Annotated in this window: 170 protein-coding genes, 2 tRNA genes, 1 rRNA gene and 1 pseudogene (1 of these 174 only partly in view); 78 read left to right on the forward strand and 96 right to left on the reverse strand. The window is 66.2% G+C overall.

Annotated elements, in window-relative coordinates; all coding sequences use genetic code 11:
• The 3 genes in view from ATO9_RS10295 to ATO9_RS10305 are tightly spaced (at most 9 nt apart) and all read right to left on the reverse strand, a layout consistent with a single transcriptional unit that may run on beyond the window.
• Positions 1-1112, reverse strand: partial view of an MATE family efflux transporter gene (locus ATO9_RS10295; protein ID WP_043748123.1) — the 5' portion only. The gene continues 208 nt to the left of window position 1, outside the view; only the first 1112 of its 1320 coding nucleotides appear in the window; its start codon is at positions 1110-1112; its stop codon lies beyond the left edge, outside the window.
• Positions 1113-1121: 9 nt separating this feature from the next.
• On the reverse strand, positions 1122-1643 hold the full coding sequence (locus tag ATO9_RS10300; protein ID WP_043748124.1) for a PaaI family thioesterase: 522 nt from the start codon (positions 1641-1643) through the stop codon (positions 1122-1124).
• Positions 1640-2113 (reverse strand): PaaI family thioesterase, encoded by a 474-nt coding sequence (locus ATO9_RS10305; RefSeq protein WP_081979530.1) that lies wholly within the window; start codon positions 2111-2113, stop codon positions 1640-1642. Before ATO9_RS10305 ends, ATO9_RS10300 begins: the two co-directional genes overlap by 4 nt.
• A 155-nt stretch (positions 2114-2268) precedes the next feature.
• Between ATO9_RS10305 and ATO9_RS10310 the strand changes: the two genes are divergently transcribed.
• The 7 genes from ATO9_RS10310 (at position 2269) to ATO9_RS10340 (ending at position 9900) form a co-directional block, all read left to right on the forward strand.
• Positions 2269-2682 carry a MerR family transcriptional regulator gene (locus ATO9_RS10310; RefSeq protein WP_043748128.1) on the forward strand — a complete coding sequence of 138 codons (414 nt, stop codon included), beginning with the start codon at positions 2269-2271 and terminating at the stop codon, positions 2680-2682.
• A gap of 210 nt (positions 2683-2892) precedes the next feature.
• Positions 2893-3297, forward strand: coding sequence for a MerR family transcriptional regulator (locus ATO9_RS10315; RefSeq protein ID WP_202902125.1), 405 nt, complete (start codon positions 2893-2895; stop codon positions 3295-3297).
• Between the two features lie 42 nt (positions 3298-3339).
• On the forward strand, positions 3340-5118 hold the full coding sequence (locus tag ATO9_RS10320; protein ID WP_043748130.1) for an acyl-CoA dehydrogenase C-terminal domain-containing protein: 1779 nt from the start codon (positions 3340-3342) through the stop codon (positions 5116-5118).
• Between the two features lie 190 nt (positions 5119-5308).
• A complete protein-coding gene (locus tag ATO9_RS10325; protein ID WP_043748131.1) occupies positions 5309-5521 on the forward strand; it encodes a hypothetical protein in 213 nt (70 codons plus the stop codon).
• A gap of 317 nt (positions 5522-5838) precedes the next feature.
• Positions 5839-6474 (forward strand): glutathione S-transferase family protein, encoded by a 636-nt coding sequence (locus ATO9_RS10330; protein ID WP_043748134.1) that lies wholly within the window; start codon positions 5839-5841, stop codon positions 6472-6474.
• Positions 6475-6490: 16 nt separating this feature from the next.
• On the forward strand, positions 6491-7702 hold the full coding sequence (locus ATO9_RS10335) for an acetyl-CoA C-acetyltransferase (protein ID WP_043748136.1): 1212 nt from the start codon (positions 6491-6493) through the stop codon (positions 7700-7702).
• Positions 7703-7716: 14 nt separating this feature from the next.
• Complete coding sequence (locus ATO9_RS10340; protein ID WP_043748139.1) at positions 7717-9900, forward strand: 3-hydroxyacyl-CoA dehydrogenase NAD-binding domain-containing protein; 2184 nt, start codon at positions 7717-7719, stop codon at positions 9898-9900.
• A 364-nt stretch (positions 9901-10264) separates the two neighbouring features.
• On the opposite strand, the gene ATO9_RS10345 is transcribed toward ATO9_RS10340, so the two are convergent.
• Entirely contained in the window at positions 10265-10918 is a 654-nt protein-coding gene (locus ATO9_RS10345) for a Hint domain-containing protein (RefSeq protein ID WP_052418230.1), read from the reverse strand.
• A gap of 163 nt (positions 10919-11081) precedes the next feature.
• Positions 11082-11735: a sulfotransferase family 2 domain-containing protein gene (locus ATO9_RS10350; protein ID WP_043748690.1), complete on the reverse strand. Its 654-nt coding sequence runs from the start codon at positions 11733-11735 to the stop codon at positions 11082-11084.
• Between the two features lie 104 nt (positions 11736-11839).
• Here ATO9_RS10350 and ATO9_RS10355 point away from each other — a divergent pair, with 104 nt between their 5' ends.
• The 4 genes from ATO9_RS10355 (at position 11840) to ATO9_RS10370 (ending at position 16883) form a co-directional block, all read left to right on the forward strand.
• The gene (locus tag ATO9_RS10355) at positions 11840-12580 is read left to right on the forward strand and encodes a sulfite exporter TauE/SafE family protein (RefSeq protein WP_043748141.1); all 741 of its coding nucleotides are present in this window, start codon (positions 11840-11842) and stop codon (positions 12578-12580) included.
• A gap of 73 nt (positions 12581-12653) precedes the next feature.
• On the forward strand, positions 12654-14282 hold the full coding sequence (locus ATO9_RS10360) for an AMP-binding protein (protein ID WP_043748144.1): 1629 nt from the start codon (positions 12654-12656) through the stop codon (positions 14280-14282).
• 429 nt (positions 14283-14711) lie between these two features.
• Positions 14712-15737, forward strand: coding sequence for a hypothetical protein (locus tag ATO9_RS10365; RefSeq protein WP_043748146.1), 1026 nt, complete (start codon positions 14712-14714; stop codon positions 15735-15737).
• A 78-nt stretch (positions 15738-15815) separates the two neighbouring features.
• Positions 15816-16883 carry a bifunctional transcriptional activator/DNA repair enzyme AdaA gene (locus ATO9_RS10370; protein WP_043748148.1) on the forward strand — a complete coding sequence of 356 codons (1068 nt, stop codon included), beginning with the start codon at positions 15816-15818 and terminating at the stop codon, positions 16881-16883.
• Between the two features lie 64 nt (positions 16884-16947).
• Here the strand turns inward: ATO9_RS10370 and ATO9_RS10375 are convergent, their stop codons facing one another.
• The 6 genes from ATO9_RS10375 to ATO9_RS10400 form a co-directional block, all read right to left on the reverse strand.
• Positions 16948-18354, reverse strand: coding sequence for a hypothetical protein (locus tag ATO9_RS10375; protein ID WP_238318713.1), 1407 nt, complete (start codon positions 18352-18354; stop codon positions 16948-16950).
• A gap of 66 nt (positions 18355-18420) precedes the next feature.
• Entirely contained in the window at positions 18421-19053 is a 633-nt protein-coding gene (upp, locus tag ATO9_RS10380; RefSeq protein WP_043748152.1) for a uracil phosphoribosyltransferase, read from the reverse strand.
• Complete coding sequence (locus tag ATO9_RS10385) at positions 19046-20041, reverse strand: adenosine deaminase (RefSeq protein ID WP_043748154.1); 996 nt, start codon at positions 20039-20041, stop codon at positions 19046-19048. The genes upp and ATO9_RS10385 overlap by 8 nt, the downstream gene beginning before the upstream one ends.
• Positions 20038-21234, reverse strand: coding sequence for a phosphopentomutase (locus ATO9_RS10390; protein WP_043748155.1), 1197 nt, complete (start codon positions 21232-21234; stop codon positions 20038-20040). Before ATO9_RS10390 ends, ATO9_RS10385 begins: the two co-directional genes overlap by 4 nt.
• Positions 21234-22538: a thymidine phosphorylase gene (locus ATO9_RS10395; protein WP_043748157.1), complete on the reverse strand. Its 1305-nt coding sequence runs from the start codon at positions 22536-22538 to the stop codon at positions 21234-21236. The genes ATO9_RS10390 and ATO9_RS10395 overlap by 1 nt, the downstream gene beginning before the upstream one ends.
• Before the next feature lies 1 nt (position 22539).
• Positions 22540-22932 (reverse strand): cytidine deaminase, encoded by a 393-nt coding sequence (locus ATO9_RS10400; protein WP_043748159.1) that lies wholly within the window; start codon positions 22930-22932, stop codon positions 22540-22542.
• Between the two features lie 245 nt (positions 22933-23177).
• Here ATO9_RS10400 and ATO9_RS10405 point away from each other — a divergent pair, with 245 nt between their 5' ends.
• A complete protein-coding gene (locus tag ATO9_RS10405; RefSeq protein ID WP_043748161.1) occupies positions 23178-25469 on the forward strand; it encodes an NADP-dependent malic enzyme in 2292 nt (763 codons plus the stop codon).
• 237 nt (positions 25470-25706) lie between these two features.
• The gene (prpE, locus tag ATO9_RS10410) at positions 25707-27596 is read left to right on the forward strand and encodes a propionate-CoA ligase PrpE (protein ID WP_043748163.1); all 1890 of its coding nucleotides are present in this window, start codon (positions 25707-25709) and stop codon (positions 27594-27596) included.
• A gap of 78 nt (positions 27597-27674) precedes the next feature.
• Here the strand turns inward: prpE and ATO9_RS10415 are convergent, their stop codons facing one another.
• The 3 genes from ATO9_RS10415 to ATO9_RS10425 all read right to left on the reverse strand — a co-directional run bounded on the left by ATO9_RS10415 (position 27675) and on the right by ATO9_RS10425 (position 29176).
• Entirely contained in the window at positions 27675-27872 is a 198-nt protein-coding gene (locus tag ATO9_RS10415; protein ID WP_043748165.1) for a CsbD family protein, read from the reverse strand.
• A 66-nt stretch (positions 27873-27938) separates the two neighbouring features.
• Positions 27939-28421, reverse strand: a complete 483-nt coding sequence (locus tag ATO9_RS10420; protein ID WP_043748168.1) for a GNAT family N-acetyltransferase — start codon at positions 28419-28421, stop codon at positions 27939-27941.
• A complete protein-coding gene (locus ATO9_RS10425) occupies positions 28421-29176 on the reverse strand; it encodes an NAD kinase (protein WP_043748171.1) in 756 nt (251 codons plus the stop codon). The genes ATO9_RS10420 and ATO9_RS10425 overlap by 1 nt, the downstream gene beginning before the upstream one ends.
• Before the next feature lie 197 nt (positions 29177-29373).
• On the opposite strand from ATO9_RS10425, the gene glyA reads away from it, so the two are divergent.
• The 3 genes from glyA (at position 29374) to ATO9_RS10440 (ending at position 32182) form a co-directional block, all read left to right on the forward strand.
• On the forward strand, positions 29374-30669 hold the full coding sequence (glyA, locus tag ATO9_RS10430; RefSeq protein WP_043748173.1) for a serine hydroxymethyltransferase: 1296 nt from the start codon (positions 29374-29376) through the stop codon (positions 30667-30669).
• Positions 30670-30759: 90 nt separating this feature from the next.
• Positions 30760-31293 (forward strand): RNA 2'-phosphotransferase, encoded by a 534-nt coding sequence (locus tag ATO9_RS10435; protein ID WP_043748694.1) that lies wholly within the window; start codon positions 30760-30762, stop codon positions 31291-31293.
• The gene (locus ATO9_RS10440; protein WP_043748176.1) at positions 31286-32182 is read left to right on the forward strand and encodes a DUF817 domain-containing protein; all 897 of its coding nucleotides are present in this window, start codon (positions 31286-31288) and stop codon (positions 32180-32182) included. Before ATO9_RS10435 ends, ATO9_RS10440 begins: the two co-directional genes overlap by 8 nt.
• Here ATO9_RS10440 and ATO9_RS10445 read toward each other — a convergent pair.
• Positions 32121-32495, reverse strand: coding sequence for a hypothetical protein (locus ATO9_RS10445; RefSeq protein ID WP_043748179.1), 375 nt, complete (start codon positions 32493-32495; stop codon positions 32121-32123). The two genes, ATO9_RS10440 and ATO9_RS10445, sit on opposite strands and share 62 nt — an antisense overlap.
• Positions 32496-32596: 101 nt before the next feature.
• On the opposite strand from ATO9_RS10445, the gene ATO9_RS10450 reads away from it, so the two are divergent.
• Positions 32597-33358, forward strand: coding sequence for an alpha/beta fold hydrolase (locus tag ATO9_RS10450; RefSeq protein ID WP_052418231.1), 762 nt, complete (start codon positions 32597-32599; stop codon positions 33356-33358).
• Positions 33359-33389: 31 nt separating this feature from the next.
• On the opposite strand, the gene ATO9_RS23460 is transcribed toward ATO9_RS10450, so the two are convergent.
• From ATO9_RS23460 to lepA, 4 genes are all read right to left on the reverse strand, one after another.
• Positions 33390-34361, reverse strand: a complete 972-nt coding sequence (locus tag ATO9_RS23460; protein WP_052418232.1) for a DUF1353 domain-containing protein — start codon at positions 34359-34361, stop codon at positions 33390-33392.
• Between the two features lie 327 nt (positions 34362-34688).
• Positions 34689-34871 carry a hypothetical protein gene (locus ATO9_RS10460; RefSeq protein WP_043748184.1) on the reverse strand — a complete coding sequence of 61 codons (183 nt, stop codon included), beginning with the start codon at positions 34869-34871 and terminating at the stop codon, positions 34689-34691.
• Between the two features lie 37 nt (positions 34872-34908).
• Positions 34909-35724: a hypothetical protein gene (locus ATO9_RS10465; RefSeq protein ID WP_052418233.1), complete on the reverse strand. Its 816-nt coding sequence runs from the start codon at positions 35722-35724 to the stop codon at positions 34909-34911.
• 265 nt (positions 35725-35989) lie between these two features.
• Complete coding sequence (gene lepA / locus ATO9_RS10470) at positions 35990-37789, reverse strand: translation elongation factor 4 (protein WP_043748187.1); 1800 nt, start codon at positions 37787-37789, stop codon at positions 35990-35992.
• Between the two features lie 223 nt (positions 37790-38012).
• Between lepA and ATO9_RS10475 the strand changes: the two genes are divergently transcribed.
• Positions 38013-38924, forward strand: a complete 912-nt coding sequence (locus ATO9_RS10475) for a sulfotransferase domain-containing protein (protein ID WP_043748189.1) — start codon at positions 38013-38015, stop codon at positions 38922-38924.
• Positions 38925-39267: 343 nt separating this feature from the next.
• Here the strand turns inward: ATO9_RS10475 and ATO9_RS10480 are convergent, their stop codons facing one another.
• The 7 genes from ATO9_RS10480 to ATO9_RS10510 are packed head-to-tail and all read right to left on the reverse strand — an operon-like array spanning position 39268 to position 45922.
• Entirely contained in the window at positions 39268-40278 is a 1011-nt protein-coding gene (locus tag ATO9_RS10480) for a TRAP transporter substrate-binding protein (protein ID WP_043748192.1), read from the reverse strand.
• A 34-nt stretch (positions 40279-40312) separates the two neighbouring features.
• Positions 40313-41599 (reverse strand): TRAP transporter large permease, encoded by a 1287-nt coding sequence (locus ATO9_RS10485; protein WP_043748194.1) that lies wholly within the window; start codon positions 41597-41599, stop codon positions 40313-40315.
• On the reverse strand, positions 41596-42183 hold the full coding sequence (locus ATO9_RS10490; RefSeq protein ID WP_043748197.1) for a TRAP transporter small permease: 588 nt from the start codon (positions 42181-42183) through the stop codon (positions 41596-41598). The genes ATO9_RS10485 and ATO9_RS10490 overlap by 4 nt, the downstream gene beginning before the upstream one ends.
• Positions 42183-43067 (reverse strand): HpcH/HpaI aldolase/citrate lyase family protein, encoded by an 885-nt coding sequence (locus ATO9_RS10495; protein ID WP_202902126.1) that lies wholly within the window; start codon positions 43065-43067, stop codon positions 42183-42185. Before ATO9_RS10495 ends, ATO9_RS10490 begins: the two co-directional genes overlap by 1 nt.
• Positions 43064-43522, reverse strand: a complete 459-nt coding sequence (locus tag ATO9_RS10500; RefSeq protein ID WP_043748199.1) for a MaoC family dehydratase — start codon at positions 43520-43522, stop codon at positions 43064-43066. Before ATO9_RS10500 ends, ATO9_RS10495 begins: the two co-directional genes overlap by 4 nt.
• Positions 43523-43533: 11 nt before the next feature.
• A complete protein-coding gene (locus ATO9_RS10505; RefSeq protein WP_043748201.1) occupies positions 43534-44700 on the reverse strand; it encodes an acyl-CoA dehydrogenase family protein in 1167 nt (388 codons plus the stop codon).
• A 1-nt stretch (position 44701) separates the two neighbouring features.
• Entirely contained in the window at positions 44702-45922 is a 1221-nt protein-coding gene (locus ATO9_RS10510) for a CaiB/BaiF CoA transferase family protein (protein WP_043748204.1), read from the reverse strand.
• Positions 45923-46051: 129 nt separating this feature from the next.
• On the opposite strand from ATO9_RS10510, the gene ATO9_RS10515 reads away from it, so the two are divergent.
• Complete coding sequence (locus tag ATO9_RS10515; RefSeq protein ID WP_081979531.1) at positions 46052-46846, forward strand: IclR family transcriptional regulator; 795 nt, start codon at positions 46052-46054, stop codon at positions 46844-46846.
• Between the two features lie 12 nt (positions 46847-46858).
• On the opposite strand, the gene ATO9_RS10520 is transcribed toward ATO9_RS10515, so the two are convergent.
• Positions 46859-47422 carry a helix-turn-helix transcriptional regulator gene (locus ATO9_RS10520; protein WP_238318714.1) on the reverse strand — a complete coding sequence of 188 codons (564 nt, stop codon included), beginning with the start codon at positions 47420-47422 and terminating at the stop codon, positions 46859-46861.
• A gap of 70 nt (positions 47423-47492) precedes the next feature.
• Between ATO9_RS10520 and ATO9_RS10525 the strand changes: the two genes are divergently transcribed.
• Both ATO9_RS10525 and ATO9_RS10530 read left to right on the forward strand, forming a co-directional pair.
• Positions 47493-48653, forward strand: a complete 1161-nt coding sequence (locus tag ATO9_RS10525; RefSeq protein ID WP_043748205.1) for an acetyl-CoA acetyltransferase — start codon at positions 47493-47495, stop codon at positions 48651-48653.
• Positions 48650-50167: an AMP-binding protein gene (locus ATO9_RS10530; protein WP_043748206.1), complete on the forward strand. Its 1518-nt coding sequence runs from the start codon at positions 48650-48652 to the stop codon at positions 50165-50167. Before ATO9_RS10525 ends, ATO9_RS10530 begins: the two co-directional genes overlap by 4 nt.
• Before the next feature lie 69 nt (positions 50168-50236).
• On the opposite strand, the gene ATO9_RS10535 is transcribed toward ATO9_RS10530, so the two are convergent.
• The 4 genes from ATO9_RS10535 to ATO9_RS10550 all read right to left on the reverse strand — a co-directional run bounded on the left by ATO9_RS10535 (position 50237) and on the right by ATO9_RS10550 (position 55007).
• Positions 50237-51376, reverse strand: a complete 1140-nt coding sequence (locus ATO9_RS10535; RefSeq protein ID WP_043748210.1) for an FAS1-like dehydratase domain-containing protein — start codon at positions 51374-51376, stop codon at positions 50237-50239.
• Positions 51377-51413: 37 nt separating this feature from the next.
• The gene (locus ATO9_RS10540) at positions 51414-52964 is read right to left on the reverse strand and encodes an acetate--CoA ligase (protein ID WP_043748212.1); all 1551 of its coding nucleotides are present in this window, start codon (positions 52962-52964) and stop codon (positions 51414-51416) included.
• 260 nt (positions 52965-53224) lie between these two features.
• Positions 53225-54007 (reverse strand): IclR family transcriptional regulator, encoded by a 783-nt coding sequence (locus tag ATO9_RS10545; protein WP_043748214.1) that lies wholly within the window; start codon positions 54005-54007, stop codon positions 53225-53227.
• Positions 54008-54203: 196 nt separating this feature from the next.
• On the reverse strand, positions 54204-55007 hold the full coding sequence (locus ATO9_RS10550) for an SDR family NAD(P)-dependent oxidoreductase (RefSeq protein ID WP_043748216.1): 804 nt from the start codon (positions 55005-55007) through the stop codon (positions 54204-54206).
• A 128-nt stretch (positions 55008-55135) separates the two neighbouring features.
• Between ATO9_RS10550 and ATO9_RS10555 the strand changes: the two genes are divergently transcribed.
• The 5 genes from ATO9_RS10555 to ATO9_RS10575 all read left to right on the forward strand — a co-directional run bounded on the left by ATO9_RS10555 (position 55136) and on the right by ATO9_RS10575 (position 60135).
• Positions 55136-56293, forward strand: a complete 1158-nt coding sequence (locus ATO9_RS10555; RefSeq protein ID WP_043748219.1) for a C4-dicarboxylate TRAP transporter substrate-binding protein — start codon at positions 55136-55138, stop codon at positions 56291-56293.
• Between the two features lie 12 nt (positions 56294-56305).
• A complete protein-coding gene (locus ATO9_RS10560) occupies positions 56306-56863 on the forward strand; it encodes a TRAP transporter small permease (protein ID WP_052418234.1) in 558 nt (185 codons plus the stop codon).
• Between the two features lie 6 nt (positions 56864-56869).
• Entirely contained in the window at positions 56870-58177 is a 1308-nt protein-coding gene (locus ATO9_RS10565; RefSeq protein WP_043748221.1) for a TRAP transporter large permease, read from the forward strand.
• Between the two features lie 42 nt (positions 58178-58219).
• Positions 58220-58894 carry a TetR/AcrR family transcriptional regulator gene (locus tag ATO9_RS10570; protein WP_052418235.1) on the forward strand — a complete coding sequence of 225 codons (675 nt, stop codon included), beginning with the start codon at positions 58220-58222 and terminating at the stop codon, positions 58892-58894.
• A 107-nt stretch (positions 58895-59001) separates the two neighbouring features.
• On the forward strand, positions 59002-60135 hold the full coding sequence (locus tag ATO9_RS10575; protein ID WP_043748223.1) for an acyl-CoA dehydrogenase family protein: 1134 nt from the start codon (positions 59002-59004) through the stop codon (positions 60133-60135).
• Between the two features lie 3 nt (positions 60136-60138).
• Here ATO9_RS10575 and ATO9_RS10580 read toward each other — a convergent pair whose 3' ends face one another.
• The 7 genes from ATO9_RS10580 to ATO9_RS10610 all read right to left on the reverse strand — a co-directional run bounded on the left by ATO9_RS10580 (position 60139) and on the right by ATO9_RS10610 (position 68397).
• Positions 60139-60912 carry an IclR family transcriptional regulator gene (locus tag ATO9_RS10580; RefSeq protein WP_238318716.1) on the reverse strand — a complete coding sequence of 258 codons (774 nt, stop codon included), beginning with the start codon at positions 60910-60912 and terminating at the stop codon, positions 60139-60141.
• A gap of 82 nt (positions 60913-60994) precedes the next feature.
• The gene (locus ATO9_RS10585) at positions 60995-63118 is read right to left on the reverse strand and encodes an acetate--CoA ligase family protein (RefSeq protein ID WP_052418236.1); all 2124 of its coding nucleotides are present in this window, start codon (positions 63116-63118) and stop codon (positions 60995-60997) included.
• On the reverse strand, positions 63118-63900 hold the full coding sequence (locus ATO9_RS10590) for an enoyl-CoA hydratase/isomerase family protein (RefSeq protein WP_043748226.1): 783 nt from the start codon (positions 63898-63900) through the stop codon (positions 63118-63120). The genes ATO9_RS10585 and ATO9_RS10590 overlap by 1 nt, the downstream gene beginning before the upstream one ends.
• A gap of 1 nt (position 63901) precedes the next feature.
• A complete protein-coding gene (locus ATO9_RS10595; RefSeq protein WP_238318721.1) occupies positions 63902-65542 on the reverse strand; it encodes an AMP-binding protein in 1641 nt (546 codons plus the stop codon).
• Complete coding sequence (locus tag ATO9_RS10600) at positions 65539-66333, reverse strand: enoyl-CoA hydratase/isomerase family protein (protein WP_043748230.1); 795 nt, start codon at positions 66331-66333, stop codon at positions 65539-65541. The genes ATO9_RS10595 and ATO9_RS10600 overlap by 4 nt, the downstream gene beginning before the upstream one ends.
• On the reverse strand, positions 66330-67244 hold the full coding sequence (locus tag ATO9_RS10605) for an acyl-CoA dehydrogenase family protein (RefSeq protein WP_043748233.1): 915 nt from the start codon (positions 67242-67244) through the stop codon (positions 66330-66332). The genes ATO9_RS10600 and ATO9_RS10605 overlap by 4 nt, the downstream gene beginning before the upstream one ends.
• Position 67245: 1 nt before the next feature.
• On the reverse strand, positions 67246-68397 hold the full coding sequence (locus ATO9_RS10610) for an acyl-CoA dehydrogenase family protein (RefSeq protein WP_043748235.1): 1152 nt from the start codon (positions 68395-68397) through the stop codon (positions 67246-67248).
• Between the two features lie 215 nt (positions 68398-68612).
• Between ATO9_RS10610 and ATO9_RS10615 the strand changes: the two genes are divergently transcribed.
• From ATO9_RS10615 to ATO9_RS10655, 9 genes are all read left to right on the forward strand, one after another.
• Positions 68613-69743 (forward strand): acyl-CoA dehydrogenase family protein, encoded by a 1131-nt coding sequence (locus tag ATO9_RS10615; RefSeq protein ID WP_043748238.1) that lies wholly within the window; start codon positions 68613-68615, stop codon positions 69741-69743.
• Positions 69740-70720 carry an acyl-CoA dehydrogenase family protein gene (locus tag ATO9_RS10620; RefSeq protein ID WP_043748242.1) on the forward strand — a complete coding sequence of 327 codons (981 nt, stop codon included), beginning with the start codon at positions 69740-69742 and terminating at the stop codon, positions 70718-70720. Before ATO9_RS10615 ends, ATO9_RS10620 begins: the two co-directional genes overlap by 4 nt.
• On the forward strand, positions 70717-71544 hold the full coding sequence (locus ATO9_RS10625) for an SDR family NAD(P)-dependent oxidoreductase (RefSeq protein ID WP_043748244.1): 828 nt from the start codon (positions 70717-70719) through the stop codon (positions 71542-71544). The genes ATO9_RS10620 and ATO9_RS10625 overlap by 4 nt, the downstream gene beginning before the upstream one ends.
• A 39-nt stretch (positions 71545-71583) precedes the next feature.
• The gene (locus ATO9_RS10630) at positions 71584-73203 is read left to right on the forward strand and encodes a thiamine pyrophosphate-binding protein (protein ID WP_043748247.1); all 1620 of its coding nucleotides are present in this window, start codon (positions 71584-71586) and stop codon (positions 73201-73203) included.
• 302 nt (positions 73204-73505) lie between these two features.
• Positions 73506-74723: a C4-dicarboxylate TRAP transporter substrate-binding protein gene (locus ATO9_RS10635; RefSeq protein WP_043748250.1), complete on the forward strand. Its 1218-nt coding sequence runs from the start codon at positions 73506-73508 to the stop codon at positions 74721-74723.
• A 62-nt stretch (positions 74724-74785) separates the two neighbouring features.
• Positions 74786-75340 carry a TRAP transporter small permease subunit gene (locus tag ATO9_RS10640; RefSeq protein ID WP_052418237.1) on the forward strand — a complete coding sequence of 185 codons (555 nt, stop codon included), beginning with the start codon at positions 74786-74788 and terminating at the stop codon, positions 75338-75340.
• Positions 75337-76791 (forward strand): TRAP transporter large permease, encoded by a 1455-nt coding sequence (locus tag ATO9_RS10645; RefSeq protein WP_052418238.1) that lies wholly within the window; start codon positions 75337-75339, stop codon positions 76789-76791. Before ATO9_RS10640 ends, ATO9_RS10645 begins: the two co-directional genes overlap by 4 nt.
• A gap of 129 nt (positions 76792-76920) precedes the next feature.
• Positions 76921-77700 (forward strand): MBL fold metallo-hydrolase, encoded by a 780-nt coding sequence (locus tag ATO9_RS10650; protein ID WP_043748252.1) that lies wholly within the window; start codon positions 76921-76923, stop codon positions 77698-77700.
• Positions 77701-78020: 320 nt separating this feature from the next.
• The gene (locus tag ATO9_RS10655; RefSeq protein ID WP_043748255.1) at positions 78021-78326 is read left to right on the forward strand and encodes a hypothetical protein; all 306 of its coding nucleotides are present in this window, start codon (positions 78021-78023) and stop codon (positions 78324-78326) included.
• A gap of 64 nt (positions 78327-78390) precedes the next feature.
• Here ATO9_RS10655 and ATO9_RS10660 read toward each other — a convergent pair whose 3' ends face one another.
• Positions 78391-78831 (reverse strand): low molecular weight protein-tyrosine-phosphatase, encoded by a 441-nt coding sequence (locus ATO9_RS10660; protein WP_043748257.1) that lies wholly within the window; start codon positions 78829-78831, stop codon positions 78391-78393.
• A gap of 46 nt (positions 78832-78877) precedes the next feature.
• On the opposite strand from ATO9_RS10660, the gene ATO9_RS10665 reads away from it, so the two are divergent.
• On the forward strand, positions 78878-79570 hold the full coding sequence (locus tag ATO9_RS10665) for an NAD-dependent deacylase (protein WP_043748260.1): 693 nt from the start codon (positions 78878-78880) through the stop codon (positions 79568-79570).
• 60 nt (positions 79571-79630) lie between these two features.
• On the opposite strand, the gene ATO9_RS10670 is transcribed toward ATO9_RS10665, so the two are convergent.
• The 4 genes from ATO9_RS10670 to meaB all read right to left on the reverse strand — a co-directional run bounded on the left by ATO9_RS10670 (position 79631) and on the right by meaB (position 82101).
• On the reverse strand, positions 79631-80128 hold the full coding sequence (locus ATO9_RS10670; RefSeq protein WP_043748262.1) for a copper chaperone PCu(A)C: 498 nt from the start codon (positions 80126-80128) through the stop codon (positions 79631-79633).
• A 38-nt stretch (positions 80129-80166) separates the two neighbouring features.
• Positions 80167-80520 carry a hypothetical protein gene (locus tag ATO9_RS10675; protein ID WP_043748729.1) on the reverse strand — a complete coding sequence of 118 codons (354 nt, stop codon included), beginning with the start codon at positions 80518-80520 and terminating at the stop codon, positions 80167-80169.
• Positions 80521-80623: 103 nt separating this feature from the next.
• The gene (gene rpmB, locus ATO9_RS10680) at positions 80624-80911 is read right to left on the reverse strand and encodes a 50S ribosomal protein L28 (RefSeq protein ID WP_043748264.1); all 288 of its coding nucleotides are present in this window, start codon (positions 80909-80911) and stop codon (positions 80624-80626) included.
• Positions 80912-81120: 209 nt separating this feature from the next.
• Complete coding sequence (meaB, locus tag ATO9_RS10685) at positions 81121-82101, reverse strand: methylmalonyl Co-A mutase-associated GTPase MeaB (RefSeq protein WP_043748266.1); 981 nt, start codon at positions 82099-82101, stop codon at positions 81121-81123.
• 119 nt (positions 82102-82220) lie between these two features.
• Between meaB and hrpB the strand changes: the two genes are divergently transcribed.
• The gene (gene hrpB, locus ATO9_RS10690; protein WP_043748268.1) at positions 82221-84674 is read left to right on the forward strand and encodes an ATP-dependent helicase HrpB; all 2454 of its coding nucleotides are present in this window, start codon (positions 82221-82223) and stop codon (positions 84672-84674) included.
• 122 nt (positions 84675-84796) lie between these two features.
• On the opposite strand, the gene argF is transcribed toward hrpB, so the two are convergent.
• Both argF and ATO9_RS10700 read right to left on the reverse strand, forming a co-directional pair.
• The gene (gene argF, locus ATO9_RS10695) at positions 84797-85723 is read right to left on the reverse strand and encodes an ornithine carbamoyltransferase (RefSeq protein WP_043748731.1); all 927 of its coding nucleotides are present in this window, start codon (positions 85721-85723) and stop codon (positions 84797-84799) included.
• 263 nt (positions 85724-85986) lie between these two features.
• Positions 85987-87165 carry an aspartate aminotransferase family protein gene (locus tag ATO9_RS10700; RefSeq protein WP_043748270.1) on the reverse strand — a complete coding sequence of 393 codons (1179 nt, stop codon included), beginning with the start codon at positions 87163-87165 and terminating at the stop codon, positions 85987-85989.
• 161 nt (positions 87166-87326) lie between these two features.
• Between ATO9_RS10700 and ATO9_RS10705 the strand changes: the two genes are divergently transcribed.
• The gene (locus tag ATO9_RS10705; RefSeq protein ID WP_238318722.1) at positions 87327-88619 is read left to right on the forward strand and encodes an APC family permease; all 1293 of its coding nucleotides are present in this window, start codon (positions 87327-87329) and stop codon (positions 88617-88619) included.
• 304 nt (positions 88620-88923) lie between these two features.
• Here ATO9_RS10705 and ATO9_RS10710 read toward each other — a convergent pair whose 3' ends face one another.
• Positions 88924-90399 carry an MORN repeat-containing protein gene (locus ATO9_RS10710; RefSeq protein ID WP_052418240.1) on the reverse strand — a complete coding sequence of 492 codons (1476 nt, stop codon included), beginning with the start codon at positions 90397-90399 and terminating at the stop codon, positions 88924-88926.
• 160 nt (positions 90400-90559) lie between these two features.
• On the opposite strand from ATO9_RS10710, the gene ATO9_RS10715 reads away from it, so the two are divergent.
• Positions 90560-92218 carry an NAD+ synthase gene (locus tag ATO9_RS10715; RefSeq protein ID WP_043748274.1) on the forward strand — a complete coding sequence of 553 codons (1659 nt, stop codon included), beginning with the start codon at positions 90560-90562 and terminating at the stop codon, positions 92216-92218.
• Positions 92219-92332: 114 nt separating this feature from the next.
• Entirely contained in the window at positions 92333-92818 is a 486-nt protein-coding gene (locus ATO9_RS10720) for a flavodoxin family protein (protein WP_043748276.1), read from the forward strand.
• A 79-nt stretch (positions 92819-92897) separates the two neighbouring features.
• Here the strand turns inward: ATO9_RS10720 and ATO9_RS10725 are convergent, their stop codons facing one another.
• Positions 92898-93338 (reverse strand): metallopeptidase family protein, encoded by a 441-nt coding sequence (locus tag ATO9_RS10725; protein WP_420329718.1) that lies wholly within the window; start codon positions 93336-93338, stop codon positions 92898-92900.
• Between the two features lie 91 nt (positions 93339-93429).
• Entirely contained in the window at positions 93430-94146 is a 717-nt protein-coding gene (locus ATO9_RS10730; RefSeq protein ID WP_043748279.1) for a response regulator, read from the reverse strand.
• 204 nt (positions 94147-94350) lie between these two features.
• Here ATO9_RS10730 and mce point away from each other — a divergent pair, with 204 nt between their 5' ends.
• Both mce and ATO9_RS10740 read left to right on the forward strand, forming a co-directional pair.
• The gene (gene mce / locus ATO9_RS10735; RefSeq protein WP_043748281.1) at positions 94351-94755 is read left to right on the forward strand and encodes a methylmalonyl-CoA epimerase; all 405 of its coding nucleotides are present in this window, start codon (positions 94351-94353) and stop codon (positions 94753-94755) included.
• 1 nt (position 94756) lies between these two features.
• Positions 94757-95035, forward strand: a complete 279-nt coding sequence (locus tag ATO9_RS10740) for a DUF1467 family protein (protein ID WP_043748284.1) — start codon at positions 94757-94759, stop codon at positions 95033-95035.
• A gap of 58 nt (positions 95036-95093) precedes the next feature.
• Here ATO9_RS10740 and ATO9_RS10745 read toward each other — a convergent pair whose 3' ends face one another.
• The 3 genes from ATO9_RS10745 to ATO9_RS10755 all read right to left on the reverse strand — a co-directional run bounded on the left by ATO9_RS10745 (position 95094) and on the right by ATO9_RS10755 (position 97579).
• Positions 95094-95795, reverse strand: a complete 702-nt coding sequence (locus ATO9_RS10745) for an EI24 domain-containing protein (RefSeq protein ID WP_043748286.1) — start codon at positions 95793-95795, stop codon at positions 95094-95096.
• Entirely contained in the window at positions 95780-96358 is a 579-nt protein-coding gene (locus ATO9_RS10750; protein ID WP_043748288.1) for a nitroreductase family protein, read from the reverse strand. The genes ATO9_RS10745 and ATO9_RS10750 overlap by 16 nt, the downstream gene beginning before the upstream one ends.
• A gap of 114 nt (positions 96359-96472) precedes the next feature.
• Positions 96473-97579 carry a class II histone deacetylase gene (locus tag ATO9_RS10755; RefSeq protein WP_043748290.1) on the reverse strand — a complete coding sequence of 369 codons (1107 nt, stop codon included), beginning with the start codon at positions 97577-97579 and terminating at the stop codon, positions 96473-96475.
• A 74-nt stretch (positions 97580-97653) separates the two neighbouring features.
• Between ATO9_RS10755 and ATO9_RS10760 the strand changes: the two genes are divergently transcribed.
• Positions 97654-97917 (forward strand): DUF167 domain-containing protein, encoded by a 264-nt coding sequence (locus ATO9_RS10760; protein WP_043748292.1) that lies wholly within the window; start codon positions 97654-97656, stop codon positions 97915-97917.
• A gap of 30 nt (positions 97918-97947) precedes the next feature.
• On the opposite strand, the gene ATO9_RS10765 is transcribed toward ATO9_RS10760, so the two are convergent.
• On the reverse strand, positions 97948-98190 hold the full coding sequence (locus ATO9_RS10765) for a hypothetical protein (protein WP_043748294.1): 243 nt from the start codon (positions 98188-98190) through the stop codon (positions 97948-97950).
• A 164-nt stretch (positions 98191-98354) separates the two neighbouring features.
• Here ATO9_RS10765 and ATO9_RS10770 point away from each other — a divergent pair, with 164 nt between their 5' ends.
• The 3 genes from ATO9_RS10770 to ATO9_RS10780 all read left to right on the forward strand — a co-directional run bounded on the left by ATO9_RS10770 (position 98355) and on the right by ATO9_RS10780 (position 99747).
• Positions 98355-99074, forward strand: a complete 720-nt coding sequence (locus ATO9_RS10770) for a M48 family metalloprotease (RefSeq protein WP_043748297.1) — start codon at positions 98355-98357, stop codon at positions 99072-99074.
• Between the two features lie 121 nt (positions 99075-99195).
• Positions 99196-99465, forward strand: coding sequence for a DUF6455 family protein (locus ATO9_RS10775; RefSeq protein ID WP_043748298.1), 270 nt, complete (start codon positions 99196-99198; stop codon positions 99463-99465).
• Positions 99466-99492: 27 nt separating this feature from the next.
• A complete protein-coding gene (locus ATO9_RS10780) occupies positions 99493-99747 on the forward strand; it encodes a DUF6455 family protein (protein ID WP_043748300.1) in 255 nt (84 codons plus the stop codon).
• 162 nt (positions 99748-99909) lie between these two features.
• Here the strand turns inward: ATO9_RS10780 and rimO are convergent, their stop codons facing one another.
• Entirely contained in the window at positions 99910-101295 is a 1386-nt protein-coding gene (gene rimO / locus ATO9_RS10785; protein ID WP_043748303.1) for a 30S ribosomal protein S12 methylthiotransferase RimO, read from the reverse strand.
• A gap of 134 nt (positions 101296-101429) precedes the next feature.
• On the opposite strand from rimO, the gene ATO9_RS10790 reads away from it, so the two are divergent.
• Positions 101430-103400, forward strand: a complete 1971-nt coding sequence (locus ATO9_RS10790) for an AsmA family protein (RefSeq protein WP_043748305.1) — start codon at positions 101430-101432, stop codon at positions 103398-103400.
• A 3-nt stretch (positions 103401-103403) separates the two neighbouring features.
• On the opposite strand, the gene ATO9_RS10795 is transcribed toward ATO9_RS10790, so the two are convergent.
• The 4 genes from ATO9_RS10795 to modA all read right to left on the reverse strand — a co-directional run bounded on the left by ATO9_RS10795 (position 103404) and on the right by modA (position 106767).
• Positions 103404-104162, reverse strand: a complete 759-nt coding sequence (locus tag ATO9_RS10795) for a tyrosine-protein phosphatase (RefSeq protein ID WP_052418241.1) — start codon at positions 104160-104162, stop codon at positions 103404-103406.
• 93 nt (positions 104163-104255) lie between these two features.
• The gene (gene modC, locus ATO9_RS10800) at positions 104256-105326 is read right to left on the reverse strand and encodes a molybdenum ABC transporter ATP-binding protein (protein WP_043748307.1); all 1071 of its coding nucleotides are present in this window, start codon (positions 105324-105326) and stop codon (positions 104256-104258) included.
• Positions 105323-106015, reverse strand: coding sequence for a molybdate ABC transporter permease subunit (gene modB / locus ATO9_RS10805; protein WP_043748309.1), 693 nt, complete (start codon positions 106013-106015; stop codon positions 105323-105325). Before modB ends, modC begins: the two co-directional genes overlap by 4 nt.
• Positions 106012-106767, reverse strand: a complete 756-nt coding sequence (modA, locus tag ATO9_RS10810; RefSeq protein WP_043748311.1) for a molybdate ABC transporter substrate-binding protein — start codon at positions 106765-106767, stop codon at positions 106012-106014. Before modA ends, modB begins: the two co-directional genes overlap by 4 nt.
• Before the next feature lie 157 nt (positions 106768-106924).
• Between modA and mnmH the strand changes: the two genes are divergently transcribed.
• A complete protein-coding gene (gene mnmH, locus ATO9_RS10815; protein ID WP_043748314.1) occupies positions 106925-107974 on the forward strand; it encodes a tRNA 2-selenouridine(34) synthase MnmH in 1050 nt (349 codons plus the stop codon).
• A gap of 1 nt (position 107975) precedes the next feature.
• Here mnmH and selD read toward each other — a convergent pair whose 3' ends face one another.
• Positions 107976-110141 carry a selenide, water dikinase SelD gene (gene selD / locus ATO9_RS10820; RefSeq protein ID WP_043748317.1) on the reverse strand — a complete coding sequence of 722 codons (2166 nt, stop codon included), beginning with the start codon at positions 110139-110141 and terminating at the stop codon, positions 107976-107978.
• Between the two features lie 500 nt (positions 110142-110641).
• Entirely contained in the window at positions 110642-113893 is a 3252-nt protein-coding gene (locus ATO9_RS10825; RefSeq protein ID WP_043748320.1) for an acetyl-CoA carboxylase family protein, read from the reverse strand.
• Positions 113894-114212: 319 nt separating this feature from the next.
• Here ATO9_RS10825 and ATO9_RS10830 point away from each other — a divergent pair, with 319 nt between their 5' ends.
• The 4 genes from ATO9_RS10830 to ATO9_RS10845 are packed head-to-tail and all read left to right on the forward strand — an operon-like array spanning position 114213 to position 118125.
• Complete coding sequence (locus ATO9_RS10830) at positions 114213-115637, forward strand: circularly permuted type 2 ATP-grasp protein (RefSeq protein WP_043748322.1); 1425 nt, start codon at positions 114213-114215, stop codon at positions 115635-115637.
• Positions 115637-116578 carry an alpha-E domain-containing protein gene (locus tag ATO9_RS10835; protein ID WP_043748324.1) on the forward strand — a complete coding sequence of 314 codons (942 nt, stop codon included), beginning with the start codon at positions 115637-115639 and terminating at the stop codon, positions 116576-116578. Before ATO9_RS10830 ends, ATO9_RS10835 begins: the two co-directional genes overlap by 1 nt.
• 2 nt (positions 116579-116580) lie before the next feature.
• The gene (locus ATO9_RS10840; RefSeq protein ID WP_043748329.1) at positions 116581-117381 is read left to right on the forward strand and encodes a transglutaminase family protein; all 801 of its coding nucleotides are present in this window, start codon (positions 116581-116583) and stop codon (positions 117379-117381) included.
• A 30-nt stretch (positions 117382-117411) separates the two neighbouring features.
• Entirely contained in the window at positions 117412-118125 is a 714-nt protein-coding gene (locus ATO9_RS10845; RefSeq protein WP_081979533.1) for a proteasome-type protease, read from the forward strand.
• 203 nt (positions 118126-118328) lie between these two features.
• Here the strand turns inward: ATO9_RS10845 and ATO9_RS10850 are convergent.
• A tRNA-Leu gene (locus ATO9_RS10850) sits at positions 118329-118415 on the reverse strand.
• A 175-nt stretch (positions 118416-118590) separates the two neighbouring features.
• Here ATO9_RS10850 and lipB point away from each other — a divergent pair.
• Positions 118591-119241 carry a lipoyl(octanoyl) transferase LipB gene (lipB, locus tag ATO9_RS10855; protein ID WP_043748333.1) on the forward strand — a complete coding sequence of 217 codons (651 nt, stop codon included), beginning with the start codon at positions 118591-118593 and terminating at the stop codon, positions 119239-119241.
• Positions 119242-119348: 107 nt separating this feature from the next.
• Positions 119349-119774 (forward strand): c-type cytochrome, encoded by a 426-nt coding sequence (locus ATO9_RS10860; RefSeq protein ID WP_043748337.1) that lies wholly within the window; start codon positions 119349-119351, stop codon positions 119772-119774.
• Positions 119775-119902: 128 nt separating this feature from the next.
• Here ATO9_RS10860 and ATO9_RS10865 read toward each other — a convergent pair.
• A tRNA-Arg gene (locus ATO9_RS10865) sits at positions 119903-119979 on the reverse strand.
• An 84-nt stretch (positions 119980-120063) separates the two neighbouring features.
• The gene (locus ATO9_RS10870; RefSeq protein ID WP_043748339.1) at positions 120064-121077 is read right to left on the reverse strand and encodes a methyltransferase; all 1014 of its coding nucleotides are present in this window, start codon (positions 121075-121077) and stop codon (positions 120064-120066) included.
• A 199-nt stretch (positions 121078-121276) separates the two neighbouring features.
• On the opposite strand from ATO9_RS10870, the gene ATO9_RS10875 reads away from it, so the two are divergent.
• The 7 genes from ATO9_RS10875 to ATO9_RS10905 all read left to right on the forward strand — a co-directional run bounded on the left by ATO9_RS10875 (position 121277) and on the right by ATO9_RS10905 (position 128534).
• Positions 121277-122158, forward strand: coding sequence for a LysR family transcriptional regulator (locus ATO9_RS10875; RefSeq protein WP_043748341.1), 882 nt, complete (start codon positions 121277-121279; stop codon positions 122156-122158).
• A 114-nt stretch (positions 122159-122272) separates the two neighbouring features.
• Positions 122273-122755: a formate dehydrogenase subunit gamma gene (locus ATO9_RS10880; protein WP_043748344.1), complete on the forward strand. Its 483-nt coding sequence runs from the start codon at positions 122273-122275 to the stop codon at positions 122753-122755.
• On the forward strand, positions 122752-124269 hold the full coding sequence (locus ATO9_RS10885; protein WP_043748345.1) for a formate dehydrogenase beta subunit: 1518 nt from the start codon (positions 122752-122754) through the stop codon (positions 124267-124269). Before ATO9_RS10880 ends, ATO9_RS10885 begins: the two co-directional genes overlap by 4 nt.
• A 94-nt stretch (positions 124270-124363) precedes the next feature.
• Positions 124364-124582 carry a DUF4287 domain-containing protein gene (locus ATO9_RS10890; protein WP_043748348.1) on the forward strand — a complete coding sequence of 73 codons (219 nt, stop codon included), beginning with the start codon at positions 124364-124366 and terminating at the stop codon, positions 124580-124582.
• Positions 124583-124586: 4 nt separating this feature from the next.
• Positions 124587-127511, forward strand: a complete 2925-nt coding sequence (gene fdhF / locus ATO9_RS10895) for a formate dehydrogenase subunit alpha (RefSeq protein ID WP_043748350.1) — start codon at positions 124587-124589, stop codon at positions 127509-127511.
• Positions 127508-128320 carry a formate dehydrogenase accessory sulfurtransferase FdhD gene (fdhD, locus tag ATO9_RS10900; protein WP_043748353.1) on the forward strand — a complete coding sequence of 271 codons (813 nt, stop codon included), beginning with the start codon at positions 127508-127510 and terminating at the stop codon, positions 128318-128320. Before fdhF ends, fdhD begins: the two co-directional genes overlap by 4 nt.
• Entirely contained in the window at positions 128310-128534 is a 225-nt protein-coding gene (locus tag ATO9_RS10905; protein WP_043748355.1) for a formate dehydrogenase subunit delta, read from the forward strand. Before fdhD ends, ATO9_RS10905 begins: the two co-directional genes overlap by 11 nt.
• A 127-nt stretch (positions 128535-128661) precedes the next feature.
• Here ATO9_RS10905 and ATO9_RS10910 read toward each other — a convergent pair whose 3' ends face one another.
• From ATO9_RS10910 to ATO9_RS10930, 5 genes are all read right to left on the reverse strand, one after another.
• Positions 128662-129726: a DUF1513 domain-containing protein gene (locus tag ATO9_RS10910; protein WP_043748357.1), complete on the reverse strand. Its 1065-nt coding sequence runs from the start codon at positions 129724-129726 to the stop codon at positions 128662-128664.
• 10 nt (positions 129727-129736) lie between these two features.
• Entirely contained in the window at positions 129737-130732 is a 996-nt protein-coding gene (locus tag ATO9_RS10915) for an imelysin family protein (protein ID WP_043748360.1), read from the reverse strand.
• Positions 130729-132243: a di-heme oxidoreductase family protein gene (locus ATO9_RS10920; protein ID WP_043748739.1), complete on the reverse strand. Its 1515-nt coding sequence runs from the start codon at positions 132241-132243 to the stop codon at positions 130729-130731. Before ATO9_RS10920 ends, ATO9_RS10915 begins: the two co-directional genes overlap by 4 nt.
• Before the next feature lie 398 nt (positions 132244-132641).
• A complete protein-coding gene (locus ATO9_RS10925) occupies positions 132642-133508 on the reverse strand; it encodes an aldo/keto reductase (protein WP_043748362.1) in 867 nt (288 codons plus the stop codon).
• Between the two features lie 199 nt (positions 133509-133707).
• A complete protein-coding gene (locus ATO9_RS10930; protein WP_238318726.1) occupies positions 133708-134454 on the reverse strand; it encodes a helix-turn-helix transcriptional regulator in 747 nt (248 codons plus the stop codon).
• A gap of 120 nt (positions 134455-134574) precedes the next feature.
• On the opposite strand from ATO9_RS10930, the gene ATO9_RS10935 reads away from it, so the two are divergent.
• Positions 134575-134931 (forward strand): VOC family protein, encoded by a 357-nt coding sequence (locus ATO9_RS10935; RefSeq protein ID WP_043748365.1) that lies wholly within the window; start codon positions 134575-134577, stop codon positions 134929-134931.
• Between the two features lie 145 nt (positions 134932-135076).
• Here ATO9_RS10935 and bfr read toward each other — a convergent pair whose 3' ends face one another.
• The 4 genes from bfr to ATO9_RS10955 are packed head-to-tail and all read right to left on the reverse strand — an operon-like array spanning position 135077 to position 137582.
• On the reverse strand, positions 135077-135562 hold the full coding sequence (gene bfr, locus ATO9_RS10940) for a bacterioferritin (RefSeq protein WP_043748368.1): 486 nt from the start codon (positions 135560-135562) through the stop codon (positions 135077-135079).
• Positions 135559-135804, reverse strand: a complete 246-nt coding sequence (locus ATO9_RS10945; RefSeq protein WP_043748371.1) for a (2Fe-2S)-binding protein — start codon at positions 135802-135804, stop codon at positions 135559-135561. Before ATO9_RS10945 ends, bfr begins: the two co-directional genes overlap by 4 nt.
• Before the next feature lie 53 nt (positions 135805-135857).
• A complete protein-coding gene (locus ATO9_RS10950) occupies positions 135858-137120 on the reverse strand; it encodes an imelysin family protein (protein WP_043748373.1) in 1263 nt (420 codons plus the stop codon).
• 21 nt (positions 137121-137141) lie between these two features.
• A complete protein-coding gene (locus ATO9_RS10955; RefSeq protein ID WP_043748376.1) occupies positions 137142-137582 on the reverse strand; it encodes a hypothetical protein in 441 nt (146 codons plus the stop codon).
• 606 nt (positions 137583-138188) lie between these two features.
• On the opposite strand from ATO9_RS10955, the gene ATO9_RS10960 reads away from it, so the two are divergent.
• On the forward strand, positions 138189-139484 hold the full coding sequence (locus ATO9_RS10960) for a flavin-dependent oxidoreductase (protein WP_043748378.1): 1296 nt from the start codon (positions 138189-138191) through the stop codon (positions 139482-139484).
• A 104-nt stretch (positions 139485-139588) separates the two neighbouring features.
• Here the strand turns inward: ATO9_RS10960 and ATO9_RS10965 are convergent, their stop codons facing one another.
• From ATO9_RS10965 to ATO9_RS11025, 13 genes are all read right to left on the reverse strand, one after another.
• Positions 139589-141556 carry an acetoacetate--CoA ligase gene (locus tag ATO9_RS10965; protein ID WP_043748379.1) on the reverse strand — a complete coding sequence of 656 codons (1968 nt, stop codon included), beginning with the start codon at positions 141554-141556 and terminating at the stop codon, positions 139589-139591.
• A complete protein-coding gene (locus ATO9_RS10970; RefSeq protein WP_043748381.1) occupies positions 141553-143448 on the reverse strand; it encodes an FAD-binding monooxygenase in 1896 nt (631 codons plus the stop codon). Before ATO9_RS10970 ends, ATO9_RS10965 begins: the two co-directional genes overlap by 4 nt.
• A gap of 58 nt (positions 143449-143506) precedes the next feature.
• A complete protein-coding gene (locus ATO9_RS10975; RefSeq protein ID WP_043748383.1) occupies positions 143507-144772 on the reverse strand; it encodes an FAD-dependent oxidoreductase in 1266 nt (421 codons plus the stop codon).
• Complete coding sequence (locus ATO9_RS10980; protein WP_043748385.1) at positions 144769-145611, reverse strand: ABC transporter permease; 843 nt, start codon at positions 145609-145611, stop codon at positions 144769-144771. Before ATO9_RS10980 ends, ATO9_RS10975 begins: the two co-directional genes overlap by 4 nt.
• The gene (locus ATO9_RS10985) at positions 145604-146371 is read right to left on the reverse strand and encodes an ABC transporter ATP-binding protein (protein ID WP_043748387.1); all 768 of its coding nucleotides are present in this window, start codon (positions 146369-146371) and stop codon (positions 145604-145606) included. The genes ATO9_RS10980 and ATO9_RS10985 overlap by 8 nt, the downstream gene beginning before the upstream one ends.
• A 313-nt stretch (positions 146372-146684) precedes the next feature.
• Positions 146685-147701 (reverse strand): ABC transporter substrate-binding protein, encoded by a 1017-nt coding sequence (locus tag ATO9_RS10990; protein WP_043748388.1) that lies wholly within the window; start codon positions 147699-147701, stop codon positions 146685-146687.
• Positions 147702-147734: 33 nt separating this feature from the next.
• Positions 147735-148406, reverse strand: coding sequence for a GntR family transcriptional regulator (locus ATO9_RS10995; RefSeq protein ID WP_043748389.1), 672 nt, complete (start codon positions 148404-148406; stop codon positions 147735-147737).
• 173 nt (positions 148407-148579) lie between these two features.
• Positions 148580-149455 (reverse strand): alpha/beta fold hydrolase, encoded by an 876-nt coding sequence (locus ATO9_RS11000; protein WP_043748393.1) that lies wholly within the window; start codon positions 149453-149455, stop codon positions 148580-148582.
• Entirely contained in the window at positions 149452-150528 is a 1077-nt protein-coding gene (locus tag ATO9_RS11005; protein WP_043748395.1) for a branched-chain amino acid ABC transporter permease, read from the reverse strand. Before ATO9_RS11005 ends, ATO9_RS11000 begins: the two co-directional genes overlap by 4 nt.
• 8 nt (positions 150529-150536) lie before the next feature.
• On the reverse strand, positions 150537-151529 hold the full coding sequence (locus ATO9_RS11010; protein ID WP_043748396.1) for a branched-chain amino acid ABC transporter permease: 993 nt from the start codon (positions 151527-151529) through the stop codon (positions 150537-150539).
• Between the two features lie 11 nt (positions 151530-151540).
• Entirely contained in the window at positions 151541-152245 is a 705-nt protein-coding gene (locus ATO9_RS11015; protein ID WP_043748398.1) for an ABC transporter ATP-binding protein, read from the reverse strand.
• Complete coding sequence (locus ATO9_RS11020; protein ID WP_043748400.1) at positions 152242-153006, reverse strand: ABC transporter ATP-binding protein; 765 nt, start codon at positions 153004-153006, stop codon at positions 152242-152244. The genes ATO9_RS11015 and ATO9_RS11020 overlap by 4 nt, the downstream gene beginning before the upstream one ends.
• 171 nt (positions 153007-153177) lie before the next feature.
• On the reverse strand, positions 153178-154374 hold the full coding sequence (locus tag ATO9_RS11025) for a substrate-binding domain-containing protein (protein WP_043748402.1): 1197 nt from the start codon (positions 154372-154374) through the stop codon (positions 153178-153180).
• A 112-nt stretch (positions 154375-154486) separates the two neighbouring features.
• Here ATO9_RS11025 and ATO9_RS11030 point away from each other — a divergent pair, with 112 nt between their 5' ends.
• Positions 154487-155095 (forward strand): helix-turn-helix domain-containing protein, encoded by a 609-nt coding sequence (locus ATO9_RS11030; protein ID WP_043748405.1) that lies wholly within the window; start codon positions 154487-154489, stop codon positions 155093-155095.
• A 22-nt stretch (positions 155096-155117) separates the two neighbouring features.
• Here the strand turns inward: ATO9_RS11030 and ATO9_RS11035 are convergent, their stop codons facing one another.
• The 4 genes from ATO9_RS11035 to ATO9_RS11050 all read right to left on the reverse strand — a co-directional run bounded on the left by ATO9_RS11035 (position 155118) and on the right by ATO9_RS11050 (position 162650).
• On the reverse strand, positions 155118-156794 hold the full coding sequence (locus ATO9_RS11035) for a hydantoinase B/oxoprolinase family protein (protein ID WP_043748406.1): 1677 nt from the start codon (positions 156792-156794) through the stop codon (positions 155118-155120).
• 163 nt (positions 156795-156957) lie between these two features.
• Positions 156958-159021 carry a hydantoinase/oxoprolinase family protein gene (locus tag ATO9_RS11040; RefSeq protein WP_043748411.1) on the reverse strand — a complete coding sequence of 688 codons (2064 nt, stop codon included), beginning with the start codon at positions 159019-159021 and terminating at the stop codon, positions 156958-156960.
• Between the two features lie 67 nt (positions 159022-159088).
• Entirely contained in the window at positions 159089-161824 is a 2736-nt protein-coding gene (locus ATO9_RS11045) for a molybdopterin-dependent oxidoreductase (protein ID WP_043748412.1), read from the reverse strand.
• A complete protein-coding gene (locus ATO9_RS11050) occupies positions 161811-162650 on the reverse strand; it encodes an FAD binding domain-containing protein (protein WP_043748413.1) in 840 nt (279 codons plus the stop codon). Before ATO9_RS11050 ends, ATO9_RS11045 begins: the two co-directional genes overlap by 14 nt.
• A 204-nt stretch (positions 162651-162854) precedes the next feature.
• On the opposite strand from ATO9_RS11050, the gene ATO9_RS11055 reads away from it, so the two are divergent.
• From ATO9_RS11055 to ATO9_RS11105, 11 genes are all read left to right on the forward strand, one after another.
• Positions 162855-163682, forward strand: a complete 828-nt coding sequence (locus tag ATO9_RS11055) for a ferredoxin--NADP reductase (protein ID WP_052418242.1) — start codon at positions 162855-162857, stop codon at positions 163680-163682.
• 206 nt (positions 163683-163888) lie between these two features.
• Complete coding sequence (locus ATO9_RS11060; RefSeq protein WP_052418257.1) at positions 163889-165340, forward strand: hypothetical protein; 1452 nt, start codon at positions 163889-163891, stop codon at positions 165338-165340.
• On the forward strand, positions 165337-166227 hold the full coding sequence (locus tag ATO9_RS11065; RefSeq protein WP_052418243.1) for a UPF0280 family protein: 891 nt from the start codon (positions 165337-165339) through the stop codon (positions 166225-166227). Before ATO9_RS11060 ends, ATO9_RS11065 begins: the two co-directional genes overlap by 4 nt.
• Positions 166220-166804 (forward strand): amino acid synthesis family protein, encoded by a 585-nt coding sequence (locus tag ATO9_RS11070; RefSeq protein ID WP_043748416.1) that lies wholly within the window; start codon positions 166220-166222, stop codon positions 166802-166804. Before ATO9_RS11065 ends, ATO9_RS11070 begins: the two co-directional genes overlap by 8 nt.
• Positions 166801-167379, forward strand: a complete 579-nt coding sequence (locus tag ATO9_RS11075) for an amino acid synthesis family protein (protein WP_043748420.1) — start codon at positions 166801-166803, stop codon at positions 167377-167379. The genes ATO9_RS11070 and ATO9_RS11075 overlap by 4 nt, the downstream gene beginning before the upstream one ends.
• A 114-nt stretch (positions 167380-167493) precedes the next feature.
• Entirely contained in the window at positions 167494-168567 is a 1074-nt protein-coding gene (locus tag ATO9_RS11080; RefSeq protein WP_043748422.1) for an aromatic ring-hydroxylating dioxygenase subunit alpha, read from the forward strand.
• 63 nt (positions 168568-168630) lie between these two features.
• On the forward strand, positions 168631-169839 hold the full coding sequence (locus tag ATO9_RS11085; RefSeq protein WP_043748423.1) for an ABC transporter substrate-binding protein: 1209 nt from the start codon (positions 168631-168633) through the stop codon (positions 169837-169839).
• Between the two features lie 213 nt (positions 169840-170052).
• Positions 170053-171912 carry an ABC transporter permease gene (locus tag ATO9_RS11090; RefSeq protein ID WP_043748426.1) on the forward strand — a complete coding sequence of 620 codons (1860 nt, stop codon included), beginning with the start codon at positions 170053-170055 and terminating at the stop codon, positions 171910-171912.
• The gene (locus ATO9_RS11095; protein WP_043748427.1) at positions 171909-172679 is read left to right on the forward strand and encodes an ABC transporter ATP-binding protein; all 771 of its coding nucleotides are present in this window, start codon (positions 171909-171911) and stop codon (positions 172677-172679) included. Before ATO9_RS11090 ends, ATO9_RS11095 begins: the two co-directional genes overlap by 4 nt.
• The gene (locus tag ATO9_RS11100; RefSeq protein ID WP_043748428.1) at positions 172672-173373 is read left to right on the forward strand and encodes an ABC transporter ATP-binding protein; all 702 of its coding nucleotides are present in this window, start codon (positions 172672-172674) and stop codon (positions 173371-173373) included. Before ATO9_RS11095 ends, ATO9_RS11100 begins: the two co-directional genes overlap by 8 nt.
• A gap of 105 nt (positions 173374-173478) precedes the next feature.
• Entirely contained in the window at positions 173479-173925 is a 447-nt protein-coding gene (locus ATO9_RS11105; RefSeq protein WP_043748431.1) for a MarR family winged helix-turn-helix transcriptional regulator, read from the forward strand.
• A 12-nt stretch (positions 173926-173937) separates the two neighbouring features.
• Here the strand turns inward: ATO9_RS11105 and ATO9_RS25045 are convergent.
• The 7 genes and pseudogenes from ATO9_RS25045 to ATO9_RS11140 all read right to left on the reverse strand — a co-directional run bounded on the left by ATO9_RS25045 (position 173938) and on the right by ATO9_RS11140 (position 179874).
• Positions 173938-174479 (reverse strand): annotated as a pseudogene (locus ATO9_RS25045) (NADPH-dependent FMN reductase).
• A gap of 16 nt (positions 174480-174495) precedes the next feature.
• Entirely contained in the window at positions 174496-175809 is a 1314-nt protein-coding gene (locus ATO9_RS11115) for a TRAP transporter large permease (protein WP_043748435.1), read from the reverse strand.
• Positions 175806-176372, reverse strand: coding sequence for a TRAP transporter small permease subunit (locus tag ATO9_RS11120; RefSeq protein ID WP_043748437.1), 567 nt, complete (start codon positions 176370-176372; stop codon positions 175806-175808). Before ATO9_RS11120 ends, ATO9_RS11115 begins: the two co-directional genes overlap by 4 nt.
• Positions 176373-176387: 15 nt before the next feature.
• The gene (locus tag ATO9_RS11125; RefSeq protein WP_043748445.1) at positions 176388-177467 is read right to left on the reverse strand and encodes a C4-dicarboxylate TRAP transporter substrate-binding protein; all 1080 of its coding nucleotides are present in this window, start codon (positions 177465-177467) and stop codon (positions 176388-176390) included.
• A 23-nt stretch (positions 177468-177490) separates the two neighbouring features.
• The gene (locus ATO9_RS11130) at positions 177491-177889 is read right to left on the reverse strand and encodes a YciI family protein (RefSeq protein WP_043748448.1); all 399 of its coding nucleotides are present in this window, start codon (positions 177887-177889) and stop codon (positions 177491-177493) included.
• 24 nt (positions 177890-177913) lie between these two features.
• Complete coding sequence (locus ATO9_RS11135) at positions 177914-179059, reverse strand: CaiB/BaiF CoA transferase family protein (RefSeq protein WP_043748451.1); 1146 nt, start codon at positions 179057-179059, stop codon at positions 177914-177916.
• An 11-nt stretch (positions 179060-179070) separates the two neighbouring features.
• Complete coding sequence (locus ATO9_RS11140; protein WP_043748455.1) at positions 179071-179874, reverse strand: citryl-CoA lyase; 804 nt, start codon at positions 179872-179874, stop codon at positions 179071-179073.
• Positions 179875-180005: 131 nt separating this feature from the next.
• Between ATO9_RS11140 and ATO9_RS11145 the strand changes: the two genes are divergently transcribed.
• The 3 genes from ATO9_RS11145 to ATO9_RS11155 all read left to right on the forward strand — a co-directional run bounded on the left by ATO9_RS11145 (position 180006) and on the right by ATO9_RS11155 (position 183260).
• Positions 180006-180869 (forward strand): dioxygenase family protein, encoded by an 864-nt coding sequence (locus ATO9_RS11145; RefSeq protein ID WP_043748462.1) that lies wholly within the window; start codon positions 180006-180008, stop codon positions 180867-180869.
• Between the two features lie 5 nt (positions 180870-180874).
• Positions 180875-181678, forward strand: coding sequence for an IclR family transcriptional regulator domain-containing protein (locus tag ATO9_RS11150; RefSeq protein ID WP_043748465.1), 804 nt, complete (start codon positions 180875-180877; stop codon positions 181676-181678).
• 64 nt (positions 181679-181742) lie between these two features.
• Positions 181743-183260: an amidohydrolase family protein gene (locus ATO9_RS11155; RefSeq protein ID WP_052418244.1), complete on the forward strand. Its 1518-nt coding sequence runs from the start codon at positions 181743-181745 to the stop codon at positions 183258-183260.
• A 161-nt stretch (positions 183261-183421) separates the two neighbouring features.
• On the opposite strand, the gene rrf is transcribed toward ATO9_RS11155, so the two are convergent.
• Positions 183422-183536 (reverse strand): 5S ribosomal RNA (rrf, locus tag ATO9_RS11160).
• Positions 183537-183743 lie beyond the last annotated feature (207 nt).

A 183743-nucleotide genomic window follows, 5' to 3' on the forward strand; every position in this document is an offset into this window, starting at 1 on the left:
ATGCCGTCCAGCATCCAGGACGCCACGCCGATGATCGGCGCCGCCACCATCCACGGCAGATAGGCCCGCGCTGCCTGCTGCACCGGTTCGGATTTCGCCATCAGGTCGATGATCATCCCGCCGGTCAGGGCAAAGACCACGGCCAGCACCACGCAGATGATCAGCCCCCACAGCCCCGTCAGCAGCGACCCGCGCCGCAGCGCAGCCCGGTCGCCGCGCCCCAGGGCCTGGCCCACGAAGGCCTCGGCGGCAAAGGCGAACCCGTCCAGCGCATAGGCGGTGATGAACAGGAACTGGATCAGCACCTGGTTCGCCGCCAGTTGCACATCGCCGAAATCCGACCCGAAGAACATGAAGGACAGGAAGATCACCTGCAGCAGCATCGACCGGATCAGGATGTCGCGATTGACCAGCGCCATCCGGGTCAGACGCACGCGGTCGAACACCCTCTCCCAGTCGCGCCAGGCGGGCACGCGAAACGCCGCGCGGCAATACCACAGGCCCAGGGCCACGCCGCATAGCTCGGAAATCACAGTCGCCACGGCCACGCCGCGCACGCCCCAGTCGAAGCCCAGCACGAACAGCACGTCGAGCCCCATGTTCATGCCGTTCATCACCACCTGGATGCCCAGAACGGCCCGGGTCCGTTCCTGCGCGATCAGCCAGCCAGTGATCCCGTAGATGGCAATCGCCGCCGGGGCCGACCAGATGCGGATCGCCATGTATTGCCGCGCCAGCCCCTCGACCTCGTCACTGGCGGGCGAGATGCGGAAGGCGCCCCAGAAGATCGGCCATTGCAGCACGATCAGCGCCAGCCCCCCGGCCAGCCCGACCATCAGCGCGCGGGTCAGCAGCGCGGCGACCTCGGCGGTTTCGCCCCGGCCCACGGCATTGGCGGTCAGGCCCGTCGTGCCCATCCGCAGGAAGCCGAAGATCCAGTAGATCGCCGTCAGGGTGACGCCGCCGATCCCCACGGCCCCGATCGGGGCCGCCGCACCCATCTGGCCGACCACGCCGGTATCGACGGCGGCCAGCAGCGGCACGGTGGCGTTGGACAGCACGATCGGCAGGGCGATCTGCAGCACCCGCCGGTGGGTGATCGGGTCCGCCATGTGCGCCTGTTACCCCGACGACCGGTCGGGCATCAGGAAATGCCCTGTCGCCTGGGCGAAGGGACGGTCGCGATTATCCTGCCAGGCCTCCACCCGGACCGAGGCATAGCGCCGCCCGGATCGCGTGATTTCGGCCCGGGCATAGGCGTCGCGCGGCAGGCCGGACCGCAGGTAATCGACGGTCAGGTCGATCGTCTTGGGCCATTTCGGCTGTGCCTGGCGCACCAGGTCGGCCGGATCGTTGTCGCCGTTCTCGATCTCGTCCCAGATCATCGACCAGCCCAGCCCGACAATCGCCGTCGTCTCGAGAAAGCCCGAGGTCACCCCGCCATGCAGCGCCGGCAACAACGGATTGCCGATCAGCTCTTCCTTGAAGGGCAGCACCGCGGTCAGCTCGTCACCGCGCCGTTCGAACTGGATGCCGAGGAACCGGATATAGGGAATGCCGTCGACCAGCGCCTTCAGCGCCGCATCCCGCCGTTGCTTGATGACCTGCACCGGCTCCGGCCGCTTGTTGCCCGCCCCGCTCATGGCCGCGCCTGGAAGGTAAAGGCCCCGGTGGCCGAGGCCACGGGCCGGTCGTCGTCATCGTCCAGCGCCACCGCCCGCACGAAAGCGACCGAGCGTGTCACCTGGTAGCATTCCGCCCGCGCCCGCACCGATTGTCCGGGCGTCGCCGGGCGCATGTAGTCGATCCGCAGATCCAGCGTCGCCGTGCCACCCGCGCTGCGCGGATGCGAAATCACCGACGCCCCGCAGGTCGTGTCCAGCAAGGCCGACACCGCGCCCCCGGCCAGCACACCGGTCGCGGGATCGCCGATCAGCTTTTCGGAATAGGGCAAGGTGAACTCCGCCCTGCCCTGGCCGACGGACCCGGGCTCCAGCCCAAGCGCCTTGGCATGGGGCAGCGCATCCATGAATTGCCGGGTCAGCCGGTCATTGTCTTCCGGGCTGCGGGGCTTGGACGGATCTGGGGGGATGGCAGTGCTGTCGTCGGTCATTCTTGAACCCTTTCCCCGGCATATGACCGGCATTCCCGCCAAGGGGCAAGTCTTGCACCTGCTTGCCCTTGCAGATCGTCGTGGCTCGGGTCAAAATGACCCTGCGTCACATTGGGGCGCGACTTGCTGGGCAACAAGGTCGGAGCAGCCGTTGAATGAGTGAAACACGCCTGAGTTTCAAGGAGATGTGCGCCAGGTTCGAGGTGACCCCACGCACCCTTCGCTATTACGAGTATATCGAGCTTCTGCACCCCGAACGCGAAGGCCGGTCCCGGTTCTACTCGGCCCGCGACTGCGCCCGGATGAAGCTGATCCTGCGCGGCAGAAAATACGGTTTTCCACTTGAAAACATCCGCCAATGGCTCGACCTCTATGACGAGGAAGGCTCTGCCGCCCAGATGCAAAGCTGGGTGGAAAACGCCGACACCCAACTGGCCGAACTGCGCGAGCAGCGCGACCAGATCGATGAAACCATCGCGGAGCTTCAGGCGTTGCGCGATCGCACCGCGGCCAGCCTCGCCGCCTATGACGAATCAACCGAGGCCGTGCAGGACATCGTCGAGGACTGACCTGCCCCGGCGTCACCCCTGCCCCGCAAATGCCTGACCCAAGGGCATGCGGCTGACTATGAAAATTTCGCGAAACCCGGACGAATTTGGCTGATCTTACGTCAACTTGGAAATGACGCGACGTTTGGCTTACGTTAACGTCAATCAGTGTTGTAAACAGAGACAGGTTCTGTTTTTGACCGTCCGATCAAAATTCATGGATGTGACGAGATGGAAAACGAGCGACAGATGACCATCCGCGAGATGTGCGACGCGTATGACGTGACCCCGCGCACCCTGCGGTTCTACGAAGCGAAGGAGCTTTTGTTTCCGATCCGCGAAGGCCAGAAGCGCCTGTTCACGCGGCGTGACCGGGCCCGGCTCAAGCTGATCCTGCGCGGCAAGCGCTTCGGCTTCAGCCTGGAAGAGATCCGCCAGCTACTGGATCTCTACGACATGGGCGATCAGCAGCACACCCAGCTGGTGAAGACCTACGAGATCGCCCAGGAACGCCTCGCGGAAATGGAAAGCCGTCGGGATGAGCTGAACGCAGCCATCGACGACCTGAAGCAACAGATGGACTGGGGCGCGCAGATGATCGCCTCGTTCGAAGACGACAAGACCGCGGCCGAGTGATCCAGAACACGATCCCGACCGCTCAACGTTAGGGAGAGAGCAATGCCGACCTACACCGCACCTGTCAAAGACATGCAGTTCGTCATCCACGAGGTCCTCAAGGCCTCCGAGCAGGATATCCCCGGCTATGACGAGCTGGACCGCGATTTCACCGCCGCGATCCTCGACGAGGCCGGCAAGATCTCGTCCGAGGTCATCGCCCCCCTCAACGTGGTCGGCGACCAGGAAGGCGTGACGCTGGAAAACGGTGTCGTGCGCACCCCGAAAGGCTTCAAGGATGCCTTCGACCAGCTGCGCGAAGGCGGCTGGACCGGCCTCGATTGCGATCCCGAATATGGCGGTCAGGGCATGCCCTACATCCTCGCCACCGCGACCGGAGAGATGTTCTCGGCCGCGAACATGGCCTTCATGATGTATCCCGGCCTGACCCACGGTGCCTATTCCGCGATCCATGCCCACGGCTCGGACGAGCAGAAGCAGACCTACCTGCCCAAGATGGTCTCCTGCGAATGGACCGGCACCATGAACCTGACGGAACCGCATTGCGGCACCGATCTGGGCCTGATGCGCACCAAGGCCGAACCGCAGGACGACGGCACGTACAAGATCACCGGCCAGAAGATCTTCATCTCCGCCGGTGACCACGACATGTCCGACAACGTGATCCACCTGGTGCTGGCCAAGATCCCCGGCGGCCCCGATGGCATCAAGGGCGTGTCGCTGTTCATCGTGCCCAAGTTCATCGTCAAGGACGACAACACCCCCGGCGAACGCAACTCCCTCTCGGTCGGCAAGATCGAAGAGAAGATGGGCATTCACGGCAACGCCACCTGCGTGATGAACTACGACGGCGCCACCGGCTACCTGCTGGGCGAGGAACACAAGGGCATGCGCGCCATGTTCACCATGATGAACGAGGCCCGGATGGGTGTCGGCATGCAGGGCCTGTCCCAGGCCGCCGTCGCCTATGAAAACGCGCTCGCCTATGCCAAGGACCGCCTGCAGGGCCGCGCCATCACCGGTGCCGAAAACCCCGATGGCCCGGCCGATCCGCTGATCGTGCATCCCGATATCCGCCGCTCGCTGATGGACCAGAAAAGCTTCGTCGAGGGCGCCCGCGCCTTCGGCATGTGGGGCGCCACGCTGATCGACCGCGCACACCGCAAGGGCGACAAGCAGGCCGAGGGGCTGATCTCTCTGATGACCCCGGTCATCAAGGGCTTCTTCACCGACGAAGGCTACGACATGACCGTGCTGGCCCAGCAGGTCTATGGCGGTCACGGCTATATCGAGGAATGGGGCATGTCCCAGTTCACCCGCGACGCCCGGATCGCCATGATCTACGAAGGCGCCAACGGGGTGCAGGCACTCGACCTCGTGGGCCGGAAACTCGCCTCGGACGGCGGCAAGCCCGCCATGGCCTTCTTCGAAGAGATCAAGACCTTCATCAAGGAAAATTCCGACGACGAAGACCTCAAGGCCGGCTTCCTCGACCCGCTCAAGACGGCGTCCAAACAGCTGCAGGAGGCCGCGATGTTCTTCATGCAGAACGGCATGAAGAACCCGAACGAGGCGCTGTCCGGGTCGTATGACTTCATGCACCTCTTCGGCCATGTCTGCCTGGGCTACATGTGGGCGCGGATGGCCGTCGCCTCCAAGGCCGCCCTGGCCGCCGGCGCGGATGACCGCGACTTCTACGAAGCCAAGATCGCGACGGGCCGCTACTACATGGCCCGCCGCCTGCCCGCCTGTGCCATGCATGTCGCCCGGATCACCTCCGGTGCCGACCCCGTCATGGCGCTCGACGCGGCCAATTTCTGAGCCGGGGATCAACCCCGCGCCATGTTCGGCCACGCGGCCGGCCAACAGGGGGCGAAACGCCTCCACTCACGGACCGGGAGCCCCCGTCGCACCTGACGCGGCGTTGCGGGCTTCCACAAGGCACGGTGCCTGTGCAAGGGGTTGCACAGGCACCGGATCGCCCCACAGATAGGGGCAAAGGGAGAGGTCCATGCCAAAACGTTTCCGCCTGACCCGACGCTTCCCCGTCGCCATGACCGAGGACGGCTACCGCCGCCTGAAACGGTTCGCGCAGGAGGCCGGTCTGGACGAAGGCGAGGCACTCTCGTTCCTGTTCGAAAATTTCGACAGCGTCACCGACGAGGACAACCTCACCCACCGACTGCGCCTGTTCAATTCCGAGCTGGAGGATCGCAAGCGATGAGGGTCGTACGCCACAATCCGGTCGTTGCACGGGTGGATAGGGTCCAACGCCTCCGGCGGGAGTATTTTTGGCAAGATGAAGATGGATCAGCACGCCGATCCACCCCGGCGGCCCGTGACACGCGTCGCGCCATCCCGAACCAACCGGGGCTTCACCTTGCATACCCATCGGCTCTCCAGCCTGTGGCACGTGAGCAATCTAAGGCGATTAACCTTAATGCTTGATGAATCATCCCCCTTCATCTTGCCAGAAATACTCCACGGGGGTGCGGGGGTGTGAAACCCCCGCTGTCGGAACGGTCCAAGGGAGGACGGGACATGATCAAACTTTACTGCTTCGGAGAAAGCGGCAATGCCTACAAGGCCGCCCTGCCCCTCGAATTGTCGGGCCTCGAGTGGGAGGCCGAGAAGGTCGACTTCTTCGGCGGCCAGGCGCGCAGCCCGGAATACCAGGCGATGAACGTGATGGGCGAGGTGCCGGTGCTGGTCGATGGCGACCTGACGCTCAGCCAGTCCGGCGTCATCCAGATGTACATCACCGAGAAATCGGGCAAATTCGGCGGCTCCAGCCGCGAGGAAAACCGCGAGATCACGCGCTGGATGTTCTGGGACAATCACAAGATGTCCTCGCAATGCGGCACCCAGCGGTTCCTGATGAACTTCCTGCCCGAGGAAAAGCGCCCGCAGGAGGTCATCGCCTTCAATGCAGGCCGCCTCAAGGCCGCGTTCAAGACGCTCGATACCGCGCTCGAAGGCCGCAACTGGCTTGTCGGCGACGGCGTCAGCCACGCCGATTTCTCCTGCTGCAGCTACCTTTTCTACCCCGAACCCTTCGGCTTCGACCGCAAGGACTGGGGCAATATCGACCGCTGGCTCTCGAATATCGAAGGGCTGGACGGCTGGAAACACCCCTATGACTTGATGCCCGGTCGGCCTTCCGACCGCGGCCTGTAATCCCAAGGAGGCAGACATGACAGACGCCTATATCTACGACGCCGTGCGATCCCCGCGCGGCAAGGGCCGCGCCGACGGCTCCCTGCACGAGGTGACCTCGGTCGCGCTCGGCAAGCAGATGCTGAACGCCATCAAGGAGCGCTCCGGCCTCGACGGCCACGCGGTCGAAGACGTGATCTGGGGCAATGCGACCCAGGCCATGGAACAGGGCGGCTGCCTGGCGCGGACCACCGTGCTGGCCTCCGACCTCGACGAACGGATCCCGGGCCTGTCGATCAACCGCTTCTGCGCCTCCGGCATGGAAGCCGTGAACCTGGCCGCCAACCAGGTCAAGGGCGGCGCAGGCCAGGCCTATATCGCCGGCGGAGTGGAATGCATGTCGCGCGTGCCCATGGGCTCCGACGGGGCGGCCGTGGCGGTCGATCCGACCGTGGCCATGGACAGCTATTTCGTGCCGCAGGGCATCTCCGCCGACATCATCGCCACCGAATACGGGTTCTCCCGCGATGACGTCGACAGTTTCGCCGTGGAATCCCAGAAACGCGCCGCCGCCGCCTGGGACGACAAGAGGTTCGACAAGTCCATCGTCACGATCCGTGACGTGAACGGCTTGCCGATCCTGGACCGCGACGAATACATGCGCCCGGGCACCGACATGCAGTCGCTCGGCTCGCTCAAGCCGTCCTTCAAGGAAATGGGCGAGGTGATGCCGGGCTTCGACAACGTGGCCAAGCTGAAATACCCGCATCTCGAGGCGATCAACCACGTGCACCATGCGGGCAATTCCTCGGGCATCGTCGACGGTTCGGCCGCCGTGCTGGTGGGCAACAAGGAATTCGGCGAACACTACGGGCTCAAGCCCCGCGCCGTGATCCGTGCCACCGCCAAGATCGGCACCGACCCGACCATCATGCTGACCGGCCCCGTCCCGGCCACCCAGCGCATCCTCGAACAATCCGGCATGTCGATCTCCGACATCGACCTCTTCGAGGTGAACGAGGCGTTCTCCTCGGTCGTGCTGCGCTTCATGCAGGCCTTCGATGTCGACCATGACAAGCTGAACGTGAACGGCGGCGCCATCGCCATGGGCCACCCGCTGGGCGCGTCCGGTGCGATCATCATCGGCACCCTGCTGGACGAGATGGAACGCCGCGGCCTCGGCACCGGCCTCGCAACGCTCTGCGTCGCGTCGGGCATGGGCGCGGCCACGATCATCGAACGCGTGTAAGGGAGACGGAACAGATGTCTGAATTCACGATGGAAAAAGGCGCCGACGGCGTCGCGATCATCACCTGGGACATTCCCGGAAAATCCATGAACGTGCTGACGCTCGACGGCGCGGCACAGCTTGACGCGGCCATCGACGACGCGCTGGCCGATGACGCGGTCAAGGGCATCGTCATCACCTCCGGCAAGGATGCCTTCGCCGGCGGCATGGACCTCAACGTGCTCGCGGGCATGAAGGAAGACGGCGCCCAGGGCGTCTTCGACGGCGTCATGTCGCTGCACCACATGCTGCGCAAGATCGAACGCGCGGGGATGGAGCCGAAGACCAACAAGGGCGGCAAGCCGATCGCGGCCGCCCTGCCCGGCACGGCCATGGGCATCGGTCTCGAACTGCCGCTGGCCTGCCACCGCATCTTCGTCGCTGACAATCCCAAGGCCAAGATCGGCCTGCCGGAAATCATGGTCGGCATCTTCCCCGGCTCCGGCGGCACCACCCGCCTCGTGCGCAAGCTGGGCGTGATGGGCGCCTCGCAATACCTGCTGCAAGGCAAGTCCGTCGATCCGAAGAAGGCGAAATCCGCCGGCATCATCGACGAGGTCGCCGCAGACCCGGTCGCCGCGGCCAAGGAATGGGTTCTGTCGGAGCCCAAGATCGTCAAGCCGTGGGATGAAAAGGGTTACAAGATGCCCGGCGGCGCGCCCTACCACCCCGCGGGCTTCCAGACCTTCGTCGGCGCCAACGCGATGGTGAACGGCCAGACCTGGGGCGCCTTCCCGGCCGCCAAGGCGCTGCTCTCGGCCGTCTACGAGGGCGCGATGGTCCCCTTCGACACCGCGCTCAAGATCGAGGCCCGCTGGTTCACCTCCGTGATCCTCAACCCGTCCTCGGGGGCGATGATCCGGTCGCTGTTCCTCAACAAGGAAGCGCTTGAAAAGGGCGCCAACCGTCCCGACGTGGCTGACCAGACCGTCAAGAAGGTAGGCGTCATGGGCGCTGGCATGATGGGGGCCGGCATCGCGCTCGTCTCGGCCCAGGCCGGGATCGAGGTCGTGCTGATCGACCAGAAGCAGGAAGCGGCGGACAAGGGCAAGGCCTACGTCGAAACCTATTTCGAAAAGGGCATCAAGCGCGGCAAGTCCACGCCGGAAAAGGCCAAGGCCGCCCTGGACCGGATCAATGCCACGACCGATTACAACGCGCTGTCTGACGCCGACCTCATCATCGAGGCCGTGTTCGAAGACGTGGGTGTGAAGGCGGAAGTGACCAAGAACGTCGAAGCCGTGGTGCCCGAGGATTGCATCTTCGCCACCAACACCTCGACCCTGCCGATCACCGATCTGGCCAAGGCGTCGAAGCGGCCCGAGCAGTTCATCGGCATCCACTTCTTCTCGCCGGTCGAAAAGATGGCGCTGGTCGAGATCATCAAGGGTGCAGAAACCGGCGATCGCGCGGTGGCCAAGTCGCTGGACTACGTGCGCCAGATCCGCAAGACGCCGATCGTCGTCAACGATGCGCGCTTCTTCTACGCCAACCGCTGCATCATCCCCTACCTCAACGAAGGCGCCCGCATGGTCGCCGAAGGGGTGGAACCGGCGTTGGTCGACAATGCCGCGCGTCTGCTGGGCATGCCCGTCGGCCCGCTGCAGCTGATCGACGAGACCTCGATCGACCTGGCGATCAAGATCGCCACGGCCACGAAACAGGCGCTCGGCGACAAGTACCCGGCCGACAACAAGCCCGTCGATGACCTGATGATGGCGCTCTACAACGATGGCCGGCTTGGCCGGAAATCCAATGCGGGCTTCTACAGCTACGACGAAAAGGGCAAGCGCACCGGCCTCTGGGACGGTCTCGACGCCCTGACGCCGACGCTGGACGACCAGCCCGACGTGACCGAGGTGCAGCATCGCCTGATGTTCGCACAGGTGCTCGAAGCCGTCCGCGCGCTGGAAGAAGGCGTGCTGGAAGACATCCGCGAAGGCGATGTCGGCGCGATCCTCGGCTGGGGCTTCGCGCCCTGGTCCGGCGGTCCGTTCAGCTGGCTCGACATCCTCGGCGCGGAATACGCTGCCGAGCGTTGCGATCAACTGGCGCAGAAATTCGGGCCGCGGTTCTCCTGCCCCGACCTGCTGCGCGACATGGCGTCGAAGGGTCAGAGCTTCTATGGCCGCTTCGGCCCCGAAGCCGCTGCCGCCTGATTCAGGCCGGCATCGCAAGACCAAGGAAACCGCGGCCCCCGGGTCGCGGTTTCTGCGTTTCCGGGATCGTCAGACGCCTCCGGCATCATGGCGACAACCGACGGGCGCACCGACGCAATACCGACCGGATACCGACGTGATACCGACGTGCCGTTCGGTGGGTTTACCTGGGGTCTGTTCGGGGAATTTCGTTAACGCGCCGCGCGGCGCAACGCCCGTCACCGCAACGCGAAATGCCGCAACACGATAAGCCGCAACATGAAAAAAGGGCCACGGGGATGCCGTGGCCCAAGTTCTCTACAGGCGTAGAGTCAGGTTCGCACAGAGACAGGTGCGAGGGGTTCGGAAATGACGGGGGACGGGATCAGGCGGCCTTGGCCAGTCCTGCGTCCAGCTCGGCGCGGATCGCGTCGACCAGGTCTGCGTCTTTGTAAGCGGTCAGGGTTTTGTATTCACGGCCACCTTCCGGGCGGTTCAGCATGCCTTCCAGGTCGGACCGGGACGGGCAGACGCACATGGCGCCGGACGCGGCAAAGATGACCTCGTCGGTTTCGAACTCGAGGGTGACAACGGTCATCGGGGCCGACGGGGCCACACGGGTAATGCCCTGAATACCTTCGAGGTCTTTCGCCTGCATCAGGACGAAGGGATCACCGAAGGCTGCCTCGGCGGCGTCGCTTTCGACCAGCACGGCCTGATGCGGCAGCAGCATCATGTCCTGTGCGTTGCCGATGGCGCCAGCCGGGACAAACAGCGGATGGAGAGAGCGGGGGCATTCGGCGGAGGCGAACCACAGCGGTTCGCGACGAACGGCGCGCACTTGCTGCAGGCCATTGTCGAATGTGACGACGCGGGCACCGGGTTCGAGCGTCTCGATCTTCTGGAACCCCATGGCAGTTGCAATCTTCGTGCCTTCGACGAGGCCGGAGCATGCGCCCATCACGGCGCCGTCATAGGCCCCGGTCAGTTCGGTCATGCGGCGATTGATCTGCGGTGCCGTCTTGAAACCTTTGGTCATTTCCTAACTCCCGTCTGTCGGCGTTTTGCCGTTTGGTGACAGGATCAAGATGACTTCGTTAAGGGGCCAGTTCTGGGTCCAAATGAGGCAACTTTGCGATCACGGGCCCATTTCCGACACGATATTCGCGCTCTGCGGGTGATTGTCCCGACAGCGGCGACAGTCACGTAGCGTCAAACCGATAATCGAAGCGTTTTATGTCCTCGGCGCAGAGACGGGAAAGCAGATTCGAATCCGATTCGTCGTAAAAGCGCCGATAATCAGCACCCTGGCCGGTGGTGTTCACCTTGGGCAGTTCCAGCTTGAAGCCCAGATGCGCCTCCAGCGGCGCGACATCCTCGGCGAAATGTTCCAGCCGGATGAACAGTGTCGGCCGCTCCTGCCCGCTCGCATCGGTGACATAGCTGCGCGCCGGGCTCATGCGAAAGCTCTTGCCGATCAGCGGGTCGTTGAGGAACGGACTGAACGCCTTTTCCTTCGCGATGCGCACCGCGGGATGGTCGAAGCTCTGCTGTTGCAGCCAGTGGTAATAGGACACGACCCGCGCCCAGGGGTTCCGCACGAGGGTGAAGATGAACAGATCGTCCAGCTCTTCGGGCCGCACCAGCCCGTCCAGGTCCCGCAGGGTCGAATGTTTCCAGAGCCGCCCACGCGTGGCGATCCCCTTGACCTTTCCGCGCCGCTTCACCGCCTTGGGCGTGTCGCCCAGCATGATGTCGTCCTTCATCGCGCGGTCCTCCAGCGCCAGGGCAAGCGAGGTGCCCCCGGTCTTGGGGATGTGGATGAACAGGTATTTTCGGCCGCGCGACAATATCATGCCCTGCATTAGGCCCGCGCCGTCGATCCGTGCAAGCCCCGGCACGCGGTTGTGGCCCCGCCCCGGTCGGGCTATGGCTGATCCGACCTTACCGGACCTCCCTCATGGACCCCATTTTCCTGCTGATCCCCGCCGCGCTTCTGGTCGGCACGTCCAAGGGCGGGCTGGCCTCTGCCGGGTCGCTGGCCGTACCGCTGACCGCCCTGCTGATGAACCCGGTCGAGGCGGCGGCGTTGCTTCTTCCGGTCTTCATCGTCACCGATTGGGTCAGCGTTTACCTTTACCGTCGCGACTTTTCTCCGCGGAACCTGAAAATCCTCATCCCCTCCGCCCTCCTCGGCGTGGTGATCGCGGCGTTCATCGTCACCTGGACGTCAGAGGCATTTTTGCTGATCGCAACGGGGCTTATCGGCTTCTGGTACTGCCTGCGCGCCTGGCTGACGCGGCCCGATCCCTCGCCCCGGCCGGCGCGGCTGGTGCCGGGGATCATCTGGGGGATGCTGGCGGGGATCACGTCATTCATTACCCATACGGGCGGTCCGCCGGCCCAGGCCTACCTGCTGCCGCAGAACATGCCGAAGCTGGTCTTCGCTGGCACGATCTCGATCACCTTCGCGGCGATCAACCTGTCCAAGCTGCCGGGCTATTACGTCACGGGCCTTTTCGAAGGCCTGAACTGGTCGATCGTCGCCATCCTGATCGTCACAGGAGTCATGGGCACGGTGCTGGGGCGCCGGCTGACCATGATCCTGCCGCAGGCCGCCTATGTCCGGGTGATCCAGGTGCTCTTGTTCGGCCTGTCCGTCGTGCTGGTCACGAAAGGCGGCGCTGACCTGATTGGCTGATCTGGGGAATTCCATACTGCGGAATTCTGCGCTATGGCGTTGACGTTGGATCATGAATTTCAGGGAGGACACCATGGGCTGGATGGCCGATGAAACCGGGCTCGAAAAATGTGAGGCGAATTACGTTCCGCTGACCCCGCTCAGCAACCTGCGCCGGGCCGCACGCATCTGGCCGGAGCGCGAGGCGCTGGTCTACCGGTCCTTCCGCAAGACCTATGCCGAATATTACGAGCGCGTGACGCGTCTGGCCTCTGCGCTTGCCGGCATGGGCGTGAAGCCCGGCGACGTGGTCGCCACCATCCTGCCCAACCTGCCCCCCCATGCAGAGGCGCATTTCGGCGTGCCCGCCTGCGGGGCCGTGCTGAACGCGATCAACACGCGGGTCGAGGCCGACACGATCGCCTATATCCTCGACCATGGCGGGGCCAAGGTCGTGCTGTGCGACACCCAGTTCCTGCCCGTCCTGGCCGAGGCGATGGACCGGATGGAAGGCCCCGCGCCGCAGGTCATCGAATGCCCCGATGACGAGGCCGGGGTGCATGCCCATTCCGACTACCTGAAATACGAGGACCTGCTGGAAAAGGGCGATCCGTCCTTCGACTGGATCATGCCCGAGGATGAATGGGAGAGCATTGCGCTCAACTATACCTCCGGCACCACGGGGCGGCCCAAGGGCGTGGTCTATCACCACCGCGGCGCGCATCAGAACGCCATGGGGCAGATCCTGTCCTGGCGGATGCAGCTCTACCCGCGCTACCTGACCATCGTGCCGCTGTTCCATTGCAACGGCTGGTGCCACACCTGGATGATCCCGTTGCTGGGCGGCACGGTCGTTTGCTGCCGCGACATCACCGCGCCCGCGCTGTTCGATGCCTTCGCCGATGAGGGCGTGACCCATTTCGGTGGCGCGCCCATCGTGTTGAACATGTTGGTCAACGCCCCCGACGACCAGAAACGTGACTTCGACCAGACGGTGGAGGTCTTCACCGCAGGCGCCCCGCCCGCCCCCGCCACGCTGGCCAAGATCGAACCGATGGGCTTCAACGTGACGCAGGTCTACGGGCTGACCGAGACCTACGGCCCCGCGACCGAAAGCACTTGGGATGATGACCTCTGGGGGGATCTGACCGGCGATGACCGCGCCGCCAAGAAGGCCCGGCAGGGCGTTGCCATGCCAGCCTATGAACATATCACCGCCATGACCTCGGAGATGGAGCAGATCCCGATGGATGCCGAGGCAACCGGCGAGATCATGATGCGCGGCAACGGCGTGATGAAGGGATATCTGAAGAACCCCGAAGCCACGAAAGAGGCGTTCAAGGGCGGCTATTTCCACACCGGCGACATCGCGTTGCAGCATCCCGACGGCTATCTTCAGATCGCCGACCGGGCCAAGGACATCATCATTTCGGGGGGCGAGAACATCTCCTCCGTCGAGGTGGAAAGCACCCTGATGGGCCACCCTTCTGTCCTGCTCTGTGCCGTGGTGGCCAAGCCGGACGAGAAATGGGGCGAGGTGCCCTGCGCCTTCGTCGAACTGAAGGACGGTGTCGAAACGTCCGAGGCCGACCTGATCGCTTATGCCCGCGAACGCCTGGCCGGGTTCAAGACGCCCAAGAAGGTCGTGTTCCAGGAATTGCCCAAGACCTCGACCGGGAAAATCCAGAAGTTCGAGCTGCGGACCGCGGCCAAGGCCCTCTGACCCGCGAAGGATCGACTGCGGTCCGGGAACGCTGCAAGCACCCGGACCGCAGGAAACCGATAGTGGAGCCTCTCGCCTCTACCCAGAATGACGAGGTTCCTCCCTCCGACCATCAGTCATAGGGGGTGCCGAACGGACGGCGTAGGGACCGCCGCCGGCCCGCAACGTGACGGTACTCACGCTGCGCCTCCAGAAGGGGCCTCTATTCCTTAACAAATGATTAACGGGACCGCGTCTCGCTTAATCAATGATTGCAAATGCAGGTTTTCACCTGAATTGCTCCCATTTCCCGCACATGTTATTCATATCCGTCAAAAGGCCGAGCAGCCGGCGCGATTGCCGGGCCCTAGCACGACCCCGCCCAAGCGCCCGGCGGTGATCGCAGCGACGGACAAGGCCAGATAAAACAGGTCGTTACAGGTCCGAACCATGACAGCACTGACCGAATACCAGCGCCTCGAGGCGGCGGGGCTGTGGCGCGAAACGCCCCAGTCGCAGCGGCGCGATGTCATCGTCTCGATCGGCGAGGCGACGCTGATCCTGTCCGACACCTCCGACCGGCCGTTAACACATTGGTCCCTGCCCGCCCTCGTCCGCGCCAATCCCGGAGAGTTCCCCGCACTCTACCATCCCGACGGCGATCCCGGCGAAACGCTGGAACTTGCAGCCGAGGAAACCGACATGATCACGGCGCTGGAAAAGCTGCGGACCGTGATCGACAAGCGGCGCCCTCATCCCGGACGGCTGCGCCTGGTGCTGCTGGCCGCCATGTGCCTGGCCATCGTGCTGGGCGGTCTCTTCTGGCTGCCCTCGGCGCTGCGCGGTCATGTCGTCAACGTCGTCCCGCAGGTCAAGCGCGAGGCGATCGGCGCTGCCCTCGCCGAAGAGATCGCCCGAGTTTCCGGCCCCCCCTGCGGCGAGAATGACGGCCAGGTCGCGCTGGACAAGCTGGCGAACCGCGTCGCCACCGACGACCGCCCCCTGACCCTGCGCGTCGTGCGTCAGGGCGTGGATGGCGCGCTGCTGCTGCCCGGTCGCCAGGTCCTGCTGAACCGCGCCCTGATCGAGGATTACGAGGAACCCGATGTCGCCGCCGGTTATGCGCTGGCCGAATTGCTGCGCGCCGACAGCCATGACCCGCTGGCCGACATGCTGGACACTGCCGGCCTTGGTGCCTCCTTCCGGCTGCTGACGACCGGCGAGGTGCCCGAGGACGCCCTGCGCGCCTATGCCGAACACCTGGTCACCCGGCCCCGCCCGCAGCCCGAGACCGAGGCGCTTCTGGACCTCTTCGAAGAGGCGCAGGTCCGGTCCAGCCCCTATGCCTATGCGCTGGATATCACCGGCGAATCCGTCCTTACGCTGATCGAGGCCGACCCCTTCGCCAATGCCGCTCCGCCGCCGCTTCTGTCGGATGGTGACTGGCTGCGCCTGCAATCCATCTGCGGCGGCTGAGCCCCTTAAGGCACGTCCCGAAATATTGGCGCCCGATTTCAGGCGGCAGGACGGGCCGGAATCGCCTAACCTGCGATCATGATGTTCGACCTTCCCGACCCGCAAAGCTGTTACGACGCCTTTTTTGCCCGCGCCCCGGAAACCTCCGGCCGGCTCTGGGTCGGCGTGACCTCAACCGGAATCTTCTGCCGCCCCGGCTGCCCGGCGCGACAGCCAAAGCCCGAGAATTGTCGCTGGTTCGACAGCGTCCAGGGCTGCCTGGAGGCCGGGTTCCGCCCCTGCAAGCGCTGTCGCCCGTTGGAGCAGAACAGTCCCGACCCGCAGGTCACCCGCCTGCTTGCCGCGCTGGAGGCCGACCCCGCCCGCCGCTGGAGCGAAGGCGATGTGGCGGCCCTAGGGGTCGATCCGTCCACCGCACGGCGGGCCTTCAAACGCGCCTTCGGCATGACGTTCCTCGACATGGCCCGGATGCCCCGTTTGCAGGCCGGGGCGCAGCATCTCAAACAGGGGGCCAAGGTGATCGACGCGCAGCTGGAGGCCGGGTTCGACAGCGGGTCGGGCTTTCGGGCGGCCTTTGCCCGGTTGCTGGGCCTCTCGCCCGAGGCCCTGATGCCCGGACGCGAGCCGCCGCTCTTGCAGGCCGACTGGATCGACACCGATCTCGGCCCGATGATCGCCGTGGCGAACGATCACAGCCTGCACCTGCTGGAATTCGCAGACCGCCCCGCCCTGCCCCGTGAACTGGCCCGGCTGCGTTCGGCCGTCGGCAACCGGCTGGCCTTTGGCCGCACCGCCCCGATGGACCAGGTCGCGGACGAATTGTCCGACTACATGACAGGCCGCGCCGCGCGGTTCGACACGCGGCTGGCGCTGCATGGCACGCCCTTTACCCGACAGGTCTGGACCGAATTGCAGACCATCCCGCCCGGCGATACCCGCAGCTATTCCGACCTTGCCCGCCAGATCGGCCGCCCCACGGCCACCCGCGCCGTCGCCCGCGCGAACGGGGCGAACCAGATCGCCATCCTGATCCCCTGTCACAGGGTCGTCGGGGCGGACGGGTCGTTGACCGGCTATGGCGGCGGGCTATGGCGCAAGGAACGGCTGATCGCGTTGGAGCAAGGCTACGCAAAGGCCCGCGCCTGACCCTCACGGAAACGAAAAAGGGCCCCACGACGGGGCCCTTTGATTTCAATGCGATGTGACGCGGTCAGCGGGTGACACGCCCCTGGTAGCCAGAGCGGCGCGCCGCCGCCATGGCATGGGCCAGGTCCGCATCCGAGGCGAAGGGCCCTGCGATCACGGTATTGCCACCGACCCGAACACGCAGGCCGCTATTGGCCATGTTCTGGGCAACGCGCCGGGCGCTCTGGCTGTCGCGGACGCCGACCTTGACGTAACGCGCGGCTGCGACGGGGGCCGGGGCCGGTGCGCTGCGGGACGAGAAATGCCCCTTTTTCACGACGTGCTGGCGCTGAACCGGAGCCACCTCGACCGGCACCAGGCGGCGCGGCACGGTCTGGGTCCAGACCATCTCCATCTTGCGCTTGCCGGCCAGGGTCTGTTCGGCGCGGCGCGGGTTCAGGCGATCGTCTTCCCACAGCGGCTTGTAGCCTTTGGGAACGGAGACGCCTTCGCGCGCCAATGCACGCTCTTCGTAGACATGGCGCGGCACGACCCGCGCCTGCGGCGACACCGCCTGCTGCGAGGTCCGCACGCCGGGCACGACGCGGCGCACCTCGGTCCGGGGCACTTCAAAGACGCGGCGGGTGTTGGTCGGGGCCGCTGCGATCACGCGCACCGGGGTGTCGCCGTCGTAGCTGGGCACCGAGGGCGCGCCATAGGTCCGGGGCGCATAGCCCGGTGCCGCGAGCCGCGGCGCCGGAGCGGTCATCGGCGCGGGCGCGGAATTGCCGTAGGGCGAATAGACTGCCTGTGGGCCACAGCGCACGTCGTCGCCGATCATGTATTGCTGCGACAGGGCCGACATGCCGGTGCAATTGCCACCGACCTGAACGGCGGCGCGCGGCGCGGCACTGGGGCGCACGGCGCGGGGCGCTACGTCGGGCGTCGGAGAGGCGATGCCGCGCACGACCTGCGACGTCACGATGCGCGCGGTCTGGGCCGGGCCTGCGCCTGTCGGCTCTGCCGGTTGGATGACGCGGGGCTGCGGTGCCGGTGTGGTGTTGCGGACCTGGCGGGTCTGCGGCACGCGGGCCGCCGGCGTCGGCCGCGGAGCGGGAGCTGCGGCGGCAGTGCGCACCTGGCGCGGAGCCTCGGCGGCGGGGGCCCCGTCTTCGGGGGCGGCCGCGCTGATCACCGGCACATTGGCGGGGCGAGCGGACGGCGCTTCGGCGGCGCTGGCGATACCGGTGGGCTGGAAGCCGCAGACGACGGTGCGGTTGCGCGCGACGCGCGGCACCCAAGTCGTTGCCCCATCGACACCCGCACGGATGTAGACACAGCCCTTGCTGTCGACGTATTGCTTGCCCTGATAGGATTCAGGCGGGTATTCCGCCGGTCCGGAATTGTTGCGCAGGCTTTGCGCTGCGACGGGTCCGGCGCCCAGAACCGCCGCCAGAACCATCAGTGAAATACCGCGTTTAAACTGCTTCATGCATACCCCCCGGGGTTGTACCGCGATCCTGACTCAATCCAATTGCGGAGTAAAGTGATCCTTGGCCTATTTGGTGCCGAACATGCGGTCGCCCGCATCCCCTAGTCCCGGAACGATATAGCCCTTGTCATTCAAATGGCTATCCAGGGACGCCGTGACGATCGGTACATCCGGGTGTGCCTCTTTCATGCGGGCCACGCCTTCGGGGGCCGCCAGCAGGCAGAGGAAACGGATATTGGTGGCGCCCGCGTTCTTCAGCAGGTCGATCGCCGCGGCCGAGGAATTACCCGTGGCCAGCATCGGGTCGACGGCGATGACAAGGCGATCTTCCAGGTTTTCCGGCACCTTGAAGTAATATTGCACTGGCTGAAGCGTCTTTTCATCCCGGTAGAGCCCGACAAACCCGACCCGGGCCGAGGGGATGAGCTCCAGCACGCCATCCAGCAGCCCGTTGCCCGCCCGCAGGATCGAGATCAGGGCCAGCTTCTTGCCCTCCAGCACCGGCGCGTCCATCGGCTCAAGCGGGGTATCGATGCGCTGCGTGGTCATCGGCATGTCGCGGGTGATTTCATAGGCAAGCAGCTGGCTGATCTCGCGCAGCAACTGGCGGAAGGACGCGGTAGAGGTGTTCACGTCCCGCATGATGGTCAGCTTGTGCTGGACCAGGGGGTGGTCGACAACGGTCAGATGTTCACTCATGCGGGTGGTCCTCAAGTCTCTTGGCAATCTTCGCCTTGGTATCCTCGTCACAGAAGGCCGCCGCAAGAGCGGTTTGCGAAATCTCGTGGAAATCCGCGGCGCCCCAGCCGAAAGCGCGCTCCAATTCCTCGTATTCGCGCGTCATCGTGGTGTGGAAGAAGGGCGGATCGTCCGTGGACACCGTCACCTTCACCCCGCGCTCGCGCAATTTCTGAATCGGATGCTGGTCCCATTTGGGGTAGACGCCGAGCGTGACGTTCGATCCCGGGCAGACCTCCAGCGTGATGCCATCCTCGGCCAACCGGTCCACCAGCGCCAGATCCTCGATCGCGCGGACGCCGTGGCCGATGCGTTCCACCTTCAGATCGTCCAGCGCGTCCTTCACCGATTGCGGCCCGCCCCATTCGCCCGCATGGGCGGTCAGGCGCAGCCCGGCCTCGCGTGCCATGTCGAAGGAATAGGCAAAGTCGCGCGGCTTGCCCTGCCCCTCGTCGCCCGCGATGCCGAACCCGGTGATCCAGTCCCCGGCGGTTTCCGCCGCACAGCGGGCCGAGGCCTTGGCCTTTTCGGGGCCGAAATGGCGGATGCAGGTGACGATACCGCGCAGGATGATGCCATGCTGCGCCTCGGCCCGGTCGGCGGCGTCCTGCATCGCGTGCAGGTATTCGCGCCACGCCCCCACATCCGAGCCGCCGCAGAAATCGGGGCTGACGAAGGTTTCGCAATAGACGACACCGTGGGCCGCGCTTTCCTCGAGCACGGCAGTGACGAGACGCGCGTAATCCTCGGGCGATTTCAGCACCGAGGTGGCGGCCTCGTAGACCGACAGGAAATGCACGAAATCCCGGTAGGCATAGGAGCCGTCCTCGCGGAAGATACCGGACAGATCGACCGATTTCTCCTTGGCCAGACCCCGGATGAAGGCGGGCGGCGCGGCCCCTTCCAGATGCAGGTGGAGTTCCAGTTTCGGCAGCTCGGAAAGGCTCATGAGGCGTCCCAGTCGATATCAAGGTGGCGCGCGGCCATGTGGGCCACGCCGGTGAAGGGGATCAGCCCCAATTGCCCGGGCCCCTGCCCCGCAACCAGCACCGGCACCCGTTCGCGGGTGTGATCCGTGCCGGACCAGGACGGGTCGTTGCCGTGGTCGGCGGTCAGGATCAGCATATCACCCTCGCGCAATTTGGCGATGACCTGTCCGATCTCTCGGTCAAACCATTCCAGCGCCCGGGCATAGCCCGAGATATCGCGGCGATGCCCGTAAAGGCTGTCGAACTCGACGAAATTGGCAAAGGTCAGGCTGCCCTCCTCGGCGGTGTCGATGGCGGCTGACAGGTCCTGCATCAGCTTGTCATCCGTGCCCTTGGTCACGTCATCGATCCCCCGCATCGAGAAGATGTCGCCGATCTTGCCGATTGCATGAACCGGCCGCCCCGCCGCCTGCACCCGGTCGCAGAGCGTGGGCGCCGGCGGTGCGATGGCGAAGTCGCGGCGGTTGGAGGTGCGGGCAAATGTGTCCGGTGTCTCGCCCAGAAAAGGGCGCGCGATGACGCGACCCACCTTCATGGCGTGCAGCACCGGCGCGATGTCACGGCAGAGCTGCAGCAATCTCTCGAGGCCGAAATGCGTTTCATGCGCGGCGATCTGAAAGACGCTGTCGGCAGAGGTGTAGCAGATCGGCTGGCCGGTCGCGATATGCGCCTCCCCCAACTCCTTGATGATGGCGGTGCCGGAGGCGTGGCAATTTCCAAGAATGCCATCGGTGCCCGCCGCCGCGCAGACCTTGCGGGTCAGCTCAGCGGGGAAAGCGGGGGTCGTATCGGGAAAGTAGTGCCAGTCCCAGGGCACCGGCACGCCGGCCAGTTCCCAATGCCCCGAGGGCGTGTCCTTGCCCGGGCTGATTTCTGTCGCGGCGCCCCAGGTTCCCGTCGGCTCTGCCTCCAGTCCCGGCGCGTCCTCGCCAGATGCCAGGTTCACCGCCGCCCCCAGCCCGAGCGCATCGAGGTTGGGCAGATGCAGCGGCCCGCTGCGCCCGTCCTCCACCTTACCCCTCGCGCAGGCCTGCGCGATATGGGCCAGGGTGTTGGCGCCGGTATCGGGTGTCTTGCCGTTGAAGAAGCGGTCGGCATCGGGCGCCCCGCCAATCCCCACGGAATCCATCACGGCCAGGAAGACACGGGCCATCAGCCGATCCCCTCGCGTACCAGCGCCGGGACCTCTGGCGCGGTGTCGCCCAGGGTGATCGCGGCCTGCACGTCGCGCACCGCGCGCGTGGCGCTTTCCATGCGCGAGGCATGGACGCGGCCCAGTGGCTGGCCCTTCGTCACCTTCGTGCCCAGGGGCAGAATATCCGACAGGCCCACGGCATAATCTATCGGGTCGCTTTCCACCTTGCGCCCCCCGCCCAGGTCGACGACCGTCAGGCCAAGCGCCTCACCATCCATCGCGGTGATGTAACCATCTGCGGGCGCGGGAATTTCCCGGATCACCGTCGCTTCGGGCAGAAACCGGTCCCAGTTCTCTACGAATTGCAGCGGCCCGCCCATGGCGGCGACCATGCGCCCGAAATGCTCTGCCGCGCGGCCCGACGTGATCGCCTCCACGATCTTCGCATGTCCATCGGCGGCGTCCTCGGCCAGGCCTGCCCCCGCCAGAACGACACCGCCAAGGGCTGCGGACAGGTCCAGCAATGGCCCCTGCCCGCGCCCGGTCAGCACCTCGCAGGACGCCCCGACCTCCAGCGCGTTGCCAAGAGCGGGGGCCAGCGGCTGGCTCATGTCCGAGATCAGCGCGGCAGTGTTGCAGCCAGCCTCGTTCGCAGTCGTCACCAGCGCCTCGGCCAGCGACTTCGCCTCGTCCATGTTCTTCATGAACGCGCCCGAGCCGATCTTGACGTCCAGCACCAGCCCGTCAAGGCCCGCCGACAATTTCTTGGACAGGATCGACGCGGTGATCAGGTCCAGGCTCTCCACGGTCGAGGTCACATCGCGGATCGCGTAGAGCCGCCGGTCCGCCGGGGCGATATCCGCGGTGGCCGACACGATGGCGCAGCCCGCCTTGGCCACGACCGACCGAAACCGCCCCTCGTCCAACGAGGTCACGAGGCCCGGGATCGCCTCCATCTTGTCCAGCGTGCCGCCCGTATGGCCCAGCCCGCGCCCCGAAATCATCGGCACGTAGGCCCCGCAGGCCGCCAGCGCGGGGGCCAGGACCAGCGACACGCAATCGCCGACACCGCCGGTGGAATGCTTGTCCAGCAGCGGGCCGTCCATATCCCAATGCAGCACCCGCCCGCTGTCGCGCATGGCGAGCGTCAGGCCCACGCGGCCCTCATCCGTCATGCCGTTCAGCAGGGCCGCCATGGCAAAGGCACCGGCCTGGGCATCCGTCACGCTCTGATCGGCCAGCCCGTTCGCGAACCAGGTCAGTTCCTCGCGGCTGGGTGTCTCGCCATCCCTGAGCCGCGCGATGATGCGCCGCGCATCCATGTCAGCCCTTCTCCATATGTCCTGCGTCGAACCGGCCAGGCAGCAGGTCCGCGAGGGTCATCGCCTTTTCCAACCCGTCGGTCGTGGCCATGGTCAACGTCACGCCGCCCTGGGCAAATTCCACCAGCTTCTGGCGGCAGCCCCCGCATGGCGGCACCGGGCTGGGGCTGTCGGCGATCACCGCGGCTTCGGTGAACTCGGTCTCACCGGCGGCCACCATCGCGGCGATCGCGCCCGCCTCGGCACAGGTGCCTTCGGGATAGGCCACGTTTTCCACGTTGCAGCCGGTATAGATCGTGCCGGATTTCCCCCGCAGCGCCGCACCGACCTTGAAGTTGGAATAAGGCGCATAGGCCTTTTCGCGCACCTCGCGCGCCGCTTGCATCAGATCCATGCTAATCTCCCAAATGGTTCGCGCAGTCTTGGGCGCGGCGCAGGGCAATGCAAGGGGGGCAGAATGGTTTTCGTCGCGGCACGGGCAGACCCCGCCGATCCCCTCGCGTCAAACCCTCGGCCGCGTCACCCCCCGTGCGGTCAAAACCCTGTCACGGGGCACGATCTAACATGTCGCAGAACATCCGGGTTCCACCCGTCAAGAATATAGTTTAACGCTAAACCATCATCGCGGGAGGCGCCATCATGTCCACGGAAACCAACAATTCGGCCAAGGAAATCCTGCGCCAGGCGGCGCTGACCTATCACGAGACGCCCCGCCCCGGTAAGCTGGAGGTCCGCGCGACCAAGCCGCTGGCCAATGGTCGCGACCTCAGCCTAGCCTATTCCCCCGGCGTCGCCGAAGCCTGCCTCGAGATCAAGGAAAACGAAGTCAACGCAAGCCGTTACACTGCACGCGGCAACCTTGTCGCGGTGGTGACCAACGGGTCTGCGGTGCTGGGGCTCGGCAATATCGGTGCGCTCGCCTCAAAGCCGGTGATGGAGGGCAAGGCAGTGCTCTTCAAGAAATTCGCTGGCATCGACTGCTTCGATATCGAGGTGAACGAACCCGACCCCGAACGCCTGGCCGATATCGTCTGCGCGTTGGAGCCGACCTTCGGCGCCATCAACCTCGAAGATATCAAGGCGCCCGATTGCTTCATCGTCGAAAAGCTGTGCCGCGAGCGGATGAACATCCCCGTTTTCCACGACGACCAGCACGGCACGGCCATCGTGGTGGGCGCCGCGGCAACCAATGCGCTGCATGTCGCGGGCAAGAATTTCGAGGACATCAAGGTCGTCTCGACCGGCGGCGGCGCGGCGGGGATTGCCTGCCTGAACATGCTGCTCAAGCTGGGTGTGAAGCGCGAGAACGTGTGGCTCTGCGACATTCACGGGCTGGTCCATGAGGGCCGCGAAGAGGACATGAACCCGCAGAAGGCCGCCTACGCCCAGCCGTCGGACCTGCGCACTCTGGACGACGTGATCGAAGGCGCGGACCTGTTCCTCGGCCTGTCGGGGCCGGGCGTGCTGAAGCCCGAACAGGTCGCCCGCATGGCCAGCCGCCCGATCATCTTCGCCCTCGCCAACCCCACGCCCGAGATCATGCCGGACGAGGCGCGCGCCGTCGTCCCCGACGCGATCATCGCCACGGGCCGGTCGGATTTTCCCAACCAGGTCAATAACGTGCTCTGTTTCCCGTTCATCTTCCGGGGCGCGCTGGATGTCGGCGCAACCGAGATCAACGACGAGATGCAGATCGCCTGCATCGAAGGCATCGCCGCCCTCGCCCGTGCCACCACAAGCGCCGAGGCAGCCGCCGCTTACCAGGGCGAACAGCTGACATTCGGCGCCGATTACCTGATCCCGAAACCCTTCGATCCGCGCCTGTCGGAAACCGTGTCCTCCGCCGTGGCCAAGGCCGCGATGGAATCGGGCGTCGCCGTCCGCCCGATCGAGGATCTGGACGCCTACCGCGAGCGCCTGCGCTCTTCCGTGTTCAAATCCGCCCTGCTGATGCGCCCGGTTTTCGAGGCCGCGCGCACCGCCTCCCGCCGGATCGTCTTTGCGGAAGGCGAGGATGAGCGCGTGCTGCGCGCCGCACAGGCGATCCTCGAGGAAACCACCGAACAGCCCATCCTGATCGGCCGCCCCGAGGTCATCGAATCCCGCTGCGAACGGGCTGGCCTGAAAATCCGCCCCGGCGCCGATTTCCACATCGTGAACCCGGAAAACGACCCGCGTTACCGCGATTACTGGGGCACCTATCACGAGATTATGGCCCGGAAGGGCGTGACCCCGGACCTCGCCAAGGCGATCATGCGCACCAACACCACGGCCATCGCCGCCATCATGGTGCATCGCGGCGAGGCCGACAGCATGATCTGCGGCACGTTCGGCGAATATCGCTGGCATCTCAACTATATCGAACAGGTCCTGGGACGCGGCACGCGGGCGCCTCAGGGCGCGCTGTCGCTGATGATCCTCGAGGACGGTCCGCTCTTTCTGGCCGACACCCACGTGCAATCCGACCCGACCGCCGAACAGCTGGCCGCCACTGCGATCGGCGCGGCGCGGCATGTCAAACGCTTCGGCCTGGCTCCGAATGTCGCGCTCTGCGGCCGGTCCCAGTTCGGCAACCAGGACACCGAAACCGCGCGACGGCTGCGCGACGCGATTGCCATCCTCGACAATGCTCCGCGCGATTTCTGCTACGAGGGTGAGATGAATGTCGACAGCGCGCTTGATCCCGAACTGCGCGAACGCGTCTTCCCCGGCAACCGGATGCAGGGTGCGGCGAACGTGCTGATCTTTGCCCATGCCGATGCCGCGTCTGGCGTGCGCAACATCCTCAAGATGAAGGGCGGCGGGCTGGAGGTCGGGCCGATCCTGATGGGCATGGGCAACGAGGCGCATATCGTGACGCCGTCGATCACCTCGCGCGGGCTGTTGAACATGGCCGCGATTGCGGGCACCCCGGTGGCGCATTACGGCTGATCCGATTCCCCCGGGCCCGCGCCGGACTTTGCCGCGCAGGATTGCAAAACTTTGCAAAACGGCGCGGAATATGCAGATCGAATCCTGTAAACACTAAGGTTTGCAAAAATTTGCAGGCCGATTTCGCTTAGGACTGCAAACTTTCCGCGCCAAAGCGCCGCGTTTTTTGCTTCCCTTGTTGCGAGCCGTGCTATCCCTCCTCTACGACAGCGGCACGGCTGGAGGAGGAGGATTTCCATGGGTTACAATGACGTCTATGCCAACTGGCAGAAGGACCCCGAAGCGTTCTGGATGGAGGCCGCGGAGGCGATCGACTGGGATCGCAAACCGACCAAGGCCCTGGATGACAGCAACGCTCCGCTTTACGAGTGGTTCTCCGACGGCATGGTCAACACCTGCTGGAACGCGGTGGACCGCCATGTCGAAAACGGCCGCGGCGAACAGACCGCGATCATCTATGACAGCCCCATCACCCATACCAAGCGCGAGATTTCCTTCGTGGAACTGCGCAACCGCGTCGCCACGCTGGCCGGCGCTCTGCGCAAGAAGGGCATCGAAAAGGGCGACCGCGTCATCATCTACATGCCGATGGTTCCCGAGGCGCTGGAGGCGATGCTGGCCTGCGCCCGACTGGGGGCCGTGCATTCCGTCGTCTTTGGCGGGTTTGCCGCCCATGAACTGGCCGTGCGTATCGACGACGCAAAACCCAAGGCGATCATCGCGGCGTCCTGCGGGCTCGAACCCGGGCGCGTGGTGCATTACAAGCCGCTGCTCGACGGGGCCATCGACCAGGCCACGCACAAGCCCGATTTCTGCGTGATCTTCCAGCGCGAACAAGAAGTTGCAGAACTGACCCCGGGTCGAGACGTGAACTGGCACGGCTTCCAGTACGGGGTCGAACCGGCGGAATGTGTCCCGGTCGAGGGCAACCACCCGGCCTATATCCTCTACACGTCCGGCACGACGGGTCAGCCCAAGGGCGTGATCCGCGCGACCGGCGGGCACCTCGTCGCGCTGAACTGGACGATGAAGAACGTCTACAATGTCGATCCGGGCGACGTGTTCTGGGCCGCCTCCGACGTGGGTTGGGTCGTCGGTCACAGCTATATCTGCTACGGCCCGCTGATCCACGGCAACACCACGATCGTCTTCGAGGGCAAGCCCGTCGGCACCCCCGATCCCGGCACTTTCTGGCGCGTCATCAGCGAACACAAGGTGAAGAGCTTTTTCACCGCCCCGACCGCCTTCCGCGCCGTGAAGCGTGAAGATCCGAAGGGCGAGTACCTGAAAAAGTACGATATTTCCTGCCTCAAGACGATCTACCTGGCCGGCGAACGCGCCGATCCGGACACGATCAACTGGGCGCATGACCTGACCGGCCTGCCCATCGTCGACCATTGGTGGCAGACGGAAACGGGCTTTGCCATCGCCGCCAACCCTATGGGGATCGAGCCGCTGCCGATCAAGGTCGGTTCGCCCTCCGTCGCGATGCCGGGCTATGACGTGCAGATCCTGGACGAGGCCGGCAACCAGATGAAACCCGGCGAACTTGGCGCCATCGCGATCAAGCTGCCCCTGCCCCCCGGCACTCTGCCCGGTCTGTGGAACGCCGAAGAGCGGTTCAAGAAGAGCTATCTCAACACCTTCCCCGGTTACTACGAAACCGGCGACGCGGGCATGATCGACGAGGACGGCTACCTCTACATCATGGCGCGCACCGATGATGTCATCAACGTCGCTGGCCACCGCCTGTCGACCGGCGCGATGGAGGAGGTCCTGGCCTCTCACCCCGACGTGGCGGAATGTGCGGTGATCGGGGTGTCCGACCCGTTGAAGGGCCAGTTGCCCGTTGGGTTCATGTGCCTGACCAAGGGCGTGAACCGGCCCCATGAGGACATCGTCCAGGAATCCGTCAGCCTCGTGCGCGACCAGATCGGCCCCGTTGCCGCGTTCAAGCTGGCGGTGATCGTGGACCGCCTGCCCAAGACCCGGTCGGGCAAGATCCTGCGTGCGACGATGGTCAAGCTGGCGGACGGCGAAGAGTTCAAGGTGCCCGCGACGATCGACGATCCGGCCATCCTGGACGAGATCAAGGACGCGCTGCAAACGATCGGCTACGCAAAGTAATCCGGCACCGACGAAGCGACGCAAACGAAAACGGGCGGGGAAATCCCCGCCCGTTTCGCTTTGGTTCAAAGGCCCGGCTCAGTGCTTGGCGATGAACTCATCAACTTCGCGCTCGGCCTCGTCCTTGGCGTAGCCGTAGCGTTCCTGAAGCTTGCCAACCAGTTTCTGATGATCGCCTTCGACCTGGTCGAGGTCGTCATCCGTCAGCTTGCCCCATTGCACTTGGGCTTCGCCCTTGATCTGTTTCCAGTTACCTTGGATTTGATCCCAGTTCATATCGGTGTCCTCCTGACTTTCCGTTGTCAGGGAAACGCCACAGCCCGCGGCAGGGTTCCGACAAGATCAGAGGTCGAGGCCCCAATCCTGGCCGTTCAGATCCTGCCCGAAGCTATGGTGCCGCGCCTCTGACATCAGGGTGAACCCCCGCGCCTGGTAGAGCCGGCGCGCGCCCGCCAGCACGTCGTTCGTCCAAAGCTCGAGCCGGGAATACCCGGCCTCCCGGGCAAAGCCGATGCAGGCATCCACCAAGCGGCCCCCAAGGCCATAGCCACGCGCGGCTTCCTCGACATGCAGAAGACGCAACTGCGCGATATCAGGGGATTTTTCCATGACAAAGACGGCGCCTGCCATCTGGCCGTTGACCTCGGCGATCCAGCCGTTTTCGCGCGGGTTGGGCTGGCGGCGGGCATAGGCGCCGAGGATTTCCAGCACCAGCGCCTCGTAATCGCCGTTCCAGCCGTATTCCCGGACATAGAGCCGGGTCTGCGCCATCACCACCCAGCCCAGATCACCGGGATCGAGCGGGCGCAGATTCACCACCGACATCAGACGAATTGCTCGCGGATCAGGCGTTCTTCCAAGCCGTGGCCGGGATCGAACAGGATCTTGTGGGTGATGCGCGGTTCGGACTGTATCTCGACCGAGATCACGTTGGGCACCGACCGGCTGTCGGCATCCGCCATGACGGGGCGTTTCTCGGGCTCCAGCACGTCGAACCTGACCAGCGACGTCGTCGGCACCAGCGCCCCGCGCCAGCGGCGGGGCCGGAAGGGCGCGATGGCGGTCAGGGCCAGCACGTCCGCCTCGATCGGCAGGATGGGACCGTGGGCGGAGTAATTATAGGCGGTCGACCCGGCGGGCGTGGCCAGCAGCGCGCCGTCGCAGACCAGTTCCTCCATCCGGACATGGCCGTCCACGGTGATCCGCAGCTTGGCCGCCTGGGGGCCGGCCCGCAGCAAGGACACCTCGTTGATGGCCAGCGCGTCCTGCATCTTGCCATCGGCCCGCGTCGCCCGCATCGACAGCGGGTTGATCCGGGCGATCTCCGCGGCCTTCAGCCGCTCCATCAGGTCGTCCTCGTGATATTCGTTCATCAGGAAGCCGACGGTGCCGCGATTCATCCCGTAGACCGGGGCGGGCAGACTCTGGGTACGGTGCAGCGTGGCCAGCATGAACCCGTCCCCGCCAAGGGCCACGATCACGTCGGCATCCTTCTCGTCCACATTTCCGAACCGGGCAATCAGCGCTTCCCGCGCCTCTCGGGCCTTGGGGCCCCGGCTGGCGACGAAGGCCAGTTTCATGTCGTCTCCCCTCAGCGCGGTTGGAGGTCAGGGACTCGGCAGGTTTCCCATTCGATCCACGGCGTTCCGAAAGAAGCATAAAGTCCCGCAACGTGCCAGCCCTGCCGCAAACTTGATATGAAGCGTCACTTTCGCCCCTTTCAGCGCGGCCTAGGATTGGCTAGGACAGGTCCAACTGGACGTATAGGAGACGCGCCATGAAAGACGCCATCAAAGACGAAGGCTTTTTCACCGAAGCCCTGGAAACCCGCGACCCGGAAATTTTCGGCGCGATCCGCAACGAGCTTGGCCGCCAGCGTGACGAGATCGAGCTGATCGCCTCCGAAAACATCGTATCCGCCGCCGTCATGGAAGCGCAGGGTTCGGTGATGACCAACAAATACGCCGAAGGCTATCCGGGCAAGCGTTACTATGGCGGCTGCCAGTATGTCGACGTCGCCGAGGAACTGGCCATCGAGCGCGCCAAGCAGCTGTTCGGTTGCAACTTTGCCAACGTGCAGCCCAATTCCGGCAGCCAGATGAACCAGGCCGTGTTCCTGGCCCTGCTGCAGCCCGGCGACACGTTCATGGGCCTCGACCTGAATTCCGGTGGCCACCTGACCCACGGTTCGCCCGTCAACATGTCGGGCAAGTGGTTCAACGTCGTGTCCTACGGCGTGCGCCAGCAGGACGAACTGCTCGACATGGAAGACGTCCGCGCCAAGGCGCTTGAGCACAAGCCCAAGCTGATCGTCGCCGGCGGCACCGCCTATTCCCGCGTCTGGGACTGGCAGGCCTTCCGCGACATCGCGGACGAGGTCGGCGCCTACCTGATGGTCGACATGGCCCATATCGCGGGCCTGGTTGCGGGTGGCGTTCACCCCTCGCCCATCGGCATCGCCGACGTGGTCACCACCACCACCCACAAGTCGCTGCGCGGCCCGCGGGGCGGCATGATCCTGACCAATGACGAGGCGATCGCGAAAAAGATCAACTCCGCCGTCTTCCCCGGCCTGCAGGGTGGCCCGCTGATGCATGTCATCGCCGCCAAGGCCGTGGCATTCGGTGAGGCGCTGCGCCCGGAATTCAAGGATTACGCGGCCCAGGTCGTGGCCAACGCCCAGGCGATGTCCGACCAGCTGATGAAGGGCGGGATCAACGTCGTCTCCGGCGGCACCGACAACCACCTGTGCCTTGCGGACCTGCGCCCCAAGGGCGTGACCGGCAAGGCGGCAGAGGCCGCACTTGGCCGCGCCCACATCACCTGCAACAAGAACGGCGTGCCGTTCGACCCGGAAAAACCCTTTGTGACCAGCGGCATCCGCCTTGGCGCGCCTGCGGGCACCACCCGCGGCTTCGGTGAGGCCGAGTTCCGCCAGATCGCCGACTGGATCGTCGAGGTCGTGGACGGGCTGGCCGCCAATGGCGAAGCCGACAACGGCGAGGTCGAGGCCAAGGTGCGCGGCGAAGTCGCCGAGCTCTGCGCGCGTTTCCCGCTCTACGCCGAGATGTAAGCACTTCCCGCACCGGGATTATTTCAAGGGCCGTCCGTCGTGACGGCCCTTTTCATTTGGCGCTTTGCCGGGCTTTGGGTAATCAACCTCATGGCTACGGATCGCGACATATCGAAATACATGTCCTACGTGCTGCGCCACGCGCCCGAGAGCGCCGGCCTGCAGCTAGATGCGGGCGGCTGGTGCGACGTTGAGGCGCTGATCGCCGCCGCACCGATGCCGCTGGACCGCACCCGCCTGGCCCAGGTGATCCAGGGCAGCGACAAGCAGCGCTTTGCCCTGTCACCCGACGGCAGCCTTGTCCGCGCCAACCAGGGCCATTCGATCCCCGTCGATCTGGGGCTGGTGCCGGTCCCGCCGCCCGCACAGCTGTATCACGGCACCGCCCGCGCAAACCTCGCGGCCATCCGGGCCGAAGGGCTGAAACGCGGCAGCCGCCATCACGTCCACCTGTCGCCGGACCCTGAAACCGCCCGCAAGGTCGGAATGCGGCACGGCACGCCGGTTGTCCTGATCGTGGAAAGCAGCGCCATGGCATTGAACGGCCACGATTTTTTCCGCTCCGAGAATGGCGTCTGGCTGACCGATCACGTGCCGCCCCGCTATCTGGCACCCGATGACTGACCCCGCCCACCAGCCATTGAGCATCGAACGCCGCCTGGGCGACGCGATGCGCGCCCGCCTGCCATTCGCGGTGGCGGAACTGGTGATGTTCATCCTCAAACAGGGCTGGGCCGCGCTGTTCGGCGTGCTTCTTCTGGGGGCGATCCTGATCAGCCGGGCGGTCTGGCAACCGGATTGGCCGATGGCCCGCTACGATGCGCTTTTCGTCTTCGCGATCGGCGTTCAGATCCTGTTCCTGCGGTTCCGGCTGGAAAGCTGGGAAGAGGCGCGGGTGATCGCGCTGTTCCACCTGACCGGCACCGCGATGGAATGGTTCAAGGTCCATGCGGGCAGCTGGGCCTACCCCGAGCCGGGTATCTTCAAGCTATTGAACGTGCCGCTTTTTTCCGGGTTCATGTATGCAGCCGTGGGCAGTTTCATGGCCCGCGTGATCCGGCTGTTCGACATGGTCTTTGCCCCCTTCCCGCCGCTCTGGACATTGTGGGCTTTGGCCGTGGCGATCTACGTCAACTTCTTCGCCCACCACTTCCTGCCCGACATCCGGCTGGTGCTGTTCGCGGCGACGGTTCTGCTGTTTGCACGGACACGGATCTGGTTCCGGATCGGCGGCTGGTACTGGATGCCGCTGCCGCTGGCCGCCTTCCTGTCGAGCTTTGCGCTCTGGGTGGCTGAAAATATCGGCACGCTGACAGGCACCTGGCTATATGCCGGCCAAAGCGTTCTGGACCGGGTGAGCTTTGCCAAGATGGGGTCGTGGTACCTGTTGCTCTTCGTCAGCTTTGCCACGGTGATGGTCGTGACGCGCCAGTCGATCCGGCGCGCGCCGTTCAGACCCAGCCCCGCCACATCGCAAAGAGCAGCAGAAGACCAAAGAAAACCAGCAGGTTGAAGGCCGTCGCGGCGAGCGCGCCAAGCACGGCGCCCTTGCGGCGGTCGGCCATGTCGACGCTCTTGATCCCGGCGATCAGGCGGTCGAACTGCTTGTCCAGCTTTTCGCCGTCCAGTTGCTGCTGAAGCTTGGGATGCTCGGCCAGCGGCTGTGCCTTCACGATCTCGCGGCCGGCCAGACGCGCCTTGCGCGGTAGGCGGCGCCCGGCCTTGCGCAGCCCGGCCTTCAGCGTCTTCGGATCCCCGCCGAAAGTGCGTTTCAGAAGCGTCTGCGCCTCTTTCAGGCGGGTCTGGAAATGGGCGGGGTCGAACACGGTGACAGCTTTGGCTCAAATGGTTTCGGAACCTTTACCCCGCCCGGCGCCAAGGCTCAACTGCGCTGGCCATCCCTTTGGAATGCAGGTACTTTCGCTGCATGTTGAACATGATCCGCCATGATGGTCCCGACAATGTCACCCCGCTGGTCATCGCCCACGGGCTGTTCGGCTCTGCCCGCAATTGGGGGGTCATCGCCAAGCGGTTGTCCAAGGTGCGTCCCGTGATCGCCGTGGACATGCGCAACCATGGTCAGAGCCTGCACGACCCCGATCACAGCTATCCCGCCCTGGCCGAGGACCTGGCCGAGGTGATTGCCGACCTGGGAGAGGCCGACCTTCTGGGCCATTCCATGGGCGGCAAGGCGGCGATGGTGACGGCCCTGCTGCACCCGCAGGGGCTGCGCCGGCTGATCGTCGCGGATATCGCGCCGGTGGCCTACGGGCATACGCAGATGCAGTTCATCGACGCGATGGAGGCGGTGGATCTGTCGCAGGTCTCGCGCCGGTCGGACGCGGAAACCATGCTGGAAGATCAAAGGGTTGAACCTGCCCTGCGCAGTTTCTTCACCCAGTCGCTGGACGTGCCGAACAAGGCCTGGCGGCTGAACCTTGCGGCGCTCAGGGACCAGATGCCGCATATCCTGTCCTTCCCCGAAATCGAGGGCCAGTTCGAGGGGCCGACTCTGTTCCTGTCGGGCGCCAATTCCGATTACGTCAGCCGCGAGTATCGCGACCGGATCAAGGCGTTCTTCCCCGAGGCGGTGTTTGCCAAGATCCCCGGTGCAGGGCATTGGCTGCATGCCGACAAGCCCCGGGAATTCGAGGCCGCCGTCGCGGCCTTCCTGGCGGCCGGGGATTGAGGGAAAAAACTCAACCCCCTGAAATTAAATATTAAAGCTGATCCGCAACACCCGGGTCCGTGGTGGGCGCAGACACATCATCGCCGGCCGATCCGAACGCGGGTTCACCTTCGCCGGTGAGGGCGGGATCGACGGATTGTTCAGAGGAACCGGGATAGGCGTCGTCACCGTAAGCATCATCACCGTAGGCGTCGTCGCCGTAGCCGTAATCGTCGCCGTCATGATCATACCCGCCAGAGGGGACATGAGCCGGAGCGTTCACGACCTGCAGTGCGCGGACCTCGCGTTCCACCAGGGCTTCGACCTCGGGCAGGGACGGGTCGGAGCGTTCGATCTCGGCCACGACGCGGCCCAGGGCGGCCTGCAATTCTTCCGTCGGAATATTGGCGAGGTCGTCGCGGTCATGCCCCGGGTAGCTGTCGGTACCCTGGGTCGAGATCACCTCGCCCGTGGTCGACACGGTGGGATGCGGCCGGGTGAGCGACCAGCGCGGGCCGCCCATATAAACAGCTGAAAACAGCACCTTGGCCCGTGTATCGGGCGTGCCGCCGACGCGGAGCGCTTCGTAGAACATGCGGTGCGTGTCCTGCCAGTTGCGGGTGTGGAAATAGGGTGTGTCCTCGTTTCCGATCCCGCAATAACTATCATGGATCGCGGCGGCGTTGCGGTATTCGGCGCGGTTCGGGTCGCCGACAACCTTGGTGAAGATCGGCGGAATCGAGGCGCCATCGGTCAGGATGCCTTCGGGCGCGATCCAGACGCGGCCGGTGGCGTCGACGAAGCGCAGATCGTCGGCCAGCGGTTTGAACGGATAGGGCCTGTCCGGCAAGTTGATGATTTGGCTGGCCAATTTCAGCGGTGCGTTGGCAAAGGCGCAGATTGCGGCGGCGGCCCCGGAACAGAAGGTGCCGCCCTTGCCGGGTTGCGCGGTTTCGGTCCCTGAGATCTGCACGCAACCGGACAGCAGCCCTGCAGCCAGGAGGGCGGGAAAAAGTGATTTCATTTCAATACCCTGTCGAGTGACTGGATTCGTTTGGTCTTTAATACGGACAGGTTAGGCGAATTGTTGCCACTTCGCCAGTTTTGAGCGCGAATGACGCCTCGTCATCCCCGTTGCGTGGCTGAAATAATTAACAAGGCGGGCGGCGTTGCGCGGCCCGGATGCGACCGGACGGTCGCCGAGTCCCCGTTCACCCTTGGAAAACACGCGTTTTGGCACGTCGGTATCGCGTCGGTACAACGTCGGTATTGCGTCGGTGCGGGATCGGCAGAGGCCGGGGTTAACGCTGCGCGCGGGCGATCATGACGCCCGCGCCCAGGCAACACCTGGTCAGGCGCGGTAAAGCCGTGCCGCCACCGCCCAGGCCACCGGCAGCGCCGCGATGAAACCAAGCGCGGCGGCGATCAGGATCGGGCGCAGCGTGTCCTGGCCAATCACCAGGGCCACCACCACCGCCGACCCGGCCAGGGTCGTGCCGATCAGGGAATAGAGCATCATGGCAAGGCGCAACATCGGACTCTCCTCATGCGGATGACATGAGGAAAACATATCATTTTCGGAATGCATCTGCCTTGATCTGGATCAGCCCTGCCCCGCCTTCGGCCCCGCACCCGGCCTCGGTCGCGAGGTCATAGCCGACCGATGCCTCCTGCCGCCGGTCGAGCTGGGACAGGACGAATTCGCGATCCTCGTCCGTGAAGTCGATATCGAGCGCGGGAGCACGCGGCCCGACCTGGCGATTGACCTCGGCAAAGGCCGGCGCGTCCGGCATCGGGAAAAGACCGCTCAGCGTGTCGACGAAGCCCTGCTGGTCGGCGACCACGTCCTCGTATCGCACGAAGACCGCGTTGAGGTTGCGGGCCAGCAGCGACAGGTGACCCTGCAACTTGGTGTTGCGCAATTCGACCACGTTGCGGAAACGGCGCCCGGTGATCGGGTGGCGATCCAGCTGCAACACGGTGCCGCGACCGAGCCTTGGGTCGAGCTCGTATCCATGGTCGAACCAGCCGGAATTGCGCGGGGTGTAGACGCTTTCCCATTCTGCGCGCAGGAAGTCGGGAAAGGGTTTGCGGGCGATGTCCGGGGCGACCTCGAACGGGCCGCGATAGAAGCTTTTCAGCCAGTCCAGCGGGTGCCGGACGACCCCGATGAACAGGCATTTCAGCGGCATGACCGGATAAGCCGGAAGCCCGTGTTTCCAGCCAAAGCGGTTGGTCATCTGCAACCCGGTATTCCGCCCGAGGAGGCGGTGCACCAGGTTGGTGCCGGAGCGGCGTTCCCCGAATACCTGCGCCATCTCGAGCGGCGGCGCGTCTTCGTTGCGGGTCCAGCCGACAAGGGGGAAATGGGGCGCGACCTGATCCATGGGGCACTCTCTACGACAGATAGTGCGGAGAGAGTACCGGGATGGGGCATTATCGCAAGGGATGGTGGGTCCAGGCGCGGCGTCAGGTGGTCGCGGGGCGGTGCCCGGCGGTGCCGCCGAGCGGGGGAACCTCTGAGCTGCGATAGCGCGGCCATATGGGCGGTTCAGCGCAGGCCGCTCTGCCCGATCCGGGTGCCGCACGCGATTTGCCTTTCGGCAATTCGCTTTCGCGCACTGCGGTCATCAGCGCGAAAAATGGACAACCTCAGTTGTCCATTTTGAGAGCGCTGATAAACGCCTCCTGTGGGATATCCACCTTGCCGAACTGGCGCATCTTCTTCTTGCCGGCCTTCTGCTTGTCCAGCAGCTTGCGCTTCCGGGTCGCGTCGCCGCCGTAGCATTTGGCGGTCACGTCCTTGCGGAGCGCGGCGAGGGTTTCGCGGGCGATGACCTTGCCGCCGATGGCGGCCTGGATCGGGATCTTGAACATGTGGCGCGGGATCAGGTCCTTGAGCTTTTCGCACATGGCACGGCCGCGCATTTCCGCCCGGTCGCGGTGGACCATCATCGACAGCGCGTCGACGGGTTCGTCATTCACCAGGATCTGCATCTTCACCAGGTTGTCCTGGCGGTAGCCAATCAGCTGGTAATCGAAGGAGGCATAGCCCTTGGTCACCGATTTCAGGCGGTCGTAGAAATCGAAGACGACCTCGTTCAGGGGCAGGTCATAGACCGCCATGGCGCGGCCGCCGACATAGGTCAGGTCTTCCTGGATGCCGCGGCGATCCTGGCAGAGCTTGAGCACATCGCCGAGATATTCGTCGGGCACCATGATGGTGGCCTTGATCCGCGGTTCCTCCACGTGGTCGACATGGGTCAGGTCGGGCATGTCGGCGGGGTTGTGCAGGTCGATCTTCTCTCCGTCCTTCATGAAGACGTGGTAGATCACCGAGGGCGCGGTGGTGATGAGCTCGATATCGTATTCGCGTTCGATCCGGTCGCGGATCACCTCGAGATGCAGCAGCCCGAGGAAGCCGCAGCGGAAGCCGAAGCCAAGCGCCGCCGAGGTTTCCATTTCATAGGAGAACGAGGCGTCGTTCAGGGCCAGTTTCTCGATCGCGTCCCGAAGATCCTCGAATTCGGCGCTGTCGACGGGGAAGAGGCCACAGAAGACGACCGGGATCGACGGTTTGAAGCCCGGCAGCGGTTTCTCGCAGCCCTTCTTTTCGGTGGTGATCGTGTCGCCGACTTTGGTGTCGCGCACCTGCTTGATCTGGGCGGTGAGGAAGCCGATTTCGCCGGGGCCGAGTTCATCGACATTCTGCATCGCGGGACGGAAGACACCGATCCGGTCGACGCCGTATTTCGCGCCGGTCTGCATCATCTTGATCTGGTCGCCCTTCTTCAGGACGCCATCCATGATCCGCACCAGAACGACCACGCCGAGATAGGGGTCATACCAGCTATCGACCAGCATCGCCTTGAGCGGCGCGTCGCGGTCGCCCTGGGGCGCGGGCAGCCGGGCGATGATCGCCTCGAGCGTTTCCTCGATGCCGATGCCGGACTTGGCGGAAACAAGCATCGCCTCGGAGGCGTCGATGCCGATCACGTCCTCGATCTGTTCCCTGACCCGGTCCGGTTCCGAGGCCGGCAGGTCGATCTTGTTGAGCACCGGCACGATCTCGTGGTCGGCGTCGATGGCCTGATAGACATTGGCGAGGGTCTGCGCCTCGACCCCCTGGGTGCTGTCGACGACAAGCAGGGAGCCCTCGACCGCGCGCATGGAGCGGGAGACCTCGTAGGCGAAGTCGACATGGCCGGGGGTGTCGATCAGGTTGAGGATGTATTTCTCGCCGTCCTTGGCGATGTATTCGATGCGGACGGTGTTGGCCTTGATGGTGATCCCACGCTCGCGTTCGATGTCCATCGCATCGAGCAGCTGTTCCTTCATCTCGCGTTCCGACACGGTGTTGGTCGACTGGATCAGGCGGTCGGCCAGGGTGGATTTCCCGTGGTCGATATGGGCAACGATGGAGAAGTTGCGGATATGGTCAAGCTCGGTCATGGGGTGCTCAGATAGCAGAGGATCGGGGGGCGTGAAAGCCTGTGGCTGACGCCCCTTGGTCGGAGGCATTGGCGCCTTCTACATTAGGTTGTCTGGCGGGGGAAGCGGCTTGATCGCGGGCGCGGCGACGTGGCCGTTTCGCGCGGTGGCGGGGGCAGTGTCGGGGGTTGTCGCCGGGGCCGTGCGGGGCCAATCTGGCGCGACCATTGGAGGAGCCCCGGACATGTCGCACCCTGCCCCCGTTCTTGCCCCCGTGATTGCGCCTCCGGCCCGCGCCTTTCGCGGAGAGCTGACCGATCCGGATCGCTGGGCGGTCTGGCAGCCGCGGGCGGGCGATATCCTGGTCTGCACCCCGCCCAAGGCCGGCACGACCTGGAGCCAGACGATCCTGACCATGCTGGCCCTGGGCACGACCGACCTGCCGGACAAGGTGCCGGTGCTGTCGCCCTGGGTCGATGCCGATCTGGGCGTTTCGGCCGAGGATGTCGCCGCGGCGCTCGACCGGCAGGAGGGGCGGCGCGTGGTCAAGACCCACACCCCCGCCACCGGCTTCCCGGTCTGGGAGGGCGTGCGGGTGATCGCCGTCTATCGCCATCCGCTGGATATCCTGTTCTCGGTCCGCAAGGCGGTGGCCAACCGGATCAGCGCCAGTCCCGACCACCCGATGAAGCTGCCCCTGGAGGCCTCCGCGCGGGTCTTCCTGGAAAGCCCGGCGCGGTTCGACGATTTCGACACCGACACGCTGGCGCTGATCGTGGCGCATTACCTCGAGACGGTGCAATCGGGGCGGGTGCCGGGGCTGGGCCTGTTTCACTACGCCGACATGCTGCGCGACGGGCGCGGCACGGTGCGGCGCATGGCGGAAGCCGCCGGGATCGACGCATCGGAGGCGCTGATCGACGCGGTGACGGCGGCGACGGAGTTCGGCGCGATGAAGCAGAAGGCCGCGGATTACGCGCCGGTGGGCGGGACCGGGTTCTGGCATTCCGATGCGGCGTTCTTCGATTCCGGCACGTCGGACAAATGGGCGGGGCAATTGTCGGAGGAGCTGCTGGCGCTTTACGACCGGCGAATGGCAGAGCTGTTGCCGGACCCGGAGCAGCGGCGGTGGCTGGAGGTCGGCTCCGGCGGGTGAGGCTTGGTGGGCTTGGTGGCGTGTCAGCGCCTGCCGTGTCATGGCCGGTGGATGCAGAAATCTCGTCCCTTGCCGCGTTATTACTGAGGGCTGCGCCTGCATGGGCGGGCGCGAATGCGCCTGCCGAGGGGCAGGCAGGCGCAGCCCGGCGGTGCCGCCGGGCGGGGGATAAGATCCGAGGGCTGCGCGCTGATCCTTAGGCCGGTACCGGCTGGTAGGACCGAGAGACCCCGGCATTGGACCCAAGCCCCTGCCCCGGCACATAAAAGGGCGCCACGGGGGCGCCCTTTTCCTGCCTCGGGTCGGGCGGCTTCGGGGCCGCCCTTGCTGCATGGCTAGGCGCTTACATGGCGCCCAGGGCGTTGCGGAAGGCGGCGAGGATCTCGGACCCCTTCTTGCCCCGCCCATCGAGTTCGGCGGCCCATTCGTCGCCGACATTGGACATCATGTCGGCCAGCTTGGCCTGGTCGGCCTCGGGCAGGTCGACGAAGGTCACGCCCTGTTCGGCGACGAAGGCCTTGTCGGCGTCGGCAGAGGCGTCGGTGGCCTCGCAGCCGTTGAGCGTGGCGGCGGCGCCGGCCTCGGTCAGGGCTTGCTGCACGTCTTCGGGCAGTTCGTCGTATTTCGACTGCGAGATCATCCAGGTCGCGACGAAGGCGCCGAAATTGGTGCCCTGGGTCGCGGTCTTGATATGCGGCGCCAAGTCATAGGGCTTGATCGACCCGATCGGGAAGGCGATCGCGTCGACGGTGCCGCGCGACAGGGCCTCGCGGGTTTCGGGGCCCGGCACGGCGACCGGGACGCCACCCAGCTTTTTCACTCCGGCGATCTTGGGCGCGCCGGTCACGCGGACCTTCCAGCCGTTGATGCTGTCGAGGCCGGTGATCTCTTTCGAGGCGAAGAGCTGATAGGGCGGCAGGACCAGCACGGCCAGCGCGCGCACGCCCTGTTCCTGGTATTCGGCCACGTCGAGCGCGCCGCCCGGCTTGGCGATTTCCCAGAATGCCTTGGTGCCTTCGCAGGAATTGGTGAAGGCCTCGGGCAGTTCCCCGACCGAGCTGAGCGGCAGCTTGTCGGCGGAATAGGACGCACCGACATAGGCGATGTCGGCCACGCCGGATTGCACGAGCGAGAGCATGTCCTTGGCCTTGCCCAGCTGCTGCGCCGGGAAATGTTCGAAGGCGACCGCGCCGCCGGTGGCCTCGGTCGTGGCCTCCATCAGCGGTTCGGCGACGCCGGTGGTCATGTAATGGCCGACCGGCAGGCTGTCTGCCAGGCGCAGGGTGATGTCCTGCGCGGACACGGCGGTGGTCGTCAGTAGCAGGGCCGCAAGGGCCGTCGTGGTCTTCCTCATTGTTCTTCCTCCTCTGTCGAACAATAGAACGCGGCTACCGCATCGTTGACGGCAGCCACAGGGTGATCGCCGGAAACGCGGCGAGCAATGCGATGACGATCAGGTGCGCCCAGACATGGGGCGCGACGCCGCGGAACAGCTCTCCGAGCGGGCGGCGGGTGTAACGGGCGACGACGAAGACGTTCATGCCCAGGGGTGGCGTGACCATGCCGACCTCGGCGGTGACGACGACAAGCACGCCGAACCAGATCGGGTCATAGCCCATCTGCAGGATCAACGGCAGGATCACCGGCACGGTCAGGATCAGGATCGCGATCTGGTCCATGAAGAAGCCGAGGATCAGGTAGCCGAGCAGGATCACCGCCAGGATCACCCAGCGAGAGGTTTCCAGCGCCCCCACCCAGGTGGTGATGTCGTTGGTCACGCGGGTCAGCGTGAAGAAATAGCCGAAGACATGGGCGCCCAGGATGATGAAGAGCACCATGCAGGTGGTCTGTGCCGCCGAGCGCAGGGCGCGCAACCCGTTCTTCAGCGTCAGCTGGCGTTCCCATGCGGCGATCAGCATGGCGCAGAAGGCGCCGATGCCCGAGGCCTCGGTCGGGGTGGCGATGCCGGAATAGATCGTGCCGGTCACCGCGAAGAACAGGATCAGCACCAGCCCGACCCGCTTGAGCGAGGCGAATTTCTGGCGGAACGTGTAGGACTGGCCCAGCGGCGCTGCCGAGGGGTCGCGCCAGACCAGGAAGGCGATGGTCAGCATGATCGTCACGGTGACGATCAGGCCCGGGATCACCCCGCCGATCAGCAGCGACCCGATCGGGATGTCGGCGATGATCCCGTAGAGGATCAGCGCGATCGAGGGCGGGATCAGCATGGCCAGCGTGCCGGAAATCGCGACGACGCCACAGGCGAGCTTGGGCTCGTAGCCTTCCTTCAGCATTGCAGGGATCGAGGTCGAGGCGAGCGTGGCGGCGGCCGCGGTGGACGAGCCCGAGATCGCGCCGAAGCCCGCACCGGCCAGCGCGGTGGCCATGGCGACCCCGCCACGCAGGCGGCCGACCCAGACGGTGGCGGCGCGGAACAGGTCGTTGGCGACGCCCGATATGATGACGAATTCGGCCATCAGCAGGAACATCGGGATGGTGATGATCTCGTAATCATTGGCGGTCGACAGGGGTGCGGTCTTGAGGATGCCCTGAAGGATCGGCCAGCCGCCGAACATGTAGAGCCCGACAGCCCCCGACACGCCCATGGCAAGGGCCACGGGCAGGCCAAAGACAAGCATGGCCACGAGGACAAGTAGCGCGACGGTCACGGTCATTCGGCATGCTCCGACTTGGTGGACGAGGTGATGGGCGGGGGCGGCAATTCGACGTTGGGCCGCCCGGAAACCGCTGAAATCGCGTGGAAAATCGACCGGTAAGCGCAGCGCAGGACCAGCGCCCCCATGCCGATGGCCAGCACCGCATGGGCGACCCAGGTCTGGAAGGGCACGACACCGGCGATGCGGTCATCGGCCATGAAGGCGCCCTCGGCTTCCCAGATCTCGAGCCAGGTGATCGCGGCCAGGAACAGGGTCGAGGCGGCAAAGCCCAGCGATTGCGCCGCGTGGCGCAGGCGGAACGGGATCAGCGGCACGAAGACGTCGAGCGCGATATGTCCGTGCTGCTGCATCGTGTCCGAGAGCGCGAAGAAGAACACCGCCCCCACGAGGTAGAGGCCGATCAGGTCGAAGGACCAGACAAGCGGCGCGTCGAACACATAGCGCAGCACCACGTCGGCCATGACGATGCACATGATTGCGGCCATGGCGAGGGTCGACAGGAAGACGAGCGCCGTTTCCACCTTGGCCAGCAGGGCGGAGGGCAGGTTCAGCGGGACCTGGTCGTTACCGGGCGCGGCCATCAGGACGTCCCCCCGGCGGTGGCCATGATCTTTTGCGCGGCGCGTTCGTGCGGCTTGTCGATCATCTGCCCGTCGATGCGCACCACCCCTGCCCCGGGATCGGCGGCGAAGGCCGCGAGCACCTTCTTCGCCCAGGCGAGTTCCTCTTCGGTGGGCGTGAAGGCGGTGTTGACCGGCGCGACATGTTTGGGGTGGATCACCGCCTTGGCGCCGAAGCCGTCGCGGCGGGCCTCCCGCGCCTCGCGGGTGACGACGTCGAAGTCGTCCAGCACGGCGCAGATCGTGTCGATGGCGACGACACCCGCCGCCGCGGCCCCGGCCAGGCAGAGGTTGCGGGCCAGGCGGAAGGGTTCGTGGAACCCTTCGCGCGCGCCGTTTTCACGGGCGCCCAGATCGGCGGACAGGTCCTCGGCCCCCCACATCATGCCCCAAAGCCGTTCGTCGCAGCCCGCGTAATTGCCCAGCGTGAAGAGCGAGGCGGCGGTTTCCGTGGCGATGGCGATGATCGGCGTCGGCGGCAGGTCATGGGCGGCCTCGAACGCGGCCAGGTAATGGGCGACGCGGTTCAGGTCGTCGGGGCCCTGGCATTTCGGCAGCGCGATCCCGTCCGGGCGATGCGGCATGATCGCGGCGAGGTCATCCAGCGTCATCCCGGTATCGAGCGCATTGACCCGGACGAAGAGCGCCGGGCCATCGCCTGGCTCGTTACGGGGCTCATCACGGGGCGCATCCAGCATGTCGGCCACGGTGCCGCGCGCCGTGACCTTGGCGGTGGCGGCGACGCTGTCCTCGAGGTCGAGGATCAGGGCATCAGCCTCACCGGCGCGGGCCTTTTCGAACTTGCGGGGGGCGTCGCCCGGCACGAAGAGGAACGAGCGCATCATGCGGCCTCCGGCCGTTTGCGCATCAGGGCCATGCGCTTGCACTGGCCGACCAGCGTGCCGTCCTGCTTGAGGCAATGGTGTTCGAACTCGACCAGGCCCTGGGTCGGGCGGGATTTCGACGCGCGGGTCGACAGTACCGTGGTTTCGGCGCGCAGGGTGTCGCCGTGGAAAACAGGCGCGGGAAACTTGACCTCGGAAAAGCCGAGATTGCCGATCGTGGTGCCCAGCGTCGTGTCCTGCACCGTCAGCCCGACCATGATCGCGAAGGTGAACATGGAGTTGAACAGCGGCTGTCCCCATTCCGTGTCCTTGGCAAAGTTGAAGTCGATATGCAGGGGCTGCGGGTTCATCGACATCAGCGAAAACATCATGTTGTCGGATTCCGTCACCGTGCGCGTCAGCTCGTGACGGAAATGCAGACCTTCGTGGAATTCCTCGAACCAGAGACCGGCCATGAGCGTGTCCTTCAGTAAGATTTCGGCAGGCCCAGCACGCGTTCCGCGATGTAGCAGAGCGCCAGCTGGGGCGAGATCGGGGCGATGCGGGGGATCAGGCTTTCGCGCAGGTAGCGTTCGACGTGATATTCCTTGGCATAGCCAAAGCCGCCATGGGTCATCACCGCCTGCTGGCAGGCATTGAACCCCGCCTCGCCGGCCAGGTATTTCGCCATGTTCGCGCTGGCGCCGCAGGGCAGGCCCTGATCGTATTCCCAGGCGGCCTTCATGGTGACCAGCCAGGCGGCCTCCAGTTCCGACTGGCAGATGGCCAGCGGATGCTGGATGGCCTGGTTCTGACCGATGGGCCGGTTGAACACGTTGCGGTCCTTGGCATAGGCGGTGGCCTTTTTCAGGGCGGCGAAACCCAGGCCCACGGCTTCGGCCGCGATGAGGATACGTTCGGGGTTCATGCCCTGCAGGATGTACTTGAAGCCCTCGCCCTCTTCGCCGATGCGGTCGGTTTCGGGGATCTCGAAATCCTCGAAGAAGAGCTCGTTGCTGTCGACGGCCTTGCGGCCCATCTTTTCGATCTCGGACACCTTGATGCGGTCACGGTCGAAGGGCGTGTAGAAAAGCGACAGGCCCTGCGTCGGCTTGGTCACGTCCTCGAGCGGGGTGGTGCGGGCCAGAAGCAGGATGTTGTCGGCGACCTGCGCGGTCGAGATCCAGACCTTCTGGCCGTTCACGACATATGTGTCGCCGCGCTTGTCGGCGCGCAGCTTCAGCTGGGTCGTGTTGAGGCCGGTATTGGGTTCGGTCACGCCGAAACAGGCCTTGGCGCGGCCCTCGGCCATGGGGCGGATCATGCGGTTCTTCTGCTCGTCCGTGCCGAAGACATCGACCGGTTTCAGCCCGAAGATGTTGATATGCACGGCAGAGGCGCCAGACAGCCCTGCCCCGCTTTCGGCGATGGTGCGCATCATGATCGAGGCCTCGGTCACGCCGAGCCCGGCGCCGCCCTGATCCTCTGCAGTGCAGATGCCGAGCCAGCCTTCGCGGGCCAGCGCGTCGTAGAAATCGGTCGGGAAGCCGCCCTCGCGGTCCTTTTTCAGCCAGTATTCGTCGCCGAAGCCCGCGCAGATCCGTTCGATCGCGTCCTGGATGGCCTTCTGGTCGTCGGACAGGGAAAAGTCCATGTTATTCAGCCCCTTCCGTCTTTTGCGCATCCGGCAATGTCAGCGCCCCGCTTTGCGCCAAGGCGGTGATTTCGTCGGCGGTGAAGCCCATGCGCGACAGCACTTCGGCCCCGTCGGCGCCCTGGCGGGGGGCCAGGCGTTCGGGTGTGGCCGGGGTGCGCGAGAAACTGGTGGGAACGGCCATCTGGCGAATGCGTCCCTCGGTCGGGTGGTCGACCTCTTCGAAGAAGCCGACCTCGCGCAGATGCGGATCCTCGAGCACGGATTCGAAGGAATGCATCGGCAGGGCCGGCACGTCCGCGCGGTCGAACAGGTCGAGCCATTCGGCGGTGGTGCGGGTCTTCATCAGGGTGCCAAGCTCAGCATAGACCTCGTCTATATGCTCCATCCGGGCGGCAAAGGTGGCATAACGGGGGTCGGCGGCAGGCATGTCGGGGCGGCCTAGTTCGCGGAAGAACCGTTCCCAATGGCCGTCATTGTAGATCAGCGCGCAGACGTAGCCGTCCTTGGTTTCATAGGGTTTGCGGTCGGGCGACAGGTGCCGCTTGTACCCGCCGTGATCCAGCGGCGGCATGAAGGTCAGACCGCCCAGGTGATCGGCCAGGATCATCGAGAGCATGGTCTCGAACATCGGCACCTCGACCTTCTGGCCCTGGCCGGATTTGCCGCGTTCGATCACCGCGGCGAGGATCGCGTTCACCGCGGACATGCCGACGATGCGGTCGCAGATCGCGGCGGGCACGTAGGCCGGCTGCTGGCCGGCGCGTTCGAAGAGATGCGGGATGCAGACCCCGCCCTGGATCAGGTCATCATAGGCCGGGCGCCCGGCATAGGGACCCTGCTGGTCGAAGCCGACAAGGGCAGCATAGATGATCCGGGGGTTGGCGGCGCTCAGCGCCTCCCAGGTCAGGCCCAGGCGGTCCATCTTGCGCGGGCGCACATTGCTGAGCACGACATCGCAATCGGCGACCATTCGCAGCACCGCGTCGCGCCCCTCGGCCGTCTTGAGGTTCAGCACGATGCTTTGCTTCGAACGGTTCGAGTTGAGGAACATCGCCCCCATCCCCGCCGAACGCGATGGCTGGATTTCCCGCACGAGGTCACCGGCCGGCGCTTCGACCTTTATGACCTCGGCGCCGTAATCCCCGAGAATCTGCGATGCATACGGCCCCATAAGCACGGAGCTGAGATCGAGGACGCGAAGTCCGTCGAGTGGTCCCATTTTGCCGTCTCCTCCCATTTGTCCATATATCTGGACAAATACAGCAATATTTGGAACAAGTAAGACAGAGCGCGATTCACTTGTCAACGCGCGTCTGGATCAGAACCGGCAAACGGGGCAGAAGAAGTCATGGCAGTCAAACAGATCGAAAACCTTCTGGCCTTGCTGGAATTCTTTGCCGAGCGACAGGAGCCCGCGACGCTGGCAGATGTGGTCCGACATTTCGACTGGCCACGATCCAGCGCTCATAACATACTGACAACATTGGCAGATGCGGGATACCTGTACGAACCCCGCGCACGCGGCGGGTACTACCCGTCATCCCGCTGGCAGCAATTGTCCGAAGCCTTCACCGAGGCCGAGCCGGTGCCCGAGGCGCTGCGCCGGATCATCGTCCGGCTGGGGGAAGAGACCGGGGAAACCACCTGGATTTCCGCCCCGAACGGGCAATTCGCGGTGTTCCTGGCGGTGGTCGAATCGTCGGCCGCCGTGCGCTACGCGGCGCAGCTGGGCAACCGGGTGCCGATCCATGTCACCGCGTCGGGCCAGACGCTGCTGTCGCAGATGCCCGAACGTGACCGCGAGGTGATCCTGCGCAAGACCGAATATGGCTGCTGGGGGCCCAACGCCGCCAAGTCGGTCGACGAGGTGCGCGAGCAGATGGCCGAGGCCGGGGCGCGCGGCTGGTTCGTGTCGGCGTCCAACTACTCGCCCGACCTGGGCGGGGTGGCGGTGCCGATCGTGCTGGGCAACCGGATCTATTCCGTGACCGTGGCCGGGCCCCTTTATCGCGTGACCGACAAGTTCGAGGAAAACGCCCTGCGCATCCACCGCGCCATCGCGCAGGAGCTGGGGCCGGATCATTCACGCAAGACCCTGACGGGGATCACCATTCCCGACTGGCAGGGGGCGGCGCTGGACTGATCCGGGCCGCGCTCAGGACGGCATGGAGGTCAGGCAGCGCACCAGTTCCAGCGAATTGCGAACGCCGAAACGGGTCATCAGCCGGTTCTTGTGGACATGCACGGTGCGCGGAGAGATCTCGAGCCGCCGGGCGATTTCCTTGGCGGTCAGGCCCTCGACCAGCAGCATCCCGACCTGCCGTTCGCGCCGCGACAGGGCCAGGACGGGACGTTCGGCCGAAAGATCCGCAAAGCTCCAGACCGCGCGGGCCAGAGGGGTGGCGGGGTCGAGCGCCTGCCCCCGGACACGGCACCAGAACAGCCCGCCATCGCGGCGCTTCATGATCCGTTCGTCGACATAGGCGCCATGGGCGCTGAGCTCTTTCGTCCAGTGCTGGCCGGTATGGTCGAACTCGTCCAGCGAGGGATAGAGCATCGCCAGCGACTGGCCCTGAAGGGCGGCGTCGTCATAGCCGAAGAGCGCGGCGAAGCGATGGTTGAAGCGCCGGATCATCCGGTCCTCGGAATAGAGCAGCCCTACGGGGGCGTGGTCGAAGATCGCGGAATCGAGGTCGGTCAGCATCGCGGGGTTCGCCATTAGGTAACTTTGCGGACTACCGGGGCGCGGCGCAGGGGGCCAAGATCGCGCCCAAGGTAGGAGAGACATCATGCAACCATGTATCACTGGCTGGGGCCACACGAAATTCGGCGCGCTGAAAGAGCAGAGCCTGGAAGACCTGATCATCGCCGCCGCCGACGAGGCGCTGACCCATGCAGGCGTCGCCGCCGAGGATGTCGACGGCATCTGGCTGGGGCATTTCAATTCCGGCATGGTGCCGGATGCCTTTGCCTCTTCCTTGGTGATGGGGCTGGATGACGGTCTGCGCTTCACCCCCGCGACGCGATGCGAGAATGCCTGCGCGTCGGGGTCGGCCGCGATCTACAACGCGCTGAACGCGATCCGCGCGGGCCAGACCAAGATCGCGCTGGTGATCGGCGTGGAGAAGATGACCGACCTGGATACGGCGGGCGTGACCAAGGCGCTGGCCGGGGCGTCCTACCAGAAAGAGGAAAGCGGCGTGTCCTTTCCGCAGATCTTCGGGCGGATCGCGGGGCAGTATTTCCAGCGCTTCGGCGACCAGGGCGCGGCGCTCGCGCAGATTGCGGTGAAGAACCATGCCAATGCGATGGCCAACCCCTTGGCACATATGCAGAAGGCGGTGAATTTCGAGTTCTGCAACGCGGTGTCGGACAAGAACCCGATGATCGCCGCGCCGCTGCGGATGACCGATTGTTCGCTGATCTCGGACGGGGCGGCGGCGCTGGTGATCGTGGCCCCCGAACTGGCCGAGGATTTCCCGCAGGCCGTGACCTTCCGCGCCGCGGAGCAGGTGAACGATTTCATGCCGATGTCGCGCCGCGACATGACCGAGCTGACCGGGCCGCGCGTCGCCTTTGACAAGGCGTTCGCAGCGGCGGGTGTGGGGCTGGACGATATCGGCTTTGCCGAGGTGCATGACTGCTTCACCATCGCGGAGCTGATGATCTACGAGGCCATGGGCCTGAAACCCAAGGGCCACGGCGCCGAGGCGGTGGCCGAAGGGATTGTCATGAAGGGTGGCAAGCTGCCGGTGAACCTGTCGGGCGGGCTGAAGGCCAAGGGCCACCCGGTGGGCGCGACCGGCGTGTCGATGCACGTGATGGCGGCGCGGCAGGTGACCGGCAATGCCGGCGACATGCAGGCCGACCGCTCGGATCTGGGGCTGGTCTTCAACATGGGCGGATCGGGCGTCGCCAATTACTGTTCGGTGCTTGAGGCGGCGAAATGAACCCGGCGGAATGGCTGGCCCGGACGGCGCGGGACCGGCCCGACGCCCCGGCGCTGTTCGTGGGCACGCGGCTGGTCGCGGATTACGCGGGCTTTGCCGCGCAGGCCGCCGCCATCGGCGCAGCGCTGGTGGCGCGGGGGATCGGGCCCGGTGACCGGGTGGCGATCTTCCTGCCCAATTCGGTCGATTACCTGCCGATCTTCTACGGTATCCTCTACGCGGGCGCGACGGCCGTGCCGGTCAACGGCAAGCTGCACGCAAAGGAAGCCGCCTGGATCATCGCGCATTCGGGCACGCGGTTCGTCTTTGCCAAGGACCCCGAGGCCTTGCTGGCAACCGGCGATATCGGCGACACGCCCTGCATCGCGCCGGGATCGCCCGAACTTGCCGCGATGCTGGACCATGCCCCCCTGCCCTGGCCTGCGCCGATGGCGGGCGGGGACGTGGCGTGGCTGTTCTATACCTCCGGCACGACGGGGCGGCCCAAGGGGGCGATGCTGACCTGCCTGAACCTGATGGCGGCCTCGCTGAGCTATCTGGCCGATGTCGATTACGTGCTGGCCGAGGATGCCGCGCTCTATGCCGCGCCGATGTCGCACGGGGCGGGGCTCTATAACTTCGTGCATGTGCAGCGCGGTGCCCGCCACGTGATCCCGGACAGCGGCGGCTTCGATCCGGGTGAAATCCTGGAATTGGGTCGCGAGATGCGCAACGTGTCGATGTTCGCGGCCCCGACCATGGTCAAGCGGCTGGTCGATGCGGCGCGGCATGCGGGGTCGGACGGCGACGGGATCAAGACGATCGTCTATGGCGGCGGGCCGATGTACGTGGCCGATATCAAGGAGGCGCTGGCCGTGCTGGGGCCGAAATTCGTGCAGATCTACGGCCAGGGCGAAGCGCCGATGACGATCACCGCCCTGTCGCGCGGCGATATCGCCGACAGCAGCCACCCCGATTGGGCGGCGCGGCTGGCCTCGGTCGGACGGGCGCAATCGGTGGCGGAGGTGCGGATCATCGGTGCGGACGGCGCCCCCCTGCCCCCCGGCGAGGTCGGAGAGATCGCGGTGCGCGGCCCGCAGGTCATGGCAGGCTACCTCGACAATCCCGAGGCCAACGCGAAGAGCCTGAAGGAGGGCTGGCTGATGACCGGCGACCTGGGGCACCTGGATGCGGGCGGCTACCTGACGCTGCATGACCGGGCCAAGGACCTGGTGATCTCGGGCGGGTCGAACATCTATCCCCGAGAGGTCGAAGAGGCGCTGCTGACCCATCCGCACGTGCGCGAAGTGTCGGTGATCGGCGCGCCCGATCCGGAATGGGGCGAGATCGTCGTGGCCTTCGTGGTTTGCGACGGCACGCCGGAGACCGGCGCGCTGGACGAGGTCTGCACCAGCCAGATCGCCCGGTTCAAGAAGCCCAAGCGCTATGTCTTCGTCGACGAGCTGCCGAAGAACAATTACGGCAAGGTGCTGAAGACCGACCTGCGGGAGCGGCTGGCGACCGAGGCGGGCTGACACGCAAACAGGGCGGGTACGATACCCGCCCTGTTCTTTGTTGTTTGGCCTGCTTGTTAGGCCTGCGCCTTACTTCTTGGGCAGTTCCACGATGCAGGAGCCGACGGCGGACATCTCGCCGTCCTGCTGTTCGGCCCGCTGGGTGATCTCGACGTAGAACTTGCCGTCCTTGTCGAACTTCCGCGCGACCTCGCCGTGGATCAGGATGATGTCGCCCTCGGGGTTGTGACGGCGGACCTGGCATTTCGCCTGGCTGAGATGGCCGTCATCGCCCATCCAGTTGGTGACGTGATGGGTCAGCCAGGAGGCGCGTTCGGGGCCGTAATCGTAGGCACCGGGGGCACCGACCTCGAGCGCGAAATCCTCTTCCCAATGCACACGTTCGGGGCAATCGGGGATGCCGAAGCGGTTCTTGATGCCCGCGCCGGGGTGCTTCTGCTGAAGCTTCCAGGCCATCTTGTTGGCGCGGATATAGAGCCCGCCCCAGCCCTGGGCATAGGCGATGAAGCCGGTGACGGTCATCGGGCCCTTGACCATGGTGGGCAGCGCGTCGCCCACGGTCACGTCATCCCAGTACCGGGTTTCGGCGCCGCGGATTTCCTCCTGCTCGTAATACTTGGTGTAGCTGTCGAGCTCTTCCTGCGTGTAGACGCGGGGCTGGCGGTTCTTGACGTCGGTGTACTTGGTGCCCTTTTCGGCGGCGTGGTTGCGTTCGGTCCGGAAACACCAGCTGTCGGCCGCGGCCAGCTGATCGCCGGTCTTCGCGTCGTAGAAATCGACGTGGTAGATCTGCTGCACGGCGCGGCCGGCAAAGCGGGTCTCGTGTTCGATCAGGTCCTTCAGATAGGCCTCGGTCCGCAATTCGGTGTTGCGGGCGATCGGTTTCATCCATTCCCATTCCGAGCCCGACCACATGGCGTGCACGCCCGGCAGGCCGCCGACATAGCCCGAGATGATGCGGCTGGTGGAAAACAGGAACGAGGGCAGCGCGATCACGTCGCCGAATTTCGTGCCCTTCGCATAATCCGGGTCGCACCAGAGCGGGTTGTCGTCGCCGATGCCGTGGGCGTAGTGGCGGATATTGTCGCGGGTGGCCTCGTAGCACCAGGGCTCCACGGTGTTCTCGATCTTCACGCCGATCCGCTTGGACAGGTCATCGAGCCCTTCCTGCGTGATACGGGGGAATTGTCTCTGGGTCATGTCGTTCATCTTGGTCTCCTCCAAATGCTGGTTATTCAGGGATTGCTCAGGCGGCCGCCTTTGCCTCGTTGTCCCTGAGGATCTTGCGGTTGACCTTGCCCGCGGGGGTCTTGGGCAGGTCGGTGACGATCGCGACGTGGCGCGGGTATTCGTGGCGCGAGAGGGTCTGGCGGACGAGGTCCTGTATCTCTTCGACGAGGCCCGGGCTTTCGCTGTCCTTCAGCACGACGAAGGCCTTGACCACCTGGCCGCGCACCTCGTCCGGGACGCCGATGGCGGCGGCTTCGGCCACCTTGGGATGGCGCAGGATCGCGTCCTCGATCTCGACCGCGCTCATCGTCCAGCCGGCGGAGATGATGACATCGTCGGCGCGGCCGGCATGGTAGAAATACCCGTCCTCGTCGATCCGGCCGAGATCCTTGGTCGGGAACCATTCGCCCCGACGCATGACCATCAGCTCGCCGATCTCGCCGGGCTGGGCGGGCTTGCCCGTGGCGTCATGCACCTCGACCACGTTGCCGGGCACGGCCTTGCCGAGCGATCCGTCGCGGACCTCGAAATCCTCGGCGCCGGGGTAATTGGCCAGGATCACCCCGATCTCGGTCGTGCCGTACATCGAGCAAACCGTGGTGCCGAACAGATCGTCGACATAGCGGGCGGTTTCGCTGTCGATGGGTTCGCCGGTGAACGTGAGCTTGTCGAAATGGTAGGTGAAATCCTCGGCCCGGCCGCAATTGCGCATCATCCGGTAATGGGTCGCGGCGGCCGAGAGGTTGGTGATCTCGAAATCCGACAACGCCTTGCACAGGCGCACCGGGTCGAACCGGCCCGAGAAGGTGCCGGTGGACACGCCAAGCGCCAGCGGTGACAGCGTGCCGTGCCACAGGCCATGGCCCCAGGCGGGCGAGGACGGGCAGAAGAACCGGTCGCCCGGGCGGATCCCCGTGGCATAAAGCGCGGCGACCATCAGCGTGACGATGGAGCGGTGGTTGTGCTTCACCGCCGCCGGCAGCGCGCGGGTCGTGCCCGAGGTGTATTGCAGCACCGCCAGGTCGCTGCCCGCGGTGTTGCAGGTGAAATCGGTGGGCAGGTCGGCCAGAGCGTCGAGGAAATCCTGGTCGACGACCACGACCTCGGTCCCGCCGGCCTCGCGCGCCTCGGCCTCTTTCTCGCGGCTGGTGAACAGCAGCTTGGGGGTGCAATCGTCGGTGCGCAGGCGGATGCCGTCGGGCCCGAAAAGCGTGAACATCGGCACGGCCACCGCGCCCATCTTCATCGCGCCGAACATGGCGGCGTAGAAGGCCTCGGTCGGGTCGAGCATCACCGCGACCCGGTCCCCCTTGGCCACGCCCTGCCCCAGCAGCCAGTGAGCCAGTTGCGACGACAGCGCGGACAGCGCGTCGAAGGTCACGATCTCGTCCCGGCCGTCGGAATGGGCGATGGCCACTGCCGTGGCGCCGGTGCCCGCGTGCCGGTCGACGCATTCATGCGCGATGTTGAGGCTGTCGCGGTCGCCATCGAACAGGTCCCACAGGGCCTGCGGGCTGAAATGGCGCTGCGCATCGGCGTAGGACGTGTACTCCGTCAGCTTGGTCATCCGTGATCTCCTCCTCCTGGCCGCCTTGGGGGCGGTGGCGCGGGTGGCGCCGTTGCTCTCAAGGGTGGGAAATCGGACGGATTGTTGTCAATTCGGGTTGCTTATTGTCCTGACGCAATGGATTGCGTTCATGCCTGCGGGAAATGCCTGTTTTACAGGGGGTTGGTCGGATCGGGCGTGTGCGGGGCCTGAACTTCCGCGCGGGCCATTGTCTGGGCGCAACGGCGCTGCGGGATTCGTCTGGCCCGGATTTCGGGGGGTCAGGCGGGGTCGGCCAGCGACAACTCTGCCACCTCGTCGCGGGCGCGGAGCATGCGCGCGGCGAGGCTGTCGAGGCCCTGCGCCTCCATCCGTTCGGAGATGCCGACGGCGACGAGGCTGCGGGTCATGCGACGCGCGGCGTTCAGCACCGGCACCGCGACCACGGTGACGCCGGACATGTAGGCGCCGCGATCCACGGCAAAGCCCTGCTCGCGCGTCTCGGCGACCTGGTCGAGCCAGGCCTCGTAGCGCGGGGGATTGTCCCAGTTGAGTCGCGCGAAATCGGCGCGCAGCCTGTCAGGGTCGAGATCATTGAACGCCGCGTAGCAGCGCCCAGTGGCCGAGATCAGCAGCGGAAAGCGGCTGCCCAGGTCGACCTGAAGGCTGAAGCGCTGCGGTACTTGGCTGATCGCGACGACGACCATCTGGCCGGCTTCGGTCAACTGGGTTGCCAGCACGGTGGCGCCGGAGCTTTCCGACAGGCTGTCGAGATGCGGCTGCACGAGCGAGATGAAGGCGTTGCGCTGGATCGCGGTGCGCGCGATCGGCAGGATGCCGACGCCGATCGTGTAGCGCTTGGTCTGCGGGTCAAACTGGACCAGGCCCTCGTCGGTCAGCACCCGCAGGATGTGCAGGCAAGTGCTGGGCACGAGGCCGAGGTCGCGGGCCATCGGGTTGACGCCGACCGGGTCCTCGGCCCGCCCAAGGTAACGCAGGATCGCCACGGCGCGGGACACGGCGGGGACGGCACGTTTGACCGGATCGCGAGGGGTGTCGGGCATGGCGGGCGTCCTCTGGCAATGGCGTTGTCATTGGACAATGGGTTTGGGCGGGGCGTCAACGGGGTGTTTGGTCTGGGGCAGTCGGGCAGGTTTGGAACACGTGCCAGGTCTTCGACCGTTCCGAGTCTTGCCGTCTGTTCAGCGGCAATTGTCCTGGGGACCGCCCGGCGGCACCGCCGGGCAGCATAGAGGATCCTCACCCCTGCCCCTTGGCCACCCTGCGCAGGTAGGCGAGGTAGCCGATGGCGATGCGGCTGCCGCCATTGACCGGGATGGTGATGCCCGACACCCATTCCGCCTCATCGCTGGCCAGGTAGAGACAGGCAGAGGCGATGTCACGCGGCTGGCCGAGCCGCCCCATGGGCACGGTGTCGATCTGTTTCTGGGCGCGGTCGCCCGACAGGATCGCGGTCGTTTCCTCGGTCACGATGACGCCGGGGGCGACCGCGTTCACCCGGATGCCCATGTGGCCCCATTCCACCGCCATGGTCATGGTCAGGTTCTCGACCCCGGCCTTGGCGGCGCCGTATTGGCCCGTCATCGGGTTGGGGTGAGAGCCCGAGCGCGAGGTGATGTTGATGATCGACCCGCCGCCCGTCTGCCGCATCGCCCGCGCCGCCGCCTGGGCGCAGAAGAAGGCGGATTTCATGTTGAGATCGACGACCCGGTCCCATTGCCCCGCGTCGAGGTCGATCAGCGCGCCGACATCGTCGCGCGCGGCGCTGCCTGCATTGTTGACCCAGCAATCCAGCCCGCCGAACGCCTGCTGCGCCTTGTCGACAAGGGCTTGGGGCGTGTCGGGGTCGGTGATGTCGGCCGGCATCGCCACGGCGCGACCGCCGGTTTCCGCGATCTCGGACACCACGTCGTCCAGCGGATCGGGGCTGCGCCCGGTCACCACGACGTCCGCCCCGGCCGCGGCCAGTGTCAGGCTGATGCCGCGCCCGATGCCGCGTCCGCCGCCCGTCACCACGGCGACCTTTCCCGAGAGATTGAACATGCCTCCTCCTCCTTGGCTGTTTACTTTCGCTAATTCGTCAGTTAGCCATTTCATATCGCTTGCTGACCAGTTAGCGAAATAGAATAGGAGAAGGCAATCGCCGATTGGCATTGCCCAGGGAGGACACCATGAAACTTTCACGCACCGGCCTGGCGCCGGTTTTGAGCACTTGTTCGGCGTTTGGCCTGGCCGCTGGATTGACCGTCGGCCTGACGTTCGGGCTTTCGGGTACGGCGATGGCCAAGGAACTGCGCATCGCCACCGGGACCGCATCCCAGAACGGGCTGAACAGCGGCGTCGTGGTCTTCGCGGAAGAGCTGGAGCGGCTGTCGGAGGGCGAATACACCTCCGAGGTCTATCCCGGCACGCTGCTGAAATTCGCCGAGATGACAAACGGCATTCGCGATGGCATCGTCGATATCGGCTACACGATCCCGGCCTATAGCCGCGCGGAATTCCCCTATACCAACATGGTGACGGATGTGGTCACGGCCTCGCCGGACGTGGTGGTGATGACGGCGGTCATCAGCGACTACATCCTGAACGAATGCGAGCCCTGCCGCGAGGAGTTCAAGTCGCTCAACCAGGTCAACCTGGGCTTCAGCGCGGTCGGGCCGTATTACCTGATGTCCAAGGACAAGATCAGCTCCATGGCCGATTTCGAGGGCAAGACGATCCGGGGCGTCGGCGCCTTCGGCCGCTACGTGGAGGCCATGGGCGCCAAGGCCGTGGTGATCCCGTCGGGCGATATCTACGAAAGCCTCAACCAGGGGACGCTGGACGGCAACACCCAGGGCCTGGACACGCTGAAGAGCCTGTCCTACGGCGATGTCGTGGATTACGTGCTGAACGTGCCGATCGGGCTTTACCTCGGATCGTCGGTCTTCACCGTGAACCGCGACCTCTGGGAGGACATGGGCGCCGACGGGCAGCAGATGCTGCTTGAGGCCGCGGCCACGGGCCATGCACATGTCACCGTCACCTATTACGGCGAGAACCAGCATTACCTGAAGAACCCCGCCGATGGCGGCGTTGAGGCGGTGGAACCCGATGCGGAGCTGCAAGCCGCGACCGAGGCCTTCTACACGACCGAGCTGGACACGATCGGCAAGCTGGCGGTCGAGAAATACGGCCAGGAGGACGCCCCGGCCCGGATCGAGGAGATCATGGCGCTGGTGGACAAGTGGAAGGCGGCCTTCGAGGGCGTGGACACGACGGATGTCGATGCGGTGGCGCAGGTCTATTACGACCAGCTGTTCAGCCAGATCGACCCCGGCGCGTTGTGAGGTGCATGTGACATGGGCCTGATCGGACGGATCCTCAACCTGCTGGCACGCGGCCTGGCCCTGATCGGGGCGCTGTGCGTGCTGGCGATGATGGTGCAGGTGACACTGGACGTGCTGCTGAAGAACCTCTTCAACCTGCGCGTTCCGTTCACCCAGGCGCTTGTCACCCGCTGGTACATGGTCGGCGCGGCGTTCCTGCCGCTTGGCCTGACCGAAATCCTCGACCGGCATATTTCGGTCGAGGTGCTTTACCAGACCCTCGGCGCCCGCCTGCGGCGGGTGCTGGGGGGCGCCGTCTGCCTCTTCGCCGCGGGGATCGCCGCGACGATGACCCTGCCGCTCTGGGAAGAGGCAATGACCAAGTTCCACGCCGGCGCCTTCGAGACCGAGAACGGCGAGGATATCGCGATCTGGGGCGGCTATTTCTTCCTGCCGGCGGGCTTCGCGCTGATGACCCTGATCCTGGTCTACCGCGTGATCGTGCTCTGGACCCCGCTGCAAAGCGGGATGGAAGAGGTCCCGGTGGACCGCGTCGACGACATGCGCGACGCCATGCGTGAAGGGGTCTGATCCGTCATGGAACGCGAAATCATCGGATTGATCGGCCTCGGCCTGATGCTGGGGCTGCTGGTGCTGCGGGTGCATATCGGGATCGCGCTGATCTCGGTCTCGACCGGCGGGATCTGGTATCTCATCGGCTCGCGCCCCGCGCTCGGGATGCTGTCAAACCTGCCCTATGACTTCACGGCCAGCTGGACGCTCAGCTCGGTGCCGATGTTCCTGCTCATGGGCTATGTCTGCTATTACGCCGGGCTGACGCGGGGCCTCTTCGAGGTGGCCCGCAGCTGGCTCGCCTGGCTGCCCGGGGGGCTCGCCGTGGCGACGATCTGGGGCTCGGCCGGGTTCGCCGCCGTGACCGGGTCCTCCATCGCCTGCGCCGCCGCCATGGGCCGCATCGCCATCCCCGAGATGAAGCGCGCGGGCTACGACATGCGGCTGGCCACCGGGTCCGTCGCCGCCGCCGGGACGCTCGGCGCGCTGATCCCGCCCTCGATCCTGCTGATCCTCTTCGGGGTCTTCGCCGAGGTGCCGATCGCCAAGCTGTTCATCGGCGGCATCGGCGCGGGGCTGACCACCGCCGTGCTCTACATGACCGTCGTCATCGGGCTGGCCCTGTGGAAACCGCACATGGCCCCGCGCCTGGCCGAGAAGCCGCCGCTCGACCAGCGGATGCGCGACCTGCGCGAGACCTGGCCGATCCTCGTCCTGCTGGTCGTGGTGATCGGCGGCATGTTCGGCGGGTTCTTCACCGCGACCGAGGCCGGGGCCGTCGGGGCCTTCGCCGCGATCCTGATCGGCCTTGCCAAGCGCTCGCTCAACCTCTCGGGCCTCTGGGAGGCGCTGAAGGAGACGCTGCTCACGACCTCCTCGCTGTTCCTCATCGCGATCGGCGCGATCCTCCTGACACGGTTCCTGACCCTGTCGGGCACGGGCCACATGATCGCCGACGCGATCATCGCGATGCAGGCCAACACGCTGGTCCTGCTGATCGGGATTTCCTGCATCTACCTGATCCTGGGCATGTTCCTGGACCCTCTGGGCGCGATGCTTCTGACGGTGCCGGTGCTGCTGCCGATCCTCGACAATGCGGGGATCGACCTGATCTGGTTCGGCGTCTTCCTGGTGAAATTTCTGGAAATCGGCATGATCACCCCACCGATCGGCATGAATGTCTTCGTCATCAAGGGGGTGGTGGGAAACCAGGCCAGCCTGACGACGATCTTCCGGGGCATCTTCCTTTTCCTGGCCGCCGATGCCATAGCGGTTACGCTGTTCATTGCCTTCCCGCAGATCATCCTGTTCCTGCCGGGACTGATGCAATGACGATGACCCGAAACGACATGCCCAACGTGAACGGAGTATAGGTTGCCTGGTTCCAACGACGCGGAGACCCCGACGGTCCAGCTTGGCCCGAAACAGCGGCGGCGGGAGATATCCGACCGCAAGATGCTGCGCGCGGCCACGTCGCTGATCGGGCGCAAGGGCACGGCGGGCGCGAACCTGGCACAGATCGGGATCGATGCGGGCTATTCCCGTGGCCTGCCCGTGCAACGGTTCGGGACCAAGCTGAACCTGCTGGAGGCGGTGCTGGACGCGATCCAGGACCGGTTCATGCGCCACGTCGAAAAGCGCGTGGGCGACCGCCGGGGCTGTGACGCGCTGGTCGAACGGATAAGGTTCCAGCTGGAGGCGGTGCGCGACATGCCGGAAAGCGCCGTGGCGCTCTACCAGCTGATCGTGGATTCCACCGGTTCCATCCCCGAGCTGAAGCCGCGCATCGCCGAACTGCACCGCGCCTATCGCGAGAACCTGCGGCATTACATGCTGCAGGCCGAGGAGATGGGAGAGCTGCGCGCCGATGTCGATATCGAACAGAGCGTGCGGGCGATTTCGGGGACGATTTCGGGCATGAGCATCCAGGCCATCGTGGACGGCACGACCGACCGGCTGGGCGAGGATGCCGGCTTCATCGCCGATCTCTTCGTGTCGCGGGTGGCACGGGCGGATCGCAAGACGGGTGCCGAAGCGGACGACACCTGACCCTGCGGCGCTTGGCCGGGTTTTGCAGGCCCCCTATACCGGGGACAGATAGAGACGCGTTTCAGATGAGGGCGGGCGCCGGGCGTCCGCCGAAAGGGAGAAGAGACATGATCCTCGACGAGAACCAGGAAATGGTGCGTGACATGGCCCGCCGTTTCGCGACCGAAAAGCTGGCCCCGAAGGCCGCCGAATGGGACCGCACCGGCGCCTTTCCCAAGGACGAGATCGCCGAGATGGGCGCGCTTGGCCTGATGGGCATGCTGGTGCCCGAGGACTGGGACGGCGCGCTGTCGGATCACGTGGCCTATGCCCTGGCGCTGGAGGAGATCGCCGCCGGCGACGGGGCCCTGTCGACCATCATGTCGGTGCACAATTCCGTGGGCTGCGTGCCGATCCTGAAATACGGCAATGACGACCAGCGCGATACTTTCCTGCGGCCCATGGCGCGCGGCGAAAAGCTGGGCGCCTTCTGCCTGACCGAACCGCATGCCGGGTCGGACGCCTCGGCGCTGAAGACGCGGGCGGAGCGGACCAATGCGGGCTGGCGTCTGAACGGGACCAAGCAATTCATCACCTCGGGCCAGAACGCCGATGTCGCCATCGTCTTTGCCGTGACCGACCCCGAGGCCGGCAAGAAGGGGATTTCCGCCTTCATCGTGCCGACGGACACGCCCGGTTATCGCGTTGCGTCGCTTGAGAAAAAGCTGGGTCAGACCCTGTCGGACACCGCCCAGATCGCCTTCGAGAACCTCGAGATTCCGGCCGAGAACCTGCTGGGCGAAGAGGGTCAGGGCTATCGCATCGCCCTGTCGAACCTCGAGGGCGGGCGTATCGGCATCGCCGCGCAATCGGTGGGCATGGCGCGGGCCGCGCTGGACCATGCCGTGGCCTATGCCAACGACCGGGAGAGCATGGGCACCACGCTGATGGGGCACCAGGCCGTGGCCTTCCGCCTGGCCGACATGGCCACCAAGGTCGAGGTCGCGCACCAGATGGTGCTGCACGCCGCCACCCTGCGCGATGCGGGCGTGCCGGCGCTGAAAGAGGCGTCGATGGCCAAGCTCTTTGCCTCTGAAATCGCGGAAGAGGTCTGTTCGGCGGCGATCCAGACCTTCGGCGGCTACGGCTATACCCGCGATTTCCCGGTCGAACGCATCTACCGCGATGTGCGGGTGTGCCAGATCTACGAAGGCACCAGCGACATCCAGCGTCTGGTCATCGCGCGGGCGCTGGCGGCCTGAGCCCTAGCGCCGCACCGCCAGGCGTTTGCGGGTTTCGGCGATTTCCTCGGCGATGATGGTCTTCCACTCGGCGATCCGGGTCTCGTCGACCTCGGGCGCATGAGCGGCGATGGAAATGGCGATGTCGGGTTCGGCGGCATGGGCGTTGACGCCCACCCCCAGCCCGTAGATCGACCGATAGGCGCGGCCCTGGCTTTCGGAAAACCCGGTGCGTCGCGCCTCTGCCACCGCTTCGCGGACGCGGTCGGGGGTGAGGTCGGCAAAGGCCTCGAGATCCGGGGTCACCGCCGCGATGATCCGGTCGACGGTTTCATCCGGCAACCCCGCCAGCAGGGCCGTGGCCCCTGCCCCGACGCCGAGGTAGCGACGCTGGCCGACCTCGACCGGGATAACGCGGATGACGGTGCGGCCCTCGGCCTTGTGGACGCAGACGGCCTCCATCCCTGAACGGCGCATCAGGTAGGTGGTGACATTGGCCCGCTGCGCGACCCGATCCACCGCCGCCGCCCAGGGCGCCAGTTGCAGGACGTTGTCTGTGACGGCGAGGCCAAGTTCGTAGCTGAGCATGCCGATCTCGTAGCGCCGGGTCTGCGGATCGTAATAGGCGAGGCCGGTATCCGTCAGCGCCTTGAGGATGCGATGCGCGGTGGAGCGTGGCAGATCGACCGCCTGGGACAGGTTGCGCAAGGTGGGCGGTTCGTCCCCCGCCACATGCGCGATGCGCTGCAACATCGTCGCCGCACGGCGGATCGCCTGTGTCCCGTCCTGGTTCGCCATGTTTCCCCCCTCTTTCAGCCGATCGCGATCATACCTGACCCAAGGGCAGAATCCATCCCAATAGGTGGGAATACCCGCCTGTTCACGTCTGGCGCAGCACGGCCAACCCATCGACTGCGACACAGCGATCCGGCAGGCAGATCAAGGGGTTCACGTCGAACTCGGCAATCCGGTCGGGGAAATCCACCGCAAGACGCGACAGTGCCGCGATGGCCTGGGCGACCCGGTCTATGTCCACCGCCGGCGCGCCGCGATAGCCGTCCAGCAGCCGCGCCCCGCGCAACGACCGCAACATGCTGCGGGCCGTGGCCGAGTCGACCGGCGCGAGCGCCGTGGCCGTGTCGGCCAGCACTTCGGTCAGGATCCCGCCCAGACCCACGGTCAGCACCGGGCCGAAGCCTTCGGCATTGCGGAACCCGGCGATCAGTTCGAGCCCCTGGGGCACCATTTCCTGGACCAGGATACCGTCGATCTGCGCGTCTGGATGGGCCTTGTGGCAAGCGATCATGATCCGGTCATAGGCGGCGCGGGCCTCTTCCGGGCCGTGGATGTTCAACTCAACCCCGCCAATATCGCTCTTGTGCAGGATGTCGGGGCTGTCGACCTTCATCACCAGCGCGCAGTTGAACTCCTGCGCGGCCTCGGCCGCGTCGGCGGCAGAGGTGACACGACGTTCCGCGGGGACCGGGATGCCATAAGCCGACAGGATCGCCTTGGAGGCCATTTCGCCAAGCGCCCGGCCGGTCGCATTTTGCAGGATCGGCTCCACCTCGGCGCGGGCCATGGGGGTCAGCGCGGTATCGGGGGTGGGATGCGTGCGGGCCGCGCGGGCGGTCCAGGCGCGGATGATCTCGAACCCGCGGCGCATCGAGGACACGACGGCCACGTTGGGATCCTGTTCGGCCTCGCGCCGCCCCGGCCCCTCCATCAGCTGGGTCAGCCAGACATAGACGATGGGCTTGCCATGTTTCGCGGCCAGTTTGCTGAGATGGGGCTGGCGCACCGTGGCGGTGTCGTAGGCATAGGAATAGCCGTAGATCAGCGCGCCATAATGCGGATCGCCCAGCAGCGCGTCGGCGCAGGCCAGCAGCGTGTCCATGTCGTTGATGACCCCGGCGGTCACGTCGCAGGGATTGCGGGCGGGCACGAAGGGGGGGATCAGCTCTTTCAGCCGGTCGACGACGGCGGGCTGCGGCTGGGGCATGGGCACGCCGGTGATCTCGGCGAAATCGGCGGACATGATCGCCGCCCCGCCTGACCCCGACAGCATCGCCACCCCGTCGCCCTTGGCCGCCGGGGCCTTGGCAAAGAACCACGCGGTTTCCAGCAGCGCGTCGAAATCCTGGACCGACACCGCGCCGCCCCGGTCGAACAGCGCCTCCCACAGGTCCGACGACCCGGCCAGCGACGCGGTATGGGACATGGCGGCGGCGGCGCCTTCCTCTCCGACGGCCATCTTGTAGACGATCAGCGGCTTGCCCGCGTCCCAGGCGGTCTGGGCCGCCGCCAGGAAGCGCAGCGGGTCCGAGATACCTTCGAAGGCGCAGGCGATGGCGGTGCAGCTTGGGTCCGTCGCCAGCGCCGAGACCCAGTCGGCCACGTCCACATCCGAGGAATTGCCACAGCTGACCACGTGGCTGAAGGCGACGCCACGCTCCATCGCCTGGGCCAGCGCGAAGCCAAGCGCGCCGGACTGGCAGACCAGGCCGATGGCCGGGCCGTCCGACAGGCGGCCTTCGGGTGTGCCGGCAAAGGTGACGCGCGCGCCGCTGGTATAGTTCAGCAGCCCCACGCAATTGGGGCCGAGGATGCGCACCCCGGCCTCGGCCGCGCGCCGGGCGATGCGATCCTGCGCGGCGCGGCCCTCGTCGGTGGCGACCTCGGAAAAGCCCGAGGCATAGATCATGACGGCGGGCACGCCAGCGGCGATGCAATCCTCCAGAAGCGCCTCGATCGAGGCGGCGGGCGTGGTCAGCACGGCCATATCCGGCACCTGCGGCAGCGCGTCGAGCGAGGGGTAGCAGCGGTGGCCCGCAATCTCGTCGTATTTCTCGTTCACCGGGTAGAGCGCACCGTCGTAGCCCGCGAGGTTTTCGATGGTACGCCCACCGAAGGATCCGGGCCGGGCAGAGGCCCCGATTACCGCAATGCTTTGCGGGTTCAGAAGCGGCAGCAGGTCGTCGCGGGTATAGGGCGCGCGTGTCATCAGGTCTGTCCTTTCCGCGGCGAATTGGCGGTGTTGAAGGCATCGACAGCGGCGGCATGGGCGTCCGACACGATCATGCGACCCTGCATCTGCGCCTCGGCATCGAGCATGGTGGCGTGATCGGCGGTTTCGGCCTGGCGCAGCAGGGATTTCATGCCGGCCCGCGCCTCTCCGGGCCAGGCGGCGATGCCGGTGGCAAGGGTCAGGGCGCGGGGCAGCAGGTCGGCGGGGGCGGTGACCTCGACCACCAGCGACAGGGCGTGGGCGTCTTCGGCGGACAACACCCTGTCGGTAAAGATGATCTGCCGCGCATGGGCCGGACCGGCGAGGCGCGTCAGCTGGTAGGACAGGCCGAAATCGCTGACGAGCCCCTGTTTCAGGAAGGCGGTTCCAAAGCGCGCGCCCTGCGCCGCCAGCACGATTTCGCAGCTGAGCGCGACGGCGAAACCCGCCCCGTAGGCCGCGCCGTTTACCGCGGCGACGACGACCTGCGGCATGGTGGCCAGACACGCCGGGATGCGGTGCATCAGGGCCAGATCGTCCCGCCGCTGGGCGAGGGACTTGTCGCGGTTGCGTTCCATTTCCTTGACGTCGCCACCGGCGCAGAAACCGCGGCCCGCGCCGGTCAGGATCACTGCGCCGATGCCGTCATCGGCGGCGACGTCCTCGAGCGCGTCCAGCAGGTCTCGGGCCAGGTTCATGGAAAGGGCGTTCATCCGGTCAGGCCGGTCGAGCGTCAGCTGGGCCACGCCGGGGGCGGGATCGGTGCGGGTCACGTACATGTCACGCCCCTGCCCCGGCCACGAGGGCCGCCGCGATGCGCCGAAGCTCGGGTTTCTGCACCTTGCCGACGGCGTTCATCGGGAGGGTGTCGACGATTTCCAGCCGTTCGGGGAATTTCTGCCGGGCCAGCCCCGCCGCCTCCAGATGCGCGGACATCTCTGCCATGTCGAAGCCCTGCCCCGGATGGGGAACCAGGAAGGCGACGACGATCTCGCCCCGCTCTGCATCTGGCGCGCCGACGATGGAGACATTGGCGACATCGGGATGTTGCAACAGGATGTTCTCGATCTCCAGCGGGGCGATGTTTTCGCCCTTGCGGATGATGATGTCCTTGCTGCGCCCCGTGATGACGATGAAGCGGTCCTCGACCAGCCGCCCCAGGTCGCCCATCAGGAAGAACCCGTCCTGCGTAAAGGCGCCCTCGTCATCGGCGGGGTCGAGGTAGCCGATGAACATCTGCGGGCCGCGCACCGCGATTTCGCCCTCGGCCCCAGGCTCGACCGGATCGGAGCCCGCGAGGATCTGCAGTTCCACCGCCTTTTCGCCGTCGGTATCGGCGCGGGCCTCTGCACTGGCGCGGTCGCGGATGCCGGGAAAGGCCAGCGGCACTTCGGAGGAGCCATAGGCGCGCGAGACGACCGCATTTGGAAAGGCGGCAAGCCCACGGCGGACCAGTTCCGGCGGGACGCTGGCCCCGCCGCAGATGAAGCGGCGCAGGCTGGGCAACGTGGTATCGGCAGCCTCGGCGGCCCCGAGAAGGCCCTTCAGGAACGGGGTGGCGCCGGCCATGAATGTCACGTGGTCGTCGTCCATGACCTGCACGGCGCGGGCCGGGTCCCAGCCCTCTTCGAGGATCGTGCGGCAACCGGTGATCCAGGGGAATTCGAACGCGTAGATCGATCCCCCGATATGCCCGATGGGCGACGGGACATAGAGCACATCGCCCTCGCCCATGCCCCAGAGATCGACGGTCTGCCGCACCACCGCGTCGATGGAGGCATGGGTGTGGATCACCCCCTTGGGCCGCCCGGTGCTGCCGGAGGTGAAGATGATCAGCTTGGCATCATTGCAGGGCGGCAGGTCGGGCGCGGCTGGGGCGTGATCCAGCAGCGCCTCGAACCCGTCGGGATCGGTGTCGTCGCGGACCGAGAGGATCAGCCGGGGCGCACCGTCGAGCCCCTCGACCATGGCGCGGTAATCGACGCGGGGGCTGGCGGGCGGCACGAAGATCGCGTCGACCCCGCAGGCCGGGAGGATCGCCCCCAGTTCGGCCGCTCGGTAGATCGGCAGCAGCGGCACGATGCGCCAGCCGAACAGCGCACAGGCCATGTTGATGACCGCCGCCTCCCACCAATTGGGCAGCTGGAACGCGATGCGGGCGCCTTTTTTTACGCCGCGGGCCTGCAAAGCGCCGCCCAGACGGCGGGCCATGGCGACCATGTCGTATCGGGTCAGGTCACGTCCGGCCTGGGACAGCACGACGCGGTCCGGGTCTTCGGCTGTGAGCGCCAAGGCGATGGCGCCCAGCCCCGGTTGCGGCGGAGCGATGTGGCGCCCCTTGGCCTCAAGCTCGGCCAGGCGGTCGGCCAGAGCGTCGGCCCCGGCATCGGCCCCGGTGTCAGCCATCGGGGCGGGTGTCATGGCTTCGGCCCGGTCTTGCCCTTGCGCACGAAGGCCGCGACCCGGTCGCGGTGGTCGTCGGAGCGGACCGAGAGGGATTCGTAGGCCATGCCCGGATCCATCAGCGCATGGGCGATGCGCTTGAGTTCGATATTCATCGTGACCTTGGTCCAGCGGATCGCCTGTTGCGCGCCAGCCAGCAGCTTGGCGCAATAGGCATCCACCGCATCGTCCAGATCGGCCGACGGTACGACGTGGTTGATCAACCCGATCTCGGCCGCCTGTGCGGCGGTCAGGATATCGCCGGTCATCAGGTATTCCTTGGCGCGGTGGAAACCGACCAGCGCGGGCCAGATCACCGCCCCTCCATCGCCCGCCACCAGGCCGATGGCCACGTGCGGATCGCCGATCTTGGCACTGTCGGCGGCAAAGGTCACATCGCAGAATAGCGCGATGGTCGCGCCCAGGCCCACGGCGGGGCCATTGATGCGGGCGATGATCGGTTTCTCGATATCCAGCAGGGTGAAGACGAGCCGTTTCGCGCCCTCCGCCTCTTCGGCGAAATCGTCGGGGTGGTCGACGAAATGCTGCATCCGGGCGATATCGCCCCCGGCGGAAAAGGCGCGCCCGGCCCCGGTGACGACGATCACGTCGGACCCGGGATCGGAGCCGGCAAAGGCCAGCGCCTGGGTGATCTCGCGGTGCATGGCGGCGCCAAAGGCGTTCAGGGTCTCGGGGCTGTTCATCGTGATGGTCAGCCGCCGCCCGTCCCGCGTCAGCAGCAGGGTTTCGTATTCCGGCAGATCACTCATGCCGCGCCCCAGCGTTCATCCGCATAGGCGAGGTAGGACGCGGCGGACCCGCCCAGATCGGCGCGCAGCAGCTTGGCCCGGTAGGACCAGCGGTGCAGCGGATGTTCCAGCGTCAGGCCCATGGCCCCCATGAACTGGTGCAGGTCATAGGTGATGCGGGTGGCGATGCCCTGGGCGAAGCCAAGGGCCAGCGCGGCATCCTGGGCAGTGCGGCTTTGCGCGGCTTTCAGCATCTGCAACTTCGCCCCCTCGATTTCGACAGCACCCGTGGCCAGGCGGTGCTGCACGCCCTGGAAAGCGCCAAGCGGCTGGCCGAATTGCTTGCGGTCGCGGACATGCTCCAGCACCGCGTCATGCCCGGCCTGCAACACGCCCGTCAGCTCTGCCGCGATGGCAATCCGCCACAGGGTATCAAATTCTGCCGGATCGACATCCAGCTTTTCCCAGTCGAGCGCGGCCCGGTCGACATTTCCCATCGGATAGGCATAGAGGCTTTCGCTCGGTGTCACCGCGCCTTCGGGCAGGTCGGCATAGCGCACCGCGTCCGCGGTGATCGACACAAGGCCCCTGGCCTGCGGCAGGTAACGGATCGCGCCGCGCGCCTCGCCATGGACCACGGCCAGCGGGCGCGGCAGATCGCGGCCCGCATAGGGCCGGATCAGGGCAGAGGCCGCGCATTCGAAACAGACCGGCGCACGGGCGGCTTCGTACACCATCAGCGCGGCGGCGACGGGGCCGAGATCGGGTTCGCGGGCGGCCTCGTAGAACCCGTTCTCCTCGAGCTGGGCATCGAGCGCCGTGCCCAGGTCGTAGCGGCCCCAGCCCTCGACCGTGTTGAATTCGGCGGTGGCGAGCATCTGTTCCAGCACGGTGGCAAAGGTCGCCTGGTCTTCGTTCAGCGCAAATCGCATGTCAGGCTCCTTTCGGCAGGTTCAGGTGGCGGCGGGCAATCAGGTTCAGCTGAATCTCGGCCGCGCCGGCGGCGATACCGGTGACGATGGCGCGTTCGTGATGCGACAGCATCGACATGTGGTCGGCCCCGGAAAACGCATCGGGCAGGAAATCCATGCCGAAATCCGCCACGGCCTGTTCCGCCGCGATCACCGCGACGCGGGCCAGGTTGGATTCGTTGCCTGGCGGTTCGTTGCGGGCGCGGCCATCGACAACGCGGTAGACCTGCAGGCGGGCGGCCTCGCAGGCGGCGGCAGCGGCAGAGGCCCGGCTTCGGACGATGGAATCGGAAAACGCGTCGCGTCGCTTGAGTTCGGCGACCATCGCATCCAGCTCCGCCGTGCCCATCTCGTAGCGCGGGATGCCGACACGTTCATTGGCCAGGGCGTAGGAAATGATGCTCCACCCCTCGCCCTCTTCGCCCAGGCGGCAGCTTGCCGGCACGCGCACGTCGGTAAAGAAGACCTCGTGGATGTCGCCATGGCCGATCAGGCTGGGAATGGCGCGCACCTCGATGCCCGGGGTGTCCATCGGCACCAGGAAGATCGCGATGCCCGACCGGCCGCCTTCGGCCCCGCCGGTCTGGGCCAACAGGAAGCAGGTGGAGGCGAGCCCGGCATAGGAGGTCCAGATCTTCTGGCCGTTGATCACGTAATCCTCGCCCTCGCGGACCGCGCGGGTCCTGAGCGAGGCAAGGTCGGACCCCGCATTGGGTTCGGAGAACCCCTGACACCAGATCGCGCGCCCCTCTGCCATCGGCGGGATGTACTGCGCCTTCTGAGCGTCAGAGCCGTATTTCATCAGGACCGGACCGATCCAGTTGACGTTCATGTATTGCGCGCCACGCGGTTCGCCGGCGCGCCACATCTCCTCGCCCAGGATGAAATGCTCCCATGGCGGCCGCGCGGCGCCGCCCCATTCCTCGGGCCAGTGGGGGATCAGCAGGCCTTCTTCCGCCAGCTTGGGACAGAAATTCAGACTGAACTCCGTCTGTTCCGGCGAACCGGGACCATGGCGCGCGATTTCATCCCAATTGTCGGGCAGTTCGCGATCCAGAAAGGCACGGATGCGCGCCCGATAGGCCGCATCTTCGTCGGTCCAGGTGAAATCCATTTTGGTTCTCCTCCCATTATCTGGGACAGCTATCTCCTCAAGGCCATGCAGACCATGGCGCTGAGAATCCCCGCTGTCAACCGGAGGATGCTTGACCTGTAGCACTATCGGCGTATACCCTTGCAAAACAACGCCCGTATCTAGCGAGGAGGACGCCGGATCATGTGGAAAAATAATCCCATATATCGGGACAATATTCAGAGCATTGCACCCTCATGCATCTGACCCCCGACGCAGACGACCGGGCCTTTCGCCTGCGCGCCCGCGATTGGCTGGCCGCCAAAGCCCCGACGGACCGCGCCCCCGCCGATGGACCGCCATCGCGCCACTTTGCGCTGGACTGGCTGGGCCAGCTGCATGCGGGCGGATGGGCCGGGCTGGCCTGGCCCGAAGCCTATGGCGGCCAGGGCCTGTCGCCCGGGCGGCTGATCCTGTGGTACGAGGAATACGTGCGGGCCCGGGCGCCCTCGACGCTGGACTGCACCTTCGTCGCGCTGAACCATGCAGGCCCGACCCTGATCGCCTGCGGCACGGAAGAGCAGAAAGCCCACCACCTGCCCCGCATCCTCGAAGGGCGGTCCATCTGGTGCCAGGGCTTTTCCGAACCGGGCGCGGGATCGGACCTGGCCTCTCTCAAGACGACGGGGCGGGTCGAGGGCGACCACCTGATCGTCAACGGCCAGAAGATATGGTCGAGCTTTGCCGACATCGCGGATTACCAGGAGCTGCTGATCCGCACCGAACCGGGATCGAGCCGCCACAAGGGGCTGAGCTGGGTGATCTGCGACATGTCTTTGCCCGGCATCACCGTCCGCCCGATCCGCAACATGGCCGGTGCCACGCATTTCGCCGAAGTCTTCTATGACGACGTGGCCATCCCGCTGACCGAGGTCGTGGGCGACCTGCATGACGGCTGGACCACGGCCATGACGACGCTGGCTTTCGAACGGCGCACGGCGGCGATGGCGCTGCAACTGGAATTGTCGGTGAAGATCGAGGACCTGATCGCGGTGGCCGCGCCCCGACCCGGCACCGCCATGGCCGAGACCCTGGCCGATCTGCGCGCCGAGGCGGCGGCGATCCGGGCCATGACCTACCGCGTGGCGCTGCGCGACCCCGCGACGCCCTTCGACGGGTCGCTGGTGCGGCTGGCCTTTGCCGAACTGGCGCAACGCATCCACCGCACTGGGACCGAGATCATGGGCGCCGAGGCGCTGATCGACGGGCCGTGGATGCACGATTACCTCGAAAGCTATTCCGAGACGATTGCCGGCGGCACCGCCGAAATCCAGCGTAACATCATCGCCGAACGCATCCTTGGCCTGCCGAGGGAGCCGCGCCCATGAGCATGGACCTGACCCCACCCGAAGAGATGCGCCAGATCCTCGACGCCGCGCAGTCGATGCTGGATAGCCACTACCCCGTCTCGCGCCTGCGTGAAGGCGCCAGTGCCGATGACCCCACCCCGCTGGCCGAGTTCGGGACGTTTATCCTCGCCCTGCCCGAAGATCAGGGCGGTGCCGGGTTTTCCATCGTCGAGGAGGCTCAGCTGCACGTCGCCCTTGGGCGGCACCTGCTGTCGCCCGCGATCCTGGCCGGCGCGGTCGCCCTGCGGCTGGCCCGCGAGGTCGGGCAGGACGATCTGGCCGACCGGATCGGCGCGGGCGACGCGGCGCTGACCCTTGGCATCGCCAGTGACGGGACGGTGACGCTGATCGACCCGGACGGCGCGGACCAGGCCCTGATCCGCGATGCGGAAGGGCTGGCGCTCGCCCCGCTCGAGGGCCACGAGATCACGCCGGTCTCCGGTCTGGGCCAATCCCGCCAGGTGGCGGAACTGGCGCTGACCCCCGCCAATTCCGGGCGCGGAAGCGCGGCGGTCACGCACCTGCACGGCCTGCTTTGTGCGGCGCAATTGCTGGGCGTTACGCAGGGTGCCCGCGACCTCGCCGTCGACTATGCCAAGACGCGCGAACAATTCGGTCGGCCCATCGGCAGTTTCCAGGCGATCAAACACCACTGCGCCAACATGTCGATCCAGGCGGAGATGCTGTCGGCGCAGTTGGACATGGCCGCCATCGCCCTGCGCGACGGCGCCGAGGATGCCGCGTTCCAGATCGCCGCCTTGACCCGGCTGGCCCCGCGCATCGCGCTGGAGACCGCACGCCTGGGCATCCAGATCCATGGCGGCATCGGATTTTCGGCCGAGGCGGACGCGCATCACTACCTCAAGCAGGCCCACCTTCTGGGCCTGTGCCTGGGCCGGGCCGACCTGCTGGCCCTGCCCGCCCCGATGGCCCCGACACGGAAGGAGACGACATGAGCGATCAACCCGTTGCCCTGATCACCGGCGCCTCGAGCGGGATCGGCCTGGCCACCGCCCGGACCTTCCTGGAAAACGGCGTGCATGTGGTGGGGGTGGCCCGCAACCCCGCCAAGCTGGACAATGCCGCCGAGGGCCTGACCGGCCTGCCCGCCCGCTTTGTCCCCGTGGCACTGGACGTGACGGCGAATGACAGCCCGGCCAGGGCCGTGGCGCAGGCGATCGACACGTTCGGGCGGCTGGATCACCTGGTGAACAATGCCGGGATCGGCAGCCCCGCCCCGGTGCACGAGACCGACGACGACACGCTGGACCAGTTCCTGAACATCATGCTGCGCGCGCCGTTCCGCCTGGCCCGCGAGGCGCTGACCGCCTTTGGCGACACGGCGACGATCGTCAATGTCTCTTCGACCTACGCGATCCTCGGGGGCTTGCGCGGCGGCGCCTATTCGGCGGCCAAGGCGGGCCTGAACGGGCTGACCCTGCACATGGCCGCGCAATACGGCGCGGCGGGCATCCGGTCGAACGCGGTGGCGCCGGGCGTGATCCCGACGCCGATGACCGAACACCGGCTCGAGGCCGAGGCCTTCCGCCGCATGAACCACGACATGACCCCCGCCGCCCGCTGGGGCCAGGTGGAGGACGTGGCACAGGCGATCTGGTTCCTGTCCTCGCCCGCATCGGGGTGGATCAACGGCCAGGTCCTGGCGGTCGATGGCGGCTGGACCGCGACCAAGTACCTGAGCGAAGAGGCCCTGACCGCCCCGCGCGAGTCCACAAGCCCGGACTGGACCCATTCCGGCCGGCCACCGAAACGCGACTGAACAGGGAGTGCGGCACAGCCGCAGGGAGGGGACATCGCGATGAAGCTATTCGAAGCCCTGGCACAGGCGCTTGCGCAGAACGGCGACGGCCTGCTGTTCGGCGTGGTGGGCGACGCCAATGCCTACATGGTCGACGCCTATGCGCGCCGCGATGGCGCGCGCTACGTGGCGCTGGCCAATGAAAACGGTGCGGTGCTGGCCGCCATCGGAGCGGCCATGATCGGCGACGAGGTAGGCTTCGCCACCGTCACCCACGGCCCTGCCCTGACCAATTGCGTGACCGCGCTGACTGAGGGGGTGCGGTCGAACACGCCGATGGTGCTGCTCTGCGGGGATACGCCGCCGGAAGATCGCGAGAACCTGCAGAATATCGACCAGAAGGCGGTGATCCTGTCCTCGGGCGCCGGGTTCGAACAGATGCGCAGCCCCGCCACCGCGCTGGAGGACCTGGCCCGCGCCGTCCGCCGTGCCCGCGCCGAACGCCGCCCCGTCGCCTTCAACATGCCCGCGCAGATGCAATGGCAGGAGGTCGAATATCGCGACACCTCGTGGCATGTGCCGGCCCTGCCCCGGGTCGAGATCGAGGGCGAGGCGTTGGACAATGCCGTGGGCATCATCGCCGCCGCCCGTCGACCCGTGATCCTGGCCGGACGCGGGGCCATCGACGACGACAGCCGCGCCGCGCTTCTGCGCCTCGCCCGACGGATCGAGGCACCGCTGGCCACGACGATGCGCGCCAAGGGCCTGTTTTCGGGCGAGGATCACGTGTTGGGCGTCCATGGCACGGTCAGCACGCCCGCCGCGTCCGAGGTCATCCAGAAGGCCGATTGCCTGATCGCCTTCGGGGCCTCGCTGAATTTCCACACCACCGCGCAGGGGTCGTTCATCGACGGCAAACGGGTGATCCAGGTGGCCGACCGGGCGCAGGATCTGGCTGCGAACGCGGTGCCCGACGTGGCCATCCTGGGCAGCGCGCCCGCCGTGGCCGACACGCTGCTGCATTGGCTGGACGAGGCGGAGATCCCCGGCTCCGGCCACACCACCGACCTGCCGGCCCAGGGCCTCGACCAGCCCGAGATCCGGGCGATGTCGGATATCCGCGAGGGCTGCGTCGATTTCCTGACCGCGCTGGACCGCCTGAACCGGCTGCTGCCGCAGGAGAGGACCCTGGTCACCGATGCGGGCCGCTGGATGGTGCGGTCATACGGCCTGCTGACCGCGCCCGGGCCGCGCGACATGGTGACTTCGGCCAGTTTCGGCGCCATCGGGCTGGGCATGGCGACCGCCATCGGTGCCGCTGCGCGACGCCCGGACCGGCCCACCGTACTGTTCTGTGGCGATGGTGGCTTCATGCTGGGCAACCTGGCCGAGTTCAACAGCGCCACCCGGGAAGGTCTGGACCTGATCTGCGTGATCTTCAACGACGGCAGCTATGGCGCCGAACATATCCAGTTCCGCGACAAGCAACTGGATCCGGCGATCACGCTGTTCAATTGGCCCGACTTCGTCTCGGTCGCGCGATCGCTGGGCGGGGACGGCACCTGCGTCACCTCGGCCGCCGATCTGGACGCTCTGCCCGAGGCGATTGATTCCCGCGACCGCACCCGCCCCTACCTGATCGACGTCCGCCTGGACCCCGACCGCATGACCATGTGGTGAGCCGTCTCACAATTCGGAAAGATATCTCACTATATGGAACACGCAACGCAATCTTTCCCGATTATTCGCTTCCCGTTGTGCCGCACACGCACCCCGCAGAACCCGGATATTATCGAAATAAATCAACAACTCACCTGCAATACAGGAGAAACCCGACCCCGGAACACGAATGAGACACGCCATCACCGCCTGACGGAGCAGCAGAAAAAGTTGTCCCACAAAGTAGGAGGTGTTAGCGTTTTTGCCAGGAGGGGAGACACCCCGCCAATTTGGATTTGCCGCCAAGGCAAAGGGAGGAATGAATGACAACTCAGATGACGTGGGCACGTGCTGCCGCGGCTGCGGCCTTTGCCGTAGGCACCCTTGGAACTTCCGCTCTGGCACAGGATGCCTGGCTGGAAGATCTTGAGCCGATGACCCTGAAACTCGCCGATTTCTCGGGCGACCAGAATGCCAACTTCGGCAAGGCGATGGTCGCGTGGGAGGAATCGATCACCGAATTCACCGACGGCAAGATCACCTTCGAGAACTACTGGTCCTCGTCGCTGCTGGGCGCGCTGGACACGCTGGAAGGCGTGGGGGACGGCGTGGCCGATATCGGCCTGATCATCCCGTCCTACATGCCGCAGAAACTGCCCGTGGCGTCGTGGATGTTCGGCATGGGCGCCGCGCTGTCCGGCTCGACCGTGCATGACGTGGCCGCCGGTGGCGCCACCGCGCTGGAAACCCTGCTGACCTACGAACCGATCACCCAGGAATACGCGTCCCACAACGTGGTGGTGATGCAGGCAACCGCGACGCCGGCCTATAACCTGCTGTGCAACAAACCGATTTCCTCGATGGCCGAAGCCGAGGGCAAGCGCGCCCGCGCCATCGGGGCCGTCTGGTCCACCACCGCCGAAGCGCTTGGCATGACGCCCGTTTCGATCTCCTGGGGGGAGGCCTACGAGGGGCTGCAGCGCGGCGTCTTCGACTGCATGGTCATCAACCCGAACCAATATGCCGACGGCCTGACCCTGAAGGACGTGGCGCCGGAATACGTGCCGGTCACCATGGCGCAGCTTCAGGCGTCGACCTGGGTCATGAACAAGGACATCTGGGACGAGTTCCCGAAAGAGCTTCAGGATTTCATCACCCAGGCCAACGTGAAGGCCGCCTATGACATCTGGCAAGGCTACATGGAGATCGAGGCCAAGGCCGGTGACCTGATTGCCGCCGGCGAGGTGATCCACACCAACGACATCTCGGAGCTTGAGCCGGTCGCCGCCGCGCAGCGGGCCGAGTTCATCGCCGCCCTGCCCGGCACCGCCCCCGCCGCGGTCGAAGACCCCGAGGCCTTCGTCGCCAATTACCAGGACCGCATCGCCTACTGGACCAAGGCGCTGGAGGATCAGGGCTATGCCGTTGCCGCCCGCACCCCCGAGGCGATCATGGAAGCCTTTGCCGGGCTCAGCGATGTCGACCTGAAGCCCTTCTATGATAAGTTCAACGCCGAGGTCACACCCGGCCTGATGGACTGAACCATAGAGTGAATTCAGGTGCCGCCCCCGCATCGGCCGGGGCGGCACCGAACGGAGCCGAAATGTCTGATACGACCGAGTTTTCCGCTGATCCGGACCCGGCCCTGCTGCGGCTCATCGACCGGATCGCGCTTGGCCTTGCCCTGATCGCCGCTGTCGCGCTGATCCTGCTGGCGCTGAACGTCTTTGCCGACGTGATCGGCCGCGCCTTTCTCAAGAAACCGCTGCCCGGCACGCTGGAAATGACCGCCCAATGGTGGATGCCGACGCTGACCCTGCTGGCCTTTGCCTATACCGAGAAACGTCAGGACCATATCAAGGTGACCATCCTTCTGGACACGCTGCCGCTGCGCATGCGGCAATGGATCGAGGGCGTGTTCGGCCTGATCGCCACCGCCCTGCTTGTGGGCCTTGCCTGGCACGCCCTGGCCGAGGCACAGGACAGTTTCGGCTACATGGAAACCACGTCCTCCCTGCCGCCCGTCGCCATCTGGCCGTTCAAATATGTCGCCGTCCTGGGCGTCGCGGCGCTGGCGCTTCAATCGGCGGCGACCTCCTACCGGTATTTCACGCGGCGCCTGCCCGCCGCGACCGTACCCGAAGGTGAAGCCGTATGAGCCTGACCCGCACCAACCGTGTCGGCATCACCGTCTTCGTGGTGGGATTGGTGGTCGCCGTCGCCTCCTGCCTGGCGATGCTCTATGGCGACCTGCCCAAACAGGTGATCGGCATCCTGATCGTCGTCCTGTCCATCGTGCTGCTGCTGATGGGCATTCCCGTCGGCGTCGCCATGTTCGGCGCGGCGCTCCTGGGGCTTTACGCGCTCAGCGGGATGCGGGTCGTGACCTCGACCATGGAGGGCGTCGCCTACGACGCCACCGCGTCCTGGTCGCTGTCGGTGATCCCGATGTTCATCCTGATGGGCATGGTCATGTGGAAGACCGGCCTGACCACCACCGCCTTCGAGGCCGCGCGCCGCTGGCTGGGCTGGATGCCCGGCGGGCTGGCCGTGGCCACCAACTTTGCCGGGGCGGCGCTGGCTGCCTCCAGCGGCAGCACCATCGGCATCACCTATGCCCTGGGTCGCGTGTCGATCCCCGAAATGCTGAAATCCGGCTATCACCCGCGCCTTGCCGTCGGCTCGGTCGCGGCGGCGGGTACGCTGGGCCAGATCATCCCGCCCAGCCTTTTGCTGGTCGTCTATGCCGGGGCGGCCTCCCTGCCCGTGGGGCAACAATTGCTGGCAGGCGTGATCCCCGGCCTGATCCTCGCCTTCGCCTTTGCGGCCGTCATCATCATCCAGGCGACGCTGCGCCCTTCCCTCGCCCCGCGCGTCGACATGAGCGGCGTCACCTGGGCCATGCGGATGCGGTCGCTGCTGGGCGTGCTGCCCATCGGCATCGTCATCGCCATCGTGATCGGCGGGCTGTTCGCCGGCATCTTCACCGCGACGGAGGCCGGGGTGTTCGGTATGCTGGCCGCGCTGATCTTCGGGGTGCTCTACCAGCTCTCCAACCGCACCCCCTGGCCCGAGATCTGGCACATGGTGCGCGACAGCCTGATCGGCACGCTGACCGGCACGGCCTCGGTCTTCCTACTGATCGTGGGCGTCGCCGTGCTGACCCGCGCCATGGCGCTCAGCCAGGTGCCCAACTTCATTGCCCGTGAGGTGACCGAACTGGGCCTTGGCCGGGTGGAATTGCTGCTGATCCTGATCGTCGCCTACCTGATCCTCGGCATGTTCATGGACACGCTGGCGATGATGCTGTTGACGATCCCCGTCCTGATGAAACCGCTGGAGGCCGTGGGCGTCGACCCGCTTTGGTTCGGGGTCTTCCTCGTCGTCATGGCCGAGGTCGGGTTGCTGACGCCACCCCTGGGCATATTGACCTTCATCGTGCACCGCATCGCCTCCGACCCGGAGGCGAACCTCGGCCGCCAGATCAGCCTGGGCACCGTCTTCCTGGGCGTCGCGCCCTTCGCGCTGGCGGCGATCGTCGTGATCGGGCTGCTGATCGCCTTCCCGCAGCTGGTCACCTGGCTGCCACAGGGCAGCAGCGGCAACTAAACGCTGGGGCCGGTCCCCACCGGCCCCTCACCTGACGCTTTTGTGATCGCCGACGCATGACGTAAGGTCCGGTCGGACTATCTCCCCTCTCAACCAGCCGGAAACGGACCCAACAGACGGGAGAGAGAGATGATCAACAGACGGACCCTGCTGAGCAGCGCCGCCGCCCTTGGCGGTGCCACGCTGATCCGCCCCTATGCCGCGATGGCCGAAAGCCACGGCGCCATGGGCGGCGACATGTTCAAGACCGCCAATGGCGAGATCGCCATTCACCCGGTCAGCCATGCCTCCTTCGTGATGGAGACGCCGGGCGGCGTGATCTACAACGACCCGGTCGGCGGGGCGAACCTCTACGATGATTTCCCGGCACCCGACCTGATCATCATCACCCACCATCACGGTGACCATTTCGATCCCGACACGCTGACCGCCGTCGCGGGCGATGCGCCGCTGATCGTGAACCCCGAGGTTTTCGAGAAACTGCCCGAAGCCCTGAAGGCCAAGGCGACCTCCATGTCCAATGGCGACACCGGTGAGGCGCTTGGCATGACGGTCGAAGCCATCCCCGCCTACAACACCACCGAGGACCGGCTGCAATATCACCCTGAAGCCCGCGACAACGGCTATATCCTGGGCGTGGACGGGCTGCGCGTCTACATTGCCGGCGATACCGAGGACATCCCGGAAATGCGCGCGCTGACGGATATCGACATCGCCTTCGTGCCGTTCAACCTGCCCTACACGATGGACGAGGAACAGGCGGCCAGTGCGGTAGCCGAATTCGCGCCCAAGGTCGTCTATCCCTACCATTACCGCGACAGCGACCCGGAGCTTTTCGCCCAGATGCTGAGCGAAACGGATGCCGGGACAGAGGTCCGCATGGGCCCCTGGTACGGCTCCACCACTTGATCCCGGTTCTTTCGGTTTCATCGGCGCGTTCCCGCGAGGGAGCGCGTCTTTTTTTGTCCGCCGGTCGGGACGCGCGGCACATTTTACCTCAAGAACGGGAAACAACCTCTTGAGTATGCACGATATCCTGCGCTCAAATCCATTTGCATACATATATCTGGACGATCGGCGAAAGCCCGCCACGGTTAAACCGGTTTGCGTCAAGTATTGTTGAAAATTTTCCAACAATTCGGCATTCTGTCGACAGAGCACAGCTCTGAACCAGAAGAGGGGCGGCCCGATCCGCCTCCGGCAGAACGAGACAAAAAAAGGCAGTGAACATGCGTTTCCCGCTTATCGCGGCAACGGCCGCGCTAATCCTGACCACCGCCGTCGCAGCAGAGGCCGGACCGGTCAGCCGCGCCTGCTTGGCTTCCGACAGCAAGGCCCGCAGCTATGCCCTGTGCCGGTGCCTACAACAGGTGGCGAACCAGACCCTGGATCGCTCCGACCAGCGCCTGGCGGCCAAGATCTTCCGCAAGCCGCAGATGGCACAGGACATCAAGATGTCCGACAGCCGGTCGCATGAAGTGTTCTGGACCAAGTACAAGTCCTTCGGCGCCACCGCGTCCCGGTCCTGTTCCTGAGCCGGGCAGCCGGCTGATCCAAGCCTGAACCGGCCCTGATCCCGGGCCGGACGGCCCCTTGCGCCTACAGCTCCAGGATCAGCCCCCGCGCGCAGCGCTCGATCAGGTCGAGCGTGCCGTCGAAGTCGCGGGTGTAATAGGGATCGGGCACGGCCTCTTCGCCGCTTTCCCCGTAATCCGTCATCAGCCGCACCGTGGTATCCGACCCTTTGGGCCGATGCGCCTCGACATCCCGCAGGTTGTTGGCATCCATGCAGATGATCAGATCGAACCGGTCGAAATCCTGCGGGCCGAATTGCCGCGCCCTGAGCGGTGACAGGTCATAGCCCCGCGCACTGGCCGCCGCCTGCATCGGGCCGTAGGGCGGCTCGCCCACATGCCATCCCCCAGTGCCGCAGCTGTCCAGTTCCAGATGCGGCGCCATCGCCCGCACCACGCCCTCCGCCGCCGGTGAGCGGCAGATATTTCCAAGGCAGACAAAGAGGATGCGTTCGGTCGGGGCCATGGTCTATCCTAAGCCAAAGACCGCAACGGATCAAAGGGGGATCACCATGGAACGGATCGTGATACTGACCGGCGCCGGGATTTCCGCAGAAAGCGGGATGGGCACCTTTCGCGGCGCGGGCGGGCTGTGGAACGACCGCCGTGTCGAAGATGTCGCCACGCCCGAAGGCTTTGCCCGCGACCCGGCCATGGTTCAGGATTTCTACAACCAGCGCCGCCAGAAGGCCCGCCAGGTCGCCCCGAACGCCGCGCATGAGGCGCTGGCTCGGCTGCAACGCGACTATCCCGGCGAGGTCACCCTGATCACCCAGAACGTGGACGGGTTGCACGAGGCCGGCGGCTCCCCCTCGGTCATCCATATGCATGGGCGGCTGGACGGCGCGCTTTGTGCCGCCTGCGATCACCGATGGGACGCGCCCGAGGTGATGGAGGTCGCCCATCCCTGCCCCGCCTGCGGCGCGGGCGCGGGCCGCCCCGATGTCGTCTGGTTCGGAGAGATGCCCTATTTCATGGACGAGATCTTCGAGGCGCTGTCGCGCTGCACCCTCTTCGCCGCCATCGGCACGTCGGGCCAGGTCTACCCCGCCGCCGGTTTCGTGCAGGAGGCCTTCCGCGCCGGGGCCCACACGGTCGAGATCAACCTGGAGCCCTCGGCGGTGGTGTCGGATTTCGCCGAAACCCGCTTCGGCCCGGCCACCCAGACCGTGCCCGCCTGGGTCGCGGACGTTCTGGGCGGGTGACGCCCCGCCCAGTTGCGCCGGGGCGGCAGCGGGACGTTCCCGCCACCGCCCCCTAGCGACTCAGTCCTCGGCCTTCATGCCGTGATCCATGGAATCGTGGTTCATCCCGCCATGATCCGGCTGGCGTTCCAAGTCGACCTCGATCTCGACCTCGATCTCGCCGGCCTGTTCGAAGACCAGCGTGACCGGAATCACCTTGCCCTGTTCGAACCGTTCGGTGAGGCCCATGAACATCACGTGGTTGCCCCCGCGCTGCAGCATGGTCGTGTCCTGCGCGGGCACCTCGAAGCCGCCTTCGACCTCGCGCATCTTCATGACGCCGTCGCCCGCGTCGATATGGGTGTGAAGCTCCACCCGCTTGGCCACGCCGGCCTTGGCGGCGATCAGGCGGTCGGGCGTATCGCCGGTATTCACGATTTCCATGAAGGCCGCCCCGGCCATGGCCATAGGGCTGGCGGCGCGGGCATAGGCGTCGCGGATCTCGATCTCGGCCCAGGCTGCGGTTGCGGAAAGGGCAATGGCGGAAAGGCCGGCAAGGGCCAGTGTCTTGGTCATCATCTTGTCTGTCCTGTGATGGGAATTTCGGTCGTTGGGGATCAGCCCAGGACCGGCGGCCCCCGAACGCGGACAGAGGCCGGGCCGCGCGACACGGCGGCCGCGATGACAACCGAGGCGGCGATCGCACGGGATTCGGCTTCGCGCGGCAGCGCCAGGACCGGGTCGAGGTCCAGCGCGAGAATCAGCGACAGCGCGAAATCGGGGCAATAGACCGGCGGGCCGGTAGGGGTCCCGTTCTCATCTACGTAGACCATGACCGGGCCGGTGCCCGTACACAGCTCCATCTGCCCCGCAGGTCCGGGGGCGGCATGGGCCACGGCGGCCGCCTGCGCGGTGGCAAGCAGCAGAAGGCTCAGGACGGCCGGAAGGATATGGGTGCGCAACCAGGTCACCGGTCTGACATAAGCCACGGACACGCGCAGGGGAAGCGTGACAAAGCGAAACAGCCCCGCCTTCCAGGGAAGGCAGGGCTGCGCAAAAGCGATCGTCTCAGGATCAGGCCTCGGCCTGGACCTTTGCGATTTCTTTTTTGACTTTCAGCGCAGTAGCGGAAAGCTCCGCATCATTCGCCTTGGCCAGGAACTTGTCCAGCCCGCCACGGTGGTCCACGGTGCGCAGGGCCGCTGCGGAGATGCGCAGCTTGATGTTACGGCCCAGGGCTTCGGAACGCAGGGACACGTCGTTCAGGTTCGGCAGAAACCGGCGACGGGTCTTGTTATTGGCATGGCTGACATTGTTGCCCGTCATCGGGCCTTTACCGGTCAGTTCGCAACGGCGCGACATGGGTCACTCCTCGTCTCTACTCTCGGGGCGAAGGGTCGCGCCCACTTTCGGAAAACAATAGGGCACCGCCGAAGGCCGCGCCCAAAATTCAGTTCGCGCGTGATACGCGCCTTCCCGGGTCGCGTCAAGACCCGTGCCCGGGGATTTCGTCACCTTGTTCCGGCAATATCCCGACCATGCGATCCCGGGGCGATCCCGGGCGGCCCGGATCACCCGCCGATCTTGCTCAGCATCTCCTGCGCAGCCCCGGTCGCGGTCATGTCGCCGACCGCCACGGCCTCGGCCAGGCGGGCCATGTCGCCACGCGCTTCGGAGGTGTCCAGCCGCGCCAGCAGCCCGTTCTTGACGTCCTCGCGGAACCAGTAGCGCGCCTGCTCGGCCCGCCGCCCGTCGAAATGACCCGACGTGCGGCGCCAGTCGGTCAGGGCCTGCATTTCCTCCCAGGCCTTTTCGAGCCCGGTATGTTCCACAGCAGACACGGTCATCGCCTTGGGAAAACCGTCCGGATCCTGCGGGCGCTTGCGCAGCAACCGCAGCGCCCCGGCGTAATCGGCGCAGGTCCGGGTCGCGGTTGCCTTCAGATCGCCATCGGCCTTGTTGATCAGGATCATGTCGGCCATCTCCATGATGCCGCGCTTCACCCCCTGCAATTCGTCGCCTCCCGCCGGCGCCAGCAGCAGCAGGAACAGGTCGGCCATTTCGGACACCATGGTTTCCGATTGCCCGACGCCCACCGTTTCGATCAGCACCACGTCGAACCCCGCCGCCTCGCACAGCGCCACCGCCTCACGCGACCGGCGCGCGACGCCGCCCAGCTGGGTCTGCGACGGCGAGGGACGGATAAAGGCGTTGGGATCGCGCGACAGCTGCTCCATCCGGGTCTTGTCACCCAGGATCGACCCGCCCGACCGGGCCGAGGACGGATCAACCGCCAGCACCGCGACACGCAGCCCCTGCCCCGTCAGCATCATGCCGAAGGCCTCGATGAAGGTCGATTTGCCGACACCCGGCGTGCCCGACAGCCCGATGCGCAGGGCCTGCGGGGCCTCGGGCCGCGTCGCCAGCCGCTCCATCAGCGCCACGGCCTGTTTGCGGTGATCCGCCCGGCCGCTTTCGATCAGCGTGATCGCGCGCGACAGGCTGCGCCGATCCCCGGAGGCCACCTTTTCCGCCAGGCTTTCGATATCCATGTGATCCCCTTTTTCGCGGTCCGGCCCCGGTTATGCCCGCTTGCCCCCGGCCCCACAAGCGGGCTCTCGGCACCCGTCCGGTGACTGGCATCCGCGCCCGGGATATCGGATAAGGCCGCATGACCCGCACGCCCCTGCCCATCGACGCCATCCTGCCCGACCTGATCGACGCCCTGCGCGCGCAGGGCCGCGCCGTGTTGCAGGCCCCACCCGGCGCCGGCAAGACCACCCGCGTGCCGCTCGCCATGCTCGAAGCCGGGCTGACCACCGGCCGCATCCTGATGCTGGAACCCCGCCGCCTGGCCGCCCGCGCCGCCGCCGACCGCATGGCCGCGACCTTGGGCGAAGAGACCGGGCAGACCGTCGGCTACCGCATCCGCGGCGACAGCGCGGTGTCGAAAACCACCCGGATCGAGGTCGTGACCGAGGGCATCCTGACCCGGATGATCCAGGCCGATCCCGACCTGCCCGGCATCGGCGCGGTGATCTTCGACGAGTTCCACGAACGCTCCCTCAACGCCGATCTGGGCCTCGCGCTCTGCCTCGAAGTGGCCGGCGCCCTGCGCGACGACCTGATCCTGCTGGCCATGTCCGCCACGCTCGACGCCGCCCCCGTGGCCGAGCTGATGCAGGCACCGATCCTCACCTCCGAGGGCCGCGCCTTCCCTGTCGACATCGTGCCGCTCGACCGCCCCCTCGACCGCCGCGCCCGGCTGGAAGAGGCGGTCAGCGCCCGGATCCTCGACGCGCTGGCAGAAACCGAGGGCGGCGTGCTGGTCTTCCTCCCCGGGGAGGGCGAGATTCGCCGGACCGAGGCATTGCTGAAACCCCGCCTGCCCGCGAGCGTCCAGCTGCACACGCTCTTCGGCGCCATGCCATTGGCCGCGCAACGCGCCGCCATCCGCCCGGCAGAGACAGGCCGCAAGATCGTGCTCGCCACCTCCATCGCCGAAACCTCCCTGACGATCGAGGATGTGCGCGTCGTCGTCGATGCCGGCCGCGCCCGCCGTGCCCGGTTCGACCCGGGTTCCGGCATGTCGCGCCTCGTCACCGAACGCGTCTCCCGCGCCGAGGCGACTCAGCGCGCGGGCCGCGCGGGCCGTGTCGCGCCCGGCAGGTGCTACCGGCTCTGGACGGCGGGCGAGGACGGCGCCCTGCCCGCCTTCGCCCCGCCCGAAATCGAAACCGCCGACCTCGCCCCACTGGCGCTGGACCTCGCGCTCTGGGGCGCGGGGCCCGACGGCATCCCCCTGCTCAGCCCGCCCAATGCCGGCACCTATGCCGAGGGCGTCGCGCTGCTGACCGATCTGGGCGCGCTGGATGCGGGCGGACGGATCACCGATCACGGCCGTGCCCTGGCCCGCCTGCCCACGCATCCGCGCCTTGCCAACATGTTGATCCGCGCAGGCCGCGGCGCCGCCCCCCTTGCCGCGTTGCTGGCCGACCGGGACCCGCTGCCTCGCGCCGCGCCCACCGACCTCGCCCTGCGGATCGAGGCGCTGAACGATCCCAAGCGGTTCGCCGACACCCGGCCCTGGGCGCCCGATCGCGGCGCCATCGCCCGCATCCGCGAGGAAAGCCGCCGCCTCGCCCGGCTTGCACCCGATGCGCCTGAGGGACACCGCCTCTCACTCGCCGAAATGGCGGCGCTGGCCTATCCCGACCGGATCGGCCAACGCCGCAAGGGCGAGGCGCCGCGCTATGTGCTGTCCGGCGGCAAGGGGGCCGTGCTGCCCGATGGCGATGCGCTGACCAACGCCCCCTTCCTCGTCGCCACCGATCTCGACGGCGACCCGAGAGAGGCGCGGATCCGCCAGGCCGTGCAGATCACCGCCTCCGAGATCCGCGCGACCTTCGGCGATCGCGTCGCCTGGGTGGACAGCTGCGCCTGGTCCCGCCGCGACCGCCGCGTGGTGGCGCGCCAGCAGGAACGGCTCGGCGCCGCCGTGCTCGACGACCGGCTCTGGAAGGACGCGCCCGAAGACGCCATAGCCCGCGCAATGCTGGACGGCGTGCGGGACCTGGGCCTCGTGCCCGGCGACAAGGCGCGGCTCTTCCTCGCCCGCGTCCGGCTCGCCGGGGCAGAGGCCGGACTGCCGGATTTCTCCGACACCGCGCTGATGGACAGCCTGGAGGACTGGCTGCTGCCCTTCCTCGGCGGCCTCCGCGACGCCGCCGCCTGGCGCAGGTTCGACCTGCTGCCCGCGCTCAAGGCCCGGCTCGACTGGGACCAGGCCCAGGCGCTGGACCGGATCGCGCCGGCCTCCTTCACCACGCCGCTGGGGCGCAAGATCGCCATCGACTACGCCTCGGACCCGCCCGAAATTTCACTGCGCCTGCAAGAGCTTTTCGGCCAGACCACGCATCCCGCCATCGGCGGCACGCCCCTGAAACTCACGCTGCTCTCACCCGCCGGCCGGCCGATCCAGACCACCGCCGACCTGCCCGGCTTCTGGACCGGCTCCTATGCGGATGTGCGCAAGGACATGCGCGCCCGCTACCCCAAGCATCCCTGGCCCGAGGATCCGACCCAGGCCGACCCGACCCTGCGCGCCAAACCCCGCGGCAGCTGACCCCCGAAGACAAGAGAGGGCGGCATGCCACCCGGCGCGCCGCCCCTGCTTCATCTTGCCGAAAATACTCTCGCCGGAAGGCGAAATCCGCGTCTTGGGGCGCTGCCCCCCGAACCCGAAGATCAGACCCCCAGGCACCATCGCATCACGGCCTTCTGGGCATGCAGACGGTTCTCGGCCTCGTCGAAGATCACCGATTGCGGCCCGTCCATCACCGAGGACGTCACCTCTTCCTCCCGATGCGCGGGCAGGCAATGCATGAACAGGGCGTCCTTGCCCGCCGCCGCCATCAGCGCATCGTTCACCTGGTAGGCGCGCAGCATGTTGTGCCGCCGCTCGCGCGAGGATTGGGCGTCATGCATCGACACCCAGGTATCGGCCACGACCAGGTCCGCGCCGTCGACGCCTTTCCAGGGGTCACGCTCGATGCGGACATTGGTGCCCGCCGCGCGCGCCTCGTCCATGTAGTCCCGGTCGGGATCCAGCTGCTGCGGCCCGCAGAAGGTCAGGTTGTAGCCGAATTGCGTGGCACCATGCAGGAAAGAGGCGAAGACGTTGTTGCCATCCCCCATCCAGGTCACGTTGCGCCCGGCAATCGGCCCGCGATGTTCCTCGAAAGTCAGGATATCGGCCATGATCTGGCAGGGATGGCTGCGGTCGGTCAGCCCGTTGATCACGGGGACCGAGGCATATTCCGCCATCTCGTGCAGCACGGATTCGTCGAAGGTCCGGATCATGATCAGGTCGACATAGCGCGAAAGGACCCGCGCGGTATCGGCGATCGTCTCGCCATGGCCCAGCTGCATGTCATTGCCCGACAGCACCATCGTCTCGCCGCCCATCTGGCGCACGCCCACGTCAAAGGACACGCGGGTCCGGGTCGAGGGCTTCTCGAAGATCAGCGCGACCATGTGGCCCGCCAGCGGCTGCTCGTCATCCATCATGCCCTTGGGGCGTCCGGCACGAGCCTGTTTCATCTGTCCGGCCTGGTCGATGATGCCGCGCAGCGCATCCTTGTCGGTGGTGTGGATATCCAGGAAATGGTTCATCTTTTTCGGTTCCTTGCGGTCGGGGTGCCGGCCCGGCATATCGACATATCTATGCGGCCGCCCCCTTTGGATTGGTGGCTATGTCCTGCGCCGCGTGGCGCGACAACCCTGTTCAGATCGTCGGGACGGGGTCCGAAAGGCCCCGCAAAAGCGGGCCGGCCTCCCGTCCGTCCTGGTTTCGTCGTCGCGCCGAACACGCGCGGGGACCGGGCCGCCCCGTCACCCCCCGCGGATCATCGAGGCCAAACAGCCGGAACGCGACCTCAGCCATCGCCCGCCACCCGTTTCGCCGTGGCGTCGAGCCGGGTGATCGCCTCCGCGATCTCCTCCTCGGTCAGGGTCAGCGCGGGCAGCAGACGGATCACGTTATCCGCAGCCGGCACGGTGATCAGCAGCTCCTCATAGGCCGCCTTGACGACGTCGGCATTCACCGGCTTGCATTTCAGCCCCAGCATGAAGCCGAAGCCGCGCACCTCCTCGAAGACATCCGGGTTCTCGGCGACCAGCCCTTCCAGCTTTTGCCGGAACAGCGCCGATTTCCGCCGCACCTCTTCCAGGAACCCCTTCTCTGTCAGCGCCTTGACCACGGCCAGCCCGACGGCGCAGCCCAGCGGGTTGCCGCCATAGGTCGATCCATGGGTGCCGGCCTTCATGCCCGATGCGGCGTCTTCCGTGGCCAGCACCGCACCCAGCGGAAAGCCCCCGCCGATGCCCTTGGCCGACAGCACGATATCGGGGCTGATGCCGGCCCATTCATGGGCAAACAACCGGCCGGTCCGGCCCATGCCGCACTGGATCTCGTCCAGCATCAGCAGCGCGCCGGTCTCGTCGCACATGTCGCGCAGGCCCTTCAGGCATTGATCGGGCAACACGTTGATGCCGCCCTCGCCCTGCACCGGCTCCACCAGGATGGCGGCGGTCCGGTCGGTCACGGCGGCTTTCAGCGCCTCGTGATCGCCCCAGGGTACCTGCTTGAACCCCGGCAGCAGAGGGCCGAAGCCCTTGACCATCTTCTCGGTGCCGACCGCCGCGATCGCGGCCGAGGACCGACCATGGAAGGCCCCGGAAAAGGTGATGATCTCGATCCGGTCGGGATCGCCCTTCTCGTACCAGTACTTGCGCGCCATCTTCACGCCCAGCTCCATGCTCTCGGTGCCGGAATTGGTGAAGAACACGGTGTCGGCAAAGCTCTCCTCGACCAGCAGATCGGCCAGCGCCTGCTGCTGCGGGATCTCGTAGAGGTTCGACACATGCCACAGCTTCTGCGCCTGGTCAGTCAGCGCCTGCACGATGGTCGGATGGGCATGGCCCAGGGCCGCCACCGCGATGCCCGACCCGAGGTCGAGGAATCGGCGGCCGTCTTCCTCGATCAGCCAGGCGCCTTCGCCCTTCACGAAGTGAAGCGGCGCACGGGAATAGGTCGGCAGAACAGACGGGATCATCGCGTCATCCTTTGCATAAAAGAGCCCTGAGGAAGCATGTGCTTCGGGGCAAAGTCAATATTGAGGGGGATGGGGTGCGCCGGGATGGCGCGGACAGGCGGTCGGGACGTCAGGCGCGGATGCGTCGACGTCGGATCGGAAGGATATGGAACCGCGTTGTCATGGCGCGATCCATATCCCAGCCCCAGGCCGTTGCAAAGCGCGAAAGCGTCGCGTTGCGCGGCTGCGTGAATTCCGCCACATCACCGGACATGGACTGGATCGATCTTGCCGTGATCCTCGCGGCCCTCGCGGTCGGAGGCATCCTCACCCTGCCCGCCCTGGCCCGCGCGCCGCTCTGGCGGGCGGCGCTGACACCGCTTGCCTCAATCATCGGCAGCGGCTTCCTGGTGCTGGGGCCGATCCTGGCGATCAGCTATGGCCGCTGGGCGCCGCTGGCGATGGCCGCGCTCTGCGTTGCTGCCTATGCCCTGGGCGGGGCGGTCCGCGCCAATATCGCCCGCCGCGCCGCCGGCCCCCGGACCCGGGCCGAAGAGGCGCTGGACCGCGCGGCCTCCTGGGTGCTGGCCTTCGCCTATATCATCTCGGTCGCCTATTACCTCGGCCTCTTCGGCGCCTTCGCGCTGGAACGGACCGGCATCGCCTCCGACATCTCGCAGCGGGGGCTGACCACCGCGGTGTTCCTGGTCATCCTCGTCACCGGCTGGACAAAGGGCTTTGCCGCGCTGGAACGGATGGAACAGGTCGCGGTGTCGCTGAAACTCGCCGTGATCGGCGGGCTGCTCGCGGGGATGGCCACGGTCTTTGCCACCGCCTCCGGCCCCGCTTCCCCCGGCCTGACAGACGCGCCCGCCAGCGTCACCGGATGGGCGGCACTGTCGCTCGCCTTCGGGCTGATCGTCACCGTGCAGGGGTTCGAAACCTCGCGCTACCTCGGTGCCGAATACGACCCCGCCACGCGCAACCGTTCCATGCGCCTGGCGCAGATCGTCTCAACCGCGATCTACATGGGCTACGTGCTGCTGCTGACCGCGCTCTTCGATCCCTCGCACATGTCGATGAGCGAAACCGCCATCATCGCGCTGATGGACCAGATCGCTCCCAGCCTGCCGCTCCTGCTGATCCTCGCCGCGTTGGTCGCGCAGTTCAGCGCGGCCGTGGCCGATACCGGCGGAGCCGGCGGCCTGCTGGCCGAGCTGACCTCGGACCGGATCGCGCCGCGCACCGGCTATGCGCTCCTCGCCGCCTTCGGCATCGCCCTGACCTGGAGTGCGGACATCTACGCCATCATCGCCTATGCCTCGCGGGCCTTCGCGCTCTATTACGCGCTGCAATGCGCCATCGCGGCGCGCGGCCACTGGACCGAGGCCCGCCTGCCCGCCCTTTGGTACAGCGCGCTGAGCCTCACGGCCCTCGCCATGGCGCTGTTTGGCACGCCGGTCGAAGGCGGCTGACCGGCCAAACGAGCCGCCACGTCCGGCCCCGCCCCTCTTCCATCTGGCCGATGAATATCCTGGCGCGCCTGGCTGCTGTCCCTTGATCTGTACCGTTTTCCAAAGGCCTGAATTCGCAGTTGAGCGCAGCGACCGACCCGAGGGAGCGCTGCCCGGCATTGCCGCCGAGCGGTTCGGATAATCGGGGTTCAAGAAATACCGCGATGCTCGGACACGACATCCGCACAGCCGTCGATTGCGATTAGACCGCGTTCAGATGCGACGGCAGGGGGATCACCCGCCCTGCCACGCCGCTTAGCAACGGTCACTCCGTCGCCGCCGCGCCCTCGCTGTCGCCGGTATCCTCGCCCGTTTCCTCGCCAGCGGCATCCGTGGTCAGCGCCCCATTGGTCCAGGTCCCGCTTTCCTCTTCGCCCGAAGCGTATTTCATCGTGCCCTCGCCCTGGCGGCGGCCATCCACGAAGAACCCTTCATATGTGTCGCCGTTGGCATAGGTCGCCACGCCCTCGCCGGTGATCTCGCCGTTTTCCCAGGCGCCGGTATAGCTGAACCCGTCGGCCATGGTGATCGTGCCCTGGCCGTGGCGCTGCCCGGCGACGAAGCTGCCCTCGTAGACCGTGCCGTCGGGATAGGTCGCGGTGCCTTCGCCCTCGCGCTGGCCGTCGACCCATTCACCCTCATAGCGGTAGCCGTCGGGGTAGGTCATCACGCCCTGGCCGTGATTCTTCGCGTTCTGGAACTCGCCGACATAGGTCAGGCCGTTGGGATAGGTCGTCGTGCCCTGCCCGTCGATCACGCCATCGGTCCACTCGCCCTCATAGGTCGCGCCGTCCGGATAGGTGATCTTGCCATAGCCGTTGGCCAGGTCGTTCTCGAAGGCGCCCTCGTAGACCGATCCGTCGGGATAGGTCACGCGGCCCTGGCCCTCGATCTTGCCCTGCACCCACTGGCCCGAATAGACATAGCCGTCCGACCCGGTGAAGGTGCCCTGGCCGTGACGCAGGTCGTCGACGAAATCACCCTCGTAGACGTCGCCGTTGGCATAGGTCACCTTTCCCTGCCCCTGGCGCTTGCCGGCCGACAGCATGCCCTCGTAGACATCGCCATTGGGCTGGGTCAGCTTGCCCTCGCCGTCGATCTGGCCGTTCACCCAGGTGCCTGCATAGATCAGCCCGTCAGGCATGGTCAGCTCGCCCTGGCCCTCGCGGGCGCCGCGCACGATATCGCCCTTGTAGACCGCCCCGTCGGGATAGGTGATCGTGCCGGTGCCTTCCTTGACCCCGTTCACCCATTCGCCGTCGTAGACATAGCCGCCCGGCGCGGTCATCACGCCGCGGCCATGGTGCATTGCGTTCAGGAACTGCCCCTCGTAGCGGGTGTCGTTGGCATAGGTCGCCACACCCTGGCCGGTGATCTTGCCCTCTTGCCAGTCGCCCTCGTAGGTGCCGCCATCCGAGAAGACGATCTTGCCGACGCCGTCGGGCTTGCCCTTGGCGAACTCGCCCTCGTAGATCGAGCCATTGGGGAACTTGGCCATGCCGCGGCCGCGAATCTCGCCCTCGACCCAGTCGCCGGTATATTCATATCCGTTGGGCAGCCGATAGGTGCCGGTGCCATGCTGCAGGCCGTCCTTGAACGTGCCCTCGTAGACGCCGCCATCCTCGTATTGCTTGGTCTGCACCTCGCCGTCCTGCGCCAGGACCGGCCCGGCCAACGGGGCCGCCGCAAGGCCCGCCGCCAGGGCGGTGGCGCTCAGAAAAGTGGTGAGATTGTTGCGCATAGTGGCTCCGATGTCTCCCTTGCTCGGCCTATGGAACGGGTCCCGAGTGCTGAAAACCTAGCCGCGCGCCCCTTGGCCCGCAATGCCTTTTGCCCAATTCGCCTTTCCCTCACGCAGACGTGCCGGTAATCAGGCCCCAAGGACGAAAGCGAGGCCCCCGATGACCGACAGGTTCCGTATCACGCTGGCACAGCTCAACCCCGTGGTGGGTGATATCGCCGGAAATGCCGCCAGGGCCCGCGAGGCCTGGGAAAAGGGCAAGGCCGCCGAGGCCGATCTCGTGGCCCTGCCCGAGATGTTCGTGACCGGCTACAACACCCAGGACCTGATCGAGAAACCGATCTTCCATCAGACCGCCATCGCCGCGATCGAGGCGCTGGCCAAGGATTGCGCCGACGGGCCCGCGCTGGCCATCGGCGGCCCGGCGCTGGAAGGCGCGGGCCTCTATAACGGCTATTACATCCTGCGCGGCGGCAAGATCGCCAGCCGCGTGCTCAAGCACAACCTGCCCAACGAAACCGTCTTCGACGAGGTGCGCCTCTACGACAGCGGGCCGCTCGGCGGGCCCTATTCCGTCGGAAATACCCGCATCGGCAGCCCAATCTGCGAGGATGCCTGGCACCCCGAAGTGCCCGAAACACTGGCCGAAACCGGCGCCGAATTCCTACTGGTGCCGAACGGGTCCCCCTACTACCGGGGCAAGATGGACACGCGCTTCAACCAGATGGTGGCGCGCGTGGTCGAAACCGGCCTGCCGCTGATCTACCTCAACATGGTGGGCGGCCAGGACGACCAGGTCTTCGACGGCGGCTCCTTCGGGCTGAACCCGGGCGGAGAGATGGCGTTCCACATGCCTGTCTTCGACGAATGCTACGCCAATATCGACATGGTGCGCGGCGACGAGGGCTGGCGCATCGCGGCCGGCGACAAGGCGCATATCCCCGACGATTGGGAACAGGATTACCGCTGCATGGTGCAGTCGCTGCGCGATTATTGCGGCAAGACCGGCTTCGGCAAGGTGCTGCTGGGGCTGTCGGGCGGGATCGACAGTGCCATCGTCGCCACCATCGCCGTGGATGCGCTTGGCCCCGACAACGTGCGCTGCGTGATGCTGCCCTCCGAATACACCTCGCAGCATTCGCTCGAGGATGCAGAGGCCGTGGCCAAGGCGCTTGGCTGCCGCTACGACTACGTGCCGATCTCGCAGGGGCGGCAGGCGATCACAGAAACCCTCGCGCCGCTCTTCGAAGGCACCCAGCCCGACGTGACCGAGGAAAACATCCAGTCCCGCCTGCGCGGACTGCTTCTGATGTCGCTGTCCAACAAGTTCGGGGAAATGCTGCTGACCACCGGCAACAAGTCCGAGGTCGCGGTCGGCTATGCCACGATCTACGGCGACATGGCGGGCGGCTACAACCCGATCAAGGACCTCTACAAGACGCGCGTCTTCGAGCAATGCCGCTGGCGCAACGCCAATCACCGCGACTGGATGATGGGCCCCGAGGGCGAGGTCATCCCCGACCGCATCATCACCAAGCCCCCCTCCGCCGAGCTGCGCGAGGACCAGAAGGACAGCGATTCCCTGCCCGATTACCCGGTGCTGGACGCGATCCTGAACATCCTCGTCGACCTTGACGGCTCGGTCGAGGATTGCGTCGCCGCCGGCTATGCTCGCGAAGATGCCCAACGCGTGGAACACCTGATCTACATCAGCGAATACAAGCGCTTCCAGTCCGCACCGGGCACCCGCCTGACGAAACGCGCCTTCTGGCTCGACCGCCGCTATCCCATCGTGAACCGCTGGCGCGACCGCGGTTGAGCCCGCCGGACCAGCCGTCTCCTCCGGTTCGCCCCCCCTCTCATCGGGGAGGGGTCCAGGCGGCAGCCCAAACGCCCCACTGACAGCCAGCCCGGAACCCGTTAGGCTCCGCCCATGCCCCGCCTGCTGATCGTCTACCATTCCCGCACCAACGGCGCCCGCCAGATGGCCGAGGCCGCCCGTGACGCCGCCGCGGAAGAGATCGAAACGACCTTCCTGCGCGCCCGCGATGCATCCCCCCAGGACCTGCTGGACCATGACGGGTATCTCTTCTGCGCGCCGGAAAACCTCGCCGCGATTTCGGGCGAGATGAAGGAATTCTACGACCGCAGCTATTACGAGGTGCTGGGCAAGATCGAGGGCCGCCCCTATGCCCAGATGGTCTGCGCCGGATCGGATGGCGAAAACGCCGCCCGCCAGACCGCCCGCATCGCCCAGGGCTGGCGCCTGCGCAAGGTGCAGGAGGCGATCATCATCTGCGTGCACGCCCAGACGCGCGAGGCGATCCTGGCCGAGAAAACCATTTCAGACGAGGATCTTGCGCTGTGTCGCGACCTCGGCGCCGCACTCGGTGCGGGCCTCGCCATGGGGGCTTTCTAGTCCGCCGGACGCGATACCCGCAGCGCCACTGCGCGCCCGCAGCAAGCGCCCAGGCGCCGACACCACGCCGCGCCGCCTGTCATTCCCACCAGGGGTCGATCTCGGCGATATCGTCGTCCGACCAGCCGAAATGATGCGCGAATTCATGCACCACGACATGGGCGATCAGCTGATCCAGCGTCACGGCGCCCCGGTCCCGCCATTCCGCAAGGATCGGTTCCCGATACAGCCAGACGGTGTCCGGCCGGTCAGCCATGTCCCAGACCGATTTCTCGGTCATCGGGATCCCGTCATAGAGCCCGGTCAGCTCCATCGGAGAGGACAGGCCAAGGTCGCGGGCCTCCTCCGGGTCGGGCAGTTCGGCAAGGCATAGCCGCACCTGTCGCGCATGGCCCCGGAACGGGTCGGGGAATTCCTCCACCGTGGCCCGCATCACGGCCATGAAATGGTCCTGCGAGACATCCTGCGACGCGTCCTCGGGACCGCCGCGCAAATCCGGATCGGGCGGTGCGCTGTTCATGCCTCACGATATGGCGGCGGCGACAGCCGCGGACAAGTGCCCGCAAGAGCCGCTTGCGCGCAAGCTCAGTCGAAATCGCAGCGCCGCGGGCTCAAAGGCTGATGCGTTCCTCGATCCGGTCATGGATCAGCCCGGCCACCCGCGCCAGGCCCGAACGGACCACACGCCCCTCGGCCTGATCCTCACGCAGTTCGTCCACCGCCTGCAGCAGGACGTGATCCTCTGCCGCGCTGGCGATGCCGTGCAGGAACTGCGTGGCATAGGTGATCGTCGCGCTGTCGACATCATGGCTCAGCGCCTCGGCGACATGGACCAGGTCATCGCGATAGGCCAGCGAATCCGGCTTGATCTCGGTCGTGTCGGCGACGCGCGGCCCCATCGGTCGGCGGTCTTCGGGCAGGTGTTCCAGGATGGCAGCCTGGAATTCGGCAAGGTTGCGGATCGGCTTGGCCAGGAACCCGTCGGCACCGGCCTGCATCGCGGCCTCTTCCATGCCGGTATCGCCGGAGGTGCCCAGCAGGACCCCGACGCGCGGCAGCGACCGTGCGAGTTCCGCGATCAGGTCCAGCCCCGAACCGTCCGGCAGGCCCAGGTCGACGATCACCGCCGAGGGCCGGTAGACCTGAAGGTGCCGGTGCGCGGACCGCAGGCAATCGGCCCGGCGGATACGCGCGCCCGACCGCAGGCACAGCAGGCGCATCGCCTCGCTCGCGTAACGGCTGTCCTCGACCACCAGGATGGTCATGCCCAGCAGTGGCCTCTGGGTGGTTGCGACATGGTCGCGCGGTGCAAGTTCTCGGTCGTCCATGGATGTCTCCTTTCTGGTTCAGACATGCCCCTTTGCACCAACGCTATCTCCATGATGCTGAATCGAGCGTTAACGCCCGCTCACCCGCCCCACACTTTCGTGACGGAAATGCCACGGCGCGGTCCCCCCGCGTCCCCCTGACGCGCTTGCCCTTGCGCCCCCCAGACCCCATAACAACGCCAAATCAGAGAGGAGAGAGACCTGATGATCGGCCGCCTGAATCACGTTGCCATCGCCGTTCCGGACCTGGAGGCGGCAGCAGACCAATACCGCACCGCGCTTGGCGCCAAGGTCGGCGATCCGCAGGACGAACCCGATCACGGCGTCACCGTGATCTTCATCGAACTGCCCAACACCAAGATCGAACTTCTCTACCCGCTGGGCGAAGACAGCCCGATCCAGGGTTTCCTCGACAAGAACCCCTCGGGCGGCATTCACCATGTGTGCTACGAGGTCGACGACATCCTGGCCGCACGCGATCACCTGAAATCCACCGGGGCCCGCGTCCTGGGGTCGGGCGAGCCCAAGATCGGCGCCCATGGCAAGCCGGTCCTGTTCCTGCACCCCAAGGATTTCAACGGCTGCCTGGTGGAACTGGAGCAGGTCTGACATGGGGATCACCTCTGCCCTCGTCCTCTTTGCCGTCATCTGGTGGCTGACCCTGCTGATCGTCGTGCCGATCAAGCTGAAGACCCAGCAGGACATGGGCACGGTCACGCCGGGCACGCAATCCGGCGCGCCCGAGATCCATCACCTGAAGAAAAAGCTGCTGATTACCACCGGCATCGCCGCGGTTCTGTTCGTGATCATCGCGGGGATCATCGTCTCGGGCTGGATCACCGTCGCCGATCTCGACTGGTTCGGACGCGGCACCCCCGCCCCGCGCTAGGGGCTCGCATCGTTCAAGGGTCCCGCGCCACGGCGCGGGACGGCCTTCCGGCAAGGGCTCAGCGTGCGTCCAGCTTGTGGAACAGATGCGTGAAGGTCGCCGCGCCGATGATCGGGATCACCAGGTTCACCAGCGGCAGGGACAGCGGCATCGCCATCAGAATGCCGGCCGCCCAGATCGTCCCCATATGCTTGCGCCGCAGCAGGATCGCACCCTCGCGGCCGACCCGGCGCATCGCCGCCAGAGTGAAATATTCGCGCCCCAGCAGGAACCCGTTCATGCCCCAGAAGATGAAGACGGCGAAGGGCGGGAAGAAGGCGTAAAGCACAAGCGCCATCAGGTTCGCGACGATGATCACCCCCAGAAAGGCCAGCGTGTCGCGGATCGCCTCGGTCAGCGGGGTGTGTTCGACGGGCGGCAGATGCGGGTAATGGCGATCCTCCACGGCCTCTGCCACGTCCTCCAGGAACATCGAGGTGATGGCCGAGGCGACCGGCACCATCAGGAAGACCGACAGCAGGATCATCACCCCGATCGACGACCAGGTCAGCAGGTCCTTCAGCCACGTGACCTCGCCCACCAGCGGGATCGTCGCCTCTTCGCCCACGGCCCATTGCAGGAAGCCCAGGAAGGCCGCGTAGGCCCCGAACAGCAACGCGATGGTCAGCCCGATCCCCAGCAGCAGCACGCGCCGGAACCGTGGATCGCCCAGCTGGCCGAGCGCCGCGAAGAACGACGAAAGGATTACGCCGACAGCCATGTGGTGATCCCCTCCACCTCGGGGCGCGGCCGCTCTGCCGGTGCGGTCTTGAAGCTGCCGATATGCACAATGCCCGCCACCTGTTCCGACGACGAGAGGCCCAGCCCCTCCTCGACGAAACCGCGGTCGAAGGAAATCCAGCCGGTCACCCAGCCCGCGCCCCAGCCCGAGGCCAGCGCGGCATTGACCAGGCTCAGGCACACGGCCCCGGCCGATAGCGTTTGTTCGCGGGGCGGCACCTTTTCGGCCTCGACCGGGCATTCCACCACGACCACGGCCAGGTTGCCCCGGTCGAACTGACCGCGCCCCTTGGCCACGCCCTCCTCGTCCTTGCCCAACGACCGCGCCCGCGCCTCGGCCAGGTCCGCCAGACGCGCCATGGCGGGTTTCTCGATCACGATGAACCGCCAGGGCACCAGCGCGCCATGATCGGGCGACCGCGCCGCCAGGGTCAGCAGCTGGTCAAGCTCGGCCTTGTCGGGCACCGGGGTGGTCAGGACCTTGGGGGAGTGCGAACGTCGCGCGGCCAGGAAATCGAGCGCGGCGGAATTGGCTTCGGGCATGGAAATCTCCGCTTGTTTCGAGGCAGATATCGCCCCTCGCGCGGCGAAGTTCAATGCGCGCGATCCGATGCAAGGGCCGGCGCCCCCGTCAAAAGGAGCGCCGGGCCGCAGGGGTCACAGACCGAACTCGCCCGCAAACTCACCGATCAGCGCGCTGATATGGGCGTTGGCGCGGTCATTGGGCTGACGCGCGGCCACAGTCGGCGCCATCGGATCCGGCGCGGTGCGGGACGAGCCCGACAGGACCTCCAGCACCCGGTGGCCGCAGAAGGGCACGTAGACCTCGGAATAGCCGCCCTCATGCACCATCAGCAGCTTGCCATCGCACAGCCGTTCTGCCGCATCCTTCACCTGCCCGGTCATCGCGCCGAAGGTTTCGACGGTGCACATCATCTGGGCGATCGGGTCATAGATCCCGGCATCGAACCCGCTGGCCACGATGATCACGTCGGGCTTGTAGCGGTCCAGCGCCGGCAGCACGATCCTCTCCATCGTCTCGAGGTATCCGACATGGCCCACGCCCGGCGGCAGCGGGATGTTCATGTTGAATCCCTCGCCCGCCCCGCGCCCCTTGTCGGCCACGTCGCCGGTATCCAGCGGATAGTTCTTCTCCTGATGGATCGAGATCGTCAGCACGTCGTCCCGGTCGTAGAAGATATGCTCGGTCCCGTTGCCGTGATGCACATCCCAGTCCAGCACCGCCACCCGGCCCGCCAGGCCGCGCGCCTTGGCGGCCTCGATCGCGATGGCGATATTGGCCATCAGGCAGAACCCGTTGGGCCAGTCCGGCAGGCAGTGATGCCCAGGCGGCCGCGACAGCGCATAGGCATTGTCCAGATCGCCCGACAGCACGTCCAGCAGCGCCTGCCGCGCCAGGCCGGCCGACAGGGTGGCGATCTCGTAGCCGCCCTTGGCAAACGGCGTCCGCAGGCCCAGCTCTCCGCCGCCCGCATCCGACATCTCCTTGAACTTATCCAGGTATTGCGCCGGGTGCACCCGCTCCAGATCGGCGCGCGGGCACATCTCGGCCGACCGCATCGCCAGGTCCTCGGTGATCCCCGTCACGCTCATCAGGTTGCGCAGCCGCCGCTTGGTCTCGGGGCTTTCGGGCAGCCCTCCGGCGGCCAGCGGCTGCACCAGACCGCCCAGCGGAAAGGTCAGCGCATAATTCCCGCCCGCATGCCAGAAGCACCGCTCATCCCAGTAGAAGCCTGTTGACATCGACCATCCTCTCTTTCACGTCGGACCGACCTTGACCCGGCATCCGACCGGGCTGCAAGCGCGGATCCGCTCCCATGGCGAAAGAGCTTCCCGATCTCACAGACCACGCCCAGAGCGGCGCCGAAATCGCCGTGCGGGTGACGCCCAAGGCCTCGCGCGACCGCATCCTGGATGACGACGGCGCGCTGCGCGTCTACGTCACCGCGGTGCCGGAAAACGGCAAGGCCAACCAGGCGGTGCAGAAACTGCTCGCCAAGGCGCTCGGCCTGCCAAAATCCCGGCTGGAGCTGATCCGCGGCCAGACCAGCCGCGACAAGGTGTTCCGGATCACGGAGTGAAAAACGGCCCGACCGACGGGCCGCTCCGCCTCAATCCTGTTTCGACAGGACCAGCGAATAGCTGCCCTCCGGCAGGTTCATGGCCGCCGCCAGGTCGCGCAGCTGCGACATGGAGATGGTGATTTTCTGGACGCAATCCTGGCGCTCGTCATATTGCTCGACGGTGACGCATTCCTGGAACGCGTTGATCACCAGGTCCTCCTGCAAAGGGGCCTCGCCGTCATCGACGACGGTGATCAGGGTGGAATCGAATTCGTGCTCGATGGTGAACATGTCTCGACGGTACGGCCTGCCCGACCCGCCGCGCAAGCGCGCAAACCGGTCACGCACCGCCGACAGGCACAAGCCCACCGTTGCATGGTTGCATGTCATGCCGAAACGCCCGATAGAATGGCGTTCGACCCCACAGATCAACTCAGCCGACCCCGCAGGTGGTGATGCGCAAACTGATACCCTTCAAGGCTCTCGTGATCCTGGCCGCGCTCGGCCTGGCCGGTTGTGCGATGCCGGTGCCGCCCTCCGCGCCGGGCAATGCCGACACTCCGCTCGCCGATCCGACCAAGGAGGCAGTGCGCGTCGCCGCCAGGCGCTTTGTCACGGCCGCCGAACGGATCGAACCCGTGGCCGAGGCCGCCTGCCGCCGCCAGTCGCCCGATCTGAACTGCGATTACAAGATCGTTGTCGATGACCGCCCCGACGCCCCGATCAATGCCTTCCAGATGCGCGAGAAATCCGGCCAGCCGGTGATCGCCGTCACCGTGCCGCTGATCGCCTACGTCCAGAACGAGGATGAAATGGCCTTCATCCTCGCACACGAGGCCGCCCACCACATCGCCTATCACCTCGACCGCCGCGAAGAGAGCGCCCGCGCCGGCGCCCTGATCTTCGCCCAGGCCGCGGCCACGATCGGCGGGGGCAATGTCGGCGTCGACACCGCCGCGCGGCTTGGCGCCGTGGTCGGCGCGCGCACCTATGCCAAGGATTTCGAGCTTGAGGCCGACGCCATCGGCGCCCGTATCGCCCGCGATGCGGGCTATGACGCGATCAACGGCGCACGCTATTTCGAACGCTCCCCCGATCCGGGCAACCGTTTCCTGGGCACCCACCCGCCCAACTCCCAGCGGGTCGAGGCCGTGCGCCGCGCGCTGGCCAACTAGGGTCACCATCGCGCCGCCCCGGCCCGGCCCCTGCACATCTGTTCCCACCATTTGATCCGGATCAAAGCCCGAATCGATTCGTCCCCTTACGCCTGTCTCCAGACAAACGGGGGACGACCGTATGGCACCTTTGGGAAAGATCACCGATCACATCTGGCTGGTCCGGCGCATGGCCCGGGCCACCGGCACTGATCTCAGCACCGCAATGCAGGACGGCGAGATCAGCAACCAGGATTGGTCGCAGATGGTCACCAATTGCCGCGGCTGCGCCTGTGCCGGCGCCTGTTCCGGCTGGCTCGACCAGCACGAACTGGACGGCACGCGCGACGATGCCCCCGCCTATTGCGAGAACCGGGTCACCTTCGACCGGCTCTCCCGCCAACCCGCCTGATCCCCACATCAGGCAACAGGAGATAACATGGGCTTCTTCAGCAAACTCGACAAACATGCCAGCCTGTTCCAGGGCATGGCGCAGCGCCTCGGCGTCGATTTCGCCGACCGGATCGGCCAGGCCCCGCAGACCAGCGGCGATTACCGCCTCGCGATCCTCAGCTGCACGTCCTGCCAATGCGCCGGCGACTGCGCCACCTGGCAGAACCAGCATGACAATGCGGACGCCGCGCCCGGCTTCTGCCGCAACAAGAGGATGCTGGACAGCCTGGCCCAGGCCTGACGGCCAAAGAGATACCGATTGTCACCGAGGCGCACGCCGGGTTTGAGGGAACCCTGGCACATCGTGGGGCTGCCTCGTGAGGATCGGACACGCGCCGGTGTAGGGTTGAGGGGCCCCGCACCGGCGCTTTTTATTGCCCCATACGAACCTTGAGGGGGAACGTCAGACCAGACGGCCCCAGAGGTCGTATTCGCTGGCCTCGTCGACCTCGACCGTGACGATATCGCCGGGCGACAGGGCCTCTGCCCCCTCGTCGATGAAGAGGTTGCCGTCGATCTCGGGCGCATCGGCCTTGGTGCGGCAGGTGGCGACGCCATCGGCATCCACCTCGTCGACGATCACGTCCTGGCGGCTGCCGACCTTGGCGGCCAGCTTGGCCTCGGAAATCGCCTGTGCCTTTTCCATGAACCGGTCCCAGCGGTCCTGCTTGACCTCCTCGGGCACGTGATCCGGCAGGTCGTTCGACCGCGCCCCATCCACGTTCTCGTATTGGAAGCAGCCGACGCGATCCAGCTGCGCCTCGTCCATCCAGTCCAGCAGGGTCTGGAATTCCTCTTCCGTCTCGCCCGGATAGCCGACGATGAAGGTCGACCGCAGGGTGATGTCGGGGCAGATGTCGCGCCATTCCGCGATCCGGTCCAGCGTGCGTTCGGCAGCCGCCGGCCGCGCCATCCGGCGCAGCGTGTCGGTATGGGCGTGCTGGAACGGAATATCGAGGTAGGGCAACACCTTGCCCTCAGCCATCAGCGGGATCAATTCGCGCACATGGGGGTACGGATAAACGTAATGCAGCCGCACCCAGGCGCCCAGCTCTCCCAGTTCGCGGGCCAGGTCGGTGACATGGGCGCGCACCTCGCCCCCCTTCCATGGTGACAGGTCATGGCGACGGTCCACCCCGTAGGCCGAGGTATCCTGGCTGATGACCAGCAATTCCTTCACCCCCGCCTCGACCAGCTTTTCGGCCTCGCGCAGAACCGCGTTGGCGGGGCGCGACACCAGCCGCCCGCGCATGTCGGGAATGATGCAGAACTTGCACTTGTGGTTACAGCCCTCGGAGATCTTCAGATAGCTGTAATGGCGCGGCGTCAGCGACACGCCCGAGGCCGGCAGCAGGTCGATGAACGGATCGGGCGCGGGTGGCACCGCACCATGCACCGCATCCAGCACCTGCTCGTATTGATGCGGCCCGGTCACGGCCAGCACCTTGGGATGCGCGCCGGTGATGAACTCGGGCTCTGCCCCCAGGCAGCCGGTGACGATCACCTTGCCGTTCTCGGCCAGCGCCTCGCCGATGGCGTCCAGGCTTTCCGCCTTGGCCGAATCGAGGAACCCGCAGGTATTCACGATCACCGCATCCGCCCCCGAATAATCCGGCGAGATCGCATAACCCTCGGCCCGCAGGCGGGTCAGGATGCGTTCGCTGTCCACCAGCGCCTTGGGGCAGCCTAGCGACACCATCCCGATCGAGGGCTGGCCCTCGCGGCGGCTGTCATCGAAGCGCGGCGTCGGCGCAAGGTCGGGTCTGAGATCAGGAGGATTCTGGGCCATGACGCCGCCTATAAGGGCTTTTGGCTCTTTTGCAATGGGCAGCCTCGGGGTTGAGCAGCTGTGACTTGCCGCGCGCCGCCCCCGTGTTAGTCTGCCCCTGCTGATCTGAGCGAAAACTTGCTGCGGGAGCGGGCATGCGTCTCATCAAATTGCTATTCGGCCTTGTCGTGGTCTTTGTCCTGGTCCTCGTGGCGGGGCTTCTGCTGTTGCCGGGCGACCGGATCGCCAGCATGGCCGCGGATGAGCTCAGCCGCCGCACCGGGCGCGACGTGCAGATCGCGGGCGATGCCAATATCTCGTTCTGGCCGGAACTGGGCGTGACCGTCGGCGCGCTGCGCATCGCCAATGCGGACTGGTCGGAAAACGGCCCGCTTTTCCAGGCGCAATCGGTGACCATCGGTGTCGATGCCGCGGCCCTGATCGGCGGCGACATCAAGATCCGCGGCCTGCGCGCTGAAGGGCCCGAGATCCTGCTGGAACGCAACGAAGACGGCGTCGGCAACTGGGAAATCGCGTTTGGCAATGGCAGCGAAACCGTCGCCGGGACCAGCGACAGCGCGCCCGCCGCCTCGTCGGCCGAACCGGCCGCGCCGCCCGCCTCGCGCCTGTCCGCCTTCACCCTGGACGAGGCCAGGATCACCGGCGCCTCGGTCTACCTGCTGGACCGCCAGGCCGGCACCGAATTCAGCCTGCGCAATATCGACTTGGCGCTGGCCTATCCCCGCGCGGGCGGCCCCGCCGATGTCACCCTGACCCTGCGGCCCAATGGCGAACCGATCACGCTGGACGGCCAGGTGCAGAACCCGCTGGTTCTGGCCGATGGCCGGATCAGCCCCGTCGTGATGGACGTCACCGCCCCCGGCGCCAAGGGCCGGTTCGAAGGCCGCGCCAGCATCCTGCCCGAAGCGCAGGGCAGCCTGTCGCTGGATGTCACCGATACCGGCAAGCTGGCCGTGGCGCTGCGTCAGGCCAATCCCGGCCTGCCCGCCGGGCTGGGCCGCGACGTGAAGCTGACGACGCAGCTGACCCTGACCCGCGATGGCCAACTGGCCCTGCGCGAGGGGCAGATCACCTCGGGCACGAACAAGGCGACGCTGGCCGCCGATCTCGATACGTCGGGTGCGCGACCCCGGCTCAACGCGCAATTGGTGGCCAACGCGCTGGACCTCAGCGCCCTGACCTCCGGGCCCGCGGCGTCGGGCAATGCCGCGGCCCCTGCCGCGGCGGGCTGGTCCACCGCGCCCATCGACGCCTCTGCCCTCGGGCTGATGGATGCCGAAATCGCGCTGACCGCCCCGTCGGTCAAGACCGGCATCACCGATCTGGGCACCACCCGCATCCTGATCACCATCGACCGCGCCCGCGCCGTTGCCTCCCTGCGCGAGGTGCAGGCCTTCGGCGGCACCCTGACCGGAGAGCTGGTGGCCAACAACCGCTCCGGCCTGTCGGTCGGCGGCAAGATCAATGCCAGCACCATCGCCCTGCAAAAGGCCCTGACCGACCTTGCTGGGATCACCCGCTTCACCGGCGACGCCTCGGCCAATCTCAGCTTCCTCGGGGTCGGGCAGAACATGGCCGCGATCATGAACTCGCTGTCGGGCGACGGGTCGATCTCCACCGGGCGCGGCACGATCGAGGGTATCGACCTGGACAAGCTTTTCCGCTCCGGCGATGTCACCGGCGGCACCACGATTTTCGAGGAAACCACCGCCAGTTTCTCCATGCAGGACGGCGTGGTCTCGAACGACGACCTGCGGATGAAACTGTCGCTGATCGAGGCGACGGGTGAAGGCAAGATCGGCCTCGGCCAGCAGAATATCGACTACCTCTTCACCCCGATCGCCGCCCAGGCCCGCGACGGGCGCGGCCTGGCCCTGCCGGTCACGATCCGCGGCCCCTGGGCCAAGCCCAAGATCTCGGTCGACCTGGAAAAGGCCATTCAGCTGAACGCGGCAGAGGAACGCAAGCAGCTGGAAGAAAAGGCGAAACAGGAAATCGGCAAGAAGCTAGGCGTGGAAATCCAGGAGGGCGAACGCCCCGAGGACGCCCTGAAACGCAAGCTCGAGGAAGAGGCCAAGCGCGGCCTCCTCAACCTCTTCAAGTAAGCCTCAGACCAGGCGTGCCGCCAGACGCTGGCGCGCCGCCTCGTCCAGGCCGATCCGCTCAAGATAGGCCACCGGGCCACCATACTTTTCGTCCAGATGCACCAAGGTCTTGGCCATCGTGTGCGGCTCCGACGCGATGACACGGCGGGCGCGGTCGGCACTGGCGCCGCGCTCCTGAATGGCGCTGCGCAGCCGGTCCATCAATGGCTTGCCCAGCCGTTCGGTCAGCGCGTATTCGGCCACCACGACGTCACGCGGCACGCCCGCATTGGACAGAAGCAGCGCCGCGATGATCCCGGTGCGGTCCTTGCCGGCGGTGCAGTGGAAATAGACCCCGCCCTCTTCGGCTTCCGCGATATGCCCCAGGACCGAGGCGATGTTGTCCTGGCATTCGTCCAGCGCCCGGCGATAGCGATAGCCCATGTCGAACCCGCCCTCGTCGCGATCCGCCTCCTGCGCCATCTGGTCGATCGGCGCCAGCCCGGCATAGAGCGGGATGTTGACGTAGCTGACCCGCGGATCCCCGGCCAAGGGGTTGGGATCGGTGTCGACCTCGCCCAGCATCCGCAGGTCGACGACATGGCGCAGCCCGCGTCCGATCAGGTCGTCGCGATGCGGCGCCTCGATCCCTGTCAGGGCGCAACCGCGCCAATACCCGTCATCGCGCGTCATCTGCCCCGACTCCGTCCGGTAGCCGCCCAGCGACCGGATGTTGTGCACGCCGGGATAGGGCAAGGCTTCGGTGGTCAGGGCAATCGTCATGGGCTGTCTCCGCGTTTTGGCGGCAAGGTGGGGGCAAACGCGCCGGATGACAAGCCCATCCTGAGACTTGTCAGGGCCGCACCGCTGCCCCCGTCAGGACCGCCCGACATCCCCCGGCGCCACGGCGACCGACTTGATCACCGCGTAGCATTCCGTGCCCGGTGCCAGCGCCAGCGCCTCTGCCGACCGGCGGGTGATCCGCGCCAGGATCAGATCCTTGCCGGCGGCCAGCTGCACCATCACCCCCGGCCCCTGCCCGTCATGCAGCGTCGTGACCCGTGCCGGCAGGATGTTCAGCGCCGAAATTCCCTCGGGCCGGGTCAGCGACAGCATCACGTCCTGCGCCTCGATCCGCACCCGCAGCCGCCGCCCCTCCGCGCCACCGACACCGGGCAGGATCAGCCGTCCGCCCGACACCGCGACCTCGGTCAGCCCGTCGGCATGATGCGCGGTGATCTGGCCGCTCAGCAGCGCCCCGGCGGCACGCGGCCCCAGCATCGGCGCAAGGCCGGGATCGGCGAACAGCGCCTCGGCGGGTCCCGCGCGCACCACCTGCCCCCGGTCCAGCAGGACCAGCGTATTGGCCAGCCGCGCGACCTCCTCCACCGCGTGCGAGACGTAGAGGATCGGCAGCCCCGCCTCGTCCCGCAGCCGTTCCAGGTAGGGCAGGATCTCTTCCTTCCGCGCCTGGTCGAGCGAGGCAAGCGGTTCGTCCATCAACAGCAGCGCCGGGTCCGACAGCAGCGCCCGCCCGATCGCGACCCGCGCCTTTTCACCGCCCGACAGCGCACGCGGACGCCGGTCCAGCAGCCCTTCGATGCCCAGCAGATCGGCGATCCGGCCCAGATGCCGGTCATCCGGCGCGCCGAATAACAGGTTTCCCCGCACGCTCAGATGCGGGAAAAGCCGTGCGTCCTGAAAGACATAGCCGACCCTGCGGCGATGCACGGCCACGTCGATCCCCGCCGCCCGGTCCAGCAGCACCCGGTCGCCCAGCACGATCCGCCCCTCGCGCGGGCGCAACAGCCCGGCCACGGCGTTGACGACCGAAGTCTTGCCCGCGCCCGACCGCCCGAACAGTGCGGTCACGCCGCCCTCGGTCTCGAAGGTCGCCGCCAGCGCGGTGTCGCCCAGCTGATGCCGGATATCGACGCTCAGGCTCATCCGCGCACCCGCCGTGCCATGGCCCGCGCCAGCGCCTCCGAGGCGACCAGCGCCACCGTCGCGATGACGACCGAAATCACCACCAGCCGCAGCGCCGCGCCCTCGCCGCCCGGCTGCTGAAGAAAGGCATAGATGGCCGAAGGCAGCGTGCGCGTCTCGCCCGGGATGTTGGACACGAAGGTGATCGTCGCCCCGAACTCGCCCATGGCCTTGGCAAAGGCCAGCACCGCCCCCGCCAGCACGCCCGGCAGGATCAGCGGCAGCGTCACCGTCACGAAGACCCGCAGCCGCGAGGCGCCCAGCGTCGCCGCCGCCTCCTCGAGCCTTGGATCGACCGCCTCGATCGCCAGCCGGATCGCGCGCACCATCAGCGGGAACCCCATGACTCCCGCCGCAAGCGCCGCCCCGGTCCAGCGAAAGGCAAAGACGATGCCGATGGATTGCAGCGCCTGCCCCAGCGGCGCGGCGGGCGACAGCGACAGCAGCAACAGGTAGCCGACGACCACCGGCGGCAGGACCAGCGGCAGATGCACCACCACGTTCAGCAATTCGCGGCCCCAGAACCGGCCCCGCGCCAGCGCCATGGCCACCGCGATGCCCAGCGGCAGCGCCAGCACTGTCGCCCAGAAGGCCACGCGCAATGACAGGCGCACCGCCTCCCATTCCTGCGGACCAAGGCCCAGGATCATTCCGGGTCGGCCCGCTGGAACCCGGCCTCGTCGAACACGGCCTGCGCCGCCTCTGTCATCAGGAACCCGAGAAAGGCATGCGCCTCGGATTGCGCGTCCAGCGTCGCGGCGCCGGGATAGACGATGGGCGGATGGCTGTCCTTGGGGAACAGCCCGCGCAGATGCGCCCGCGGCTCCGCATGGGCATCGGTGCGATAGACGATCCCGTAGGGCACCGCACCCGTCGCCACCAGCGCCAGCGCGGCGCGCACGTTGTCGGCCTCGGCCAGCTGGTCCTTCACCGACAGCCACAGCCCCAGCTGCGTCAGCGCCGCCTTGGCATAGAGCCCCGCCGGCACCGCATCGGTCAGCGCCACGGCCAGCCGCCGCCCGTCCAGCATGCCCTCGAGGTCCATATCGGCGTCGATGCCGATGCCTGCGCCCGGCCGGAACGACACCAGCGCCAGCCGGTTGGTCCAGATGTTGCGGCGCGAGGATGTCTCGATCAGCCCCTTGCCCGCGAGGTCGTCCATCCAGCCCGGATTGGCCGACAGGAAGATATCCGCAGGCGCCCCCGCCTCGATCTGCCGCGCCAGGGCCGAAGACCCGGCATAGGAGATCACGACCTCATGCCCCGTCTCGGCCTCCCACAGCTCGGTTACCTCGTCCAGCGGCCCGGCCAGGCTGGCCGCCGCGAACACCAGCACCCGCTCCGCCCGCACCGGGGCGGCGAAGGATGCAACAATCAGAAGACAGGCCAGAAATCGCGTCATGGCCGCATGTCACCGCGCAGCCGCGGAAGTTTCAAGCGCAAAAGACCGTGATCGCGCCGCCCGGCCCCGCCACCATGGTCGCAGGCCGGCCCTGCCTTGCGGGGTCCCGCCCGAGCGTGCATAGAGATGGCCCAACCCCGCAAGGATCGCCGCCCGCATGTCCGTCCCCCTGACCACGCTCAAAGACCTCGCCGCCCTGCCCTTCGACGACGTGATCGACGTGCGGTCCCCCGCCGAGTTCGCCGAGGATCACATGCCCGGCGCGATCTCCCTGCCCGTGCTCGACAATGACGAACGCGCCCGCGTGGGCACCATCTACAAGCAGCAGGACCCGTTCAGCGCCCGCAAGATCGGTGCGGCGCTCGTGTCGCGCAACGCCGCCCGCCATATCGAGGGGCCGCTCGCCGACCGCACCGGCGGCTGGCGCCCGCTGGTCTATTGCTGGCGTGGCGGGCAGCGCTCGGGCTCCTTCGCGTCGATCCTGCAGCAGATCGGCTGGCGCGCCGACACCGTCCAGGGCGGCTACAAGGCCTATCGCCGCCTCGTCGTGGCGCTGCTGCATGACGACCCGCTGCCCTTCCGCCCCATCCTGATCGACGGCAATACCGGCACCGCCAAGACCCGCCTGCTGACCCACCTGCAAGATCAGGGCGCGCAGGTCATCGACCTCGAGGGGCTGGCCGAACATCGCGGATCGCTCTTCGGCGGGCTGACCGGGCCGCAACCGGCGCAGAAGATGTTCGAAAGCCGCCTCGCCGCCGCGCTCACCGCGCTCGACCCCGCCCGCCCTGTCTACCTCGAGGCGGAAAGCAACAAGATCGGCGACCTGCTGATCCCCGGATCGCTGTGGAAGGCGATGCTGGCCGCGCCGCGGGTCCAGATCTCCGCCCCGCTCGACGCCCGCGCCCGCCACCTGATCGACACCTATGCCGAACTGACCGCCATGCCCGAGGCGATCGCGGCCATCGTCGAAAAACTGCGCCCCTACCACGCCGCCGACCAGATCGACGCCTGGCAGACGCAAGCCCGCAACGCCGATTTCGCCCCCCTCGCGGCCGAGCTGATGCGCCTGCATTACGACCCGCGCTACGCGAAAAGCGCAGCCCGCCGCAGCGGCACGCCGACGCCCCTCGACCTGCCCGACCTGAGCGAGGACACTCTCGCCCGGACCGCCACGCAGATCCTGGAAAATCCGCCGATTTCCTAGCCTATGTCAAAGTGATGGAGGGCGGCCCCGCCATCAGCGTCCCGATCCGTACGGCACCCACGCCGCGCGCCTCCAGCCGGGCCAGAACCGCCGCGCACTCCGCCTCGGGCACCGCCGCCAGCAGGCCACCGGCCGTCTGCGGGTCGTGCAGCAGGTCGTGCAACGGGCTTTCCGCGCCAAAGACCGGCGCATGGCTCCGGTTCGCCTCGAACAGGGTCGACCGCACGCCGCGCCGGGCCAGGTCCAGCGCACCCGCATGGATCGGCACCGCCTCGCCCCAAAGCTCCGCCGCGACGCCGGAGGCACGGCACATCGCCAGCAGGTGCCCCGCCAGGCCGAAGCCGGTGACGTCGGTCATCGCATGGGCGCCCGACAACACCGCTGCCGCCTCGGCCTGCCCCGCCGCCATCGCCGACCAGAGCGCGGCAACATCCGCGCCCCGCGCCTTGCCCTGCATTTCAGCCGCCAGCAACACGCCCGACCCGATCGGCGCCGTCAGGATCAGCGCATCGCCCGCCTGCGCCCCGCCCAGCGTGATCGGCGCGCCGTCGCACAGCCCGGTGATCGAGAACCCGATCGTCAGCTCCGCCCCCATGGTCGAATGACCGCCAAGGATCACCCCGCCCGCGCGGCCGAATACATCGCCTGCCGCGCTCATGATCTCGGCCATCATGCGCGCCTGCACCGGTTCCGAGGCGCGCGGCAGGATGATCTGGGCCAGCGCCGATTGCGCAACGCCGCCCATGGCCCGGATATCGCCCAAAGCGTGCTGCGCGGCGATCCGCGCCATCTGGCCGGGGTCTTCGGTAAAGGCGCGCAGGTGATCGGTGGTCAGAACCTGCATCTGCCCGCCGATCCGCAGGATCCCCGCATCGTCCCCGGGCCCGGTCAGCACATCCGCGCGCTCCGGCTGGGTCATCCGCGCCAGCACGTCGTCCAGCACGCCCGCACCGACCTTGGACCCGCAGCCCGCACAAAGCGGCGCCGCCTGCACGATCTCCGCCGCGCCCAGCGCCGCACCTTTGGGCGGCGGCGCGGGGCGCATCTGCGGCAAATCCGTCAATCGCTGCATGAAGCGGCGGTCGATCCGGTCCTTCCAGCGCCAGATCGCGCCGCCCGCCGGGGCCAGTGGCAGGGCGGGATATTTCTCGGCCACCGCGCGCGGCCCGCCCAGCGACACCAACCGCAGATAATGACGCTGAGGCCTGAAGGGGCGCAGGCCGCCCCCCGTCACCATGGCACGCAGGTTATGGGCCAGAACCTTCGCCGCGCGCACTGCAAAGACGCCCGCCTTGGGGCGCGGCGCATGGGTCAGGGCCGCGCAATCGCCCGCGGCAAACAGCCTGTCCTGGCCGATGACCTGCAAGGTATCCCTCACCTGAACGAAGCCATCCTCGGTCGGCAGGCCGGTCTCCGTGACCCAGCCCTGCGGTGTCGCCCCAGCCGCGCCCACGCAGAACCCGGCAGGTACGCGCTCACCGGTCTCCAGCACCGCCTCCGTGGCGGTCACTTCGACGACGCGGCCCTCGATCAGCTCGATGCCGGCGCGGTCCAAATCTTTTTGCAAGCGAGCGGTCAAGGCCGCCCCCGCGCCGCTCAACCCGCCGCTGCCGATCAGCCGAACCGGCACGCCGGCCCCGACACGATGGCGCATGGCCAGGGCAATCTCCGTCCCGCCCAGCCCGGCACCGATCACCGCGATGTCCGGCTTTTCGTCCTGCGCAAGGTAGCGCGCCCAACCCCGCGCGAATTGCGGAAAGGGTTTCACCGGATGCCCATGTTCGGCAAATCCCGCGACCTTCGGCAGATCGCTGGTGATCCCGATATCGAGCGACGCGACATCATAGGCAATCTCGCGCGGGCCCTCCGCCGTCTCCACGTTGATCCGCCGCCCGTCCGTATCGACGGAAGAAGCCGCGCCAAGGATGATCCGCGCCCCGGCGAACCGCGCCAGCCGCACCAGGTCGATGCCGATCTCGTCGGCCGTATAATGCCCCGCCACGTGGCCGGGCAGCATGCCGGTATAGGTGGTCACGGGGCGCGGGTCGATCAGGGTCAGGCGCAGCCCCGGCACCGGTTTCATCCCGAACATCCGCAGCACCAGCGCGTGGGCATGGCCACCGCCGATCAGCACGAGGTCCTGGGTCAAGGGGGTCTGGGTCTGCATGGGTCATTCGCCTGGAAGGATCGCTTCTGCCTACCCGCTCCGCCCCGCCGCGTCCATGTGACGAGAAACCTCGCTCAGCCTCCTCCGACCCGGTTTTTGCCCCTCAGCTGGACGAGAAACACGCTTTGTCGGGGGTGTTCCTGTGGATAAGTCGGAAAAGCTGTTTTGAGATGCGCCCTTGCGGCCGGTAGCTGATGGGGATAAGTGAACGCTGAGTGATGCCTGCGGTTTTCGAGCGATCCTCTCGTCTTCCGGGCAGCTTCAGACCAAATCCCGAAGCGATCACCGGCCTCGCACCTCAAGTTCCAAAATCTCCAAAATTGTTGGGTAAGTGACACTCACGCGGCATTTTCATTCGTTTCCTCTCCGCCGCCGGTCGACTTTTAACAAGTGCCGACCGCCGCCTCCCGGCGCGTTTCACTCGAAACCGACGGCGCACCGACGCAATACCGACGTGATACCGACGCAGTACCGACGTGCCAAATGGCCGGTTTCCCGGCTCACCAGGTATCGACGAACGGACGCCCTCCCCGGGCAGGCGGCGGGGCGACATTGCGCGCATTTGCGATCCAGGCCCGCGTCTCCGCCGGGTCGATGACACCGTCGATCTCGGTGGCCGAGGCATAGGCGACGGCCTTGCCCTGGGCGTACATCCCGGCGACCAGCTTCTGATAAAGCTCTTCTTTTTCAACGGGATCGCTCACCGCTTCCAGCTCCTTGCGGAACCCCAGGCGCACGGCCCCTTCCAGCCCCATGCCGCCAAACTCGCCCGTCGGCCAGGACACGGTCAGCGCCGCCTCCTTGAAGCCGCCAGCCACCATCGCCATCGCGCCCAGTCCATAGCCTTTGCGCAGAACGACACCATAAATGGGCACCGTCAGCGACGCACCCACAACAAACATGCGACTCACATGCCGCACCAGCGCCGTCTTCTCGCCCTCCGGTCCGACCATGAAGCCGGGCGTATCGACCAGAGAAATCACCGGCAGGCCATAGGCCTCACAGAGCTGCAGGAACCGGGCCGCCTTGTCCGCGGCATCCGCATCAATTGCGCCGCCCAAATGCTTGGAATTATTGGCGATAAGCCCATAGGGCTTACCCTCGATCCGCAGGAAGGCGGTGACCATGCCCGGCCCCCAGCCGCGCCGCAATTCCAGCACCGACCCGACATCCGCCAGCGCCTTGATCACGTCGCGCACCTCATGCACACGCAGCCGGTTCTCGGGCACCAGATGGCGCAGAAGGCGCGTGTCGCCCTCCTCCCACTCCGTCAGGTCGCCCTGGGTGTATGAGAGGTATTTGCGCGCCGCCGCCGTCGCCTCGGCCTCGTCCGCAACCCTCAGATCCACAACGCCATTTCCCCATTGCACGTCGATCGGACCGACCTCCTCGGGCTTGTAGACGCCCAGCCCGCCCCCCTCGATCATCGCGGGGCCGGCCATGCCGATATTGCTGGCCTCGGTCCCGATGATGACATCGCAGCAGCCCAGCAGGGCCGCGTTTCCGGCAAAGCAGCGGCCCGTCACCACGCCGACCACCGGCACCTGTCCCGAGAGTTCGGCAAAAGCCGCAAAAGAAGGGCCGTCGAGACCCGAAACCGTGCTGCGCTCGGTGTCGCCGGGCCGCCCCCCGCCGCCTTCGGCATACAGAACCATGGGGATCTTGTGCTTGCCGGCCAGCTGGAAGATGCGGTCGAGCTTGCGGTGATGGCGCTGCCCCTGGGTCCCGGCCAGCACGGTGTAGTCGCCAATGGCCAAGGCGGCACGCCCGGCTTCGGGGCCAAAGAGGTCGCGGTTGATCGTGGCAGTGCCGGTGAGGATGCCGTCACCGGACGTGTTCGCCTGAAGGTCTTCGAGGCTGCGACGGCGGGCCTGGGCGGCCACGGCAAATTCGCCGTATTCGTTGAAGCTGCCCGGGTCGACGAGGTCGGCGATGTTTTCCCGCGCGGTGCGCAGGCCCAGCCGGTGCCGCTTGGCGACCGCCTCGGGGCGGCTTTCGTCGCGGCCAAGCGCCTGACGATCCAGCATTTCCTGCAAATCAGGGCGGATGCGATCAAGGTCGATATCGTCGACATCCACCTGCGCGGCGGCATCGCCTTCGACCGGGTCCAGCGCGGCAAGAGGTGCACCATCCATCACCGTGTCACCGGGGGCGATCAGCAGTTGAGTGACACGGCCAGCAACGGGGGCGGTGATGACGTGTTCCATCTTCATCGCCTCGAGGATCGCGACGGGCTGACCGGCGGCGACGGCTTCGCCCTCCGAGACGCGCCATTCGGTCAGGGTCGCCTGCATCGGGGCGGCGACCGGAACCTGCCCCTCGGGCAATTCGGTGACCTGCCGACGTTCCGTGCGCGTTTCGGCCTGCGGGAAGCGCGGGGCTGGCAGGGCCTGCGCCGCCCCGGCCAGATCGGCCGCGTGATCGCCGATGAACCGCGTGGTGACGGCCGACACGACAAGCTCCGGCCGGTCGAGGATCGCGCGAAGCCAGGCAAGGTTCGTGGCCGGTCCGTCGATCCGGAACTCGGCCAGCGCGCGGGCGGTGCGGGACAGCGCGGCGGAGAGGCTGGGCCCCTGCCCGATCACCTTGGCCAACAGGGAATCGTAAGCAGTACCAGCGACATAGCCGGCAATGCCGTAGCCATCGACGCGAATGCCCGGCCCGGCGGGTGGGTCGTAGGCGGCCAGCGTCCCACCGGAGGGGCGGATGTCGCCATCGGCCGCGATCTCTTCCAGGCAGACGCGGGCCTGAACGGCAAAACCGCGCGGCGCGAGGTCGAGGGCGAGGTCGTCCAATGTCGCGCCCCGGGCGATCTGCAACTGGCAGGCGACGAGGTCGAGACCATAGATCACCTCTGTCACCGTATGTTCGACCTGGATGCGGGGATTGGCCTCGATGAAGAAGACCTCTCCGGTCGCGGTATCGAGGAGGAATTCGAACGTGCCAAGGCCACGGTACTGCCCCGCTGCAGCCATGCGCGTCGCATGATCGGCCAGCGCATCGCGGGTGGCGGCGGGAAGTTCGGGGGCCGGTGCGATTTCGACCACCTTCTGGTGGCGGCGCTGCAAGGTACAGTCGCGGTCACCCAGCGTGACGATGCCGCCCTGCCCGTCGCCCAGAACCTGAACCTCGATATGGCGGGCGGCGGCGATGAAGCGTTCGGCATAGATCGCGCCGTCACCAAAGGCGGCTTCGGCTTCGGAGGCACAGCGGGCATGGGCCTCTGCCACCTCGGCCGGGTCGGTCACGACGCGCATGCCGCGACCGCCACCGCCGGAGACCGCTTTCAGCACCATCGCCGCGCCAACCGGCAGGGTGGCAAAGAAATCCGCGGCGCCCTCTGCGTCGATGGCCCCGGTGCCCGGCAGGACCGGCACGTCATGATCCTGTGCAAGCGCACGTGCCTTCAGCTTGTCCCCATAGAGCGCGAGGCTTTCGGCGCGCGGACCGACGAAGGTCAGACTCGCCTTGTCCAGCGCCGCGGCGAAGTCGCTGTTTTCGCTCAGGAAGCCATAGCCCGGATGGACCATGTCGCAGCCCGACGACTTTGCGGCCGTGACCACCGCGTCGATATCGAGATAGGCCCGCGCCCCGCGCCCCGGAAGCTCGACCGCAGTGTCGGCCCGCAGCACATGCAGGGACCCGGCATCGTCGGCGGGATGAACCGCCACGGTTTCGATCCCCAGTTCGGCGGCGGTGCGGGCGATGCGCAGGGCGATCTCGCCCCGGTTGGCGATCAGCAGGCGGGTCATTGGGTCTCCTTCGGCGTCGGGCAGTGTCTGGCGGCCGGTATCGGGGGAAATCGGGTGCGCTCGGGCCCTGTCGCACATGGTCGATCGGCCAAAAATCGCTCCTCCCTCATCGGCCCCTCCCCGGCTGATGACGCAAAGGGAAGATGATTTTACCCTGGAGTCAACAACCCATCCCTCAATGCAAGCAGCGCGGGCGTTGCGGAAAAAATAGGCACTCGAAAAATCCACGTCTCAAGGGAATGCAGGAAATCGGGCAAAAAAACGGCACGTGGATCATCGTGGAATTTGCTATTTCAAATCACCACTCTAGGCTTGAGGTATGGACGAGAATCAAATCTTCGATGAGATGTGGGGCCGTACGGAGACACTCCGTCCGCCTTATTCAATGTTCAAGGAATGGTTCGACGGCGAGGACCCCAGCCGCCTGCGTGCAAAACAGCGCGAAGCTGAGGAGTTGTTCCGCCTGACGGGCATTACCTTCAACGTCTATGGGCGTGCCGAGGCAGAGGAGCGCCTGATCCCCTTCGACATTGTCCCGCGCATCATTTCGGGCCTGGAGTGGCAGCGTCTGTCGCGCGGCATCGAACAGCGGGTGCGGGCGATCAACGCCTTTCTCTACGACATCTACCACAAGCAGGAGATCGTGAAGGCCGGGCGCATTCCCGAACACATGATCAGCCAGAACGAGGCCTTCCTGCCCCATATGGTAGGGGTGAACCCGCCCGGTGGCGTCTATACCCATATCGTCGGAATCGACCTCGTGCGGACCGACGACAACCAGTTCTACGTGCTCGAGGACAATGCCCGCACGCCCTCCGGTGTCAGCTACATGCTGGAGAACCGTGAGACGATGCTGCAGATGTTCCCGGAGCTGTTCGCCAACAACCGCGTCAAACCGGTGGAGACCTATCCGACCAACCTGCGCCGGTCGCTTGCCGCCTGCGCGCCGCCCGCGACGACGGGCAATCCAACGGTTGCGGTTCTGACGCCAGGCATCTTCAACTCCGCCTATTTCGAACATTCGTTCCTGGCCGACCAGATGGGTGCGGAGCTTGTCGAGGGGCATGACCTGCGGGTGGTCGATGGCCGCGTCGCGATGCGCACGACCGAAGGCTACAAGCCGATCGACGTGCTTTATCGCCGGGTGGATGACGATTTCCTCGACCCGCTGAACTTCAACCCGGAAAGCCAGTTGGGCGTGCCGGGGATCATGGACGTGTACCGCGCCGGCGGCATCACTATCGCCAACACGCCCGGCACCGGGATCGCGGATGACAAGGCGATCTACAGCTACATGCCCGAGATCGTCGAGTTCTATACCGGTGAACGCCCCCTTCTGGAAAACGTGCCGACCTATCGCTGTTCGGAACCGGATGCGCTGGCCTATGTGCTGGACAACCTGTCCGAACTGGTCGTGAAAGAGGTGCACGGATCGGGCGGCTACGGTATGCTGATCGGGCCCACGGCCACGAAGAAGGACATCGCGGCCTTCCGCAAGAAACTGAAGGCGCGGCCGGGCAATTACATCGCGCAGCCCACGCTGGCGCTGTCGACCGTCCCGGTCTTTTCGCGCGCCGGATTGTCCCCGCGCCACGTCGATCTGCGGCCTTTCGTGCTGGTCAGCCCCGACAAGATCGACATCACGCCAGGCGGCCTGACCCGCGTGGCGCTGAAGAAAGGCTCGCTGGTCGTGAACTCCTCGCAGGGCGGCGGGACCAAGGATACCTGGGTGCTGGAGGACTGATGCTCGGCAAGACGGCAAATGGTTTGTTCTGGATGTACCGCTATCTCGAGCGGGCGGAAAACACGTCTCGCCTTGTCGAGACGGGCCAGAGGATCGCGCTGACGCGGCTAGGGTCGTCCGAAGCGGAATGGCGGTCGATCATGCAGACGGCGGGCGTCCTGCAGGGGTTCGAAGAGACCGGCGAGGAACTGAACGGCGAGGCCGCGATCGACTGGATGCTGCGGTCCAAGGCCAACCCCTCCTCGGTCCTGACCTCGATCGAGGGCGCGCGGCAGAATGCGCGGCTGGTGCGCACGGCCCTGACCCACGAGGTCTGGGAGGCCGTGAACGGCACCTACATGGCCGCCAAGAAACTGTTGGCCCGAAAGGTTCCCGAACGCGACCTTCCCGAGGTGCTGGGCAAGATCCGGCAGCGCACGGCGCTGGTGCGCGGGTCGACCCACGGCACGATGCTGCGCAACGACATCTACAATTTCGCCCGGATCGGCACCTTCCTGGAACGCGCGGACAACACCGCCCGGATCCTCGACGTGAAATACTACGTGCTGTTGCCCTCGGTGATGTCGGTGGGGTCCTCCATCGACAACGTGCAATGGGAAACCATCCTGCGGTCCGTGTCGGCCCGTGGCGGCTTCCGCATGGCCTATGGCAACAATTACGACCCGGTCGACATTGCGTACTTCCTGATCCTCGACAAGCGGATGCCGCGATCGCTGGCCTTCTGTGTCGGCAAGATCCGGGACAACTTGAACTACCTCGCGGAGAGTTACGGCACCAACCCGCCCTCTTGCGAGAAAGCGTCCTTCATCGAGCAGCGGTATCTGTCGCACAACATAGACGCGGTCTTTGACGAAGGCCTGCATCAGTATATCGAGAAGGTGCTGAACCTTATCGGAGACCTGGGCGGTCAGATCGAAGTCGATTACCGCTTTTACGAGTGACCATGCGCCTGAAAATCGTTCACAAGACCCACTATTCCTTCCAGCAGCCCGTGTCCTACGGGTTGCAGCAGCTTCGGAAGACGCCCAAGTCGCGCCATCAGCAGATGGTCCACGCCTGGGAAACCGAGATCGAAGGCGGCAAGAAGGAACTGTCCTATACCGACCACCACAACAACACGGTCGAACTGATCTCGTTCGATCGCGGTGCGACGGCCATGACCATCGTGTCCCGTGGCGAGGTCGAGGTCGAGGAAACCCACGGGGTCGTCGGCAAGCATCTCGATTCGTCGCCGCTGTGGATGTACCAGGCGCAAACGCCCCGCACCAAGGCCGGCGCGGGCATCCGCAAGCTGGTACGCGAGGTCGAAGGCGAGACCGAAGTGCAACAGATGCATTCGCTGATGAAGGTCGTCGGCAATGCCATCGAGTACAAGCTGGGCGCCTCGGAACCGGAATGGACCGCCGAAGAAGCCCTGACCGCCGGCCAGGGTGTCTGCCAGGACCATGCCCATGTTTTTCTGTCCTGCGTCAGAGAGATGGGGCTGCCCGGTCGCTATGTCTCGGGCTACCTGATGATGGATGACCGGATCGAACAGGACGCAATGCATGCCTGGGCCGAGGCCTATCTGGATGGCCTGGGCTGGGTCGGGTTCGACGTCTCCAATGCGATGTCGCCGGATATGCGTTACGTCAGGGTCGCGACAGGGCTGGACTATTCCGACGCCGCGCCTGTAACTGGCACCCGGATCGGTGGCGAGGGAGAGTCCCTTGTCGTTCAGATCGAGGTTGCACAGCAGCAGTAGTGAAAACGTGACATGACGTATTGCGTGGGAATGGTCCTCGACCGCGGACTGGTGTTCATGTCCGATACCCGGACGAATGCCGGGCTCGACAACATCTCGACCTTCAAGAAGATGCATCACTGGGAAGAACCGGGCGAACGCTCGATCACCCTGATGACCGCAGGCAACCTGGCCACCACCCAGGCCGTGGTCAGCCTGCTGGACGAACGCACCAAGGCCCCCGATGACCGCGAACCGTCTCTGATGGCCGCGCCGTCGATGTTCCAGGCCGCTCGGATCGTTGCGGACACGCTACAGAAGGTCATCCAGAAGCATTCCCGGTCCGGCCAGGAGGCCAGCAACGCCTTCAACGCGACGATCATCATGGGTGGCCAGATCAAGGGCGGGCCGACGCGGCTGTTCCTGATCTATCCCGAGGGCAATTTCATCGAGGCCGGGGACGACACCCCGTTCTTCCAGATCGGCGAGATGAAATACGGCCGCCCCATCCTGGTGCGTGCCTATGAACCCACGATGTCCTTTGACGAGGCGATGCGCCTGCTGCTGGTGAGCTTCGATTCGACGCTGAAGGCCAACCTGACTGTCGGCGCGCCCTTCGATTTCCACGTCTACGAGGCCGACACGTTCAAGATCGGTCATACCGGCCGGATCGAATTCGACGATCCCTATTTCCAGGCGATTTCTGTCGGGTGGGGCGATGCGTTGAAAACGGCGCTGCTGAGCCTGCCCAAATACGATCTCTGATCCGTCAACGCGCTGAAGCTTAGGTTCTGACGGTCCGGCATTCCATGGCGCGGGCTATGGTGCCACTATCAGGCCCCTGCTGTTCGTCATGCCATCCCGACGGGAAACCACCCAACGAAGGTTGCTCGCGGTCTGTACCAAACCGCTACCTGCCGATTTCTGAAAATCTGGACCCGATTATCGTTCGTCTTGCGAAGGATAAATGGTGCGGTCGAGAAGACTCGAACTTCCACGGGAGTTACCCCACAGCGACCTCAACGCTGCGCGTCTACCAATTCCGCCACGACCGCACTGTCATGTTGGTGACGGGCGTATAGCGACCCGTTTGCAGGATGTGAAGCGGAAAAATCATCTGTTGGAGAGGGGATGCCGATTTCTTGCGGGGGGTGCGGCCCGCACGCGGCATTGAACCCTGCCCCGCCTGCCTCTATGTCGATCCAGCAGCACAGAAAAAGGGGCCCTGCCGTGCCTGAATGGATCACCTCGCCCGGCCTGACCGAGTATGACGACGCGGTCGCCTGGATGGAGGATCGCGTGGCCGCCATCCACGCCGGCGAGGCGGAAGAGGCGATCTGGCTGGTGGAGCATCCGCCGCTCTATACCGCAGGCACCTCGGCCAAGCCCAGCGACCTGGTCGATCCGGAGCGGTTCCCCGTCCACGATACCCGCCGCGGAGGCCAGTACACCTATCACGGGCCGGGTCAGCGCGTCATCTACGTGATGCTCGACCTCAACACCCGCGGCAAGGATGTGCGCCGTTTCGTGGAACAGCTGGAAACCTGGGTGATCGCCACGCTCGACAGTTTCAACATCCGCGGCGAGATCCGCGATGGCCGTGTCGGTGTCTGGGTGCCCCGCCCCGAAAAACCGCCCCTGCCCGACGGATCGCCGCGCGAGGACAAGATCGCCGCCATCGGTATCCGCCTGCGCAAATGGGTCAGCTATCACGGGATTTCGATCAACGTCGAACCGGAGCTCGATCATTTCGACGGTATCGTGCCCTGCGGTATCTCGGGCCACGGCGTCACCAGCCTGGTCGATCTGGGCCTGCCCGTGGCGATGACCGATCTCGACGCCGCCCTGCGCGCCAGTTTCGACGACGTGTTCGGCACCTGAGCGAGCGACCTGCGACAATTCACCGGACCCCTCGCCTTGTTGCCTGGCGGAGGAATGCGTTATCTGTGGGATAAGGACGCGCAAACCTTATCTGAGGATGTAACATCATGACCCCCAAGCTGACATTGGCCGCCGCCCTGATGGCGCTTGCCGCGCCCGCTTTCGCGGACAGCCATGCCATGGGCGATGCGGAGGCCGGCGAGAAGGATTTCCGCAAGTGCAAATCCTGCCACACCATCGCCTCTGCCGACGAAACCTTCGTGAAGGGCGGCAAGACCGGCCCGAACCTCTACGGTATCGTCGGACGCACCGCCGGCACCGTCGAGGATTTCCGCTATGGCAATGACCTGGTCGCCGCCGGCGAAGCGGGCCTCGTCTGGGACGAAGCCAGCCTGACCGAATACGTGCAGGATCCCAAGGCATTCCTGCAGGACTACCTGGACGATGGCTCTGCCAAGTCGAAGATGAGCTTCAAACACCGCTCCGACCCCGAGGACGTGATCGCCTATCTCGCGACCTTCTCGGAAGAGTAAGTCCGGCTTTCTGGCTACGAACCAAAGGGGCGGTCCGTTGGGGCCGCCCTTTTTCGTCTATTCGTTCGCGCGGACACGCGACCGGGAACCGCCCTAAGGCGCGATCAATGTTCAAGTGTCGTGAGAAATGGCGCACCCGATAGGATTCGAACCTATGGCCTCTGCCTTCGGAGGGCAGCGCTCTATCCAGCTGAGCTACGGGTGCCGCGAGGGGCGTCATAGGATAATACGCCCCGCCCCGCAATCCGAAATCGTGCGGGGCGCGGGCAAATGCAGTCGGATCGCCCGATCAGGCCGGTTTCGTTGCCTTGGCGATCATCGTCATCTGCGGGATCATCTCGTCGACCGAGACGTCCTCGAACCCGGCCTCAGTCAGTTCCGTCGCGAGCGTGCCGCTGTCGACCGAGCGTGCCTCGGGCGTGAAGGCGGTGTGCTGCAACTGCCAGAGCGCGGCCAGACCGGGTCCGGAGCGGTCGGCATGGACCATGAAATCGTGGATCAGCAATTGCCCACCCGGCTTCAGCGCCTTCATGGCATCGGCGATCAGCCCCTCATGCATGTCACCCGGCACCCCCGACAGCAGGTACGACATCAGCACGATATCCTGCCCGCCCGGCCAGCCGGTCTTGAGCGCGTTGCCATCGACATATTCGATGCGATCGCTCAGCCCTGCCTTTTCCACGTAGCCGCGGCCCAGTTCGGCGACATTGGGGAATTCGACGATGGTGGTCTTCAGCTCGGGGAACGCCTTGCAGAGCGTGATGGCAAAGGCCCCCGTGCCGCCACCCACATCCAGCATGCTGCGCGCCTCCGACAGGTCCAGACGGCGCGCCAGCTGACGTGCGGGCCCAAGCGACCCGGCATGCTGGCTTTCGGAATACAGCCGCGCTTCCTCCGGATCGGAGAACCATTCCTCGTAAGACCCGGTGGCATCCTCGCCCAGGTCGCCCTTCACGGCCGGAGCCAGCTGATCCATCAGCGGATACATCTGCTGGCCGACCTGTCGGGCCAGGTAATCGCTGAAATCGTATTTCGCACCCTTCACCAGGAACGACTCGGCCGCCGGGGAATTGGCGAACTTGCCGTCCTCCACCGTCAGCAGCCCCAGCCCGGCCAGTGCCGTCATCAGCGTCTCGACCCGGTCGCGGTGAACATCGGTGGCCTCGGCCACCTCGTCCGCGGTCTTCGGGCCTTCCGCCAGCTTGCTGAACAGGTCCAGGTCGATCGCCAGGAACAGCGCCTTTGACCCCATGAAACCGAATGCAATGTTTGAGATTTCGTCGGCTTCGGTGGCTGGGGTCATGGGTCTCTCCTGTCTGGTTTCGATGCCGGACCGTAACAAGCCGGTCCCGGAAGGGCCATGCCTGGGGCGGAAGTAAACCGGCTTCCGGGCAGGAGGCGCCGGGAGTGCCGCATTCTCAGTCAGAACGGCGGGACTGGTGTGCAATGCGGGACGCGTGATAGAGATGACCTATCAAAATTATCGGATGTGAACGGACATCATGATCGCCAAGCTGGAAATGCTGATCGCCCTGGCAACCGAACAACATTTCGGCCGCGCCGCACAAAGCCTGTCGATAACCCAGCCGACCCTGTCGGCGGGCATCAAGCAGTTGGAGGATCACCTGGGTGTCAAGCTGGTCGAACGCGGATCCCGCTTCGGCGGGCTGACACCCGAAGGCCAGCGCGCGCTCGTCATGGCGCGCAAGATCGTCGGCGATGCCCGCCGCCTGCGCGACGAGATGCGGGTCAAGCGGGATGGCCTGGCCGGGAGGCTGCGCGTCGCGGTGATCCCGACGGCCCTGACCTGGGCCTCGCACCTGGCCGCGCGGCTGAACGACAAGCATCCGAGGATCGGGCTGACGATCCGCTCCGCCCCGTCGCAGAACGTGCTGTCCATGCTGGAAAATCTCGAAATCGACGCCGGCATCACCTATCTCGACAACGAACCGCTGGGCCGCGTGTCCTCGGTTCAGCTCTATCGCGAAACCTACCGTCTGGTCTGCCGGTCCGATCATCCGATGGCAGACCTGCCCGGCGTCAGCTGGGGCCAGATCGCCGGGCAGAAGCTGTGCCTGCTGACCCCCGACATGCAGAACCGCCGCATCATCAACCGCAATTTCATGGAGGCCGGAGCCGCGCCCGAGGCGATGATCGAATCCAACTCCACCGTCGTGCTGGCCGCGACCGTGGCGCGCGGCGACTGGGTCACGATCCTGCCCGGCGACATGGCCGACTTCCTGGTCACCGGCATGCCACTTGTCGCCATCCCGATCGAAGGCGCGGCCATCGCGCACAAGGTCGGGCTGATCACCGAACACCAGGAACCCCACACCCCCGTTCTGGCGGCCCTGATGCGAGAGGCGGCCGCGCTCGCCAGTTGAACGGGATTTTTGATCGAAGGAGTTGATAGATATTCCCTATCGACCAACGAAACCGCGATATTGATTCCTGATCGCCCTTGGGTCACGCCTGCGCAAAAGCCATGGGGGGAGCCGATGCGCCAGGACCTAGCCACACCGGACAGCGAAACGATCCGTGCGATCATCGCGGCGGAACGCCACCGCGAGGGGCCGCTGCTGCCGATCCTGCATGCGCTTCAGGCCGAATATGACCACATTCCCGAAAGCGCCCTGCCCCTGATCGCCGAGGCGCTGGCCCTGACCCGGGCCGAGGTTCACGGCGTCGTCACCTTCTACCATGATTTCCGCGAGGCCCCCGCAGGGCGCCACGTGGTCAAGGTCTGCCGGGCCGAGGCCTGCCAATCCATGGGCGCAAATGACATGGCGGCACGACTGCTCGACCTGCTGGGGCTCGACGGCTACGGCACCCTGCCCGACGGGTCCGTGACGGTCGAACCGGTCTATTGCCTGGGCCTCTGCGCCTGCGCACCTGCGGCGATGGTCGACGGCACGTTGCTGGGCCGCGCCGATTCGCCCGCAATTGCCGCCAAGCTCGCCAAGGCGGAGGCACCGGCATGAAGGTCTACATCCCCCTCGACAGCGCCGCCGTGGCGCTTGGCGCCGACGACGTGGCCGATGCGATCCGGGCCGAGGCCAGCGCGCGCGGCCTCGACGTGCAGGTCATTCGCAACGGCACCCGCGGCATGGTCTTCCTCGAACCGTTGGTCGAGGTCGACTGCGGCGCGGGTCGGATCGGATATGGCAACGCGAGCCCGGCAGATGCCGGCGCGATCCTCGACGGCACGGCTGACGACCTCGGCCCGGTCGAAGATATCCCCTATCTGGCGAAGCAGACCCGCCTGACCTTCGCCCGCTGCGGCGTGATCGACCCGCTGTCGCTCTCCGACTACGAGGCCCATGGCGGCCTCGCCGGTCTGCGCCGCGCCATCGCCATGTCGGGCGAAGAGATCGTGGAAGAGGTCAAGACCTCCGGCCTGCGCGGCCGCGGCGGCGCGGGTTTCCCCACGGGCATCAAGTGGGACACGGTGCGCCAGGCACAGGCGGATCAGAAATACATCGTCTGCAACGCCGACGAGGGCGACAGCGGCACCTTCGCCGATCGGATGATCATGGAGGGCGACCCGTTCTGCCTGATCGAAGGCATGGCCATCGCGGGCCTCGCCACCGGCGCGACCAGGGGCTTCGTCTACCTGCGCTCGGAATACCCCGTCGCCATTGGCGTGATGGAAGAGGCCATCCGCCGCGCCCGCGGCGCGAAGGTGCTGGGCGATGACGTGCTGGCATCCGGCCGCACCTTCGACATGGAGGTCCGCGTCGGTGCCGGCGCCTATGTCTGCGGCGAGGAAACCTCGCTCCTCAATTCGCTCGAGGGCAAGCGCGGCGTGGTCCGCGCCAAGCCGCCCCTCCCGGCGCTCGAAGGCGCCTTCGGCAAGCCGACCGTGGTGAACAACGTGATCTCGCTCGCCACGGTGCCGGTCATCTTTGAAAAAGGCGCACAGCATTATGCCGATTTCGGCCTCGGCCGGTCGCGCGGCACGATCCCGCTGCAGATCGCTGGCAACGTGGCGCGCGGCGGGCTGTTCGAGACAGCCTTCGGCATGCCCCTCGGCGACATCGTCAACGACATCGGCGGCGGCACCGCCAGTGGCCGCCCGGTCAAGGCCGTGCAGGTCGGCGGCCCGCTCGGCGCATATTTCGCGCCCCACCAGTTCGACACTCCCTTCGGCTACGAAGAGTTCGACGGCGAAGGTGGCCTGATCGGCCATGCCGGCCTCACGATCTTCGACGACAGTGCCGACATGCTGGGCATGGCCCGTTTCGCCATGGAATTCTGCGCGGTCGAAAGCTGCGGCAAATGCACCCCCTGCCGGATCGGCGCCGTGCGCGGCGTCGAAACCCTGGACCGCATTGCGGCGGGCGACCCCGCGGCGCAGGAGGTCCTGACCGATCTCTGCGACACGATGACCAGCGGCTCGCTCTGCGCGCTCGGCGGCTTCACCCCCTACCCCGTCATGTCCGCCCTGCGCCTCTTCCCCGAGGACTTCGGCGCCACGAAGGAAGCCGCGGAATGACCCCCCGCTTCATCTTGCTGGAAATACTCCGGGGGAGCCGGCCACGGGCCGGCGGGGGCAGAGCCCCCTCCCCGATCCGCCATGAGGCACGCACATGACCGACAAGGCAAAAGGCCCCGCCTCCTACTTTCCCTCGATCGAGGTGAAATACGGCCAGCCGGTCGAACACTGGCTGCAAATGGTCCGGGACCGCGCGGACCTCAGGCACATGGAAATCGTGACCTACCTGAAGACCGACCACGGTCTTGGCCACGGCCATGCCAACGCCCTCGTCGCCCACGAACTTGCCACGCTCAAAAAGGATAAAGGCTGACCCCATGAAAGACTTCATCCTCCCCCCCAAGGACTGGGACATGGGCACCCCGCTGCCCAAATCCGACGCGACCGTCACGCTGAAGATCGACGGGTTCGACGTCACCGTGCCCGAGGGCACCTCGGTCATGCGCGCGGCGATGGAGGCGGGGATCAAGATCCCCAAGCTCTGCGCCACCGACAGCGTGGAGGCCTTCGGCTCCTGCCGTCTCTGCCTGGTCGAGATCGAAGGGCGCCGCGGCACCCCCGCCTCCTGCACCACGCCGGTGACCGACGGCATGGCGGTGACCACGCAATCCGACAGGCTGCACAAGCTGCGCAAGGGCGTGATGGAGCTATATATCTCCGACCACCCGCTCGACTGCCTGACCTGCGGCGCCAACGGCGATTGCGAGCTTCAGGACATGGCCGGCATGGTCGGCCTGCGCGACGTCCGCTACACCAAGGGCGACAACCATTACGCGCCGACCGCGGCGGGGTCTCTGTCGCTCAACGACATCCGCGCCAAGGTGCCGGACGGGTCCGACAATGCCCGCTACATCCCCAAGGATGACAGCAACCCCTACTTCACCTACGACCCCTCCAAATGCATCGTCTGCTCGCGCTGCGTGCGCGCCTGCGAAGAGGTCCAGGGCACCTTCGCCCTGACGATCGAGGGGCGCGGCTTCGACAGCCGGGTCTCCTTCGGCGGCGCGTCGGACAGCGTGTTGTCGTCGGATTGCGTATCCTGCGGCGCCTGCGTCCAGGCCTGCCCGACCGCCACGCTTCAGGAGAAATCTGTGATCGAGATGGGCACGCCCGACCGGTCCGTCATCACCACCTGCGCCTATTGCGGCGTCGGCTGCTCGTTCAAGGCCGAGCTGAACGGCGACAAGCTGGTGCGCATGACCCCCTACAAGCACGGCAAGGCCAATCGCGGCCATTCCTGCGTGAAGGGCCGGTTCGCCTACGGCTATGCCTCGCATCCCGACCGGATCCTGAACCCGATGATCCGCGACAGCATCGACGAGCCCTGGCGCGAGGTGACCTGGCAGGAGGCGCTGGAGTTCACCGCCACCCGCCTCAAGGGCATCCGCGAGACGTACGGGCGCAAGTCGCTGGGCGTCATCACCTCGTCGCGCTGCACGAACGAGGAAACCTACCTCGTCCAGAAACTGACCCGCGCGGTTTTCGAGAACAACAACACCGATACCTGCGCGCGCGTGTGCCATTCGCCCACGGGCTACGGGCTGGGCCAGACCTTCGGCACCTCCGCCGGCACGCAGGATTTCGACAGCGTCGAGGACACGGATGTCGTCATCGTCATCGGGGCCAACCCGACCGATGGCCATCCCGTCTTCGCCTCGCGCCTGAAAAAACGCCTGCGCGAAGGGGCGGAGCTGATCGTGATCGACCCGCGCCGCATCGACCTGCTGGCCACGCCTCACATGAGCGGCTCGCACCACCTGCCGCTGCGCCCGGGCACCAATGTCGCCGTTGTCTCGGCGCTCGCCCATGTCATCGTCACTGAAGGACTAGCCGACGAGGCCTTCATCCGCGAGCGCTGCGACTGGGACGAATTCCAGCATTACGCCGAATTCATTCGCGAAGACCGCCATTCGCCCGAGGCGACCGAGATGCTGACCGGCGTGCCCGCGCAGAAACTGCGCGAGGCGGCCCGCGCCTTTGCCAAGGGCGGCAACGGGGCGATCTATTATGGCCTCGGCGTCACGGAACACAGCCAAGGCTCGACGACGGTCATGGGCATCGCCAACCTTGCCATGCTGACCGGAAATATCGGGCGGCGCGGCGTGGGTGTGAACCCGCTGCGCGGACAGAACAACGTGCAGGGGTCCTGCGACATGGGCAGCTTCCCGCATGAACTGCCCGGCTATCGCCACGTGAAGAACCCCGAGGTCCGCGCGATCTATGAAGACCTGTGGAAGGTCAAGATCGACCCGGAACCCGGCCTGCGCATCCCCAACATGCTGGATGCCGCCGTCGAGGGCACGTTCAAGGGCCTCTACGTCCAGGGCGAGGACATCCTGCAATCCGACCCGGACACGAAACACGTGGCCGCGGGTCTCGCCGCGATGGAATGCGTCATCGTGCATGACCTCTTCCTGAACGAGACCGCGAATTACGCGCATGTCTTCCTGCCCGGTTCCAGCTTCCTGGAAAAGGAAGGCACCTTCACCAATGCCGAACGCCGCATCAACCGCGTGCGCGAGGTGATGAAGCCGATGAACGGCTATGCCGACTGGGAGGTGACGCAGCTTCTGGCCAATGCCATGGGCGCGGGCTGGCACTATACCCACCCCGCCCAGATCATGGAGGAAATCGCCGCCACCACCCCCGCCTTCGCCAATGTCACCTACGACATGCTGGAGGAAAAGGGATCGGTCCAGTGGCCCTGCAACGACGACGCGCCCGAGGGCACGCCGCTGATGCATGTCGACGGCTTCGTGCGCGGCCAGGGGCGGTTCATCGTCACCGAATATGTCGCCACCGACGAGAAGACCGGCCCGCGCTTCCCGCTGTTGCTGACGACGGGACGCATCCTGTCGCAATACAACGTGGGCGCCCAGACCCGGCGGACCGAGAACTCGGTCTGGCATGGCGAGGACCTGCTGGAGATCCACCCCCACGATGCCGAGAACCGCGGCATTCAAGAGGGCGCGTGGATCCGCCTCGCCTCCCGCTCGGGCGAGACGACGCTCAGGGCGACGATCACCGACCGGGTCAGCCCCGGCGTGGTCTACACGACCTTCCACCACCCCGACACCCAGGCCAATGTCGTGACCACCGATTACTCTGACTGGGCCACGAACTGCCCTGAATACAAGGTGACGGCGGTGCAGGTCGCGCCCTCCAACGGGCCGTCGGAATGGCAGGAGGATTACAACGCCCAGGCCGCGCAATCGCGCCGCATCCTGCCGGCCGCGGAATGAGCCGCGACACCTCCTTCAGGGCGACGGGCCTGCGGATCGGGGGCGGAGAGACCGCCCCCGTCACCCGCGCCCTGCCCGAGGAGGTGCCCGTCGCGCTCAGCTACGAGGGATCGACCCAGGCAGTGATGATGGCCACGCCGTCCGACCTTGAGGATTTCGCCGTCGGGTTTTCCCTGACGGAAGGCATCGTCGCCACCGGTGATGAAATCGCGGAGCTGCACGTGCAGGACCACGAGACCGGCATCGACGTGCAGATGTGGCTGGCCGGCGATCGCGGGGCCGAATTGTCCCGCCGCCGCCGCGCCATGGCCGGGCCCGTGGGCTGCGGTTTGTGCGGGATCGACTCGCTCGACCAGGCGATGCGGCCCCTGCCCCGCGTGACCGCCCGGCCCGTTCTGGATACCGACCTGATCATCGGCGCCACCGATGCGCTGCGCGCGCTGCAACCGCTGCATGACGAAACCCGCGCGGTCCATGCCGCCGGGTTCCTGACCCCCGACGGCCTGCATTTCGCCCGCGAGGATGTCGGCCGCCACAACGCGCTGGACAAGGTGATCGGCGCACTGGCCCGCAGCGGCACTGAGGCTGCCAAAGGCGCCTTCGTGATGACCTCCCGTGTCTCCATCGAACTGGTGCAGAAATGCGCCCTTGCGGGCTGCGGTATGCTGATCGCCGTGTCGGCTCCGACCGCCCGCGCCCTGCGCCTGGCCGAAGAGGCCGGCATCACCCTTGTCGCGCTCAGCCGCAATGGCCAGGCCGAGGTCTTCACCCATCCCGACCGTGTCACCGGAGAACCCCATGTCGCCTGAAAAGATGGTCACCATGGCCAACCAGATCGCCACGTTTTTCAAATCCCAGCCCGGCGCGGACCAGGCGGAGCGGGTGGCCGATCACCTGAACGATTACTGGGAGCCGCGGATGCGCCGGCAATTGGCCAGCCATGTCGCGGCGGGCGGAGAGGGGCTCGATCCGCTGGTCCTGTCGGCGATGGACCACCTGTCGGTCCCGGCCGAGACCGCGTGATTGGCCGCATCGGCGTCACCCTTCGGAGATAGCCGGAGGCGGCCCGCTCGTGGCACGCTCCTGCACGCCTCCGGCGGGAGTATTTCCGGCAAGATGAAGAGGAATCGGTGCGCCCGGCAGGGCAATGTCAGGCGCCGATCCGGACCAGGTGATTGTCCCAGGCGCGCGGCGCCTTGCGGGTCGGGGTCAGGCCCTGGTCGGTGACCGTCAGGATCCCGCCCAGCCCGTCCGTCGCCAGTAGCCCCGCAGGCGCGGCCGCGAGGCCGCAGATATCCGACCGCGACAGGCTTTCCTGAAAATTCCCTGCCTTGTCAAACAGATGCAGGCAGCCGCCACGCGGCGAGGTGATGCCAACCCGCCCCCCTGCCATCGCGATGCTGCCCGCATAGCCCTGCATGGCCAACTGATCCACCAGCCCGGCACTGGCCAGGACCGGCGCCTCACCCCGGCGATGCAGCCCCAGAAGCGGCACCGGATCGGACAGGTCGCCCTGCCATTGCATCGCGAATCCCGTGACCTCGCCATCGGTGGCGATGTGACGGATGGAGTTCTGATGCAGCTCCTCGGGCAACTCGACCAGTTCGACCGGGCCGCTGTCGTCGAGATAAGCGAGGTTCGGGCGCATCGTATCGAGGTTCAGCTTGTCCCGGCCCCGGTCGGGATGGGTCAGGATCCCGCCATTCGCCACGACCAGCCGGTCGCCGGGCAGTGCCAGGATCTCGTGCGGACCGATGCCGCCCGAGGCGAGCTCTCCGATCCGTCTGTAGCCGGCGCGGCGGGACCAGAGGCCGATCCGCCCCTGCCCCGTCTCGATCTCGTTCTCCGTGGTGCAGAGGATGTCACCGCCTTCGATAAAGGCGCCGTGGCCGTAGAAATGGCGCCCCTCCGGCGCGGTCAGGCGGTGCGCGACAGTCCCGTTAGCGCAGTCGATGACCAGCGCGAAGGTACCGGGGCGGCGGGCAAAGGCCACGGCCTCGGGCGCGGTCGGATGGGCAGCGGCGGCATGGCCGCGACCGGGCAGCGGGATGCGGAAGATATCCGCCCCGTCCGCCGCGAGACCAAAGAGCGCATAGGCCCCGTCCGCTTCACGCGCGGCGGCCAGGTGGGTCGGCCCGCCCGCATCGGCCCAGGACAGCCGCGGCGCGGCGGCGGAGGCCAGCAGGCTTGCCAGGAAGGTGCGGCGGGTGGTCATGGGGGACCCTTCAATCTCCGTCGGTGGCGTTGAACCCGGCGGCCACGCCGAATTGCGGACCGATCTCGGCGGCGGCATAGGTCTTGGCGGTCTTGATGTGCTGTTGCAGGATCTCGACCTTCAGGCGTCCGGCCGGGTCCGCCACGCCAGCCAGGACCGGATCGTCCAGTTCGCGCGCGAGGTCGAGTACGGTGGCGAAGGCGGCCTCGGTTTCCGGGATCGGGCCGTTGGCGAGGTGGCGGGCCAGGTCCTCCAGCGCCTCGACCGACAGGATCACGTTGCGCAGGGACCGGCCCGAGCGGCGCGCCTCTGCCCGTTCGGGGCGGGGCCGGTCGAAACTGCCCATCGGCCGGCCAAGTCGTTGATCCGCCGTCCATTCGAGCCCCGAGACCAGCGCGGTAAACAGCTCCTGCGCGGCTTCCTTTTCGGTCAGGTAGGTGGTGTTGCCAGCCTCCCCCGCGGTTTGCAGCGTCGTGGCATAGTCGGACCAGTCGGCGCGGGTTTCAGCGGCCATGCGGGCAAGATCGGCCGAGACGGCCTGAACCAACTCGCAGCTGTAGCTGCCCGCGTCATAGCCTGCGAAATCCGGATCGAAGAGAAGGTATTCCAGCGCGAACAGGCCCCGCCCGGCGACCGAGACCTCGGCGAAGTCCTCTGCCGTGGCGGTGGCTGCGTCCTGATCCGCCACGAGCCGTGCGACCGTGGACCGGACCATGCCGCGCTTGTCGGGCCAGAAGGCGATGGCCAGCGCCCGGCCCTGATCCTCCAGCGGGCCGAAGGTCAGGTGGCTGACGCCCATCCAGGCATCAAAGGCCTCCTGGTAGGCGGGCGCCACGGCCTGCGCCGTGCAATCCTCCGCGGCGACATCCGACAAGGCGTTGGCCGCGTTGGAGAATTCCGTGAACCCCGGCAGGATGTGATCGGTGATCGCCGCATCGACGTCCGCATGGGCGGGGGCGGCCAACAGGAGGGTTGCGAGGGCGGCGCGGCGGATGGCGTGGGTCATAGGCTCTCCAGGTAGCGGATCAGGTCGGCGCGGTCCTCGGGGGTCAGGCCGGTGACATGGTCGCGGGCGGCCTCGGCCTCTCCGCCATGCCAGAGCACGGCCTCGAGCAGCGACCGCGCGCGCCCGTCATGCAGGTAGAAGCTGTGTCCGTTGACCTGCGGCGTCAGGCCGATGCCCCACAGCGGCGGCGTGCGCCATTCACGGCCCGTGGCGCGGCCTTCGGGGCGGTGATCGGCCAGGCCCTCACCCATGTCATGCAGCAGCAGGTCGGTGAAGGGCCAGATCAGTTGGAAGCTTTGTTCCGGCTGATCCTCCAGCCGGTGTGTCACGTGTTTGGGCGTGTGACAGGCGATGCAATTCGCCTCGTGGAAGACGCGCTTGCCGTTCAGTACGGCCGGATCGTCCATGTCGCGACGGCCGGGCACGCCCAGGTTGCGGCTGTAGAATGTCACGAGATCAAGGCCTTGCGCGTCGATCTCGGTCCCGCGGGCGGTGTCGTTACCATGCGGCGCGGCGCGGCAATCGGCCTGGGCTTCGGTACAGTCGCCCCAAGGCGTGTCGAAGAGCGGGGTGGAAATGCCGATGTCGCCGGCGAAGGCCGCAGCGCTTTGTTCCAGCACCGTGGGCGCGCCGGCCTTCCAACCGAAGCGGCCCAACATGGGGCGGCCTTCGGCGAAGGACCAGACGATCGAGGGGCGGCCGGAAATACCGTCGCCATCCGCGTCCTCCGGGTCGGCCTTGGCAAGGATATCGACGGCCGGGATGGCCTCGAGCAGGCCCAGCCCGATCATCTGCGGGGCGACGCGCGGCGACAGCATCGCGCCCTCGCCCAGCGGGCCGTAGCCGAGGTCGGCGGCCTCCCAAGTGGGGCGGCGCAAAATGGCCGGGGCCTCGCCTTCCAATGGAATTTCAATGTCTTGCCAGGTGACGGAGAGCCGGTATTCCGCCGGGTAACCGGGCGTTCCGAAGTCCTGCAACTGGCCGCCATAGGTCGGGTCGGGGCGGGTACGGGGCGTCGGGTCGGTGGGATCGGCGGAGAGGAGGAAGGCCTCGATCTCGGACATCTCGGTTTCCGGGCTGGCGGGAACGGAGATGCGCAGGAACATGGAGGTCGCCGCATCGTGCGGGCCGGCGGGGGGATGGCCGCGGCCGTCCTTGAGGTGGCAGCGCTGGCAGGACCGGGCATTGTAGAGGGGGCCGAGACCGTCGGAGGCAAGGGTCGAAGAAGGGCTGGAGACCCAGAGTTTCTTGAACAAGCCGTTGCCGAGCTTGAAGTCGAGCTCCCGCTCAAAGCTCATGTTTTCAGAGGCTTGCGAGAAAGCGTCGGCGTCTGTGCGGGGGCGGACGGTGGCGGCGCCGGCGGGGTTGGCCTCGAACGGCTCCGGCGCGGTGAAATCGTCGGTCGGCGCGGTGACGGCGGCGATGCGCGCGGCCTCGGCTTCGGTACGGGGGATCACCTGCAGGAAGGGATCGCGCAGGTCCTGTGCCGCGGCGGCCTGGGAAATTCCCATCAAGATCAACGAGGTGGCGAGTGCATGGCGCATCGGCTTGCTCCTTGATCCGGGGTTTGGCACGGAAATCCGACTGTTTCAATCGGTTTTAGCGCCCCTGCCCTGCGGCATGCTGTCGGAGGGGCCAGGCGACCCCCGCAACACCCACCGAACGGCACGTCGGTATTACGTCGGTATCGCGTCGGTATCCGGTCGGTGGATTTTCGGCCGGGTCGGCGCCCGGCCCAAAACCCTTTTCCGCCGAACCACTCCCCGCAAAACCCGTACCAGCCCCCCGAAAAACGCAGTCGCGCCGCGAGGGGGAGGATCCTCGCGGCGCATCTGACCCGCATGGGGCCGATCCCTGCCCGCCACCCCACAGGGAGGAGAGGAGAGCGGGCAACAGGCAGGGAAAGCGCTTACATCTTGCCGCCGAAAACGGGGAAGACGCTGGCATCGCCGTAATCCGCGATCGGCGTCGCGTTGCGCAGCGCCTCCATGTCCTCGTCGGAGATGGTGAAGTCGACATCGGCGTTCGACTTCATGTGATCGGGGTTGCCGGTCTTGGGCAGCGGCAGCAGGCCCAGTTGCAGCAGGTAGCGGATGCAGAGCTGCGGCACGGAGACACCGTATTTGCCGGCGATGCCCTTGATCTCTTCATTGTCGAGCACTTCGCCGTGGCCGATGGGCGAATAGGCCTCGGCCAGCATGTCGTTGCCCTGGATGAAGTCGATCAGTTCGAACGGGGTGTTCGAGACGTGGGCCAGGATCTGGTCGAGCATCGGCTTGACCTTGGCGTTTTCCAGCAGGTTCTCGAGGTCCTGTTTCTCGAAGTTGGACACGCCGATGGCGCGCAGCTTGCCGGCCTCGTAGGCCTCTTCCATGGCTTTCCACGCGGCGAGGTTGCCTTCGAAGAAGCGGTCTTCGCCGGCGAAGTTTTCCCAGGGCTGCGGGCTGTGGATGATGAGCAGGTCGATATAGTCGAGGCCCATCGTTTCCAGCGACGCGTCGATGGCGGCCTTGGCGCCGTCGTAATCCTTGATGCCGGCATCCAGCTTCGTGGTCACGAACAGCTGGTCGCGCGGGACGCTGGCGCTGCGCACGCCTTCGCCGACGCCACGTTCGTTCTGGTAGGCCTGCGCGGTGTCGATGTGGCGGTAGCCGAGATCGACGGCCTTGCGGACCGCTTCGGCCACGTCGTTGTCTTCGATCATCCAGGTGCCGAGGCCGAGTTTCGGGATCTCGACGCCGTTGGAGAGGGTGTAGGTTTCGTTCAGAGTGGTCATCTGATCTTCCTTTCTTCATGGCCCGCAGGCCGAATGCGTTGGACGGGCCGAAGCCCCAGGCGGCGGGGCCTTGCCGCGTCGTCTGAGGGGTATGTGGGGCAAGTGGGCGAACTTGATAACCGGCGTGATTATCAAGGTACTCATGAGGGAGCTTCATCAATCGGGATGGAACTTTAGGCCACCCCCGCGCATGGGCGGGTCAGATTGACAGGTCGTCGCCCGTGATCGAGGGTTCGAAAAAGTCCTTTGGCAACAAGGAGAAGGCCTTGTCCGTCCGCTGCGCCGACAAGATACGGTCACAGCGGAAGGTGCGCGGGGCATCGCGGGTCCGGTCGAAGGCCACCACGTACCAGACCGGGTATTTCAGCAGCAGGTAATGCGGCGCGACTTGGCGGTCCGACGTCTGACCGTCCTCCCGCCGGTAGCGGATTTGCAGCTCGGTCTGGGTGATGAAGGCCTGGTGCAGGGCCTGCACGACCCGGTCGGGCGGCGCGTCGGCGCCTGTGTGGACACCTGCCTGGACGAAGGTCGAGGCCGTGCTGCCGATCATGATCCGGGATTTCAGCCGGTCCACCTGCCTGCGTTTCTCGGGCGAGAAGGACGCCACCAATTGCCGCCGGACCGATCCGAGGCTGGCGAGGAAGATCGGCGATTGCATCTGTTCGGCCACGGCGATGCTGATGAGCAGATCGACCGCCTCGGCATAGGCCAGGTTCAACCGGCCCACGCCCCAGTTCCGGTCCAGCCGTACACCGCCGCCGCGCCCGCGATCCGCGTCGATCTGCATGCCCTGTTCGCGCATCAGCGACAGGTCGCGCGCGATGGTTCGCGTGCTGACGCCATGCTGTCGGGCGAGGTCGGCGATGGTGCAATGGCTGTCCTGCTTGAGCTGAACCGCCAGCAATTCCAGCCGCCGCATCCTGTCATGTGCGCTGGATCGGGACATGAAACAAATAGGACATAAAATGTCCGGTTTAACAATATGAGCCGGGTCAGGCGGCGTGCGCGGGCGGTCCCGGACCCTGGCGGGCGTCGTCTGTAGGAAACAGGAACCGGATCAAGACCTATGAAACTGAATTACGCCGTGGTCGGCACCAATGACATGGCCGCCGCGAAAGGCTTTTACGACGCGCTCTTCGACGGCATGGGCCTGCAGAGCTTTGCTCCCTCGGACCGCATGACCTACTGGATGGGCGCGGATTTCGCCTTTGCGGCCGCGATCCCCTTCGACACGCAGCCCGCGACGGTCGGCAATGGCACGATGATCGGGTTCTGCGTCGGCGATGCCGAGGACGTAGCGCGGATACATGCCCGCGCGCTGGAGCTGGGCGGCACCTGCGAAGGCGCGCCCGGACAGCGGGGGCCGAAATTTTCGTCCTATGTCAGGGATTTGGACGGCAACAAGCTGTGTCTGTCCGATTGAGGGGCGGGCCCCTCTCGCGGATTGCTTTGCACTCCGCTGCCCGTCAATGCGGCGCTGCCGGGCGTTGCCGCCGGGCGGGGTCTGATGAAAATGTGGAGCCGCATCTGCGGCCCCTTCGATCTTGTTTGGCCCTTTATTCGGCCGCTTATTCGGCTGCGTCGGCTGGTTTCGCCTGCAGCTGGCCGTATTTCTCTTCGCCCAGTTTCTCGTAGAGGTCGAGCTGGGTTTCGAGGAAGTCGATATGGCCTTCCTCGTCGGCGATCAGGGCCTCGAACAGGTTCTTGGAGACATAATCGCCCACCTCTTCGCAATGGCGCCGGGCGGTCATGTAGAGATCGCGGGCGCCATGTTCGGCGGCGAGGTCGGATTCGAGCGTTTCCTTCAGCGTCTCGCCGATCTTGAGCGGGTCGAGCTTTTGCAGATTCGGATGCCCTTCGAGAAAGATGATCCGTTCGATCAGCTTGTCCGCGTGGTGCATTTCCTCGATGCTTTCTTCGCGGGACTTGGCGGCCAGGTGGCCGAAGCCCCAATCCTCCTGCAGGCGGTAATGGAGCCAATACTGGCTGACCGCCGTCAACTCGCTGCGCAGCGCATCGTTGAGGAAATCGATAACTTTGGGATCGCCCTTCATTTTGCCGTCCTTCCGGGTTGGGTCCTCCTAAGGTTGCGCAAGATGAGGGGAACTTCAAGGCTGTCGGACCGGCCCATCGTGTCCATGAAGAGCGGCAGGCAGCCGCCGCAATCGGGCTTCTTGCCGAGGGCACGGTAGACCTTGCCGGGGGTGATGATCGTTTCGGGGTCGGCGGCGCGCATCCAGTCCATGGCGGCGTGGATGTCCCGGTCGGAAATGGCGTTGCAATGGCAGACGATCATGGGGGGCTCCGGTCGGGCCGGGTCAGCGAGACCCGGGCCCGTGGCAGGTGGGATTACTGGAAGACGGCGTTCGGGTTGTCGAGGCTGTCGGAGCCTTCGAAGCCGATCTGGTCGAGGTCCAGCGCGGTGACGACCCGTTCGATGGAGGCGGTCTGGTCGACCAGGGCCTGGACGGCGGACATGATGATCGCCTCGCCGGCCTCGTTGCCGCGTTCGAGCATCTGGTCATAGGAGAACCCGCCCTCGGCCGCGGCCTTGAGCTGACCCAGCTCGCCCATCGTGTGGTCGAGCGCGGCGCGCAGTTCGGCGTCCACGGCCGGATCGGCGGCGGCCACCAGCGAGGACAGCGAGGTGCCGGTCACGACGCGGCCGTCGATGCCGACATATTCGCCCATGTAGACGTTCCGGATGCCCAGCCCGTCATAGTAATGGCTGTTATGGGTGTTGTCGGAGAAGCAGTCGTGCTCTTCCTCGGGGTCGTTGAGCATCACGCCCAGCTTCATCCGTTCGCCGGCCTGTTCGCCGTAGGAGAGCGAGCCCATCCCCGTCAGCATCGCGACGATCCCGGCATCGGGGTCGGCCAGCAGGGTGTCGCGGGCCTCACCGCCCTCGGCCCATTGCGCGGCCATCCAGTCGAGATCGGAGATCAGCAAGTCGGTCGCGGCGATCAGGTAGGCCGCGCGGCGGTCGCAATTGCCGCCCGTACACTCCTCGCCGGTGGCGTAGTCGGTATAGGGCCGGTCCCCTGCCCCGTGATCGGTGCCGTTCAGGTCCTGCCCCCAGAGAAGGAACTCGATCGCGTGGTAGCCGGTGGCGACGTTCGCCTCGACCTCGTCGGCCTCGTGCAGGGTGTCGGCCAGAAGCTCGGGGGTGATGGCGGTGGCGTCGATCTCTTCGCCCGACAGGGTGAAGGTCGGGTTGGCCACGACGTTGAGCGCCGCGAACTGGTTCTCGTCCGTCGGGCCGCCATAGGTGGTGTCGACATAGTCGATCAGGCCTTCGTCCAGCGGCCAGGCGTTCACCTTGCCTTCCCAGTCATCGACGATGGCATTGCCGAAACGGAACGCCTCGGTCTGCTGGTAGGGCACGCGGGCGGCGATCCAGGCGGTGCGGGCCGCGGCCAGGGTTTCGGCGGAAGGCGCGTTGATCAGCGCCTCGACCGCTGTCTTCAGCGTCTGGGCCGAGGTCAGGCTGTCGGTATAGGCGGCCTGGGCGATGTCGGCATAGGTGGACAGGACGGCAGGCTTGTCCTGCGCCATGAGCGGCGTGGCGAGCCCGAGGGTCAGGCAGGTGGCTGTGCGAAGCATCTTGGTCATGAGGGGTCCTGTTCTTGAAATTCAGTTGAGCCGGGTGCCCGGAGGCGGCGCCGACCGGTCGAGGTCGAGGCCCAGCGTCTGGGCCAGCGAGACGGCCAGCGGCGCCATGTCGGCGCGCAGCAGCAGGCAGGCGATCATCATCGCATCCTCGCGTTCGCCCTGGATCGCCGTGGCGCAGAAAAGCGCGAAGACGGCCTCGTCCGCGCCGACGCAATCGCAGCCCAGGCTGTGACGCAGGAGCGGGCGGCGCGCGGTCTGGATGACCATCGACATGAGGTCCTGGAACCGGTCCATGAAGGCCTCGGCCCGGGCCACGCCCATGCGGTCGATCACCTGCTGGCCAAGCGCCGCCTGCCCGTCCGGCCCGTCGCACCACAGGCGCAGGGCGCGGACCCACCAGGCCTCGATCCCCGGAAGCTGGGAGATCTGGCCGACAGGGCTGGCGCCGCGATCATGCCGCATGGCGGTTGCCTTGGGTTCGGGCCGTTTGGGCGGGCCGGGTCTGGATTTGGGTCATCGTCTTGGAGCCGTTTCGATTCCGTCACGGCTTTCCTGACTTTTTTGGTCGGTGAAGTCAATTCCGACTTTTTTAGTCGGACGTTGACAGGTGGGGTTTGAGGAGGCTTGGGGTGGTGTGCCTGGCGGTCAATGCATTGGCTTAGCTTGGTAATTTTCGGCATGGCGAAACTTGGCGCAGTTGGAGGCATGCGGGTAGAGGCATTGCGTCGCGGCGCAGGCAGGCGCGATTTTCGGACAATAATCTCTCGTATGGTCGAAGTGATGAGGGCAGCGCCGGCCCGCGGGGTGGCGCAATAGCGCCGCCCGTCCCACCAAAGGTGGTCCGGATCATGCTGGCGCGCCACTGGCGCGACGGGGGCGGGCCCCTCTCGCGGATTGCTTTGCAATCCGCTGCCGGTCGATGCGGCGCTGCCCGGCGGTGCCCGCCGGGCGGGACTTCAGGACATAGACCCAGGAAAGATGCCCCCTTCCCCCTCCCCTACACGGTTGATTTCCCGGCCCCCTTTGCTAAAAACGCGCGATTTTGCATGGGCACGAGGGGGAAACGGGATGGCCGGGAACGAGGTTCTCATTGCAGGCGGCGGCATTGGCGGGCTGGCCCTTGCGCTGACGCTGCACCAGATCGGCGTGCCCGCACGGGTGTTCGAAACCGTGGAAACCCTGCGCCCGCTGGGCGTCGGCATCAACCTGCAACCCAATGCGGTGCGGGAGCTGTTCGACCTGGGCTTTACCCGCGACGACCTGGACCGGATCGGCCTGCCCGCCAAGGAATGGGCCCTGGTCGGCCTGCGCGGCCAGGAGGTCTATGCCGAACCGCGTGGCGAGGCCGCGGGCTACAACTGGCCGCAATATGCCGTGCATCGCGGGGCGCTGCAGATGATGCTCTATGACAAGCTGTGCGCCCGCGCCGGAGCCGAGGCGGTCACCTTGGGCGCGCGCGTCGCCGGCTACCGGCAGGGCGCGGATGGCGTCACGGCGCTGGTCGAGCACAAGGATGGCCGGGTCGAGGAGGTCGCGGGCCGGGTGTTGATCGGCGCGGACGGGCTGCATTCGGCGGTGCGCGCGCAGATGTATCCCGATCAGCCGCCGATCCAGTGGGGCGGCGCGGTGATGTGGCGCGGCACGACGCAGACGAAGCCGATCCGGACAGGGTCCTCCTTTGTCGGGCTGGGCACGCATCATCACCGCATGGTTCTGTATCCGATCTCGCATCCCGATCCCGACACCGGGCTGGTGACGATGAACTGGATCGCCGAGGTGACCTTCGACAATTCCGAGGGCTGGCGGTCGGGCGACTGGAACCGGCAGGTGCGGCACGAGGAATTCGTGCATCATTTCGAGGGCTGGACCTATGACTGGCTGGACGTGCCCGCCCTGCTGAACGGGGCCGAGAATGTCTGGGAATACCCGATGATCGACCGCGACCCGATCCCGTCCTGGGTCGATGGCGCGGTGGCAGTGATGGGCGACGCGGCCCATGTGATGTACCCGACCGGATCGAACGGGGCGAGCCAGGCGATCATCGACGCCCGCGTGATCGGCGCTCAGATGCTGGCGCATGGCGTGACGCCGGCGGCCCTGTCAGCCTTCGATGCGGAGCTGTGCGAGAAGGTGTCGGCGCTTGTGCTGCGCAACCGGGGCGCCGGGCCGTTCGGGCTGCTGAACCTGATCGACGAGCGCTGCGGCGGCGAGTTCGACGATATCGAGGCGGTGGTGCCCAAGGCCGAGCGCGAGGAATTCATGTCCGTCTACAAACGCGCGGCCGGTTTCGCCATCCAGACCCTGAACGAAGCCCCGCCGACCATCGCGCCGGGCGCGCGGGTTGCAGGGGAAATGGCGGGGTGAGCGCGGGCTCAAGGCTGTAGGTCGCCCCCCGGCACGGCGATGCGTGGCTTGCGTTTGACGCGGCCCTGCCTAGGGAGTTCGCCGGGGGTAAAAGGGCGGATGCCTCACCCAGCCAGTTCGGCGCGGGTTTCGGCATAGCGCAGGAAGGCGTCGAAGCTGTCGGGATTGGCCATGGAATCGCGGTTCACGACCTTTTCAGGATCGCCCCCGAGCAGCAGTTTCTTGACCGGGACCTCAAGCTTCTTGCCCGACAGGGTGCGCGGGACGTCGGCGATCTGCACGATCTCGTCCGGCAGGAAGCGGGCGGAGACGGCATTGCGGATCGAGAGCCGGATCTTTTCGGTCAGCGCCTCGTCGAAGGCGACGCCCTCGGCCGGGACGACAAAGAGCACCATGAAACTGTCGCGACCCAGGAATTCGAGGTCGATGACGAGGCTGTCCATGACCTCGTCCAGGCCTTCGACCGCGCGGTAGATCTCGGACGAGCCGAGGCGCAGGCCGCGCCGGTTGATCGTGGCGTCGGAGCGGCCGTAGATGACCGAACCGCCCTCGGGCGTGATCTCGATCCAGTCGCCGTGGCGCCAGATGCCGGGATAGGTGTCGAAATAGCTTTCATGCAGGCGAGAGCCGTCCTCGTCGCCCCAGAAGAAGAGCGGCATGGAGGGCAGCGGTTCGGTGCAGACCAGTTCGCCGACCTCGCCGATCAGCTCGGTCCCGGCCTCGTCGAAGGCGCGCACGGCATTGCCCAGGGCGCGGCACTGCATTTCGCCGGCGCGGACGGGCATCATCGGGTTGCCCAGCACGAAGGCGCCCGCAAGGTCGGTGCCGCCGCTGATCGGGGCGAGCCAGAGGTCCTGTTTGACCTCGGAATAGATCCAGTCGTAGCCCTCCTGGCTGAGCGGCGAGCCGGTGGAGCCGAGGGAAACGAGCGCGGAGAGGTCCAGTTCGGCCCCCGGGCGGATACCGGCCTTCTGGCAGGCCATGAAGAAGGCCGCTCCGGCCCCGAAATAGGTGAGGCGTTCATGGGCGACCATGCGCCAGACCTCGTACATGTCGGGGTGGTTGGCGGCGCCGTCGAACATCGCCACCATCGCGCCCTGCGCCATGGCGTTCCATTGCGAATTCCACATGATCCAGCCCGAGGACGTCATCCAGCAGAACCGATCCTCGGCGCCGATATCCTGGTGCAGGGCCTGCTTGGACCCTTCCAGCAGCACGCCGCCATGGCCGTGCACGATGGGCTTGGGATTGCCGGTGGTTCCGGAGGAATAGACGATCCAGATCGGGTGCGAGAAATCCACCATCTCGATCCGGGGGCTTTGCGGGGCCGAGATCAGGTCGGACCAGAGCGTCCAGCCCGCACCGTCGCCCAGCACCGGGACCATGACCTTGTGGGTCAGGCCGGGCAGTTCGGCGGCGATCCCCTCCATCACCTCGCGGCGGTCGATCTGGCGACCGGCATGGACATAGCCGTCCTGGGCGATCAGCACCTTGGGGTCGATCTGGCGGAACCGGTCGATGATCGCGGTATGGCCCATGTCGGGGGCGCAGAGCGACCAGACGGCGCCCAGCCCGATCGTCGCCAGAAAGGCGACCAGCGCATCCTGGGTGTTGGGCAGGACGGCGACGACCCGGTCACCGCGTTCGACGCCCATGGCGCGCAGGGCCGCCTGGACCGAACCGACGCGGTCGCGCAGCTGTGCCCAGGTCATTTCCTCACGGCCGAAGGTTTCCGATTGCAGCACCAGCGCGGTGGCGTCGGGCTTGTCCTGGGCGTGGCGCAGGATCTGCGCGGCCATGTTGGTGGTGGCACCGGGGAACCAATCGGCGCCGGGCATCTTGCGTTCCGGCAGCACCTCGGTCCAGCCGGCGACGGGGAGGTTGCAGAACTCGATGATCGAGGTCCAGAACCCTTCGAGGTCGCTGACCGACCATTCCCACATGTCCTGATAATCGGCGAAATCCAGACCGCGATTGTCCTTGAGCCAGCGCTGGTACTGCGCCAGGCGGCTGGCCTGGGCGCGTTCAGGGCTGGGGGTCCAAAGTATGGGGCGGTCTGTGGCGTCTGTCATTCGGTCCTCCTCAGCACCCCGTCGAAGAACGCCGCGAGGGCGGCGGTGTCGGTCAGGGGCAAAATCCCGGCAACGTACTGGTCCGGGCGCACGATCAGCAGGCATCCCTCCTCCGGGTCGATGCCGCGCATGTCGTAGATATCCATGCCGGATTTCCGATCGGGGGTGAAGACCTTCTCGGTGTCGGGCAGGCCGTAGCGCCCTTTCGCCGGTTTCAGCAGCGGGTGCAGGTCGTCGATGTTCACGTCATGGTGGCTTTGCCCGATGACGGCGCGCAGGTCGATCATCGCGTCGATATCGGCGGCTTCGGGCGTGTAGCGCAGCAGCGGCAGGGCGGGGTCGGTGGCCAGCGCCTCGCAGAGTTGCCAGAGCGGGCTGTCGGTGTCGCGGGGGTCCTGCGATCCGGCGAAGGCATAGAGCCGCCAGCGCCCATCCGCGAGCGCGGCATGGCCCAGCTGCATCGGCTTGCCATCCGCGAGCCGGATCACCTGGGCCGAATGGAACCGCTTGCCGATCACCTGCCCGGTGGCCAGCGCCTGGTGCCTGTCCTCCATGACCAGCGCGGAGGGGGCATATTGCACGGCGGTGCCGGCGGTGTAGCGGCCATGCTTGGCGAAGTAATCCTGGAAGGCGGCGGCATCGAGCGCTGCATCCGTGCCTTCGGCCTGGTCGCCGCCTGCCTCTTCGGAAAAGCGCTTGGCCCAGTGGCGGTCGAAATCGATCAGGTCGGCGGCGACGCCCTGGCGTTCGGCGGAATAGCTGTGCAGCAGGTCCGGGTCCGCCTGGCCGCGCAGCACGGCGGCGAGTTTCCAGCCCAGGTTGAAGGTGTCGCCCATCGACACGTTCATGCCCTGCCCCGCCTTGGGGCTGTGGGTGTGGCAGGCATCGCCCGCGATGAAGATGCGCGGGGTCTGGGCCGGGCCGGTGCTGTCGTCGAACTTGTCGCAGAGCCGCTGGCCGATTTCGTAGACCGACCACCAGGCGATTTCCTTCACGTCGAGCGTGTAGGGATGCAGGATGCGCTGCGCCGCCGAGACCAGTTGATCCGAAGTGATGTTGCGGCTGGCGACGCGTTCATCGGCGGCCAGCTTGTCCATCTCGACATAGAGCCGGACGAGGTATCCGCCCTCGCGCGGGATGATCAGGATGTTGCCCTCGCTGGCCGAGCGGATCACCGATTTGAAGCGCAGGTCGGGGAAGTCGCTGACCGCCAGCACGTCCATCACGCCCCAGGCCTGGTTGGCCGCGTCGCCGGTCAGCTGCCGCCCGATGGATTTGCGCACCGTGCTGCGCGCGCCGTCGCAGCCCACGGCGTAGCGGGCCTGCACGACCTGTTCGCCGTCGGGCGTGTCGAAGCGCGCGGTGATCGGGTATTCGGCGCTGTCGTCGCGGCTGAGGTCGGTCAGTTGCCGGTTGTAGAGCGGCTCCAGCCGGCGGGGGGAGTTGCGCATCACCTCGAGGTAGAAATCATGCACGCGGGCCTGGTTGAGGATCAGATGCGGGAATTCCGACAGGTCGTCCTCGACATCCTGGATGCGGCCCGAGCGGGCGATATGGCGCGGCTGGTCGTCATCGGGTTTCCAGAAGGTGGTTTCGTTGACCCAGTAGGCCTCCTGCATCAGCTTTTCGGCAAAGCCGAAGGCCTGGAACATCTCCATCGTGCGGCAGGCGATGCCGTCGGCCTGCCCCAGTTCGAGCGGCCCGGGTTTCTGGTCGACGATCATGGTCGAGATCCCGGCAAAGGCCGACAATTGCGCCGCCAGCGTCAGGCCAGCGGGGCCGCAGCCGACGATCAGCACATCGACCTGGTCGGGGATGCCCTCGGGCAGGTTTGGGGCGGCCGGTTTGACGCGCGGGTCGCCCGTGCGGAACCCATCAAGGTGAAACTGCATCGAAACCCCTCCCTCTGATCAGACGCATTCCAGTTCTTGCACCTGTTTGGCGCGGGGCTCAAGCCGGAACGGGAAAAGTTTGCTCGGGCGTGAGGAAGGCACCGGCCGCGCGCAGGCGGTCGATGGTTTCGACGGCAGAGAACGCCCCGCCTGCGGTCAGCGATGCGGCGATACCCGCCGCCTGCCCCGTGGCCATACCGGTGCCCATGACCCGGATCGCCGCGCCACCCTTGCGGTCGCCATCGGCGAGGCGTCCGGCACAGAAGAGGTTGGGCGTGTCGACCGAATGCAGGCACGAAAGCGGGATCTGGTAGGTCGCCTTGTCGGGCGGGTAATCGAAGCTGCTGACAAAGCTGTCGCGGTCATGCCATTCCGCGCCCCAGGCGCCAAGCGCGATGCAATCGTCAAAGCTGCGGCGGCTGGCGATGTCGTCCCAGGTCAGGCGGGTGCGGCAATTCAGGTGGCGGGATTCGCGGGTGCCGATTTCCGGCCCGGTGGAGACGAGGTAGGCGCCCTCGCAGCCCTCGATCGTCTGGATCGCGGTCAGGTATGCCCAGGCCTGGCGGCGGGTGTCGGCCTCGGCCCGGCTGAGGGACCCGGCATCGCGCGGGTCGTAATCTGCGGAGGCGAGGTAGACAACCATGTCCCCCGAGAAGGGCAGCCGGACGATCACGCAGCGATCCTTGGTCACGGTGCCCGGCGGGAAGCCACGCGCCGCCACCGCGTCCGAGATCTGCTGGGCGGTGACGGTGACGCCCTTGGGAATGCCGCCGAACCGGGTGCCGAGCGTGCCCAGGTTCACCCCGTCCTCGTTGCCGTAGCGGGTGCTGGCCCCGCCATGGGCGGCCATGTCGCCATCGCCGGTGCAATCGACGAAGGCCCCCGCGGTGACCGTGGTTTCGCCGCCATGATCGGCATAGCGGACTGACGCGATCCGGTCGCCGTCGCGGGTGGCGCCGGTGACGAAGGCGCCGAACCGGGTGTCGACCCCGGCCTCTTCCGTCATCTGGTCGAAGATGCGCTTCAGCGCCTCCGGCTCGAACGTGGCAAAGACCCCGCGGAAGCGTTGCGGCGGGGTGATGGCGTCGAACTGGCGCAGGCGGTCGATCACCTCTCCGGGGATGCCACCGACGGCCTGGTGGGCGGTTTCGCCCAGCGTGTAGAGCCCGCAGAGCGTCAGCACGTTGCGCACCGCCGCCGCGCCACCAAGGCAGCCATGGCGTTCGATCAGCAGGGTGCGCGCGCCGTCCCGGGCGGCCGCGATGGCCGCGGCGGTGCCGGCTGTGCCGCCGCCGGCGACGATGACGTCGTAATCGGTGCTCATGTCCGCCACCCCAGCAGCCGTCGTTCGATGATGGCGATGGCGCCGCTGACCAGCACGCCCAGCACCGACAGGATCACCACCCCCGCGAACAGACGTTCGAGGTCATAGAGCGACCCGGCTTGCAGGATATAGGCGCCGATGCCGTATTCCGCGCCCAGCATTTCCGCTGCGACCAGCAGGATGATGGCGATGGCCAGGCTGATGCGCAGCCCCGACAGGATGCCGGGCATGGCGCCGGGCAGCACGATCTTGCGCACGATGGAGAACCACGAGAGCCCGAAGCTCTGCCCCATGCGGATCAGAGTGCGGTCCACGTTGTCGACCGCGCCATAGGTGGCCACGACCGTGGGGGTGAAGGTGCCGAAGGCGATCAGCGCGTATTTCGACCCTTCACCGATGCCGAACCAGATCACGAAAAGCGGCAGCAGCGCGATCTTGGGGATCGGGAAAAGCGCCGCGACCAGCGGGACCATGCCCGCGCGGATGTAGGAAAAGAGCCCGATCAGGATCCCCACCGACACGCCCAGCGACACGCCGAGCGCCGCCCCGACCGCGAGGCGCGACAGCGACGGGCCGAGATGCTTGAAGAGCAGGCCCGAGGCGTAGAGCTCCTGGAAGGTTTGCAGCACGTCCGAGGGTTTCGGCAGGGTCAGCGCGGAGATCCAGCCTGCCCGCGTGCCCCATTCGGCGATGGCGATCAGGACGAGGAAGACCACGAGCCCGACCCAGCGGCGCGGTTTCGGGGCAAAGCCGCCACCGCGGAAGCTGACCGGGCGGGCGGTGCCGTCCTCGGGCTTGGCCTTGGTGGCGGGGATCGTATCGAGGGTGGCGTCAGACATTGATCAGCTCCGCATCGGCGGCGCGGGCTTCGTCGCGCATGAGTTGCCAGAGGTGTTTCTGCTGCCGTTCCAGTTCCGGGTCGCCGTATTCCCGCTCGCCCAGGGGCGTGTCGAGTTCGACGATCTCGCGGATCTGGCCAGGACGGCGCGAGAGCACGACGATCCGGTGGCCCAGGCGCACGGCCTCGGCCAGGTTGTGGGTGACGTAGACGGCGGTGAAGGGCTGGCGGGTCCAGAGGCTGACGAGGTCGTCCATCAGCAATTCCCGCGTCTGGCTGTCGAGCGCGGAGAGCGGTTCGTCCATCAGCATGACGGCGGGTTTGACCGCCAGGGCGCGGGCGATGGCGACGCGCTGTTTCATGCCGCCGGAGAGCTGTTTCGGCAGGGCCTTGGCGAAATCGCTCAGCTTGGTCCGGGCCAGCACGTCGTCGATGATCGCGCGGGCGCGGGCGCCCTTGATCCCGTGATCCTCGAGCACGAGGGAGATGTTCCCCTCGACGCTGCGCCAGGGCAGCAGGGCGAAATCCTGGAAGATGTAGGTGAGCGGGTTCAGGCAGCCCTCGGGCGGGTTGCCGACCTGCACGACACGGCCCTGGCTGGGCCGTTCCAGCCCGCCGATGAAGCGCAGCAGCGTGGATTTCCCACAACCGGAGGGGCCGACGATACAGACGATCCTGCCATCCGGGATGTCGAGGGTGATGTCGCGCATCACCTCGAAATCGTCATAGGAATGGCTGATGTTTTCCAGCCTTATGTCCATGTGGCCTCCGGTGGTCTGGGTGAGGTGATTGCGTGCGCTGCTGCGAAATCGAGGGACGCGCCCGACCCTGGCTGGGCGCTTTGGTGGGCGTCGGCTGGGGGTGCGCATTCAAGCAGCGGTGTTGTTCGAGCTGTACAGGTCATCGCCAATGCGCCCTCCCGGGGGGAGGGTCGGGCGCGGCCCGGGCTTTCAGCCCGTGCCATGGTAGCGGCTGGTGATTGGGCGTATGGGGTGGCAGCGGTCCATGCGCAAGCAAAGGCACGGGACCCGCAGGTCCCGTGCGAGGGGGCAGAGAGGGTCCCTGCCCGGCTCATCAGCTCATCGTCTCGACATAGGAGGTGTTGACGAGGTCCTCGATCGTCACGCCCTGGTCGACGTAATCGCCGGCCTTGAACCATTCCAGCTGATCCTGGACGGAGGCCATGTTCAGCTTGGCGCCCTCGTTGATCCGCATCGTGCCGTTCACGATCGACGGCTTGGCCTTTTCGAAGGGGCGGTCGGCATAGACGTATTGATGGATCAGCTTGACCATCTCGTCGACGCCGGCCTCGCCATCCGCCATGTCGATCATGGTGGAGTTGTAGTCGGTCACCCCCTTGGAGAACCCGGCGAGGAAGGCCTCGGTCTTGTCGCGCTGGTTCTCGGCATTGTCGGTGGAGGTGAAGACGGTCGTGGTCTGGTAGCCCGGCAGGTAATCCTGCACCGCGCCGATGATATGCACCGCGCCCGAGCCGGCCAGCGGCTTGGCGATGTGGGGCACGATGTTCCAGGCGTCGATCTGGCCCGACTTGATCGCGCCGATCACGGCGCCGACCTTCTGCAGCGGCTTGAAGGACATGGAGATGCCTTCGGCCTGGGCGATCTTGTCCCCGACATAGTGGAAGGACGACCCGGTCTGGGTCACGCCATAGGCCTTGCCGTCCAGCATCGCGGGGCTGGTGACACCGGCCTGATACGCCGCGTCGGAGGCGAGGATCTGCTGGCCGTCGATGCCCTCTTCCTCGATCAGCGCGCCGCCGATCACCTTGATCGCGCCCTTCTGCGCAAGGCTGATCAGGCCGCCGGAAATCGCGGTCACGGCATAGTCGATATCGCCCGAGGCGATGGCGACGGCCATGGGCTGGGCGGCCTGGAAGAATTCCAGCTCGACGTCGAGGCCGGCATCGGCGAAGTACCCGCGATCCTTGGCCACGAAGCTGCCGGAATGCGAGGTGAAGCGCAGTGCGCCGACCTTGATCTTGGTGTTCTGGGCGATGGCCGGTGCGGCCAGCGCGGTGGTGGCGGCAGCGCCACCGAGGATAAGTGCCTGACGGCGGTTCAGCTTGATCATCTGGTCTCCTCCCTATGATCTGGGTTTCGGGGGTTAGCCCCCCGTCTTCAATTCGGCCGCGATATCCTGGTCCAGGATCGCGACCGCGGTTTCGGTGTCGCGCGCCAGCACGGCGTCAAGCAGCGCGCGCTGCCGCGCCGCGCGGGCGGGAAAGTCGAGCCGTCCCTCGCGCAGCAGCGCCAGGCGGAAGCGGCGGCTCTGGTCGAAGAACTTGCGGTGCAGGTCGATGAGGCGCGGGCTGTGGCAGGCCTCGATCAGGGTGGCGGAAAAGGCGCGGCAGGCCTCGTCCCATTCCAGCGCGGTCAGGTCGTCGGGGTCCCGGGCGACCCGGTCCTCGGCCTTGCGCAGGGCGTGGTGGGCAGCGATCACGCGCCCCTCCCAGCCGGTATCGCCATGGGCGATGGCCAGGGTGAGCGCGACGCGTTCCATCTGGCTGCGCACCAGGGTGATGTCGCGGAGGTCTTCTTCTGTCGCGGAGGTGACGCGGAAGCCGCGTTGCGCCGTCGCCTCGACCAGCCCTTCGGCCGAGAGCATCCGCAAGGTTTCCCGCATCGAATGGTTCGACCCGCCATAGCGCTGGCGCAGCGCTTCGATCTTGAGTTTCTGGTTGGGTTGCAGCGCCCCGAACGAGATGTCGCGGCGCAGGGCAGAGGCCAGCATGGTGACGACGGTGTCGTCCTCTTTTTCCTCGCGTCGGAAAATCACCTGGCGCTCCTCCCAAAACGTTGGAGATTTCTGGAGGTGTTGGACAGTCTTGTCAACCGGCCGGTCAGTGTCAGATGCGGGGGCAAAATGTCGGGCCGAACGCAAGGCAGCGCCGACCGGAGGGGTGGCGCTGCGCTTGGATCGTGTCGGTCGAATAACGGGGGGAGCCGAGGTCAGCCGGTCATGTCCGCCAGCAGGCCACGCAGCAGGTCGATGTCCTGCGGGCGGGTCAGCGTGGGGGCGTGGCCGCATTCCGCGATCTCGGTCACTGCGGGGCGCGGGCCTGAACCTGCGAGGCGCTCCGCGATACCGGGCGTCAGCAGGTCCGAGGTCGCGCCGCGGATGACATGGGTCGGCAGGGTGATCCGTTCCCAACGGTCCCAGGTGGTCATTTCCTGCGGCGAGGCGGTGAACTGCACGGTGATGCGCGGGTCGTAATGCAGGGTGAAGGTCCCCTGCCCCGTCCGCCGCACGGAGGTGCGTGTCATCCGCCGCCAATACCCTTCGGAGGCGGGTCCGAAGGGCGTGTATGCCGACCGAAACCAGGCCTCGGCCTCGCGCAGCGTGGCGAAGCGCGGCGCGGAAGAGGCATAGGCGAGGATTCGGTCGATCGCCTCCTGCGGGACCTCGGGGCCGATATCGTTGATGATCAGGCAGGACAGCCGGTCGGCCAGCGGGCCGGAGGCCATGCGCATGCCGATCTGCCCGCCCATGGAGGTGCCCAGCCAGGCCGCGCGGTCGATGCCGTAATGGTCCAGCAGGTCGGCGGCGATACCGGAGTAATATTCGATCGAATGCTCGGCCTCGGGGTTTTCCGACCAGCTGGACAGGCCGCGCCCGATCGTGTCGGGGCAGAGCACGAAATAGCTGTCGGACAGGGCCGCGGCGGTTTCGTCGAAATCCCGCCCCGTCCGCGCCAGCCCGTGCCACATGACCAACGGCGGGGCGGACGGATCGCCCCATTCGGTCACGTGGATTTCGTGATCCAGCACGGGGACATAGGCGAAGCGCGGGCCGTTCCCTGCGGTGTCCACCGGAAGGCCGGTCATGCCCGTGCCCCCTTCTGCGCGATGGTGCCGGCGATACCCTTGGGGAAGAAATACACCAGCAGGATGAAGATGATCCCCAGCCAGAAGAGCCAGCGGTCGGGGTTCAGCACCTCGGGCAGCAGCGGGATGTTCGCCGTCGCCTCGGCCGCCGTGCCCATCAGGTCGCGCAGGTAGTATTGCGCCATGACCATCAACACCGCGCCGATCACCGCGCCCCACATGGTGCCCATGCCACCGATCACGACCATCAGCAGGATGTCGATCATGATCGCGAAGCTGAGCGTCGTGTCGGGCCCGGTATATTTCAGCCAGATCGCGTAGACCGTCCCGGCGAGCGAGGCCAGCAGCGCCGCGATGACGAAGACGAAGGTGCGGTAGGCGACGACGCGGTAGCCGATCGCCTCGGCCCGGGCCTCGTTCTCGCGGATGGCCTTGAGGACGGTGCCGATGGGCGAGCCGACAAGGCGCAGCATGAAGAGGAACATCGCCAGCGACGTGAAGAAGACGAAGTAATAGGCCGCAAGCTTGCCATTCAGACGCACGCCGAAGATGCGCACGACCTTGCCTTCTTCGTCCACGAACAGCTTGGTCGCGGTCTTGAAGATGTCCGGGGAGCGGTAGGTGATCCCGTCTTCGCCGCCGGTGAATTGCGACAGCTGCGAGGCCAGGACCAGCGCGACCGAAGCGGTGGCGAGGGTGATCATGGCGAAGAAGATCGCCTTGACCCTGAGCGACAGCAGCCCGACGGCCACGGCCACCACCAGCGACACGGCCATGCCGGCCACGGCGCCCAGTGCCACCGCGTCCCAGCCCGGCCCCATCTGTTTCAGCGCGATGGCCGCGCCATAGGCGCCGAAGCCGAAGAACATGGTATGGGCGAAGCTGACGATGCCGGTATAGCCGATCAGCAGGTCATAGCTGGCCACCAGCACGATGAAGACGCAGATCCGGGCGGCCACCTCGAGAGAGCGGACATCCTGGAACAGGAACGGGGCGAACAGCAGGAGCGCGGCAATCACCAGCACGGCGGCCTTCACGATCACGGAGCCCTGGGTCGAAGGAATAGCGTTCATGTCGGGCCTCACTTCACCGCCGGGCGCAGCCCGTTGGGGCGCCAGAGCAGGATAATCATCATCAGGATCATGTTGGACGCCAGCGCCAGTTTCGGCGCGAGGAAGCCCACGTAGTTCGAGACCAGCCCGACCATGATCGCGCCCAGCAGCGTGCCCTCGACCGAGCCGAGACCGCCGATGATCACGACGATGAAGACGACGATCATCATCTCGGCGCCCAGCGACGGGGTGATCAGCGTTTCATAACCCGCCCACATGGCCCCGCCCATGGCCGCCAGCGCGGAGCCCGCCATGAAGACGCCGATGAAGAGCCGGTCGATGCGGAAGCCCAGGGCCTCCACCATCTCGCGGTTCTCGACGCCGGCGCGGATCAGCAGGCCCAGCCGCGTGCGGTTGAGCGTGAAGTAGAGCGCGAGGTAGACGATCAGCCCCAGCAGGAAGGCGAAGGCGCGGTAGACCTCGATGGTGACGTCGCCGATCAGGAACGCGCCTTCCAGGAAATGCGGCCGTGGCACGGACATCGGCGTGCCGCCCCAGATCGCCAGGATGGCCTGTTCGACCACGATCAGCGCGCCCATGGTGATCAGGATCTGGCGCAGGTGGTCGGAATAGACCGGCTTGATGATCACCGTCTCGAAGAACCACCCGGCGGCGAGGCCGAACAGGATCGCGGCGGTGAAGGCGATGAAGAGCGCGGCGGAGTTCAGCAGGACCGAATCCGAGCCCAGCCAGCCGCCCATCCAGGCCAGCACGGTAGCGGCAATGAAGGCGCCGAGGCTGACAAAGGCGGAATGGCCGAAGTTCAGCACGTCCATCAGGCCGAAGACGAGGCTGAGCCCCGAGGCCATGAGGAAGATCATCATGCCCATGGCCAGCCCGGCGACGGTCAGCGTCATCCAGGAGGACGGCGCGCCGATCAGCACGAAGGCCACCAGCGCCACGGCGAGCGGCAGCAGGTTCACCCCGCCGACCCGTGTCAGAGTTGCATTCATCTGGTTCATTCTCTCCCCCTTCAGACCGACAGGCTGAGCAGGCGGTCCTGCAATGCGCGGTCGGCCACGAAATCGGCCATGGAGCCGGCATGGGCGATCCGGCCGTCATCGATGACGGCCATGTCGCGGCCCAGCGACTTGGCAAATTCGAAATTCTGTTCGACCAGCAGGATGGTCGTGGTGTCGGATATCTCGCGGAAGGCCTCGGCCATGGCGTCGACGATGGCGGGCGCGAGGCCCTTTGTGGGTTCGTCGATCAGGATCAGGTCCCGCGGTTCGATGATCGCCCGGGCGACCGAGAGCATCTGTTTCTGCCCGCCCGACAGGGACCAGGCCTGCTTGGTCCAGAACTTCTCCAGCGCCGGGAACAGGCGGTAGATGCGGTTCAGGCGGTCGCGGTCGAACTTGCCCTTGGCGGTGGCGAGGACGAGGTTTTCCTCGACCGTGAGACCGCCGAAGATGCCCATGTTCTCGGGCACGAAGGCGATGCCCAGGCGCGCGATGTCGGCGGTGTGCAGGGCGGTGATGTCCTGGCCGCGGAACATGACCGAACCGGGCGACGGCCGCCACATCCCCATGATCGAGCGCAGGGTCGTGGTCTTGCCGGCACCGTTGCGGCCCAGCAGGACAAAGACGCCGCCCTCGGGCACGGTCAGGCTGATGTCATGCAGCACGGCATATTCACCGATATTGGTCTGCATGTTGGTGAGGCTGAGAAGGGTCATGCGGCCTCCGTCGATTTGCCGAGATAAACGTCGCGCACGATCTGGGAAGACATGACCTCCTCCGGCGGGCCATCGGCCAGCAATTCGCCGTTGTGCAGCACGATGATCCGGTCGGCCAGCGCGCGGACCACGTCCATCTTGTGTTCGACCAGAAGCACGGTCTTGGTGCGGTCCTTCTTGATCTCGGCGATCAGGTCCAGCACGTCGGGCGCGTGATCGAGGCTCATCCCCGCCGTGGGTTCGTCGAACATGTAGATGTCGGGCTCCATCGCCATCAGCAGCGCGACCTCGAGCTTGCGCTGGTCGCCATGCGGCAGCGCCGAGGCGGGCTGATGCGCCTTGTCGGTCAGCTTGGTCGCTTCGAGATAGCGTTCTGCCTTCTCGGTCAGCTCGGTCAGGGCCTCGACCCGGCGCAGCAATTTCCAGCCCGCACCGGAGCGTGCCTGCACGGCGAGGCGGATGTTTTCCAGGACGGTCAGGCCGGGAAAGAGGTTGGTCAGCTGGAAGGCGCGGCCGATGCCGTGATGGGCGCGGGCCGAGGGGGCCATCGCGGTCAGGTCCGTGCCATCCTTCAGGACCTTGCCCGAGGTGGCGGTCAACTGACCGGAGATGAGGTTGAAATAGGTGGTCTTTCCGGCGCCGTTGGGGCCGACGATCACGGTCAGCTCTCCGGGGCGGAATTCGCAGGAGACGGCGTTGACGGCGACATGGCCGCCGAAGCGGATCGTCAGGTCCTGCGTGACAAGGGACGGTTGGGTCATTTGGTCGGGTCCGATCCGTCGGAATTACGGTGTGAAGCGGTCTGCCGCCCGTCGCCCTGTCCCTTGCATGGGATGGGTCGGAGTGGGTGGCCGGCCGTTGCGCGGCGGGCCATCACGGTGTTCAGGCGGGGGTGGTGTCCCGGCCCGCAGAGGGGGCCGGGACGGGTGCGATCAATTCTCGCGGCCGATGGGGATGTTCATCTCTTCGGCGGGGATGATCCGGACCTTTTCCGGGATCGCCCATTCGACGTCATCCTCGACCTTGATCTTGAAGTGCAGCATGTCCTGCAGGGCCTGGTGGTCCTCGGCGCGGAAAGTCATCCCGCCCTTGGGCGTGTCCCAGGACATGCCTTCCATCGTCTCGATCAGGGTTTCGGTGTCCCATTCCGGGGCCGCTTCGAGGGCCGCGACCACGGCGAGCGCTGCGGACATGCCACCGGCGGTGAAGAAGTCCGGCGGGCTGTCGAAGCGTTCCATGTGGGTTTCGACGAGCCAGTTGTTGATCTCGTTGTCGAAGGCTTCGTAGTAGTAATAGACCGCCCCCTCGAGACCCGGGAACCGCTTGTAGGTCGGCAAGACTGGCAGGATATGCCCGCCCATCGAGATCTCGATGTCGTAGCGGCCCGGATCCATCGCCTGGATCTTGCCCGGCGCGTCGCCGCCACCGGCGATGTAGATCAGGATGACCTTGCGGCCTTCTTCATCCTTCAGCGCGTTGAACATGCGTTCCGCCACGGCGGTGAAGTCGGTGGTGCCCTGGGGCACGTATTCCTCGGTCACGACCGTCGCGCCGGAACCGTCGAGCGCGGCCTTGAAGGCCTCGATCCCGTCACGGCCGAACGCGTAATCCTCGGCCAGGGTGGCAACGACGAGGTTTTCGTCGGGCTGGAGCGCGAGCGCCTGGGCCTGCATGTCCATCGAGGAGTTGCGCGAGGTCTTGAACACGTAGCGGTTGCTGTCGGGGCCGGTGAGGCTGTCGGCCACGGCGGGCTCGACGATCAGGATCTTCTCGTATTCCTCGGCAATCGGCAGCATCGCCTGGGTCACACCGGACGAGGTCGCGCCAACGGCCAGCAGCACTTCGTCATCGCCATAGGCCTCGGCCAGGACGGCGCGGGCCACGTCGGGCTTGAACTGGCTGTCCTTGATGACCAGCTCCACCGGGCGGCCCTTGATCTCGTTGGTGCCGCCGGTGGCATATTCGATCCCCAGCTCGAACCCGGTCTGGGCCTGCTTGGAAAATGCCTCGAAGGCGTGGCCGGAAATGCCGTGAACCAGGCCGATCTTGACCGGGTCCTGGGCCTGCGCCGGCACGGCGATGGCGAGCCCGAACAAAGCTCCGCCAATCAGTTTGAACACTGACGTCATGGGGTCCTCCTCCCTATATGGGAACGGCGGGCGGTCATTGCGCAGCCCCGTCCCGTTCTCTAACTTCCTTGTGGCGTGAAAGGTCACAGACGGACCGTCGAGAGGCAATATTGTGGAAATACGTATCGAGGACAGCTACCGCTCGGGCCGGTTCGAGGAGATCGCGTTTCTCTATGCGCCGGTCGGTCTGGTGGTGACCGAGAACCGGGTCATCCGGGATTGCAATTTCGCCTTCGCAGAGATGTTCGGCTATGACCGGGACGACCTTAAAGACGAATTGTTTTCAAGTCTTTATCCCAGCCGGGAGGAGTTCGTGAACATCCGCGACCGGGGCGTGAACCGGCTAAGGGAGACCAACACGTACTGGGACGAACGGATCATGGCGCGCAAGAACGGGGCGCTGTTCTGGTGCCGGGTGCGCGGCCATTCCTTCACCCCGGACGACCCGTTGCAGCGCGCCGTCTGGAGCTTTGCGGACCTGTCCGAGATCCGCCCCTATTCGGCGTTGACGCGACGGGAACGCGAGATCGTGTCCTTCCTGGCGGACGGTCTGACGAGCAAGGAAATCGCCCAGCGGCTGGATCTGTCCTACCGGACGGTCGAGGTCTACCGCGCGAAGCTTTTGAAGAAGTTCGGGGTGACCAATACCAACGCCCTTCTGCAGGCGCTTGGCGATATCGAATCGGCCCATGTGGTGAACCGCGGGGCGGAGGGGGAGTGATCCCCCTGCCCCGCGCGGCGCCTCAGCCGAAGAGTTTCTTCGCCTCGTCGGCGGTGTAGCGCCCCAAGCGCACATCCTCGGCCACGAGGGCCGGATCACGCTGCGTGGCCGGGCCGTAGCCGCCGCCGCCGGGCGTACGCACATGGACGCGGTCGCCGGCCTTCAGGGCGATGTCCTGCGCCTTGGACAGGTGCTCGGGCGTGGTGCTTTCGCCGTCGCGGGTGACCACGACGCGGTTCACCCCGCCATCGCCGCCGCCCAGCACGCCCTGGGGGCCGAACCGCCCGTGATCCATGACGAAACTTGCCCGCGCCGTCCCCTTGAGCAGCTCCACCTCGTAATCTAGCCCGAAGCCGCCGCGATGCTCCCCCGCCCCGCCCGAGCCCTCGTGCAGGGCGTAGCGATGATAGAGGACGGGGAATTGCTGTTCCATGATCTCGACCGGCGGGGATTTGGAGATGCCGATGGTCGAACACCCGTTCGAGATGCCGTCGCCGCCCTCGTAGCCGCCATAGCCGCCGCCCGAGATCTGGTACATCACGTAGCTGCGCCCTTCCTCGGGCACCTCGCCCCCCAGGGCAAAGTTGCCCGACGTGCCCGCCGGGGCCGCGGTGACGATGTCGGGCAGCGGGTCGACAAGGGCGGCAAAGACCGCCTCGGCGATGCGCTGACTGACCTCTGCGGCGCAGCCCGAGACCGGGCGCGGATATTGCGCGTCGAGGAACGTGCCCTCGGGGCGAATGATGTTCAGCGGCTCGAAGGCGCCGGCGCTGATCGGAACGTCGGGAAAGATGTGGCGCATCGCCAGGTAGACCGACGACAGCGTCGTCGCGAGGACGGAGTTCATCGGCCCGGCGCAGGGGGCCGATGAACCGGTGAAATCGAAGGTCAGGCTGTCGCCGTCGCTGGTCACCGCAAGGCGGATTTCCAGCGGTTCGTTGACCACCCCGTCACTGTCGATGAACGCCGTCGAGCTATAGGTGCCCGCCGGGATGCGCGCGATATTGGCGCGCATCTGCTGGGCCGCGCGGTCGCGCAATTCGGTGATCGCGGCGCGCACCGTGTCGTCGCCGTAGCGATCCAGCAGCCGGGTCAGGCGCGCCTGGCCGACATACAGCGCGGCAGCCTGGGCCTTCACGTCGCCGATCCGCTGATCCGCCACGCGGATGTTGGAGCAGATGATGCCGTAGATCTCGGGATCGAGCGTGCCTTCCTTGAAGAGCCGCACGGGCGGCAGCCGCAGGCCCTCCTGTTCGACCGCCGTGGCAGAGGCCGAGAACCCGCCGGGCACCGCGCCGCCGGTATCGGGCCAGTGCCCGGTATTGGACAGCCAACAGAAGATTTCGCCGTTCCGGTAGACCGGCATCGCAAAGCGCACGTCCATCAGGTGGGTGCCACCCAGGTAGGGGTCGTTGACGATGTAGATGTCGCCTTCCCTGGGCGCGATGGCCCGGCCGTCGCGGATCATCTCGATCAGGGTGGCGGTGGAATATTGCATCGTGCCGACAAAGACCGGCAGGCCCATGGAGCCCTGGGCGATCAGGCTGCCATCCTCGGCCGAATAGATACCGTCCGAGCGGTCGTTCGCCTCTGCGATCACCGGAGAGAACGCAGCGCGGGAGAAGCTCAGGTCCATCTCGTCGCAGACCTGCTGAAGGCCGGACTGGATGACGGTCAGGGTGATCGGGTCGATACTCATGTCAGCTCTCCTCGTCGGGTCTGTCCTGCGGCGCCGGACCGTTCCGGCGTGGCGCAACCCGCATCCCGGCCCGTCTTCCGATCTTCATCTTGCCAGAAATACTCCGCGGGGGTCCGGGGGCGCGAAGCCCCCGGTGGCGGGACGCAAATCCTCTGTGCGCCGCTCATCCCCCTGACCCCACGGTCACGATGAGGTTGCCGTCGTGGTCCTGCACGGCGGTATCGCCCGGCTCCATCACCAGGGTGCAATCCATCTGTTCCACGATGGCCGGTCCGGTCAGGGTCGCGTCGGCGGGCAGGTGATCGCGCCAGTAGACCGGCGTGTCGGTCCAGCCGTCGAACCAGACGGAGCGGGTGTCGGTGCGCGCCTCTTCCAGCGTGGCCTTGCGGGCCGACGCGTCGATCAGCAGGGACAGGTCGACCTCGGGCCGGCGGCCGATGACGGAGGTGTTGACGTTGACGAGGGCAGCGCGGATTTCCGGAAGCTCCACCTGGAAGCGGCGGAAATAGGCGGCCTCGAACAGGCGCTGAAGCTCTTCGCGGCTGGGCGTCGCCGTGGGCAGCGGAACGCGCAGCAGGTGGGTCTGGCCGATGAACTGCATGTCGACGGAATGCGACACGTGCAGGTCCGCGATCTCGACCCGTTCGCGGTCGATCGCGGCGCGGCCGTCCTCGACCTGGCGGGTGAAGGCGGCGTGGACCTCGTCCATGTCGCACAGGTCGAGCGGCTGGTTCACCGTCTGCACGAAATCGTGGCGTAGGTCGGCGACGATACAGCCAAGCGCGTTGGTGATGCCGGGCCGCGCGGGCACCAGCACACGGGGCACGCCCAGTTCGCGCGCGATGGCGCAGGCATGCAGCGGACCAGCCCCCCCGAAGGCGAAGAGCGCGAAATCGCGCGGGTCCTCGCCCAGGGAGATCGACACCATCCGCACCGCGTCGGCCATCTTGGCTGTGGCGATGCGCAGCACGGCCGAGGCCGCCTCGACCGCGTCGATGCCCAGCGGATCGCCGATCTTCGCGGCGAAGGCATCTCGGATCGTGTCGAGCGACACGTCGCCCGAGATCGTGTTCAGCTTGCCCGGGTTCATCCGGCCCAGAAGCATGTTGGCGTCGGAAATCGTCGGCTCCTCCCCGCCCTTGCCGTAGCAGATCGGCCCGGGGGTGGAGCCGGCGCTGTCCGGCCCGACCTGAAGCAGCCCCGCCGCATTGACCCGCGCGATCGACCCGCCCCCGGCGCCGACGGTGCGTACATCGACCATGGGGACGTGGATCGGCATGGCATATTCGATCTCGATCTCGTGGCTGACGGCCGGGTCGGCGCCGCGGATCATCGCCACGTCGGTCGAGGTGCCGCCCATGTCGTAGGTCAGCAGGTCGGGAATATGCGCGCGCCGCCCGGTATAGGCGGCGGCCATGACCCCCGAGGCGGGGCCGGACATGACGGTCTTGGCGGCCTCTTCGGCGACGATCCGGGCAGAGACCATGCCGCCATTGCCGTTCATCACCAGCAGGTCGCGGGCATAGCCGCGTTCGGACAGCCGGTCGGCCAGACGTTCCACGTAGCGGCGCAGCAGCGGCTGCACGCTGGCATTGACGGCAGCGGTCACGCCGCGTTCGAATTCGCGGCTTTCCGACAGCAGCGCATGGCCGAGGGTGATGTTGCCGTTGGGCCATTCCTCGCGGGCGATCTCTCCGGCGCGGGCCTCGTGGGCGGGGTTGGCATAGGCGTGCAGGAAGTGGATCACCAGCGCCTCGCAGCCCTCATCCGCCAGCTGGCGCAGGGCGGCGCGCAGGGCGTTCTCGTCCAGGGCCGTGTGCACGCTGCCATCGGCGAGCATGCGTTCGGGCACTTCGAGCCGCAGGTCGCGCGGGATCAGTGGGCGGAACTGACCCTTGAGGCCATAGGCGTTCGGGCGGGTGCGGCGGCCAAGCTCCAGCACGTCGCGAAAGCCGCGCGTGGTGATCAGCCCGGTCTTGCAGAGCTGGCGTTCCAGCACCGCGTTGGTCGTGGTGGTGGTGCCATGCACGATCAGGTCGAGCGCGGCGGCGTCGACCTCGGCCGCGTCCAGTGCGGCCAGCACACCATGGGCCTGGTTGTCGAGCGTCGTGGGCACCTTGGCCAGCCGCACGCGGCCGGCGCGGCTGTCGTAATGCACGAGGTCGGTGAAGGTGCCGCCCACGTCGATCCCGGCGAAACTGCCGGTCAGCTCGGTCTGGTCTGTCATTTGCTGGCCCTGTCCTGCCATGTCTTGCCCGGTCGTCCGGGATCCTGGTGTCGGTCTTGCTGCATGGTCACGCCGTTGCCTGGTCACGGGCCGCGAGGATCGCGGCGCGGACCCGGTCGGGCGTGGCCGGCAGGTGGTGGATGCGTGCGCCGCTGGCATGGGCGATGGCGTTCAGCACAGCGGGCGCGGTCGGGATCAGGCAATGTTCGCCCAGCCCCTTGGCCCCGTAAGGCCCGTGGGCATCGCCGGATTCGATGATGATCGACTGCACCGGCGGCACGTCCCCGATGGTGGGGATCAGGTAGTCATGCAGGTTCTCGGTCCGGCCGGGCAGGAATTCCTCCATCAGCGCAAGGCCGAGGCCCTGGGCGATGCCGCCCTCGATCTGGCCTTCGACCAGCAGCGGGTTGATGGCGCGGCCCACGTCATGGGCGGCGGTGAAGTTCAGCAGCTTGACCGTGCCAAGCTCCATGTCGACCTCAAGCTCGACCATCTGGGCGGCGGTGCCGAAGACGGCATAGGGTTCGCCCTGCCCGTTCTCGTCCAGCGGCAGGGTTGGCGGGTCGTAGCTTTCGACCACTTCCAGCGCGTAGCCTTCGGCCTGCGGCAGGTCGATGCGGCGGGTCACGCCGTCCTCGGTCAGTTCCACGGCACCGTCGGCAAAGGCGATCACCGCGCCCTCGCCCACATTGCCGAGGCGGAGGATCTGGCTGCGCAGCGCCTCGCCCGCAAGGCGCGCGGCATTGCCGGTGATGAAGGTCTGGCGGCTGGCCGATGTCTTGCCCGCGTCGGGGGTGACGTCGGTATCGGGGCCGATCAGCGTGACCTGCGAGACCGGGACGCCAAGCGCCTCGGCGAAGATCTGGGAGATCACGGTGTTGGACCCCTGGCCGATATCGATGGCGCCCTGGTGCAGGATCAGGTCCCCGGCCGGGGTCACGCCCGCGCGGATGGTCGAAGGGTTCGACATGGAGGTGTTGCCGCAGCCATACCAGCCGCCTGCCACGCCGACACCGCGTTTGCGGTCGGCATGGGTGGCGTTGAAGGCCTCGGCCTCGGCCAGGGCGCGATCCCAGGCGGGTTTCAGGGCGTCGAAACAGGCGTCGATGCCCATGCCGGTGTCAAAGACCTGGCCGGTGACGGTAGGGGCGCCATTGGTCAGACAGTTCATCCGGCGGAAGTCCAGCCGGTCCATCCCCAGCTTTTCCGCCAGCAGATCGTAGAGCTGTTCCTGCGCGACCGCCGATTGCGGTACGCCGAAGCCACGGAAGGCGCCCGAGGGGGCGGTGTTGGTGTGGATCCCGGCGGAATTGGCCTCGTAATTCGGGGTCAGGTAGGGGCCGGAGGCGTGGATCGGCACGCGGTTGGCCACGGTTGGGCCCCAGCTGGCATAGGCGCCGGTGTTGAAGGTGCCGTCGAAGCGGGCGGCGAGGATGCGGCCGGTTTCGTCGGTCCCGATCTCCATATGCACCTCGGAGGGGTGGCGCTTGGTCGAGGTCGCGATGCTTTCGGTGCGGGTATAGGCGATGCGGACCGGGCGGTTCAGCTTCCACGCCGCCAGCGCGACGAAGGGCTGTGCGGTCAGATCGAGCTTGGACCCGAAGCCGCCGCCGGTGGCGGTCGGCACGATGCGCACGGCCTCGGGCGGCAGGCCCAGGATCCCGGCCAGCCCGTCGCGGTTCATGAAGGGGGCCTGGGTGCAGCACTGCACCTCGATCCGGTCGCCGACGCGGCGGGCGGTGGCGGCCTCGGGTTCGATATAGGCGTGTTCGATGAAGCCGGTGGAGAAATCGCCCGACACCACATGCGCCGCTTGCGCCATCGCGCCCGCCGCGTCACCCCGCCGGACGAGGCCGCGGCACATCAGGTTGTCGGCGCGGGTCGGGTGCAGTTGCGCGGCCTGAGCGGCACCCTTGGGGGTCAGGTTGGCGGGGCGTTCCTCCCACGTGACGGGGAAGTCCGGCAGGGTGGCGAGGGCTTCGGCTCTGCCGACGATTGCCGCCACGGCTTCGCCCTTGAAGCGGGTTTCGCCTTCGGCAAAGACCGGCTGGTCCTCGAACCCGGGGATGGTGCCAAAGCAGTTCTCGCCGGGCACGTCGGCGGCGGTCAGGATCAGGTCCAGCCCGGCCGCATCGCGATAGGCGTCGAGATCGCCGAAGGTAAATCCCGCGCGGTGGAAGGGCGAGCGGATGACGCGCAGTGTCAGGGCATCGGCTGGGGCCACGTCATCGCCGAACAGCTCTGCCCCCGACACTTTGGGCCAGCCATCGAGCCGCGCGACCGGGGCACCGACCGCGCCATCCGCCGGCGCGTCATCCGTCGGGGCTGCGCCGCCCGCGTCCAGAACCGCCGCGATGATCTTGCGATAACCGGTGCAGCGGCAGAGCACACCGCCCAGCGCATCGGCAACCTTGTCTTCGGTCAGCACCTCGCCCGAGCGCAGGAGGGCTATGGCCGACACCATCATGCCCGGCGTGCAGATGCCGCATTGCGCGGCCTGGTGGCGCTGGAACGCCTGGGCGAGGCGCAGCGCATCTTCATCCGCGCCGACCAAGCCGGCCTGGGTTTCGACCTTGCGCCCCTCGGCCTGACCCGCAGCGGTGATGCAGGCGCAGACGGGTTCACCGTCCAGCAGCACGGTGCAGGCACCGCAATCGCCGGCATTGCAGCCGACCTTCACATCGCGCGCCCCGGCGGAATTGCGCAGCATGTCCGACAGGCGGGTCGTCGGCGCGGCGGCCAGAGACATGTCGGTGCCGTTCAGGGTGAAGGCGATCTGGCCCTTGGGTTCATCCAGCGACATGCGGGGGCTCCATGGCTTGGTGGATCGTGCGGGTGACGAGGGTCCGAACCGCATCCTGGCGATAGCTGGCCGAGGCGCGGACATCGGTGATCGGGGTCAGGTCGGGCAGATCGGCGGCCTGGACCAGCCCGGCGACAGCAGCGGCATCGGCGCCGACCAGCGCCTCTTCCAGGGCGGTGGCGCGGAACGCGACCGGCGAACAGGCCCCGACCGAGATCGCCGCGCGGGAGATCACGCCGTCGTCGGATTTGATGACGGCGCTGACCATGGCGATGGAAATGACGAGGTAGCGGCGCGAGCCGAGCTTGAGAAACGCGCCCTGCCCCGCCCGGTCGGGAATGAGAAGCGCGGTGATCATCTCTCCGGCCCCGAGGTCGACGGCGCGCGGGCCCTTGATGAAGTCCTGAAGCATGACGGCCCGGCGGCCTTCCGGGCCCATGATCTCGACCTGGGTGTCGAGCGCCATGAGCGTGGGCACGCCATCCGCCGCCGGCGAGGCATTGCAGATATTGCCCGCGAGAGTGCCGGTGTTCTGGATCTGGACCGAGCCGACCTCTCGCGCCGCGAGTTTCAGGCCGGTGAAGAGCTGCGGCAACTCGGCCCGGACGATATCGGTCCAGGTCGTGGCCGCACCAAGTCGCCAGATGCCATCGCGCAGAGAGATGTCGCGCAGCCCCTCGATCCCGGTGACGTCGATCATGCATTCGGGCGGCGTTGCATCGCGCAGGGCCGGATAGACGTCGGTGCCGCCGGCCAGAATCGTGCCGCCGCCTTCGGCCAGAAGCGCCAGGGCGGCATCAATCGATTCGGGGCGTTGCAGCGTCATATGGGCCTCTCCGATGCGCCGGGACGGGCCCGGAGCTTCATTTGTGTGCAAACGATATGAACGCAGCCTAGGGAGTTGCACGAAAAGTTGTCAATCGTCATGGCAGCGTTCCGGCCCCGCGAAGTGGAAAAAGCAGAATTCGTTTGTGTACGAATGAATATTGACGCAGCATCTGCCGTGAAATGTAGCACAAGGAGCACCGCGATGACCGATCTTGCCGACGATCTGATCCTGGAAGGCGCCCCCGCCGGATTCGGCCTGCCCGCCGGCTGCCACGCCCTGACCGTCACGGAGGTGCAGCATTACACGGACCGCCTGTTCCGGTTCCGGGTGACGCGGCCCGCGAGCTTTCGGTTCCGGTCGGGCGAGTTTGTGATGATCGGGCTGCCCAACGCGGAACGGCCGGTGATGCGCGCCTATTCCATCGCCTCCCCCGCCTGGGACGAAACGCTGGAATTCTACTCGATCAAGGTGGCGGAGGGGCCGCTGACCGAACACCTTCAGAAGATCCGAGTGGGCGACACGGTGCTGATGCGCAAGAAAGCGACCGGCACGCTGGTCCTGGATGCGCTGAAACCGGGCAAGCGGCTTTGGATGCTGTCGACCGGAACCGGCATCGCGCCCTTCGCCTCGCTGATCCGCGACCCGGACACCTATGAGCGATTCGAACAGGTGATCCTGTGCCATGGCTGTCGCGAAGTTGCGGAACTGGCCTATGGTCAGGAGATCGTGGAGGCGACGAAAAATGACCCGTTGGTGGGGGAATATGCGGCGGATCGCCTGCATCTGTATAATGCCACCACGCGCGAGGCCTATCCGGTACAGGGGCGCATCACCGACCTGATCACGTCGGGCGCGGCCAGCAAGGCCTTGAACCTGCCGATGATTTCGCCAGCGGACGACCGTGTGATGATCTGCGGATCGATGGCGATGCTGAACGATTGCCGGGACATCTGTCTCAATTCCGGCCTTGAAGAAGGCGCCAACAACCGGCCTGCTGAATTCGTGGTCGAAAAAGCCTTCGTGGATTGAGCCATGCGGATGCGCACTTCAAAACTGTTGACATACAAACGATCGCCGTGCGTTCGTATACAAACGAATATCCCCGCGATGCGGCCCGCCCCAGACCTAGCCCGACCCCCGGTTCAGACCCCGGAGCATGCCAAGTGACAGACGCACCGACAAAGCGCAGCCAGGCCGAGAAACCGGACAAGATCCGCTGCGATGCCTGCCCGGTGATGTGCTACATCGCCGATGGCCGGTCCGGCGCCTGCGACCGCTATGCCAACGAGGGCGGAGAGCTGGTGCGTCTGGACCCGCTGACCATCCTGGAAAACCGCGAGGACACGCCGCTTGTCCCCTTCCTCGACCGAGAATGGGACGGAGAGATCGTTTCCGGCGAGGATACGTTCATCACAGCTGTCGGGTCCGGCACGACCTATCCCGACTACAAGCCCGCGCCGTTCATCGTCGCGTCGAAGGCCGCGGATGCCGACATGATCACCGTCGTGACCGAGGGGATCTTCTCCTACTGCGGGGCGAAGGTGAAGATCGACACCGACCGGCACCTTGGCTCGGAATGCGCGTCGGTGCGGGCCGAGGGTGAAGTGATCGGACATGTCACGACGTCGGAATACGGGTCGCAGATGCTGTCGCTGGGCGGCGTGAACCACCTGACCGGCGGATCGAAGAAAGAGGGCCGTGCGACCTGCAACGCGCTGCTGGCCCTTTGCAACGGCGAAGCGGTCGACATGACGATCGACGGCGGCGCGGACCTTCAGATCACCGCGGGCGAGGCCCCCGTGGTCAACGGTCAGCCCGAGGAACGGATGCGCGTCGGCTGTGGCTCGGCCACGGTGGGCATGTTCGCCGCCCAATGGATGGGGCTGGTGGACGAGGTCGTCGTCGTCGATGACCACATCACCGGCGTCATGTCCGAACACCAGGCCGGCAAGGTCATCGGATGGGAGCCATCGGGCATCCGCATCAAGGGCCGCCGATCGACGCCGGGGCGGTATTTCCAGGTTGCGGAACCCGGCACCGGCTGGGGCGGCACCGACCTGACCGATCCGCTGACGATCCTGGACACCTGGCAGGAGGCCAAGGGCGCGCGCCCGGGCCTGTCGCTGCTGATGGTATCCACCACTGGCGAAAACGCCGCCTATTACGAGCTGAACGAGGACCTCGTGCCGGTTCAGCTGGACATGCCCGACCGCCTACTCCCTTCTGTCCGGCGCATCGAAGAGAATTGCGAGCCCTCTCTGGCTTCGGTTCTGTTCATGGCCGGGGCGGGCGGGTCGCTGAGGTCAGGCGTGACGGAAAACCCGGTCTCCCTGACCCGGTCTGTCCAGTCGCGCCTGACCCGCGTGACCGTCGGGGGCGCGCCGGTCTTCATGTGGCCAGGTGGTGGGATCACCTTCATGGCGGACGTGACGCAGATGCCGAAGAACGCCTTCGGTTATGTCCCCACCCCGGCGCTGGTCGCCCCCATCGAATTCACCATGTCGGCCAGCGATTACGCCGCGCTTGGCGGGCACATGGATTACGTCATGCCGCTGGAAGACGCGCTGCGCGGCGCGAAGGGGCGGCAGAACGATCACATCCTGTCGGGCCAGCGGGCGGAGCGGCGCAAGCCCGGATCGCCCTGGCCGGTCACGCGTGCGGATGCCCGCAAGGAGACATCCGAATGAGCTTTATCGAAACCGCCCGCGCCACCGCGATGCCCGACGGGCGGCTGCGCCTGAGCCATGGCCCGATCGACATGATCGTGACCGCCGAGGGGCCGGAGGCTGCCGTGCGCGCGGCTTACCATCGGGCGCAGGCGGCGTTCCTGCCGCTGCTAAACCGGCTGGTCGAGGAATTGCCGCGCCTGCGCAGCGCCGAGGGGCCGGACCTGTCGGGTCCCGTGGCGCGTCGGATGCAGGCCGCGACCGAGCGGTTCCGCCCGACCTTCGTCACGCCGATGGCGGCCGTGGCTGGGGCCGGGGCGGATCACGTGCTGGCGGCGATGCTGCAGCCCGGTCACGGGCTGACCCGCGCGCATGTGAACAATGGCGGGGATATCGCGCTGTGGACGTCTGGGATGCCGCTGCGGCTGGCCATCTGCGAGGACCCGGTGACTGGTGCAGCCGGGGCGCGGGCCGAGATCGGGCCTGACAGCGGGATCGGCGGGATCGCAACCTCCGGCTGGCAGGGGCGGTCGCATTCTTTGGGCATCGCCGATGCGGTGACCGTGCTGGCCCGCGACGCGGCCAGCGCCGATGCCGCCGCGACCCTGATCGCCAATGCCATCGACCTGCCCGGCCATCCCGCCGTCACCCGCGAGCGAGCCTGCGACATCGCTCCGGACAGCGACCTCGGCGACCGGATGGTCGTCACCGGTGTCGCGCCGCTTTGCGACCGGCAGATCGCGCAGGCCCTCGACGCGGGCGAAGCTGTGGCGCAGGATTACCTGGACCGGGGGCTGATCCTGTCGGCCTGCCTGGCCGTGCAATGCGCGCGGCGGATCGTCGGCGGCGCGATTGCGCCCGTCGCCGGACTGACCGCGCAGAAGACGAAAGACCTGACCGATGCCTGAACCCCAGATCCGCAAGACCGCGATCCTGACCGAGACAATCTATCACGAGGGCGGCCCCGCCCCCGAGGTGCCGCAGCGCCGCGCCGCCTGCATGACCGTGATCGCGAACCCCTTTGCCGGGCGCTATGTCGAGGATATCGCCGGGTTCATGGAAGACCTGAAGCCGCTGGGCGCGCAGATGGCGCAGGACCTGATCGATGCGCTTGGCGGCGATGCAGCGGCCGTCGAGGGCTATGGCAAAGGCGCCATCGTCGGCACTAATGGCGAGCTGGAGCACGGCGCACTGTGGCATGTGCCCGGCGGCTACGCCATGCGCGAGAAGATCGCGGACAGCATGGCCATCGTGCCCTCGACCAAGAAGGTCGGCGCGCCGGGGGCGCGGCTGGACGTACCGGTGACGCATACGAATGCCTCTTACGTTCGGTCGCATTTCGACGCGATGGAAGTGGGGCTGGCGGATGCGCCCAAGGCCGACGAGATCCTGCTGGTCCTCGTCATGACCACCGGGCCGCGCATCCACGCCCGTGTCGGCGGCCTGGCCGCGGCGGACGTGAAAGGCGAAGACGGGCTGAGATGACGGCACGGCGGATCATCACCCTGGTCGAGGAGACACGGACCGAGATGGGGCAAACCCTGCCCCGCCCCTCGCGTCGCGCCCTCGCCGCGTCGGTGATCGCCAACCCTTTCGCGGGCCGGTTCGTCCGGGACCTGTCCGAACTGATGGAAACCGGGGCCGAGCTGGGCCACGTGCTGGGCGAGGCTGCCCTCGCCGCCCTTGGCTGCGAGGCGTCCGAGGTTCAGGGCTATGGCAAGGCCGCCCTGGTCGGCGAGGCCGGGGAACTGGAACATGCCGCCGCGCTGCTGCACCCCAAGCTGGGCGCGCCCCTGCGCAACGTGCTGGGCGGTGGCAAGGCGCTGGTGCCGTCGTCAAAGGCAATCGGCGGTCCGGGCGACGTGCTGGACGTGCCGCTAGGGCACAAGGATGCGGCCTATGTGCGGTCGCATTTCGACGGGATGCGGATACAGCTGCCCGACGCGCCCCGCGCCGGTGAAATCGTGGTCGCCGTGGCCCTGCAGATCGAGGGGCGCCCCCTGCCCCGCGTCGGCGGGCTGACCCACGAGGAGATGGTCGGGGAGGACGGGCTGAGATGAGCTTTGCCACCCCGAAGCCAGGAATGCCCGCGCCGTGCGGGGAAGAGCTGGCATCCTATTGGACGCGGCCCTCAAACCGCGCCCCAAGACCCTGAACCCGAAGGAGGAAGACCGATGACGAATTTCGTGCGCAACGCCTGGTACGTCGCAGCCTGGTCCACCGAGATCGACGATGACCTCCGACGGTTCACCATCCTGGGCGATCATATCGTGATGTTCCGCAAATCCGACGGCACAGTCGCCGCGCTGGAGGATCGCTGCCCGCATCGCCTGCTGCCGCTGTCCAAGGGCAAGCGGATCGGCGACAATGTGCAATGCGGCTATCACGGGCTGACCTTCGACGGCACGACCGGCATGTGCACCCGCGTGCCGGGCCAGACAAACCTGCCGAAATCTGCCTATGTCGAACGCTTCCCGATCGAGGAACGCCACGGCATCGTCTGGATCTGGATGGGCGATCCGGACAAGGCCGACCCGGCCAAGGTCTTCGACATGCCCGAATTCACCGATCCGGCCTGGAAAGTGCATCACGGCGACGCCCTGCACCTGAAATCGAATTACCTGAACGTGGCCGAGAACCTGGTCGACCCGGCGCATGTGAGCTTTGTCCACCCGACGACGCTGGGCAATGCGGCGTCGGAAAACGTCCCGGTCCATGTCCAGACCGAAGGCGAGGCCATCGTCGCCTGGCGCTGGATCCGGGATGCGGAGCCCATCGGGTTCTTCAAGAACTTCGGGGGGTTCACGGGTAATGTGGACCGCTGGCATTACTACTACCTGCACACCCCCTGCACGGCGGTGATCGATTTCGGATCGGTCGAGACGGAAAAGAAATGCGCCGAAGAGGACCGCAACGAGGGCGTCCGGATCTTCGCGCTGCATTTCATGACGCCGGTGACGGAGACCTACACGATCGACCGCTGGCTCCATATCCGCAACACGGCGCTGGACGACCCGGAGGCCGAAACCAACATGGATGCGATGTTCCGCAAGGCCTTTGACGAGGACAAGGAGATCCTCGAGGCCGTGCAGGAAGAGGAGAACCGCCCGCAGAAACGGCGCCCCATCCGCATCGCCATCGACAAGGGTCCGCTGGTCTATCGCAAGCGGATCAACGACCTGCTCGAACTGGAGCGGACCGAAGACCTTGCGAGCGATCCGTCGCCCGCATTTGTCTACCACGACTAACCGGCGTAAGACCGGATCACCAAGGTTGCCCCTAGGGCAGCCATACCAACAGGAGAGACCCTCATGAACCTCACGCGACGCATGATGCTCGCCGCGGCCACCGCCCTGGCGCTGGTTCCGGCGGCAGGCATGGCCCAAGAGACGATCAAGGTTGGCGAGATCAACCATTACAAGCGGATGGCGGCCTTCGCCGAGCCCTACAAGATGGGGATCGAACTGGCGCTGAAGGAAATCAACGCGGATGGCGGCGTGCTGGGCAAGCCGCTGGAATTCGTGTTCCGCGATGACCAGGGCGACCCGGCCGAGGCGGTGAAGATCGCCGAGGAACTGATGACCCGCGATGGCGCGGTGATGCTGACCGGCACGATCCTGTCCCATGTGGGCCTGGCGCTGTCGTCCTTCGCGGCCGAGAAAGGGTACCTGTACCTGGCCGCCGAACCGCTGGCCGACAGCCTTGTCTGGGCCTCGGGCAACCCGAACACCTTCCGCCTGCGCGCCTCGACCTGGATCCAGGCGGCGATGCTGGCCGAGGAAGCGGCCAAGACCGACGCGGTCAAATACGCCACGATCGCGCCGAACTACGCCTATGGCCAGGACGCCGTCGCGGCCTTCAAGGAGAACCTCAAGCGGCTGAAGCCCGAGGTGGAGTTCGTGGCCGAGCAATGGCCGGCTCTGTTCAAGATCGATGCCGGCGCCGAGGTGCAGGCCATTGAACGCGCCAAGCCGGACGCGATCTACAACGTGACCTTCGGCACCGACCTGGCCAAGCTGGTCCGCGAAGGCGGCGACCGTGGCCTGTTCGACGGGCGCAATGTCTATGGCCTGCTGACCGGTGAGCCCGAATACCTCGACCCGCTGGGCGACGAAGCGCCCGAAGGCTGGTTCGTGACCGGCTATCCCTGGTACGCCTTCGAAGACGGCACCCCGGAAAAAGCCTTTGTCGACGCATACATGGAAGAGACCGGCGAAACCCCGAAAATCGGTTCGCTCGTCGGCTACCTGACCGCGCAATCCATCGCGGCGGCCATCGAAAAGGCCGGTGCCACGGATACTGCCGCGCTGATCGAAGCCTTCGAAGGGCTGGAGATCGAGGACACGCCGATCGGCCCGCTGGCCTATCGCGCCGTCGACAACCAGTCCACCATGGGCGCCTATGTCGGCACCCTGGCGCTGGAAGACGGCAAGGGCGTGATGGTCGACTGGGAATACAAGACCCCGGACGGCTACCTGCCCAGCGACGAAGAAATCACCGCCATGCGTCCGGCTGAATAAGCCCGACCCCGGCGGCGCGGCCCGTCCGCGCCGCCGGAACCGCACGCCCCAGAGACGGGGCGCTGGCGGGGTGAGACGCCCCTTCCCTTTTCACCGCCGTGACCCGGCCATCCCCAGATGGCGCGTGCCTGTCCGGCGACCCGACCGATCCTTCCGCACCCGGCCCCCGGCCCGGTTCGGACAGACCTGCAAGACCAGAGGTTCCCTGCCCCCATGGCCTTTCTATTCGCCCAGTTCCTGACCGGACTTGCCAATGCCTCGTCCCTGTTCCTCGTGGCCTCCGGGCTGTCGCTGATCTTTGGCGTCACGCGGATCGTGAACTTCGCCCATGGCTCTTTCTACATGCTGGGGGCCTTCATCGGCGTCACGCTGATGGAAATCCTGCCCGGCCATTTCGGTTTCTGGGGCTCGATCCTGCTGACCGGCCTCGCGGTCGGGGTGATCGGCGCCTTTGTCGAGATCGTCGTGCTGCGCCCGATCTACCGCGCACCCGAGCTGTTCCAGCTGGTGGCGACCTTCGGGGTCATCCTGGTGATCCAAGACCTCGCGCTGATGATCTGGGGCGCGGAGGACCGGCTGGGACCGCGCGCGCCGGGTCTGCGCGGTGTCTGGCGCATCTTCGGTGAGCCCGTTCCGAAATACGATATCGTGCTGATCGCGATCACGCCCTTCATCCTGTTCGCGCTGTGGTACCTGATCACCAAGACGCGGGTCGGCGTGCTGGTGCGCGCCGCGACGCAGGACCGCGAGATGGTCGGCGCACTTGGCGTGAACCAGGCGTGGCTGTTCACCGGGGTCTTCGCGCTCGGCTCTGCCCTCGCCGGTTGGGGCGGTGCGCTGCAATTGCCCAAGGGCGGCGCGGACTTGCTGATGGATTTCAACATCATCGGCGCCGTCTTCGTCGTCGTGGTGATCGGCGGGATGGGGTCCCTGCCCGGGGCCTTCATCGCGGCCGTGCTGATTTCGGTCCTGAACGTGCTGGGCGTCACCTATATCCCGCAATCGACACTGGTGCTGATGTTCGTCGTCATGGCCATCGTGCTGATTATCCGTCCCTACGGCCTGCTGGGCCGCGAGGAGGTCGCGGGCGAACATGGCCAGGTCGGCGCGCCGGAAACCCCGATCCGTCCCTACGGGCCGACGGGTCAGGCGGTGATCGCGGCGCTGTTGCTGGTGCTGGCGGCGCTGCCGCTGGTGGTCGACCAATTCGTGCTGATCCTGATGATCGACATGGTGGTCTTTGCATTGTTCGCCGCGTCGCTGCATTTCATCCTCGGCACCGGCGGGCTGGTCAGCTTTGGTCATGCCGCGTTCTTTGGTGGCGGGGCCTATGCGGCGGCGCTGCTGGTCTTCCATACCGGAACCCCGATGGAGCTTGCCTTCCTCTTTGCGCCGCTGGCGGCGGGTCTGTTGGCGCTTGGCATCGGGTGGTTCTGCATCCGGCTGACCGGCGTCTATTTCGCGATGCTGACGCTGGCCTTTTCACAGCTGGTCTGGTCGCTGGCCTATCAGTGGCGCGCGGTGACGCGGGGCGATGACGGGCTGGTGAATATCTGGCCGTCGGACTGGCTGAGCGAGACGATCCCCTATTACTACTTCACCCTGATCCTTGGCATCGGTGGCATCCTGTTCCTGCGCCACGTCATCCACGCGCCCTTCGGCTATGCCCTGCGCGCGGGTCGTGACAGTCCACGGCAGGCCGAAGCCATGGGGATCAATGTCAAGCGCGTGCAATACGCGGCCTTTGCCCTGGCGGGCGTCATGGCCGGGCTGGCCGGTGGCATCTTCGTCTTCTCCAAGGGGTCGGTGTTCCCGACGGAGCTTGAGATCGCGGCCAGCTTTGACGCGCTGATCGTGGTCTTCCTGGGCGGCGTGAAGACGCTGGCCGGCGGGGTCGTCGGCGCAGGCTTCATGACCATGGTCGAGGATTGGTTGACGCGGCTGGAATACTGGCGGCTTCTGCTGGGCCTGGTCATCATCGCGGTGGTCATCATCGCGCCCGAGGGCATCGTCGGGTCCATCCGCACCGCCTGGAACAAGTACCGCGGCACTGAAGAGGAGATCGCGAAATGACCGAGATCCTGCGCGTCGAGAACCTGAAGAAGAGCTACGACGGCTTCCTTGCGGTCAACGGGGTGTCCTTCTCCGTCGAACAGGGCGAGCTCAAGGCGCTGATCGGCCCGAACGGCGCCGGCAAGTCCACCTGTTTCAACATGCTCATGGGGCAGCTGAAACCGACCGAGGGCGATGTCTGGTTCGACGGGGAAAAGATCACCGGCAAATTGCCGAGGGAGGTCTGGCGGCGTGGCGTCGGGCGGACCTTCCAGATCACCGGCACCTACCAGTCCATGACCGTGATCGAGAACGTGCAGATGGCACTGATGAGCCATCACGGCAAGCTGTTCTCGATCCAGCCCCGGGCATGGAAGCTCTACCGGGAAGAGGCGTTCGAATTCCTTGAAACCGTGTCGATGCAGGATCAGGCCGACCGGCCCTGTTCGATCCTGGCCTATGGCGACCTGAAGCGGCTGGAACTGGCGATTGCCCTGACGCACCGCCCCCGGCTTCTGCTGATGGACGAACCGACCGCGGGCATGGCGCCCTCGGCCCGGGTGGAACTGATGCAGCTGGTGGCGGATATCGTGCGCGACCAGGGGGTCAGCGTGCTGTTCACCGAGCATGACATGGACGTCGTCTTTGCCCATGCCCATCACATCATGGTGCTGAACCGGGGCGAGCTGATCGCCGACGGCAACGCCACCGAGGTCCGCAACAACCCGCAGGTTCAGGAAGTCTACCTGGGCGGCGGAACGCTCTTCAAGGAGGCCGAGGATGCTTAACGTCGAAGGCATTCACAGCTATTACGGCAAGGCCCACATCCTGAACGGCCTGTCGTTCGAGGTGCGCCGGGGCGAGGTCGTGGCACTGCTGGGCCGCAACGGTGCGGGCAAGTCCACAACGATGAAATCGGTGATGCAGCTCGTGCGGCCACGCACGGGCCGGGTCATGTTCCAGGACGATGACCTTGTGGGCCAGCCGGCCTACCGCGTCGCCAAGTCCGGGATCGGCTACGTGCCCGAGGATCGCCGCATCTTCACCGACCTGACGGTTATGGAAAACCTCGAGGTCGGCCGCCAGCCCAAGCGCAAGGACGCGCCCGACTGGACCATCGAGCAGCTGTTCGAGATCTTCCCCAACCTCGCCGAGCGCCGGGGCAATCGTGGCAAGCAGATGTCGGGCGGCGAACAGCAGATGCTGACCATCGCGCGGACCCTCATGGGCAACCCGGCCCTGCTGCTGCTGGACGAACCGTCGGAAGGGATCGCCCCGGTCATCGTGGAACAGATGGCCGAGACGATCCTCAAGCTGAAGGCCGAGGGGCTGACGGTCATGATCTCGGAGCAGAACCTGCATTTCGCGCGTTCGGTAGCGGACCGGGCGATCATCATCGAAGGGGGCGAGAAGAAGTTCGACGGCTCCTTCGCGGAGCTGGAGGCGCATCCGGAGATCCGCGATGCCTACCTGTCGGTGTGACCGGGTGCGGCCGGGGGACGTGGCGTGGTGCTGGGCGTAGTGCCGGGCGTTGCGCCTTGTCCCCCGCCCCTGCCCCGGCTAATCCGGTGACGGGAGGACCTGCGCGTGACGAGTGAGCTGAAACCGAAGACCAGTGCCGAACATGGCTACCGCTTGGACGAACAGATCGGGTTTCTGCTGCGCAAGGCCTATCAGCGCAATTCCAACATCTTCCTTGAAAAGGTTCCGGGCAAGCTGACCACGACGCAGTTCGCGGTGATGCATCGCCTGGCCGAGGATGGCCCGATGTCCCAGAACCTGCTGGGCCGATCTGTGGCGATGGACGGGGCTACCACGAAGGGCGTGGTCGACCGGCTGATTGCGCGGGGGCTGGTCCAGACGCGCCGCGACCCCGGGGATCGGCGGCGCTATCTTGTGTCGCTGACGCCCGACGGGGTGGTGCTGATCGACGCGGCCGTGGAGGCCGCGATCGAGGTGACGACAGAAACGCTGGAGCCGCTGAAACCGCGCGAACGCGAAACGTTGTTGCGGTTACTGGCACGGATCATGTGATCCGCCCGGCGGTCAGGCGGTGGCCGTGGCGCCCAGAGAGGCGACAAAGCCGGCCAGTTCGACCTCTGCGAAATCCAGCACGACATCGTCGGTCAGCAAGCCGTCCTCGACCTTGGTGTTGGCCATTGTGACGAGGATTTCCTTGCACGGATAGACCACCGCCAGCATCCCGTTCAGGATATATTTCAGGTGCGATTGCGCCCGCACACCGCCAAGCGCCCCGCCCGATGTCGAGACGAGGAAGCAGGGCTTGCCCTTGAAGACCGACTCGTAGGCCGGGCGAGAGGCCCAGTCGATGGCGTTCTTCAGCACACCGGGCACGCTGTAATGTATTCCGGCGTCACGAAGACGAGGCCGTCGGCCTTGCGCACCTCCTCGATGAAGGCGCTGACGGCCGGGTCCTCGGTGAGATCCGCATCGTAATGCGGCAGCGCGCCGGGGTCGGCCGTTGCGTGGGTGGTGCCCTCCGGCAGGCGTGCGGCCAGGGCGCGGGCGGTCGCGCGAGAGGACGAGGCGGCCCGCAGGCTGCCCGGGATCATCAGGATGTGAGGCATGGAAACTCCATTCAGATCAGAGCCTTGCGAGCCATGTCGAGATCGGCGGGAAGACGATCAGGATGGCCAGCGCGACGACCATTGCCAGGACAAAGGGAAAAGCGCCACGGAAGATGTCACCGACCGACAGGTCCGGATCGTCGATGGCCGACTTGATCGTGTAGACCGACAGGCCGAAGGGCGGCGTCAGCAACCCGAGCTCTACCGCGACGACGGTGAGGACGCCGAACCAGATCAGGTCGAAACCCGCGGCCTCGGCCACCGGAAGGGCGATCGGCAGGACGATCAGCATGATCGAGATCGAGTCGATCAGGCAGCCCAGGATGACGATGAGGATCAGGTAGAAGATCAGGAACCCGAACGGCCCGATGGAACTGTCCAGGAAGAACGACGCCAGTTCACGCGGAACGCCCGACAGCGCGAGCATCCGCGAAAAGAACGTGGCGGCGAGGATCAGGAACAGCACCGAGACGGTGATCTGCCCGGTTTCGACCATCAGGTTCCAGAGCGTCCGCTTGGGCAGGGATTTGCGCAGGATCGCGATGACCAGGGCACCTGCGGCACCCGCCGCGCCGGCCTCGGTCGGGTTCAGGAACCCGCCGTACAGACCGCCCAGCACGATCAGCATCAGCGACAGGATCGGCACCGCCTTGCGGAGCAGTTCACCGAAGGAGAAATCCTCGTACTCCGTATGGTCGTCGGCATTGTCGAAGACGAAGTTCTTGCGCTGTTTCGCCAGCAGCAGGATCGTCACGGCAAAGACCACCGAAAGCAGCAGCCCCGGCCCCACGCCTGCGAGGAACATCCGGCCCACCGATTGCTCGGCCAGCACGGCGTAGACGATCATCAGCAGCGAGGGCGGGATCATCATGCCCAGCACCGACGACCCGGCCACCACGCCGGTGGCGAATTTCTTGGAATAGCCATGGCGCGTCATCTCGGGCACCGCGACGCGGGAAAATACGGTGGCGGAGGCGATGGAGATCCCCGTGATCGATGCGAAGACGGCGTTGGCAAAGACCGTGGCGATGCCCAGCCCCGCCATGACCCTTCGCAACATCTTCTGGAAGACGTCGAACGTGTCCTTGCCGACATTCGAGACCGTCACCAGCAGTCCCATCAGCACGAAGAGCGGGACAACGGCGAAAAGGTATTCGCGCAGGCTGTCATTGCCGACCGCGCCCAGCATCCGAAGTGCAACGACATCGTTGCGGATCATCGACACGCCGAAGAACGACACGCCCAGCATGGCGATCCCGATCGGCATGCCGAGATAGATCAGCACGACCAGCCCGCCGACGGCGGTATATCCAATTTCGAGGGGGCTCATCGCGTGACCTCCGCCAGGCCCGCAGCGGCGCGGGCCGAATGTATCGCGCGGGAGACGAATTCCAGCGCGGCGACCGTCAGGCCGACCAGGATGAACAGGCGGAACGGCCAGGTGGGCAGCGTGCCCAGCCCCGGGGTTCCGATGAATTCGCCCCGCTCCCAATCGGTCGAGAGGACGTCGAGCGTGGCCCAGGCCATCATGCCAACCATCACCGCCCCCACGATCGAGAAGGCCACTTCAAGCGCGGCGCTGGCGCGGGGTCGTTTGCGGCGCAGCGGGTCGATGAACAGGCCGGCACGGGCCAGTCGGTCGGCGCGCACCGTCGCCGCGAATTGCAAGCAGACGATCATGACAAGCAGCAGCGCACCCAGTTCCGAGACAAGTGGCAGCGACGCCCCCATCCCGTTCCGCGCCACGATATCGGCACAGATGATGATCATGAGCCCGGCAATCAGGGCCGTGCCGAGCGCGGCCAGCGTGTTGACCACGCCGCCCCAAATCCGCGCTGGCAGGGAATGGCGCCGCGTCCGGGCGCCATTCTGTTCTGTGTCAAAATTGGTCACGTTCCGGGTCCGCGATCAGAGTTCATCGTCCCAGGCGCGCACCGGCTCACCACCGCGTTCACGCACCCCGTCGATATAGGCCTTCATGAATTCGCGGGCGGGTGTGCCACGCTCTTCCAGACCATCGGCCCATTCCTTGGCGATGTTCGGCATGGCCGTCACCCAGGCCTCGCGGTCGGCTTCGCTCATGTCGGTGATCTGGACCGGCGGGTTCTGGTCTGCGCCGGCCTCGACCATCTTCTCCAGCGCCATTTCGTGGCGTTCGTTCAGGTCCTTGCCGTGGCTTTCCGTGTAGTATTCACCGGCCTCGATCATCGCTTCCTGCACCTCTTCGGGCAGCGCGTCCCAGCTGTCGCGGTTGATCGCCACGGCGCCCGAGAACGCCACGCCCATGTCGACGCGGGTGATATGCGGTGCGACCTCGTAGATCTTGGCGGGCAGCACGCCGAGCGCCAGGGACAGCACGCCGTCGGACACGCCGGTCTGGATATCGGTGTAGAAGGTCGTCAGCGCGCCATCCACCGCGTTCGCGCCGGTACCACGCAGCCAGTTGCCCAGCACGCCCGGTGCCGACAGTTTCATCCCATCAAGATCCGCAAAGCCCGAGATAGGTTCCTTGGTATAGACGTCATAGCTGTCGGTGCCGGTGAAGCCGAGGACCTTGAGGTTGTACTGCTCCCACTCGTTGCGGAACGCCTCGTTCGTCTCGAACAGCTCCGACATCACCTCGAGCTGGACAGCCGCATCGGCGGTGGTGAAGGGTGCGTAGGACGAGGCCTGGCTCATCGGCAGCTTGGCCGGTTCGAGGAACGAAAAGACCCAGCCGATATCGGTGATCCCCTGTTCGACGCTGTCGAGCGTCGCGTTTGCCTTGTAGAGCTGACCGCCGAAGGCTTCGTTCCATTCGATCTGGTAATTGCCGGCTTCGGCCAGAATCTCGTCCGTGCGGGCCATGAAGTGGGTCTTGATCATGCCGACCCACGGAATGACGGTCGGGTGGCTGGAGGCCACGGTCAGGTTGATGGTTTCCTGCGCGAATGCCGCGCCGGGCAGGCTGAGCGCGCCGACAAGCGCAGTGCGTAGCATAAGGTTCATGATTTCTCCTCCCTGAGAATTGGTCAGACGATCTGGAAACTCTGGCTCGACATATCGAGCCGGACCGTCACGGTGCCTTCGTTGATCATCCACGGGCGCACGCGGAATTCCCGCGCGCCCGCCTTGTGCATCGGATCGCTTTCCGCGATCCGGATCGCCGCCGCCCGCGAGTCTGCGCGGATGACGACAAGGCCTTCGCCTTCCCAGCTTTCCTCGTCGTCGGTCCACAAGGGACCGGCGGAATAGAGGATGCCGTCTTTTTCAAGCTGCACCTGGAAGGCCAGGTGTTCTTCGAGCGTTTCGAAGACCGGGCCCATTCCGTTCACCGGCGTGGTGAAGATCGCGTAGAGCTGCTTTTGCAGCATGGCCTTGCTGGCCTCTTTCACGTCGCCTGCCGGCACGGATTTCACGAAGTCTGTCATGGCTGCCTCCCCTTCCCTGTGCCGTCAGCCAGCCTTGCGCTTGGCGATCTCAGCCCGGATTTCCGCGCCATGTTCGTCCAGCTGCGGCGGGGCCAGCACATCGGTTTCGGCGGCACCGTCGAAGTTGTAGGGCGGTCGCACGGTGGTGAAGGTCCCGATCTCGGCGCTTGGCGCGCTGACCTTGATGCCAAGGTGCTGGGCCTGCGGGTCTTCCAGTGCTTCGGAACTGTCATAGGCCGGCGAATGCGGCACTTCGTTCTCGCGCAGCAGGTCGCACCATTCGTCGCGTGTCTTGCCGGCGAAGACCGGGGTGAAATGGGCGATCAGCTCGTCCTGGTGTTCGATGCGCTGCAGACGTTCGTTGAAGCGGGGATCGTCGTTCAGCTGTTCCTGCCCGGTGGCGGCCAGCAGACCATCCCAGAACTTTTCCGGGCTTGAGAGGTGGAAGGCGATCCATTTCCCGTCGGCGCATTCGAACGTGTAGCTTTGCGACACGGTCGGGCGCGACAACGGGCCCATCACCTCGCCGACAGAGTAGTAGTGGGTGAAGCTGTCGAGGTTGAAATGGCACATCGCCTCGAGCATGGAGATGTCGATGCGCCGCCCTTCCCCGCGCTTCTCGCGTTCGAAGAGCGCCGCGATGCAGGCCATGGCGGCATATTGACCGGTGACCGCGTCGGCGATGGCCGGGCCGATGACACGTGGATTTTCCGGCGGGGTCAGAAGGCGCAGATAGCCGCTGGCGGCCTGGGCCACGGAATCGTAGACAGGGCGGTCCTTGGCCGGCCCCGAGGCGCCAAGCCCCGAGATCGCGCAATAGACCAGCTTGGGATTGATCTTGCGCAGCTCCTCCTCCCCCGCGCCGAGGCGTTCGGCGACGCCGGGGCGGAAGTTCTGGATGAAGATGTCGGCGCTGGCGATCAGGCCATGGAACACCTCGAGGTCATCGTCCTGCTTGGTATCCAGCGCGATGGACCGCTTGTTGCGGTTGTAGGTCTGGTAATGCGGCGAATAGAGCCCGCCCTTGAACGCACGGAACGGGTCGCCGGTGCCAGGGCGTTCGACCTTGATGACATCCGCGCCGAGATCGGCGAGGTGCATGCCGCAGGCCGGACCGGTGATGTAGGTACCGAGTTCGACGACACGGACACCTTTGAGGATCTTGACCATGGCTTGCCTCCTCAACCGCTGTTCTTGGACGACGGTTTGCCGTCATAGGTGATCGCCTGATCCGCCACGTTGGACATGATGAACCCGATGGAACGCAGGCTTTCTTCGTAGAGATGAGCCGACAGGCCGGCAGCGCGGGCCAGCAGCGGTACGGCCTTCACTGCCTGAAGCGGGAACCCGGCATCGAGGATCGTCGCGGGAATCGCCCCCGACACGTTGATCGGCAGCGGGCGGCCCGTGATCTCGGGGGCGTGTTTGCCAAGGATGCGCAGGCAGTCGACATATTTCCCGCTGACACCGATCTCGTCCGCCAGGGCCAGCAGGACGTTGGCACGCGGATCGCCGGTATTGTGCTGGGGATGGCCCAGACCGGCGACCTTCTTCTTGGCGGCGGCCAGGTCCTTGAGGCTGGCAATGGCGGCGGTTTCCACATCGGTGCCGTCGGCCTCGGCCTTGTCCAGCACCTCCTGCAGGTAATAGGCGGCAGCTTCGGACGAGCCGGCGACGACGCTGCCCATGCCCAGAAGCCCCGCGGACATGGCGCCCTGCCAGGCATCCGGCCCGGCGGCGAGCGTCATGCGCGCGGCCTGAACGGAGGGGACGAGCCCGTGTTCGGCGATGGCGACCAGGCAGGCATCCATCATGCGGCGCTGCTTTTCGTCGGGGCGCTCGCCCAGCACCAGCAGCCAGAAATAGTCGGTGAAGTCGATCTTCCCGATCAGTTCGTCGCACAGATCTTGGCCGCGCACGGTGATGCTTTCGGCGTCGGATGTCGCGATGGCCGTGTAGCTTTGATCTTGTTTTCCGATGCGCATTACGTATCCTTTTTTCGCATAGCGAAGTTTTTTGCTCTTGCCGAAAGACTATGACCCGGATTAGGGTCTCGTCAAGCATGATTGTTGCGAGGCGGGGAATCGGCTCGCAACGAACGCAAAGGGAGGGCGCGATGCGCGACATCAATCAGTACAAGATCACCGAAGCCGTGAAGGACAGCTTCCAGACCGAACCGGGTAGCCGTTTCGAGCAATTGCTGCATAGCCTTATCGAGCACCTGCACGACTACACGCGCGAGAACAGCATCACCCACGACGAATGGATGCGGGTGCTGAACTTCCTCTACGATTGCGGGAAGATCTCCACGCCCGAGCGGCATGAATTCATTCTGCTTTCCGACGTTCTGGGCTTTTCCGCGCTGGTCGACATGCTGAACACCCGCGGCGGCGCGACGGAGGGATCGAACCTGGGGCCATTCTACCTGGACGACGCGCCCGTCAAGAAACTGGGCGCCGATCTGTCCGAAGGCCGCGACGGTGCGATCGTGCTGGTCCATGGCAAGGTCACCGATACCCTGCACAAGCCGCTGGCGGGCGCGATCGTGGACACCTGGCAGGCCGATGGTGCGGGCACCTACCCAATCCAGGAACAGGAACACGGGCAGGACAAAATGGACCTGCGCGGCAAGTTCACCACCGATTCGGAAGGCCGCTACTACTACACGACCGTCCTGCCCAAGCCCTATACCGTGCCCTATGACGGCCCGGTCGGGGAATTGCTGCGGGCCGGCAACCGTCACTCCTGGCGCGCGGCGCATCTGCATTACATCATCCGGGCCGAAGGCATGGCCGACATCACAACCGAGGTGTTCTTCGAAAATACGGAATACATCGACAACGATGCTGTCTTCGGTGTGCGAAAATCGCTCATCGCCAAGGTTCAGCCGATCCGGAAGGCCGATCAGTTCGATTACGAACTTGACGTAAAGCCGGATGCGGTCTTCGAGTTCGACTTCGTACTCGCACCAGAAGGCTGATCCGTTTGACCAACCCCGCCGACAAACCGTCCGAATTCGTAGACAGCCTCGCCAAGGGCCTCGCCATCCTGGATAGCTTTGACAGCACACATCCCGAGATGACCCTGAGCGAGGTGGCCAAGACCGTGAACCTGTCCCCCGCCGCAGCCCGGCGGAGCCTGATCACGCTGGAACATCTTGGCTATATCGGACGGAATGGAAAGCGGTTCCACCTGACCCCCAAGATCCTCACGCTTGGCTCTGCCTTCTACGGCGCCACGCGGATCGAGGAGGTCCTGCAACCCGAGCTGCGTGGGCTGATCGAACGGTTCGGCGACGCCTCGTCCATCGGGACGCTGGATGGACATGACGTGATCTATATCGCCCACGTCTCGGTCCAGCGGGCCCGACGTGCGGTCGCCACCGTCGGCGCACGCTACCCGGCCTTTGCCACGTCAATGGGACGGGTACTGGTCGCGGGAATGTCCGAGGAGAAGCGCCTGGCCTGGCTGGCCGGGTTGGCGCCAGAGGCCCTGACATCGAAGACCTGTATCGACCCTTGCCGCCTTGGCGAGGAGATCGAGCAGGTCCGCGAAAACGGCTATGCCACGACGGTCGACCAGCTGGATTACGGCATCACGGCCATCGCCGTGCCGATCCGTAATGCCGAGGGGCAGACCGTCGCCGCGCTCAACAGCTCTGGCTATACCGGGCTGGTGACACCGGAACAGCTGGTCGAGGAACGGCTGCCGGAACTGCGCGCCACGGCGTCTCACATAGCCCATCAGCTCACTCGTTACCCGGTCCTCGGATCGGTACTGGCCCCCTGATCCCGAGAGGGAAACCACCGGGGCCGACCAAGACCTGACACTGCAATTCTGGAGGAGAGAATACATGTGCAGACTATGCGATCCCCGGCGGCCCACGCTGCCCTGCCCCACACGGCGCGATTTCCTGAAAGCCAGCACGGTCGGCGGGGCCGCCTTGGCCGCCGGCGCGACCCTTGGCACTGCGGCATCAGCCCAGCAGGCAGCCGAAAGCTCCATCCCCGACGGGATGGGCGAAGCTGGACGGCGCGTTTTGATCCGCGGCGGCGTTGTCCTGTCGATGGATGATGGCGTCGGCAACTTTGCGACCGGCGACGTTCTGATCGAAGGTGGCAACATCGTCGAGGTCGCCGCACGGATCGACGCGCCGGATGCCACAGTGATCGACGCGGCCGGCAAGATCGTCATGCCCGGCTTCATCGACACCCACCACCACCAGTTCGAAACCGCCCTCCGGAGCCAGCTGGCCCACGGGATCCTTATCAATGACGGGCGCGAGGTGAACGCGACCAATTACTACGAGACGATCCTGCAGCAATTCTCGATGGCCTACCGGCCGGAGGACGTCTACATCAACGAGCTGTTTGCCGGCATCGCGCAACTGGACGCAGGCGTGACGACGGTGATGGATGTCAGCCAGATCCACCACAGCCCCGAACATTCCGACGCCGCTATAGAAGGCCTGGCCGATGCCGGCCGTCGCGGTGTCTTCGGCTATTTCGAGGGACATGGCGACCGGACGAAGTACCCCCAGGATGCCCGCCGCATCAAGGAGCAATACTTCGCCTCGAACGATCAGTTGCTGACCATGGTGATGGGCGGCGAGATCTATCTGCCCGGTTATGAAACCTCCTGGCAGATCGGGCGCGAACTCGGCCTTCCGATTGCGCTGCACGTCGTGGGCACATTCGGCATGGCAGGAACCTTCGACGCCCTGGCCGAGGCCGGTGAGTTCGGCGAGGACAACATCTTCATCCACATGACCGGCATGTCCGACATGGCCTGGCAGCGGGCGGCGGATGCAGGGGCCCATGTTTCCCTGGCCGTGCCGATCGAAATGCATATGCGCCACGGCACGCCGCCGATCCAGAAGGCGCTGGACCTCGGGCTGTCGACCTCGCTGTCCTCGGACGTGGAATGTACGATGACGGCCGATCCGTTCACACAGATGCGCGGTCTTATCACGCTGCAGAGGATGTTCGTGAACGAAGCCGCTCTGTCCGGAGCTGACGACTACCCTGCCCTCATGCAATGCGCCGATGCTCTGCGTCATGCCACGATCGAAGGCGCCAAGGGCCTCAAGCTGGACGGCGTGACGGGCAGCCTGACGCCCGGCAAGGCTGCTGATATCATCCTGCTGGATGCAGAGGCACTGAACGTCGCGCCGCTGAACAACGCCGCAGGCGCGGTGGTAACGCTGATGGAACGGTCAAACGTCGATACCGTCCTGGTCGCTGGCAAGCCGAAGAAGTGGCAGGGTCAGATGGTTGGTTTCGACGTGTCGCGCCTGCGTTCCGAACTGGAAGCCAGCCGCGATTACCTGTTCGAAACTGCGGGCGTCGAAAAGGACCTCTTCGCCCTCTGAGAACGCAAAAACCCCCGGTCATACAAGGACCGGGGGTTCTTCTATCCGTTGCGCCACAGCCATTTGGCCGTCGGCCTACACCCTGACGCACTTGTTGTGTGTCTTGCAGTGTAGATTTTGTATTGGATATTGATCGTATGAGAGAACGAGGGGCTTTCTAGGTCTGGCGGCGACCTACTCTCCCACGTCTTAAGACGCAGTACCATTGGCGCGACAGCGCTTAACGGCCGAGTTCGGGATGGGATCGGGTGTTTCGCTTGTGCTATGACCACCAGACCAAGAAAGACCCTCACTCAAGCTCCGCTTGAGTGGGTTGCAAGAGCGATTTGCGAAGCAAACGCGTTGCAACTCCGTGGAGCTTGAGAAGGTGTTGTCCAAGTCAACTGATACACGTTTGTGTGTATGCTTTTGATTGTCCGTTTCAGCCATTGCCTGGCTTCTACTGGATCAAATCAAGCCTATCGGGCAATTAGTACTGGTCAG

This window comes from Pseudooceanicola atlanticus (genome assembly GCF_000768315.1).
Lineage (GTDB): Bacteria > Pseudomonadota > Alphaproteobacteria > Rhodobacterales > Rhodobacteraceae > Pseudooceanicola > Pseudooceanicola atlanticus.

What these genes read in the sequence shown, in the direction of transcription:
- ATO9_RS10300 (WP_043748124.1), bottom strand. Translation starts at nt 1,643, where the DNA reads ATGAGCGGGGCGGGCAACAAGCGGCCGGAGCCGGTGCAGGTCATCAAG.
- ATO9_RS10305 (WP_081979530.1), bottom strand. Translation starts at nt 2,113, where the DNA reads ATGACCGACGACAGCACTGCCATCCCCCCAGATCCGTCCAAGCCCCGC.
- ATO9_RS10310 (WP_043748128.1), top strand. Translation starts at nt 2,269, where the DNA reads ATGAGTGAAACACGCCTGAGTTTCAAGGAGATGTGCGCCAGGTTCGAG.
- ATO9_RS10315 (WP_202902125.1), top strand. Translation starts at nt 2,893, where the DNA reads ATGGAAAACGAGCGACAGATGACCATCCGCGAGATGTGCGACGCGTAT.
- ATO9_RS10320 (WP_043748130.1), top strand. Translation starts at nt 3,340, where the DNA reads ATGCCGACCTACACCGCACCTGTCAAAGACATGCAGTTCGTCATCCAC.
- ATO9_RS10325 (WP_043748131.1), top strand. Translation starts at nt 5,309, where the DNA reads ATGCCAAAACGTTTCCGCCTGACCCGACGCTTCCCCGTCGCCATGACC.
- ATO9_RS10330 (WP_043748134.1), top strand. Translation starts at nt 5,839, where the DNA reads ATGATCAAACTTTACTGCTTCGGAGAAAGCGGCAATGCCTACAAGGCC.
- ATO9_RS10335 (WP_043748136.1), top strand. Translation starts at nt 6,491, where the DNA reads ATGACAGACGCCTATATCTACGACGCCGTGCGATCCCCGCGCGGCAAG.
- ATO9_RS10340 (WP_043748139.1), top strand. Translation starts at nt 7,717, where the DNA reads ATGTCTGAATTCACGATGGAAAAAGGCGCCGACGGCGTCGCGATCATC.
- ATO9_RS10345 (WP_052418230.1), bottom strand. Translation starts at nt 10,918, where the DNA reads ATGACCAAAGGTTTCAAGACGGCACCGCAGATCAATCGCCGCATGACC.
- ATO9_RS10350 (WP_043748690.1), bottom strand. Translation starts at nt 11,735, where the DNA reads ATGATATTGTCGCGCGGCCGAAAATACCTGTTCATCCACATCCCCAAG.
- ATO9_RS10355 (WP_043748141.1), top strand. Translation starts at nt 11,840, where the DNA reads ATGGACCCCATTTTCCTGCTGATCCCCGCCGCGCTTCTGGTCGGCACG.
- ATO9_RS10360 (WP_043748144.1), top strand. Translation starts at nt 12,654, where the DNA reads ATGGGCTGGATGGCCGATGAAACCGGGCTCGAAAAATGTGAGGCGAAT.
- ATO9_RS10365 (WP_043748146.1), top strand. Translation starts at nt 14,712, where the DNA reads ATGACAGCACTGACCGAATACCAGCGCCTCGAGGCGGCGGGGCTGTGG.
- ATO9_RS10370 (WP_043748148.1), top strand. Translation starts at nt 15,816, where the DNA reads ATGATGTTCGACCTTCCCGACCCGCAAAGCTGTTACGACGCCTTTTTT.
- ATO9_RS10375 (WP_238318713.1), bottom strand. Translation starts at nt 18,354, where the DNA reads ATGAAGCAGTTTAAACGCGGTATTTCACTGATGGTTCTGGCGGCGGTT.
- upp (WP_043748152.1), bottom strand. Translation starts at nt 19,053, where the DNA reads ATGAGTGAACATCTGACCGTTGTCGACCACCCCCTGGTCCAGCACAAG.
- ATO9_RS10385 (WP_043748154.1), bottom strand. Translation starts at nt 20,041, where the DNA reads ATGAGCCTTTCCGAGCTGCCGAAACTGGAACTCCACCTGCATCTGGAA.
- ATO9_RS10390 (WP_043748155.1), bottom strand. Translation starts at nt 21,234, where the DNA reads ATGGCCCGTGTCTTCCTGGCCGTGATGGATTCCGTGGGGATTGGCGGG.
- ATO9_RS10395 (WP_043748157.1), bottom strand. Translation starts at nt 22,538, where the DNA reads ATGGATGCGCGGCGCATCATCGCGCGGCTCAGGGATGGCGAGACACCC.
- ATO9_RS10400 (WP_043748159.1), bottom strand. Translation starts at nt 22,932, where the DNA reads ATGGATCTGATGCAAGCGGCGCGCGAGGTGCGCGAAAAGGCCTATGCG.
- ATO9_RS10405 (WP_043748161.1), top strand. Translation starts at nt 23,178, where the DNA reads ATGTCCACGGAAACCAACAATTCGGCCAAGGAAATCCTGCGCCAGGCG.
- prpE (WP_043748163.1), top strand. Translation starts at nt 25,707, where the DNA reads ATGGGTTACAATGACGTCTATGCCAACTGGCAGAAGGACCCCGAAGCG.
- ATO9_RS10415 (WP_043748165.1), bottom strand. Translation starts at nt 27,872, where the DNA reads ATGAACTGGGATCAAATCCAAGGTAACTGGAAACAGATCAAGGGCGAA.
- ATO9_RS10420 (WP_043748168.1), bottom strand. Translation starts at nt 28,421, where the DNA reads ATGTCGGTGGTGAATCTGCGCCCGCTCGATCCCGGTGATCTGGGCTGG.
- ATO9_RS10425 (WP_043748171.1), bottom strand. Translation starts at nt 29,176, where the DNA reads ATGAAACTGGCCTTCGTCGCCAGCCGGGGCCCCAAGGCCCGAGAGGCG.
- glyA (WP_043748173.1), top strand. Translation starts at nt 29,374, where the DNA reads ATGAAAGACGCCATCAAAGACGAAGGCTTTTTCACCGAAGCCCTGGAA.
- ATO9_RS10435 (WP_043748694.1), top strand. Translation starts at nt 30,760, where the DNA reads ATGGCTACGGATCGCGACATATCGAAATACATGTCCTACGTGCTGCGC.
- ATO9_RS10440 (WP_043748176.1), top strand. Translation starts at nt 31,286, where the DNA reads ATGACTGACCCCGCCCACCAGCCATTGAGCATCGAACGCCGCCTGGGC.
- ATO9_RS10450 (WP_052418231.1), top strand. Translation starts at nt 32,597, where the DNA reads ATGTTGAACATGATCCGCCATGATGGTCCCGACAATGTCACCCCGCTG.
- ATO9_RS23460 (WP_052418232.1), bottom strand. Translation starts at nt 34,361, where the DNA reads ATGAAATCACTTTTTCCCGCCCTCCTGGCTGCAGGGCTGCTGTCCGGT.
- ATO9_RS10460 (WP_043748184.1), bottom strand. Translation starts at nt 34,871, where the DNA reads ATGTTGCGCCTTGCCATGATGCTCTATTCCCTGATCGGCACGACCCTG.
- ATO9_RS10465 (WP_052418233.1), bottom strand. Translation starts at nt 35,724, where the DNA reads ATGGATCAGGTCGCGCCCCATTTCCCCCTTGTCGGCTGGACCCGCAAC.
- lepA (WP_043748187.1), bottom strand. Translation starts at nt 37,789, where the DNA reads ATGACCGAGCTTGACCATATCCGCAACTTCTCCATCGTTGCCCATATC.
- ATO9_RS10475 (WP_043748189.1), top strand. Translation starts at nt 38,013, where the DNA reads ATGTCGCACCCTGCCCCCGTTCTTGCCCCCGTGATTGCGCCTCCGGCC.
- ATO9_RS10480 (WP_043748192.1), bottom strand. Translation starts at nt 40,278, where the DNA reads ATGAGGAAGACCACGACGGCCCTTGCGGCCCTGCTACTGACGACCACC.
- ATO9_RS10485 (WP_043748194.1), bottom strand. Translation starts at nt 41,599, where the DNA reads ATGACCGTGACCGTCGCGCTACTTGTCCTCGTGGCCATGCTTGTCTTT.
- ATO9_RS10490 (WP_043748197.1), bottom strand. Translation starts at nt 42,183, where the DNA reads ATGGCCGCGCCCGGTAACGACCAGGTCCCGCTGAACCTGCCCTCCGCC.
- ATO9_RS10495 (WP_202902126.1), bottom strand. Translation starts at nt 43,067, where the DNA reads ATGATGCGCTCGTTCCTCTTCGTGCCGGGCGACGCCCCCCGCAAGTTC.
- ATO9_RS10500 (WP_043748199.1), bottom strand. Translation starts at nt 43,522, where the DNA reads ATGGCCGGTCTCTGGTTCGAGGAATTCCACGAAGGTCTGCATTTCCGT.
- ATO9_RS10505 (WP_043748201.1), bottom strand. Translation starts at nt 44,700, where the DNA reads ATGGACTTTTCCCTGTCCGACGACCAGAAGGCCATCCAGGACGCGATC.
- ATO9_RS10510 (WP_043748204.1), bottom strand. Translation starts at nt 45,922, where the DNA reads ATGGGACCACTCGACGGACTTCGCGTCCTCGATCTCAGCTCCGTGCTT.
- ATO9_RS10515 (WP_081979531.1), top strand. Translation starts at nt 46,052, where the DNA reads ATGGCAGTCAAACAGATCGAAAACCTTCTGGCCTTGCTGGAATTCTTT.
- ATO9_RS10520 (WP_238318714.1), bottom strand. Translation starts at nt 47,422, where the DNA reads ATGGCGAACCCCGCGATGCTGACCGACCTCGATTCCGCGATCTTCGAC.
- ATO9_RS10525 (WP_043748205.1), top strand. Translation starts at nt 47,493, where the DNA reads ATGCAACCATGTATCACTGGCTGGGGCCACACGAAATTCGGCGCGCTG.
- ATO9_RS10530 (WP_043748206.1), top strand. Translation starts at nt 48,650, where the DNA reads ATGAACCCGGCGGAATGGCTGGCCCGGACGGCGCGGGACCGGCCCGAC.
- ATO9_RS10535 (WP_043748210.1), bottom strand. Translation starts at nt 51,376, where the DNA reads ATGAACGACATGACCCAGAGACAATTCCCCCGTATCACGCAGGAAGGG.
- ATO9_RS10540 (WP_043748212.1), bottom strand. Translation starts at nt 52,964, where the DNA reads ATGACCAAGCTGACGGAGTACACGTCCTACGCCGATGCGCAGCGCCAT.
- ATO9_RS10545 (WP_043748214.1), bottom strand. Translation starts at nt 54,007, where the DNA reads ATGCCCGACACCCCTCGCGATCCGGTCAAACGTGCCGTCCCCGCCGTG.
- ATO9_RS10550 (WP_043748216.1), bottom strand. Translation starts at nt 55,007, where the DNA reads ATGTTCAATCTCTCGGGAAAGGTCGCCGTGGTGACGGGCGGCGGACGC.
- ATO9_RS10555 (WP_043748219.1), top strand. Translation starts at nt 55,136, where the DNA reads ATGAAACTTTCACGCACCGGCCTGGCGCCGGTTTTGAGCACTTGTTCG.
- ATO9_RS10560 (WP_052418234.1), top strand. Translation starts at nt 56,306, where the DNA reads ATGGGCCTGATCGGACGGATCCTCAACCTGCTGGCACGCGGCCTGGCC.
- ATO9_RS10565 (WP_043748221.1), top strand. Translation starts at nt 56,870, where the DNA reads ATGGAACGCGAAATCATCGGATTGATCGGCCTCGGCCTGATGCTGGGG.
- ATO9_RS10575 (WP_043748223.1), top strand. Translation starts at nt 59,002, where the DNA reads ATGATCCTCGACGAGAACCAGGAAATGGTGCGTGACATGGCCCGCCGT.
- ATO9_RS10580 (WP_238318716.1), bottom strand. Translation starts at nt 60,912, where the DNA reads ATGGCGAACCAGGACGGGACACAGGCGATCCGCCGTGCGGCGACGATG.
- ATO9_RS10585 (WP_052418236.1), bottom strand. Translation starts at nt 63,118, where the DNA reads ATGACACGCGCGCCCTATACCCGCGACGACCTGCTGCCGCTTCTGAAC.
- ATO9_RS10590 (WP_043748226.1), bottom strand. Translation starts at nt 63,900, where the DNA reads ATGTACGTGACCCGCACCGATCCCGCCCCCGGCGTGGCCCAGCTGACG.
- ATO9_RS10595 (WP_238318721.1), bottom strand. Translation starts at nt 65,542, where the DNA reads ATGACACCCGCCCCGATGGCTGACACCGGGGCCGATGCCGGGGCCGAC.
- ATO9_RS10600 (WP_043748230.1), bottom strand. Translation starts at nt 66,333, where the DNA reads ATGAGTGATCTGCCGGAATACGAAACCCTGCTGCTGACGCGGGACGGG.
- ATO9_RS10605 (WP_043748233.1), bottom strand. Translation starts at nt 67,244, where the DNA reads ATGCGATTTGCGCTGAACGAAGACCAGGCGACCTTTGCCACCGTGCTG.
- ATO9_RS10610 (WP_043748235.1), bottom strand. Translation starts at nt 68,397, where the DNA reads ATGGATTTCACCTGGACCGACGAAGATGCGGCCTATCGGGCGCGCATC.
- ATO9_RS10615 (WP_043748238.1), top strand. Translation starts at nt 68,613, where the DNA reads ATGCATCTGACCCCCGACGCAGACGACCGGGCCTTTCGCCTGCGCGCC.
- ATO9_RS10620 (WP_043748242.1), top strand. Translation starts at nt 69,740, where the DNA reads ATGAGCATGGACCTGACCCCACCCGAAGAGATGCGCCAGATCCTCGAC.
- ATO9_RS10625 (WP_043748244.1), top strand. Translation starts at nt 70,717, where the DNA reads ATGAGCGATCAACCCGTTGCCCTGATCACCGGCGCCTCGAGCGGGATC.
- ATO9_RS10630 (WP_043748247.1), top strand. Translation starts at nt 71,584, where the DNA reads ATGAAGCTATTCGAAGCCCTGGCACAGGCGCTTGCGCAGAACGGCGAC.
- ATO9_RS10635 (WP_043748250.1), top strand. Translation starts at nt 73,506, where the DNA reads ATGACAACTCAGATGACGTGGGCACGTGCTGCCGCGGCTGCGGCCTTT.
- ATO9_RS10640 (WP_052418237.1), top strand. Translation starts at nt 74,786, where the DNA reads ATGTCTGATACGACCGAGTTTTCCGCTGATCCGGACCCGGCCCTGCTG.
- ATO9_RS10645 (WP_052418238.1), top strand. Translation starts at nt 75,337, where the DNA reads ATGAGCCTGACCCGCACCAACCGTGTCGGCATCACCGTCTTCGTGGTG.
- ATO9_RS10650 (WP_043748252.1), top strand. Translation starts at nt 76,921, where the DNA reads ATGATCAACAGACGGACCCTGCTGAGCAGCGCCGCCGCCCTTGGCGGT.
- ATO9_RS10655 (WP_043748255.1), top strand. Translation starts at nt 78,021, where the DNA reads ATGCGTTTCCCGCTTATCGCGGCAACGGCCGCGCTAATCCTGACCACC.
- ATO9_RS10660 (WP_043748257.1), bottom strand. Translation starts at nt 78,831, where the DNA reads ATGGCCCCGACCGAACGCATCCTCTTTGTCTGCCTTGGAAATATCTGC.
- ATO9_RS10665 (WP_043748260.1), top strand. Translation starts at nt 78,878, where the DNA reads ATGGAACGGATCGTGATACTGACCGGCGCCGGGATTTCCGCAGAAAGC.
- ATO9_RS10670 (WP_043748262.1), bottom strand. Translation starts at nt 80,128, where the DNA reads ATGATGACCAAGACACTGGCCCTTGCCGGCCTTTCCGCCATTGCCCTT.
- rpmB (WP_043748264.1), bottom strand. Translation starts at nt 80,911, where the DNA reads ATGTCGCGCCGTTGCGAACTGACCGGTAAAGGCCCGATGACGGGCAAC.
- meaB (WP_043748266.1), bottom strand. Translation starts at nt 82,101, where the DNA reads ATGGATATCGAAAGCCTGGCGGAAAAGGTGGCCTCCGGGGATCGGCGC.
- hrpB (WP_043748268.1), top strand. Translation starts at nt 82,221, where the DNA reads ATGACCCGCACGCCCCTGCCCATCGACGCCATCCTGCCCGACCTGATC.
- argF (WP_043748731.1), bottom strand. Translation starts at nt 85,723, where the DNA reads ATGAACCATTTCCTGGATATCCACACCACCGACAAGGATGCGCTGCGC.
- ATO9_RS10700 (WP_043748270.1), bottom strand. Translation starts at nt 87,165, where the DNA reads ATGATCCCGTCTGTTCTGCCGACCTATTCCCGTGCGCCGCTTCACTTC.
- ATO9_RS10705 (WP_238318722.1), top strand. Translation starts at nt 87,327, where the DNA reads ATGGCGCGATCCATATCCCAGCCCCAGGCCGTTGCAAAGCGCGAAAGC.
- ATO9_RS10710 (WP_052418240.1), bottom strand. Translation starts at nt 90,399, where the DNA reads ATGCGCAACAATCTCACCACTTTTCTGAGCGCCACCGCCCTGGCGGCG.
- ATO9_RS10715 (WP_043748274.1), top strand. Translation starts at nt 90,560, where the DNA reads ATGACCGACAGGTTCCGTATCACGCTGGCACAGCTCAACCCCGTGGTG.
- ATO9_RS10720 (WP_043748276.1), top strand. Translation starts at nt 92,333, where the DNA reads ATGCCCCGCCTGCTGATCGTCTACCATTCCCGCACCAACGGCGCCCGC.
- ATO9_RS10725 (WP_420329718.1), bottom strand. Translation starts at nt 93,338, where the DNA reads ATGAACAGCGCACCGCCCGATCCGGATTTGCGCGGCGGTCCCGAGGAC.
- ATO9_RS10730 (WP_043748279.1), bottom strand. Translation starts at nt 94,146, where the DNA reads ATGGACGACCGAGAACTTGCACCGCGCGACCATGTCGCAACCACCCAG.
- mce (WP_043748281.1), top strand. Translation starts at nt 94,351, where the DNA reads ATGATCGGCCGCCTGAATCACGTTGCCATCGCCGTTCCGGACCTGGAG.
- ATO9_RS10740 (WP_043748284.1), top strand. Translation starts at nt 94,757, where the DNA reads ATGGGGATCACCTCTGCCCTCGTCCTCTTTGCCGTCATCTGGTGGCTG.
- ATO9_RS10745 (WP_043748286.1), bottom strand. Translation starts at nt 95,795, where the DNA reads ATGGCTGTCGGCGTAATCCTTTCGTCGTTCTTCGCGGCGCTCGGCCAG.
- ATO9_RS10750 (WP_043748288.1), bottom strand. Translation starts at nt 96,358, where the DNA reads ATGCCCGAAGCCAATTCCGCCGCGCTCGATTTCCTGGCCGCGCGACGT.
- ATO9_RS10755 (WP_043748290.1), bottom strand. Translation starts at nt 97,579, where the DNA reads ATGTCAACAGGCTTCTACTGGGATGAGCGGTGCTTCTGGCATGCGGGC.
- ATO9_RS10760 (WP_043748292.1), top strand. Translation starts at nt 97,654, where the DNA reads ATGGCGAAAGAGCTTCCCGATCTCACAGACCACGCCCAGAGCGGCGCC.
- ATO9_RS10765 (WP_043748294.1), bottom strand. Translation starts at nt 98,190, where the DNA reads ATGTTCACCATCGAGCACGAATTCGATTCCACCCTGATCACCGTCGTC.
- ATO9_RS10770 (WP_043748297.1), top strand. Translation starts at nt 98,355, where the DNA reads ATGCGCAAACTGATACCCTTCAAGGCTCTCGTGATCCTGGCCGCGCTC.
- ATO9_RS10775 (WP_043748298.1), top strand. Translation starts at nt 99,196, where the DNA reads ATGGCACCTTTGGGAAAGATCACCGATCACATCTGGCTGGTCCGGCGC.
- ATO9_RS10780 (WP_043748300.1), top strand. Translation starts at nt 99,493, where the DNA reads ATGGGCTTCTTCAGCAAACTCGACAAACATGCCAGCCTGTTCCAGGGC.
- rimO (WP_043748303.1), bottom strand. Translation starts at nt 101,295, where the DNA reads ATGGCCCAGAATCCTCCTGATCTCAGACCCGACCTTGCGCCGACGCCG.
- ATO9_RS10790 (WP_043748305.1), top strand. Translation starts at nt 101,430, where the DNA reads ATGCGTCTCATCAAATTGCTATTCGGCCTTGTCGTGGTCTTTGTCCTG.
- ATO9_RS10795 (WP_052418241.1), bottom strand. Translation starts at nt 104,162, where the DNA reads ATGACGATTGCCCTGACCACCGAAGCCTTGCCCTATCCCGGCGTGCAC.
- modC (WP_043748307.1), bottom strand. Translation starts at nt 105,326, where the DNA reads ATGAGCCTGAGCGTCGATATCCGGCATCAGCTGGGCGACACCGCGCTG.
- modB (WP_043748309.1), bottom strand. Translation starts at nt 106,015, where the DNA reads ATGATCCTGGGCCTTGGTCCGCAGGAATGGGAGGCGGTGCGCCTGTCA.
- modA (WP_043748311.1), bottom strand. Translation starts at nt 106,767, where the DNA reads ATGACGCGATTTCTGGCCTGTCTTCTGATTGTTGCATCCTTCGCCGCC.
- mnmH (WP_043748314.1), top strand. Translation starts at nt 106,925, where the DNA reads ATGTCCGTCCCCCTGACCACGCTCAAAGACCTCGCCGCCCTGCCCTTC.
- selD (WP_043748317.1), bottom strand. Translation starts at nt 110,141, where the DNA reads ATGCAGACCCAGACCCCCTTGACCCAGGACCTCGTGCTGATCGGCGGT.
- ATO9_RS10825 (WP_043748320.1), bottom strand. Translation starts at nt 113,893, where the DNA reads ATGACCCGCCTGCTGATCGCCAACCGGGGCGAGATCGCCCTGCGCATC.
- ATO9_RS10830 (WP_043748322.1), top strand. Translation starts at nt 114,213, where the DNA reads ATGGACGAGAATCAAATCTTCGATGAGATGTGGGGCCGTACGGAGACA.
- ATO9_RS10835 (WP_043748324.1), top strand. Translation starts at nt 115,637, where the DNA reads ATGCTCGGCAAGACGGCAAATGGTTTGTTCTGGATGTACCGCTATCTC.
- ATO9_RS10840 (WP_043748329.1), top strand. Translation starts at nt 116,581, where the DNA reads ATGCGCCTGAAAATCGTTCACAAGACCCACTATTCCTTCCAGCAGCCC.
- ATO9_RS10845 (WP_081979533.1), top strand. Translation starts at nt 117,412, where the DNA reads ATGGTCCTCGACCGCGGACTGGTGTTCATGTCCGATACCCGGACGAAT.
- ATO9_RS10860 (WP_043748337.1), top strand. Translation starts at nt 119,349, where the DNA reads ATGACCCCCAAGCTGACATTGGCCGCCGCCCTGATGGCGCTTGCCGCG.
- ATO9_RS10870 (WP_043748339.1), bottom strand. Translation starts at nt 121,077, where the DNA reads ATGACCCCAGCCACCGAAGCCGACGAAATCTCAAACATTGCATTCGGT.
- ATO9_RS10875 (WP_043748341.1), top strand. Translation starts at nt 121,277, where the DNA reads ATGATCGCCAAGCTGGAAATGCTGATCGCCCTGGCAACCGAACAACAT.
- ATO9_RS10880 (WP_043748344.1), top strand. Translation starts at nt 122,273, where the DNA reads ATGCGCCAGGACCTAGCCACACCGGACAGCGAAACGATCCGTGCGATC.
- ATO9_RS10885 (WP_043748345.1), top strand. Translation starts at nt 122,752, where the DNA reads ATGAAGGTCTACATCCCCCTCGACAGCGCCGCCGTGGCGCTTGGCGCC.
- ATO9_RS10890 (WP_043748348.1), top strand. Translation starts at nt 124,364, where the DNA reads ATGACCGACAAGGCAAAAGGCCCCGCCTCCTACTTTCCCTCGATCGAG.
- fdhF (WP_043748350.1), top strand. Translation starts at nt 124,587, where the DNA reads ATGAAAGACTTCATCCTCCCCCCCAAGGACTGGGACATGGGCACCCCG.
- fdhD (WP_043748353.1), top strand. Translation starts at nt 127,508, where the DNA reads ATGAGCCGCGACACCTCCTTCAGGGCGACGGGCCTGCGGATCGGGGGC.
- ATO9_RS10905 (WP_043748355.1), top strand. Translation starts at nt 128,310, where the DNA reads ATGTCGCCTGAAAAGATGGTCACCATGGCCAACCAGATCGCCACGTTT.
- ATO9_RS10910 (WP_043748357.1), bottom strand. Translation starts at nt 129,726, where the DNA reads ATGACCACCCGCCGCACCTTCCTGGCAAGCCTGCTGGCCTCCGCCGCC.
- ATO9_RS10915 (WP_043748360.1), bottom strand. Translation starts at nt 130,732, where the DNA reads ATGACCCACGCCATCCGCCGCGCCGCCCTCGCAACCCTCCTGTTGGCC.
- ATO9_RS10920 (WP_043748739.1), bottom strand. Translation starts at nt 132,243, where the DNA reads ATGGGAATTTCCCAGGCCGCCGCGGCACAGGACCTGCGCGATCCCTTC.
- ATO9_RS10925 (WP_043748362.1), bottom strand. Translation starts at nt 133,508, where the DNA reads ATGACCACTCTGAACGAAACCTACACCCTCTCCAACGGCGTCGAGATC.
- ATO9_RS10930 (WP_238318726.1), bottom strand. Translation starts at nt 134,454, where the DNA reads ATGTCCCGATCCAGCGCACATGACAGGATGCGGCGGCTGGAATTGCTG.
- ATO9_RS10935 (WP_043748365.1), top strand. Translation starts at nt 134,575, where the DNA reads ATGAAACTGAATTACGCCGTGGTCGGCACCAATGACATGGCCGCCGCG.
- bfr (WP_043748368.1), bottom strand. Translation starts at nt 135,562, where the DNA reads ATGAAGGGCGATCCCAAAGTTATCGATTTCCTCAACGATGCGCTGCGC.
- ATO9_RS10945 (WP_043748371.1), bottom strand. Translation starts at nt 135,804, where the DNA reads ATGATCGTCTGCCATTGCAACGCCATTTCCGACCGGGACATCCACGCC.
- ATO9_RS10950 (WP_043748373.1), bottom strand. Translation starts at nt 137,120, where the DNA reads ATGACCAAGATGCTTCGCACAGCCACCTGCCTGACCCTCGGGCTCGCC.
- ATO9_RS10955 (WP_043748376.1), bottom strand. Translation starts at nt 137,582, where the DNA reads ATGCGGCATGATCGCGGCGCCAGCCCTGTCGGCCAGATCTCCCAGCTT.
- ATO9_RS10960 (WP_043748378.1), top strand. Translation starts at nt 138,189, where the DNA reads ATGGCCGGGAACGAGGTTCTCATTGCAGGCGGCGGCATTGGCGGGCTG.
- ATO9_RS10965 (WP_043748379.1), bottom strand. Translation starts at nt 141,556, where the DNA reads ATGACAGACGCCACAGACCGCCCCATACTTTGGACCCCCAGCCCTGAA.
- ATO9_RS10970 (WP_043748381.1), bottom strand. Translation starts at nt 143,448, where the DNA reads ATGCAGTTTCACCTTGATGGGTTCCGCACGGGCGACCCGCGCGTCAAA.
- ATO9_RS10975 (WP_043748383.1), bottom strand. Translation starts at nt 144,772, where the DNA reads ATGAGCACCGATTACGACGTCATCGTCGCCGGCGGCGGCACAGCCGGC.
- ATO9_RS10980 (WP_043748385.1), bottom strand. Translation starts at nt 145,611, where the DNA reads ATGTCTGACGCCACCCTCGATACGATCCCCGCCACCAAGGCCAAGCCC.
- ATO9_RS10985 (WP_043748387.1), bottom strand. Translation starts at nt 146,371, where the DNA reads ATGGACATAAGGCTGGAAAACATCAGCCATTCCTATGACGATTTCGAG.
- ATO9_RS10990 (WP_043748388.1), bottom strand. Translation starts at nt 147,701, where the DNA reads ATGATCAAGCTGAACCGCCGTCAGGCACTTATCCTCGGTGGCGCTGCC.
- ATO9_RS11000 (WP_043748393.1), bottom strand. Translation starts at nt 149,455, where the DNA reads ATGACCGGCCTTCCGGTGGACACCGCAGGGAACGGCCCGCGCTTCGCC.
- ATO9_RS11005 (WP_043748395.1), bottom strand. Translation starts at nt 150,528, where the DNA reads ATGAACGCTATTCCTTCGACCCAGGGCTCCGTGATCGTGAAGGCCGCC.
- ATO9_RS11010 (WP_043748396.1), bottom strand. Translation starts at nt 151,529, where the DNA reads ATGAACCAGATGAATGCAACTCTGACACGGGTCGGCGGGGTGAACCTG.
- ATO9_RS11015 (WP_043748398.1), bottom strand. Translation starts at nt 152,245, where the DNA reads ATGACCCTTCTCAGCCTCACCAACATGCAGACCAATATCGGTGAATAT.
- ATO9_RS11020 (WP_043748400.1), bottom strand. Translation starts at nt 153,006, where the DNA reads ATGACCCAACCGTCCCTTGTCACGCAGGACCTGACGATCCGCTTCGGC.
- ATO9_RS11025 (WP_043748402.1), bottom strand. Translation starts at nt 154,374, where the DNA reads ATGACGTCAGTGTTCAAACTGATTGGCGGAGCTTTGTTCGGGCTCGCC.
- ATO9_RS11035 (WP_043748406.1), bottom strand. Translation starts at nt 156,794, where the DNA reads ATGAGTATCGACCCGATCACCCTGACCGTCATCCAGTCCGGCCTTCAG.
- ATO9_RS11040 (WP_043748411.1), bottom strand. Translation starts at nt 159,021, where the DNA reads ATGACAGACCAGACCGAGCTGACCGGCAGTTTCGCCGGGATCGACGTG.
- ATO9_RS11045 (WP_043748412.1), bottom strand. Translation starts at nt 161,824, where the DNA reads ATGTCGCTGGATGAACCCAAGGGCCAGATCGCCTTCACCCTGAACGGC.
- ATO9_RS11050 (WP_043748413.1), bottom strand. Translation starts at nt 162,650, where the DNA reads ATGACGCTGCAACGCCCCGAATCGATTGATGCCGCCCTGGCGCTTCTG.
- ATO9_RS11055 (WP_052418242.1), top strand. Translation starts at nt 162,855, where the DNA reads ATGACCGATCTTGCCGACGATCTGATCCTGGAAGGCGCCCCCGCCGGA.
- ATO9_RS11060 (WP_052418257.1), top strand. Translation starts at nt 163,889, where the DNA reads ATGTGCTACATCGCCGATGGCCGGTCCGGCGCCTGCGACCGCTATGCC.
- ATO9_RS11065 (WP_052418243.1), top strand. Translation starts at nt 165,337, where the DNA reads ATGAGCTTTATCGAAACCGCCCGCGCCACCGCGATGCCCGACGGGCGG.
- ATO9_RS11070 (WP_043748416.1), top strand. Translation starts at nt 166,220, where the DNA reads ATGCCTGAACCCCAGATCCGCAAGACCGCGATCCTGACCGAGACAATC.
- ATO9_RS11075 (WP_043748420.1), top strand. Translation starts at nt 166,801, where the DNA reads ATGACGGCACGGCGGATCATCACCCTGGTCGAGGAGACACGGACCGAG.
- ATO9_RS11080 (WP_043748422.1), top strand. Translation starts at nt 167,494, where the DNA reads ATGACGAATTTCGTGCGCAACGCCTGGTACGTCGCAGCCTGGTCCACC.
- ATO9_RS11085 (WP_043748423.1), top strand. Translation starts at nt 168,631, where the DNA reads ATGAACCTCACGCGACGCATGATGCTCGCCGCGGCCACCGCCCTGGCG.
- ATO9_RS11090 (WP_043748426.1), top strand. Translation starts at nt 170,053, where the DNA reads ATGGCCTTTCTATTCGCCCAGTTCCTGACCGGACTTGCCAATGCCTCG.
- ATO9_RS11095 (WP_043748427.1), top strand. Translation starts at nt 171,909, where the DNA reads ATGACCGAGATCCTGCGCGTCGAGAACCTGAAGAAGAGCTACGACGGC.
- ATO9_RS11100 (WP_043748428.1), top strand. Translation starts at nt 172,672, where the DNA reads ATGCTTAACGTCGAAGGCATTCACAGCTATTACGGCAAGGCCCACATC.
- ATO9_RS11115 (WP_043748435.1), bottom strand. Translation starts at nt 175,809, where the DNA reads ATGAGCCCCCTCGAAATTGGATATACCGCCGTCGGCGGGCTGGTCGTG.
- ATO9_RS11125 (WP_043748445.1), bottom strand. Translation starts at nt 177,467, where the DNA reads ATGAACCTTATGCTACGCACTGCGCTTGTCGGCGCGCTCAGCCTGCCC.
- ATO9_RS11130 (WP_043748448.1), bottom strand. Translation starts at nt 177,889, where the DNA reads ATGACAGACTTCGTGAAATCCGTGCCGGCAGGCGACGTGAAAGAGGCC.
- ATO9_RS11135 (WP_043748451.1), bottom strand. Translation starts at nt 179,059, where the DNA reads ATGGTCAAGATCCTCAAAGGTGTCCGTGTCGTCGAACTCGGTACCTAC.
- ATO9_RS11140 (WP_043748455.1), bottom strand. Translation starts at nt 179,874, where the DNA reads ATGCGCATCGGAAAACAAGATCAAAGCTACACGGCCATCGCGACATCC.
- ATO9_RS11145 (WP_043748462.1), top strand. Translation starts at nt 180,006, where the DNA reads ATGCGCGACATCAATCAGTACAAGATCACCGAAGCCGTGAAGGACAGC.
- ATO9_RS11155 (WP_052418244.1), top strand. Translation starts at nt 181,743, where the DNA reads ATGTGCAGACTATGCGATCCCCGGCGGCCCACGCTGCCCTGCCCCACA.